Below are 230,686 nucleotides of genomic sequence, written 5' to 3' on the forward strand. Positions count from 1 at the left end.
TTTCATTCTCCTCCCAGATATCCTTTCTCTATGTAATTGCTACTGACTGAGAAAGGATATCTTTTTATTGTGAGGGGGTCAATATTCAATGAAAGAGTGGGGTCAGGTTTCAGTATAAATCAATACCAGCTATTTAATAACAATAAGAAGTTCTCCTGCTTTGACTTGCTGTCCTTCTTTAATATTAACCGAACTGACGATCCCTGCGGAGGAACTGGTTATTCTTGTTTCCATTTTCATGGCTTCGATAACCACAAGAGTTTGGTTTTCCTTAACCTTGTCTCCTTCTTTAACCATCAACGTCACGACAGTCCCCGGAATAGGGGAACCTATTTCATTCTTATTATCAGGGTCTGCCATTTCTGTCAAACTATATTCTCCCGATTGGACGAGAGGGTTACTGTTGTTCCAGTTCTTGTCCTTGATTTTAATTTCTCTTCGATTCCTGTTGACTTCAAACACGAGAGTTCGATATCCTTCCAGATCTGGTTTCTCAAGGGAACGAAGCTTAATCATCAAGCTTCTTCCTTCAGCAACCTCAGCCTCAATGATTTCCCCTTCACTAAGACCATGGAAAAAGACATCGCTTCCAAGCCTGCTCAAATCTCCATATTCAGCCATAACTTTCAAGAATCCTTCAAATACTTCCGGATATAAAGCATAGCTCAGAATATCTTTCTTCGTTGGTTCAAAACAAAATTTATCTTTTAAATATTTAAAGATCTTGTCAAAATCCTCAGCTGGAAGGAGCTCACCGGGACGTTCCGTTATTGGTCTTTCTCCCTTTAAGACCAACTCCTGAAGTTTTTCCGGGAATCCTCCCATAGGCTGGCCTATCATACCTCTGAAATAGGCTTCGACGGAATCAGGAAAGGTCATATTCTTGGCTTTTTCATAAATATTCTCTGGGGTGAGGTGATTTTGAACCATAAAAATGGCGAAGTCCCCAACAACTTTCGATGAAGGAGTAACCTTTACAATATCCCCCAACATCTCGTTAACTTTTTTGTACATTTCTTTGATCTCATTGAACTTATGGCCAAGTCCGAAGCTTTCAACTTGAGGCTTAAGGTTAGAGTACTGGCCTCCAGGAATCTCATATTTGTAGATCTCGGCCGATCCAGACCTCAAACCCGACTCAAACTTGCCGTATACCGGCCGCACTGCTTCCCAGTAATCAGATACCTTTTGAATTCCTTGCAGGTCAATCCCAGGGTCTCTTTCCGTATTTTTGAGTGCCGCAGCAATAGAATTCATGGCTGGCTGACTCGTCAAACCTGACATGCTGTTAAAGGCAGTATCGACAATATCTACCCCTGCTTCCACAGCCATAAGAACCGTAGCTACCCCGTTACCCGTAGTGTCATGGGTATGAAGATGGATAGGCATTCCGATCTCATTTTTCAAGGCGCTGACCAACTTATGGGCTGCATGGGGCTTCAGAAGAGCTGACATGTCTTTGATGCAGAGGATATGGGCACCGGTTTTTTCAATCTCTTTCGCCAGCTTAATATAATAATCCAAGTTGTATTTTTCTTTCCGACTATCAAGGATATCTCCCGTGTAACAAATGCAGGCTTCGGCAATTTTCCCGTTCTTTAATACTTCGTCAATGGAAATTTCCATGCCCCTCAACTCATTTAGAGAGTCGAAGATCCTAAAAACATCTATGCCCGCAAGCGCTGACTCTTTAATAAATTCTCTGATGACATTGTCCGGATAATTCTTATAGCCTACCCCATTCGCACCTCTTATGAGCATCTGGAACAGAACGTTTGGAATTCTTTTTCTCAGTTGCTCCAGCCTTTCCCAGGGAGATTCCTTCAGGAACCTGTAGGCCACATCAAACGTTGCGCCTCCCCACATTTCCAGAGAAAATAAATCCTTGCCCAAAACAGAAGTTGCCTTGGCGATCTTGATCATATCTTTCGTTCTAACTCTTGTCGCCATCAGCGATTGATGTGCATCCCTCATGGTCGTGTCGGTAAGCAGCACCTTCTTTTGAGCGTTTACCCAGTTAACAAGTCCCTCTGCACCTTGAGCATCAAGGATCTGTTTAGTCCCGCTCAGTTCGTTCGGACTGACAGCATGAATCTGCGGTACCTTAGGAACATCGTATTGCAGTTTTATCCCCATCGTCTCATTAACAACGACATTGCCAAGAAATTTCAAAAGCCGGCTTTCATCATCGGTCTTATGCGTGAACGAGATCAGGTCAGGATTTTCCTCGATGAAACCAGTATGGCACTCACCCTGCATAAACTGCGGATGGTTGAGGACGTTAATCAGAAAACCGATATTCGTCTTCACGCCTGTAATCTGGGTCTCTGTAATCGAACGAATGGATTTTTTAATGGCATCCTGGAAGCTCCTGGACCAAGAGATATTCTTAACGAGAAGGCTGTCATAATAAGGACTGATTTCTGCCCCTGTAAATCCGTTGCCGCCATCCAGCCTGATCCCAAATCCTGAACCAGTCCTGTATGATTCAATCTTCCCTGTATCGGGAGCGAAATTATTGGCAGGGTCTTCAGTTGTGATTCTGCATTGAATGGAATAGCCATTGAGTTTAATGTCCTCCTGGGAGTTTATCCCGATCTCAGGAGAATTCAAAGCATAACCTTGGGCGATCTTAATTTGAGCTTGAACAATATCTATCCCTGTCACCATCTCCGTAACCGTGTGCTCAACCTGAATCCGCGGATTCATTTCAATGAAATAATAATTCCCCTGATTATCGACCAGAAATTCCAAGGTTCCCGCGCTCCTATAATTTACGGCCCGAGCAATCTTCAGGGCATCCCGGTAAATATTGTTTCGGATTTCCTGAGGGATAGAAAAAGCAGGCGTAAATTCCACAACCTTCTGATGCCTTCTTTGGATTGAACAATCTCGTTCAAACATATGAACTATGTTACCGTACTTATCGCCAAGGACCTGAACCTCGACATGCTTCGGTTTCTCAATGAATTTTTCCATAAAGATATGATCAATACCAAAGGCTTTTTTAGCTTCACTTTTGGCACTTAAGAAAGCAGACTCCAACTCACTCTCATTCCTGACAATACGCATTCCCCTTCCGCCGCCTCCGGCAGCTGCCTTAAGCATCAAGGGGTAACCACATTCCGCCGTATGAACTCCTGCCTCATTCACAGTTTTAATGTCTCTCTCATAACCGGGAATGATCGGAACACCGACGTTCTTGGCAACAATCTTTGACGTAATCTTGTCCCCCAACTGCTCCATCATCTCCGCAGTTGGTCCAATGAACTCAATACCTTCCTGCTCACATCGTTTAGCAAATTCAGGGTTTTCCGACAAGAAGCCGTATCCTGGATGAATAGCATCCACACCCTTCTTAATTGCCAAACTGATGATCTCCTCAATATTCAAATAAGCATCAACAGGGCTTCTGCCTTCGCCGATAAGATAAGCCTCATCAGCCTTGCTTCTGAAGAGAGAATATTTATCTTCGTTGGAATATATTGCTACAGTCCTTATTCCCAGTTCATTACAGGCTCTAAATACCCTAATGGCAATTTCACCTCGATTGGCGACCATCACTCTTTTAAAATTACCCATGACTGTTTTCCTCCATCTATGTTTGTTATCTTAGATCCTATCGAGGCAGTTCAACAGCGAGTTTTGGCAATGCATCTCTCTTGATTAACAAGCACTTAACAATTATACTTTATAGTTCACTCGCTTACATTATTTTCTGCTCTTGAACAGATCAATTTAGCAGCACTATGATCTATAGTAACATAAAATTAATTTCGATGTATTAATACTTTGAAATTATTAGCTGCCCTTGACATGGATAAATCTCTTTTCTGATTAAATATAAGCCTTATTATATACCAGGATTAAAGAGAATGCGTTGGGAAACCTCAAAAATAACCAAATAACCATAGTCAAGAGAAATATAACCTGATATACTCATTTTGGGCGGTATCATTTGAACTGCACCTATGGAACTTTGACAATTTAAATGGTTCTGCCTAGACCTGCTACAGGCAAGGACAGAGGGATAAAACTGTTATGTAAAAAAGTTCCTTCTGGCTTAGGAACTTTTTTTAATTAACTTGTTTTCTCGCCTCTCCTGAAAAAAGGAGGAAAAATTATGAAATCAACAACAGACTTCTTGGAAATGAAACGGCAAAGAAAGAAAATTGTCATGCTGACGGCTTACGATTATCCATCCGCTAAACAAGCTGAGCTGGCAGATGTGGACATGATTCTCGTTGGTGATTCCCTTGGCAATGTTGTTCTTGGTTATGATTCAACAGTTTATGTGACCATGGAGGACATGATTCATCATGCAAAGGCAGCAAAACGCGGTGCTAGTAACACGTTTATTGTCGTGGACATGCCCTTTATGAGCTATCATCTATCTGTTAGGGATACACTTATAAATGGAGCAAGGCTTATTCAGGAAACCGGGGCCCAGGCGGTAAAAGTGGAAGGCGCTGATGGAGTACTTTTACACATCGAAGCACTTGTTAAAGCCGGTATTCCAGTTGTTGCTCATCTGGGACTTACTCCGCAATCAGTAGGAGTCCTGGGCGGATTTAAAGTACAAGGAAAAGACGTTGAAAGCGCCAGAAAACTACTCGATGATGCAAAACGATGTCAGGAAGCAGGAGCATTTGCGATTGTCCTCGAATGCGTTCCCAAACAGCTCGCCGAGGAAATTTCATCATCTGTAACGATTCCTACTATCGGGATTGGTGCGGGAGTGCATACAGACGGACAAGTCCTTGTCTACCATGACGTCCTCACCTATGGTGTGGAACGCGTTTCCAAGTTTGTTAAACCCTATGCAGCTATCAATAAACAAATTGTTGACGGCATACAGACATACGTTAAAGAAGTACGAAGTGAACTTTTCCCCGATGATCAACATAGTTTTACGATGAACGACGAGCAATTAAAAACACTTTATGGCGGCAGGTAATAAACGCTGTCTATTTTTCCCTATTACGAGACAAGGATGACGTCATATGGCCATTAAAATGTAAGAATTTTACGATTTTTAATCATCAACTTTAAGAAAATGCTGATTCCCCGTTCATAATGGAAGGGAATCAGCATTTTCAAATTTATCCAGTTTTTAAAGCCCCCACTTCTTATAAGTGAGGGCGTTACAAACCATTAAAATTTCGAGGCTAAAAAGGTCCGTACTGTTTTAACGTCTTTGTTATTTTTTGATTCATTTATTTCTTGATCCAATTTCATATCATTAGCGAAGGAACCATCTGCTTTTTGAAAATAGACTGTTGCCAAACAATTACTTGAATCATCTTCATCGTTAACAATAATGATTATATCTTTTAACCCATCTTTGTTTACATCCTCAAAAGAAACGGCTTTGACATCGACTCTATAGGGGAGTGTAGCAGCGAAATCATAGAGGATGTCTCCATCTTTATCCGTTAAATAGAATTCCACAGGTACGTGACTGCCGCCCGTAAGTTTTCCTGAAACAAATTTAACGTTACCCCAAGAATTTAGGTTGACCATAAACGATTGCTTTTCAATCGGGCTAAACCCCTTTATATCGTTAATAGTTTCCGGGGCAAAATAAAAAGTTCCTTGTGACGGTTGAACTGTTATCTTTGCTTTATCTGCTATAGTTATAGTTCCTTCAATTTCCTGATTGGATTTAAAGACTAATTTCAAGGATCCCTTATTACCCTTGGAATCATTATACTGGCAGACAGCAGTATCTTTATTAATTTCCCCCTCAAAATCAGCCTCGAAACTTTGTAAATTTTTATCTGCAGTTGTATAGTTGAGGACACTTAATTTGCCTATCGCCTTACTGTTTTCAATTTTTGAAATCACGAATGACATATCGCTATTATTTTTCAGCTTCCATACCTTTTTAACATACTGATTATAATCAACCGAATCATTGGTTACAGTTGTCGGTGAAGATTTATCCGCTGCCGAAGATTTCGTTGATGTATCACTTACAGACGCAGTAGATACTTTTTCTGCGTTTCCACATCCTGTTAAAAGAAGGGAAAGTGTGATTAATACTAGAAGGATCTTCTTATTCTTACTATTGATTTTGATAGCCATATTTGTTACGGAACCCCTTTCAATCTGACGGATAGTTGGTTTAGATATGTATTTCTTCTTGGTCGTTCATTGAAAACCCGTCTCTTTTGACATCACTCATATTTAGTGAGTCATCTTTTTCTTCAATAGGTTTAAGTTTTTTGACAGGTCCATAAGCTTCTTTTAAGGAAAGCTTATCTCCTCTTCCGGAAATAACCCATAACGTTTTATACCCCCTAGGTCTCGTAAGAAGCTTATCTTCACCCTTGCCATCCGTAAAATAAACTAACAGATTAGCCTTATTCTGATTAGCATATTCAAAAACCGGGCTAAATTTAGTACCTCCTCTGATATTAATCCTATCTCTGATATCCTTAATAGATTTGACATTATAAACACGTCTAATTTCATTATCACATTCGATAACGGTTATTTCATGATTGTAATTTTTCACGATATCGAGCACTTCTTTAATAGCTTGATAAAATTCATCATCACTAATGCTTCCACTTATGTCCAGGGCAACAATAATTTTTGCTTTATGACTTCTAAGTTCACCTCTTAAATCTAATCTATTAGGCTGTCTTCTACTTCTTCTAGTTATAGTCTTCTTTTTATTACTTTCAACTGTTCCCATTAACCTCTTGAGATATAAATTCCAAGGCAATTCACCTTTACTATTTCTAAGTAATGATATCATGCCTGCCAAGTAATTTGGCAGGTTACCTTTTAGAGAATCATTAATGATCTTCTCAGTAAATTCTTTAAGCGTTCTTTCATCGATATCACTCGATTCTTCCCATACATCATGGTCCTTTTCCGGATTATAGTCTGTTTCGATTTTATCATCTTGATTGCTTTCATCCGCAGACTCATCTTCATCGTCATCTTCATCTGCTTCTAAGAGGTCTATCGCAGCTTGAAGCTTTTCCGCATAATACTCAAAAGGTTTAAAGGGTAAGAGTTCTAAGGAATAATTCAAATTTACCCATTCTAAAGTAAGAGCATATGGCGGCAAATTGTCTAAAAATGTATTTACCACTATATTCATTGCCATATTAATCGCTAATTTACTATAACCAGCTTTAAGTTTCTTTGCCCTTATTAAATGAAGAGATATTATATGAAGTATTTCATGTTTAATAGTACTTTCCATTTGTTTTATATTAAGATTTAAAAATAGTAAAGGATTAAAAGATATGACATAGTTTGCTCCCCTAAAATTGAGAGCAGTAGAACTACTTATATCGAATCTTATCTCTCTTGACATTTGCAGTAAAAAATATCCATAAAAGTTGTCTTTGTTTTCCATAAGACTTAAATTGACATTATCGACAAGCCTAAAAAACTTCTCTCGAAAATCTTTCGGAATATCGATTTGAACCTTATTATCTATACGTTTAGCGTTTAAATATATAGCGACGATTTCTTCAGCTTTTTCATACAGCTCGTTAACTTGATTATCAAAATAAGTTCCCACAGTTTATCACCTAATTAAATTATAAGATTCGAAATATAAATTAACAAACTCTTCATTATCTATGGCATATTTATAAACTTCCTTATAGCTATTTTTAATTTCTTTCATAATTCCAATCATTAAATCAACAGGATATACTTTTAAAAATTCAATAAGTCTTCCAATATAATAAGTTGAATCAAAATCATAACTTTCTATATTTAATTCTAAGGTTTTAAGAATATTCTTAGCAGACAGGTAAAGTCTTATATGACTTTCCTTTTTAATTTTTTCGCTAATTATTTCGGAAAGAAAATCTCCTGAAAAAACATCCTTAAAAGATATCAATGAACTATAATCCGATTCAATGAAGGTCACAAACTCTTCAGCAATTAACCTCCCTACATTCCCTCTTATGACATTTAAAAACACAGATCTGGGTATTGAATCTTTACCCTCCTTGTAAATTTTATAAATACCTGAAATTCTTTCATAACTTCTCGGAGTTGCCCGTATATCATCTTCGTTTACCTTATGCAGATAATCAGGGAAGGTTGAAATAAACTCTATAACCTTTTGCTCAATTCCAGCTTCTAATGCCCAATCGATCCATTGGTTGTAGTCAGGTTCCATATACAACCAGACAAATCTATTTTCTTGAGCCGCATCCATATCCACAACTTGATAATCAAAATCCGAACCATATTTACTTGAAGGATTCATGGCAGCCAATATTTTTACGCCTTTGGGTAACTCATAGCCATTAATTTCTCGATTTAAAATTAAATTCATAAGTTCCTGCTGCACAGTATGTTCACAACGATTTATCTCATCGATAAATAAAAGAACAGTTTTCCTTTGAGATATTTCTTCATCAATTTCCCTTAGCTTATGGTGGACGGCATATACAGTAGTTTTCTTTTCATGATCATCTTTGAAACCTGTATAAGATTCAACAGTGGGAAGGCCACCTATTTCACCTTCTTTAAGAAGATTGCCATTAATAACAATTAAACTCCAATTATTTTCTTTCGCAATTTGCTTGGCTAACGCTGTTTTTCCTATTCCGCTTTCGCCAACTATTAGAGGCACTTCCCCAATAGATAAGACTAAGTTAACACTTTTTAGCGTGTCTGAAAAATTCATTATGTCTCCCACCTATATCAGCTTCAATTTTTCATCTACAGTTATTTTTTTCGCCTTTTTGCTTCCATATTTATAAATAAACATGAGCTTGTCCATGGGCAAAATAGCGCTATTTTTATCTAAGGTACTACAATTCAAATAATCCCTAACATATTTCTCGTCAACATCTTCATTTGCTAATGCTTCTTTTAACGCTTGTTCTATTTCATCACTACCAATTTCTATGGTAACATATTTAATCACTAAGATATTTACTTTTAAAAACTCAAGCAGTTTATGTTTATCCAAATCATTTACAAATGTAATAGCTTTTTCATTATCCTTAATTGCTATAAGCTCTACATTGTGTGTCGGTGACTTAATATATCTTAAGGCATCATAACTTATTTTAACAGCTGCCTCTTGTACACGTTCATAAGGTTCTTTAATAAACTTAATGGCATCGTAATTTCTTCTAACAGCTAATAGCTGCAATTCCTCACTTGGATTATGGACATATTTAATAGCCCATCCGGCTTGATTTAACGCTGATTTTATAAGTTTATCGGTTGGGTTTTTAATATACTCTAAGTTAACCCAGCCAGCATCGATAGCTTTAATCATCATATCTTCTGTAGGGTTATTTATAAATTGAATCGCCCGCGGATTACTAACTATTGCCAATTCTTGCATCTCTCTAGTGGGATTGTCTATGTATTCTAAAGTAAGTCCATTCCTTTTAACAGCCAAAAGCTTCATCTCATCTGTAGGATTATTGATATAGGCTATAGCGTTAGGATTATTCTGCAGCAACTCAAAGAGCTTTGCTTCTTCCATAATATTATTTCCCTCTGTCTTTATTTTCTTATTAGTACATTTTTTCAAAATAACAAACAGCCCAGTGCTTACTGGACTGTTCTGCATTTCTTAGCGTTTTACCCACTTTGCCACCACAAATCCAGGATTTCCTTCCCTTTTGGCCTCAAGAGAAAGGGCCTCAGATTTAGTTTGAACATTCGGCGGGAAGAATAGACATTCTCCGATTTCGGCGGATACACCGATCTGCCAGGAACGTATTTCCTCTTGGGTATAAAGAGCTGCACGCTTGAAGACAGACGTTGGTTTTTTACGAGCAGCCTCAGCATAGTATTCACTCCAGGCACTCATACCGGCGATAACTCCGATCATTAAACAGCCCCCGGGGTTTAATTGACTAAAAAGTTTTTTTAAGACGTTTTCCGGTTCAGGTACGAATTCAAAAGCAGTCATAGAGAAAATCCCATCGTAGGTTTCAAGTTGATCAAGAATTTTTGTAATATCAGCATGCCACCAGTGAACACAATCAGCTTTTGAAGTGCTTCCCTCAAGCAGCGCTATTTTCTTTTGGGCCAAAGCCATCATTTCACCGGAAATATCGACAGCAGTAACCTCATAACCCTCTTGCACAAGCCAACTCGTATATTGTCCAGTGCCACAGCCAATCTCCAGAACCTTCGGGCCAGGCGCCTTAAACATCGACTGGGCCAGATTACGTTCAGTTTGGTCAGAGAGTGATCCTAGCTCAGTATCATACCAGGAATCATAATGGGCCGCGACATGGTCAAATAGTGCTTCGTTCATTTACAATCACCCTTATTTATTTATACAAATAGATTAATACTCTTCGTATTGCTTTGCCCTAGTCTCCTTCTCCGGTTTCATTTCACTATGTAAATTTCTACTTTTTAATTGTAAATTCCTCCTTATCACTTTTACAATTAATTGTTTCCTTTCCCTTCTCTCTTAAAGTAACATATCTTTGATTATTTGAAAACCAGAGAAGAAATGGAAGGATAATTGATGAGATAAGACCAGGAATTAAAGTGCCTGATTCTATTGCTATTCTATTTTCATAGACCACAGGGAAAACTAAATTAATGGCCAGGGTGAAAAAAGCCATTAAGATTCCGTATTTAACGATAAAATTAAGCATTCCCCTTTGACGTTGTCGTTCCCAATCCTTTATAAAATCTTTATCAAATGAATGTACGAATCTCAGGATACTCTTACTAGCCTTCAAATCAATCAACTACTTTCTGAGGACAAATTTAAAGAAGCTATAGTTTAAAGTTTGATTTCTCAACCCATTCTGACAGAGCTTTCTTGCTAAATATATTTTGTCCGCCTACCCGAACATGTGGGATAGCATCAACTACCTCTAACAAGCGATCTTCTGTAACATGCAAATAATTAGCCGCCTGGGCTTGATCTAGAACGTCATTTTGAGATACATTTGCCGTATTTATGGATTCCTGGATACTCTGAGAAACTTGAAACATCCCATTTGAATTGACAGCAAAACCTCTTTCTAATGATCTACCTATCCAATAGCCGCTCACCAATATAGAAAGTGCAAGAAATGTTACTGCTAAGGCAATCACCTTTTCTCCTCTTACCATGATATTCCTCCACGCCTAAATTTTAGGACTCACTTCATTATAATTCAATATAAACGTAGAAAACAGAACCCTTTTTGAAGAAACCCTCATCCCAAAAACGATGAGGGTTTCTTCGAGAAGATTTTGATACAACTATTAAGGTACAATTGAAGTTGGTTTTTATTTCATAAAAAATATCCAACAATTCAGTTCTAATTGCATGTGTGAATTGTTGCTGCACTTCTAAAGTTATATTAAATTTCTGTCGATATCTAAAACAAAGGAGGAGATACATTGGATATTGCAGCAATGTCATCAATGTTGAGTCAAAGCAATTTGCAGCAACAAGTAGGGGTATCAGTCATGAAAATGGCTATGGGTATTGCATCTACTAATGGTAATTCCCTTGTTTCTATGTTAAGTGAGGCAACTAAATCCATGGAATTGTCCGTTCAACCAAATTTGGGGGCAAAGATTGACATTCAAGCATAAGAAATTGTCAAGGCCAAAGTAGAACTGGCAAAAAACAAAGGGAGCTTTACAAACTACTTTCTTGAAGTAGAATGTTATTGCTCTCCTTTATTTTTTAAACACTTGAAAAATAAAACAAAGTCAGTTCAAAGCTGCTGGACGGATAATGTTATATTTTACCTACCAAATTAAAATCCTTTCTCAGCCCTTGTTGTCCTGGACGCCAGCCGGCCTGAACACCTAATCCAGTTGCTTCTTCATACTGAAGTCCCTGAATTACTCGGATTATTTCTAATACATTTCGCCCAACTTCTGGGGGATACAGACAGGAATATTTGACTTCCCCACCAGGAGCTATAATAAATGTTGCTCTAAATGTAAATCCTAATTCTTCTCTCAAAACTCCATACTCGAGAGAGATGCGGTGGGTTCTATCGGAGAGTAATGGATACTGTATAGTTCTGGCAGATGGAGAAACTTCAGCAAATACTTTATGAGAAAACACACTATCAGTACTAATTGCGAGCACCTTAACTCCTAATTGCTCTAAGAAGTGGTGATGGGCAGCCACGGCTCCCAACTCTGTCGGTCAAACAAAGGTAAAATCGCTGGAATAGAAGAACAAAACAACCCAATCTTTTCTATAACTGCTTAATGTAACTGTAGTTCTATTACCTAAGAAATAGGCATCGGCTGAGAAATCGGGGGCAAGCATTGTAGGTTTAATCATGATAGTGCCTCCCTAATCATTTTACTAAAATTACATTACGCAAATAGGTATGACTTTGACATTAGATCTGAAAGTTTTGAATCGTATAGATTGAAACTTTACTCTATTTTTGATAGCATGTATTGGAATTTAATCTTCTGAAAAATTAGGGGTTTTTAAATTATGATTAAAGGTAAAACTAAAAAGCTCTCGCCATCAATTGATGAATGGCTCAGAGAGGCAAAAGCTGATCGAGCGTCTTCACAGGAAGGAATGTTTTTAGTTCATAATGGCGTTGTGCGCCAAACTCCCAAAGCTATGGTACGCCAAGGAATTGACGATGGTTCAATGGTGACGGGAATGATCTTTACTTATGATGCAGCAAAGGTTGATGCAGCGATTGCTGAAACCTATGAGATGGACGGCATCTTCCATGTCAGGGTTTGGCTTAACGAGGGGCAGCTAGAACTTGGTGACGACATAATGTATGTGCTGATTGGCGGTGACATCAGACCACACGTAGTTGACGCCCTGCAATTCCTGGTTGAAAAAATCAAATGCGAATGTGTTACTGAAATCGAACAAAAAGAATAATTGCACTTTAATTGCCAAGTCATATTTCCTTATAGCATACAAATGGCACAATGGGCTCAATGAGCTCTGACCTTAAATAAAGGCGTTCTCACTCCACTATACTGTGAAGCGAGAACGCCTTTGGCCATTTGCCAAGAAATTATTTCCCTCTGCTATAGCTTTCTAAAATTGAAAGGAATACCACTCTAGTGTTCTTTCTCCGAAAGTATTTCCACATATCCTTCGCTACCATTTACTCGGATCTTCTGTCCGTCCTTTATCAGCGTAGTTGCATTTTCGACACTTACCACTGCCGGAAGACCATACTCCCTGGCAACGACTGCTCCATGAGTCATCATCCCTCCAACTTCCGTAACCAATCCTTTGATTGATACAAATACCGGCGTCCAGCTAGGGTCGGTGAAAGTAGTGACTAGAATATCCCCTTCCTCGATTTGGGCATCCTCTATTCTGAGTATTACTCTTGCCCTTCCCTCAATAATTCCCGCTGAAACAGGCACCCCAGCCAAAGCACCTTCTGGGATATTACTTGTGTCATATTCACCGGAAATAACTTCTCCGTCAGAGGTAATGACACGTGGAGGGGTAAGCTTATTGTAAATCTCATAGTCTTCTTTTCTGTTCTTGATCATTTGATAATCGATTTCGTTCGTTTCTATAACTTGTTTCAGTTCCTCAAATCTAAGATAATATATATCCCCAATTTCTTCCAGACGCCCCCGCAGAACTAAAGCTTCCGCCTCTTTTATAAGAACTTGCTTCACAATCCATTCATACCAAACCAGGATATATTTATTGAACTCACGATATCCGGCATAATTGCGAAGAACACTGATTGCTTTCTTAGTTCTTTTAGCTTTCCAGCTGCCACCTGGCAGCTGCTTAAGCCTGTCAATAATATCCTGCTCTTTCTGCTTAGCCTCCTTCAAGCCTTGCTCGAATTTGGCAATATGCTCATTCGGCGGATAAACTTTAATATTGCCAAGGATCAGAGAAGCCAATATAGAAGGTTTCTCATTCCAGCGAGTTCTGCTGATATCTATTTCCGCAGAGCAGCGCATACCATATTTTTTCAGATACCCTCTTATGGCCTCACTAACCTCAGGCCCTCCCTCTAAATTCGCTAGATCCTCTAATAAGGTTTCATCACTCGGGTTTTCCAAATAGCTTATGACCTCCGGGTACTTTCTAACGACATCGGAGACATCCAAAAGTTCAAGGCCCATTTCCGAGGTAACATTATTGGCTACAGATTGGGCAAGAGTATCCGCTGCATTCTTTTCCCCTAACCATTTCTCCATATGCTTATTAAGCCAGTTCGTCGCATAGGCTCCGGCAAAAACAACTCCATAAGTGTCAAAGATCATATCCTTTAATTGAACCATGCTTTGATCAATAAAATCAAAAAGTTCCTTTCCAGAAATCGTCTGAGCCTGCCGTTCCAAGTCCGTTAAGGCTGCCCTATTACGGGCCATAAATCCTTCAACAATAGCAGAATCATTTTTTCTATAGCAGTCTATCGTCTTAAGAAGCCAACTGGCAATCACTTTACCTCCAACCATTGGCTTCTTACTTTTAGCGAGATGTTTCATGAAATCTTCTCGTTTAATTAGATTGTAAAAGGCTTTTTGCATAAGCACATCGATGGCCGATAGCCCTTTAACAAAAGACTTTCTCATAAGCGGTGATCTCATTTCGTTAGAGACATCGACATATATTCTTCCGCCGGCTTCATACATTGGTGAGCCAGTCATCTGTTTAAATAATACCTGAAAGAACGTTATGCTTAAGGGAGACATGGCCTCAGTCATCATCTGTCGGTGACCGAAAGAAAAGAAGACATGGTTCTTATCTGTATTTACTTCCGGTACAGGATACAATGTTGTTATCGGGCGGCTTTGGACAATATAGATTTTATCTTCAGAGGAAAGGGACCACACCTCATTCGAGGGATTGGCTCCTGGGTCTGAGGAATGTCCCCAACTAATGCACCACTCGATATCCTGCGGACGGCCAAAATGCTTTTCGATTTTCCTGCCCATTTGTTCCAGCTGTAATATCTGCCCTTCTGTCAGGGTTGGCGTATTCTGTCGGGCAATATCAATTTCTTTCTTTTCAGTTCCCCCTTGTTTTAACCCATAGATGGCTAATTTCTTGCTTGAAATCTTCTTATCAATGATCACGCCTTCTTTAACTTTATAAATATCAGCATTCACTAACCCTGACACTAGTGCTTCACCTAGACCGAAACTGGCGTCAATGGAGGTGATTTTTCGATTAGCGGTTACAGGATCTGCCGTAAACATAACCCCTGAAGCCTGTGGAAAAACCATCTTTTGAATAACCACAGAAAGATAGACCTTGCGATGGTCAAAGTGGTTTTGAAGGCGGTAAATCACCGCTCTGTCCGTAAAAAGTGAGGCCCAGCACTTACTGACGTGGCGAAGAATAGCATCTTTTCCTATGATATTTAAATAGGTATCCTGCTGTCCCGCAAAAGAAGCCAGCGGTAAATCTTCGGCAGTCGCACTTGACCGAACGGCATAAGCATTCTTTTCCCCCAACCTTTTAAGGTAATCCATAATCTCTTCGTCTATATCCTGGGGAATTATTATTCCTTCGATTAAATTGCGGATTTTCCCATTGATTTCACTAACCTTTTCCCGATCCTCCGCTTTAAGGAAAGATAATTCTTCGACCAGGCCGATAAACTCCGCATTATTCTCCACGATTCTTCTATAGGCTTCCGTTGTAAGACAAAAACCCTCAGGAACCTGGATTCCTTCAATTCTTGACAACTCTCCCAGATTTGCCCCTTTGCCTCCAACTATCGTAATCTGTGTTTTATCGATATCCTCAAAGCTTAGTAGACATGAATTCATAGCTATTCCCTCCCATTTACTACTTATAGAAATAACTATCCAAAACTGACCAACAGATAAATTTAACTTACTTAATTCGTACAAATTCCTCTTTATATAAGTTGTTTTTAAGCATATCTAAGCATTCATTTAATTCGTTCAACATAGTATCAAAATCAAACACTGATTGATTGGATAGTTGTTTGGTATATCCATCAGCTATCCAGGAAAGCATTTTCATTACAAGTTTAAGATCAACCTCGTCTTTAAACTTAGAAGTATCCACACCTGCAAAGGCTATTTTATTTCTGAAATCGTCTCCGCCAGCTAAAATAGCTTTTATATCGTCTTTTACTTCTTCATCATTTTCAAAGTACATACTCGCTAAAAAAGAGGGTATGGCAGCGTGCTTTTTCATAACGGAAACTTCAATTTGTGATGACATTTTAATTCTGTCAAAAAAATCAGTAATGCTGTTATCAAACTTTTCATTAACTTCGTTCATCATGACAGAGCCGCACAAATTAATCAGGTAGAGATATAATGATTTTTTGGTGCCAAAGTAATGAAATACCATAGCCTTGGAAATTCCAGCTGCAGCAGCAATATCACTAACAGAGGCTTTTTTATAGCCATTTGAGCCAAACATTCTAAGAGCTGCATCAATGATGACATTTTGTTTCTCTCGAGGTAAACTTAAAAATTTCTCCAAAATCTCACCCCCAAAGTCTTTCAACCGAATCGGTTGATGCAAGTATACCCCTCTAAACCGATTCGGTCAAGAGTATTCCCTATGAACTTAAAATAAATGCACAGAAATACAAAAAGCCAGTTCCCCACTTTGAGGAAACCAGCTTTGTTATTTTAACGTATACCCTATAAAAATGAAATGACTATTGCACGGATTACTATACATCATGTCATTATGGGAAATTTCAATGAGTTAAATTATCAACTTCCCCATTCATAATATTAGGCAAAAATTGCTGTATCTTTTTCACTATCTCACCAACTTTCAAACTTTAAACTTGCTACTGTTTTAAATAGGCCCGTAAAATTGATTCAACTACCTTATCCACTTCAGATTCCTGACCTGTCATATAAATTATACATTCCAAACCATTTCCGGGAACAGTAAACTTAGCAGCAGGCAAATTCTGATCATAGTTCTTTTTACGCAGCAGAACTTTAGTTGTACCAATTTGTTTCGTATCAAAATCAGAGTCTGGCGTTAACAAGGGCGTAGATTTTCCGAAGGGTTGATCTCCCTTGCCTATCTCAATACTTATAATCGAATCTCTTGCTGTATATAACAACGAGAAAACTTCCGACTTTTCATTCCCTTCAATTTTTATCCTAGAGGATTCTGCCTGGAATTCAAACCCCTGCGGAATGGCGATATCTCCCGGTTGAAGGGTTTCAAAACTTAACCCCTCGGAAGCCGTAGGACCCGATTTATCAATATAAAAGTTTGAAGGAGGGCTATTCGCGGGAACAGCTAAACTTTCGCAGATTTTCTTCAACTCATCGAGAGAAATACCCCCAGCATGTCGGGTGCCAGCCGTATACTCAATACCATTCTTTATGAATTGAATAGCATTGGCATTGGCATTTTCACTCTCATACAGTGTTGCTGGCACATCACCAATTTTGATTTGCGTTTTTGTTCCTTGATCCATACCAGCAAAATAGATAGGTTTCATCCCTTTTGGGCTTGTTGTCTCGTGGATCATAAAAAATTTCTCGCTGCCGCCATATCTAGCTAAGTAACGGCTAACATTATTGCTTGGAGGGGTAATTTCCTTATAAGCTGACGAATCTGTAAACTGATATCCTGCAGTGTAACTAGGAAGTAAGGGGGTAAAAGAAAGGGACTTATTGTAATCAAAGTTTCCCTCCATTACAGGAGATGATCGATTTAACTGAACAGATTGTTTCGGGGTGTTACCCCCCACAACAGAAGTACTATCTGATAGTGAGTTAGTACACCCGACCAAGCCTAAACTAATGAATAAAACGACCGCAGTACATTTCCATTTCAAAGTAGCTTTATGAAAAGACTTAATCATTTTGATTCTCCTCTTAATTTGTTGATGGTTTTTATTTCCCAAAAAACCTGTAGTTCCTGGAAACTGTGAAGATTGAACAGATGTAACTAAACTGATAATAGAAAAGCCATAACTTTGATACTCTTCCGGCTTCAAAAAGCTTAGGGTATCGACATCGCAAGCTAACTCACAGTCTTCACGCATTTTGGCAAAGGAATACCAAATTAAGGGGTTAAACCAATGGGCAATCTGAGCAGCAACGGAAAGCCAATTAATAAGTATATCTTTTCTTTTATAATGCACTAGTTCATGGATAAAAATATGTCGTAAATTTTCTTCTGTCAGTCGATTTACCAGGGATTTTGAAAGAAGAAGTTTGGAACTGAATATTCCGTAGAGACATGGCACTTCAATCTTATTCGTGATAATTACTGGCAGATTATTTTTAAGGCCCAGTTTACGGGTACACTCTTCCATAAGTTCTGCCATCCTTACGTCAGCTACGGATGGCTCTCGCCTCACTTGAAAATAAAATGCTAAATTGTAAACAATTACACTAATTGCTAAAACTATAACTCCAACTAGCCATACAATTGTTAATATCTTGCCATACGATAAATCCTTTAAGATAGAATCTTCTGCTTTGGTATTCCTTTGCTTGTTGATGGTAGACTGCCCCTCGGTTAACAGAACTTCTTTATCATATCCCTCGCTGATTTGATAAACGTTATCATTTATCTTAAGATTAACATCTTTGGCCATAGGAATTGAAATCGAATTGGGCATTAAACCATAAACGCTCCAAGGACTTTGAATATTGTAAGGTATAAGTAAGCGAAAAATTAACAGCATCCAAATCGCATATCGCCATTTTGCTTCAAGTTTATTCCTTAGGGCAAAGTTTACCAGTAAAATTAGAACTGCCATTATACTCGCCATAACAGACGTTTTAATAATCCAATGGAAAACTAACTCTAGTTCCACTAAAATCACCCCGCTCGGATTATTTATCTTCTAATAGTTTCTTAAGTTCCTCTATTTCTTCCATTGACAACTCTTCGTTTTCTATAAAATTTTTCACGAATAGATTAAGAGAACCATTAAAAACACGACCTAAGAATGATTTCGCTTCTTCTTTAGCACATTCATCTTCAGAAACTAAAGGATAATATGAATATCCTCGGCGTGCAAGGTCATAGGATAAGGCTCTTTTGGCAACTAACCGACTAAGTAAGGTCTTAATTGTTTTAGGTTTCCAATCAGTTGTCCCATTCAGTTTTTTAATAATATCGCAGGAACCCAGAGGAGACTCCTCCCAAAGCACTTTCATTACCAACCATTCAGCATCGGTTATTTGCGGAATGTTCTTCAATATCTCCACCACCTACATTTGTAATCCGTTTATAAGTAGAGCCTACAACTGTAGGCGTTAATTGTCAAGCTTTTGTGAACACATTCGGTAAATTTTATTTGTTAGTATAATGACTTAAATTTATCTCCAAATTCTTTTACAAAAGTACCATTTCCCAAAATTATACATAGACGAACTTATCAACAAGACAAAGTCGTATCTTTTGCAACATGAATATAACTCTGATATCTGGTCTATTGATCTTCAAAGCAATCGGACTACTGCCGTTTAATATAACTATAATTGATAAGCTTATAGTCAAATCCCGGTTCAACTTTCTTTAAGTTAAACCGGGATCTATCTGCTGGGCATTATTACATTATTGTCTTATGTTACTTAGCTAATTCGTAAATTGCATGAGTGTAGATCTTGGCATTAAGCACTAAATGTTCTATTTTAATATATTGATTAGCTTGATGGTCAAGATCCTCTTGCCAGTCTGTTTAATCCCCCTGTAGCTGCGGACCTCTCCTAAACAAGATCCAGCCTTTTTTGTTAAGATAGTTCAAATAGGCAATTAGTCTTTGATACTTGGGATCAAACTCAGTCCCAAAGAGTCTTTGCAGTTTTTGTCCGATCTCGAACACCGTACACTTGCCATCAATAAAGGACCAAACCTGCGAGCCTACTTCATCCAATTCAACATCGCTAATGTACGGCTTTTTTACCAACCAGCGAGCAAACTTCTCAATCAGTTTATCATGTTCAAAGAAGAGAAACACCTTTCCGTTTCTTGATTCCCATTGTTGGTGTTGTTTCCATGGGATGTAACATAGATAATTATCTTCTCTGTTTTTCTTCTTAATCATAGATATTCTCACCCATTCTGTTTCGTATCTTTCTTGACAGTAACCCGGTACATCCAGACAGCTAACAGAATATAAAGAAGCATTGCCGTATAAGGGCTGCCGGTAATTCCCGGTAAAATATTAGCTCCAAAGCCGATATTAATACTCAACGTAGCAAATACCGCAATCACGATGCCCATAATCGCATCCCCGGCGACAAGCCCGGAGGCCAGCAGAATTCCTTTTTCCACCTTTTCCTTTAATTGATCACTATTGTTACGGAACTTCCGATCAACAAAAACTCTGATCAAACCTCCTACTAAGATACCTGCACTGAGATGAATCGGCAAATAGAGACCAAGTGCCACAGGCAAAACCGGCAATCTCATTAAGGCGCACATCACTCCGAACGTAACACCGATAATAACAAGGATCCAGGGTATTTGACCGGTCATAACACCTTTAACAACCATGGACATCAAGGTCGCCTGAGGTGCAGCCACAGCATCGGAACCAATCCCGTAAGTATGATTTAGCATGAGCAAAACCAAGCCAGAAAAAACAGAGGCGAATGCTACACCGGCATACATGCTGAATTCCACTCGTTTCGGCGTGCCCCCAATGATGTGGGTAGTCTTTAGGGCTTGGGCCGCATCACCAGACACTGCAATGGCAATACAGACAATAGAACCTGCCAGGATAGCAGCGACCATCCCCTGCTGACCAGTTAACCCTGTAGCTTTTAACACAGCCGTGATAAAAAGCAAGGAAGCGATGGTCATTCCGGAAACCGGATTATTGGAAGCACCAACGATTCCGCACATCCGAGCAGAAACCACGGCAAAGAAGAAGGCAAAAATAACCACCAGAAGCGACCCAATCGGTCCGATAGAAATCATAGGCAATAGCCAAGCAAGAAGGAATACAAAAACTGCCGCCCCAATAACCCAAATAATCGGCGCATCTATATCTGTACGTTTATCGCTGACAGTTCCTTTGCCCAGTCCCCCCATCGCTGATTTAAATGAGCGGCCAATCGTAGGCAATGATCTGCCTAAACTGATAAATCCACCTGCTGCCACAGCCCCTGCTCCCACATATCTGATATAACTGCTCCAGATCGCTGAAGCACTCATTTTCGAGATCAAGGTCGTGGAAGGGAACAATGGTGTAGTAAGCCCTGCACCTACGTATTTGATTAAAGGAATTAACCCGAACCAGGCCACCAGTGCACCGGCAAACATGTATAGAGCAGCTTCGATACCGATGATAAAGCCGACGCCGGCAAGCGATGCCAATGTATCGACACCAAAGACAGTACTCTGCAAAGGTTTGATTGTCCATTCCGGTTCTTCCATCCAGAGCGCAAAGCCACCGGATAACAGTTTATAACCGCCGCCATACAACAAACCTGTAAGTACCGTCTTAAATCCAGTGCCGCCGGAACTGCCGGTAGCCAGGATTTCGGCAGCTGCCATACTTTCAGGAAAAATAAGTTTCCCGTGTTCTTCAACCGTCAGATATTTACGCAAGGGAACGACGAAGAAAATACCTATCAATCCCCCGAGCAATGTAGCGACTATGATCGTTGATAATTTTAACTCTAACCCCCAAATAATAATAGCCGGTAAAGTAAAAATTATCCCGCCCGCCAAAGCTTCACCCATAGCGGCAATGGATTGAATCATGTTAGCTTCTAAGACATTGTTGTGTTTAAAAAGTCCTTTAAGTATTCCGGTAGCCAGGACCGCCGATGGAATCCCAGCGGCAATTGTCATTCCTACCTTAAGTCCGAGATATGTATTGGCGGCAGCAAATAGTGCGGCAAATAAAACCCCCATGACTAACGACACTACTGTGATCTCAGGCATGGCTTCGCTGGCAGGTATGTATGGGATGTAATCTTCTCCATTGACTCCACCGTAAGCCGAATGATCCAAACCTCTCTTTTCCATTCAATTTACCTCCTGGCTTAAATTTTAATATTTCGACATCATTTTATAGTATTCTGCATTTTGCGCTCAAATATCAAAATAATTATGCGACACCGTTTTTATACAAGTCTTTTATGATTTAAAGCTTTTGAGAACACCGTTAAGATAATGTACATACTGATCCTTTACGCTAAGAAACCCCCATCACGAATGATGAGGGTTTCTTTGGCAGTCAAGTGGAACTACTCCCGCTTAAAGTGGGAGTCTTACGATTGGATAACATATATTATCTTACTCGGAAGCCTTTAAATCGAAATTCTCCTGCTTGTTATTCCATTTAACTGTAAGCGTATAAACATTATCTTTTGGAGGCATCGCCCCGCTCCCACCTATCCCTCCAAAACCAAGTATTACACCACCATAGTTCGCAGCACTATCATTTCCAGTGAATCGGCTTGCATCAAACCCCTTAGAATCCGTTCCCCCAAATTCATCAATGGCAGACTTAAATTCATAACTAAAATCTCCCTGAATATTACCAGGATCCCCTTTAAACTCCATTACGGGTTGCCTATGATTCCAGCAATCATCTCGGAGAACCCCTTTATCATCTGTCCAAAAGTGATTGTAATAATTTACGATGACTTTTCCTCGCCAATTATTTCCTTCTCCTCGATACACTATTTGTTGTCCTTCATTTAAATTATAAAAAATTGCCTTACCTAAGTTCCTTAGTCTCGGTGAAATTTTCTGCGCATACTCTTCGCCGGGAAACTGACTCAAACAAACAACTATGATTGTATTTTTGGCGGCGTAGGCTCGATTATATTGCCATTTGGGCGAAAACATATTTAAGTTTGAACCATTACTTTTTTTCTCATTAGTGTCTTGCCATTGATCATAGATTGTATCCCTCTCCCCAATAGAAGTAAACTTATAGATAAATAGCATTCCATCAAAATTCTTAATTTCATAAATTTGGGGTTCAACTTGAGCCATTTTGTAATCAGCTGGGCTCACCATTGAATTTGAAGTTAATGACAAACCGGATTGCTCGACGGTACGTTTAACATCTGTTACTGAGAGAATATCTTTACTAACCGCACTTCCTTCTCTATTCCATACAAGACTAATTCCAAGGCTGGCAAAAATGATTAGAACGAGCCCTATGAACCATGTTACTTTAAGTCGCTTCTGCCACTTCTTAAACGTATCATCCTCAGGTAAAGAGTATTTCTCCATCTTTCAGTCCTCCATTCCTCAGAATATCTGTATGAAGTTGATACATACTCGATGACATACCAATTTTTAGAAATTCTCTATGCTTCTATTGATTACCTCCACAGTTAGGGGCCTGATTCATCAAATCTTCTCCCTTAAATCAGCGGAACGCAGGCCTTGACTAAACCGCCGGGCACTGGCGTGCTGGTTATTTTTACGCGAACGCCATATACTTCCTGAAGATTTTCTTCCGTCACTATTTCGTCGGGTCTGCCTATCTCAAAACCTTCTTTACGGAGCAGGGCTACCTTTGAGGAGCATAAAAAGGCGTGATCTGGGAAATGAGACGTCATTATGACTCCTATTCCCCTGGAGCTTAGCTTTCTTATCTGCCGAAGCACCAGCATTTGGTTGCCAAAATCAAGATTAGACGTCGGTTCGTCCATGACAAGGAACTGAGGCTGCTGAGCAAGAGCTCTGGCTATTAAGACCATCTGCCGCTCACCTCCGCTTATCTCAGTATATATCCTGTCTTTGAGATGCATTATACCCAACTCTTCCATTACGTCTCTGACAATGGCCCTGTCCGCCAGGGCAGGAGTTGAGAAAGAACCCAGGTGAGCCGTCCGTCCCATGATAACCACATCTGAAACAGCGAAAGGAAAGGGAGGAGTATGGGTTTGGGGAACATAACCTATGACCTGAGCATATTTTTTCCTTGACCATTTGCTGATATCTTCTCCGTCCACTTTAATCGAGCCTCCCCGCAGCTTCAAAAAACCGAGCACAGTCTTAAACAGTGTGGTCTTACCCACCCCATTAGGGCCGAGCAGGCAAAAAATTTCCTTGGCTGAAACGCTGAAAGAAATTCCCTTTATCACATCTCTCTTACCGTATCCGCAAACAGCGGAACATACCTCCAGCTTCATTCCCAGGAGCTCCTTCCTTTAAACAATAAATAGATAAAAAACGGGGCACCGATAATTGCCGTTAAGATGCTCAAGGGTATTTCAGTTACGAGCACCGTCCGGGCAACGTCGTCAACAAGCAGAAGAAATGCCGCTCCCATCAAGACGGAAGCGGGCAGCAAAACCTTATAGTTCGGCCCGACGATAAGACGAGCTAGGTGAGGGATGATCAAGCCCACCCAGCCTATCATACCTGAGATGGCTATTGATGCTGAAGTAAGCAGAGTTGAGGCCATTATTAAAATAACCCGGATTTTCAAAGTATCTATTCCCAGGGCCTTGGCTTCCTCATCGCCGAATGAGAGAATGTTTATTTTCCAGCGCAGCAGAAAAAGTATCACTAATCCGAGCAGAAAGGGAAAAATCATCATCCAAACCTGTTTCTGCGTCGACGACGTGAGTCCGCCCATTAACCAGAACGTGATTTCGGGAAGTTTATTGTTTGGGTCAGCCTCATACTTGATTACCGAGGTGAAAGCGGCGAAAAGGCTTTGCACAACCATGCCCGTAAGTACGAGAATAAGCACAGCATTCATATTTCGTCCTATAGCCTGCCCTAGAAAATAAGTTAAAGCGACGGCCGCTATTCCGAAGAGAAAAGCGGTTAGTTCAATGCCTATAATATTGTAATTGTTCAGGATAGCGAAGGCTGCTCCGAAGCCCGCTCCGGCCGATGCTCCCAGGATATCCGGAGAAACCATAGGGTTCTTAAAAACTCCCTGATAAGCAGCGCCGGAGCCTGCCAAAGCCGCCCCTACCATCATGGCGCACAAAATGCGGGGAATCCGTACGTTGAATAAAACCTTCTCCAGCGTATCCGGCCAGGTCGGGGCCAATCCAAATAGCTTACCGAAAAGAATCTGCATAAGCTGCGGCAGCGGAATTCCGTATCTTCCTAAACTGAGGGATACTAAAAAAGCAACAAGGGGTAAAAGGGCTAAAGCCGTCATCACTGAAATTAACGGGAACTGTAGAGAAGTTTTTAATTTGTTCTCTGATTTTTTCATACTGCCCATTTAACCATTGATCAGAGAATCTGCCTGGGCATCTGTGATCTCTACCCCGTAGAATGTCTTGTAGAAATTTTTAACATCACTCTTCAAATCAACTTTGACATAATCCGGATACAATTTGGCCGCCAGCCATTCTACGCCTATAACTCTCGCAATGCAGGGAGGACGGTCAAACCAGCCGAAAGGCAGCGAAGCAGGTACGTAAATTCTCTTGTTCTGAACGGCTTTAACGTCGGCCCAGGTTTTGTCGCTATAGATAGTTTTAAGGAAGTCGCTCCCGCCCATCCGGGAGTTGGCCAGAATAACATCGGGGTTCCATTTCAAGACCTGCTCCATGGAAACTGAAGCACCTTTGCCTGTCGATGATGTGTCCATAGTGACAACATTGGTTGCATTGACGAAATTAATGACCTCAGTATGCATTGAATCGTTGCCATCCGTTTTGAGGCCATCCGCGCTTTCAGCATAATAAATTTTGACCTTTTCGTCGGCAGGGACTTTGGCGACCATAGCGGCAGTTCGATCGAGAGATTTCTGAACATAATCGGCCAACATGTTTCCTCTATCTTCCACGCCAAGTATTTTCCCCAGCAAGCGGTAAGAAGCAGCGGTCGATTTCAAGGCACTGTCCATTATTACAACAGGGATTCCAGTTTGCTTGCCCAGCTCAGTTACCATGTCGCTGGTTTGACCATTGTAAGCAAAGTCCAAAATGATGTCGGGAGAAAGGGCGGTGATTGCTTCCGTATTGAACGTGTTTTGACCGCCCATATTTCCGCCCAGAACTTGAAGGTTTTTGTATTTAGGGCTTATGTATTTAAGCTCGTCCTCCGACATCTTGGAGTTCCAGCCCAGCAGCTTGTTCGGGGCTAAGGTATAGACAATGTAGGTCCCGATCGGGCTTGTGCAGAATACTTTGTTGACTTTAGCCGGGATCTTAACTTTATTGCCCAGCATGTCGGTTATTTCCCGCTTATCCGACGCTGCGGCTGAAGGTGACTGCGAGGCCGGCTGTGTGGCGGAAGTAGTTGAACAACCTGCGATAGAAAAGGTCAGAATAACAGCACATATAGCCCAGGCGATAAATTTAAACCGTTTACTTTTCATTTCGACTCTCCTCAATCTATATTTTTTTGTTTATGTTTGTTTATATTTGTTTTACATAATCCCGATCTAAAAATTAAAGAACACCGCTGAGTAAATCAGCCAGTAGCTGCGGCAGTCGGTCTCTGTTTTCACGGGTTACCGTAAGCAGGGTCACCTTGGCGTGCTCTCTGATTTGGTCCGTCCAGCCGGTGCTGGCCAGTTTGATGACCCCGAGTATAGGCTTGGTGCCTGCGAGGGCAGCTAAAATCTCCTGCTGAAATACCAGAGCCCCGCTCTCTAGGCTGCCACATTCGTCCATTAAAATCAGGGCTGAATCCGAATCAGCCCTGACCGAACGAATCAGCTGGGCTCCATAGCCATCGAACCTTTCGCTCAAAACCTCCGGCGGCCGCCCTGCCCCAAAACGTACAATAGCCTTTTCTTCACAGCAGACCTGAGGCAACGCCGCGGAATTCAGATAAAGCAGCCTGTCCTCCATAGCCCGGTCAGGTCCAAAGTAAGTCCGAAAGCCCTGAGGAGTTATCTTTAATAAATTCAGAGTTTTGTTAATGACTGTACTTTTGCCTATTTGGATATCGCCGGTTAGAAAGATATGCATTGCTTACAACCCGCCTTTAATCTCGAATACCCCAAAGGATTTCAAGCGAGGGATGATTAAGGGGAACTGAGGATCCCCGGTCACTCGGAGAGACTCGCTTAGAAAGCTGTGTAACTCCTCCGAAATGATGGTCGGGCAATGGGTTCGAATAAAACTATCAGCATCGGCCCGAGAACGAAAGGGCTGACCGAACTCAAAGGCAGCTTCCGTAAGAAGGTAATCCCTCCCTTGCTCCTTGAGAACCAACTCCAGATTTTCAGCGGTATTCTTGCGAAATTCCCGGTATTTCTCTGGGTACAGCTCTGTCTGTTGCTGTTTCCCCACTACGGCAATCAGCTTTCGGCAGTGAGAGAGGAATTCTTCAATTTCTTTGCTGCCAAAAAAGCAAACGCAGATGACATCCCACTCTCCCTCAAGATTCCGGCAATCCAGGAGCCGGGGGGTAATGTTGGTAATGTTTCTGGTCTCCATATTTTTCTGTAAGGCTGCCAAGGCATTACGGTTAATATCGATACAAGTGATCCTGTTGATGCTCTGGCTGAGCTCCAGATCAAGCAGGCCTAACCCACAGCCGATATCGCAGAGGCTGGAATAGCCTTGCAGCCTGGGAGCAATCAGCCCCGCCAAATTTCCGAAAAACCCGGAATAATTGTTGGCCTCTTCATACCAGCGGATGGTTTGGGGATTCCATTCAAAATTCATGATTCTGCTGTCTTTCTGCCTTAAACGCGACTTTTTGACCTGTGGTGAAGATCTTGACCTGTTCTGCACCAGCAACAACCCGGAACGCCCGCTGATTGTCTTTAATGAGAAATCCGGACAATTCATCAACCCCGTAATCAAAAAGCACTGGAGCCAAAGGGGTAGCAGGTCCCACTAAGCTGACTCGGACAGCGTTTTCGGTCAATTCTAAAAGCCGGGGCAGGGTTTTATCCACTAGGGCTGTACAGGTAAGGTAGGCGTAATCTGCTTCAGGAAGCAGATACTCACAGGCCGGCATAGGGTAGTCTCCCTCTAAGGGGTCCCATTCAATAATAGAAAAGTCACAGACTGGTTCCAGTAACTTCTCCAGGTAAGGAAAATGTCCGACTACCACAACCCTTTTCCCTTTCACAACATTTTGGGACATGATAAATGGATCATAGCGCCGGTCTTCCACGCGCTGGGCATCGGAGAATTCCACCCCATTGTCTCTGGCCACTTGAGGATTGTTGTAGTAAGCGTTCAGGGCCGCGGCACCTAGGGCCGCCTCTATTAAGTTCCATGATTTTACACAAGCTGCCACCTCGCGCAGAGGTGCACCCAAGAGGTTTTTACTGAGCATGGGCATCCGCTGATCATAAAGCCGCCCCGCAGCCACCCCAGAACCCTCGCCGCTGCGGACATAGGAATAGTGGCAGCCACAAACCAGCTCGTCAACCAGATAATCTTCAGGTATCCCTTCAATTAAAGCATCATATAATTCCCACATTTTAGCCCCTCCCTTAATGGTGTCTATATTCCTTAATATAGCATTCAAAAGTTATGAGCTTGACTCACTCAAATCCTTCATATGAATTAACTCACCGGCCCGTAGGGCAGTGCGCAGCCTTTGCATAGTATTGTCGAGATTTTCAATCATCCCCAGACTTTCCTTTTCTTCCTCGGAAATGCCGATGACTTTGGCAATCCCTCCGTTTTTAATAATGATCCGCTTATGGGCACTCAGTGCCAAAAGAGGATCATGAGTGGAAACAAATATAATCTTTTCTCTTTTAGCCAGCAGCCCAATAGCCTGACGCCGGTTGATCCCGGCATTTTCAATTTCATCAATCAAGATGATAGGAGAGTCGCTCATATATGCGGTGTCTGCGATCATCAGAGCCCGAGACTGCCCACCACTGAGCTGAGTTACCAGCGTGTCTTCGGAGAATTTCTCCCCGGCCAGCTGATTGGCACGTTGAAAACAGATGGCCACCACTTCGCCGATATTGGGAGTAAGCCGGCATTTGGCATGCATCTCCAGAAATTCACGAACCGTCAGGTCCATGACAAAATTCATATTCTGGGAAAGCTGGGCAACCAATTTCCCTTCCATCTCGAAGCGCTGAAGTTCGTCCAGCTCGGCCCCATTGACCAGGATTCTCCTGCCGGTGAGAGTGTCTCCCTGAGCCAAGCACTCAATGTCATTGAGAAGCCGGCTTTTCCCCGAGCCTGTCGGTCCGACAATGCTGATGATTTCCCCGGCGGAAATGGTCAGGCTGATATTTTCCGGCGTCCTGGATTTATCCCAACCACCACTAATCGTAATCGACTTAACCTCTTTCAGAAGATTCTCCTTGGGGGTGAATTGCTCAAGAAACGCTCCAAAGGTCTTTAAAGCTCCAAACCGGTCTAAACCGAATTCGGCAAGAGCTTCGTCGTCCACCTTCAGCAGGGCCTGGGGGAAGGGGAGTTCTTTTGCTAAATTGTTTAGGCGGAAATTGGCCAAGAAATCCCAGCCAATGGGATATTCCTTCAAAACCTCGGCCAGAGGCTTGCTGTCCAAGATCATCATAAAATCATTGACTGTCATAGGTTCTTAAACTCCATTTTCTTCATCATTCCCATCTGATAAGGCGCTCCTATTTTAGTTTCGCCGGTGCAGTAAGAGCAGACTGCTGCAGGTGTAGTAAAGCGCAGCTTCGTATCTGTGAGGCTCTGAATCTCCACAGCCTGCCGCAAATATTTCGCCAGAATGAAAGCTCCTTGCCCTGTTATCCCATTGACAAATATCACCTTGGCCGCTGAATTCACTTGCCGTATATTAAAAGCAAATACTTCCCGCTCAGCCTGAGAAACAATATCCCCTTTAGTCACAACCACAATATCCGCAAATTTGAGCATGGGTCCTATTTTGCGGGGAGTATTGACTCCAGACAGATTGTCTATCACGCAAACTGCCAAAATTCCCCGGATATAGGGGGAACAGCGGTTACAAAGGCCGGCGCTCTCCGTGATGAGCATCTCAAAACCGGAGTGAACTCCCCATTGTACTGCGTCCTCAATATTGCTCACAAAATAATGGTCTGGGCATATTTTCCCGGAAAATCCGGTTTGCACGGGAATTCCGGCCTCTTCATAGCTGAGATTATCAAAAGAAGTCAGGCAGTCAAATTTCACAACACCGATGCTGCCTTTATCACAGTTCATACATTCGATCAGCTTAAGTATGACAGATGTTTTGCCTGAAGATGGCGGACCGGCAACTGTTATCAGCTTCATAACAACCTTCTCCCCATTTCTCTGGATGAGTTATGTTTGATCTTGTAGTGTTAGTTTGCTATGTATTAAATTTATACGTTATTTAAGTCTTTGTCCAGTTCATTTATATATGTTTTTGTTAGTTTTTATTAGTTTATTTACAGTTATATTCATTTATATTTGGTCACTAGGAAGCTTACATCTTTTTAATCCAAAACAAAAATACCGGTCATGGCGACTCTCCGCCTCAACCGGCATGTGGGTTAAGTAGAACCAACTTCTATATTGCAAAATCAGAGTGAACTTGTTCAGCTAGAGCTGAACATCGAGACTTCGGTGGGGGAGATCCACTCCCACTTACGAAGTGATAGTCTTATGATTGGATAAAGTTAATAATTCTTCAAAGCTATCAATAGCATAATCATATTCTTCAACATTCCCAAAACCGTAACTTGCATATACAAAAGGAATTCCTGCTACTTTTGCTGACTCGGCATCACCATTAGTATCACCTACATAAATTGGCTTTTTCAGCTTATTTCTTTTCATTATAAGTTTATTATTTTCTCCTTTTGATAATCCTGTTGCCCCCCAACACTCAAAATCATCGAAATACTCACTTAAGTTATGTGCCTTAAAGAAGCATTGTATGTAGCCATCCTGACAATTACTAACTATGAATAACTTGTACTTTTTTGATAACTCTTTAAGTGTTTCTTCTAGTTTAGGGAATAAAATCCCACCATGTTCACCTAAAAAAACTTGTTCGGTTTCACAGAATTCTTCTAATAATTTGATTTGAAACTTCTCATCTAGATCCGGAAATAACCTTTTGCGTATTTCATCCATTGGAAGCCCCATGCATCTCTCCATATCTTCAGGAGTTATTACCGTTGTAATGTTTGGATAGTTTGCTAATACTGTTTTCCATGCTTCACAAATTCCTGCTATTGAATTCCAGAGAGTGCCATCTAAATCAAAAATAATACTATCGATACTCATTTTTATTACCCATCCCCTTTAAATATAATCTTAAATCATAACTTCTACCGATACGTCAGATCAGAAGAAGTCAACTCTAATCTAACCCAAACATCTTGATCCATGATACCATGAATAAGATATATTCTATAGCTGAAAAATGCAAAAAAAAAACTGTCTCCTAAAATCCAGGAAACAGATTTTTTAAATAATTATAGTTTTTCCTTAACTGAAAAGATTTCTAATCTTCTATTCCGCGAGCTATTTTAGCTATTCCTAATACGTCTATACGTTTTTCCCAAGGATTCATGCCAATTACCAACTCTAAGCATCTCTTTACAAAACCTGTAATGGCAATCTGTAGCATATTTAATGGAGTTACCCTAATTCTTATTTAATTCGATTTTATTTTCTTGTTTAAGCTTTGCTAACTCATCCTCAATTTGAGAATTGACCTTACTCGCTTCTAGCTCTGCAAATTGCCTTTCAATTGTACTGGTGTGCACCATTGTTCCAGATGCCTTGGCTTCTGCCTCCATACGTTCAACCCGATCTTTCATTCGATCAAAATCTCCTAACGGGTCATGGGAGGAAAGTCCGGATACAGCCTCATTCGCCTTTTTCATTGTTTCCGCCCGCCGTTGACGCATAACCAAATCATTACGTTCCAGCTTAGCCTTTTCAAGTTTCTCCGAAAGTACACGGAGATTATCCTGAAGATCTTTTACTGATTTGGTCTGCTCTAGAAGTTGAGACTCATAATCACTCTTGCTGATCTCAGCTTGTTTTTTATACGTTAAGGCATTCCTAGCCAAATCATCCTTTCCCTGCTGTACAGCAAGTTCAGCCTGTTCGCTGCGTACGTTAATTTCCTTATTCAAGCCTTCAATGCGTTCCTCAAGTAGAATTTTATCCGCTAAAGCACGGTTGACTTGAATTTGAAAATTGCGAACTTCCTCCGTTGCTCGTTCTACGTAAAGATTTAACATTTTTTCCGGATCTTCAGCCTTTGATATAAGATCCATAGTATTGGCTTGTAGCAGATCTTTTACCTTACTAAACAACCCCATAGCCGCCAATCTCCTTTCATATAGTAACTAACCCATATAGTTATGACTTAAACATTTCCATCAACTTTATCTTCATCATAAGCATTTACTGAAGCAGTACCAATGTTTTTCTTCATATCGCCCAGATTGGAAATAACATCTTTGATATCTATACCGGTTAAAGTTTCCACGAGATCAGGAACTTGAGCAATCATATTCGTGACATCGCGGGTGACTTTCTGCATCCCAGAATTGTCCCCACCGGTAGATACAACCGTAATCTTATCGATGTTTTCAAGAGGTGCCGTGACAGCTTTAGCAAGGTCAGGCAAGCCGGCTAATAATTTATCTAAGATGGCCGCTTGCGAGTAATTAGCAAAGGCTTCGGCTTTTGCCTGAATAGCCTCAGCTTCGGCAAGACCCTTGGAACGAATAATATCCGCTTCGGCAGTACCAACAGATTTGGTGGCTTCAGCCTTTGCTTCACTTTCCAGCTTGATGTTAAGAGCGGTGGCTTCAGCTTTAGCTTTATTCTCGATCACGGTAACCTGAGCATTCGCCTCGGCCTGAGCTTGTTGCTTAATTTTCACAGCCTGAGCTTCGGCTTCTGCGGGTTTAATCACATCAGCTTCCAATTCTTTTTGCTTACGACCAATTTCGGCTTCAGCAACGGCAGATTCACCCTGACGTTCAATCTGTTTAACAGTCCACTGCTTCTTGGTCAATTCCTGTTGCAGTTCAGCATCGCGCAGCTTGTAAGCGTTTTCCTTATCAGCCTGTGCCTTTTGCACTTCAGCATCATATTGAGCCTTCTTCAAATTCAGATTTTTCATATTCTCCGCTTGTTGCGTTTCAGATTGAGTCTGAGCTTCTACAGTCTTTTGCTGTGCCTCGGCTCTGGCAATGGCAGCGTCCCGCTCAGCTGCTGCTTTCTGGATTTCACTTTCTTTAAAGGCTGTAGCCTTAGCTATCTCGGCCTCCTTAAGTACACGAGCAATCTCTGGTTTACCCATGTTTTCAATGTACTGATTTCGATCTTTGACACTCTTAATTGTAAATGAGCGAACTTCCAGTCCCATCTTTGATAACTCGCCCTGACAGGTCTCAAGCATCTTTGTTTGAACCATATCCGGTTCCTTAACAATCTGTTCGACGGTTAACTGGCCGATTATACTGCGAAGGTGACCCTCCATGACCTGTTTAATCATAATCTCCTGAGCTTCATCACTTTTGGACAAAAACTGAACTGCCGCTGTCTTAATAGCATCTGAGGTGTCAATAATCTTAATTTGAGACACCGCTTCAATAGTTACGGCCACTCCCTGAGTCGTGTATAAATCATTGGCCGGAGCAATGTCAAAGGACATCAAGGCTAAAGATATGCGCTTGCAGGTTTGCACAAGTGGCCAGACGACACGACCGCCTCCCGTAATAACATTAGAACCACCCATACCATAGACAATTAATGCTTCATCTGGACCTGCTTTCTGAAACATACGGGCAAGAATACTTAAGATAGCTAACAAACCCACAACCGCCACGGCAATAACGATTATTATACTCGAAAATATCATCTTATTTACCCCTTTCTAAATCTTTTTTACTTGCCAAATGAGTCGGCAGAAGATACGTAAGCCACTCCCCTTTCTACTTTTACTATTACCACACTTACGCCTTTATTAATTTGACCTCCATTTAATGCCTTTGCCCTGATAATTCTATCCGTACCCTGTAAAGGATACATAACCTCACCCATTGAATTTTGGAAAATACCGGTAATAACCAAACCAGTTACCCCCACTGCATCGGTGTCCTTTGTATCTAAAAAAGCGGTCTGATTCCTTAGCATTACTGTTATTACTGCTCGAACTACCCACCAAAATGCTATACCCCCAACTAAAGCAGGAGGAAGAGTGAGTAAAACTATATTAAAGACTTGAAAACCTATAAGACCGCCTGCCCCAAAACCAAGCAAAAAAGCAAATATAGCCTGGATATTTAAAATTGGCACGGTATAAACTGACGTACTTTCATTAGCAATGCTGCTATTATTTGTCGCATGGACAGTTGTGTGCGGGACATGACCAACATGACCCATATGCCCGCTATGTCCTCCAAAACCTAAGCTTAAGACGCTGAGGATAAAACCCACCGCTAAACAAATTATGTAAATACCCTCTAGAAAATTTACACTAGAACCAAATACCATAATTACAATCACTTCCTAAGGTTATTTAGTAAAAACAACATTAATACAGAATATGCAGTTAATCATCTAAAATAAATTAAACCATGTTAAATAATTAAGGTGCATTATTTGCGGCTATCCTTGATCATTCTTTTTTCCCTAATTCCACTATTTTTCACTATTTCCTGCTTAATGAAACACAAAATATTTTCACCGAAAATCCCTTTATTTTAAAAGCTTAAAAGGGGATGTGTAGAAACTTAACGTTAAAAATCTAAAGTAGGTTCAGATAGCGAAAGACGATCTCGCTTCACTAGTATTGTGGAGTAAGATCGCCTTAAATTGATCCCCATCTCTTCAACATGCCTATAATCCAGTTTCAGTGAACTCGTTCAGCTAAAGCTGAACATCGGGGCTTCAGATACAATAATGTCCAGTGGACATTATTGCCGAGCCGCCGCCTTTCCCAATAGGAATACTTTGCGGTGAAGGAGGACTCTACCGCACCTGAAGTTTACGAAGGACCCACCCCCACTTATAGAAGTGGGAGCCTAAAACTGAATTCAGCTTTTTACAGCCGAACGCGTTATAGATAGAATAATCAACCGTCACGCTTTTGTATTTTAGGGCGAAGTACGCCCGGTCGACCATGTATCGTTGTAAATGGTTTACGTAAAAGCACATTATCCATACCATTTTTCCATTTAAACGGCATCAAAGGCCAAAAATATGGGATACCAAACGACTTGCGGGTCATCACATATACTAACCATATAAATACAGCAACGCCGAATCCCACAGCCCGCAAATGGAAGGCAAACCCAAGCTGGGTACATATGAGAATAAACAAACGGGATAGCTGATTAGCTGATGCCAGATCATACGAGGTTAGAGAAAATTGGGCAACCATCACAAACGCCATATACACTAAGACTTCAGGTTGCAACAGGTGTATTTGTGACACAAATTGGCCAAAGATGATTGCCGCCATGATACTAACCATAGATGCTAAGGTTAAGGGAGAAGTCATAACCGCAAGTCTAAGAATATCTATCGCCACCTCAGCCACAATTAATTCAAGCCAAAGTGGCAGCGGATCGGCCCTATCGGCCTTGAAAAAAGCTAGTTGCTTGGGCACCAATTCAGAATGAAAATTAACCAGAAGGAACAACCCTGGAAGAAAGATGGTAATAAAAGCGGCAATCAGCATTGTCCAACGTCTGTATGTGCCAACGCTTGGGTATTGATGATATTCCTCAGGGTGCTGCAGCAATTGAAAGAAGGTAATGGGTGCAATAATCACCTCCGGACTGGTATCTACAACAATCACTACATGCCCTTCGACAAGAGCAGTCGCCGCCACATCCGGCCTTTCGGTATAACGCACAATCGGATAAGGATTCCATTTAACATTGCCAATCAGCTCAGTAACGGACTGTTCAGCCATCGCCACAATATCGGTTTGAATAGATTCTAAGCGTTCACGTATGGTCTTTACCGTATCTGGATTGGCCACATCCTCTAAATACATTAAGCTGACATCCGTTTTTGAGCGAAGCCCGACCTGCATCAGTTCTGCCCGTAAACTTGGCTCCCGCAGCCGACGCCGGATTAGCGCCGTATTCATTAACATGGTTTCCGTAAACCCGTCCCTGGGCCCCCGGACAACACGTTCAATTTCCGGCTCCTGGATACTGCGCATCGGATAAATACGTGTATCAATGAGCAGTGCGGCATCATATCCATCGACGAAAGTAACCATGGGACCTGAAAGAATAAACCTGACAACATCTTCCATCTTCGTTACAGGCTGCACCTGGACGAAGGCAACATTGGTATTCAGATAATTCATGAGATCGTGAAGCGTGTAAGATTCGTTTTCTGTCACAAACGTTTGAATACGCTTCTCCAGATCATCAAGAATAAGCACAACATTCATCGTTAGAAAATACCCATTTAAAACATATGACATCATATTAAGCTTAGAGAAGTTAAATGATTTCGCCATAATATCCCAGCTATGTCCCGGACCTTGCCCTACTCCCAACAACTCATTCAAGTAGTTTATATTATCTTCTAGTTTGGTGGAAATCGGGGGAAGAGGTTCATTTTTAGGTTCTGTCATTGCCATTGAGTGATTTACTCCTTTCAAATAACTACCATTCCAAAGCATGATGCTTTACTAATCCAACAATGGTCATCTAGCAATCTATAAAGCTTTTCCTAAAAAAAAGCTAATAATAAGAATACATAATACAAACAACGTAATGATTGTGTATACGTAATCTTTTTCTAAAACAAACATCAAAACCGAGGCTGCAACACGAAAAACAGGGGTGGCGATTAAAAGTAACAGCCCAAGGCTAATTATCGATGCAGGTTTAAAACGTAAGATCCCTGCAAGTACCATACCGATGGTTGTGGGAAATTCGCCGCTTTGATAGCCGGATTGACCAATTGCAAAATACAATAATAAACCAATTACTACTACCATTGCTGACAAATAAACCCCTGTACGCAGACTGGAGCTAATGAATAACTCAGCATCAAATAAATCTTTAGCCGCATTTTTCTTACTCATAATTATCACCTAGCTTTCCAGAGCATTTCCAGAGCAATATAAATTAAGACTGGGATGAAGATGAAGCGCAAGGTTTTACTTTTTAAGCGTTCCATTACTTTTGTTCCTATCCTGGCGCCTAGTAAAACCCCCAGAGCGACTGGTCCCGCAACTAGAGGATCAATATCTCCGCGGGAAAAATAAACACCTGCGCTGGCTGCCGCGGTTACCCCAATCATAAAATTGCTGGTTGCTGTAGATACTTTCATTGGAAGTTTCATAAAAACGTCCATTCCTAATACTTTAAAAACACCGCTGCCAATTCCTAACAGTCCAGAGATGACTCCGGCTCCGTACATTACAGCATATCCGGGATAAATTCCAGTTACCTGATACTTAACATTTTGATGAAGAGCATTATCATAATATTCGCTATTGAGATGAAGACGTTCAGCTAAGGGATGAGTCTTGACGTTCGTTGGCAAATCAGAGTATCGCTTTTTGAACATAGTGAATGCAGAATAGAGTAATAACAGACCAAAAATAATGGATAAAAGTCTGGTACTAATCAGACCTGCAATAAACGCTCCGGTAATAGCTCCCAACGTTGTCGCTGTCTCCAGGAACATACCAATGCGGATATTGGTTATTTTATCCCTGACGTAGGCAATCGCAGCACCACTTGAGGTAGCAATGACCGAAACAATACTGGCTCCGATGGCTTCATGAATCCGGACGCCCAAGGCCAACGTTAAGGCAGGAATAATAATGATTCCGCCTCCTAAACCAAGTAATGATCCTAAAAAGCCAGCAAACAAGGAGAAAGCGAAAACCACGACACTCAAACCCGTAGACAATAAACTCACTCCCTTTGTTTATGTAAAATGAGTTCCACTTAATACTAAACTTTGATAGTATTAGCCATATAGCCTCTTTCATACTGTCTAACCAGGTATGATATACTTAAGTGTCGCAATTCCAGTGGAATCGCTCGTTACGTGGATTAATACAAAAATAGTAAAAACTTTAACCATATGTTGCCTGAAATCCCGACACAGAACAATTACAGACCGGATTATTTTTGTGCTATAATGACCTTAAATTTTATATTATGGAGGAATTAGAGCATGAAAAAAGTGGTTGCTTTTATGGGGAGTCCAAGAAAAAATGGCAATACGGTCACTCTTGTTAAAGAGGTTATTAGGGGAGCACAGGATGCTGGTGCCGAAACAACTATTTTTAACCTATATGATATGAACATTAAACCCTGTCAAGGCTGTCTTGCTTGTCGCAAAACTGGACACTGTGTCATGCAAGACGATTTTCAGAACATGTTTAACTATATTATCGATGCCGATGTTGTAGTTTTCGGGTCACCCGTATATCTTTGGCATGTCTCAGCACAAATGAAATTGTTATGGGATAGACTCTGCGGCTTGTTTGATGAAAACCACAAGCCCAGGTACGCTGTTAAAAACTTGATTATGGTATATTCTCAAGGAAATCCAAACGCACAAGCTTTTCAAACATCCTTTCAAACCAATGAATCCATGCTTAAAATGTTTGGCTTAAATGTAGTTAATACTATTTTACTTACAGGCGGCAACAACCCCAGTACCGCAGCTAATAATAACGAACTTTTAGTAAAGGCTTATGAAGCAGGAAAAGCAATTTAATCCTGCATTAGTACGCTTCCCCACCATTAGAAATTTACATCGAGTGAACTCGTTCAGCTAATGCTGAACATCAGGGCTTCAGATACAAAAATGTCCAGTGGACATTTTTGCCGAGCCGCCTTTCCCAATAGGAATACTTAACGGCGAAGGAGGACTCTAACCCACCTGAAGTTTACGAAGGGCCCATACCCACTTACAAGTAGTGGGGGTCTTAAAAACTGGATAAACTCAGAACCTCAGAAATCAAAGAGAGGAAAACCAACTTAATGGTTTTCCTCTCTTTGATTTTGTTAATAGCATGACACTCTTACCCAATCGTCTAGGAAATTAAAGCAGCCTAATGTGAATATCTGTAATGAGTATTTTACAAATTTATTACATTGTGTTAATTAATTTTAACACTATTTTCCGAGTCCCTTTACAAATATGTAGTAGGATATATTTTGATTAAAAAATACCATTAATTTTAGGAGGGATCGCAATTTAATGAAAGTCATAATTAAAAGAGCCTTTGCTGTTCTCGCAAGTACCGCCTTAATCAGCACACTAGTAACAGCAGGCACTGTGCCGCCCGCACTAGCAGATGTAACCTCGACACCGAACAATACACAAGTAATCAGCGGTGCAAAAGCAAATACTCCGATCCAACACGTCGTCGTTATTTTCAATGAAAATGAGTCCTTTGACCATTATTTCGGTACATACCCGGTTGCACAAAATCCAAACGGCGAGCCTCCATTCTATGCAACACCAGGCACCCCCACTGTTAATGGACTGACTGCTGCTTTATTGACCAATAACCCCAACAGCGCGAATCCTCAACGTTTAGACCGATCTCAGGCCTGGACCAAAGATATGGATCACGGTTATACTTCGGAACAAAAATCATTTGACGGCGGATTAATGGACAAGTTTGTGGAAAATGACGGGCACGGTGATCCAACGGTTATGGATTATTTTGACGGAAATACTGTAACCGCATTTTGGAATTATGCCCAACACTTTGCCTTGAACGACAGCTACTTCGGCTCAAACTTAGGTCCTTCCACCCCGGGAGCTCTCAATGTTGTTTCAGGTGAGACGGCGGGAGCCACGGTGTATAGCAACAACCAAGCAAATGGCGGAAAGGAATTGCAGCCCAAAGACTATCCGAAATCAGTTACCAGCAATGGCACAGTTATTGGTGATTCAGACCCGTATTACGATTATGCTTCCAAGGGTAAAACCATTTCCATGGCTGGTAAAAACGTCGGTGATTTATTGAATACCAAAGGTCTCACCTGGGGATGTTTCTTTGGGGGATACGACGACCCTGCAGCCCAGCATAAGAACATTCACGGAGACGAAGTGACAGACTATATCCCCCACCACGAACCATTTCAATACTATGGAGCAACTTCGAATACCAAACATCAGAAGCCATCATTTGCGACCACGATCGGTCAAGATGATCAGGCCAATCATCAATATGATATGACTGATTTCTGGGCAGCAGCAGATGCCGGAAACCTGCCAAACTACTCTTTCCTGAAGGCGCCTGCTTATCAAGACGGACACCCCGAATACTCGGATCCCCTTGACGAACAAACCTTCCTTGTTCAGACCGTCAATAAATTAGAATCTTTACCAAGCTGGAAAAGTACCGCCATTTTTGTCTGCTATGATGACTCCGATGGCTGGTATGATCATGTTATGCCTCCCATTGTGAATCAATCGAACGATCCGGCTGTAGATGCGTTAGAAGGAAATAACGCAGGGACTAAAGCTCCCTTAAATGGCGAAAAAGATCGTTTAGGATATGGGCCAAGATTTCCGATGGTTGTAATTTCACCCTATGCTAAGCACAACGCCGTCATTAATACAACTGTCGACCAATCCTCTGTGCTCCGTTTCGTTGAGGACAACTGGAACCTCGGGCGCATTGGCGGCGGGTCATTTGATGCTGAAGCAGGTTCTCTAAATGATATGTTTGACTTTAGCCAAGGCTATTCTAACCCTCCTGTGTTCCTTGATCCAAATTCGGGCGAGCCGGCAGCACAAATTGCACCATTTAAACAAAACGGACTGCTCTACATGACTCTTGGAGATCTTGAACAGAGCCTGGATGTTCAGCCGCACCAAAGTGGCAATAATGTATGGTTCATGTATGGAAACCATCTGGTCAATATCCCGTCCAACGGAGACACTGTAACGGTTGACACAAAGCCAGTGAAATTAGGCTCCCCAATCGTAAATGGGACCGGCTTCATTTATCTGCCAATTGATAACTTGGCTAAAGCTCTTAATGCGAAGATAGTCCAGTATAAATCAGACCAAATCTTGTTCCAATCAAGCGAGGCACCAGACCAACTTGGTGGTTTGAATACGAATTTCAACACCGCCACAACCGCTGGCAAAGTTAAAAGCAGCCCCGCGGCAATGAATATTACGATTAAAAGTGACGATAACGCTGGAACTAACACCTTGTCAATTAGCACACCTGAAACGATTACTTCTCCAGAATTCAAAACACTTGTTAATCAGACCATTAAGAACGCTCAATCTAGAAAAACTTACAACCTGATTATCACAGCTACTGATGCTTCAGGCAACCCTGTCAAAGCCAGCGGCACAGCTTATGTAACATTTGCACCTGGTGTTATTGATAAAAAAGGAACGCTTGCTGCGAGTGGAAAGAACATCAGCACTACACCTGTTGCTGTAACCCTCGACTCCAGCGGCAAAGCGGTTCTTACCTACACCGTTGGCACTGCTCCGACAGATTGGGATGCTTACGACTATGATGTAATCACAATATCCAATTCAGCCCAAACATCTGCAGCATCGTACATGAACGAAATTAACGTATTGAACTAATTATCTTCCCTCATCTAAAAAAAATTGCGCTACCAGCTGAGCTGGTAGCGCAATTTCAGTATTAACAACTGCTGCCGCATCCTCCGCAGCAACCGCTGTCACATCCTCCGCCATTAAAAGGTTTTGCCGGACGTATTTCAAAGCCTCCGCCGGTTTCCGTCTCCATATAGTCTATGACGGCTCCTTCTAAATAATTAGAGAGTTTCTTCTCTATGAGTATTGAAACACCGTATTCTTCGTCCAGAATATCCTCATCTGTTTTCGAATCATCAAGAGCCATGCCGAAATTAGGGCCGCTGCAACCCATCCCCGCAAGATAAAGACGGAGAGATGAATTTTCTTGGTTTTGAGCTTTTAGAATTTCTTTAACTTTTTGGGCCGCAAGTTCAGTTATTTTAACCATCTAGCGTCACTCCTTTTTAAACTATATTCAAATTTTACACTTTTGATTTAACCAATCTTTTTGACACTCCAAAATGTCTCACTCCTCATTCATAATTAATCATAACATAATCATTATGTATTGTCATTTAATTTAACTTATAGAACTTATTATAGCCTTTCAAAACTTTATAAGCTAGTCTTTCTCGAATATTTATTATGAAAATTCCAACAACGCTAATCAGAGTTTTTCCCAACTGCAATAATAATTCTTCCTGTTGTTGTTTTTTTATTTTCCATTTCCATACCTCTTACTCTGTCCAATAGTTTCTGCCTGTATAATTCAGTTTATTGTTTATCATTTTGGAAATTAGAACAGTAATATTATTTTCAATATGGTTCCAGTTCGAAAAGATCTACATACTTATATAGTGTAATAATCATTTCCTAATGAGTTCACGTTTCAATATTTATAACGCACTTAAAGACTTAGCTAGAAGGAGACTTCTCAAAATGGAATCAAGCGAACTATATTTTGCAATATTTTTCACCACTTCTGGGGCAATAAGATTTAATAGGTTTTTGCGTAACAATAACATAGTGGCAGAAGTTAAGCCAGTACCCAGAAATATTAGCACAAGTTGCGCAGTAGGAGTGGAGTTTTACTATAAAGGAGATTTGAGTATGTTGTTAATCCAGGATATTAAACAACTATACAATATTAAAGGCAATCAGTATATTTTAAAGTACGCCAAAAGTCACTAACAGCTGGTCTGATAGCGAAGTATCTGCTGCTCAGGCGTCAATAAAGTATTTGAAGGGAAAACACATAGGGTTTTGGATACTTTTCCACACGGAACCGTACGTTTCAGCTTTAGCCATTTCGACATAGAAAAGGAAGTTTTCAAAGTCATCGAGTGTATCTGGCGAAGTTTAAATACTTTGTAATATTTGTGACGCAAAAAATCCCGCAATTACTTGCGGGATAATACATTCCTCTGGTGCGCCACCGCGGGATCGAACCGCGGACCTGCCGATTAAGAGTCGGATGCTCTACCAGCTGAGCTAGTGGCGCGTAAATTGGTAGCCCCAACGGGATTCGAACCCGTGTTTCCGCCTTGAGAGGGCAGCGTCTTAGGCCTCTTGACTATGGGGCCGTAATTTGGCTCCGGGACTAGGATTCGAACCTAGGCTATGTGATTCAGAGTCACACGTGCTACCACTACACAATCCCGGAATACTAGATGCCTTTAAATCCAACAGACATCATCATTACGTTATGCATAATCATTTGAATCGGATTATGTCACGGACTTTATTATAATCCATTTACAACTAATATGTCTAGTCCTTTTTGAAATTTTTTAATGTCCGGGCCCATTGTTCAGCTTTAGCTGAACGAGTTCACTTGTCACGCTTAAAGCATATTTATAGCACTACCTCGCTGTATACAGTCTCATGTGCATTTGCCGATGTTTGATAGACAGCTGCTACAATTATGTTATTCTTTTTCAAAAATTCGCTTGACGCAATATAATCATCTACCCGAAGCGCAATGCCGCATCCAGCTTTGATGCCGGATGGCAATGGCATTACCCCTACCGAGTACCCAGCCTGTAAAAGCGCCTTTTCAGCAAAAATAGCCGCATGTGTGTTGGCAAACGTCAGAATATAAGACACAGATACCCTCCTAAAGATTAATAAGCCGCTTCGCCCCAGCCATAGCTGTGACGATGCCGTACATGTTGGTGATCTCGCCAACCCCTAACTTCTCCGTGATCTCGAAATAATTAGTGCAAGTTCCGCAGGTCAGGATAACCGTTCCCGCTGCTTCCAGAGCGCGCAAGTCCTCTAAGCAGTTTGAATCACTGCTGGTAAGGTATGACCCCGAATTGAAAAACAGAACATGTGTGGGCGGCGGCACAAGCTCCCTGAGAGCAAAGATAAAACCTTTGATCAGTATTTGGCCCAGCTCCTGGCTGCCTTCCCCCATGGTATTCCTGCCAATGGCAACGACGAGCCCTGAATCTCCGTCTGTCGCGCAGCTTTCCACAGTGCAGCCTTCTCCTGCAACGATAGTAACTTCGATATTACCGTCTTCTTTCTGCTCATACTCGCTTTGATAACCCAAACCCGTTGCCATCTTTTGAAGATTTTGACGGGCAATGTCGTTATCTACTAAAACGGCTACTACGCCGCCGGCTTCCCCCAAGCCCTCCAGCGCTTTTTTGGCCCGAATGACCGGGATAGGGCAGACCTGTCCAATACAATCAATGTTATTCATGAATATTCCTCCTTAGCGTACTAAAATCGGTGAATTTTGCGGCAGGAGCACTTCTCCTACGATTCTAGCCAGTGGTTCCACTTCCTGAATGGCACTTAACAGCTCTTGGGCACAGGATTTTGGGGCACTGAGAAACAGTCCTCCAGAGGTTTGCGGATCAAACATCAATTCCTGCAAAGCAAAGGGTGTATCGCCAAGATCTACAAAACCCTGCATATGATTGCGGTTGCGCTGTGCAGCCGCAGTTATCAGATAATCTCCGGCATACTTATATGCTTGAGGGATATACGGCAGCTCCGAGCTATACAATACCAACGAGGTACCTTCCCCCGCCATTTCTCTTGCATGAGCTAACAGTCCGAAACCAGTGATATCAGTGCAGGCACTGATCGGAAAACTGTGCATTTTCTCCGCAGCATATTTGTTGAGCCGCTGCATGGAAGAAATCGCTGCCTGAACAGCTTGTTCATCTGCCATTTCTCCACGCAGCGCAGCCATGACGATACCAATGCCGAGTGGTTTTGTAAGGATCAGCTGATCCCCCGGAGCTGGTGTATTATTACGCCAGATTCGTTGCGGATCGAGACGTCCAGTGACCGCCAATCCATATTTCGGCTCTTTATCATAGATAGAATGACCTCCGCATAGTACCGCTCCCGCCTCTTGGATCTTTTCCGCGCCGCCTAATAATATTTCACCCAAGGCGTCTAATTCCATTCTCTCAGGATAACAAACGAGATTCAGAGCGAAAAGCGGTGTACCCCCCATGGAATATACGTCACTTAAAGCATTAGCAGCTGCGATTCGGCCAAACGAGCGGGCATCATCAACCATCGGTGAGAAAAAATCCACAGTAGAAACAATGGCAGTGTCTTGATCAATTTGATAAACAGCGGCATCATCTGAGGCATCAAAACCGACCAAGAGCCTAGGATCGCCAAATACAGGCATACCGGACAAGACCTTGGATAATTCGCCCGGGCCAATCTTGGCACCGCAACCGCCGGACGTACAGTTTGATAATAAACTCATCATGGAAATCCCTTCCTTATCATAGGTATTTGCATTATACTAAGATAAAATAATCACTGCTTACAGATTGGAGAAAAAAATGATTTATCTGGACAACGCTGCTACAACTCTAAAAAAACCTGATTGCGTCAAGGAGGCCGTTTTGCATGCCATGGATACGTTTGGCAACGCTTCACGCGGGGCACATAGGCCAGCGCTTGACGCCCTGCGTATGTTGATGGAAGCACGGATAGCCTTGGCTTCACTCTTTGGGCTTTCTGACGATCCCATGCGCGTTGTATTCACCCCCAATGCCACTGTCGCCTTAAACATCGCCATTTCCGGAATCAAGGGACATATCGTTACAACCGCTGCAGAGCACAATTCAGTACTGCGGCCCATATACAGGCAGGATAATTATACCATTGTTCCTTGTGACAACCTAGGATGCATTTCGCCTGAAGCAATTTCCTCTGCCATCCGGCCAGACACTGAAGCCGTAGTACTTACACATGCTTCCAATGTCACAGGTAACGTATTCGATATACAGTCTGTTGGGGAATTATGTGCAGCACGAGGCGTGCACTTCATTGTAGACGCCTCACAAAGCGCTGGACTTTTGCCTATCGATATGAAAAACATATCAGCGCTTTGCTTTACAGGTCATAAATCCCTGTTCGGACCGCAAGGTACCGGCGGGCTTTGCTTAGGACCCAATTACATGCCCGAATCTCTGTATGTTGGAGGAAGCGGCCATCATTCTTTCGACTTCAAACATCCTCGGGAATTGCCCGATGCGCTGGAAGCTGGTACGCAAAATGCACATGGGATCGCAGGACTATTGGCTGGCGTTCAATATATACAAGCCACCGGACTGTCAACAATACACAGCCAAGCGGATCGGCTGGCCCGCCTCTTTGCACATTCACTGGCAGATACTCCAGGCGTTACACTCTATGGCGATTTGGCTGCGCCTCTCCGCACACCCATAGTCTCTCTCAATATCGAAGGGTATGATGCCGCTCAAGTCGCCGGTCTGCTTTTTGAGAAATACGGCATTGCAGTGCGAGCGGGGGCACATTGTGCGCCATTGATGCATGATGGACTTAAACTACCCGGCTCCGTTCGGTTTTCTTTCTCGCATTTCAACACGCAAGAAGAGACAGAGTCCGCTATTGATGCCGTTCGCACCTTAGCTAATCGCTAATCAAATAACTATTGTATTTTCACGGACAAATGCGCATATCTAGATTTTGCGAATATATTCAATAGCCTTATCTAAACGTTCTAAGCACTTCTTTTTCCCCAATAGAGCCATAACATCAAATATGCCTGGGCTAACGGTTTGACCCGTTAAGGCTAACCTTGTGGGATGAATAATAACACCACCTTTAATCTCAAGCTCGCTCATTAATTGCCGATAAGCACTTTCAACGTTTTCTACATCAAATTGTTCTACGGTATTCAAACAATTTCTGCCCTTAGTGAGCAAAGCCGCAACGCCTTCTTGTTTAACGAAATACTTCTCGCGGCCTTTTTCATCATAGGAAACAACGTCTTGAAAATAGTAACGACTTCCTTCGGTCAATTCTCCTAGAGTCCTTACTCTTTCTCTAACCGTGTTGACAACATCACGAATATAGTCTCGATTATCTTCAGCATCTATGTTATTGATTAGACCAGCCCGAATAAAAAATGGTATGGCTTGTAGAGTTAACCTATCCAAATCACAGGTGGTCATATATTGCCCATTAAGCCAAATAAGTTTCTGAACGTCATATATGGCAGCGTTTTTAGAAACCTTTTCCAGTGAAAAAGCAGAAATAGTTTGAGTAGGAGAAATTAGTTCACTTTGCTGCTCTGCCGGAGACCATCCAAGTAGTGTCAGATAATTGACTAAAGCTTCCGGTAAACAACCCATTTCTTGAAATTCGCCAACAGAGGTTGCGCCATGTCTTTTGCTCAATTTGCTGCGGTCAGGAGCTAAAATCATCGATAGGTGAGCGAATAATGGTATCTCGTAACCTAATGCCTGATAGATTAAACACTGCTTTGGGGTGTTGGATAAATGCTCCTCAGCTCGGATCACATGGCTAATTTGCATGGCATGATCATCAACAACACAGGCAAAATTATAGGCAGGTGTTCCATCTGACTTAAAGATAATAAAGTCATCGAATTGTTTAGCATCGAAACTTACAGTTCCTCTAATAAGATCTTCAACAACAACTTGACCTGAGTTCGGTACTTTCATCCTTATCACAGAAGGAATCCCCCGCTTTAGTCTACCTTGAACTTCTTCGGGAGATAAGTTTCGACACTTTCCCTGATAACGAAAAGGCATCCCCTCCTTTCGTTGCTTTTGTCGTTCTTCTTCTAATTCTTCTGCGCTGCAAAAACAATGGTAGGCTTTATTTTCTTGGATTAACCTTTGGGCTGCTTTAGTGTAATACTCTTGCCGTTGGGATTGAAAGTAAGGGCCAAAATCGCCGCCCTTTTCTGGCCCCTCATCCCAGTCAATCCCTAACCATTTGAGACTACTTAAAATTTGACTTACAGAGTCTTCCTTGAGTCGTTCTGTGTCTGTGTCCTCAATACGAAGTATCAATTTACCATTATGCTTTTTAGCAAACAACCAGTTGAACAATGCTGTTCTTGCTCCCCCGATGTGCAAATAACCTGTAGGGCTCGGAGCAAATCTGACTCTGATCTTTTCCATATACTACTCTCCTAAGCATTATTTAGCTCAAAAAAAGCCATTGGTATTGCAAAACGTAATGCCTAATTACATCACAGTGAGTTTTCTTGGTATGATTGGCGTGCTTAATTTGCGTTCTTCAATGTAATGACAAAGTGCCACGAATTCTTCATATCGATTAATTTTGGCCAGATTTCTCAGATCAAGAATAATTCCTGAACTCAAATGTTTAATGAACTCCATATCTGACAGTCTTGTTTCCTCAAACAATCCACGTTGCCAATTATAGATACATGGAGCGAACTCATTCCAGTTTTTATCAAAATACTTTACTTTAGCATAGCAAAGCTTATAGATGTGAAAGATCATTCCCAATGGAGATGCTTTTTTGGCAAACTTATGACTGAAATATTGTTGAACAGGATGGTGCTCATGACGCCGTTCCCAGTAAAGATTAGCGTTGCTTTTCAATTGGTATTTGTCTAATATCTCACATTTTTCGTCTCCAAGTTCTCCTCTCAGATATTCATCTCTAACCTCTTGGGCAGCACTCTTTAACAATTGGTAATTCAATTCAGCTCCCCCCCTGAAGGTTTAGTTAAAGTTTGAAGCGACAAATATAACTTATATATAATCCAAGAATTATATTACCGCATTATGATTTAATTATATAATTCCAAATCTAATTTTCAAGGGCACCTACAACTATTAGGAAAAATACACCTATTCAAAAAAACAAAAACCGCCAGATGATCATAATCTGGCGGTTTTTGTTAACTCAATATTCAATATTACATTCCAAGATATTTCACATATTTCGGTATAGTCATCAGCTCTTTTTGAAGTCCTGCTTTTGTATCTGACGTGACGTTATTGTACTTCACCATTTCATAGCCTGCTTGTTCAACATAATTCAAATAATCGTCTACAACACTTCTAATTTTCTCATCCTTACTTTTCAGCAGCTTGCCGCAGTTTCTATAAATCTCCAAAACAGGATTACAAGATGCAAATACAACCTTCATTGTTTCAAAATTATTGTTGCCCGGAAAACCGCAGTTTGAGATGACCATAAACCGCTGATTTTTAGCGACAGAGTCAGCCAAATCAAAATTATCATGGTTACTTACAATTACAGGGCATTTTAAAGGCGCTAAGCGGTCAACAAAATTCTTAAGGGCAGCTGTCATATTCCATGTGTAGATAGGTGTAGCAAAGCATACAAGATCGGCAGAGTTATATAAGTCAAGCAGTTCCTGCATATCATCTTGCAAAACACATTTTCCTGGAGTTTTAAACCAGCACGAAAAACAACCTTGGCAATGCCCTATATTTTTCTTTATCAAAAATATAGTTTCGGTTTCAGCACCTGCCCGTCTTGCGCCGTTTAAAAAAGCTTCGGCAATTACATTTGTATTACTCCCTGCCGCTGCAGGGCTGCCGTTAAAAACAATTACTTTCATGCTCAAATCTCCTTTAGACCAACTGATAAAATAATCCATGCTGTATACAATACCAAATAAGCATTCCGTGCTCCTGTTTGGGAACTCGCAGCTGCATATCCCATTCGGGATATTGTTTGATAATTTGCACACGGTCACCTGTTGCAAAGGCAACAAACGAAATGTAATGCTCTTTTTTCATTGGGTGATTACTCGTAATAAACCAGTTATCTTCAATTACCTCGATAGAAAGCTTGTTACTTTCATCAGCCTTTTGCATGATTTGTTCTTCCAATTTCCTGCCACAGCAAGATATCTCAGCATTACCTGTACAGAGCGAAATATTGTTACACACAGTGCAGATATAATACTTTGATTTTTTCATATTGCCTCCAACGAAATTATTCGCAACCAAATCACCACTTAATAACGTTCCAATGTCAACCTCAAGTAGGTTGGACAGCTCTGCAAGCAGTGAAATATCCGGGCAGCCAAGGCCGCGTTCCCATTTGGAAATTGTTTTGTCACTAATATTCATTTTGTCTGCAAGCTGCCTTTGGCTCATTCCTTTTTCTATTCGCAATGTTCGAATAACGCTGCCGACCTTAACGTTTTGCATAACGACTACCCCCATGGATCAATTGTAATCAATAACTATGATTTTTTAAATCAACGCTCCGTAGAGTTCATTAATTGCAATCCTGTAACAAAAAAGACGGTCTAACCAACTTATCTTTAAGGATAATGGTCAGCCATCTCTTTACGTTAGTTTGAACTTAAAATGTATAGAATCAACTGTATTGTATCCATATAATGCTAATGGGCCATTTTGACACCTAAACGGAAAATTTATAATATGAAGGAAGCGTCTACTAGAAAATTCTAAATTTCAAACCTTTGAATTACTTGATATAAATGCTCTGAGGTTTTGGCCAATTCTGCAGCAATCGCAACTAGTTCTTGTGTTGAAATCATCTGCTGCTCAGCTGAAGTCGCTGATTGAGTTGCTCCCTCAGCAAATTGAGAGGCGATTGAAGTAGCCAATCTCTGGGCTTCTGCTAGCAGTTGACTTCGATTTAATAAATGATCGGCATTTGAAAGATTTTCTTCCACCTTTATAGAGGTGGAGTTAATCACTTCATCAAGTGAGTTGATCGCATCTCCTGCTTGTTCAATCACAGTTTTGCCGTGATTCACGACCTCCATTCCTTGATTAATATTCGTCACCGTTGTGTTGACCATTTTCTGAACATTGGAAATAAGCTGCATGATCTGTTGCGAAGACTGTGCCGAACTATCCGCGAGTTTTCTGACTTCCTCAGCGACAACGGCAAAACCTCGACCATGTTCCCCAGCTCTGGCTGCTTCGATGGCAGCATTAAGAGCTAATAGATTTGTCTGAGCCGTGATCCCATTTATTACTGAGATAATATCCCCAATCTTTTGCGCCTGATCCGCTAAACTCAAGATCGATTCATTAGCTTGCTCAGTGACTTGATAAATGGCTTCCATCTCCTGAACAGCTTCTTTGACAGCTAAGGTTCCTTGTTGGCTTGTAGCTTTGGCAGACGTCGTTAGAGATAGAACCTTCTGAGTGCTTTCCAAGATACTTTGGGCGGCAGCTTCAATTTCATCGACTTCATCTTGAGACTTCTTTATACTCTGAATTTGTTCAGCAGCTCCTGCGCTAAACTCTTCTAATGTGGCAGCAAACGTTTCTTGATTTTCAACTAACGCGTTAACGTGAGTTGCTTGAGTGTGACTCATTGCCTGAGCTTTCTCGGTAATAGAAGCGAGATCTGTAATTATAGATGTCATTCCGATGGAAACTTTGTTTACCTCGTATGATAAGTTTCCTAATTCATCATCCGAATGAGCTTCAGCTCTGGATTTCAAATTTCCTTTGGCAATGGATTTTGTGACCTTGAATGTTTCTTGAAGAGCAGTTGCCAGTTTGTTTTTAAACCAAAAGCTGTAAAAAGCGTGAATCCCTAAAGCAATTAGAGAAGAAATAATGGCTGCTGGTGAAAAGGAGCTGTAAATTATCCAGGCTATTGCAAGAAAAAGTGTGGGAATCATGCCGCTATACACTTGTTTCGTGAGTTGCCCCTTATTGAGAGGCATGTCCAAGCGAACAGCATAGGCATGTTTGCCTTTAACAAAGATTGGACTGGCAACTTCAAACAGGACTTCGCCAGTGTTGCGATGATAAATCTGAGTAATCGGTTCTGTACATCGCGCGCCCCGAAGTTCCGTCTCGTTGTTAAAGTAAATACCCTCTCTCAAACGATTTGAGTGAACCAGAGCCAACCCGTCTAAATCAAATAGACTAAGAAATTCGTTGTCGCCAAGATTTCGATCGATCGCTTCTCTTAGCGGCTTGACAGCACTTTTCCAATCGTCATATTGGTTTAAAATACCTTCAATTTCCTTAGCAATGCGTTCAATAGTCGCTAAGCCTTGTTTTTTTTGCATTAGACTAACTTTTACGTCTCTAGCTATATTTATCTACCACCTTTTTGTAGAATCGGAATTAATTAAATAATTCACAAACCAGAAAATGTTAGAAAATCGACAAAATATTACTAATTATGAGTCTAACACGAACCTGCATTTATTTCAATATGAAGCAGGGATTTAATAGCTAGCCCCTATCACTAATTCAGATAACGATCAATTATAACGGTTGTTTCTGCTTAATCTTAGCTATGCGTATATTGCAGGGTGACAAGGAAAAGCGTATCATCCTCTCGAAAATAACAGATATCTTATAAATGGCTCAGCCAATTAAGGCTGAACCATTTATATTCAAATATTCGTTCTGAAATAAATCTGAATCATAATGATAATTATAGTTTCAAGAAATTAATTTATACCTGCTGGAAAGAATTTATTTGATATTCTTGATTGCTGTCTCGGCGAATTTAGTATTGACCACTTTTTCATAAGGAGCAATCTGCTTAAGCTCTCCCGCATCCTTGATGATCTGCTGGAGGAGGTAAAAATCCTTTTCCTGAAGAACAGGATTTGTCTTATACGTGTTCTGTTCTTTATATCGTTTAATAGAACTGGTCAAAATCTCCTCATTCTCATCCGGGAATTGGGGCTTGATAGCCTTGGCGATCTCTTCAGGAGAATGTTTTTCAACCCAGACTTGCCCCTTATAGATGGCGTTTGTGAATTTTTGGATGATATTCGGATTTTTCTCAATATAACTCTTCCTGGAAAAATAGGCTGTATACGGAACTTCGCCGCTCTCCTTGCCTAAAGAAGCTACAATAAAGGCTTTGCCTTCTTTCTCCATTGCAGATGCTGTGGGCTCGAAAATAATTACATAATCCCCTTTGCCTCCCAGAAAGGCCCCAGCCGTTGCCGCAAATTGTATCGTTGTGTCAATTGTAACATTTTGACCCGGGGTAAGACCAGTTTTACCCAAAACATACTGAAGAACAATGGCCGGCATTCCGCCCTTGCGTCCGCCGATAATGGTTTTCCCTTTCAGATCACTCCATTTGAAACCGGGATCAGGCTGTCTGCCCATCAGGAACGTCCCATCTCCATTGGTAAGTTGAGCAAATACAACACTATTATCTTCTTTGCCTTCATTATAGACATACACGCTGGCTTCAGGTCCGGCAAAACCGATGTCCTCTTCCCCAGATAGAACCCCTGTCATAACCTTATCCGCTCCCTGACCGTTTGACAGTTCGACATCCAACCCTTCTTCCTTAAAAAAGCCCTGAGTTATAGCAACATATTGGGGAGCATAGAAAACAGAATGAGTCACCTCAGAAAGTTTGACCTTTGTAAGCCCGGTTTGAGTGCCACAGCCGGAGATCACAGTAGAAAGCCCTAAAAGCAATACACTAAAAACTATGATTAATCGTTTCATAATGGCTCCTCCCTTTTTATAAAGAAACTTATGTACTAATAGTTGAGATCATTATTTTTTACAAGCAGTCTTTCAAGATAAACCACCCCCTGATACATGATAGCTGCAGCTACTCCCAGAATTATTACGCTGGTCATTACCAGGTCTAACTTAAAAACCTGTCCGCCGTAAATGATAAGGTAACCTAATCCAGCTTTGGAAACCAGGAACTCTCCCACTATTACCCCGACCCAGGACAACCCAACGTTAATCTTTAAAGCATTAATTATGGTGGGGAAGGAAGCGGGGAGCACTACTTTTGTCAGAACTTGAAATTTGTTCCCGCCAAAGGTTTGAACCAGTTTGATCTTTTCCTGATCAACCCCCCAAAAACCATTTAGAACCTCTAAAATTGTAACAATAAGGGAGATCGCCAGAGTCATGACAATAATGGATGCCGGACCCGCTCCGATCCAGACGAGGAACACCGGACCAAGAGCAATCTTAGGTAAACTGTTGAGGATAACCAGATACGGTTCAGCTACTTTGGATATAAATTTTGACCACCATAGAATGACAGCTAGAAATGTTCCCAGGAGTGTGCCTAAAGTAAAACCGACGATAGTTTCCAGACAGGTAATTCCTATATGATAAAAAAGCACCCCCTCCTTATATAACTGGACAATTGTTTTTACAATCCTTGAAGGTTGGCTGGTGATAAAAGAATCAATAATTTTTGCATCCGCCATAATTTCCCATAGGACAAGGGCTAAAACTAAAAGGAGAATCTGAGTCATGCGAACAGAGATTTTACCAAACCTCTCCTTACGTAAGTATTCCTGACGTTCCAAAGAAATGTTCAGGGCTTGGGAAATGGCAGGAATGTTTTCTTCTTCATCTTCAAACATGAACATCCAGCTCCTTCCATATCTCCTGAAAATAGTGTCGAAATTCAGGGGCTTCCCGGCAAGTTAATGGAGTTCTGTTGCTGCAGCTTAGCTTAATCTCATGGATGTTCTTAACCATTCCAGGTCTTTTTGAGAGGACAATAATCCGATCGGCCATGCTGATACTTTCCGAAATATCGTGGGTAACCAAAATAGCGGTTCTATTTTCCTTTTTGATAATTGAATAAATATCATCATTGACGGCGAGCCGAGTCTGATAATCCAGGGCGGAAAACGCTTCATCCAATAACAGAATCTGCGGATCCGTTACTAGAGTTCTGATCAGCGCCGCCCGCTGCCTCATCCCGCCGGAAAGCTGATCGGGGTATCTATTTTTGAATTCATAGAGCCCGTAGGTTTTAAGAAGAATTCGAGCTCGCTCTTTGGCCTCCTGGGTTACAGCCTTGCGGATTTCCAAGCCAAGCATGACATTTTGCCATATGGTTCGCCAATTGAAAAGATGATCCTTTTGCAGCATATAGCCGATTTTTTTCGAGGTCCCCGTGACCTTTTCTCCACTCAGCCACACTGTCCCTGAGCTCGGAGAGAGCAAGCCGGATATTATCGATAAGAGTGTTGATTTTCCACACCCGCTGGGACCGACAATGCTCACAAATTCTCCATCCTGAACAGAAAATCCGATGTTTGTAAGAGCCGTAATTTCCCCGTTCAGGGATTGATATTTCATATTGATGTTATGTACCTCAACGGCATTCAATGTCACTCCCCCCAATCTTAGATTCTTTAATAGTGTATTGGGAAAGATAGAAAGCTGTGAGTGATTCCAAAATAAAGATAAGCCTTCACCTATTTTTGAACAAATAACAGGTGAAGGCATCGCATCAGTGAACAATATAAGGATAAAAAATGAGAGTTTTCTTGATATTAGATTTAGTTTCCTCTATAAGTCTCTATAAGTATATCTGTTAGCCATAAGGACATTAACAACACGATTATAATCGGTAGCATACTGGAAGACGGTATCATTCATTCTTGGAGCATCGGCTCATACATCATGATGGCATGGTTCTCTGTTATAAACTCATCGTTTATTAGGTTCTCTTTACCGTCATAAACCTTACGGCGTATTATATTATTCCTGGTATACCCTCCCCACCACTCGTGATTAATTTGGTGATGGCTTTCATAAACTTCATACCTTTTCTCACAAGTTCGGTTACTACGCCATTCTCCATGCAAATGTGTCTTATCCAGCCACACAAGCAATTGGTAATCATCTGAAGTATTGTTTCTTACTTGCAAGTCAACATAATTGTATACAATGGTTGCACCGCTTGCGAAAGGCTGGGTACGGTTGACATCGGGAAATACATCATGTGTATGTCGCCATCGCTCTGTCACTGTTAACGAGGTATGCAAGGTCATCCAATAAATTAGGTTAGATAACTGGCAAAGTCCTCCTCCAATCCCAGCTTGAAATGTACCGTTCGAAAGTACCATTCCTTCTTTATATCCTTTTCGCTTGGTCGGTTTACCCACAAGTCGCCACAATGAAAAAGTCTCGCCCGGCTTAAGAATTAAACCATGTAGTTTGGTGGTTGCCAATTTAAGATTAACGACTTTATTTTCCTGTAGCCGCATGTCTACATCCCGTAGCTGACGATAAAGTGGTGTTTGATGTTTTGCAATAATGTATTGAAGCGGGGAGGGTGAGCATTTATACGCAAATTTAGTGGTTCTGCTCAAATACCAATGTACATAACGTCGAAAGGTAAAAAACAACTTGCCCCAAAACAGCCGAATACTTGAACGCTGACGAGGACGTTCTATCCGTTTGTAATTAATGCTCACAATTAACACTCCAAAACTATTCTATTTGATTTCAAGTCTTATCCAAATTATGGCTCATATTTTTGAATAACTGAAATTTTGTTCTACAAAGAAGAAAGCAGGATAATCGCTTACCGATATATGTTAATATTCAGTTAATTCCTCACAATATGAATCATCTCTGATGATAAACTGTCGCTCAACTAAAAGGAAATTAGGCTTCGCCGTGAGATTGTGCATAATAACTCGCACCTTTTTTGATTACTTTAACGTAAATTAAATGGTTTCCTGATACATCGAGAGGCGGTCTCGTCAACGAATAAATTTTCGCGTTTTGCTGTTCCAGACTATTTCTATCTAATTCAGTCTGAAACCGATTAAGCAACCACTGAATGAGTACCAATTGAACTGTCGGGGCATTGGAAGTGGAAAAATTATTATAATTATCAATCCAATAATTATCAAAGCATTACCGTATTTTTGTTTCCTTCTTCGTTTAATCCCTTTGTCAGAAATCAATTTCTGTTGTTCGTATTCCCATAGAGGTTTCATAAATGGCAATATCCTGCAATAGAAAAGATTATTTAACGATTTGCCAAATTTAATGGACCACAAAACCAAAGCCAGAACCAAACTAGTAGTGATTCGTTGCGAAAACCCTAAATTGATTGGCATTACACAATAAAGAAACAACACTAAGATAAAGGGAATATTTAATATAACGGCTTCAATAAATCTTAATCTTCTTAGATGCCTTGTATTCACCATGGAATCCTCTTTCATTAGCAGCATCTCCTTCAGGAGCAAGAAATCTTTGTCGAGAGCAACTTTTGGAATTACAACTATATCCCATATTAACTGCGAATCATAGCGAAATAACATACTATTGCTAAAATTGGAAAAGCCTTCTAAAAGGTTGAAATTTGTATAGTGAGTGACAATTCCGCCTGGTTCTATAAGTGTCCGTCCAACACTGATTAGAGCGGACGGATTTAACTACTGAGTAGTACTGCAATTGATGGGTCTACTATTCTGTCGGCCTTAATACTATTCCCCTTACCATATTGTTCATTTTTTAATTTAAACGTTTGTATTTTGTTATCAATATTTATTGTTACTATTATTATAGAATTTCCAGTCTCAACTGCCGAGCCTGTAGTATGTGAGTTTAAAGTATATGCTTTCCGTGCATGAGAGCCATTATTATAATCTTCTATGAGCATTTTACCTTTCAATAGAGGATTGTCTTCTTCATAATATGATATTTCAAGATATTTAACTGAAGATAATTTGGATATGTCTTTTTTATAAGTTACTATTAATGTTTTGGCCAAATTACTATCAAAATTAATTTGACCAAATAAATTTTGTCTAGATATTCCTGTCCCTTTTACTTGAAATTCAGCAGACCAAAATTCATTTTCTCCATTAAAAGTATAATTCAGATTAACTATTTCTTTTTTATATGAACAACCAGTAATTGATAATAACATTATACACATGAAAAAAATATATAATTTTTTCAACTTCAATTCCCCCAATAAAAATCGATAAGCAAACACTGGGGTGTACTTCTATTTTTTCAACCTAATTCGTCTGAGTATAAGCAAGAATTGCGAATATATCTACGACAATATAACCATTACTATGAGACTAACTGACCATCCTGCAAGACTGAGATGAAGACCATCAGAGGTAATGGAACCAATTTCTCCCCACTCCTTTAGAATTAAAATCTTATCATGTCTTCTTGAAAAACATCCTAAAAGCAAAATATATTAATGCTAGCCCAACAGTAAAATTTAACGTTGAGAGTATGGAAACGGATAAGAACTTTCGTGTGATGCTTCCGATGACCACGATGAATGTTAACGCAGTCAATCGAGGCTTGATTGTCAAGGGCGAGCGTCTCCCGCTCGGCTAAGCGTACCCTTTACAAGCAACACGATGTTGGGCTAAGGGGCTTTCGCTTCTTTTGGATAAGTTCCAATACCACGGAGAAGAACAACAGCTAGGACCAGGACAATTATAGCAATGACAACCAACCATTAGTTTCTTCATAGATTCCCCTCCTCTTAATACACAATATCCTACGAATTCGTCGCAACATAAGAATGATGTGACATGTTTGCTCAAGTATGATAGTTCTTCGAAGAACCTCCTCTACCTACACTTCAGCAATTCTGTTCTCCATCAAATTCAATTCGGTAAATGAATCTATGCCCCTTCGCCAGGTATGACATCTGAGCTATCGTCACTAATTGCCCATGTTTCCCCTATTCGAACCACAGAAAACTGATAATGCAATCCAATTTCGGGGTGGGCAATAACGTTGTTAATTAATACTTTGTCCCAAACCCAAATATCAGCACTGACAGTAGCAATGTTGCCATGTCCACTTATCTTGATATTTCTATATTTAGAAATCCCGCCGTCTAAAAATCTATAGTTACCTGTTTCCTGAGCATCTAATAAAGATTCTGATTGGCCAACCATTTTCTTTAATATTTGCGAATTGGGGATGTAGAACCTAGAAAGCTTTCCTTCAATATCCTCGTTCGTTTTTCTAATAACTTCGTCTGGAATACGGGTTTTAGGATTTAAACGGTAAGGTTCTGGAAGGATAATTGCTGTTTGCCCCATTTTGACGGAATCTAAAATTATTTTTTGAATTTCAATAGCATCAGTCGCTTTGATGCTTGTAAATCCCCATTGGCCAAACCAATTAATAAATAAAATGAGGCATGTGACGATTATTCTTATAATCCAGCTTTTATCTTTAAGAAAAGAGGTCATCGCACCCATATTGAACCTCCAAATGGTCAAATGTTTGCAAAATAAGAGGGAGGGTATTTGTATTTGTGGGTAAAAGAATAACCGAAATTAGGGAAACCAGCCTAATATAAATATCCCTAGACCAATGATTATTGGTTTTAGCAAAATGCCCTCTCCTTCGTATAAGAACTTCGCTACTCAAACTATTCTGGGTTGCCCGCGACAAGTTCAACATGGTCTACAATCAGTCCTCTGGGTATTCTTTCCACACTTCAATCTCCTGTTCAAAATAAACCCAAATAGGCCAAGATTCATATGGAGTATCCCTTTCCAATTACATGTGCGTCGGAAAAGTCTGGATTTAAAATTGAATTTAATAAATCCAAAGGCTCCGAAACTAGTAAGCCTGTCGATTGCCATTGTTCACCCCGTCCATAGATGAGCACTCTCTTACATATTTTCTTTAAATCGTAGAAATAATTACAGGATTCCAGTTCATCTTTAGACCAACCTTGTAAAGGGGAAGCTCCAATGGTATTTGTTCAGCCTCAATGTTATTCACGAGATCGGTTTAACATGTCTAGCTCTTTTTACTGACGAATTTAAAAATCAAATGGTTCAGCTTTATCTTAATGGTAAACCCAGGGCAGAAATAATCCGGGAATATGATTTAGGCGCCTCTGCCTTTGACAAGTGGGTCAAGCAAGTCAGTCTACTTATCACACCCCTTACAACTTAGCAGAAGGTTTTTCAGATTGATGCGTTTGCAACTTGATTAGTTCGTCCAGCTTAACTAGCAGTTCTTTATCATTTTGGGTTTTACGTTTGAAAAACCGCAAAGTACTAACCATAAAATAAACAACAAACGCAACAACGAATGCAAATAACCCAAGACTCAAAAGCAAATGCAAATGCAAAACGAGAGTATAATCAAATGTTATTGGATTCCCACCCATCATTGACACTCCCTCCATCCGAAATTACAGCGATAAACTTAAAACCCTGTATTACCTTCGTAAAAATGCTCAGATATAGGTTAAAGGTTCTTCAAGCTTGAACTCTGATGGCCTGACCAATGATAAATCACCAGTACACGATGACCCCGACGAATGATGTGACATGTTCATTTATTCCCCATAGCATTCTCTAGTGCAGACCTTAACTTCGGAAACTTGAATTCAAAGCCAGTGTTAAGAAGTTTCTTCGGGATAACCCGTTGTCCGTGTAATAACATATCCGCCATTTGTCCTAATACTATTCTCAATAAAAACTCAGGCATCGGCAACCAAGACGGTCTCTTTAAAACCTCACCTAAAATCTCATTGAAATCTCTCATTCGCATAGGGTATGGCGTTGTTGCGTTTACAGGACCTGTTAGCTCTTGATGTTCGATTATGAACCTCATCATACTTTTTAAATCCTGAATGTGTATCCAAGAAATCCATTGATTTCCCTTACCCAACGGGCCACCCAAGTAAAACTTAAAGGGCATTGCCATTCTGTTAAGAGCGCCCTCGCTTCCTAGGACTACGCCAATCCGTAAAGTTACAACTCTAGTTATATCACTTTGAACCTTGTTTGCCTCGTTTTCCCAAGCTCGGCAAACGTGAGCTAGAAAGTCTTCGCCTGCTTTTTCAGGCTCAGTTATCTCTTCATCCTGACGGTCTCCATAATAACCAATGGCTGAAGCATTGATTAAAAGTTTTGGTTGAATGGCACGATTATTTATGGCTGTTACAATGGCTTCAGTAGTTCTAATCCTACTCTCTAGTATTTCCTGCTTAATTGACTTAGACCATCGGCGATTGCCAATTGACTCGCCCGCTAAGTTAATTACTACGTCAATTTCAGGTAGCTGAGTCATAGAAGTTAGAGGGGAATGATTGTCCCATTTAATGACCTTAACCCCATGTTCTAAGGTATTTGTGGATTTGGAAGGATTCCTTGTTACTACGTAGACCTGGTATCCATTCGCATGTAATTCCACAGTTAGGTTTCTTCCAACAAAACCCGTTCCTCCAAAGATTAAAACCTTCATTTTTCCCACTTCGGCCTCACCTCTATTCGGTCTTTCCATAAAGAGGATAGTATTTTACTCTAACTCTCCACAAACTTCATATCTTAACAGTGTTATTCTTAGAAAGTAGTTTTGTTGCCATTAGGGCAATGAAATAGAGGGTTAATATAGAAGGGAATATAACGGTAATATTCAATCCTTGAAACAATTGCTCAAGATGCCATAAATTTCCTTCATCTAGAGTTCAACATGTTCCTAAATATTCCTTCTGCAAATGATAATATTCGAAAATAATAAACCAGAAAGTCAAAAAACATTCTGGTTCATTAATCACACAAATTCGAACACTATATGTAGTTTTTAAATCTATTTAAAGTTATTATTTAATGAATTCTCAGATAACGAATTAGATTACCTCCCTACCAATTTAATGGAAGGTGATAATAAACCAAACAATGTACGCCCCATGTTTGAAAAAGATGAAGTAGTAACAGCAATGAATGCTATTCTAAATGAACGAGAGAATAATATCATAATCGATAGTTGGGGTATTAATTCGAAGTTACTAAGACCTGAAGAATTTATTCTGAATACAATACAACGAATAAAGAAATGAGAACAATTCAAAGAAGGGTCATAAATTACATAATATTGAATCGGAAATAGCATTTTTCAGGACGCGATGAGGCATGGCCTGAGGCAATTCCTTAATCTTCCTAAGCTTGCTCTTAGCCTTCTTGTATCGTGCCAGCAAAAAACATAGCGCGAAAAAACTACGCGCTAGCCGTTTCATGTCAGATATATCTAAATAACGCTTAAAATTTAAGAATCAATAGAAGAATCCTTCCTCTTCTTTAATAAATCAAATCCCTTGATACCCCAATGAATAAGCCCTGTCAACTGCTTCATTGCCGGGTATTCCATCGTCCTTGCAACGTCTTTCAAGTACCTCCGGATCTCTAGATGCTGTGGACAAACTTTCTCACACTTTCCACAACCGATACATCGTGAGGCATAGGTAGGTACACCTCCGACTAAACCGCTTGTCATGAGAAAATAATGGATTTTCGTCCGTTTAGTCTGAAAAAGATGCTTATCATTATAAATACCCAGACAGTTTGGAATATCGACGCCTGACGGACAGGGCATGCAATATCTGCAGCCTGTGCAGCCAACTTTTAACAGGTTTTGATAAACTTCCTTAACTCTGTCCACGACAGCCAATTCTTCCTTTGGCAAGGAATTCGGATAAGCCTCCCCTGCTATTCGAATATTTTCACTGATATGTGCTTCTTCGTTCATCCCTGACAACAGCATTGTTACCTCAGGATGATCCCAAACCCAGCGCAAGGCCCATTCGGCAGGTGTCCTCTGTTTTTCGGTCCTACTCCAGACTTTTTCAACCTCCTCAGGAATCCTGCCCACTAATCTCCCTCCTCGGAGCGGCTCCATGACAACGACACCCAGACCTTTGGAAGCTGCATACTTAAGGCCTTCAGTTCCCGCCTGGTAATATTCGTCAAGATAATTGTACTGAATTTGACACATGTCCCAGTCATAGTCATCGACAATCAGCTTAAAATTTTCTCTGTCGCCATGAAACGAAAAACCTGTGTGAATGATCTTGCCGTCCCTCTGTGCTTTTTGCAAAAAATCCAGAATACCAAGGCTTTTCATCGTTTTCCAGGACGCGAAATCCGTAAGCATATGCAGGAGGTAATAGTCGATTCGATCGGTCTTAAGCCTTTTCAACTGCGTTTCCAAAACCTCTTCCATCCCTCTCCTGGACTGGATCATATACGTAGGCAGCTTGGTGGCGATTTTCACTTTATTCCTTATCCCCATTGAAAAAACCTCTCCTAAGAAGCTTTCACTTTTCCCGCCATGATAGACATAGGCTGTATCAAAATAGTTAACACCACTGTCAATCGCCTGAAGAAGCTGCCTTTCCGTTCGCTGCGCATTGATTCTGCCGTTTATTTCCTGAAAACGCATGCAGCCAAAACCTAGAATTGAAACCTTATCGCCTGTTTTACCCATTTCTCTATAAAGCATACTTCTTGTCCCGTCACCCCATTTCAATTCATCACAATTTACAAATGAACAACATTTGACACAAATATCTTGCTAAAATACCCACAAAAAAACAACAGCCGTTGGAATCAACAAGTATAAGGACTTAACAAGCAATCCATTTTTGTTGCACTTCAAAGGGGCAATCATTAAAACGGCTAAAACGCCAAGAAACAGGAGCAATACATAACGAAAATGCAGCAGATTGAATATTTCATGCAAAGAAACGATCAGCAAAAACCAGCTCGCTGCAAGCGTAGTGGGAATCCCTGAAAAATACTTTTTGCCATCAATTTCTTCCATCCCATCCAGATTGAAATGGGCCAGCCTGCATACACCTGAAAGAATATAGGCAATCAGAATCAGCACCGATAATACGGAATTCAACCCCATAAAATATGCGATAACCGCAGGCACGATACAAAAGTTAAAAAAGTCTGCCAGACTGTCCAATTGTTTGCCGAAGTCTGTTTCCATTCCGAATTTCCGGGCGACAATCCCATCAAGCCGGTCCAGTAATAGGGTCAATACATAGAGAGTAAAGGCTATCTTTAGCTCATGCTCAAAAACTAGCGTCAAGGTAATAAAGCCAATGGCCAGTGAGCATCCGGTCATGGTATTGGGGATATTCAGGTACTTTAGATAAACAAATTTTCTATTCAACACCAACCCCTCCGTAATCTTAAAATTTGTTTTTGACTCCGCTTTATATGGTAGAAAATGTAAAGCCTTTATTCAAGTCCAACTCTTCCTTTTTTACGAAAGATTTTGTTTTTCATAGTCATTAAATACAACGTTATAAAGGCCAGCACAAAGAAAGTTAAAATAATACCCAGCATTAACTTACTGAAATCAAGTCCATGAGTTTTGGCTGTCAGCGATAGCGAAAGAGTCAGCAGGTAGCACGCCAACGAGGCATAGTTAGGCAGGTTGTTGTAGATGGAGATCAATCCCGTATTTTCAGAGGCGCTGCTGGCATAACTTCTGGTACAGAAGAGAAATATCCCATAGGAAATTCCGGCACAAGAACACAAACAAAGCAGAATAGAATAAGACCTAGAAATTTTCAGATAAAAAACCAATATGATCAGGATCAAGATAAAAATGGCGATACCGTTTGGTTTAGCAGAAAACTTTGGGTTGTTTTTCGTCTTGATTTGTCGCTTTGCAAAAAAACCGGACATTAAGACTGTGATCACTGCAAAGATACTGATAACTCCAATAATCGTTCCTCCTTTTGCCGTTGGGTTATTGAATTGATAATAATCTTTTAAAATATAGATCATCATGGAAATCAGCATGGTTACGGCAGTCAAGATTAAGGCTGAATAGGCAGCAAATAACTGATCACAAAATGTAAACTTTATTTGGGGAAACGACCGCTCGTTTTCTCTAAAATCAGGACTGTTTTCTTTCGGATTTTCGACAATAAAAATTATACTTAACAGGGCAATTATCCATATTAAGACAATAGTCTGCATTGTTTGGGCAGCGAAGAACGAGAAATAAAGCGGGGCAAACATAATGCCCAGCAGTTGAAAAAAAAGATTGGAGCGGACATGAATTTCCAACTGTTCCCGATCGGATTCTGAAACAAAAAATCGGTCAATGCAGTTATAAAATAAATTCGAAACAAATTTCATTAATATAAAGCAGGCAAAATAGAAGCTCAAATTTTTTAGCCAAAGAAGTCCAGAGAAGGATGCAGCCATCGTCAAAGTACAGCAAATAGTTAAGCGGTTTCTGCGGCACGCAGGAGCGATCATAGCGGAAAAGAACTTATCGTTCTGGGAGGTAAGAATTCCCGCAATGGAAGCCAAGGTTCCTAACAACAGAAATAAGCTTAGGAAGGTATTCTTATGTTCAGGGTAATTAGCCATGAAATAAATTTGTGGTAAAACACTTAAGGTTGCCGTCCAAATAAACGAAGTAAAGAAATAGATTGTATTTCTCTTGAATATTAAAGTGCTTTTCACGTTGTAACTAGCCTCCCTCTATTTCATGGAGTATAAAAACATGAACAGCAGCGGAGAGACTGTTAAAGTACTGTCAAACCTGTCAAGAATACCGCCATGTCCTGGCAGAAAATTGCTGAAATCTTTTATTCCCACACTTCGTTTAATCTTAGAAAACAATAAATCGCCGGCATTCCCAAAAATAAAAATGGAACTAAGCAGAATTAAATTTTGTAATAGTGACGTTTCGGCTAAAACAGGGATGATAGTATGAAACAGAATGAGACCTGCCAGCAACCCTCCCAATCCTCCAATATAACCTTCAAGCGTTTTGTTGGGACTTAGAATTTTAAAGATCAAAGTTTTGCCAAATTTTCTGCCTGCGAAATATCCTGTCACATCGTTAAAGGCCAGCATAGCGATTAGAAACCAAATCGTATCAGGATTTATTGAGTATAGGACCACCAAACTTGCAGCGGAAACAGCCAGGGACAATACCCCTAAAAAATAGACGTAGAAAGGATTGCTGATCATATTTAACGTCCCGGCGAAGGTCAAAGCCGCCAACAGAAGGAATGCGGGTATAAAATAGATCAGAGATGAATCAAAATATAGCATCAACAAATAGCATCCCGCTACGGCTATAGCAAAGATTATGGGGTACTTAAGTTTGTAATTCTTGGCCAACTCATAAATGCCTAAAAGAAGAATTAGAGAAACTAAGGCAAAAATGGCGCCAATGCCCAGGATGGAAGCAAGACAAAAAACATTCAAAATACCAAAAAATGAAGCCACTCGTAAGACTGTCTCTCTGCTCTTCTTAACATAGGCAATAGCGAAAATAATGATAATCACGCATAGAAAAAAGAGATAGACCCGTAAAATCATTGAGATACCCCCACGTATTCCTTATTCATTTTTAGCAGTAAAAGGGTATTTTTTTCGTTTGATCATATCTGTAAACGCTTCCAACCGGGTTTGAAAACCTGCTTCCCCCGTATGCTCATCCATACAGATACTTAAAATGGGAATCCCCCAATCAGCGCTGACCTTAGGCACAATTGAACCCGCAACAACTTCAGGCATGCAAGAAAAAGGATAGAGGTGGATAACTCCATCATAACCCTTTTGCTTAAAGACAATTGCTTCACCGACAGACTCTCTGCCGTGCCCGCCAATTGGCCTGGTGATATACTTTTGGGCAAATTTATAGACTTGGTTATTATGGGTTGGCAGATAGTTATCCAGGAATCTTTTTTGCTTCAAAGACCCCACAAAGAATTCGGAAAAGCTTAAGGAGTACTTAAGCAAGACACCATTATTCCCAAGAAATTCCTCCATATTCATGGTGGAAAATTGATCAATCAGCAGGAAAAATTCACCGACCAAACCAAGTTTGATGATCTTTCTATTCTTGTCAATGGGGATAGCATCAAAGCCTTTGCTAATTTCCTGCTTGAGTGCTTTCAACCCGTAAGAATCGGTGGTTTGCTCTAATTTGCGGAGGAATCTCCGTTTCATTCTGGTACAATCGCCTCTGTTGATTTCATAGGGCCGAATTTCCAACGACCTTTCTCTAATCAATTCAAAGATAACCAATCTTCTCCAGAATCCCCTGATAGTCTTCATAAATTGGTGAAGTGTCAGCTCCGGATGATGCTTTTTGACATTCAGCCAGAATTCTTTTTTAGCTTTGACCGCTAATAACTCGACGCGATAGCCATTATCGGCTAAAATTTTCTGATACATTTCACTATAATACGCCAATCGGCAAATTCCAGTTTTTCCGCCGATCATTCCAACCACATTGGCTCCATTTTCAATCCCCTCGACTAAATTCCCCAAAGTAATCTTAAAGGGCAGGCAAGCCTGAGCCGGAGCCAATTTGATCCCGATATCCAGTGTTTTCTGACTGGTCGGCGGAGGCAGGACAACTTCATATCCCAGGTTGGCTAATAAATGCTTGAACACAACATAATACTCTCCGGCATGGGGAAAGGTAATTTTAGCCTGCATTTTTGTTATTTCCCTCTTTTCGAATCATCATATCTAAAAATGCTTCGATTCTGGTCATCAAGCCAGCTTCTCCTGAATGTTCGTCTAAAGTTAGGCCTAAATAGGGCTTTTGGTCACAAAGTTGATCTTTGAAGATTTCTTCCAAAAAGGCGTCAATACCACAGCCAAAAAAAGTGATAAATATGATGCCCCGGATGTTCTTATCCAGCAGCATGGCTTGAACAGCATACAGGATGTTCTGTCCAAAATCCCAATGCGGCGCTCTCCGGTTAAAATAATCCGGGCAATTTGTTGGCGAATCTGGTCTGGGATAGTGCTCAGATGTAACATAATCAAAACCGTATTCCCGAAGTCGATTCATGATTCCCATATTAAGAAGGGAATCGTGTATAGCATATTGATGGGCGACAACACCTATCAACCCATTCTTTCCTTGGTTCCGGCAAGGGCCAGTAACCTTTTCTGCCGCTGGGATTCCCAGAGTAAGTCTTTTTCTGTTTTGAACAAAATAAGTTACAGCTCTAGAGATTCTTAAAGGATTCCAACTCAATTGCCTTGCCAATAAGGCTATATTACGCTTGGTAAATCGTTCTCTTCCCAGGTCAATCTCCGCTGTTATTAAGTTGAATTCCTGGGGGATCGTATTTTTAATGAGCTGAGGCAAGCCGATGACTTTTGGGCAGCAATACGTGCCTTGCTCCAAACTGGTATACTGAGGAATATATACATTCGTCGTTTTTTTCAATAAAGAAACGACATGCCCGTAATAAACTTTGACTGGAAAGCACTGATCACTACCCGCAAACTGATTCCCAGCTTCGAAAGTTTCTGCAGAAGAATCCTCAGAGTATTCAACCCGATAGCCAAGAATCTCAAAAAACGCTTCCCAGGTGAAATTGCCCAAATAATAACTTAATCCCCGAGGAATACCGATGATTTTCGAAGCTAACAATTCATCATTTTTGCCATTTCCCACATCTGTCTCCCCACTTTGCTACAATCTCACCTGCAACGGTTACTTCCGTAAGTTCACAGGTGTTGGAACAATCCTGGCACTCGACTCTCTTGAGCTGATGGTTTCTCTGCATAATATCGAACCCTTTGAAGATGGTTGGTTTATTTGTTTCGCAAGTGGCTTCTTTCGCTAAAATCGCACTTCCCAAGGCCCCCATAACATTAAAGTGATCGGGGATGACAAGCTGAACTCCCAATTCTTTTTCAAAGGCATTTCTGATTCCTGTATTGAAGGCTACACCACCCTGGAAGAGTACCGGCTCTTCAATACGTTTACCCTTTGCTACATTATTTAAATAATTCCTTGCTAAGGCCTCGCACAGCCCGGCAACAATTTGCTCTTTTGTTGCCCCCTCCTGTTGTTTATGGACCATATCCGTTTCTGCAAATACCGTACACCGTCCAGCAATGCGGACCGGTTCAGCCGCTTTTAAAGCAAAATCGCCAAACTCTTCAATCGGAATATTCAAGCGAAAAGCTTGCTGATCTAAAAAGGACCCCGTTCCGGCCGCACAAATTGTATTCATGGCAAAATCCACGACAACACCATCGCGTAGGATAATTATTTTGGAATCCTGTCCGCCTATTTCAATCACTGTTTTTACATTTGGATAACAACAGACTGCCGCAACAGCATGGGCTGTAATTTCATTTTTGATGGAGTCCGCACCGATAATATTGCCAATTAATACCCGCGCGCTTCCGGTTACACCCACCCCCAGAATATACTTTGAGCGGTAGCCCTTGTCTTTGAGAATTCTAAATCCCTCTTTTAGACTCTCCAAGGGCTGTCCGTTCGTTCTGATATATAATGCCTCAGAGAGTTTCTTATTGTCCTTACTGTCCATTAAAACGATGTTCGTACTCACAGAGCCAACATCGACTCCGATGTAATAATGGTTCAAATCCATGTCCCCCCCAGATGATTAAAGCTAATAGTTATATTCCTGATGGGTCAACTGGCCAATCTGCGTCATAATTAGGCGCGTAATGCACTCAATTTCATTTTCCGCTAGTTTTTTTCCATAGTATTGATCAAGATAGATCGGTTCCCCGATGTCAATTACCAACTTATGGATTCTTGGTATTTTTTTGCCCTTGGGCAGGATTTCATAAAATCCATTTAACCCCACTGGAACAACCGGAACCTTATTCATTAGCGCCAGACGTGTTACCCCCGACTGCCCTTTAATCAACTTTCCATCCTCTGATCGCGTTCCTTCCGGAAATATTCCCAAAATATTCCCTTCTTTTAAAATCTTCCTTACCTGAACAAAAAACGCTCTATTCACATTTTCCTGGTCAACACAAATAACCTTGGCATATTCCATAAAATGTTTAAATAGGCGATGTTCAAAAAGTCTCTTTTTCCCAATGAAAATTATTCTTTTATTTTTAATCTTATTAAAGAAGGGATATAGGATGAACCAATCCAAATAACTTACATGATTAAAAGCCATGATAAAGGGTTCAGCGGGCAGATTATCATAGTTCCTCAATTCAGATTTGCATAACATAAGAAAAGGCCCTATAAACCACCATGAAACATATTCGATGAAAAACCATTTTATTTTCCTGACTATCGTACTCATCTTGTCTCCAATCATTTCCTTGTGTAGCAATAGGCATTTCTGCCTATATTCTAAATATCCATTTTCTCCTTACAATTATTTCTGTACCAGCTTAAAAATTTTATTTACTTATATTTCCATCTCGTTGTCCCGACGTATATGGCTACCATCGGTGGTAGCACAACACAGTTCATTTTTGCGCCAGCTGAAACAGCTCGTTAATTGAAATCTCCACCTTGTTGTCCCAGCTGATAAAGTTGCCGTCGGTGACGGCCCGCATGAACAATTCTTTGTCAGAAAGCTGTCCGAAGCGGATTGTCTCCAGCCTGCTCTCCAGATTCAGCGTCACGCTGCTGCCGTTGTCCAGCTGCACCTCAAGCCGGTAATCCTCTCGCGGCGCGAGGCCGATAATTTTACTCATTTTCGTCACCTCCTCAAACAAAAAATCCACCATACAAAAATTGTACAGTGGATTTTTTTTGCTTTATATCACCCAGTGGGTGATCTTTTGTTAGAAATTTTTATTTTTGCGTTTCGATATGTAGCTTCAATAGCGCCCGTGAGTTCACGCCCATCTTCTCAAATATACTTTTGAGCTGGGTTTTAACTGTGTTGGGGGAAATAAACAGTCTTTCACCTATCTCTTTATTGGTAAGCCCGTCCGCAGCCAACTGCGCTATCTCCATTTCTCTTTCGGTGAGTTGGGGTTTTTCTCCCATAAAATATTCCTTGGTGATTTGCTCTACCGCTCTCTGATTTGTAGTAGAAAGCTCTAATATCCTAGTAATATCCTCCCTGTACATACCCTCTCTGGATAGCTGCTCAAGGAGAGGTTTGATGTAATCGCAGTTTTCCACAAAAGGCATATATACTCTGTCCGGCATGGCAATTTCAAGAGCCTGCTTCAAGGCATCAAGCGCCTCGTTCGCCCTGAAGATTTGTTTGTTGGCTGCAGCAAGGTAGATGTATGTATGAATTTGTCCGAGTAGATTAGGGAAAACAGAGGCGATGCCGATAAAATGCTCCGAACTGCCGATCAGCTTTAAGTAGTCTCCCTTGATTAAAAGCACTCGTCCATACACGATATTTAACATGGCTAATACAGGAAACTGTAAGCGTCTGCTGTTAAAATCCCCTCTTGCAATCCACTCTGGTATTTTATCCGTTTGCTTGAGGAGAGAATAGATATAGCCCTCACAGATATCCAAGGTGTGAATAAAGAGGTATTCTCTTCTTCTGGTGATATCCTCACGCATTTTTCGAAAAAGATCCTCAATACTGGAATAGTCACCTTTTATTAAATTAAGACGAATTTGCAGGAATATGGCACAGGTTATGATTCCAATCTGCGTATTGGATTGCGCTTTGTGTAAAGCTTTGTTTACTGTAATCTCAGCATTTTCCCTATCGCCCAGATTAAAATACCTTTCAGCCTCCATCATATATTCCGCACCGTTGCCATTTCCGTCTGTAAGTTTGTAATAATAAGGAAGAGCTCCTATTAGATCCTTAACCTGCCTTTCAAGCTTACCGGTTTCTCGATAAAACATATATAAGACCGAAGGAGAACCAAATGTCCAACTACCATTCGCATAGATTAATGAAGAAGTCTCGCTCAGCAAATTACCAGCTTTTTGATGCTGCTCTGACATTTTGGTAATATCATTATATTTTGTGAAACTCATTAACAGCTCATATTCACCTAAGAACCGTTTTCTTAAGTCATCATTTAAGCTTTCATCCATTTGCAGGTTGCGGATAAATTCCCCGCAAGCCTTGTCAAACAACACAATTTCATTCAAGGAAAACAGACGTATGGCGAAGATCAGCAAAGCAAAATGATGCTTAGCCTTAACCTCAGCCGGGCATTCTTCAAAATACTTGATGAGTAATTCTTTATTATATTCAACATTTATACTTTTTGATTTTTCTTCTTCCAGAGCAAGAAGTAAATTATCAAAATCCTTGCATGAATAAAAATAATGCATAGCTTCCGTATAGTCGCCTGTTTTCAAGAACCAATCTGCCGCTCTTCGGTAGAGTTCATTTTTAACGTGTTTGCTTTCAAGCACATCGTTCAGGAAGTTGGAAAAGATATTGTGTATTTGATAAGTTTTAGTTCTCTCATCATATTTTATAAAGGCGTTTTTGTTAGTAATCTCTGTTAAAAACTTACCCGCATTTTCTTTCTGCCACATGTGGATGGCCTGTTCAAGGGTAAAGCAGTCGAAAATACAGAGAGTTAAGAGGAAATCTTTGATTTCCTCCGAAAACGGTGTATAGACAGCCTTTTCAACCAGCTTAGATATGTTGATTATCGTTGTAAAGTTGCCTTCCTTAATATAGTCAAGCATAAAGAGATATAAAGCACTTATCCAGCCTTCGGTAAAGGAATACAGCTTGGCGGCTTCAGTTTCCTTAAGGCTTATTCCGCACAGCCTGTAATACTTGATAATTTCCTTAGGCCTTAGCTCAAAGGTTTCCTTGGCAATATGATGTAAATACCCTTTAAGCATAAGTTCTTCAAGGTTTGGCAGCTCCGTAAAGCGTGCGGTAATGACTATGTGGAGATTATCTATTTCGTTTCTCACAAGAAGCTCTATAAAGCTGTTGACATCGGAACTGTCGATCAGGTGGTAATCATCAATCACCAGCACAGTTTGAGCAGGCAGCTCAATATCCTCAATAAGCTTCAATGCTTCCAATCTTGATACGCTGTCATTTGGAAACCCAAGCTGTACAAGGCTCTGTGAGCAGTCTTCATCTACTTTACCAAACAAGCGGCTAAAACCATGCCAATAGCTGTTTGTCGAACTGTCATTAACTCTTTGCCACAATACATGGGCACCGGTACTTTTTAAATGCTCCCTGACAGCCGTTGTTTTCCCATAGCCCATGGGTGCTTCAACGATGGTCAGTGGATGAGCAAAGATCCCGTCCATAGCTTCGGTTATTCGATCTGGGAAATAGATGCTTTTAGTGTTGTATTGTTTTGCTTTCAACGTAAATGCACCACCTTGACGTACGTTCCGAGATTCCAATTTCCATTCTCAACTGCTCTGATATAGCATTCTATCAAGTTTCCTGAAATCCCTTCCGATATAGTTACTTTTATAGTTACTTTTAGTACAAAAACAAAAAACTTCCATTCAACACCGATATAGCTCTATTATCGTCTCAATGTGCCCCACCCACAGCAACATATGATTTATCACTATGCTGCAAGAAGATCAAAATTTACGAGTCTGTTGCAAAAGGTTCTAACATGCGTATAATCCAGTAGACTGGTATCCATGGAATGAAGAAGCTTTCGAGATGACCAAAAGAGATAATAAACCTATTTTCCTAAGTATTGGATATCCCACCTGTCACTGGTGATATGTAACCTATTAACTGCAAAACCCAAGGGCATAAAACCCCTGGGTGTCTGTGAATCGTTGACCATATTAATCTTTCCACACTTCCGATAATAGTTCAAAAGTTAAAGCAAAAATCGTATCATTTGAACATATTCGTCTTCTTGTAAGTAGACAAATCTATTATTTCCATAAAAACTGATAAGCTTTTCCTTATTAGCACATTCAATCAGGATGATTCTACCGCCTACGTATTTAACAGCCTGTGTCACTAGGGGAAAGACATATTTCTCAAGTATTTCCTTACCTTCTATATCTTTCTGATAAAGCTCATTTTTACCGAGCTGTCCAAAGAATCTTCATCAACGATTAAAAAAGTCCTGCTCTTCGAAATTTGTTCGAATAAAATAGATTTATTAACCAGAAAAGACTGCACATCTGGGTCTTTGGTACATAAAAAAGTGGATAAAATAGCTTGAGCCTCATCTGCTCCTACTTCTGATAAGAGTTCTTCGAGCGAGATGAGAACCTTTTTAATGCGTTTTCACCTCTTTGAAATTCTTGTGTAATATCAACCGTAGAATAAGAATTAGCATTCACTGGAGACTCTAACCCTTTCACGATAACATCCACAGCCGTCTTGTCTTTTATTACTATTTTTCTATCGAACGAAGCCGTAGCCATTTTCTTTCACCTCATTTTGTATAGTGCCCAGATTGTAACTTCAGTATAGCATTTTTACTTATTTTGTATCAATAAATTATTTATGAAGCGTTGGCTCTTGCTTCTATAATATCACAACGTTAGACACGTCAAAAAGAAGGCCAGCATTGACTAATACCATCCAACTTACTTTGGAACGCAGGAATTTTCTTCAAGCTCGTTGAATTACAGACATGTATTTGAGGGTAACAATAACTGAAGACTTTAATATTGGAGTGACCCATATGGATAATTTCAAGAATATGAATAACTTTTTAAATGATTTGAAAGAAAACAAAATACATTTTCGCTTAAATAAAATAAGGTCTGAAAGTATCACGGTTGAAGTTGCAGTTCCAAGACAAAGATGGGAAATAGATTTTATGGAAGATGGTACAATTAATGTTGAAAAGTTTTTTAGTGATGGAACAATTTATGCTGATGACGAGTTAAAGTTATTATTTAATGAATTCCCAGATAACGAATTAGATTACCTCCCTACTAATTTAATGGAAGGTGATAATAAACCAAACAATGTACGACCCATGTTTGAAAAAGATGAAGTAGTAACAGCAATGAACGCTATTCTAAATGAACGAGAGAAAAATATCATAATCGATAGCTGGGGTATTAATTCGAAGTTACTAAGACCTGAAGACGTTTATGCTAAATACAATACAACGAATAAAGAAATGAGAGTAATTCAAAGAAGAGTCATAAATTACATAATATTGAATCGAAAATAGCATTTTTCAGGGCGCGATGAGGCACGATTATATCCGAATTACTTATATAGATGAAGAAATATTCTTTTTGCATGGTTTCGGGACAAAAAAAGTTTAATATGAAGGAATTTGCGTCATTAACCTCGAATGGAATTAATATTAATTCCATTCGAGGTTAATGACTCGTTTTATTGCTTCTTATCACCTTCTAATTTGGGCAAACTAGCAATATATTATTGCAACAGACTTTAAGAAGGTGGTATAATATGGACAAGATAAAGGGTGATGAAGATATGCTGGCAATTAAAAAAGAAATCTCTTTCACTACTGCTAAAACTTCTAGTGTAATTAAAGCAATTATGAAATCTAATAAAAAACATTCTAAAATGATGGAAAAATTAGCTAAATAATCGTGGATGGTAATGATTTTCAATATTTAATTAGAGAACATATCGAATTAATTCATTCTCAAGCCATCAAGATGTTTGGTGGAGAATATGGGTATTAAGATTACACTGTAAACAGGATTGAAAGTATTTTAGCACAACAATATCCTATTTTTGGGCATGATAAGTATCCTTCAGCCTTTCATAAAGCTGCTATGCTAATGTATTTCTTTACAAAAGGTCACTGTTTTGTCGATGGAAATAAACGAGTTGGAATACAGTGTGCCATAGTATTTCTTGAAGTTAATGGTTATGAAGATAATTTAGATGACCAAGAGGGTTATGATAAAACTTGGGAAGTTGCTGAAAGTGAACTTTCTGAACTCGAAAGAGATTCCTATATTGAGAGTTTAGCCGTCTGGCTAAGTAAACGATTTTATTAAAAGTAAGACCTCACCAGAGGTCTTTTCTTATTCCCTTGACATTCATATTCAAATGCAAACCGTTCTTAACTAAGGGCAGGATAAAAATTAGTTATGATTATTCAAACCTTCTGATAAGCCTTTATCCTTTTTTTGAAGCAGTACATGCAATTCATATTTCCCGTTTGCTTTATCTATTTCATGATAGAGCCACCATGAGTTTTGTAACAAAGTATCTTGTTTAACAATCTCATAATTCTTCAAATGCATTTTGGTTATATTGTAAAACCGCCCGAATTATCAAACAGTAAGGTTAAGTCATTTTTAGCTTGTTCTATACCTATAACAGTTCAATCATGGAAATTAATTCCCTCAACCACGCTTTTATCTAAATCTCCCAATGCTTTCTTACTATCCAATGGTTTATGTTCAATATAAACGTCCTTCACCTTCACTGCTTCATGTTTAGCAATTTCCTCTTCTAAAATTAGCCTTTCATTCAATCTTTTGTTGCATAATTCTTGAAAGTATTCTTCGGAAAAAGATTCTACTTTTTCGTCTTCCTCTAACATAAAGTGAACACTAGTTTTTTGGCATAATTCATACCATTCTTTCGTAAAATAATGCATTTAATTTTTTCCTCCGACTCAATTTACCCCAAAGCAATCGTTACCCGAAGACATGAATATGAAAATCGATATGCTTTGACAATTTGGAATGTGCCCTATCCCTCCTTGTTTCACGACAGTGAAGGATAGTTAATATTCACTCCACTGCCTTTGTTAACTTTGCAAAACCACCAACTGACATACCCTTTTAACATAACCTCTGAAAATATGTTTTGTAAATTTTTTACGTATGCTCAATCTTTCTCAAGTTGTAGTTTACTTATTGGTGGAGTTTTATGTGAATCATAATATGACAGTAAGCCATTACTTACATCAAACATGGTTATATTTTCGCTCTCTACTAATAGCTCATACTCATTGCTATTGATTTTTACTCTGTAAATCCCCTGTTTAATTCCCTCATGTGTACTCCCAGTCAAAAAGTAAATATACCCATCAGTGCCAACTTGACTTCCTGTAACATACCCTATTTTATCTTGAACGGTTCCATCGCCTATAAAACTGTATTTTTGTTTCTGGTATGCGGAGTTATCAACTTTGAAATCAGGTTGATTTCTTAACCCTAATGTGTCTAGATTAATGCTCTTCCAATTCTCACTATTGTATTTAAAGTAAGCCTCATTTCCAATTACCCATAAAGTTATATCGCCTTCATACGTTGGTATGCGTGAATCGACAAGTTTTAATGTTTCGCCATTCGAAGTTGTTTTATAAATACCTCCACGTCGGCTAGAGGCGTAGTAAATCGCATTATTATAGTTGTATGCAAACTGGAACTCTAGATTTCGTTCGAATTTGTTAGTATCGCTCCACTGTACACTGTGAGGATAATAATGTGCAAAAGAAACAGTCGTTAAGACAAGGACAAAACATACTACAAGAACACTTGAACCCTTTTTTAGTAGCTTGAATGATGCAGTAAAAATTAGATTTATGAACAGTGCAATCCAACTACCCCAAGCCATAAAAGGAAATGGAGAAGCATCACGAATTCCAGCTTGTGCAATAAAAAGTAATGCCGTTATTATAACGACGGCGATAAATTGCTTTTGTAGGCTTCTTTTTACAATATTCTTACTGACTAGCCTCTTGGAACCTATTGCCATCATTATTAGGGCTATAACTAATATCAAGGAAGAAAGAATGAAAACTTCAATCCTATTATTAATTAGAAAAGGAACAATACCCACTATAAATAGGATGTAACTCAAAATAATCATTTACATAATTCCCCCAGTCCCCATCCTACGTTCTAATCAGCAAATCAGAATAATGATAAAATACTTTTCAGGTGTACTTCCCAATGGAGTTCGGTAAACATAAGCTATTCCAAGAACAATAAGACCGATACACATAATCAAGGCAAAAGATTGAAAAGTTTTTCTCTTCATAGGTTCTTATATCCATTCTTTTTTACGCCCCAAAAACTAACGCCTATGTTTAAGATTATTCTATTTCTGCATCTGAAGGTTTTCGAATCAAGGAAGATAGTAAAACAAAACCACACACAATCCCACTGATATCAAGAGTTCTTGGGTCGGATAGTATTAATTTATACCAGTCAAACTTGAATAGTAACGGTCTATGCAATAATAGTGATAGCAAGAAATTGATATTTAATAGTGATGTTGGAATAATCACGGGCACAAGCATCTGCCAATCGAGTCTCCATTTTCCTTCTTGATGAAACCGCTGAATCACCCCTGGTACTGCTAAAACCATCCCTATCACAATGGGATATAACGCCATAAAATATATGAAGGATATAGGTTAAAGGTTCTTCTAGCTTGAACTCTTATGTCCTGACCAAGGATAAATCCCTAGTACATGATGACCCCGACGAATAGGGTATAAAATAGATAACCCATGAATCCTAATGTGTATCCACAAAACCCATTGATTTCCTTTACACAACGGGCCACCCAAGAAAAACTTAAAGGGCATTGCCATTCTGTTAAGAGCACCCTCACTTCCTAATACTACGCCAATCCGAATAGTTACTACTTTGGTTAAATCTCCTTGAACCCTGTATGCCTCATCAGGTTTCTTCCAACAAAACCCGTTCCTCCAAAGATTAAAACTTTCATTTTTTCCACCTCGGTCTCACCTCTATTCGGTCTTTCCCATAAAGAACATAGTATTTTACGCTAACTCTCTGCAAACTTCATATCTTGACAGTGTTATTCTTAGAAAGTAGTTTTTTTACCATTAGGGCAATGAAATAGAGGGTTAAATAGAAGGGAATATAACTAAAGGCAGTATAATTGTATAAGCTTGTAAACAGCCCTAAGAATACTTGAGTGGTTATTATGGCATTAACCCAGGCTCTCATTCTCAACTTAGATGTTATTATCCCTATGAAAATTGAAAGCACAGGATAAATTATGAACAAGAGCATGAGTATAATCCCTTCTCCTCCTGAGTTAGGAAGGCTAAAGGCATAGTAGCTGGGAGATACAATGACCAAGATTTCAACGAATAGTAGTAATATTTCTTTAAGAAAAATAGCGAGTATTTTGTTCTTCATTGAGACTCCCCCAAAATTCCCTTCAACTCCCACAGACTTTAATTATTTACACGTTGCTCTAGGATTATTGTCCTTGGATGAAACCCAAATCTTCTATAGAAGTTTAGTACTTGTTCGTTGCCCACGGCGACATTTAACCTTTTCTTTGTTATGGAGTTTTGCTCCAACCAATTAAGTGCCCTTTCCATGAGGACAGTCCCTAAACCCATTTTTCTATATGCTTCGTCCACGAATAATGACTCTATTTCCCCAATGTCATTGTCAATCGTTGTAACGCAATAACCAATCGGTTCCTCTGGCTCTCGCAGACCTGCAATGTCAATTCTTAATTATCCTGTTTCTGTCCGACTCTGCCAAGATGCCTTCCTCTGCTCAAAAGTCATCAATGCCATGCTGTCCCGAAAATGGGTGGAAATTGTTTGATGATGGATATTGAGTTTCTTCCAAAGCAAACCAACCTTATCAAGAAGTTCCGCACTTCCTTCAACGAAATGAACATCCGCCAAAGTTCCCGCCCCCTACTAAGTCATTGTTTTAAGCAACCTATTGACTCAGGGAATTATCTTCTCGCAACAAAGAAACTCCCCTTTTCTAAAATTGACCTTTCCTGATACTCTGTAACCCTGTTTCTTATAGAAATTGACTGCTCTAGTGTTTTCACTAAAGACATCAAGGCGAATTGCCGTATATCCATTGTCTTTAGCTAATTTTTCTACAAACTCGATTAAACTTCTGGCTATACCTTTTCCTTCATAGTTTGGACGTACCATAAGTCTATGAACAATTGCAATCTTTCCTTGTTCATATAACCATTCGACAACCTTGTATTCTGGTTCTTGGTCATTATTCAGTACGACGCAACCTATAATTTCTTCCGATTCTTCACTCACAGCAATATACAGAGAATGGTTGTTTATATCTTCTTGAAATATTTCCTTATTGGGATAATTGTCATCCCATTGGTCAATGTCTTTACGTTTCATGTTTTGTGAACAATACCTACACAATTTTAGAATTTCATTGAGATGTTGTTCCGAAGCCCTGGTAATTTCCAATGTGTTAACTCCCCCTGATTGTATCTGAGCAGGATTAATGATTAGCTCTGGACTTTAAATCTGAACCCATGTATGCCCACCATCCATGGTCCTCCATAAGCCTCCATCAATAATTGCCCATCCTAATTTTTCCGAAGTAAAATCCAGTTGCTGAAGCTTGGCAAGACTAATATTCGGTGTAACGCTGACAAACGAGTGCGAACCGTCCGATGTAAAATATAATTGATAGCCGTCGCTAACAAATGCATGTGTGGAATCGATAATACTCCAATGAAATCCTCTATATTCTTGCGACTTATTTGCTGTCTGAACTGGAGTTGTTGGAGTCCAACTTAATCCCCAATCCTCAGTCCTATAGAAGACGAATGCTGGCGGTTTCTCACCTCTAAATTCAACGGGCAATACTCCCTCTTTTTGATTAAAGAAATGTGGGGGTTCAGTACTTACAGCCCCTCCATCGGTGTGATAACCCTTTGGAGTTACAATAGTTTTTTGAGACCATGTCCGTCCCTCATCTGATGAGCTATACAACCAAATACCATCACCATGGGAAAAACCCGTTAGCCAACCGTTCTTTTGATTTGAAAATACAAGTCCGTTTTTAGAACCTGCCAATGGCAAAGCATTAGACGGTTTCTGTCCGATAATCGCCGAGGCATTTGACTTCCAGGATGCACCACTGTCATTCGTCTGGAATACTTCTACCGATTCCACCCCCATAGAAACATCATAGCTTGCCAATAACCAACCATGAGTTAAATCGAAGAAATCAAGAGAAGTCACTCTGCCATACCACGGGGTCGTATTAATCTCAGCACTTTCCCATTTTTGTCCTCCGTCTGTGGTACGGTAAACAGTAATGCTGGTTGACGATTCTTTATTGAAGACAACCCAAATCGTTTGAGCATCATAGGCCGATAATGTACCCTCACTCGTACTAACGACACCCTTTGGGGTGACGTTTGTCCAGCTAACTCCTCCATTGATTGTCCTCAATAAAGAACCTTGGCTGAGTGCCCACCCTGTCATTGCATTAATCATATGTATCGATGTTAAGTTACTCAATGCTCCCAAACTTAAAGTGCTCGACATATTCTTCTGACTGCTAGGAAATGTATTATTACCATTTAAGGAAGCCGAACTCTGGCTAGTCAGGTTATTGTCGGCTCCAGTGGGTTGCCAATTACCACAGCCTGTTAACATGAGAATAAGGACGATAATGCCAGAAACTAAACGGTAATACTTGCAATGCAATTCGAGGACTCCTTTCCGACAGCAGGAAATCTGCATTGAATAGCGGGCTTTACGTAAAGTCCAACTTTAAACACTCTCATGAGCTTTATACAGAAGAATTCCAGCTATCTGAGTATGGAATTTGCATAGCCCCTTAAAACGAATATAAATCTTAGAATTTATGCCAGTAGATAGTTCTTCCTAATATAATCAATCCATTTACTTTGCATTTGGTTCTCTGTTATGCCGAATATAGATACAAAGTTATTGGGCGATTTAATAAAATTATGTAACTTATCATAACCGAAAACTTCAATTATTGATTCCACTATAGTGTATGAGTATTGATATCCGTTAAGTTTGAAAAAGGTTTCGAAATCATCACCAGTATCTAAGTCTTTGAACGTAGGAAGCGTATTACTTTCTAAGCCATTTTTAACGGTTTTTCTTATCCAGCTTTCGTTATTGTCTTTTGCTTCGTAACATGCAATTCCTTCGTTCAGCCATCTAGGTGTATCCTCATTTATTTCATTTACTATAATATGCACAAACTCGTGAACGGCTGTTTTTAATACATTATCAAATTCCGAGCCTGGAGGTGGATTTAAAGGAGACGCTATAATAATTTTACCCTCCCCAATCCCCCCTCTAATCCAGTCAGGTGCATCTGGAAATCCTAAAGCGATATGAAGTTGATTAAGGTTTGAATGAATCTCAATCGTCAATTTCTCCTGAAGTTGTTGATTTAATTTGGTGGTAATTCTTTTATAATTTTTTTCAAGGACAACAGACACTTTATCGATACATGTCGTGTCTGTTTCTGTGCAATAAATCACAAAATGCTGGGTTTCTTTTCGTAACTCTAGTTTGTAATCCTTCTTTTTATAAATCCTCTCAATTTCGAGGCTATCCGTAAAATTTTCTTTTCGCTTCTCTGCCATTTTGTCTACCTCTTTAATAAATTGGTATTGCTTTTTGAAAATATTACATGTCTTGAAGCTTCCCGCAATTATGTATGAGATAATTTGGGAAACATGAATTGTTCACTTTTAAGCATTTGCAGGTCTTTTCCCATTGCAAATAATATTTCCTCACCTTCAAGCAATATTGTTTCAAATGAAGAAGTATCTTGAGGAGTATAGGAAAGAGCTATTCCTTTTACGCTCTCGTTATTCAATGCGTTCAGTACTCTATTTAACGGAATACTTTCAGAGCAAAAAATGTCTATCACTTCCAACATATCTTCCATGAAGTCAGCAATTACAACGGCATCATAATCTTCCAAATAGTAAACGTTGTCTTTCATAAATAAGGTGCAATAAAACATTATCAGTTCTGCATTGGTACACATAGAAAGTTTAGCAACAGGAACGGCATGCATTACCTTGTTAATTACGAGGTATCTATCGTTCACATCAGACATATTCAGCTTTTTGACTGACACGTCGGTATGAATTGAGTTTGCCTTATTCACACATTGATATTGCTTTAATTCATCAAACCCAAACTTCGGATAAAAATTAAGTACGGAGTTATTTGCAAACAAGAATATTAAGTCGCATTTGTCACGATAATCAGCAATCGCTTTTTTCATTAATGCACAAGATAATCCTTGTCCGCTTCTTCTCTCCAAAAACTTTAAAATTCATGATATTAACGGACACGTTAGAAACAATCATATTTCCATCTATTAAATAATAAGGAATATACTGGTTTTTCCAATACCCATCTTGATACCACTGTTCAAAATTAAAACCGAATATCTTTTGTGTTAAATCATTTAGACCCTTTCTAAGTTCATTGTTTTTCCCATATCCATGTACAAATCTATAGTCTTTCCTTTTGATGTTCATTAATCCCATGTGAAATACTCTCCCTACATCAAATGCAAATAATCTAGAATTCATTCTTTGTACCAATACTTACAAGATGTTCACTGGAAGTGCATATTCATTTATCCCCTTAAATTAAGAGGCAGGAGAATCATGCTCCTGCTCTTTCCTTCTCTCCCCTAACAAATGTGTATCAAAACTTAAAGAAGTAAGTCGATTCGTTATGATTCTAATAAAGTAAAGTGCTTGCTACTCAATCCGATTTTCTGTGTGTAAATATCGATATCAATCTATAAACTGATAATTTACATATGTTTTAGGGGTTCCGTAAGAGTTGCCAACTTCTCTAGACTCCGCTTTATACGTCATGCCTTCAAATTGTGCTTTAGTGTACTCACCACTTGGAATATTGACGAAATATCCAGTATTGCTGGGATATCCAAACAAATAAGCAACTGGTTCCTTGTCTATGACAAATAAAATGTTATTCATTCCTTCGCTTAAGCCCTGTTCTAATTTTGGATACTTAAAGCCAATTTGTCTTTCCATTTCATCCATCGACTGATAAGGCTGAAAAACATACACTTTATCATAGTCAATAGTAATTAAATCCTTTACCTTTACCTTTCCATTTGCATGATAAGTATTTTGGGATAAAAACCGTTCCAAATTCCTGGTATTCTTACTTGTCAAGGAATTATAATCGACAATTTTTATGGATATTACAGCAACTACAACAATGGCAATAACTAAACCAATCCATCTCATAACCTTTTTCATATTTATCCCAACCTTAATTTTGGAATGCAATGTCCTAAAGTCTTTCAAAGACTGCCAATTATCTCATCGTCATAACTCCCAGTATAGTAAAAACAATAGCCCCAAGCATCACTGCCCCTTCCATACCTTCCTCCCCTAACTCATGTAGCGTAATGCTCAATCCTTGTGACAATTGCTCTACGACTAGGAGTCAAGATGCCATAAATTGCCTTCATCTAGAGTTCAACATGTTCCTAAATATTCCTTCTGCAAATGCTAATATCCGAAAATAATAAACCAGAAAGTCAAAAAACGTTCTTAGAATCAAGGGTTGCTGTTCTTTTTCTAACCTCTTAGAATGTAACCGTAAAAGCTAATTCTTTAAAGAATTATACTGGTCCTAACGGATAATAATATTCAAAGACTTGTTATTACATCAAACAATATTCCTCAGCCAAAAGGAGGTGTTGCCCATGACAACAAATAGTAAGCATATACCCAATAGATTAGCTAATGAAAAGTCCCCCTACTTACTCCAACATGCTTATAACCCAGTTGACTGGTATCCTTGGAGCGAAGAGGCTTTTCAAAAGGCAAAAACGGAAAATAAACCTGTTTTCTTATCTATTGGGTATTCGTAGTGTAGTTTACCGACCTGCCACTGGTGCCACGTTATGGAACGTGAATCCTTCGAGGACCAAGAGGTCGCAGACCTCTTAAATCATTATTTTGTCTCAATTAAAGTTGACCGCGAGGAGCGTCCGGATATCGACCATATCTACATGTCTTTCTGTCAGGCTTTAACAGGGTCAGGCGGTTGGCCGCTGACAATCATGATGACACCTGAGAAAAAACCTTTCTTCGCGGGGACATACTTCCCTAAAAATGCGCATTATGGCCGCCAAGGACTAATGGAAATTCTCGAACAAGTCGGCGAACTTTGGAGAAACAAAGAATCCCATGTCCGAGAAACGAGCGAACAGATTGTATCAGCCGTTCAATCTCAGCAAGCTGTCCCAACAAAGGCAGTATTCCAATCTTCTTCAACGGATAGTATCAAGTTCTGGGGAAAAGACGTTATTGAAAAAGCTTATCAGACGTTAGCCCGAAGTTTTGATTCTCGTTATGGAGGTTTTGGTCAAGCTCCCAAATTTCCTTCTCCCCACACACTAACTTTCCTCTTACGTTATGCCCAAGACCATCCTCAGAGCAAGGCCCTTGCTATGGTGCGCAAAACTTTAGATGGAATGGCCTGGGGAGGCATTTATGACCACATTGGTTTCGGTTTTGCCCGATATAGCACCGATGAGAAATGGCTGGTTCCTCATTTCGAAAAAATGCTCTATGACAACGCCTTGCTTGCTTTAGCCTACCTGGAAGCTTATCAAGTTAGTCATCAGCCAAGAGATGCCCAAATAGCCCGGAGCATTTTAACCTATGTGCTTCGTGATATGACCTCTCCTGAGGGAGGCTTTTATTCGGCAGAAGATGCTGACGCCGAGGGAATTGAGGGGAAATTCCATGTTTGGACGCCTGAAGAAGTAGAAAACGTGCTCGGTCAAGAAGCGGGTTCAAACTATTGTAAGGTCTATGACATAACTTCACAAGGAAATTTCGAGGGGAAAAACATACCGAATTTACTTCAAGGAGCTTTAGGGAAGAGTTTATTTGACAGTCCTGATTTAATTCTTGAAGAGCTGGAATCACTTGAACCATCTCGACGTGCTTTGTTTAATGCCCGTGAACAGCGAGTTCATCCTCACAAAGATGATAAAATTCTAACAGCCTGGAATGGCCTGATGATTACAGCCTTAGCTAAGGGCGCGCAAGTATTAGGCAACCCAGAATTTTTGGAGGCGGCAGAAGCAGCTGTCAACTTTATCCTTACTAACCTTCGGAGCAGTGATGGTCGGCTCTTAGCTCGATTCAGGAAAGGAGATTCTGCCTATTTAGGCTATTTAGATGACTATGCCTTTATAATCGAAGGACTCTTAGAGCTCTATTCTGCCTGCGGAAAGTCCCATTATCTCGAAACTGCCCTCGAGCTTCAAGATCAGCTTGAACGACTCTTTCTTGACCACAAGGATGGTGGATATTTCTTGACTGGTTTAGATGCCGAAGAACTTCTTATCCGCCCCAAGGAAAGTTATGACGGGGCACTTCCGTCCGGGAACTCAATTACAGCGCAAAATCTAATTCGTTTAGCCCGTCTTACCGGTGAAGAACGGTGGAATGAAAAAGCAGAGCAGCTTTTCTTTTACTTCCGTCCCATACTTGAAGAACATCCCTCAGGCTACACGTCTTTTTTGCAAGCTCTGCAATTTGACCTACGGCCTAGCCAAGAACTGATTCTAGCCGGATCTTTGAACTCTCCCCAACTTTCAGAAATGCGTAAAGCCTTTTTCTCAGACTTTCGTCCCTACTCATCAGTTCTTTATCATGAAGGTAGCCTTGACTCCTTTATTCCTTGGCTCAAGGATTACCCTATAGAGACGGGCCAAACAACCGCCTATCTCTGTCAGGACTTCACCTGTCAACGCCCGGTTCATGGAATTGAAGAATTCAAAAGTCTTCTCACTTCTTAACTTATCATTTGTTGTTATACGAAATACGTTAACCTACAACCCCATGCGGGAAGTGTGAAAAACACAGGGCTGTAACAAGTTTGCTACAATACTTGTTACAGCCCTTTCATTCTTTGAGCTCGATCCTTATTTATAAATGTAATTAGCCTTATTAGTTAAATTCAGTTCAAAATCAATCAAAGCAAAAATTAACGATTCTCAACTGCTATAATCATTATCGACGGGCAATCGGCTAAATTATAATCAATAGGTTCGGAGAGTTCTTCTTCCCCTTGATAGAAAACTCTTACATAAGGGCGATTAGGAAATAAAGAGTTTTGTTTAACAACGTTTCCCCTTTGTCCATTACTTAACAAAATACCCGAACCAGAAGGATAAACAGCTATATGCTTCTTGAACAGCTCTAAAATTCTAGGGTCAAAATGAGAATTTGCTTGAGCAATAATAAACTCATACGCCTCGTTAGGCTCTACAGCCTTACGATAGACTCTGCGGCTTGTTAATGCTTCATAGACATCAGCAACCGCGGCCATCCTGCCATATTCATGGATTTCAGTACCCTTTAATCCCCGAGGATAACCGGACCCGTTCCACTTTTCCTGATGTTGAAAAGCAATATGTGCAGAAAGCAAACTAAAATCATTATTTTTACGCAATATCTCAAAGCCGTTTGTTGTATGTTTCTTAATTTCCATAAATTCTTCATCTGTAAGAGGCGTCTTTTTATTAAGGACACATTCGGGTATCATAATTTTTCCGATATCATGCATTAAGACACCCATTCCAAATTCAAGCAAGCGTTGATCATTATAACCGGAAGCAATTCCCAGAACAAGGGCAATAATTGTTGTATTAATGGAATGGTGAAAGGTATAGTTGTCATACCCTTGAATATCCGTCAAGTTGCCCAAAATATCTTTGCTCGACAAAAGATCATTAATCATTTCTTTAATCGTCAAACGAACTCCAGAAACAGGCAATGACTTTTCAGTATTGCACTCAATGTATTTGCTGATATTTTGAATTGTCTTATAAGCGACTTCACGAGTTTTCTCAGAAATAGTCGCAAATAATTCGACATCATCAAGGCGGTCATCTTCGATAAACAGAACATCGTAACCCATAGCTATTAAGCGTTCAATATATAATGCCGTCACACGAACCCCGGATTGTAATAAAATCTTGCCGGAAGAGTTAATCACAGGACGTGCTAGGACAGATCCTTCTTTGACGAAATGTGTATTCACCAAGCGCATTAATCTACTCACCCTATCCAAATTTAGTGTGATATCACCCCTAAATTTTGTAGTTCGTCAAAATATGCGAAATAACCTCTTTTATTGATAAATCTAAATATAATTTTCCCATTAGTCCTATTACTTTCCGGAAAATTCTGTTTAGACATGAATGAAATTCAAACCTGTTAACAGGACAATGATAATCGCAATGGGGACTACAAACCTTACTAAAAACATGTAGACATTAAACAAGCCTTCATTAGCTAATTGGCCTTCATTGGTCATCTCTCGTTTGACATTAGCAGAATTCCATTGCCAACCTACAAACAAGGCAATAAAGATTCCTCCCAGGGGAAGAAGCACATTTGAAGTCGCAAAATCGAAGAAATCGAAAAATGTCTTACCAAACAACAAGACATGTGATAACAAGCTGTTTGACAATGTGGCTGTTGAGCCAAGCAGTCCAATCCCAATAATTGTTAATAGTGTTGCTCTGCGGCGAGACCATTGATACTCTTCCGTCAAATAGGCTATAGGAACTTCTAATAGCGACAACATTGCACCAGTTGCGGCAAAAGCAGTTAATAAAAAGAATAAGACCATAAAAATTCTGCCTAGAGGCATGGAATTAAACACTGTCGGAATAATGATAAATAATAACTTGGGACCAGCATCCGGTTTAAAGCCAAAAGCAAATACTGCCGGAAAAATAGCAACTCCAGCCATTAAGGAAACTAAGGTATCGGAAAGAGCGACTTTGATTGCCATCTTTGGCAGGTTTTCCTGGTTATCAACATAACTGCCATAGGTAATCATAGCTCCCATGCCAACACTCAGCTTAAAGAATGCCAATCCTAAGGCAGCCAATATAGCACTGACTGTAATCTTAGAAAAGTCTGGTTTGAACAAGAAGGATAATCCGGCTGAAGCTCCCGGCAAGGTTAAAGATCTGATATCGATAATGATGAGCAGGATAAAAAGCATGGGCATTAAAAATTTTGTTGCCCTTTCGATACCTTTTGTGACTCCTGCCATAATAATAATTCCAATGACTATGAGAACGAACACTTGCCAAAATAAGGGTTCTCCGACTCCTGAAATTAAAGAGTTAAAGACTTGAGTTGTTTCCTGTGGCTTATTCGTCAAAAGTGCGCCACTGGCAGATTTAAAAATATACGCATAAACCCAGCCCGACACAGTTGTATAAAAAGCCATAATCAAGAAAGCGCTGACTACCCCGGCTCCGCCAACTAGAAACCAGGGCCGTCTTGGCTCAAGTTTCTTAAAAGCAGCGACGGCATTAGATTTTGTAGCCCGTCCTATGAGATGCTCTGATAACATTACAGGCAGGCCGACTAGTGCTAAGCACAGGAGATATACGAGAATAAAGGCAGCGCCCCCGTTCGCTCCGGTTACATAGGGAAACTTCCATATATTCCCCAAACCAACAGCTGAGCCTAATACTGCTGCAATGACACCAATGCTACTTGAAAAACCTTCTCTTTTTACATGCGACTCTTGTTTCAATAATACACCCTCCATTCTTTGCTCAAAAACCGTTTATTCGACATATTATTCTCATAATCCTTCAATTGCTAAATTGCTCAGACCTAAGCCTTCTCAAATCATTCCTACTCGTTTCATGACTCGATTTAAGCTTTGAGTTGCGCTTTTTTTAAGTTCAGGGACGTCGATTGTCAGCAACTGACGGTCTTTCATCACAATTTGCCCATCCACCATCGTGAGACGAACATCTGAGGGATAAGCCTGATAAACTAACTGAGAGTATACGTCCACATGTTGATTGGGCCAGGTATGCAGTCCTTGAAGGCTGACAACGGCCAAATCAGCTCTTTTTCCGATCTCCAGACTTCCAAGGTCTCCTTCGCGTCCTAGAGCACGCGCTCCCGCAATAGTTGCCAGTTCAAACACTTTTTTCGCCGGCATTGCAGTTGGACCATGTAAGGGTTTTTGCATTAAGGCTGCGTGGCGCATTTCCCGAAACCCATCCAGATTATTGCTGCAGGGGGCTCCATCGCAACTGAGGGAGACTTCAGCGCCTCGCTCTAAGAGCTCTGGAATGGCAGCTATTCCAGAAGCCAATTTCAGATTTGATGACGGACAATGTGAAATTCGCGTTTTGCTCTGAATGAGGATATCTTTTTCAGTCTCATCCAGCCAAATGCAGTGAGCAAGAATAAGTTTCGGGCCAGTTAAGCCGACCTTATCTAAATAGACAACATTGCGCATTCCTCGAGTACTTTCCACAACTTGAATTTCGCCCCTGTTTTCAGAAGCATGGGTATGTACGAAGGCCTTCTTTTCCCGTGCCAAGCGTGAAACTTCTTTTAATAGGGTATCGGTACAAGAAACGACAAAGCGCGGCGTAAAGGCAACTTCCAGGCGTCCGTTTCCTTGTCCATTAAATTTCTCAAATAAATCCACACTTTCTTGTAAAGAAGCCTCTGTTGTTTCCTGCAAGGAAAGAGGGACATCCCCGCTGGGATCATCCATCATGACTTTCCCGGCCAGAGCTCTCAAACCGCTAGACAGTATAGCTTCGAAAGCATGCTCTGTATGATGTACTGTTTCCATATCGACTATTGTTGTCGTTCCGCCTAGAAACAGTTCTCCAATTCCCAGCAAGGCGGAATCGTAGATCGATTCTGGATCATGTCCGCCCTCCAAGGGCCAAATTCTTAGTTTAAGCCAATCCAAAAGTTCCAAATCATCAGCCTGCCCCCGAAACAAGGTCTGGCAGAGATGGATATGAGTTTGAATCAAACCGGGAATGAGCAAGTCACCATTCAGATCAAGCACTTGATCCGCAGAAGGCTCCTTAACCTCCCCAACCGCTGCAATCCTTGATCCATCCACCAACAGATCGCCCTTAATAACATCACGCTGAGCATTCATAGTCACAATGGTCGCGTTTTTAAACAAAATACGCATTTAAAATTCCCCCTTTTCTCTAAGTTTTAAACACGCCTCTCTACAATTCCCATGACTTCTTAACCGCCGCCAAGGATAAAGTGAGCGATAAACAAGACTGTTAAAATATAGGTAACAGCATTATTCTCTTTATGCCTTCCGGTAATCAATTTAATAATGGTATAAGACATAAATCCAAATGCCAAGCCTTGAGCAATAGAATAAGTTAAGGGCATCATGATGATGGTGATAAAGGCAGGAAATGCCTCTGTAAAATCTTCAAAATTGATATGAACCACTTCGCTCATCATCAAGACACCGACAAGAATAAGAACAGGTGCTGTTGCTTGACTTGGGATCAAGCCAACAAGTGGAGCAAAGATAATGGAGAAAACGAAAAGAACTGCAACGGTTACTGCCGTTAAACCGCTTTTACCGCCCTCAGCTACGCCTGCCGTACTTTCAATGTAGGAGGTCACCGTTGGAGTTCCCATAATGGAGCCAAACATCGTACCTATCGAATCGGACATCAAAGCTCTGCCGACTCTTGGCAGATTGCCGTTTTCATCCAAAAGTCCGGCTTTACGGGAAATCCCCAGTAAGGTCCCTATATTGTCAAATAAATCGACAAAGGTAAAAGCGAAAAGAATTGAGATTAAGCCATAATTAAATACGCCTTTAAGATCAAGTTTGCCCATAATCGGTGCTACAGCATGGAAAGGATTGGAGAAGACAACAAAACTCGCTAGGCCTGTAGGAAACGGCTTAACGCCCATAAACATACTAAAAATAGTAGTCAGAAAAATCCCATATAATAAGCCGCCTTTAATCCGTCTAGCCATAAAAAATCCGGTCACAATTAACCCAAATACGGTCACAAGGACACCAGGGGACTTCATATTGCCTAATTGAACCAGAGTATCTTTATTGGCTGTGACAAGTCCGCCATCTTGCAAGCCGATAAAGGCAATAAATAAGCCAATGCCGACACCGATAGAAAGTCGTAAAACCGTGGGAACTCCTTCCATAATCCATTCCCTGACTTTAGTGACGGTTAAGAGAAAGAAAATCAATCCGGAAATAAAGACCGCTCCGAGAGCAGTTTGCCAAGGAAGTTTCATTCCAATGACTACGGAGTAAGTAAAAAATGCATTAAGCCCCATCCCGGGAGCCATGGCAATAGGATAATTGGCATAAACGCCCATGATTAAGGTTGCTACCGCCGCGGCGATTGCAGTGGCCGCAAAGGTTGCATCCATGGGCATACCGGCATTTTTTAAAATAATAGGGTTAACAAACAGAATATAGGCCATAGTGACAAAGGTTGTCACTCCGGCAAGAATTTCGGTCCGTACATTGGTACCCAGTTCCGATAGATGAAAAAAACCATCGAGAAAGCCATGATCGGCTGGAGGCGAAGAATTTTTTGACACGCTTGACATGAAATAGCCCTCCCTAAAATCGACATATAATGCCGCATTCTGACTGACTTTGATGTCAAAACATAAAGTGCAGCTATTTTATATTCTACCCCAATTCCTCCTTTTTTTCTGCAAGGGCCTGAAGGATTTTTTCCGGCGTCGCTGGTAACGAAGTAATTCTTACTCCTACAGCATCATCAATAGCATTAATAACGGCTGCAACCGTCGGCAGCATCGCCGGTTCACCGAGGCCCTTAGCGCCATACGGGCCGCTCTCTTCAGCTTCTTCAACAAAGTATGCTTCTATTTTTGGCACATCAAGTGCTGTGGGGATCAGATAACTGGAAAAGGCCGGATTTTTTATCATTCCCTTTTGTAACTCAAGTTCTTCCAGCAGGGCATAACCGATACCCTGCGTCACTCCGCCTGCTATTTGCCCCTCAACTTGGGTGGGATTCAAGGCCTTCCCTACATCATGAACGGCTATAACTTTAAGAACTTTCACTTTGCCTGTTTCCGTATCCACTTCTACTTCTGCTGCCTGACAGCCAAAGGAATAGGGCCAGTAAGGCGCTCCTTGTCCGGTAGTGAGATCGACGGGAGTCGAACGGGCTGTGGAACTTTCCGCGCTGATCAAGCGCTCCCCATTTAATCGAGCTTTAAAGACCATATCGCCGAGAATCATCCGCCGGGATGGATCACCCTTTACTCCGATATATCCTGACTTAAGCTCAATGCACTCCGGTGTCGGGCAGGAAAACTCACGGGCAGCATAGAGCAGCAAACGAGATTTCGCTTGTCGCACTGCTTTGAGAACTGCATTACCGGTATTGTAAGTTTGGCGGGTTGCGGCAGAAGTTCCCGAATCAGGAGTTACATCCGTATCAGCCGTATTGACACAAATATCTTCAGCCCTAAGCCCTAGTTCTTCAGCAGCAATTTGGGCAAAAATCGAATTGCTGCCCTGTCCGACATCCACAGCCCCGGTAAGAACTGTAGCAGAACCATCGTCATGAATTTCCACAAAAGCGCTCGAAACATCCGGGAAGCCATTGCCATACCCGGTTCCATACCAGGCACAGCCTAAACCTATTCCCCGTTTTTTCATGGAGTTTCCACTTCCCTTCTGAAATATGGGGCAATCTTGGCTAAACATTGGTCTAAAGGAACGCTGCTTGTCAGCTCCTGACCCGTTGCCGTGATGCTTCCCACTTGGAAACAATTGCGCAAACGAATTTCTAAAGGTGATATTCCCAACTTCTTTGCTAAAAGATCCATTTGGCTCTCATAGGCCAGAACCGTCTGAGCCGCACCGAAACCTCGCATAGCTCCAGTAAAAGGATTATTCGTAAAAACTGCAAAGCTGTCGATTTCGATGTTGGGTATCTCATAGGGCCCTGTAGCATGAACAGCAGATTTGCGCAAAACATTGACGCTCCATGAGGAATATGCGCCTGCGTCACCTATAATCTTAGCCTGCATAGCAACGAGCTTTCCGTCCTTGGCAGCCCCTGTCTTGTAATACATGGTCATAGGGTGACGTTTACTATGTGAATAAAACGATTCTTCCCGAGTATTCTCCATTTTGACAGGTCTCTGGGTCTTCAAGGCCATCAAGGCCGCGATAATCTGCAGAGAGATATCTTCTCGTCCACCGAAAGCACCACCGACAGCCAAAGTCTTCACTTGCACCTGGCTGTAGCGAAACCCGAGGGCATGAGCAATTTCGCCTCGATCATAGTGGGCATATTGAGTTGCGGTCTGAACCACCATATGCCCACGTTCATCCAAATACGCAAGAACAGCCTCAGGTTGTAAAAAAGCATGATCCACATGCTGGGTCTTATAGACTTGTTCGACGACAACATCTGCTTTGGCCCAGCCTTCTTCCATCGATCCCCGGCGAATAGGCAGATGGTATAGAACATTGGTGGACTGAAGTTCCGGGTACAGAGGCGGGACCTCCGGCTTCATGGCCTCTTCAGGATCAAAGATGGCCGGTAAAATTTCATAGTCAACCCTGATTCGCTCCGCTGCTTCGCGGGCAATCTCCATGGTTTCGCCTCCCACTACGGCAACCGGGTCCCCTACCATGCGCACATAGTCGGCAATAACCGGCTGATCCCGGAACAGAACGCCATGTGAATTATGGGGCACATCGTTAGCCGTCAGGACAACTGCAACACCTTCAAGCTTCATTGCTTCTTCGCTGTTAATGTTCAGAATCCGAGCATGAGGATGAGGACTGCGTACAACAACACCGTAAATTTGGTTGGGAAGGTTGACATCTGCCGGAAACTTCGTCTGACCAAAGACCTTTCCCCAAGAATCTTCCCTCAATGCACGAGACCCTACTACTTCAGTTTTCATTATTTTCCCTCCTCAGCAGCCAGCTTAACAGCGCGCAGAATCTTATCATAACCTGTACAGCGGCAGAGGTTTCCAGATAAAGCAACTCCAATTTCTTCATCGCTGGGATGAGGATTCTTATCCAGTAAATTTTTCGCGGAGAGAACCATCCCAGGAGTACAAAAACCACATTGTACGGCGCCAACTTCTACAAAAGCCTTTTGAACAGGATGGGGACTCTGACGATTCCCGACGCCTTCAATCGTCGTAATCACAGAGTTATGCGCTTGGCCCGCTAGAACGAGACAGGAGTTGACGGTTTTCCCGTCTAAAATCACGGTGCAGGCTCCGCATTCTCCTTCTCCGCATCCTTCCTTTGTTCCCAGTAGGCCTAAATGATTGCGCAGCACATCCAGCAATCGTTCTTGCGGGTTTACTTCTAAGACATACTTTTTATCATTGACGATACATTCAATGGCCATCATTTATCCAACCCTCCTTGCCTTCTCAAAGAAGCAACAGCTTCGCGAAAAACACCGCCCACAGCAACCCGTTTATAAGGAGCTGAAGCCCTGTCCCCCAAAGCATCGCGGACAACACCTTGGATTTGACTTATCCCCAATTCCAGCCATGATTCATTAAACTCCCGCTGGCTTAAAACTTGAGCCAGCGAGTCACTAAGAAAAGCGCGTCTGCCGACGGCACCTAAGGCGACCCGAACATTTCCAACCTTTGAGCCATCAAGTTCCAGGGCCACAGCAACACTTAAGCGAGCAATGGCTAAAGCTTCACGCCTGCCTAGTTTGGCAAATCCACTCAAGAGACGAATTTTAGGTATTTTAAATCCGACAATCAGAGTACCTGGAGAAAGTAACGGCGTCTGCTCTAATAAGTCAGCAAGAGACATCTGTTTTTCTCCTTCGCCGGAAATTGAAACAACATCAGTCCCCAAAGCTAAGAGAGGAGGCAAGCCATCGGCTGCCGGTGAACAATTCCCAAGATTTCCGCCAATAGTTGCTTGATTTCGAATTTGCGGTGAACCCATCGTCTGGCAAGCTAACCAGAGAGATGATGCCTTCTCTGCAATTAGTTTACTTTTCCCCATTTCAGAGAAGGTTGCCATGCTGCCAATTTCTATATAATCTTTCGTTTCCGTAATATCGTGAAGTTCCGGAATTCTGCCAAGGTCAATCAACGCCTTGGGTTGGATCTTTCGTTTCTGCATCTGAAGTACCAGATCCGTTCCTCCGGCCAAAAATATCCCTTGAGATGAATATGCTATTTCTATGGCTTCATTGACACTTTGCGGTTGATAATACTTCATGGCATTGTCCTCCCTTGCTTAATGCCCCATAAAGATAGTTCACAAAAATGCAACCGTAATTGTTTCTCCATAAACCATCATGGCTCATAGAGAAGCAATTACGGTTGCCTCGTAGACACCCTTGATCCGATTATCTAGGATATATGAGTTTAAGCAGAACTATTCATTTTTTCTTACTATACTAGTTATCTTTATCTATTCGTCAGTCGCAGTAAAATTCCTACTTTTAATTTCGAGAAAGTGCAAATAATCATTGCCAATATTCTTTAAATAGACTTATAGGATTCAACAGATTACTCTCCATAATCCCAAGCAGGACTGCAGCGCCAATAGCACGGGCCTTTTCAGAAATCGTATAACAATATTCTTTTTCCCCGCGGGGATCAATATCGCCAACTTTGACCGCAGCATCAATTGGTGTGCCGTCCAGCAGCAGTCCTCGTAAAACTCCGTCAATCGAGCCTGCTACTTCCTGGGACGTAAGTCCGTCATCAATGATTCCTAAACATTCTCCCGCCTGAACTTTCTCGCCGATAATTCGTTTCGCCCGAAAGACTCCTGCCTGTTGGGAATATACGACACGTTCTTTGGTATATCCGCCAATATTGCCCGGAATTCCCGTATTCGGCTGGGCCGGACCTGTATAGATTAACCTGCCTAAGTCATGCCCTCGCTTCGTTTCTATGACCAGGTCCACATCATCACCAGCCGTAAAACCGGGACCTAAGCCTATAGTCAATTGTGCCATATCGCGGCGTGTCCCTATGTTCCGTTTCGCCAAAATGCCATCAACCAAGAACGTCGGCTTCAATCTTGCTAAGCACTGAAGCTCGGGGTCAATCAAAATAGGAATAGCACCGTCTTCCCATACACTAGCGCATGTCTCTGTTTCAGAAACGAGATGCGCCGCAATTCCTTCAACTTGCCAACTGCCCTTCACGACAGCCGTGCCAAAACATACCGGCCAGCGAACCATTAAGGGTTTGGGGACTTCCGTCATGACGACTCGGAATCCCGCTTTGGCCAAAGTCCATCCGACCCCTGTAGCTTGCTCTCCGGCTCCGCGGACTAAGACGACGGGTCCATTCAGCTTAAGTTTCTTAACCATAACGTGATTCTCCTTACCATTTTCTTTAATTAAGATAGAGTTTTAATCTTTCTTTTGAATAGAGTCCATCCAGGCCTGATACTCTTCAGGGGTGTCCACATCCTGCAGGAAAGTATCTTTTACTCGCTGCCGAGTCCAGCGTTCAGGATAGCGGTATAAAACCTTCCTTCCCCCTTCTTCCCCTTGCAGCTCACGGAGTTCCGAAACATAGCGGCGGTGAAAAAAGACCGGAGAACCGACTCCTGTCTCAGAGAACGGCACTAAAAAGTCCGGAGCCTCTCTCAGGGCCTGTTCAAAACATCCTGCCAGTCCTTGAGCGGTAATACCTACCTGATCCCCGGGTAAAAAGCCCACCATCAGAGTAGTTTCCTGTAAATCCCTTAACCCTATGCGAAGAGTTTCCGAAAGCGGAATTGCTTGAGGGACTTGAAACCAATCCCCCCCCATTTCTTGAAAAGAAAGAAGCGTATCCTGAGTCAGATAGTCTTCCGGAGGCCGTCGCGTGACCACATGAATTTCTATTAATCGTGATAACTTTTGCTGCAGCATAACCCCTTCTAAAATGGTATTGATGACATGACCGAGGACAGTAGTGTTTATGTAAGGTAACGCCAGTTTATCCCGTCCCATGCGAGTTGCCTGTCCGGCAGCCATTACCACAAGTCGAACCATTGCAGCTCTCCCCCCTTAGCATCGCCTGCAGCCAGTCTTAAGCTTCTGGGCTTTGCCTCTCCTTTAAAGCGCATCTCTTCTGCCCCTTTACGGTAAAGAGCATCGAGCAGAACTTCAGGTTCAGGGACACTTAAACCAGAGAAATACGCTCCTTCGGAAGACTCCGCTTGTATAGAGAGCCCATGAACAGGCCGTCGAGGAATATTAAAGAAGATAACCCACGCGAGATGTTGATACTGAGGGTAAAATACCGGAGACTTCCCCAAATATCGCCAGGCGTTTTCCTCGGTGAACTGACTATGAACCAAATAAGGACAATATTCTGAGCGATGGATATCCTCGTCTTTCAACTCCTGCCCCCACAGTCTGCCATCCAAAATCAAAACTCCGCAATCTGAACTCCGGGGAATTTGAGGTTCGTGGGACGCCCAGCACTTTAGACGGCGCTCCCGTGCCCCATCGCCTTCAATAATCCAATAACGTCGATATGCCGAACCATTTTCGTGAGAAATCAGGTTTTCGCCATCCCTCCAGACTGCTTTATCGACCATAGATGGAGAATTTCCCAGCCATTTTCCGCTTCCTTGTTCTTCGCCTGTATACCAAAAATAAATACCCTGAGACTTAAAGGGCGGAGGATTGGCATGACGCCATGGCCGTGCTTGGTTATCCGGATACACTTTCGTTGTGGTTGTGGCAATCACCGGATATCCGGCAGCATGGATTTCTTGGGTCAGAATTTGGAGGCAAGTGGTTTTGCCACCTGCCCCAATTAAGGTAATGACTTGCGCGTGCTTCGCCATTTCCCAGAGACTTCCTTTTGCCCATTTTGTTCGAAAATTATTATCTAATTCTCCCATGTTAATTACCTGCACTTAGCTGAACTTCTTTGAGATTAACATTTTTAAAAGCCGATATTTAATATCATTTTAATTGTTTTATTAAAAAATACAAACTTAGTTTTATCTGTTTTCCATAAGTGCAGCTAGGTCAGCCGCTAAACATGGACGCCGGGTGTCTTGAAAGTCAGGGATGGCTTGATTAGACACTCGGCGTTGGTCTCTTTAGCTTATTTCTTATAGGGCGTCTCACGCAGCGGAAGCGTACAGCGCACCTTGCCGTCAAACTTATGATAAGCTGAGGCAACAGCGGGTGCTGCGGGAATGGAAGAAATCTCTCCGATACCTTTAGCTCCGTAGGCCAAGGGGGAAGAATTCTTTTCGATAATAATTGTCTCGATTTCCGGAACATCTGTTGATCGTAATAATCCTAAAGTACCAAATTTTGCAGTTGGAACACCATTTTGCAAGGGGAAATCTTCTCGCAAAGCGTAACCCAGTCCCATAACAACTCCGCCTTCAATTTGTCCTTCAACAGCTTTAGGATTAATGGCCCGCCCCACGTCGTGAGCTGCAACAACCTTTTCCACGAAGCCCTGCTCATTGAGAATCACCACTTGAGTAGCGTAGCTGTAAGCAACATGGCTGACCGGATTTGGTTTGTCGGAATTGATGGGGTCCGTCTTTCCGAAATATTCTCCGTAAAACTCCATGCCCTCCAACTCTTCCAGAGACGATTTATATAATGCATGCTGAAGTTTCAGGGATGCCTGGCGAATAGCCTCTCCCGTGAACAACGTTTGCCGGGAGGCTGTGGTGGTTCCCGAATCAGGAGTCAAAAAGGTATCAGGAGCGCCGAAAGAGATCTGTTCCAGAGGCAGGCCGGTAGCCTCGTTGACGATCTGGGTCGCCACAGTAGCCAATCCCTGCCCGATACAGGCGGCGCTGGTGAGCACTACTACTTTTCCGGCTTGGACTTGCAGTTTTACCCGACCTGTATCCGGCAGGCCGACACCAACACCCGTATTTTTCATGACCGTAGCAATCCCTGCATAAGGATTGGATTCGTACACCTCACGAACCGCTAGGAGTGTTTCTTTAACAGCCGTCCCCTCGTCGGTAATCTGGCCTGTCGGATTAATCATTCCGGGCTCCAGGGCATTGCGGTAACGAATTTCCCAAGGAGAAACACCGACTTTTTCAGCCAAAAGATCAAGATTTGTTTCCGAGGCAAAAGCCGCCTGTGGAACTCCAAAACCTCTGAAGGCTCCGGCAGGAGGATTATTGGTATAGACACAAAGTCCGGTAATGTCGACATTGGCAATTTGATAGGGGCCGGCCACATGAGTACAGGCTCTCTGCAAAACGGCGGTCCCCAAGGAAGCATAAGCTCCTGTATCCGCTACTATTTTTGCTGTCAGAGCAGTCAATCTTCCCTCCGCATCACACCCGGTTGTAACCTCCAATTCCATGGCATGCCGTTTCGGATGAACAAGAATGCTCTCCTTGCGCGAAAGAGTAAGTTTTACGGGCTTTTGAGTGATATATGCCAAAAGAGCCGCATGGTGCTGGACGCTTAAATCTTCTTTTCCCCCGAAGCCGCCGCCCACAAGCTTACTAATGACCCGAACTTTTTCCGCGGGAAGTCCCAAAATCCCCATAATTCCATGTTGATCGTCATAAACACTTTGGTCTCCGACATAGACTAAAATTCCCCCGTCGTCCTGCGGAATCGCCAAAGCGCTTTCCGGTTCCATATAAGCATGTTCCGTAGGCGGTGTCGTATAACGCTGAGTGACCACATGCGCAGATTTTACTAACGCTTCCTCAACATTACCCCGTTTAATTTTCGTGGTGCTTAACAGATTTCCTTGAGTGTGAATTCTCGGAGCTTCCTCTGCTAAAGCTTCTGTCGGGCTAAGAACGGGTTTAAGCTCTTCGTAATCAACCTTGATCAAAGCCAATGCTTCGCGGGCCTGCTTCTTTGTCTGCGCCGCTACTAAAGCGATGGCGTCCCCAACGTAACGGGTTTCTTGTCCGACAGGGATCAGAGTCGGCCAATCATGGAATATATGACCGTGTTCATTAATCCCAGGAATATCATCTGCTGTCAATACTGCCTCGACACCGGGATAAGCACGTGCTGCAGAGGTATCGATCGCTTTAACCAGAGCACGGGGATAACTTGTGCGCAGAACTGCAGCATGAAGCATATCATCAACGAATAAATCATCCACGTATTCGCCGGTTCCCAGAACCTTTTCCCGAGCATCCAAACGCTGAATGCTCGTCCCCACTCCAGCTCCGGTGAGGGTTGCCGCATTAGGCTGAAGCTCACCGCGCAATACCTTAGCTGCTAACATAATTCCTTGTTCAATTTTGACATATCCGGTACAGCGGCAAATATTGCCTCGGATCGCCTCTTTAATCTCTTTGGAGGTCGGATTGGGAGATTTGTCAATTAAGGCTTTGGCACTTATCACCATTCCGGGAATACAGAATCCGCACTGGACAGCACCTGCTTCAGCGAAGGCCCAGGTATAGGCCTCCTTTTCCCGTTCGGACAACCCATCAACGGTTAAGACATTTTTCCCTGTCACTTTAGCCAATGTTTGCGTACAAGCGCGCACCTTCTTGTCATCAACAAGTACAGTACAGGCACCGCATGCGCCTTCACCGCAGCCGTTTTTTAAGGAAGTGATGTGCAATACGTCCCTCAAATATTCCATAAGGTTCATATCGTCCTGGCAAGAATACTCTGTTCCATTGACATTAATCTTAAACATTCTTCCCATCCTTTCTCCTCAGAAATGGATTCCGGAACAAATACTTTCCTGCAGGTAATTCTTGGGTTAATTGGCCGTCTTGACACACCTGCCTGCCTCGTAAAAAGATACGAGTCGCTTTTCCCTGCTGTTTAAAGCCCTCAAAGGGGGTGTAGTCAACGTCCTGGTGCAGTCTTTCGACTGAGATTTTAGAGGAAAGGCTCGGGTCCCAAACCACCAGATCTGCATCACTGCCCGGGGCGATCGTCCCTTTGCGGGGGAATAAACCAAATAATTTTGCGGCATTGGTAGAGGTTAAAGCAACAAATTCGTTAAGGTTTAATTTACCCGACTGTACGCCATAAGTGTACAATAACCCCATCCTGGTTTCCACGCCGGGTGCTCCGTTAGGAATCTTACTAAAATCTCCAAGACCCAGCTCTTTTTGACCTTTATAATTAAACGCACAATGGTCGGTAGCAACCGTCTCTAAAATTCCCGTTTGCAGAGCCGACCATAAGGCAGCTTGGTTCTGAACCGGACGCAAGGGCGGAGATATTACGTATTTGGCACCATTAAAGCCCTCGGAACTGTAACAACTATCATCGAGCAGTAAATACTGAGGGCAAGTTTCCGCATAAACTTCTTCCCCCTGTAATTTGGCCCTAGTTACAGCCTCAAGGGCACCACTGCAAGTAAGATGAACAATATAAAGAGGTGCATCGGCCAATTGTGCGAGAGTAATTACCCGCGACGTTGCTTCAGCTTCTACCTCAGGTGGTCGAGTTAATGGATGATAGCGAGGTGCAGTTTTCCCTTCCTGACAAGCCTTTTGCACAAGATCGTAAACCACATCTCCGTTTTCGCAATGCACACAGACAAGTGCTCCGCATTTCCCGGCCTGACGCAGGGCCTGTAAGAGCGAACCGTCGTCGACTTGCAAAACATTCTTATAAGCCATATACAATTTAAAAGAAGGCACACCTTCCTGGTGAACCATTGTTGTCATTTCTTGAGCGATGGCATCGTTCCAATCAGTAATAGCCATATGAAAACCATAATCAACAAAACATTTACCATCGGCTTTTTTATGCCAGTTTTCCAAACCTGTTTGGAGACTTTCCCCTTTAAACTGAGTGGCATAATCTAAGATCGTCGTAGTGCCTCCCAATAAAGCGGCTTTAGTTCCCGAATAAAAATCATCGGAAGTCGTAATATCTCCTGCCGGGAGGTCAAAGTGGGTATGGGGGTCAATACCACCCGGAAATATCAAGCATCCGTCCACCTTGATGACCTGATCACCAGGCTGCTTGATCTCGCGGCCAAGGGCCGCGATTCTCTCGCCTTCAATCCGGACGTCTGCTTGATACACATCGGCAGCTGTTACAACTGTCCCGCCATTTAAAACAATACCCATTCTAAAATCTCCTTAAGGCTTATTTTAGATGTTCGATAGTAGTATAAGTGGGAGGGAGTTCACTAATCATGAACTAACATTTAGCGAAAACCTTCAGAGGATTCTAAAAGTTTGAGACAGAGTGCTTTCCAAGGAAAGCACTCTGGTTGACGAACTATTGTTACTCAATCTGATTCAATGTGAAAACTGAATTCTTAAGGATAGACATGAGTTCCTGTTTTTCCGGCTACAGCATCTTCAAGGGATTCCGGATTAGTAATGATTGCTTCTTTACCGCCATTCTCCAAGAATTTGATCACCGCCTGAACTTTTGGCAGCATACTCCCAGGAGCGAAGTGATTTTCAGCCATATAATGTTTGAGTTCGGCCAGAGACACGTTCGTTAGGGCTTTTTCGTTAGGTTTCCCATAGTTGAGGTAAACCGTCGGAACACCGGTTGAAATGATTAAAAGATCGGCTTTAATGTCGGAAGCTAAAAGGCTGGAAGCAAAATCCTTGTCAATCACAGCGTCAATGCCCTGGAACGAATTATCTTCTCGTTTCATGACAGGAATTCCGCCGCCTCCAACGCTCACAACGCAATAGCCGTCACGGGCCAGGCGGCTAATGACGTCTTTCTCAACAATTTCTTGGGGCAGTGGTGATGGTACAACTCTGCGGTATCCCCGTCCTGCATCTTCAACCATCACCCAGGAAGGATTTGCCCTTTTGATCAGTTCAGCCTGTTCCTGTGAATAAAAGGAGCCAATGGGTTTTGCCGGCTTTTGAAAGGCCGGATCATCCGGGGAAACCACGACCTGAGTCACTATGGTAACCGCAGACTTTTTCACGCCTCGTTTTTTAAACTCATTATCCATAGCCTGCTGAATTTGATAGCCAATAGCACCCTGGGTATCGGCTCCACAGCTGACCAAGGGCACCTGGTGCATTCTGGCGACATCCGTAGCAATTTCAGACCTTCTGAGAATAAACCCAACCTGGGGACCATTGCCATGAGTAATGATCACTTCATACCCTTGCTCAATCATGCCCACAATATGCTTAGCTGTTTCACAGACCGCCTGATATTGATCCTCAACGGTTTCATGTCCTTTATCCCGAATCAGAGAATTCCCACCGATAGCAACAACAGCTAACGTACTCACGTTTATTTTCCACCTACCAATAGAGTCATCACTGCTTTAGCAGTATGCAAGCGGTTTTCAGCCGCATCATAAACAATGGAATGAGGTCCGTCAATAACCGAATCTTCAACTTCGTTATTGCGATCAGCCGGCAGAGCATGCATATACATCACATCTTTACTGGCTGTAGCCATTTTAGCTTCTGTACATTTCCAGCTCTTATTAGCAATTAAAGCATCATCAATCACTTTGCTGGCACCGGTTTCGGTAGCTCCTGTTTGGTCTGTAACCCAGTTTCCCCAACTCTTAGGGATAACGATATCGGCATCTTTGTAGGCTGCTGCCTCATCATGGGTAATCGTCAGAGTGCCTCCGTGCTTCTCAGCGTTGGCTCTGGCTTGATCAATAACCCAGTCAGGAAGTTCCCAGCCCTCGGGATAAGCCAACCAAACATCCATACCATAACGAGGGAAGAGCAACACTTGAGTAACCGGTACAGAGATAGGTTTTTTATGACTTTCAGCATAAGCCCAAATGATGGAGATTTTTTTGCGGCGTAAATCAGGAAGTTTTTCTTTAATGGTCATTAGGTCAGCCAAACCTTGGAAAGGATGGTAAAGGTCGCACTGCAAATTCATAATAGGTACCGATGACCAACGAGCCATCTCATTTAAATAGGCATTTCCTCTGCCCCAGTTGCAGTAGCGGCAGGCGATCATATGCCCGAAGCGTGAAAGAATGATAGCGGTATCTTTGGCTGTTTCGCCGTGAGCAACCTGCATCGTGCTGGAATCGAGGAAACCTGCATGACCGCCTAATTGAGCCATCCCTGCTTCCATGGAGTTTCTGGTTCGGGTCGATTGTTCAAAGAACATTAAAAAACCGGTTTTGTTCGTAAGATAAGGTGTATCTTCACCCATGGCAAATTTCCGCTTCAGCTCCATCGAGACTTCGAGCATTGTGTCGATTTCTTCTTTGGTAAAATCCTCTAAATTGATGAAATGACGTCCTCTGAATACTGTTTGCATTGTATTGGTTCCTCCTACTAGTTAATTCTTTAAGAACAGTAAATGTGTTAAAATTCCTTGTCCATTTTGCAGTCGTTCAAAGAGAGCTTACAGCTTTACTAAATTTTCCGTAGCGCTTGGCATGAGATCGACATACTTTTGGACATATAAACTTGGAATGACTGCATACATAGCGGCACAATCCACGAGTTCCTTTTTCCAGGTGCGCTCATTGGGCGCATGAGCTTGATCCTCATGACCGGGTCCAAAACCAATGCAAGGAATTCCATAACGACCCATGATGGAAACACCGTTTGTGGAGAAGGTCCACTTATCCACAACGGGGTCCTTGCCAAACAGTCCTTTGTAGGCCTCTTCTAAGGTCGTGCTTACCGGATGCCCGGCCTCTATCAACCAGGTTGGAAAATACGCCTCGGTAGGATAAACGAGATTCGTATAAGACGGCCTTTCATAAGTGTACATACTGACTTCGGCATTGGCCGCTTTGACGGAAGGAAGATTTCTTATTTGTTGAAGCGCGAATTCCCAGGATTCTCCGGCTGTTAAACGACGGTCGACTGAAATCCAGCAGCTGTCAGCCACGGCACAGCGTGATGGCGACGTGTGGAAAATCTCTGAAACCGTTAAACTGCCTTTACCTAAGAAAGGATGATCCGTCAAATTTTCATGTAAACTGCGAAGTTCCGTCAGAATCGGGGCCATTTTATAAATAGCATTATCTCCTCGTTCAGGTGCAGAACCATGGCAGCTAACGCCTTTCGTCATCACTTTAATTTCCATTCGTCCCCGATGCCCGCGATAAATTTTGCCATCCGTGGGTTCAGTTATGACCACAAATTCGGGGACAACTTTATCTTCATTAATAATATATTGCCAGCATAAGCCATCGCAGTCTTCTTCTTGCACAGACCCGACAACCACTAATGTATATTCATCTTCTAAACCGAGATCTTTAATAATCTTGCCGGCATAAACCATGGAAACCATACCGCCGGTTTGGTCCGATGCACCGCGGCCGATTATAATCTCTTCATCTTCGTACCCTTGATAGGGATCATATTTCCAAAGTCCCGGATCGCCGACTCCCACGGTATCAATATGAGCATCCATGGCTATAAGATGTTTACCATGACCAATATACCCAAGAACATTTCCCATAGGATCAATATCTACTCGCTCAAACCCTACTTTAAGCATTTCTTCTTTGATTCGCAGTATGACGTCCTTTTCAGCACAACTCTCGCTTGGTATGGCGATGAGATCACGTAAGAAACGGCTCATTTCAGGTTCATACTTTTTAGCCAATTCCAGAACTTTTGCAAAATCGGTATCCAAAATAAATTCCCCTTTCACTACGTTTGGATTATGGATTGCGTTTTTCGATCGTCATAGGTATTATGATCGTTCCCTTATTGATTAATGCAAGATTCATGCCATTTCCAGACACCTTGTTCCTTTATGTTTTAGGGCTCTAAGCAGTTTGAATTTAGGGAATAACATAGATTTATTCATTGTAATCTCAAATTGAGACTCAATATTTATTGAAATAAACGTTAGAAATTTCTCGACGAGTGCCACAGGCAGAATTGAAGTCTCTAATCTCATTTTGAGACATTCGTCAAGTTTTGATACAGGAAAATTCCTCGTTATCTTCACCATCATACCTAAAAAAAGGTTTTATTTTCTCCAATTTGATACTCTTTTATCTTTCGGTAAAGGGTAGCCCGGCTTATCCCAAGCATATTGGCAGCATCTTCTTTATGTCCCTCGGTTTCGGCAAGGGTCAGGGCTTTCGTAATTGCCTCTCGCTCAAGCTGTTTTAAGTTCAAAGAGCTGCTTTTAGGCTCCGATTTAAGGCCATCTCTAATACGTTGGGGTAGATTGTCCAAAGTAATATAGTCTCCTACAACCATCGTTACGCAGTATTCGATGACGTTGCCTAATTCCCGAACATTACCCGGCCAAGGATAATGAGTTAATTTTACCATTACCTCAGGTGTTAGACCTTTAACCGCTTTTTCTGTAACGGACGAATAATAATCCAAATAGAATTGAACGAGAACAGGAATATCTTCCTGACGCTCACGCAAGGGAGGAATCATTAAAGGAATAACATTGAGCCGATAATACAGATCTTCGCGAAATTCGCCGGTCTTCACCATCTCTTCAAGATCACGGTGGGTTGCGGCAATCACTCGAACATCTAAAGGAATCGAACGTGTACTGCCAATACGTTCAACTCGGCGCTCCTGTAAAACTCTTAAAATCTTAACCTGTAAATGCAGAGGCATGTCGCCAATTTCGTCCAGAAAGATTGTTCCATTATGAGCCAGTTCAAATTTTCCCATCTTACCGCCCCGCCGTGCACCGGTGAAGGAGCCCTCTTCATAACCGAAGAGTTCACTTTCCAATAAGTTTTCAGGAATTGCCCCACAGTTAATCGCTATAAAAGCATGACCTTTACGATTGCTGCTCTGATGAATAGCCCGGGCCAGCAATTCTTTACCTGTCCCGCTTTCTCCTTGAATTAATAGCGTAGCCTTGCTGGGGGCAACATGCAAAGCCATGGTTTTAAGCTCATTCATTTTAGCCGAATTGCCGATAATCTGGGAAAAATGGGTTTCAATTTCACTCACAGTGGCCTCTTTAACTAACTTTTTAATCTGCTGAATATCTCTAAGGGTAATAACGGCACCTTCAATGTCTTCATTGTTCTTAATGGGAACAACATCGCAATAAAGCTGAGTAGCTACCCGTTTCCCTCGAATTGGACCAGAAAACTGTTCCCCTCTTTCCACAGCCAGCCATAGCTTTTTATCATCCAATAACTGATAGAGCTCCAATTCTTGGTTCGCTTCAATATCCAGCAGCTTTCTGGCATGAGTGTTAAAATGGGTTACTTTCTTCTGATCGTTAATTAATAAAATGCCGTCAGGCAATAGATTAAGCACTGTCAGCAACTGACTTGTCAGAAGCTCTCGTTCACGGTTTTGGTGACTTTCCACCACTTTGCCGACAAGAAGCTCAGACATCTTTTCCAGGAAGCTCAAAAGCGATTGTTTATTATCCATCAAGCGCTTCGTCTGTTCTTCATCAAAGCTTACCAGGCCTATCACACCAATAATTTGATCATCAGCGCGAATAGGAATCGCGACTTCGGCCAACTCAAGGCAATTCCCTCGGCAAGTACACGGCTTACAAAGCTCATTGTAACCAGGATTATCAATAATTACCGGCTCGCCGGTTTTCATAACATGACGATAAACAAAGCCATCGTTCATTGGACTGCCGGAGCGAATCTTATATTTGCCCGTTCCGGCAACCCTAATTAAATCGGCGTCGGCAATTTCAACCTCGATTTTTAAAGCCGCAGCAATAGCATCTGCGGTCTGCTGTACTGTTGTTTTTATGTCACTTAGGTGATACATCTTAGCACCTCAATAATAATTCACTACCTGATTACATTATATACAACTCTTAGTCTCATTTCGAGACTCGAAGTCCATTTGCGGCAAAATTTAAAAAACAAAAGCGGTAAACTCGTTCAGCCAAAGCTGAACATCGAGGTTTCGGTAACGAAATGTCCTGTAGACACTTTCGCCAAAAGCGCCTAAACCATAACAAATTTATCACGTTGAAGGGATGGACTCTTCCCCCCACCGAAGCAAGGTAAGGGAATCACTCCCACTTAAGAAGTGGGAGTCTTACGATTAGATAAAGAAGGGAGCACGCTTGATCTCAACGTGCTCCACATATTCAAACACCACTCGATAAATAATTGCTGCTTTAGCGGCCTGTTGACGGCAATTCTCCATCCCAAACAATGCTTAGATATTTATAAGGATCCGTATTTCCTTCCGTGTTAAAGATGAGAATTTGTGATTGGTCATTGATATTTAACTGCTCTCGGGCTGCTTTAAAGGCCTTATCCCTTAAAAAGGAGCCTAAGAGCCCTGCCGTCACTGCTCCGGATTCTCCGGATATAACCCTTGGATCTCCTAGCAACGGATTAGCCAAAACTCTCATTCCTCGGGCAGCAACCCAGTCCGGAGAAGAGACAAACATCTGACTGTAGTCTCTGAGAATATTCCAGCCTATAAGATTCGGTTCGCCGCAAGCCAATCCGGCCATAATTGTCGACATATCTCCGCCGACGACCCGTGGCCTGCCATCTCCGGCAAGAGCAGACTTATATAAACAATCGGCTTTATTAGCTTCAACCACTACTGTCTTAGGGCGATCCTCCTGAAAGAGTGAAGCGAAATACCCCTGCACCGATCCGGCCAAGGCCCCCACACCGGCCTGCACAAAGATATGAGTCGGTTTCTCTACGCCAAGATTATTGAGTTCTTCCAGCGCTTCAGCCGACATAGTACCATAGCCCTGCATAATCCACGAGGGAATTTCTTCATAACCTTCCCAGGAAGTATCCTGCACAACCACCCAGCCATTTTTTTCTGCTTCCTCAGCAGTCATGCGAACGGCATCATCATAATTCAAGTCTGTAATCGAAGCTTCTGCGCCCTCTTCCCTGATTTTATCCAAACGAAACTGGGACGATCCTTTCGGCATATACACAACTGATTTTTGTCCTAGTTGGCGGGCAGTCCAGGCTATACCCCGGCCATGATTACCATCCGTCGTTGTGGCAAAGGTTATATCACCTAATTGTTCTTTAACTTCCGGGGAAGTTAGAACTTGATAAGGAAGCTCACTGATGTCTTTATGGAGTCGTTGGGCAAGATATCTCCCAATAGCATAGGAACCCCCTAAAGCCTTAAAGGCATTCAGCCCAAAGCGAAAAGATTCATCCTTGACATAAATGCCTTTCACCCCATAATTTGAGGCCAATCTATTTAACGCCCGCAGAGGTGTAGGCTGATAATCAGGGAATGTCTCATGAAATCGTCTCGCTTTATCAATTTCATCTTTACTGAAAAGTTTGGTGGAAGAACCTTTGCCATAAGTTTTTAACATGTTATTTTGAATCCATTTAATTTCGTCACTCACGATAATCGCTCCTATTCCAAAATTACTATCGAAAACAATTTCTTGTTGAAGCCCTTAGATTTTATCTCCCCCTAAATTGAATTGTTCTCACTAAAATCAAGGAATATTTCATGCAATTATCGTGCCACCTTTAACGTGTCAGGGGGACGGTCCTTTTGACACGCTTTGATAACATGCTATTGCCGTTAATAATTTTTTTCTGCGATAAATTTTAATTTCTGCATGGATTAATATTTCCAATGGGGTAAATCTGGAGATATACCTCTAGAACTAAACTATTTTTTTACCGAAATTAATATCATTACAAAATCTAAATATAGCAAAGAACCAGAACCAATCTTATGTATTAAAAACGAAAATGACGATCCGCTTAATTTATCAAACTGATCGTCCCAATCTACTAACTTTTAAACTGATTCAAAGGCAAACTCTTTAAGACCTAACTCTCTCAACCATTCCTCTATTAATTCCGAGCAATTTGGCAATAGAAACCACCGATAGATTTGTGTTGGTTCGTAAATTTCTTATTACTGAAGTTCTAAAATTTTTGTCCGTTTTAATCATGTCTAAACTCATTTCTGACCAATTCTGGTTCAGGTAGTTATGCAGATATACTTTACCATCCTGGATAGTTCGAATTGTACCCTCACCTTCATTGTCGTCCATATGGAGATTAGTATCCTTATTATTTTCGTTTGAGAATCTAATAAACTCATCGATTGCATCCTTTTGATCTTCGGCAAACATTTTTAGGATATATAGAACATCCACAATCGTTGACCCTTCCCTGTTCCAGTCTAAGTACCATTGGTAACTGCTCCACTGATACTGTTCGGCACGTTGTACTAAAAAGGCCTTTTGCGGATTCTGGTGAATATAGCGAATAACTGCTAATAGAGACCTGTCATTTTCAATTACCTCACTTCTATAGCGGCCCTGAAATACATGCCCTACACGACCATACTTTTTGTTGAAATGCATCGCATAGCTGGTTGCAATTCCTTTCAGTGAAATTGAAACGTCATTGTTTGTATCTTTTAGTGCTAAATGAACATGATTATCCATAAGGCAATAAGCATACAAAATCAGCTTATTGTCAGTTTGCTTTTTATTAACAATATTAATAAATCTTTGACGATCTTCATCATCTAAGAATATATTTTTGCGTTCGTTCCCTCTGAGCATAATATGATAACATCCAGAATTACTATATCTCCGCTGTAATCTGGTCATTTAGATTCCCCCTATCATCCCCTTTCCGTTCAGCATATCCACTATTTACCATGATGTCAATAAGTGTCAGGTGTGTCAGGGGGACGGTCCTTTCAACACACAACATTCACTGTTTTAACAGAATATCAAATTCAAAAAGGGGTTTTTGAGCCGCTATTTTATCCAACCCTTACTTATCGCTTTATATTTAACTAATACGATGTACTTAAAGTGAATTACCGTGATAACAAGACGAAACATTTTTGCTATCATCAAAGCGGTTAGCACTTACCTAACTCTATTCGCGTCCCTTATATCTGCATCAGGTGCGCATAGTTTGTTTTTTTATCGTAATTTAGCCCAAGATAAATGTAATCTGGTTCCCCATGCTTACTTTCAACTTGATATTCCTTTACATTACTAAAATAGTTCTTTAAGCGATTATGAAAATTCTCTGATGCTGAGGAACTCCAAAACGAGACTACTCCATATGGATTAAGAATCTTAGAAAGTGCATAAAGTCCTTTTTCCGTGTATAAACGACAATTAGATTCCATGACGGTCCACTCAGGACCGTTATCAATATCTATGCAAATGATATCAAATTTGTCTTCATTAGAATCCAGCCAGGTTAGTAAGTCCTCTTGTATAATCCGAATCCGAGGATCTTTTAAATAATTACCCATTAGCGGAGAAAAGTAAGTATAATTCCATTCAATAATCTTAGTTTCAAGTTCAAGAACTACAATTTCCTTAACTTGAGTTTCGCCAAGCATTTCATGAAGAGAATAACCAACACCTAAACCTGCAACTAAAACTTTTTGGGGATTGGATGAGAATCTTAAAGCCAGGGAAACTAATTTACGTTCAGAATCGCCATTATATGTTGACATTAAGAATACTCCATTACTTATTATCTCATAATCCTGATTACGTTTTTGTAACTGTACTTCTCCTCTTTGGGTTAAGCAGCGTTCTATTACCGTAATATTATCTTGCACAAATACAGTCTCCTTAATTTTCATTATTTATCTTAAATATCGAAACACCAAATTCCGCAACAGAAATTCCCGCTATGCTAAATCCCAAAATCTTGGCAAGCCATTAAGCCCAGTCGTAATAGAACTGGCAGCACCTATATTTGCTTTCTTAAACCACACTCGAAAGATATGCAAACGGGCAGATGCATAAACAAGCCATATATCCCTTACGTAAAGCCAATAAAAAACCGAGGGCCAAAACGGAGCTTCCATTCAGTTTTCATGAGCCCATTGTTTACTGATTCAAGAATAAAATTTAAAGTTGCCTGAGCATCCCCGTTGTTATGTCATTTCCTCCAGGCTCCTTCGCCAAAAGCGCCAGAATACGAATACGTGTTGGATCAGACAATCAAAAATTCGATTTAGCTGCAATAGTTTACCACTCCTTTTCAACGATCTCTAAAAACACACTATTTTAAGATTTCTGTATATATAGCAAAATGAGATTCGATACGAGTCTAATTAGATTATAATCTAATTAGACTCGTAGTCAAGTTTCAACAGCCACAAACAAAATTCCAAGTATAGAAAAGAACTAGATACAATCTTTTGTTCTCAAAACTAAAAGGACGATCTGTTTAATTTATCAAAACGATCGTCCTAATTAACTGCCTTTTGAACTCGATTCAGAGTAAAATTTATAAATTTTTAAGTCCTAACTCTCTCAACCATCCCTCTATTAATTTCGAGCAGTTTGGCAATACAAACCACCGATAGATTTGTATTAGTTCAAAAATTTCTTATTGGTTTTATTCGTTCCCTCTGAACATATGATAACATCCAGTATTACTATGTCTCCGTGGTAAATCTGGTTATTAAGATTCTCCCTTTCATCCCCTTTTCATGGAATTTGAATGAAATGATAGAGTGTTAAAGGGGCATCCCTGACGTCTTTTCTTGATTTAGCATTTGAAAAAGCCATTATTCACTCAATTATCACAATGAAGTTCTTTGATGTTATCCATTAACTCTTCTTTACTCCCATTACATGATGCAGAAAAATACTGTCCTTGATATTCCCAAGTAATCATGTTCATAACCGAGCCAAAATTAAACTCGCGAAATACTCCTTTAACTTCACTTCCCTCAAACGTAAAATACATAACCTCACCAGATTCTTGAGAAGGATTATTCGTTTGAGGAGTTTTTCCTTGGGTAAGTGTTAAATAGGCTATTGGTTCTCCTTTCTTCTTATAAAGGCTCACTACCGCTTCTTGCTTATCGGAAAAATGAACCCATTGGTGTTTGACGCTGAGATTTTTAGTTTGAAAATAATACATTGGACATGACAAACGCCGGCTTGCTTCTTCAAGCGAAATCTCTATGAATGGATGAATCTCTTCGCTCTCTTCTTCATCAATCTTAACCCCTTCAGGAATCTCTAATTCAAAATAAAAGTCTGGAATACCCTGATTTAATTTCAATTCTTTGACGAGTGTTCTGAGTATAAGCTTTCCTTCTGAATTATAACGTTCTGTTACTAAGAGCATCCAGGAAACCTTATCCAGCCATACATGAGTATTCATGTCCTTCATATTATCTACTTTTTCCATAAATTGAATGTGCAAAGCTGGACGGCCTTCAACGTACTCCGTCCCTAATACTTTGCAATTCTTATCTGCGGCCAATTTCTTCAGAGCATCAAGGTAATCTGGTCCCATTTGCTTACTTATCTCTTGACTAAACTTTAATCTTCTCGCCTTTTGACTCGATTTTGTCCAACATAACATTTCCTGCCCGCGGATGGTCGTAATCGTTTCATCAACCATTGGATTGGAAGACTCAATTCGAAGTTGTCCGGGTCTCTTAAACCAAATATGAGAAGAATTCGTGCTAGGTCCTGTTTCTTTAAAATAAGTTTGTTCTTGCACCATTTCATAATTTTGGATCTGATCATTTAGTTTCTGAGCTTTCTCCGCAATCTCTTGGGAGGAAAGAGTAAGTCGTCCTGTTAGGGAATGAAGCAACGTTAAAAAGTTTTTATGCCTGGACAACTCCTTTGACCACTCAGAATTATTTGACCATTGTTTTTCAAAATCCGCCCTCTCTTCTGAGGGCATTGTACCTTCCAAATAGTCATAAAATTGATCCCTTGTGGGCCAATTATTTTGTTCAGTACTCACGATCCAACTCTCCTTGTCATCGTTATTCTCCAAAGCGCAGCGATTCTTGACCGTTTCCGCTCCTAACCAATCTCGAAGCTCCTTTCGCAAACGTTCTCTAGCACGAAATAGACGGGATTTAACCGTTCCCAATGGCAATCCATATTCTTTTGCCGTATCGTTAAGAGATTTGCCCCACACATCTACCTCGATGAAAACTTGTTGTTGTTCAAAAGGTAACATCTGAAGAACACGAAAAAGTTCAACTTTCAACGTTACGCGTTCATCAGGGGCAGCGCATTGATCAACTAGAAGCTCGGCATTTAAGCCTTCTGTTTCTTTCTGCCTGATTCTGAGAATTAAATACACCTCATTCATCAGAACTCTGCGGAACCATGCCTTGAAAGCTTCCGGTGTCTCTAACGTCGGGAGAAACTTAAAAACTTTAATCAGAGCATTTTGCAAAGCGTCTTCTGCGAGATCCTGATCACGAAGCAGCATCTTTGCTTGACTTAGAGCTGAGGGATAAACATTGCGCAGAAGAGACTCCCACGCTTCTTTATTGCCGCTTTGTACATCCCTAACAAATTCTGAGACCTGATCCAAAACCTTGTTTCTCTCCCTTCGTCCTGAGTTCATTCTTAAGATGCTTTTATCGTTTAAAAAGTTCCATTCTTTTTTAAAAAAATTGGTGATAAATATCTTCTCGATAATATCACCAAAACTATACTATGAAAATTAATGTCTCTCCAAAAACATATTAGGTAGCGTTTTGCAAACGTGTTAGAAGGACCGTCCCACCAACACACTAACACAAAGGACGGTCCCATCAACACGGAAAGCGTGTTGATGGGACCGTCCCCCTGACACGGCAGATGTTACTCTGCCAGGCCGGTTCTGGCGTTAAACTGTTCAATAAGTTTGTCTAATTCCGGTCCCATCTGATGGAGTCTGCCCCAGTAATTGTCATAATCGTACCATTGGGCATTTAGTTCGTCTAAATCATACATTTGTTGTTCAATCCAAGTGTAATACTTCAGATTGTGAATGCGTTTTTTGCTTTGATAGGTTAATTCCTCCATGCTGTCTGTTCTGACACCTAAGACATTGCGGTTATGGTCGATGGCAGCATGAATCAGGCTGTATTCTTGACCTCTTTCTTCTTCCATCTCTTTCAAGCGGGATTGATACATTTCAGCCGAATCGGTAAGGACGGTCATGACAATATCGTCCTCTGTCAGCTCATAGTATTTAGCAAATTTAATCGCCGATAAAATATTAGCTGCTCCGGAAATTCCGACCCATGGGAGTTTTGCTATAACGTCTTCGGCAATACCTTGCTCTTTCAAATAGGTTTGTCCTGCTGCTTCATTAAAGAGTCGGAACATTCCCAAGCTATCATTGTCATCGATGGCAATCACCATATCGGTGTTCTTAACATTATGAATCCAAGGAATATGTTTGTCACCGATCCCTTCGATTCTATGATCACCGAAACCATTATTTAACAATGTTGGACATTGCAAAGCTTCCCCGACGGCTAATTTGGCTTTGGGATATTGGTCTTTCAAGTAATCGCCGCAGCCCAAAGTACCTGCTGACCCAGAGGTTAAGCATACTCCGGCAAGTCTTCCCTTAGGACCGGCTTCGGCTTTGATAATCTCCTGCATAGCATTGCCGGTTACTTCATAGTGCCAAAGATGATTGCCTAGTTCTCCAAACTGATTGAAAATCACGACGTTATCGCGGGTTCTTTTCAACTCCCAAGTTTTATCATAAATTTCCTTAACATTGCTTTCACAACCGGGAGTGGCAATAATTTCACCCGCCACTGTTTTCAGCCATTCAAAACGCTCTTTACTCATGTTCTCAGGTAAAATGGCAATCGATTTACAGCCCAGCAAGGCCGAATTATAAGCACCGCCGCGGCAATAATTGCCTGTTGAGGGCCAGACAGCCTCATGATATTTAGGATTAAATTGGCCGGTTACCAAGCGCGGGACTAAACAGGCAAAGCTTGCCCCAACCTTATGGGCACCTGTCGGAAAATACTTGCCTGCCATGGCAATAATTCTTGCTTTAACACCGGAAATAGCAGAGGGGATTTCAAGATAGTTCGGCAAAGAATTATAAAGCCCGCCTTCTTTAACCGGCTCATTTTTCCAGGAAATTCGAAACAGATTAATGGAATCAACATCCCATAAACCAGTCTTTTTCAATTTTTCCTTCACTTTTGCAGGAACTTTATTGGGATCTTTCATTTGAGCCAGCGTTGGAATTAAAATATCTCGTTCTTTAACACTCTGGGCCGTTTTTGCGAGCTGTTCTTCATTAATCGTTAAATCAATTAAGTCTTTCATAGCCTTTCCTCCTTTATGATAACGAATGAACTCGTTCAGCTAAAGCTGAACATCGGGTCTTTGGTTACACACTTTCGCCGAGGGCACCTGCCCCTAACAAATTTTATCGCGCTGAAAGGATGGACTCTACCCCCACAGAAGCAAGGTATGGGCCCCCCCACTTGAAGAAGTGGAAGTCTGTTCTCTAACGCTCGACCTATAATTTCCCCATCAATTCGTCCAGGGACGGCTTCACTTTTATCGGTTCACCCACTGCAGCAATGGCATTTTTGACATCTTTAAGGCCATTACCTGTCACTATGGCCACAACCTTTTCATCGGCCCCTATGACTCCTTTTTTAACTAAGGCCTTAAGTCCTGCCATTCCAGTTACCCCTGCCGGTTCGCCGAAAATCCCGCTGGTTCTGCCCAGCTCTCGCATGGCTTCCAGGATTTCCTCATCGGGCACTGCGATCATCGTCCCCCCCGATTCGCACACAGCACGCAAAGCCTTGTCCGGATTACGCGGCACACCTACAGCGATACTGTCCGCTAATGTGTTTTCCTCCGCCGGCTGCCAAGGGCGATTTTCTAAGAAGGCATCGACGAGGGGGCAGCATCCCGTTGATTGAACCCCGACAATCTTGGGCAAGCGCTCGATCCAGCCAGCTTGATAGAGATCTTTAAAGCCCTTCCAAACTCCGGCGATCGTGCATCCGTCACCGACAGAAAGCACAACCCAATCAGGAACCTCCCAGTGAAACTGCTCGGCAATTTCCAGAGCCACTGTTTTTTTGCCTTCCACAAGATAGGGATTTATGGCAGCATTGCGGTTGTACCAGCCGAAACGCTCAATAGCTTCTGCAGATAATCTGAAGGTGTCCTCATAAGAGCCCTGAACACTGATAACCTTGGCACCGAAAATTAACAATTGCGCCACTTTTCCCTGGGGAGCGCGGCTGGGCACAAAAATAACACTTTTCAGTCCCATGGCAGCTGCACTTCCTGCCAAAGATGAGGCTGCATTTCCCGTCGAAGAGCAGGAAACCGTTGGCGCCTTTTCCTCCACGGCTTTGACAACGGCAATAATTGAAGCGCGGTCCTTTAAAGACGCTGTAGGGTTTTGCCCGTCATCTTTAATATACAAATTACTCATGCCTAACTGCTTGCCAAGTCCCGGCGGTTTATACAATGGACTCCAGCCTACTCTCAGATGGGGCCGCGGAGTTTCCGGACGGATTGGAAGAAACGGCAGATAACGAAAGATTGAGTAATCTTTCGATTGCGATAATTTTTCCCGTGACGTCACCCTATTGATCGCTGAATAGTCATAGATGACATCCATAATCCCAGCTTTCGAACCACAGGCCGGGCAAGTATACACTCCCGGTTCCGGGGCTAATTCTTTACCACATTGAATACAGCGCAATCCCAATACATTTTCCATCTCAGTCACCTCAAATCCTATTCCAAATGGCTTGGGCCAGTTCACGGGAACGAGCACAGATCGCTTCTTCATCAATATCAACGAGTACCCTGTCCAGCATTCGCACTCTGCCGTTAATCACCGTTGTTTCCACTTGATGACCGGAAACACCGAAAAGAAGATGTCCGCTCCAATTCGTCTCGTTCAAAGGCGTTGCGGGAATATAATCAACAACAATGACATCTGCCCAGGCTCCTGGGGTCAGTTCGCCAAACGTTCCGCCAAATAAATCGGAAGCAATCAGAGGATTATTGCCATATAGCATCTGGGGAACTTCTGCCCAGGCCACGCTGGGATCTGCAGCGGCATGTTTTTGCAGAACATTTTCTACTTTTGCGCTTTCAAACATATCACAGGTATACCCATCTGTTCCCAAGCCGACTCTAACACCCTTAGCCAACATTTTAATTACCGGTGTTACGCCAACTGCATTTCCCATGTTGGACTCAGGATTATGGACAACTTGAGTCTTTGAAGCTTTTAGGAGTTCTATTTCCCGATCATTGACATGGACACAATGTGCCGCTATAGATTTAGGTCCAAGGATTCCAAATTTCTCAAAACGCTCGACTACCCTCATCCCGTGATTCGTTAAGCAATTGTCAACATCTTCGATACCCTCGGCCACATGAACATGAAATCCTGCTCCCAGTTTTTTCGCTTCATCACTGCACTGCTGCAACGTTTTGTCTGATAAGGTCAAAGAAGCGTGAAGCCCAAACAATCCGGCAGCCATGGCATCGGGAGTCGCTTGACAGGCTTTAATAAAGTCAACATTCTCCCTAATTCCTTCTTGGGCAATAGACTCACCGTCACGGTCCGAAACCTCATAGCAAAAAGCGGCACGTACTCCCATCTCTTTAGCGGCCTTAGCTAAGGTTGACAGGCTGCCTGTTACCGCATTTGGGCTGGCATGGTGGTCAACAATCGTGGTTGTACCCGTTTTAATACACTCAATAAGCGGCGTCAGAGCGCTGTAGTAAACATCCTCCATCGTCAGCAATTTGTCCAGTTTCCACCAAAGTCCTTCCAGGATATCACAAAAATTGCGCGGTGGTTTGCTTTTAGCATCCATCCCCCGAGCAAATGTACTATAAAGATGCATATGAGTATTAATCAATCCCGGCATAATTAACTTCCCACGAGCATCAATAAACCGGGCTTCAGGAAAACGTGTCTGCAGCTCTGGAGAAGACCCAACTTCGATAATCTTGCTGTCTTGAATCAGCACCCCGCCTTGAGGAATAACCTGGTTGCTCTTGCCTAAGGTTAATACCATCCCATTCCCAATGATAAGCATTACTTAACTCATCCTCCCTTTAATAGTTTCCTCAGTTGATCCAATCGTAAGGATCCCACCTCTCCAAGTGGGAGTGGTTCCCGAGTTCACTTTAGATATGATTAATTTAGATATGATTAATTTAGATATGATTAATTAGATTTATCTATCCTATCTGGAGATTAACGCTCTCCCATTAACCTGGTTAGCGAAATCGCCTGACTTGAACACATTGCCTGGCAAAGCCCACAGCCAATACATCGCCTTATATCAACCTCCGGAAACCCCTCTGTCCAAAAAACAGCATCATGCCCCCCGGTTCGGCAGACATCATAACAATCACCACACTGATTGCAGCAGTCCGCCTTAATATATGAAACTACTTGTATCCCTCTCGGAAGATGGGAGTGCCCCACAAGATACGGCAGCGAACGCCCAATCACATCTGTTAGGCTCTGAAAGGACTTTTCCTCCATCCACCCTTGCAATCCTATAATTAATTCATCAATAATTCCAACGCCAAAGCGTAAAACAGCCGTACAGAGCTGCAAAGAACTTGCTCCCAGCAGAAGAAATTCTGCACCATCCTGCCAGGTAGTAATTCCACCGCTCGCTGCAATGTCGAGATTTAACTTCTGCGCAATTTCCGCAGTACATCTCAAGGCAATGGGCTTTAGGGCCGGTCCGGAAAGTCCCCCGTATGTAGAAAGCCCAGCAATATTTGGAGTGGGAATCAGGGTATCCAAATCTACTCCAGAAATGCTTTTCAAGGTATTTAAGGCACAGACACCCTCTGCTCCGCTGCGTTCAACTGCCGCAGCAGTAGCAATAATATCCGAGTCTTGCGCCGATAACTTGACAACAACAGGAACCTTCCCCGCCGCTTCCTTAACCCAGCCTGCGATTTCTTCCGTGCTGGCCGGCTCTTGAATTTTCGCACCCAGTCCCCAATCAGCGCCATGGGGGAAAAAAATACTGCATTCCAATAAGTCCGCTCCCGCCGCCGCCATACGGTGAGCCAGCATTTGCCAGTCACCCTTATTGTTGGCAATAATGCTTGGTATCACAGCCTTAAACGGAAAGCGTTTTTTTAAATAACGAATAGTTTGTTCAATCTGTTCGACGGAATGTTCTGAGATTAAATCAATATTCTGGAGGCCCATAAAACCTTTAAGATGTTCCATCTTCATGACTAAAGGAAAGACACGCCTGACTACGCTGGAGTCAATACTGACAGTCTTTAAAACAGCACCTGCCCAACCTGCTTCAAAGGCCTTAATTAACTGGTCGACTTGATCGGTACTTGGAGAAGGAGCCAAAACAAAGGGGTTTTCAAGTTGAAATCCGCAATAATCCACTGATAAATCAACTGACATTTTTTAATTCCCCTTTTAACACCCATTATTCGAGATCATTATAACGTGGGAAAGAAGCAGCTTCTTTCCCACGCAATGTCCTAAGCGTTCATTCCTGCATTATCGGCCAATTCCTTTTGGGCCTCTTCTCCGCCTTTGCTGCCGTTAAACAGGGCATTGAGGATAACAGCCGCTATGGAACCTAGGGTAATACCACTGTGCAAAATAGTCTGACTCCAATCAGGAAATAGCTTGAAGAAATTCGCGTCAACAACTGGAATTACACCCAAACCTATACTAATGGCAACAATAAAAATGTTGTTAGGATTTTTATCGTAGTCTACTTTCGACAACGTTTTAATTCCATTTGCAGCCACAATTCCAAACATGGCGATACCGGCACCACCAAGTACGGCATTTGGCAGGGAAGCAATAATCGTCGCCAATTTAGGGAAGAAACCCATAACCACTAAAATTGCGCCTGAAGTGGCTACTACGAAACGACTTTTAACTCCAGTCAGGCCGACAAGACCAACGTTCTGAGCAAAGGCGGTATAAGGGAAGGCATTTAAAATCCCGCCGAGGGCCGTAGCCAGCCCGTCTGCCCGTAACCCGGCCGTTAATTCCTTCTCGCCAATCGGTTTATCAACCATCACTCCAATTGCTAAGAAATCTCCCGTCGACTCTACCATAACCACTAACATAACAATAATCATGGCAATGATAGAGCCAAGATCAAACTTCGGCATCCCAAAAGCAAACGGATAATCGATACCGAGCCAAGCAGCAGAGGAAACTCCTGAAAAGTTCACAAGCCCTACCGGCATGGCGATAATAAGACCGATAATTAATCCCAGAAGGACTGAGATGTGAGCAACGAACCCCCGGAAAAACTTATTGATTAAAAGGATAGCGATAAGAACTATACTCGCAACCCCAATATACGTCATACTTCCATAATGAGGATCTCCCGTGCCGCCGGCTGCCCAGGCAATACCTACAGGCAACAAGGAAATGCCAATAACCGTAATAACGCTTCCTGTAACAATAGGCGGGAAAAATCGAATCAACTTACTAAAGAAAGGTGCTAAAAGAAAGGTACAGATACCGGCTATAATAATTGATCCGTAGATCGTCTCCATGCCGCCTGTTTTGGCCATAATAATCATCGGAGTCACAGCAGCGAAGGTCACACCTTGGATAACAGGAATTTTAATTCCAATTTTCCAAATTCCCAACGTTTGCAGCAAGGTGGCAATCCCACAAGTAAACAGATCTGCGTTAATTAAAAAAGCAGTTTGAGCTTTAGTTAACCCAGCGGCTCCGGCAATAATCAAGGGCACCGCTACCGCCCCGGCATACATCGCCAGTACATGCTGCAAGCCAAACACAAAAAGTTTAGCTGCTGGCATCATTTCGTCAACAGGCGCTACAGAATGTTGTGTGTTAGCCATTTTTTTCCTCCCGGTTGTTTTTTTATATAAAGAGGTCCAACAAATTGTTCGACCCCTTTATATATGTCCCTAAAACTAAACTTTATACAGATAGGAATATTGCCGAATAACTGTCCAAATAAAGGCTGCAAGGGAGCTATCAATAGGAGCATCAGTACGCCCGGTTTGATCAAAAGCCACTTCCATGACTTCTCCCTTCAGGCGAAGTTTAACGATAGGCTCATCCCCATCTCTAAGGATTACAAAGCCAGTATTCAAGGAATCTGCAAATTCCTTTTCACTCCAATATAATGTCATCTTCACTTTATACGGTGCATCATCATAAGGACAGAAGGTCTCACAATTGCCGCACTCATTACACATACCATCAACATGGAGAATTTGATTACGATTCGTCAGCCCTTCACCCTCCACCGGAATCATTAAATTGGCCCGGTTCGGACATACCTCGGAACAAATATTGCAGATATAATTGCATTCCAGGCAGCGTCCTGTTTCTTCTTCTCCATCAGAGACCGGCTGCAGAACTGCTTTTTTAGTCCGTACTTCAAGCAATTGTTTTTCCTTAGCGAAGGAAATCCTGGAAGCGAATTCTTGACTAAATTCCAGATGTTCTTTGGCAAGGATCGCCTTAGCAATTTTCGTACCATGAGAAATAGCGCCAACCACAGTCCAAGGACCAGCTAGAGCATCCCCACCGATAAAGACATTGTCAACATTCGTTTCCAATGTCTCTTCATTAACCTTGATTTTCCCCTTTGCTCCGACGTCAATCCCATTCGTCCTCAGGAGGTCATAATCGATCAGCTCGCCGATTGCCGACAAGACCGTGTCAACCGAAAGCTCTTTATAAATCCCTTCCCGCGGAACCGGGCTCCGCCGTCCGGAAGCATCAGCCGGCCCTAACTCCATAACTTGGCACTTAAGAACCCCGCCGCTTAAAGACACCGGAGCCAGAAGCTCCTTAAAGATCACGCCATCCTTTTGAGCATAGGCCAATTCCTCCTCGTCAGCAGGCATGTAATCTTTCGTCCGACGATAGACGATGAAGACTTCTTCGACTCCCTGAACCCGAAGGGCTGCTCGTGCAGCGTCCATAGCCGAATTTCCGCCTCCGACCACAGCCACCCTCTTGCCAAGATTCAACCCTTGGCGATCCGTATTAAAGGCTTCCAGGAAAGGAATAGCTCCGCGGACACGCTCCATATCGCCTTGGATCGCTAAAGCATTTGTTCTTCCGGCTCCTATGGCTAAAACGACGTAATTAAACCCTTGTGCCTTATAATCAGCCACCGAAACATTCGGGTTGACTCCAAATTTAAACTTAACCCCCATCGACTCAATAAGTTCGATATCCTTCTTAATCGCCTCTCTGGATATGCGAAAATCCGGAATGATAAATTCGACTGTTCCTCCAGCCTTTTCCCGCTTATCAAAGACGGTGACATCCATCCCTGCCTTGGCTAAAAAGTAAGCTGCCGAAAGTCCTGCCGGTCCCGCACCGATCACAGCAGCACTGGCCTTTGACTGCGGTTGGCGTTGGGAAACCTTTTGCATATAATCCGCATAACCTTTTTCAGCTGCTACAAGTTTCTGGCCTCGAATGTGCACCGATTCATCGTAGTCCAGGCGAGTGCACTTCGTCATACAGGTGTGTGTACAAATCGTTCCTGTCGTAAAAGGCAGCGGATTTTTCGAGACAATAACGTCAAAGGCTTCCTCATAACGTTTTTCGCCGACCAGGCGCAAGTACTCAGGAACATCTTGTTCGATAGGACATCCCTTTTCACAAGGTGCAATAAAACAATCTAAAAGCGGCAATTTGAGAGCAGTTTTCCTGCTCAGCATATCCCGAGATTCCTTAATATGATTGGCATCATCAAAAGCGCTTTCCGCCAAGGCTTTAAGCTTCTTCATATCTAAGCGGCTTGACCCTTGATTATCCAAAAGCGGTTCCAGAAGTTCAGCTAATTGTTGGAACCGTTGGTAACCACCTGGTTTGAGCAGTGTTGTGGCTACAGTTATGGGGCGAATCCCTGCAGCAAAGATACGCTCAATATTAAAAGCATCCGCACCGCCGGAATAGGAAATTTTAAGCTCCCCGTCAAACTCAGCCGCAAGTTTATAAGCCAAATTAATTGTTAAAGGATAGAGCGCGCGGCCGGACATATACATTTCTTCTCCCGGCAGCTCATCCCGAGTTATCCTCACCGGCAGAGTATTCGATAGTTTAACGCCGAAGTCTTTCTTATTATCCGCAGCAAAAGCTATCAGCCGCTTTAACATTTCTACACCGTCGGCAAATTGCAAATCATGAGTAAATGAAGCTTCTTTTAATTGAATATAGTCATACCCCATCTTGTCAAATACATCGCGAACATAGTTATAGCCTAATAACGTAGGATTCATTTTAACAAAGGTATGGAGTTTCTTTTCGCTCATTAGATAACGAATAATCGCCTCGATTTCGGTTGGCGGGCAGCCGTGCATCGTCGATAGGGTGATAGAGTTGCATATCTGCGGAGAGATCTGATCCACAAAGGTGCGGTCCACATGTTGGAAAAGCCCTAATTCTTCCCGCAAAACGTCTTGACATTCCTGGAAGATCTTCGTTTTTGCTGCATCTTTTAATCCTTCAATGAATTCATCAACTTTTGGAGACTGAATACCCTTCAAGTCATAGCCAACGCTCATATTGAACATAAAGCGCCGCTCAGATTGTTTAAAGAACTCTTTTTGAATAACATGCAGGATAAACCAAGCTTTCACATATTCTGCAAAAGCACCCATAATCGGAAGCTCTGTTGACCATTCTGTATTATAGCACTCGTCTTCGGCAGCAATACAAGGCTTGGCAATTTCCAACTCATCCATAATTTGAACCGATTTCAGCTCGAAGAAACGACTTCCGCTCATATAGGAAGCAATGATGTTTTGAGCCAATTGAGAGTGCGGTCCTGCCGCCGGTCCGACAGGAGTAGCAATGGCTTCCCCAAACAACTCCATATAACGATCGTTTGATTTTTTGAAGAATTTCTCTTCCGGAATACCAAATACCATCCCGCTGTGCTGATATTCCTCCATAACCCAAAGAAGCAATTGTCGAAAAGGAATCAGAGCCATTTTATCGCTCATAATTATTGTCTCTCCTTAAGTTGTTCTTGTTGCTGCTTGTAATGAGGGCTGTCCACACAGGTACAAATGTGTCCTTCCAAGGACTTCTCCGCTGCCTTTAGAATATTCTGATACCCTGTACAGCGGCATAAATGCCCCGAAAGTTCCCTCTTAACTTCCTCACGAGTGTAGTCTTTACCACTTTCTGTCATAGCTGTAGTAGTCAGGATAAGTCCGGGCGTGCAAAAACCGCACTGAACAGCCCCTTCCTCAACAAAAGCTTTCTGAACCTTGGAAAGTTCCCCGTTTTTAGCGGCTACCCCTTCGATCGTTGTGATCGCTTTACCATCCGCCCAAACGGCTAAATAAATGCAAGAGTCATAAGGAGTCCCATCAATTAAAACACTGCAGGCCCCGCATTCGCCAACACTGCACCCTTGTTTAGCGCCGGTATACCCCAGCTGATTCCGCAAAAGTTCCAGCAGAGACATTCGGACATCAACTTCCAAGGTATAAGATTTCCCATTAACCGTAAATGATATCCTTTTAAACAAGATTTACACCTCCCGCCCTCACAATAGCCGTCTGTAAAGCCCTTTGCGTCAATTCCTCCACCAAATGTTCGCGATACTCTTTAGAAGCTCTCCAGGAAGTTCGGGCCTTGGCTGATTTCACAGCCAGTTTACCGATTTCCCCAATTGTTTCCAGGGAAATTTTCTTCCCACGGGCAAACTCTTCCGCTTCCACACAGCGCAAAGGCGTCGGCCCTGCGACTCCCAGCCCGATACGAATCTCACTAAAGTTACCGGAATCCAACTTACAAAGGACAGCAACGCCAAGTGTGGCAATATCCATAGCCTCCCGCATAGCAAATTTAATATACTGTCCTCCAAACCCCTGATAATCCTCCGGATAGATAAGGATATCTGTAAGAACTTCTCCGGGCTTTAAGTCGACCTTGCCGGGTCCAAGATAGAATTCCCGAATGGGAATCACCCGTTCCCCTTGGAGGTTCTGCAATTTCAAGTGAGCATTAAGGGCAAACAAGGATGAGGCGCTGTCGGCTGAGGTTGCCCCATTGCAGACATTTCCGCCGATAGTAGCAATATTCCTGATCTGCGGCCCCCCCATAGAGATCGCCGCTTCTGTAAGAATAGGAACATGCTTCTTCATGATTAGATCATTGAATACGTTAGTAAACGTTGCCATCGGGCCAACAGCAATCGTCCCATTCTCCAATTTACGAATATCCCTCAACTCTTGGATCTTGCGAATGCTTAACAACTCGGCGTCTTCCAGCTGCCCGCCATGCATCTTTACAAGCACATCCGTACCACCGGCAATAATTTTCAGCTTTGGATTCGCCCTAAGAAGTTCTGTTGCTTCGCGAACTGTTTCCGCCTCGTAGTATCCTCTAATGTCGTACATCATTTCACCGCCTTTATAATAATCCAGCTTTTTTAAAACTCTCAAAGACTCGTTGAGGATTCATCGGTATGCGATTGAAGGCAACGCCCGTGGCGTCTAAAACCGCATTGCGAATAGCCGGAGCCGGGGAAATAACGGGAGGTTCTCCCAAAGCTTTTACGCCAAAGGGCCCGGTCGGATCGTCGATTTCCACAAAGGCAGCGCCAATCTCCGGCGTATCCATGATGGTGGGAAGTTTGTAGTCCAGCAAATTATTATTTAAAGGTCTCCCTGTCGCTTCATCAAAAAGCAATTGCTCAGACAAAGCATATCCTATGGCCATACTTACACCGCCATGGACCTGTCCCGCCGCCAGCTGGGGATTAACAATTTTACCCGAATCATGAACGTTGTAGATTTCCAAAACTTTTATCTTTCCTGTTTTAAGATCCACTTCCACCTCAGCAAAGGTTACACCAAAGGGTACAGCATTAATTCGGGCATTATTGGAAACATCGCTCGTTATCGGCTGGGCATTGACTCGATCATAAAAGGACTGCATAGCAACTTCCCAAAGAGGCAGGACAGGTTCCCCCGAATGTTTATAGACGATCATTTGGTCTTTAAGATCTAAACTATGCGCAGGTAGATCAGTAATTTTTTGCGCAAAGGCTAAGATTTTGTTCTTGACTTCTAAAGCAGCTTTTTCAACCGCCATCCCGCTGACATAGGTTTGACGCGAAGCGTAGGAACCCGTATCAAAGGGAGAAATATCCGTATCTTGTTGAGAAATTACATGGACCATAGACACCGGGAGTCCCAAAATTTCCGCTGCCATTTGTGCAAATACCGTATCACTTCCTTGGCCAATTTCCGTAGCGCCAAGCTGAAGCTGAACTGAACCGTCCTGATTAAGGACAATGCGGGCAGCTGCTAGTTCCAAAGCGACAGGATAAGTTCCCGAAGCATAGCTGAAACAGGCCATTCCTACTCCACGGCGGATATCTCCCGTCTGATTTTGGTAACGTTCCTTCTTTTCATCCCAACGGATAAGCTCCTTACCCTTTTCAATACATTCGCGAATTCCGCAGGTGAGAACTTTATTTTTGCTGAAGGGTTCAACATAACCAACATCCACTAAGTTTTTCCGGCGCACTTCGATAGGATCAAGGTTAAGCCTTTTGGCAACATCTTCAATGTGAGACTCAAAGGCAAAAAAGATCTGCGGAGTTCCATAGCCGCGCATAGCACCGGCCACCGGCAGATTTGTATAAACCGTGACCGGTGAGTATTTCATGGCTTTTACAGGATAGAGATAACGGAACTTGCTTCCTCCGCTCCCAGCAATTGAACTTCCATGGGAGGCATAAGCTCCGGTATTGGAAATTGCTGAAATCTGAATAGCATGAATTGTTCCATCCTTATCGACACCAGTTTTAATCTTAAATTTAAAGGCATGACGTGTTCGAGTATCCACCATCCCTTCCTCGCGGGAAAGTTCCAATTTAACAGGCCGGCCACCGACGGCCAGGGTCAAAGCTGCATTCAAAGGCTCATAACAAACATCTTGCTTATTGCCAAAACCACCGCCAACATAAGGCTTGATCACTCTAACTTTTCCCCAAGGCAAACCCAGAGATTGTGCTACAATACGCCGTACAATCTGGGGAATTTGAGTCGAGGTAACAATCACAATTCGGCCATCCGCATCCACATAAGCATGGGACGTCTGAAGTTCGAGATGACAATGTTGAACGATACTCGTCTCATACTCTCCCTCAAAAACATAATCCGACTCTTGTAACGCAGCCTCCATGTCACCTCGTTCAAAGCCGCCTCCCGTAGAGAGAACGTTCCCCTCACTCTCCTCATGAATTCGAGGGGCACCTTCCCGCATAGCTGCTTCAGGGGTTGTTAACGCCTCAAGAACTTCATACTCCACGCGAATTAGTTTCAAAGCTTTAGCGGCAACAATTGCATCCTCAGCAACAACTGCCGCAATGGCATCTCCGACATAACGTGCTTTTTTAGCTAAAATAAATCGGTCCTCTTTATCCCGATGCCCCGGATCTAAAGAATAAGGATGTCCAGCAGTGGCAAACAAAGGCAAATCCACCTCTTGTTCATCATCTAAGACATCGTTCATGACACCAGGTAAGGCGGTGGAAAACTTGATGTGTGGTAAATCTTGATACGTTATTACCGCTTCAACACCTGGCAAAGATTTAGCCTCACTCACATCGATCGATTTAACAACGGCATGAGCATAAGGACTATGCAAGATTTTGGCGACTAACATATCCCGTTCCGAAAAATCATCCGTATATTTGGCCTTGCCGGTTACCTTAGCGACCGCATCAACTCTCCTGACGCTTTTTCCTACAACATCGTAAGCCAATTTTACCCCTCCATCCCTAAACATTTATTTTGAATCACAATCTTAACAAGTGAAGATAAGACATAGTATATTCTTTAACGACAAGTAAAATTAGCTACCCACATTTTTATCTAACCGTGCAAAAAACATGCCAGATAACAAAAATCTCTGAAAAATAGCATTTTTACAGAGTTTTTACGAAAAGGCAAAAAAGTATAATGAATTCCCATTCTCAAATTGATAAAATTTAAACATTAAACCTTTTGATTACGAGTATTTAAAGACTTATCAAAAATATAACTAATTATCATTTTGAGAAATTACACTAACAAAAAAGTTTCCGCTTTTCTGTATTCCCTGAAAGCATCATTTTACTTCAGTTATTCAATATTGTAACGCGCTAACTTGCGATATAAAGTTGCCAGGCCGATCCCTAAAGCTTTAGCTGCCTTTTCTTTCCCTCTAGCCCCTCCCTCTGTCATCTGGTAACAGCGAAGAATAGTTTCCCGTTCGATCCTCTCTAAATTAAATCGATCTTGATATTCTTCCTGTAATTCTTCTTGTTTCATTCTTACAGGCAAATGGTCTACCGTTAATCTTGAATCCTCCGCTAGATTCATAGCATACTCAATAATATTTTGTAACTCGCGAACATTGCCAGGAAAAGCATAGCCCTGAAGTCTCCGGCGAAAACCTTCCGATAGGTCATGAACATTTTTATTCAATTGCTGATTGTACACTTCGATAAAATGCTGAATCAAAATCGGCAGGTCTTCTTTCCTCTCCCGCAAAGGCTTGATATAAATAGGAATAACATTGATCCGGTAATATAAATCCTCCCGGAATTCCCCTTTAGCCATCATTTCCTCCAAATTACGATGGGTAGCTGCTATAATTCTCACATCGACAGAACTTGCCGTGATACCGCCGATGCGCTCAATCTTTCGTTCTTGGAGAACCCGTAGAATCTTAGCTTGCAAATAAAGAGGCATATCCCCGATTTCATCCAGAAATACGGTTCCTTTATTGGCTAATTCGATTTTACCAATCTTCCCGCCTTTGCGGGCTCCGGTAAAGGCTCCATCTTCATAACCAAAAAGTTCACTTTCCAGTAAATTTTCAGGAATAGCTGTACAATTAATGGTCATAAACATGCCTTGGCGTCTCGGACTAAGATTGTGAATCGACCGAGCCAGTATCTCCTTCCCAGTACCACTCTCACCCAGAATTAAAACTGTAGACCTACTTGCGGCAATGACTCTGGCCTGTTCTCGAATTTGACACATACACTCGCTCTCTCCCAAGATATCTTCGATTGAATAACCGACCTCCCGGGAACTCAAGCGATGAACGATGCGACTGATTTCGTCGAAGGGCCGAAGAATCACGGCAAGACTTTTAACCCCACCTTCGCCTTCCATAGGCAATGCCCGCAAAAGCATATGCTGCTGATTTTTCTTAGACTCAATATATACTTCTCGCTCAACAACATCTTCCGCACTTTTTCCAACCGTTAGAATTTCCGCAACGATCTGCGGAGGAAAGAGAGAGTCTAAACGGCTACTGGGATGAAGCAGATTTGCACTGAAAAGGCCTTGGGCTGCCTGGTTAAAATGAAGAATCATACCGTCAAGATCTGTTGTCAGCAGACCCTCATCCAAACAATCGATAATCGAATTTAAATAATGGTTTGCCGAAACGAGTCCCGCCATAAATTCCTGTTCTTTAAGTTTTAAGGCAATCGTCTCAGCCATTTTCGTTAGAAAAATGAGATAAGAATGTTGATTCTCAGCAATTAATTTGGCCTGAACTTCCGTAAAACAGATCATTCCAATAGCGCCCACTGCTTTACCATCAACATTGATTGGCGATACCACCTCATACTTCTCCGAACAATTGCCTCGAGCCTTACAAGGGCCACATAGAGGATGGATACCCGGGGTTTCAATGACAAACTGATGACCGGTGCGAAGAACTTCACGATACACATACCCTTGTCGGTCCATAGACTGCCCGACTCCTTTATGATAGCGGCCTGTTCCGGCAATACGAATTAACTTTTTATCGGCTATTTCAATATCAATTTTCACAACAGTCGCGATTGCTTCAGCGATCTGCTGAGCATAATCTTTTACATCGATCAGTTCAACCATCTGATCAACCCCCATTAGCTTCTTCGAATCGAAACTGTGAACTCATTCAGCTAAAGCTGAACATCGGGACTTCGGTGACGAAAGTGTCCTGAGGACACTTTCCCAAAAGCGCCTGGCCCATAACAAATGCTATCGCGCTAAAGGATGAACTCTCCTACCGGAGCAAGGTATAGAAAAACTGCTTCCGCTTCTAGAAGTGGAAGTTTCACGATTGGATAAGTCGATTGCTTATTCAAGCTTAGACAATAATATGCTTGTAAATCAAGAAACCCAGAATAGCTGTATTAAAAATCACAAATACAGGAGCAGCAACGAGAAATTTGGGATGAGAGGTTTTATGGTGAAAATACTTCATACCAGCGAACAATCCTACTCCGCCAAATGCCCCCATCCAGAGCAACGTTGCTTCTGAAATTCTCCAGCGTCCCATTTTTGCCTTTTTCTTATCTCTTCCCATGGTGATAAAAACATAACAATTCCAGAGAATATAAATCAAAATGACATATTTAATAGGAAGCAATTTTTGATCTCCTCCCTTTTCACCGATATCTTGATATCTAACTGCTTTCTAGACACCGCTCCAACGTTCAAATAAAGTATGATCTACTCCAAACTGATCCAACACTCGCCCAACTACATGATTCACTAAATCCTGAATCTCCCGAGGATGATGATAAAAGCCCGGTGAAGCAGGCATAATTGTCGCTCCTGCCCTTGCCAGCCGCAGCATATTTTCCAAATGAATAATGTTGTAGGGCATTTCACGCGGCACAACCACTAGAGGCCGGCGTTCTTTCAACGTTACCTGGGCCGCACGTGCTAAGAGATGATCTCCTGTACCGGTTGCCATTAAACCTAAAGTATTCATCGAACAGGGAATAACAACCATCCCATGAGTTCGATAAGAGCCACTTGCCAGAGAAGAAAACAAATTTGTATTTTCATGGATATGAACATTCTTAGGTAAGTCCTGGCGATCAGCCCCCGTCTCAAAGGTCAACACCTTTTCGCCCGTTGACGTCATAACCAACTCAACCTGCCATTCCATTAACGCCAGAACCTTAATCAGGGTTAGTGCATAGATTGAACCACTTGCTCCGGTTACACCCACAATTATCCGTTTAGTCATGATGCCCTCCTATTGTCTAATCCTCTAGCTAAATCGATGCCAGGTCCTATTGCGGCTCTCTAATCCTCAACCATCGAAATCTTATCTTTGCGTATAAGACGAATTCCCCCGAAAATGATGACTGCTCCTACAATCTGCAAAAGATGAATCCTCTCTTTCAAAATCAGAGCAGCCGTGACGACGGCAACAGCAGGAACAGCATACATATAAGCCATCACCCGATTTACTCCAATCCTGCTTATAGCATAATACCAAACTACCAGGCCATAAGCTGTGACGAGGAACGTTGAGAACAACACCGAACCCCAGGCAGATAAGGGGATTGTTGACCATGATAACTCGGTAACCCCTTTCAGACCAACAAGCAGAAGAAATACGGTCCCAAAGAGAGAGGAGAAAGTGATCGTTTTCAAGGCAGAATACTTACTTAGCATGCGTTTGGCAAGTACAGGATATAACCCCCAGATACAAGAAGACAACAAGGCAATAAGATCGCCTCGCAAAACTTCCCAGCCAAGGGCTAATTTATTTGTTCCAAATAATAAAACGAAAACCACGCCCACTATTGATAAGGCACTCCCTCTTCGTCCTCGTGAGCTCAAACGTTCTTGTCCCGCCAGCCAAGCAAATATAGCCGTAAAAACCGGTGATACTGCTAACATCAAGGAAGCATTTGTCGCAGTAGCATATTTTACAGCAGCCATAAACAACGTTTGGTAGACCGTAACTCCCACTAAGCCAATTAGAGCTAAACTCCAACAATCCTTTAATTCAACTCGTATATTTTTTTCCAGAGCATACAAAAGCAGAAGAAGAATAGGAGATGCTCCTACAAAGCGGAGCACAGTAAACGACAGAGGATCAAATCCAGCCATCCCCCATTTACCAACAACATAGTTTGCTCCCCATACTAAAACAACTCCCCAAATCACCCACTCCGGAAAATCTCCCGTTGACCAATTCCTCATAAGAAACTCTCTCTTCCCTCTCTATACTAAAGACCCCTAGCATAATTTTATATGATGCCGGGGTCTGCTCTTCTTTTCTAAAAACTAGGTACAACTTTTTGTAATAAGATCTGATAAAGTTAAATCATAATTATTTCGAAACCTTCAACAACTTATTCTTTAAGCCATAATTGTACCATAGAAAATTAGAACGCGAAATATTTAAGTTTCATTATACTGAATACAGAAACATTAGCTGAACACTACTAAAAATTATCTACAAAATAGGTTGACAAGATGAATGTCATCCCCTATAATAATCAATGTTACGCGGTCGTGGCGGAACTGGCAGACGCGCTAGATTCAGGTTCTAGTGCTCGCAAGGGCATGGAGGTTCAAGTCCTCTCGACCGCACCACACTAGAAATACAAGGCCTTCGGGCCTTTTTATTTTTGTCTGTTGTCACTGAAAAATGCGAAATAGTCAACAAATTATATTTCCGGCGAGGTCGCGCGAATCACTAAAAAGTATGATGAGGACGATCCGTACAGACTTTGCCGATCCATGAAAATGATTCTTTTAGCAGAAGCTCTGGGCACCTTCCCCAACGCCTGCAAGGGTTTTTATCTTTACAAAGCAAGACAACAGGTTATTGCCATTAACAGTGATCTTCCCGAGGGAATACAGCGTATCATACTGATGCATGAAATCGCTCATGCTGTGCTCCACCGTAAAGCATCCGGTATTAAGCCATTTCATGATTTTGCCCTTTTTGACGAAGCTTCCACCTATGAATATGAGGCCAATATTTTTACAGCAGATTACCTCTTGAATGATGCCGAAGTGCTAGACCTCCTGAATGTCGCAATTCGAATTGATAATTGGCATTTACGTTAGTTAGGCAGCAATTTTGGGCCAATGTACATTATTCCTTTTCTCGTTAGGTATTGTCTTGGCAACGCTTGATTTACTGCAGTTTCTTGATTCAATGACGCAGTTATAACTTGTCGGAGAGACAAAACAATGTTAGCAACGCCTCCTTTTCATGCTTTTAATGTACAATAAAAATGCCGCTACTTTTTATCAAAGTAACGGTCCCATTCTATCCCAATACATACTACGTGTTATTAATTCTTGAACTTCATACTGTTTCGATTTATCTCTAATTTCAATAACATTCTCCGCCCGAATCCTATACCTATTCGAAGAATCTTATGTACTGTTTTAGGCCATCGGCATTTTCTGTTATATCTATAAAACCTTCGCGTTCATAATAATTACATAATCCATCAATGGGTTTACATTCAAGTAATATTAATCTTCCGCCAACAATATCCCTAGCACTATTTATTAAACCATAACAATCCTCGAGCATCTTCTTCCCAGCTAAATCCTCTTGAGTATATCTCGTATCCCTTCCCAGTTGCCCGATCAGAAACACGACAAGGTTTTGTTCCCTGTCTGAAATATTTCCGAGCTTTTTTCGAAGTGTATTTGACATGGTATCTATAATCGGAACCTTCATCGTTTTCATCGCAATAGAGAAATAGCCCAGAATTTTCAGCTTCCCTGTTTCCCTCAGAAAATGCTCGTCAAAATAGAGATAACTACGGCATTTATCCCTCTTCTCGAATTCGATAGCCTTTCTATTCATAAAATCCGTGACATCTTCATCTTTATTGCAACAAAAAAGAGAGAGCGCATCTCTCCATAAATTCTCATCTATATCCTCTGCCTTAATTAGGCTTTGGAGCGAAGCAAATCCAATAATCTCTCCTCACTTTCCTTCTTCTCGGTAAGGACTTTTTTCGAATCTATAACTAAAGGCTTAGCGGTAAGAATACCTTTTTCAAGTCTTTCAACAGTCTCTCTTTTTGTAATGGCGAAATCTTTAGTAAAGGAAACAGTTGCCATAGGAATCACCTCTTTTAAATGAGTTAATTTGATTATACAACTGATTAAGTAAAAATCCAATTGGAATATTTCCTCTTTTTAACAACTCGCTTAATATATTATATCCAGTTCTTTAGAAAAAGTTAATTTTGAAATTTACCTATGACAAAATATCACATAAGATTGTTTAATTGTTACAGTTTGGTATAGCTCTGCCGGCCTAATTATTAGCGCGGTCACGGACACGGAACGATGGCATGGATGGCCGGAGCCGGTGGGGGCTTACTCTCTCCATGTTTCCTCATTAGATCGTGACGGTTGTCTCAGTGAATTGAACCTCTTGAAATTCTGGATTTTCACGAAGTGGTTTAACACTTAAACGGAATTCCAATCCATTAACATCATCAGGTAACGCCGGAGTAACTACGAAAGAATGCTGCATGCCTTTTCCATGTCCTGATCCGCTACTTTGTCTGCACTGATATTCTGGAGAGATAAATAATTCAAAGCTAGCATGTCCAAGTATGACAAATGCTTCAGCAATATTGACTTCAATTTCGATGTACACGACGCTGGCATTGCTGTATTGTTTCATATGCGTTACGGCATACATCATATTATCAACAACTACGGATCTTAAAATTGGGACGAACTTCAAGAAACCAGCTGGTTCTACTGGTGACAGCAATCGATCCTCACCGTGCATAAATACTGAAAAAATCATCCGCAACCAATCCTCGTTAAGTCCAAACTTTTGGCTCCATGAGGAAATAAGCTCAAGGGTCGGAAACCCAGGATTGTTATTTGATTGCTCTTTGCGTTTTGCCAGCAGTTCACAAATCTGCTCATCTATAGTAGCTAACTCTTCGCAGTATTGACACTCCCACGGCTAAAGCCGATGGGATTCTTGGGTGATTAAACCGAAGTACATTTCTGCTATCGGAGTATGACCCCAAGTTCAGGGCTATGCCATTAGCCCGTCCTAGAGCAGTACACAATCGTACTCTAGGCTGATAGCCTGTTACCAGCTACCACAGTTTCTTTGAAAACGATCGTTTTAACGTCTTTTTTCTTGACGCCACATAGAGTTTTACCTGATAGACGCATTAGCTATCAGAACCTCTTACTCTATCCAGTTTTCAAAGATCAAACTAATACTAGTTTATCATAGTGCTAAGACATTTACATTTACATGAAATTACGAAGCCGCCTTCATCCCACGATTAAAACCGTGGGCTTTTGGCTACGTTTCTGTAATCAGTAGGTGGGCGAAAAGGCATTCTTATCAACTTTAACGACCTTCTTTCCATAGATTTTTGACACTCTGTCTATCTTAGGCAAATAGATTGAGTATGTTCTTTGCCGTTAAGGTGGTCTGTGATTTCTGAAAGAGTCCTTGAAATCTCTTTTGTTCTTTTATCTATATCCATAATCTTTCTTACCACCCACATCCCTAAAAAACATGACTATAATGGCATAAGTGTAACCCATCATTTACCTCACTCTCATCTAACTAGCACTTATTCTACAATACCGCCCTTGAGTTTGTTAAAAATATAAATCCAAATTGTAAATAATAGAGTTAAAAGAATAAATAGTATTTTAACAAAATAAAGAGCAATCACACCGTCACCGCTATAACCGTATAGAAAATGAAAAATTAGGTTCAAGCCAATTATTACTATTGGTACCTTCCATAATTTTATTATTTTATGAAGAATAAATACAAGAGCATATGCCAGGACAAGTCCCATCAACCAAAACTGTATGAAATTTAGAAAATTGAATTCGAATCTTTGCCAGTAATAAGTTACTACCACAACTAAGAATAGTAAAATTAGCCAAATCCCTATTCGCATTTTCTTATTATCATTGTCATAATCCATAACGTACCCCCTGGGCCATGTGCCTTCAAAAAAACATATAGAAAAACCTCATAAAACCATTGCTTCTGAAATTCAAGTGGTAAAGTGAATAGCTATTGCTGCCAACACGCAAGGTATCCCGAACATAAATAATTTGGTTGACCTGCCTGAACGCTCAATAAAATCTTTGGAATCAGAATAATTGCCTCTGACTCTATCACCACTCACATACGCCCCTGACATAAAACCAGATATTATAATAGGGATAAATCCAATAATAAACAAAAAGTACATAACTTTGTCAGAGTTGCCTAAAAAGAAAGAACTAATTAATCCGATAACTCCAACAACAACGCCTGACATAAATGAACGCATATACCATTCACTCCTCACTCTAATGCTGCTATTGGTCGGCTAATCCCTGAACGACCTAATCATCTCATAACTTTCCTGCGAAATAAGGGGGAAACTGTCTCACAAACATAAAAAGGCCCCCAACTACCGTAATAGTAAAGACCTTACTGACTGTCCAATGCTATGGATTCCCATTACCGATCAAAAACTAAAGACTTCACAACCGCAAAATACTCCCTTAAGTATGCATTGGACCTCAAATACCAAGGCGTTGGCGAAGGAACACCGACTGGATTTAATCCATTACGCCTAGCTAGAATCTTCGCCCGAAACATATGAAAATCATTCGTAATGACCAGCACAGGCTCGGAAGGTTCATAACTCGGCTGATGCTCGAGAAGTTCACGCGTGAAACGGAAATTCTCCATCGTACTTGTCGAAATCGGGGATCCACGACATAGATAAGATGACTGATGGAAGAGATTTCGAGAAAAGACTAATATTTATAGACTTAGGATTCAAGGCAAGACTTACTCCACATAATGATTATGGGTGTGACGTGGTGGTGGAGAAATATAGAGGGATGAAAACAGTTGTTCAAGCAAAACTAAGTAGTCGTCAAGCTATTGGTCTAGGTGCTGTACAAGAGGCTGTAACGTCTAAGGCAATGTACGGAGCAATTCATGCACTGATTATTACAAATCGCGAGTATACGTCGAAAGCCAAAGTATTGGTCAGCCTTTACAAAAATGGCCACGTCTTGATAGTAAGTCGTGGTCATTCATTGATATAAGCAACAAACTTACGCGATCTATTTCTTAAACTTTCCATGCACAAAACTCAACATAGCTGCAGCGAAAACTTAATAACCGGGTTCTCCTTATTGTTCTCCATCTTCAAAGGTCGTTTGCTTATACTTTATTTTTCGGGTGTAGTCTTTATTTGATTTATGGGGGCGTGTGCCAGTATTGAAGAGAACTCTTGTTCTAGGCTTACTGACTAGCTTTGATTTCTTTTTCATAATAGCCCACTTTTCTTTACTATTTCTCTTACGTTTTAGTGGATAATATATTTTCCTCTAAGCCTATTAAAACGTTCAAATCCAATGTGTCCTTCCAGTTGTAACCGACCAATTACAATACCAGGATGTATATCCATTTTATTTGCAAATCGCCTTATAGCTTCTTCTGAATAATCCTTACCGCTTAAAAATTCACAATAATGGTCCATTGGTAATAAACTATTTCTGGCAAAATCATCCGCTTCTCTTTCTAAGATTTTATTTGTTTCATCCATTTCTTCAACATCTATGCCAACTATTAGCATAGTTATTTTTTTCTGTAAGACATGACCGATTTCATGGAACAAAGAGAACCAAAATATATCTGCATATTTCCTTCTATTGTTGATCGCCAATATTACCTTTTCTTTATTAATCCATTTTACAGCCCCATTAACACCGGAATTTTTCAAATGTGGTAGAACAACAAATGCAACACCACAAGATGCAAAGATTTCTTTCAATCTTGGCAAAAAATCTACTGGATTCTGTAATGTCATTTTTCTAATTTCTTGCAAATGACTTTTTAGCATTCTTTGATCAAATGACTCTGTGTCTAACTGTTGCCCAATATTTAAAGCGGTTTGAACCCAAGCATTTGAATTAATAATATTCTTCTCATTGACCGTCGAAATGGCAGTTCTATAATTAACTAAAAAATCAGTATTTTTCAACACGCTAAATGATGCTATCTTAAAATATTTCAATAACTCTTTAGCCTTATCGGCTGATTTTCTTACCATCGGTACTACTCCTAAATCAATAAAATAAGAGTAGTCTATTAATTGAGCACAACCTGCTTCATAATCCTCAAGTTTTCTGCGTTCAATCTCTATAATTTTCTCATTATAAGTTTTTTGCAAGTTAAGCCACACATCTGCAGATGTGCCAAACATGATAGAAAGCTTTAGAGCAATTTCATTCGATAATTTGCTTTTTCCATTTAACAAATCGCTTAAATTTTTTCCGGTTGTTTCCAATCTTTTAGCAAACTCGTCTTGGGTAATCTCCATATCTTCAATAATCTCTTTTAGATAGTACCCTGGATGAAAAGCAATTAGCTCTTTATATTCAGCTTTACTCATAATGTTTTGTCACCTCCCAGACTAAAATTACTGTGGTTGATTTGTATATAATATTGACATCCTCGGTAGTGCTCCACCTTTTACCTTCATGATCCAATGGAATTACAAGTAAACGCCATCCTAATCTTCGACCTAAATCCAAAGCAAATTGACCCTTTCTATCACGGTCTAACGGATGCAAATGATATATGCGCATGACTGCAATATCCATTAGATTCTTTGCATTATCGAGAAAATTGATTAAACTCAATAGCTTATCTGCAACCTCAACCCCAAAATCCTTTTTAGCTAAACGGGAATTTGAACATTGCTTTTGAAGTTTTCTATCTCTATATTCTATATTTATTATATTCCGCCCCTTTATGTAATGCAATTAATTTTACCTTTTTGGTAATATTTTTTCATATATTAATACAATTTACCTCTTAGGTACTATTCAATTGCGCCATAATTCGCCGCCCTAACTATGATTCTTCATGATTTGCCAAATTCCTCCACAGAATATGATATGAATAAAAAAGGGGCTCAATTCTTGACTTTAGATGATAGAAGGTAATGAAACAAAAAAGAGACAGTCTAAAACCATCCCTTGCACATCTCGGATTCTCAATCTTTGCACCTACGGCAAATGACTATAAAATTTCATCTTGGAAATGATACACTTTCATTTAAGTATTATGCCTTCCTTAGAAATTACGTTATCTCATAATAATTCCCTTAGGAAACTAAGCTGAGCGAATTACTGATTCTATATTCCTTAACTCCAGTACCAGTACTTAGAATTCCACTTTATATGGGATAGGAAAGTTAACAAAAAATGTAGTGCCTTTAGGACTAGAAACAATTTGCATTTTTGCATCATGAGATTCTGCTATTCTGTAGCAGATTGCCAACCCCAAACCAGTCCCGCTATCTTTAGTCGTAAAGAAAGGTATTCCTAACTTATCGAGGTTTTCTCTTGGGATTCCACATCCCTCATCAGAGATTTCAAGGACTACTGTATCATCTTTTGAATAACTTTTAATCGTTAGAGTTCCCCCTTCCCGCATTGCGTCGAGTCCATTGCGAGTTAAATTGAGAACCAGTTGAGATATTTCTTTAGGATTCAATTTTAGGTTAGGTATTTCTGACAGAATAAAGTTAATTTGTTTATTTTGAGTAAAAGTATCAGCCTCTATTAGAGGGTATAAATTCAAAAGAATATCGTTAAGATTTTCTAAATTCAGTTTGGTTTGGTTTGGTTGAGCCAGTGAGAGAAACTCTGTAATAATTGAATTTGCACGGTCTATCTCCGATATCATTAACTCAAAGGTTGATTTGTAAGCCTCATAGTCAGGCTTTGCACTCAACAATTGGAGGTAACCCCGTACTGTTGTCATAGGATTTCTAATTTCATGTGCAATACCAGCCGCCATTTGCCCCACAAGGCTGAGACGATCAAGTCTAGCCATTTCTTTTTGTAGACGCCTCTGCTCTGTAACGTCAATAATTCCCGTTATATGGCAATTAACCCCTGCTAAATAAAATGTCTGACTCCAAATATAAACATGGCGGATTTCGCCTGATTTTGTACGTATATCAAGTTCAGCATTCTCGACCTTACCGTGTTCCGTAAGAATTTTCCCAAGCTCTTGCCTCTTGGGAATATCTACAAAGAAATTTAATTCATTAGAAGTGCGACCAACAATTTCTTCACGTGTATAGCCTGTTCCAGAACAAAATGCCTCATTAGCATCTAAAATGACACCTTCATTAACAGTGGATAATGTCATCATAAATGGTCCGACGTGAAAAGATTTAGAAAATTTCTCTTCAGATTGGCGAAGGGTTTCTTCTGCTATTTTACTGCTTGTAACGTCTCTAAAATATATAGCAATTCCATTTTCTGTTGGGTATGCACTGACATCAAGCCACCTATTGTCGAAGGCTTCTGATAAAATCTCAAAATTTACAGACTTCTTCTCGTTGATTACTTCTTTATAATGGTTATGAGCTGATTCATTGATCTTCATTACATCAGTTAGCTTTTTGCCTATATACTCTTCACGAGCTCTCCCAAAAGCAACTTCTGCTGAACGATTCGTATATGTAATTTCCCAGTCATAATTGAGAGCACAAAAACAATCTGACATATTTTCAAGAATAGACTCCAACTGTTCTTGAGATTTAGTCAATTTTTGCTCCGCTAACTTTTGCTCTGTAACATCAATCCAGTAAACTGAAATTCCATCTATAGCAGGATAGACACTAATATGATAACTTTCATCAGTTATAAGTCCATCATATTCAAAATGGCACGGTATTCGTTCACTCATTACCTTTCTAAAGTTGGATTCCATAATTGAGCCTCTAATACCAACAAAGTTATCCCATATGCTTTGATTTAGCAATTCAAAGCGTTTAAACCCTACATTTTTCGCCGCACGTTGGTTAACATATGTAAATTTCCATTCTCTATTAAGAGAGAAGAAACCGTCATTTATGCTTTCCAAAATTTCATTTGTAAATTGATATGCGTTTTTAAGAGCCTTTTCAGCTCTTTTCTTTTCGGTAATATCTCGGTTAGTTTCAAGTACAATAGGCTCGTCGAATTCATTAAGAATGACCTGATGACTTGTTTCAATAATAAGCTTTTCACCATTCTTGCACGTATGTTCTATTACTCCATTCCAGAGTCCGTCCCTTTCCAACAATACTTTGATATTGCTAAATTCGCTTGGATGCACCGTTTTTAATAAGTCGTGACTCAAACAACCAACAGCTTCTTGACTGCTGTATCCATACAGCATCTCTGCTCCCTTGTTCCAATATACAATTGAGCCATTTAACTCCCAAGCAAAAATTGCCTCTTTTGAAAGATCTAATAAGCATGAAAGCATACGATGTTCAAAACCCTGTTTAGAGCACGTTTTATCAGTAGTGCTAGAACACTCTAGTTTAGGCATATGAAACCTCCACAAAAAACTTACCACTAGTGAACAAAACGAAATCTGTAGCTTGAGGAGTAACTGTCAAGAAGCCTCGAATCTCTCTATCGATCAATAAAATCGCTGAGACGGAAATACCATTAGGATAAAGTGCTTACGAGTTGCCCTGTTATTAAATAGTTTAAAAAGTTTAAGTATTAAGTTTTACTATAGAATGCATAATTCTACACAAATTTTTATACTCCTTCAAAATATTACTAAATATATTTTAATTTGCAGAAACTTCAGTAATACCATATCGAGTCTCAGGAACTCCACCAACCACAGAAGGCACAGTTCTGAGGTCTAAAGAGTCACCATTCTGTAATCTGTGAACAGCCTCCCATGACAAGTATGCTGAATTAGCATCAATATGAAAGAAATTCGTTTGCCCATACCTTTGCACTCCCGCAATGGAACATTTGTTTAATCTTATTAAAACATATGTTCCATGCAAAGGTATGCCGCTCACCACATAATGCCATAAGTGTCGAACTTTTTTGTAAGAATTTGGGCCGCGTCATACTTCTTTCTTATTGGCAAAATGGTCAAATTTGTGTTATGTGTAGTGTCCGTGCAAAAGAATCACTTATCAATTCCTTAAATAGCCACTCGATCCTTCTATGTTTTAATAAATGGGTATAATACTTATGGATACAAGCATTAAAAGGATGGCATAATATGGATAAGGATTGTGTTAAAAAGCACAAAGACGTAATATACAAAATTGCAAATTCCAACACAGCAAAAGATGAATCCGGCTACACTGTTATCCTCGAAGATGATCCTTGGCGCGATGAGGAAGAATGGGAGGCTATGTACAAAGATCTTAAGAACAAATGATTATTGTGGGCGATGTCTGGTTTGCAAAGTTCCCCCTTGAGGAAGACAATTCTAAATATATTGATAGACCAGTAATAGTACTCGATGCAGTTCGACTCGAAGTATTGGTAGTAAAGGTAACCAAAAATGCACCACGTTCTTATAAGATATCCTCTTTTAATCGTTATCTTTTCTTAGGCTTTCCTTTTTTCTTGGGCTTAGGATGCCGGCAAGTACAACCCTCGCCTGAATTATAATAAAATATACTCTGGAAATGCCTCTTCTCTCATGATCCCCCACATCTTATCGATATACGAAAGCGTGTAATAGTTCTCATAATAGTGATAATAAAAAGCGCCCTTCAGAGTCATCGAATAAACGCCATTTTGTTCTGTTATAAAGCCCAAATGTTTCGCCAGCCATAACTCAAGGCCGAAGTTTTTCGTTAACTCTTCTCCGAAAAATAGTTCGAATTCCCTCGCATCAATCTTAGTACTGTATGCGGTCCAGAAAAGGTAATAAAGCATTCGCTGTCTTTTCGTAAAGCGAATCGTCAACGAGGTCGGCAGTTTTCCCTGCTCGATCCGCTTCTGGTATTCCTGTATAGAGAAGGTGTTAACTTTAAATTGGTCCTTCAATAAAGTTGTTGCCGAACAACCAAATCCCAGGAAATTATCTCTAGTCATTGATGAATATTTCGCGTTGTCGTCATTGGAAAAGGTCCAAATCGAATCTCTACGATATCCCTTTGCTAGGCAGTACAAAGTAATCTCGTCCATTAGTTTACGTTTCGCGTTTTTATTGATGGAAGAAATCTTGCTATTAGCAAAGGTGAAGTCTATAAATGGGTAAATAGCGATGTGATTGGCACCATGATCAAAGGCCTTTTCGATATCTGATTTTAAGTCTGTTATCGTCTGATTAGGAAGGGCAAATATGAAATCCATAGAAATTGTTTCAAACGTGACCCTCTTTAGAGCTTGAAACAGTTTCGTGAAATCCGTCTTCTGTCTTCCGAGTATCTCCAGTTGTAAGGGCTGAAAGGACTGTATCCCGATACTAACCTTTGTGATGCCAATTTTCTTCAGATGTTCAAGGGTTTCAATATCGATATTATCCGGATGCAGTTCTATGCCAATTCCCTCGGTTATGATGAAATGGTCCTTTATGGCTGAAATCACCTTTTCGAGTCGATTAAGCGCCAGTGCCGGAGAGCCGCCACCGAAATAAAGGCTCGAAACTACCTTTTTGGTGGCATTCAGACTGCCTACCATATGGATTTCTTTGATCAGATAATCGATGTACTCATCACAAACTGCTGGATCATAGATTACTTTACAATAGGGACAAAAAGAACAAATCGACCTGCAGAAAGGGATGTGAACGTATAGTCCCAATTGGGTTGTCTCTTGAAACGGCAGAGTCTGATCATAATCGTTTTTAAAGGTGAACGGCTCAAAGGACCGAGTTAGCCACATGCGTGTAGCGGTAGTTATTAAGCTCATTATTCACCATCCTAAATGTATTTCAAATAGGTTCTCAGCATATCTAGAATAACCCTTGGTTTTCCCTTGAAAATCAGCGTGTATTCTGCGACGAAAAAGTATCCGCACTGTTCACAGAGTCCTGGAATATCAATACATCTACCGCAAACACTTAACTTTCCATTTTCCATGACCACACACTGCTGACAAGGCGTTGGAAACGTATTGTTTATGAGATGTGGAAAGGCACTTCGCAAATTAAAGATAGGCGCTCCCGCACCCATCAATTGTTCGATGATATCACAACACGCTTTTTTCTCCTCCCGGGAAAGTGCTAAGTCCTTTGTATCTGGATAAGGTGTGTGAAAATTGAACGACACCGCTCGGATATTCTGCATCTTCATTGCCGTTTTACACACGTCCGGAATAGTTTCCTTATTAATTTGATTAATAGCCATATAGAGGCAGATATTGTCGGTTGGCGCTTGCTCTATATTTTTCATAATGAGATCATAGGTATCCCCTCGAATCTGATTATGCTTTTCCCTATCCCCGTCAAGACTAAGCAGTATCAGATCCGCTTCAGGTAGGTTTAGAGAAATAGTTCCATTAGTTACCACATTCACAATCAAGAAACCCATTTGCTTAGACTCAACTACAAGATCGCGCAACGTCTTTTCCCCATCGCGCCAAAGAAAGGTTTCTCCTCCGCAGAAAAATAAAATCCGGATACCCATAGCATAGAGTGTTTGTAATTCCTTTTTGATTTGTCCATAGGGATGGAGCACTGCAGTAATATTATTGACGGAACAGTGTCTGCACGATAGGTTACATTGATCAGTTAGAATAACAGTACCAAGTATCGGCTTTTTTTGACGAAATAATATCGTCTCAATTCCAAAAGCCATTAAATATAAAAATGATGAGAGCTTCAACTGGTAACCTCCACTTTCAAGGGTTTTAAATCCAATTGCCAAGAAGATTTCAGATTAAGGAAGTTATGTTAAAGTATTCTACACTAACAATGTTAAACCTTCTAAATATTTAATATCCTGCGCAGCGATAGAAAACCTGGTTATGCATTATCCTTTGATTCTTAGTGAACTCGCTTACGCTAAAGCTGAACATCGAGGCTTCAGATACAATAATGTCCAGTGGACATTATTGCCGAGCCGCCTTTCCCAATAGGAATACTTAGCGGCGAAGGAGGAATCTACCCCACCTGAAGTTTAACGCAGGGCCTACCCCCACTTACAAGAAGTGGGGGTCTTAAAAACTGGATAAATCAATTCTAGATTCGATGCATTTAAGTAAAGGGCAAAGAAAAAAGACTATCTCTAGTCTTCATCTTTGCCCTAAAGCTATTACTGCACTAAAATTCGTCCACTGCGTAGCAAAAGAGTTCATTAACTGCAAAGTTTTACAATTTAAATTTACCCACTAATTGGGTGAGAGTTTCCCCGATTTTCGCCAATGCTTCAGCAGATTGACTCACTGAGGTCATTGTAGCTGACTGTTCCTCAGATGAGGCTGAAACTTCTTGGGTATTAGCTGCAGCCTCTTCCGCAATGACTCCGATATTTTCCACAGATTTAACTGCTTGCGAACTCCCTTCGGCAATTTGTTTCGTTGCTTCTGTAACTTGATTAATCTGTTCAACTACCGTTTTGACCTCAGTCACAATGGCTTTAAACGAATTCCCTGCAAGATTAACAGTTTCTACTCCAGCTGCAACCTCTGCTTTACCCTTTTCCATAATTCCTACAGCACTTTTCGCTTCATTTTGAATATTACTAATCAAGGTAGAGATTTGAGCAGCAGACATTGAAGACTGTTCAGCTAGTTTCCGCACCTCCTCAGCAACAACTGCAAAACCTCTTCCTTGTTCACCGGCCCGTGCAGCTTCTATTGCAGCATTTAAGGCCAGTAAATTCGTTTGAGATGCGATGCCTGTAATTACATCGACAATTTGACCAATTTGGCTTGATTGGTCTCCTAACTGGGCAATAACTTCCGCTGTTTGAGCTGTAATCTTACTAATTTCCCCAATCTTCTGCACAGCATCTTCTGCTTGAAGAGCACCTGTTTCTGCAGCTTGGGCTGCCTTATTGCCACTTGAACTGGCTATTTCCGCATTCTCAGCAACCTGTTGTGTATGTACTGCCAGCCGCTTAATAACCTCACTGATTTCTTCGACTGTTCTAGCTTGCTCAGTTGCTCCAGAAGCAAGCTGCCCCAGGGTCCCAGCGACTTGTTCACTAGTGACGGTAGCTTCTTGAGCCGCAGCCGATAGTTCTTCACTCGTGGCACCCAAAGTACTGGCAGTATCAGTAACTTCCTTCACTATGCTATGTATATCTCCAATAAATCGATTGAAGTGCTGTGCAAGCTTCCCGACCTCGTCATTAGATACTACATTGAGCCGTTTTGTTAAGTCTCCATCCCCTTGCGATATATCTTTTAACACTTCACTTGTTTGTATGATCGGTTTTGTTATCCCTCCGGAAACTAAATAGATAACTAAGCCAATCACTAAAATAGCAATTAAAGCAACGATAATCGAAAAATTCCGAATGGAGTTTGCCTGTGCTAGAATTGTCGCCATCGGAACTGTGATTTCCAGCGACCATGGTGTCGTAGTATGACCAATGATTATTGGTTCATACAGTCTGTAATACTCATTATTAGATAAAGTATACGTCTTACCATTTTTGATACTCGCTATAACTGCTTGATTATCGAGAACCTTGCCTATCTCTTTAGGGTCAGGATTGGAAACGTACTTGCCGTTATTAGAAACAAGGCAAGCATAGCCTGTGTTTAAAGGTTTTATATTAGAAATCATTTTTTGTATCGTATCTAATGCAATATCGGCTCCGACAACTCCCACGAAAGTACTATTGTTATTGACCATTATAGGTGCTGCCAAGCTGGTCATAAGAACCTCTTTGCCATTCACTTTGTATGAGAGAGGATCGAGGATAGTCTCTTTATGTGTCTTTTTAGGAATTAAGTAATAATCTCCGGCACCTGGTGTATCATAACCCGTTAGTGGTGCTAACTTAATATTTCCATTCCCTCTATTCCAATAGGGGATAAAGCGCCCCGTTGCATCATATCCCGGTTGATTTTGATAGTTAGCATCATTCCCATCGAGTGCATTGGGTTCCCATACAGACCAGTTTGCCAAAAATGAGGGGTTGCCTTGTAAAACGTTGACGATCATAGCATTCATAGTAGTTCGATTTGTGTTATTTGTCACTTTCATTCCTTCAAAAGATGATGCCAATGTTCTGACCGTATCCATAGGAACACTTAACTCGTTTTTTACTTGATTACTATATTCATCAGCCATATGTGATGCCATTTCAAAAGAAGATGTCTTAGCCATTTCAACTGATCTTAATGACACTAAGAAAATTACGCAAACAAACGAAAGCACAACAACTAAGCCTGTTGATAATAATATTTTGTTTCTTATCCTTAAATCCCTCAAAGACATTGATAATCTCCTTTCACTATTTCGACCTATTCATTTCGAAGAAAAAAGACGTTAAAACGATCGTTTTCAAAGAAACTGTGGTAACTGGTAACAGGCTATCAGCCTAGAGTACCATTGTGTACTGCTCTAGGACGGGCTAATGGCATAGCCCTGAACTTGGGGTCATACTCCGATAGCAGAAATGTACTTCGGTTTAATCACCCAAGAATCCCATCGGCTTTAGCCGTGGGAGTGTCAATACTAAACCACAATAACATCTCCCCCTGAGAAGGATTCCTCTCTGTTTCCTCCCATAACAAAAAAATCTTCTTATGTCAGTGAACTCGTTCAGCTAAAGCCGAACATCGAGGCTTCAGATACAATAATGTCCAATGGACATTATTGCCGAGCCCCTTTCCCAATAGGAATACTTAGCGGCGAAGGAGGACTCTACCCCACATGAAGTTAACGCAGGGCCTACCCCCACTTACAAGAAGTGGGAGTCTTTCATTGGATAAAAGAGATGTTTTATTAAAGTCTGTCGTAGTACAACTTTAGGCAAACTTTTGCTCCTCGAGTGTTGAATTGCCTAATTAATTAGTATAAATTTAAAACTGCTTTTTGTATAATACTTCTTGATTATATAGGGTATAACCCCTAGTTAGGCCGAACTATTATCGATTATCATATGGCCTTAATTGCTCAAAAAGAAACAGCCTTTTCGCCTTTTGTTAAGTACTTGCAAATTTTGGCTAGTATCATTCCTTAAGAAATATGAAAAACTAACTTTAAAATCTATAAGGAGAAAGGATTTGATGACATGGGATTAATGAAAAAGAAAGGGAATTTACTAAGTCCTCGTTCGTTAATTATCCATACAATTGGTATCGCCGGCGCTGTTTGGTTAGGCAAGTTTTGGGGGAGAAATGATTATTAATTCATTAAACTTTCCGGATGGTAAGGAGTAGTTTTTTTCTACTTCCTGCACCTTGTTTCATACTAACGTGAAATGATCCTCAACATATCAAGGCCTCCATGCTTTTTCTGTACAATTAAGTGCAGTTTTTCAACCGAGAGTAAAGTATAACCAACGCAAAAAGGCCCCCTTACTGAGGACCTTTTTGCATATCTTTTAAAATCTCTAATCAGCAACTTCTAATAAATTATATTCTTCAGTTGCCAGCAACTTTTCAGGATCAAGGAAGATTACCATTCGGTCATTAATTTTTGCAATTCCTTTTAAATAACCATTATTTTGAGAAACGAACTCAGGTGCAGGTTGAATATCGTCTTCATTGAATTTAACAATGTCCGTTACTTCATCCACGATACATCCAGCAATTGTGCCGTTAATATTCAGCATCACAAACTTGCTATCCTCGGGATATTCGTTAACTGTTAAATTGAATTTCTTACGCAGATTAAAGATATAATTAACTCTGCCCCGCAAATTGATGATTCCTTCGATTGCATAAGGTAATCCGGGAACAGTTTGGATTTTGAACTTACTCGATCGCAAAATTCCATTTACAGTTGTCACATCTACACCATATTCTTCACCATCAAGTGCAAAAATCACCAACTGATTAATAGCCATTTGGTCCTCCCCCTTTCAGAGTGTAAATTCTACATTTCAGAAGCTAATGCATTTAGCTGTTCAGTTAACGCAGAAATTTCCTCAACACTAGAAGTAACCTCTTGAATCGCTGCAGCTTGCTGTTCTACAGTTGCAGTAGTTTCATTTCCCATATCAACGGTTTTATGAACCGAATCAATGATTGAAGTTGTAAGTTCTTTGATCTTTCCCACAGTTTGTTTGGAATCATCCGATAATTTACGAATCTCTTGAGCTACAACGCCGAACCCTAAGCCAGCTTCTCCTGCTCTTGCTGCTTCAATCGCAGCATTTAAGCCGAGCAGACGAGTTTCATCGGCAATTTCCTTAATGAAGTCCATGACATTATTGATTTGCCCTGTCACAGCATTTACATTCTTGATTTCTGCGTTGAGATTTAATTGATTGTCATTGACAACGGTTGATGAAGCCGCTAATTGTTGCATAGTAGCAGATATCTGATGAAGACTATCATTAAGTGTTGCAGCGGTTACTTTCAATTTTCGCTGTTGAAATACAGTTTTGGACAAAGTATTAGCTACAATAAAGAGAACGTTGGCAGCCGCCTCGATCCTTTCACGTGATAACTGTGTAACTTCGTGAACAGATTCGACATATCCATCAGGATCAACGCCAATCTCCCCAGCGATACGAAGGTATTTAGCTTCCTCAGGAGCAGAGGTTAACACTTGTCCACCCAAAATAGTTCCGATTTGATGCCCTTCAAGCATAATCGGGGCCGCAAAATCTATAAGCCCTGCATGACATTCGTAGACTACCGGTTTTCCAGTTCGAGCGGCTTCCTCACCGCCTTTTCTATGGGATTCCGCACATCTTTTATCACCCCGTTCAGTTGAATGGGTATAATGACTACAAAATCTTGTATAACTGCTCGGATTGGTGACTGGATTTCCCTCTAAATCTACCGTCACACTAGCTAATCCGCATCCCTTTGCAAAGTCATCCTGAAACTGTTGTAGGAAATCAAGGTCAATAACATCAGTAATTTTTATTTGGGACAGATCGTGTTGAGAGAGAGTCAGATTACTTATTATTTCCTTTTGTACCATTTTTCATTTCCTCCCTAAATAATCTTAACAACTTGAACCTTTTCTACATCTTTTGAATATACTGATAACTTTTCTGGTAATAAAACCACTAGAGGCCTAGTATCAATCTCTCAAACTTTTGGAATCTCAACATTTACTTATAATATAAGTTCGACTAAATTCGTTATTTAATTTATAATTTTATTATTATTGTTTAATTTATCTTAGATTTCGACATCTGTCAAACCAATGTTTTCCATTAATCGTTTCACCTTTATCCTACGTCCTTGGACACAACACATTTACTTTCACTAAATTCTCATGTCATGGATCGGTTGTGTATGCTGTTTTAGCCTAGACTTCTAAAAACGATACTAAATTATGGACTCAAAAGGGATAGCTCCTTGCTATCCCCTTATTTAACCCTTATATTCTTTTATGGGCAGTGTCCTCAGATATTGTTTCGAGAGTCCAAATCTTCATAATCCGTCCCTATCCCTATACATCTTGAGAAATACAATTATTTCTTTTCCCTTAACAAACCAAGCAATATCCTCAATTTTATAAGTTTCTAAGTCTAGGAAATATCTAAAATTTGATATTGCACAAAACCTGAGGGAGCTGACACATTTACAAGAGATCCCTTTGATTTGCCAAGAACTGCTCTCCCGACAGGAGATTCATTAGAAATTTTATTGGTATCAGGGTCTGCCTCGACAGAACCTACTATGTAATACTCTTCGTCATCATCAAACTCGACATCTCTCAAAAGCACTTTAGCCCCCAGAGTTACAACGTCAGTTTCCTTAACATCGCGAATAACCTTTACATTACCAAGCATTTTCTCTAGAGCAATAATCCTTGTTTCAATAAAGGCTTGTTCATCTTTAGCATCATCATACTCCGAATTTTCGCTGATATCTCCGAAATCAATGGCCTGTTTTATGCGGCCTGCAACTTCCTTCCGTTTCACGGTCTTATACAGTTCTAACTCTTCTTCAAGTTGCTTTAAACCTTCTGCCGTTAAAATGGTTTCATTATCAGCCATGTCTTCTTGCTCCCTTATTTTAGCTTATCGTTTAATAAGTAAGTGCAAAAATCATTGCAATTTGATGAAACAATTATAATAGTACTTGTATATATTGTCAAATTTTGAATAATATTGCACAGTAAATTCACCTTATCACAAATCTAAATCTTAGAGCTGTAATTAATCCGGCTGAGAAGAGTTGTTAAAGCAGGTATAAATACGCAGATTTATTCCAATCGTTTAAATCGTTAAATATTGGGTTAGAAAATCATTAGGGAGCACTTTGTAACTCAAAACTATTTCCTGATCAAGTGTTTGGGCGATTATTAGGAATCCTAAAACATTGAGCACAATTTTCGAATCTTCGTCTTCTTGAATTAGAATTAGAGAACAATATTTATTATTCAAGAAGAAGGTCATTAAAATTGAACAAACTGCCTCCGCAAATCCACGTGAATTCTCTAAATTCGGTGAAAAATAAATGCGTTTTCCTGTTAACGTCTCCAGCTCAATATGGGCAGGCAATAACTCCTTTATAAGTTCCGTCAAATCTTCACTTTCCCATCGTACTATCATTTCTTTCCCCCTTAGTCGTCCGAAAGCAACGAGGGATTCTGTCTACAGTTATATTAAATGCAATAGATAGTAATTTATGTTCGCCTTTAGGAATAAACCATAACAAAAAGAAATACTCCCACGTTGCTGCTGGGAGTACTTCCGTGTTTAAGTTGTTGGGAGATGGACGATAGTGGCTGAATTCACTTCGTTATTTATCACAGTTACTAATCGTTGATAAATAAAATTTGACATTAGCTTATTACCCTTATCGTTGGGATGAAGAACGTCTTCGAGCAGTTCACTTAAACTATGATGATCCTTAGGAAATGCACTCCAGACATCTAACAAGTTTGACCCTGTCTTAGCAGAAACGTCAATTATTGTAGATCTGATTCCGGCAAATTTTGACTCATCCAGAGAGATCATGGGTGGTTCTACAATGCAAAATATATCTGCGTTGGGAGCTCGGCTTTTAATAATAGTTATTAACTCCGTATATTTTTCACTAAATTGTTCTGGAGTTGAAAAATTCCTGTCGATTCTCCCTAAACAAATAAATACAGCATCTGTGCTGCTGCTTATTTCCTTAGCTTTATTTAAGGCATAATCAATAAGCTTTCCTGACGAACCTTTATTATCCCAGACTATTTTGTGTCCAAAGGTGTCAAACAAGGATTTATTCAAATCTGAATTCCAACCCGTTACAGAGGGATCGGACGCACCTTGACTAACAGAAATTGAGTCGCCCAGAATCACGGCATTAATTGTACCATTTTTAAGCTTACTAATGCCCTTCAAGGGTTGATGTTTAGTAACTGTTACAGCGGTTGGAGCGGTCTCACTTTTCTGAGATGCCCGCAGTGGTTGTCGAATACTAAGGCCCAGACCTGCCAATACGAATATTAATAAAACCAAAATAGATACACTTATTCTTTTCATTAATTCATTCCTATTTTCTTGTGTTAAATTACATTTGATATTTTTTCCAAAATAAATTCGATAATCAATTTTAAAATTGTTATTTATTCGAACAACGCGTAAGATATTAAACTTTAGTATCTGAAAAACTTAAAACAAAATTTAATGTTTGTTAATATATTATACTATATATTTTTATTTTGTCAGTATATATAAATATGGTAATTTTATGTTTAAAAAATAATGTTATTTGCAAACAAAGACCCTTTACCTCAACACTTTTAATTTTAAAAAAGTTCTGCCTTAGTATGCACAAGGCCTTGCTGTCATTCCAATAACTCTGCATTCAGCAACTCGAGGTTCATGATCTTGTTGATCCAAAAATAATTGCCACAATTTCCAAAATTATCTTTTAGACACCGCTTCATCAGCAATTAAAATAGGCCAGTCGGTTTCTATATCGACTGGCCTGTTCATTATTGATCAAATATGCATCGTCTTCTGTAAGGAAGAGTTAATTTACAATATAGACTTGACTTTGCAGCAGTTTCCCTGTGCTATCATAGGCATAGACCGTCACTTTACTGCCCTGCTTCAGCCCAACCATTCCCACACTGTAGCTATTATTGCCCTGATATATCATACTGGTCGAATTGATCTTAACACTGAAAACATCGGGCCCCGTAGCCACAGAAAAATTCGTAAATAAACTGGAATAGCTATCCGATACGGAATAGATCTCACTGCCCGCCGAAGTTACTGTAAACGGCATTGCAATGGGCTGAGCCAAGTGTTGCTTTCCCCCATTGAAGGTTAAATCTCCGCTGATATAAAGCCAATATTTATTCCCTGCAAGATATGCAGATACAGGTGTTACCTGAACGGTAAGACCGTCAGAGGAAAGACTCAGGGTGGTGCCTATCAGGTTGTTGCTATCATCGGTAACATAAATGTTACCTTTATTAATGCCAGCACTGTCCATCGGGGCACTAAGTTTTACTGTCCAAACTTTATGGGCATCTGTCGTTGTCTGCATTTGCCAAGTAGTATATCCGTCAGGTACAGTTGCGGCTTGAGCCGGAACTACCCATATCAACAAGGAGACTATAATTAAAAGAAATGAGAAGTATTTTTTCACCATATACACCTCCAGTTTATCTGTTTTATTTGGTCCTAACCCTTAAATCACCTGTAGAATAGTACTTCAGAATATTTGTCAACAGACTTGAGTCATGCATAAGTTTATACAGGCTGTAATAACCACTAATGTCTGTTTTGGGAGCCAAGCTGTATGCCTTTGAGCCACTGATTTTTTGATAACAAGTTTGTAAGACATTTCCGCTGCTGTCTAATGCAGTAATTGTTACGTCAAAGGCGGCCAAAGATGTGTTCGATCCTGTTTTTGTGGAAGATGTTGAAGAGCTTGTCGAGGTGGGTAAACTACCTGTAGCAAATGAAATATTATATTTCTGCCCACTAGAATCAACAATCGGCAAACTACTTGTATACGGTGTTGTAGAATTGATTAAAACTTTTACCGATTTAACACTACTATCTGTATAAATATCAAGAGAGTTAATCGTATCTGTCACTGAAGATTGGCCGCCAGCGGATGGTGTATTACTAATAGACGTCTGTTTGTTAGCAATAGAAGTGATGTACTTCGTTGGAACATCCAGATAAATTTGATTCAAGGAGTTTTGATTAATATAATTGACAAAACTTCCGTCTAACATGCAAGAACCCAAGGCCCCTCGGTCAGTAGTCGTTGGCAAAGAGATAGAAATTTGCGCAGATACTGGAACGTCAGCGGTACCTTGGTAAATTGCTGTTTTAGGAATCGTCAGACTGATTTTCTGATTTTTAATAGGATCAAAATTAGACACCGGCGGCAACGTAATTGTAAGAGTGTCATTGTTCGTTAGGGCACTGGTAATTACGAAGTCACTCATGGCACTATTGCTGGATAGAGCGGTTTGAACCAAAGCCCAGCTAGTGGGATCTAAGTCAGAAGTGAAACCTTTTACTAATAATCTAATTTTCGAGCTGTTCGTGGGCAAACTCGGATCCCAACTAGCGCCTCCACTAAGTGTAATTGCAATTGACTTGCCTCCTGATGCCACATCGGAAACCGAAGTAATAGTAGAGTTCATATTGACAGAAATTGAAGAACTTGTCTGCCCAATTTGTAGTTTATTAACAGCATCCGTTAAGGCTTTTGTAGAACTTAAAGTCTCATTAATCAACATCGGAAAGGGTGGCGGATTATCACCCCCGTTAATTTTAAACGTAACCGTTTCAGAACCATTCGCTAAGGTGGTTGAAATCGGCGGGAGCTTAATTGTTAGAACACCATTGCTGCGTGTGACATTTTGGGATTTGATTACAGGTTCGATAACATTGGTCCAGTTAGTGCTAGTGCCAACTGACGAAAAATAAGTTAAAAGTTTATCGACTTTTGCTTCGGTCGTCACATCAGATGCCCAAGTAGCATTATTTAACGTTAGGATTATGGTCCTACCGCCAGTTGCCACTGCCTTGCTGTCCAATGGAGTAGTAACTGCCGTACCACTTAAGGTAACCGTAACAGCTTTGATCGTAATCGAGCCGGCATTTATATCTGAATTAGTCAATACAGTAAGCTTGTTTGGGCTATTGTGAATTGTAACGTTAATTGTTTGATCTTGGCTGATGGTATAATTTGCAATTGAAGGAAGAGTAATCGTGAGTACTTTGTCACTTGTTCGGACAACATTAGAAGAATTAAGCGCTGGCACAACATCGTTTTGCCAAACTAAATTATCTGTAGTAGTCGTTAAACCAGCTATCAACGAGTTCAATTTTGCACTATTACTTACAATATCGGGGGCCCAAATATCATTATTTAAAGTAATAACCATAGTTTTTCCGCCGGTAACAATATCTGATTCTGATGCCGTGGTTATAGTCCCGGAAACGGTTGCAGTTTGATTATTGACCGGGGAAATACTGATATCGAATGGGGTTTCTTCATAATTAGTTGTGGGGGAAATTAAAGTGCTTGGAGTATAATTACCATCTGAAACAGACCTTGATTTTATATCTAATGCGCCTGTAATGTTGAAGCCAGGCACGGGAGGCAGGGTAATAGTAACTTGATTAGGATTATCTAAGGAATAAGTTGCACTAGCCTTGATGATTGGAATAGCGTTGTTCCAATTTGTAGTATCGGAAGGAGCTGCAGTGGTATTGCCCAGCAAATAATCAATGAGTTTTTCCCTCATAGTTTCATTTATAGTTACATTCGGTTGCCATGTGGTATTGGTAAGGGTGGCAACGATAGTCTTGCCCCCGTTAACTATATCCATTTCATTACACCCTTGTGCTAAGGTTCCAGTTACAGCGAGAGCAGGGTTGGCAGTGATCGTAAATGATAACTGGTTGGAAAGCGGGATGTTGTCGGTAAGAACTGTGGAAGGCACTTGAACAGTTACTGTTTGATCAGCAGCTATATTATAATCGCTTACTGCCGGAAGCGTGATTTTGAGAGTGTAGGGATCAGGGCAGCTAAAACAGTTTGTGGGGGATGATACTATGGCAGTTTTAATATTATTCCAAGCCGTTTGATCTGTAGCAGTAAAACCATTTAGAAGAGCAGTTTGCTTCGGGCTATTTAAACTCGTTAAATCAGATGCCCAAGTATTGCCGTTTAATTTCATTTCGAGAGTAGCGCCGCCACTTCTTATTAATGACTCGGAAAATGTTGGAGGAGTTGAAGGAGACCATTGAATTGAAGTAGCATTATTATTTATGGTAAATGAAGGATTGAGAATTGAAAATGAACTTGGGGAGCCAATGAGACTTCCAATTTGGGTACTATTTAACGTTACTGTTTGTGGCACAGATATATTATAACTGGGCGTTGGCGGAAGAGTAATAATAACTGTATGGTCATCAGCCCTACTAATCACTGCGCTGGGATCGGGCGCGGAAACCAGGGCATTGTAAACACTTGTATTCCATTGGTCGTAATCTGGAAGGCCAGTGTCCGCCGATAAGGATTTGAACAGCGTTTCTCGCTTAGTTGCGTTAGTAGCAATATAAGGATCCCACTGACAATTAACCAGTTTAATAGTGAGAGTCTTGCCTCCAGAAACGATATCCGCCTCAGTCGCTCCCTCGGTTAGTGAACCTGAGAGAATAGCTTTAGGCGTTGCAGTGATAGTAAAGGTGCTCGACGCAATTGGTGATGAGGAATCTTCCAAAAGGGAGGCAGGAGGGGTAAAGGTGATTGTTTGGTCCTGTTGAATATTGTAATTTGTATATGTCGGGAATGCTATGCTGATGCTGGTATGGTCAGAACTGACTGTTATATTACTAGCATTATTACTAGCATTATTTAGTAATTGGTTCCATAGATCTTGATCGGACGAAGCTCGAAAGGCATTTTTTAAGTTAGGAATCAACAGAGAATTAATGGTGCCCGGAGAAACAGAGTCAATACTTGCTCCCCAGTATATCCCAGATGGTAAGGTAAAGGTGGCCGTGAAGCCGCTGATTGATTCTACATCTCCTTCGGTCACTGTCGATGGAGTCGTAGTGATACTAATGGAACCTGCACCCAAAGCAGTTGCCGGAAACATCGAGATCAGCAGAATCAAGATTGCCAAACAGGATAACCATTTTTTGCTTAGACTATTAGTCCGAGATCTAAATATATCTTTCATAAAAAACAACACTTTCTCTCCTTTCTGTCTTGAAGAAAATTAGTGAATTTCCACTCTTAGAATAACTTTGTGATGTTTTGCGCTAAAATAGATACCTCCCTCGTAACCAGAAACAGCTGGAATCAGTATGAATGAATTGTTAGATATGACTATTCAATTAAAACAACTCCTATCTTATTACATCGGTAAATATTGTCTAAAACTTTAGTGTATTTCTAGGACTAAAGCACTATAACTTCTCTTATATCTTAAAGCATTTGCTAGTTTCCAAATTTGTTATAAATTATAGCATATCTTCGACAATTTTCCGGTCGAATCGTGTCGCTTAGTAACCTTCGTTTGAAAAATGAACAGTATTACATAACTTCAAGTGCGCACAAAAATAACACCAACCATAATTAGTGTTGGTGTTAGAGCTTTCCCCTATATTGAGCGAAAGTATATTCCTATTAGAGAGAAGAATGAAACCACCTATTTCTAGCACAAAACTAATTCAGCGCAAATTCTTAACAAGGATACCACAATCAAGGCAAATTAGTATTAGAAATAATATAAGTTTCATCTTACTTCACGTCCCATCACATTATAGCGACACCAATATTGCTGACCCCTGTTAACCTCACAAAAGCTTACTCATACTTATAAAAGAAATACCCCTCACTTGGAGAGGTACAGTAAGAAGGAATAGATTGAATGGATTGACTAGCTGCATGCTGATCCTGCTAATAATAGTAAAGCAGATCTGTGATGCTTATATGATCATTATGTGAAGAATTTATTAAAAAGTGATTTTTGGTTTGGTTAATGGAATAGATAAAATGGGGCATACTAGGACTTGATTTACATAATTACAAACTTGATCTAAGATACAATGATGATTAAATGTCTCCTAAACAGGTGTTTCTCTTTTTGTGTCGAATTTAGTTAGATGATCAGAATAAAAGATATTATCATTTATTAAAGGAGAGAAATTATGAGTTATCAAATTACAGGTTCTATTGTTAATGATGAGGGTGTTAAATATGCTATAGTTTTGGTCAATCATGATGTTGTACAGAATATTAACCAAAACGAAGAAGCTATAAATGCATATCGCCATGTTTTCCCGGGTATGCCCATCATCCTATTGGGCCGTGATTGGGAGGGAAAATCTACTTATTACGGGCAAAAAGAGATTGTTGATTATATTTCGAAAATAGATCCTCAAAGAATTCCCTGGAGACGATATATAATTGCCGATTAATTGGCCCTTATTTCTTCCCGAAACCTATAAAAAACTCAAAGCATCTGGAACTCTAGTCAGTTGCTTTGAGTTTTTTTAAGTAAAAACCATATACATAATTGGAATAAATTACCGTTTTAGATTAGTCTCTTTTGCAAAAACTAGATCTAGTTTATGTAAAGGAGATAAGAGCATGGCAACCTTAGGTAAAAGTAACAATACAGATTTCTTACCGAAAGAAAACTCACCCAAATCCGGAATTATAACCCCGAAAACGAAGGTTATAGCCCAAAAGACGGATATTCCCACGAATGAGAATACTGACCCCAGTCACGATTAAACAAATGACTCATCATTAACAGAGCAGTTTTGTCTGCTCTGTTTTTTATAAGATCATTTACTAAGGATCGGTAAACATTAAAAAACGCAATCATAGTTTGATAATCCCTTAGGCTTCTTCAACTCTTTGATCTTAGAAAAAAGGATAATTTCCTTCCAAATACTTTAGACGTCATCAAGCAATGAACTTTCTTTGGACATGCTGAATAGTCTATATCAAGCATTATGTCTCATTATGAACATCCTTAGCAAAGGGGCGAAGAAGATGATTATTACGGCTTTACTCATTATGATTTTTTTATTGTCAATAATTATCCAGGAAATAAAGAGACTCCGAAGATTGCTCCCATCAGCACGTCCTCCCTTTAACCAATATCATTTTTAGTTATAAAATGTGCTCTCCCATGGCAAAATAAATATAAGATCTCCGCGTCCGGAGATCTTATTGCGCAATGTCCCATAGCCTTTTTGGTTTTTTGTCTATAGGACAAACCTTACATTATAAAATTTGAGGTTATTTCCTTTCGGAATTTTTGAAAATAGAAAAACGCCCCTTTGGGAACGCCTCTGTTCTCAATTGGTAAAAATTACAGTAGCATTATAACACGGTAGGTCATGCATGTAAATATTGCTTTTTATTATCTTTCAAGAAGCCGAAAAACGTTTATTTTTGGCATCTTTGAACTAAGTGAACTCATGCAGCTAAAACTGAACATCGAGACTTCGGTGGGGAGACTCTACCCCCACCGAAGCAGAGTATGGGGGACCCACTCCCACTTATAGAAGCGGGAGTCTTACGATTGGATAAAAAACACTATAAATAACATTGTCCCTCCTTAACATAGATGTTTAACTTAACATACAATGCAAAAAAGGAGGGATGGAATTTTGAATCACCGCCATGGTTATGATCATTCACACGATTCTACGTGCTCCGTCTTAAAGGAAGGCTCTACAGGTCATGATGTTATAAAATTACAGGAGCTCTTACTGGCAAACGGTTATTCCCCAGGAAAAATTGATGGAGTTTTTGGACCAAAGACAAAATCAGCAGTGTTGTCGTTTCAGACGAAAAACAACTTGGTCCAGGATGGAATCGTGGGAAAGCATACATGGAGTGCTCTCGGGGTGCACTGTGGCTCACCGGCAATCGATCACTGCCCCACTCTTTATGAAGGGACTACTGGTCCGGCAGTCATCAATCTTCAAGGGATATTAAAACAAAAGAGATTTTACACAGGAATGATTGACGGAGTTTTTGGGCCAATTACTAAAACAGCAGTACTCGCGTTTCAATCAAGCATGGGATTAGTTCACGATGGAGTTGTTGGCAGGAAAACATGGAGTGCCCTCGGAGTTCATTGTTTCTAAGATCGCCGGGATATAAGGGAAAGAGAGGAGAATCTAATCTACCTCTCTTTTTCATGATCACACTTGGTTTTACCCTGTATTTTTGTTGCCAATTCCTCAGAGAATTCAGTGGATAAATTTCTCTGATAGTGATCAATTGCTAAGCCCCGTTTTTTAAAATTGCTTTTTGCTGATATTGGAGTTCTAACTATTCTCATCCCTAAATAGATGAGGGAATAGATTATGACCATGACAATACCTGTGACCAGTCCGGCGCTCTGTCCCGGAATAAACGGCATACTAATAAAAACCAAAATCATACTGATTAAAGCAAACCACGATGTATAGGGAAAGCCAGGCATCTGGCATTTTCCATGGGGAGGGCATCCTTTCTTTGTCCGGAAACGAATGTGGCAAGCCATAATAACTGCGTAGGTAAAAAGAAGAGCAAATCCGCCGGAAGTGATTAAGACAAGGTAAACTCTCGGAAACAAGTGGCCAAAACCTAACCCTAAGAGCATAGCCATACCGGAAAATAAGATTCCGCGATAAGGAACTTCAGTCTTATCCCTCAGCCACTTAGGAGCATGTCTTTCATCGCTTAAAGACCTGATCATGCGGCCTAAGCCAAAAACTGCAGCTAACATAGCAGAAAGGCTTGCAGAAATCAGCACCCCATTAAGAGCAGTACCGGCCCACAATATTCCTCTCCGATTAAGAGACATAACCATCGGGCTCATATTGTCACTGAGTGCGGCTGTAGGAACTAAAGGCAAGAGGACAGCTGCATAGAGAATATATAACCCAACAAGGGATAAGACAGTATAAGCAATCGCTTTCGGGATTGTTTTTTGTGGATTCTTGACCTCTGAGGCAGCTAAACCTATAATCTCAAAACCAGCATAAGCAAATATAACAATGAGCATACTTCCGGCGATTCCTTTCAATCCTCCGGGCATTAATGGCTCATGTACTAATTCTCCGGCTCCAATCGGCCGTGTTCCTGGGATAATACCTACAATAAGAACAATCCCTAAAATAATGAAAAACACAATAGCTAGTAATTTTATTGAAGAGAGACCACTTTCAAGCCTGCTTAACCAATGTGAACCAAGGAGATTTAAGAGTGTAACGCCTACGATCAGAAAGGTTCCTATTAGTCCTATGGGTAGGTTAGGAATCCATTGCCCCAAAAGAATTGGGATAGCCGTAGCCTCACTGGACATAGAGAAAATCGTACCAGTCCAGTATACCCACCCTACGACAAAACCCGTCCCCTCACCCAGCTCTTCCGCTGCAAAGGTGCTAAAGGATCCACCGTAAGGATTAGCTACCGTCATTTCCGACAAAGCGAAGAGGATAAAATAAACGAGAATTCCGGCGAAGATAAAGGATAGTAAAATAGAAGGCCCTGCGGCATTCATTGCAACCGATGTTCCCAAGAAAAACGAACCCCCGATAACGCTTCCTAAAGCCATCATAGTCAGATGCCCCGCAGACATACCTTTATTTTTATTCTCCATAATTTTCTCCCCTATTTTATAGATTTGATTTTTTCGAGCTGTTGGACATTATTGCCGAGCCGCCTTACCCAATGGGAATACTTAGCGGTGAAGGAGGACTCTACTCCACCTGAAGTTAACGAGGGACCCACCCCCCCACTTATAGAAGTGGAGGTCTTAAAAACTGGATAAACTGAAAAGCAATAGTTATTATTCCCGTAAATTTATAATGTATTTTCAAAAGAAAAGCCGGCAAAGGTGTCAATCACCCAGCCGGCTTACTATTTAGGGATTCCATATGTAGTTATTCATCAGCCTCAAGATAGTCCTGCTTAATGATTTTACTTCCTCTGTGGAAAGCAGCCGCTCTTCTTGCCTTTATTATAATAATCGATAACCCACCCCAGGTTCAGTAATAATATGGCGCGGGCGTGAAGGGTCGCTTTCAATTTTACGGCGAATTTGTCCAATAAATACCCTTAAATACTGGGTGTCATTTTCGTACGCCGGCCCCCAGACAGTCCGCAGTAGAAATTTATGGGTTAAAACTTTACCAGCATTTAATCCCAGATTTTTGATCAGCTCATATTCTGTCGGTGTCAGCTTAATTTCGCTATCAGTTACTCTGACCTGACGATGAGATAAGTCGAGCACTAAGTCATTGAATTTTAAGATCGGTTCATCTCCAACTCGTTCCGAATGACGTAAGGCTGCACGCATTCGGGCCAGCAATTCACCCATACTGAAAGGCTTTGTCACATAATCATCCGCTCCATTGTCGAGGGCAGTTATCTTATCCGCCTCCTGTTCTTTAACGGATAAAATGATGATTGGAACCTTTGACCACTCCCTTATTTTATTAAGAACATCCATTCCATTCATATCTGGCAGCCCTAAATCCAAAATCACAAGGTCTGTACTGTTTAAGGCAACTTCGTCTATACCGGCCTGGCCCGTTCCTGCTTCTCTCACCTCATACCCATGACTAGTTAAACTAACCCTCAGAAACCTGCGAATCTGTGTTTCATCATCGATGATTAAGATTCGATGTCCTTTCGTATCCATTTTAATCGCCTCCTTCGACTTGAACTTGATCGGAGAGATCATAATCCAAGGGCAAATTAAAGATAATGGTTACGCCGCCGAGTTCATTATTTTCAGCCCAGATATCCCCGTTATGGGCTTCAATAATTCCTTTGCAAATCGACAAACCCAAACCGGAACCACTGACTTGAAGCGGAGAACTCAGTCGATAGAACTTGTCAAATACCTTGCTTAAATCTGTTTCAGGAATAGGATTTCCGCGATTGGCAACAGCAATTTCTAAGGCTTGTCCAACTTGCTTAACAAAAATAAGAATTTTGCTTCCTGGTTCCGAGTACTTAACCGCATTGTCCAGCAAGTTAACTAATACTTGCTCTATCAATGCATAATCCGCTTGAACTAAAGGCAACCCTGCCGGAATCTTTATGTCAAGCAATCGTTTAGCCAGAATGATATCTAAGCGGTTAATCGCTACGCCGATTATATCCTGAATATCACACCAATCTTTATGCAGTTTAAGCATTCCGCTTTCCAAGCGGGCCATATCCAAGAGATTATTGACAAAGCGATTCATTCTTTCAGCGCCTTGCAAAATCGATTGTAATAAATCATGTCGTGCATCCGGCGAATATACAGAATCATGGTCCTCCAAGAGCCCTGTAGCTGCACCGATAATTGAGGATAGCGGTGTTCTTAGGTCATGGGACAAAGAATTGAATAACGCTGTGCGCAGGCGTTCGGACTCTGCTAAAGCATGAGCTTGTCTTGCCTCGTCAGCTAATGTAATGCGATTGATTGCCAGTGCAGCCAAACCGGCAAAGGCATCTAGAAAACGGATTTGTTGAGGATTGACAATTTCTTTTTGCCGAAAAAAACAAATTCCCAATACTCCTTGGGTACCTTGCTCGGTAACTAAAGGCAGATACAATCCTTTGGCAGACCCTAAAGTCTCAGTTCCTTTTCCTGCCTTTTGTCCTCTCTCAAAGACCCAATTGGCCACTGTCATTTCGCTTTCAGTCATCAAGTAATCCGTTGTTGAACCTTGCCGCATAACTAATTTATTTCGTTCATCAGGAAGCAAAATAACAACCTGACCATCTAAAGTTTCTCCGATCTTACGGGCAATACTGTCCAAAACTCTCTCCAGTTTATCAACCGCTGTTAAATCCCGGCTAAGAGAATACAACGCTGAAGCTTGCTGTTCACGCTGCCGGGAATAATTGATCTGATCTGTCAAACGACCGGAGAGAGTCCCTGTAACAAAACCGGCAAACATTAAAATAGCAAAACTTATAACATAACGAAAATCATAGACCCCAAAGGTGTAGAGAGGCGGCACAAAGAAATAATCGAAGATCATAACCCCTATCCCTGCGGTAATAACAGCAGGGAACTTCCCCCAACGGGCTGCGATGAGAAGAACAGGCAGCAAATAAAGCATAAGTATATTAACGGGACCCAAAAAAGACTCTATAGGCGCTACAACAAATGTCAGAGCTGTCATCATGGCAATGGACATCAAATAGGGTGCTATTGCCGCAGGCCAATGTCGACGGGAGATGAGGCCTTTAGAAAGACTATCATCGTTTTCTATTCGTTTAAGCTTCTGTTGTCGTTCCGCAGCTTCCTTCCGGCCTGATATAACGTGGACACTGATACCATGACTCTTGCGGATAACTTTAGCAACTATAGATCCATGCAATAATTCCTGAAAACGAGTTCGTTCCGGTTTCCCGATAATAATTTGAGAAACATTCCTCCTGCGAGCCAATGTCAAAAGTTCTTCAACGGTGTCATCACCATGGGGAGTAACAATTTCTGCGCCCAGCTTTTCAGCCATACGCAGGTTTTGGTCTATACTATCCTTTTCAGCTTCGTTTTGAGAAATTCCTCCTGGGAGAACTACATGAACAGCTAACCATTCCGCATTTTGCCGTGCAGCCATTCTTTTAGCGGTTCGAATCAGTTTGGCAGAAAAAGGATTGCCGCTTACACATACCATCACCTTTTCTCCTGATGGCCAGGGACCTGCAATACCATGATTCCGCATATACGATTCCATCTGACAGTCCACTCGTTTGGCAGTATAACGCAACGACATTTCCCGCAGGGCATTAATATTTCCAGGGCGAAAGAATTTACGAATCGCTTCTGCGGCTTCTCCGGGGACATAAATTTTGCCTTCTTTAAGCCTTTGTATCAGCTCATCAGGAGTAATATCCACCATCTGGATTTGAGAGGCCATTTCCAGAATACGATCAGGGACGGTCTCCTTGACTGTAACTCCTGTTATTTGAGCTACAACATCGTTGAGACTCTCTAGATGCTGAATATTCAGTGTAGTATAGACGTCAATTCCTGAAGCCAATAACTCTTCGACGTCCTGATAGCGTTTCTTATGGCGCAATCCAGGAATATTTGTGTGGGCTAATTCATCAACGACTACCAGTTGAGGTCGACGCGTTAAAAGAGCGTCTAAATCAACTTCTTCAGTGTAATTGCCTAGATATTCCTGGGTTTTAGCGATAACGGGAATACCTTTAAGCAAAGCCTCAGTTTCCGCCTGCCCATGAGTTTCAACGAAACCAATAACCACACCCACACCTTCGGTTAATCGTTCCTTTGCTGCTTCTAACATGGCATACGTCTTGCCCACTCCGGCGGCCGCACCCAAGAATACAGTCAGTTTTCCCTGGTCTTTCATGAATGAATCACCTGCACACAAAACTTTAGCGTTAAAGACAAATTGTTTAGAGATTATAATACTTGTTTACTCAATATTTGACAATATCCCTAGCCAATAAACCAACTATACTTATCATAGTTTAGCAATTATCAGAGAGCATTTTCCGCCAAAGATTGTGTAAGAAAATACATAGACTCAGTTCAGAATATAAGGTAAAATATTGGTTGGAGTCAGTTTGCTGCATTATGTATGTCAGAATATGGAGGGCCATTATATGTTGAAAGATAATCCTAATAAAATATGGGTCGTTGCAAAACCGTTCCAAGCAAATAATCCTGAATATACCCAATATAACGAAGTTGAAGAAGCACTATCCGATTTTGACGATTGGACAGATGATACTGAAACTATTGCGGGTTGCGAAGTATTGTACCGGGGAGTTACCTTAATGCAATCGTTCAAAGGTAACGTTAGCGGAGGACTTTGCGAACAAATTCACCCCGATTGCTCTGTCAGAAAGAAATTACCCAATTCTGAAGAAATACTTAGCTGTGAGAAATGTGTTACAAGGTTAATGTTAGACCACGTTGAATAGGACTTAATTTATACCCAAGCTCTCAAATGAGGGCTTTTTCTTTTTGAATTTCTTTTTAGCTATAACAAGAGCTGCTAAAAATGAATTTGCTATAGTAATTTGCTCAAGGTATTTTGGGATTAGCAAGAAAAAGGCCCAAAAGGCGTCAGATACGTCCTCTCAGGCTAATTTTCTGTACATACATTTTCGATAGCTGTTTGGCAAAAGCTATCTTTATCGTTCAGATCCTCTTTAGGGTTATTTGTTGGTACTATGCTGTTTATTGGGCAGCTTGCGATCGGGATTTCCTTTACCCTGATGTTTCTTATTTTGCTCGGCCTTCTCCTGAGCTTGAAGTATTTTATCTAAATTATCCATGGTTAACCCCTCCTTGAAATTTGAACCCTTCTTAATTTAACCAAACCACAAAATTAAAATGCTTGGGAGCAAAAATTTATTGAAGAAGGCAACCAACAAGCTTAAAGATAAAATAGTACTTTTACTTCATTTTTTGCTTCAAGTTCTAAGCAGACGTCTTCTTGTTTGGGATTATAATTGACATTGATGATATCATCAAGTTTTATCCAAAAAACACTCGAATCAGCTCCCCATACAGAAACTTTATCATCAGCAAAATCAATGTTGGTCACTATTCCGAAATCCATGGTACATTCTACAACACATAAAACCTCTAAACACTTTAAGTTCTGACCCAAAAATTTTTGCTTAAGAAATTTTACAAATTCTATTTTAGAGGATAAGGTCAACAATCACTATTCCCCCTTATAACTATACATTTTCGTTATGACTTGTTATCCCTCTAGAAATCATCATACAACAACTCGGGGCGATAATCCAAGATATAATTTGAATTTCATTCTCCTTTAACCGATCGCAAAAAAAAATCCCCTCTTCAGGGGGGAATAAGGAGGAGGAAAGAAAAATGAAAAAACCTTTATGTTAACCGCTTAAGAGCGAGGAGTTTTCTGTTTGCTATGTTGTAACTATCATAAAATATAATTGTTACTCTTCCGTGATCTTTATATGAAGAATCTGTTAAGAATTAAAAAATTTTATTACAAAGCCCAATGTAAAATACAACCAGACAATTCTGTTCATCGAAGAGCTTATTCACATTTTAGGACAATCACACGTACTATAATCTGAAAACAGATTCCTAAGGGAATTCGTTACAGAATATTTAGCGAGTGAGGAAAACCTATGGCAAAAAAAGTGTATAAGCTCAAACAAGATAAGGCTGACGAGAGAGATAAACTATTTTACACCTCTCTCTATAAGCAAATGCCCCTTCCCCACGTCGTAGATCTGCGCAGCGGATGTTCTCCTGTTGTTGATCAAGGTGAATTAGGCAGTTGTACTGCTAACGCAATTGCCTCTGGATTACGTGAATACTTGGAACTCCGCAGCGGAAAATTGACACCATTGAGCCGCTTATGGCTTTATTGGGGGGAACGCAAACTGGAAGGAACAGTAGATGACGATGCGGGAGCTAGTATTCGGGATGGTATGAAGGTTCTGCATAAGTTCGGCTGTTCTCCGGAAAGTGATTGGCCCTATGATATTACAAAATTCAAAGAAACCCCGCCCATTATTTCATTTATTGATGCTCTTCATTTTAGAATTAGTGAATATCACAGGGTGCAGAACTTATCAGACCTCAAATCTGCTTTAGCAAAAGGGTACCCCGTTGTCATCGGCATCAAGATCTATGAAAGTTTTGAATCACAAGCGGTTGCCGAAAATGGAATTGTACCACTCCCTCAAAAAGACGAACAATACCTTGGTGGGCATGCAGTATTAGCTGTAGGATACAAAGACGATAATGATAATTCAGGGATAGTTATCTGCCGCAATTCCTGGGGGGGAAATTGGGGAGATAATGGCTATTTCTTTCTTCCCTACGGTTATTTCGCTGAAAATGTTTTAGATATGTGGACTGGAAAATGATCCGTTATTAGTGAATTCTATCGCGCTGAAGGTATGGGAACCAAATGGTCCAATTGCCAAAACAGATCCCCGGCTGCATATACCGGGGATCTGTTTAATCTTAAAGTACTAAATTTGGGCTATATCAATAGTATCTGCCCAATTAGCGAGTTCTCCTCGAAAGTTCTTTGTTAGGGATACTATCTTACAATAGGGTTGACCTCTAAAATGCTCCATATAGGGAACAAAACCGCTCTTTGAGCTAGGAATATCAGTTTGCCCTGAATGACCAATGCAAATGACCTTGCAGGAATCGTGTACTCGGGTAAATATTTTTCGCAGTTCAATAGCTGTGAAATTCTGGCATTCATCAATGATAATTACCATATCTTTAAGGTTGGTCCCACGTAAAAATAAGGGGCTTTTAGGATAACACCATATACCATCCATAACCCGCTTAACGCTGACCTTTCGGCGAATAGCCTCATTAGCCAAGACTTCTTCATTATAAATACACTGAACCGGGTTTTCATTGATTTCCAAAAGAGCATCAATCAGGGGCTGATGATAGATACTCTCCTTTTCCGATTGAGTTCCCGGTCGGAAACCCATAATAGATTCTTGAACCGGATTAAAGATATAAGTAAGCGGCTTTTTCAAAATCTTAGCACAAGCAACAGCCAAGGTTGTTTTCCCAGTTCCGGCTTTCGCATTAACCATTACTAATTGATAATCAAAGATGGCATCCACGTATTCACGCTGTTCAGACGTTAATCTCGGGGCCAGACCAAACAATAGATTATTTTCTGGAAGCGGCATAATTCTCACCTAATCCTTGTAGAATTAATTTCTAAAACTAAAAGTGCAGCTCTAAGTGTAGCAAACTATTTTTTTCTAAGAAAGAATATCAGAATCGAAGTGTTTATAGATAACTTCAACATAGTTTCGGAATTTTCCTTCTCCGAAGTTTTAGTGTCGTTTTTTATCTTTTTAGATTCTGTCAACTTCGTTTGTTTTATTCTAACACTCACTCTAAATGAGTTGGGCGCTTTCTTTGGTCAAGTGATAGTTCTTCGCAATATAAAACAAAAGGTTGCAACAACCATTTTCATGGGGTTTGTTGCAACCTAGGATCCCTTAACATAATTATTTTATCCATATGAACAAACCATTTATTAAATATGGCTTAATTTGCCAATTCAAAAACTCCTTTTAAGGCATTATATATGAAAACTTCCCCAGATTCAATAGTATAGTACATACCAATGATATCAATTTCCCGCTTATTATACTTTTCAACAATAAAAGGATACGTTAATAAGTGTTTAATTTGTTCTACGATATTGATTTGCTCTGTTAACCATTCTCTCTTCATTATATCGTCTGGATCGTCCAATTCTTTTAAAACTCTCGTTTTAACTGCTTGGGCAAGCTCAAGCCACTTTTTAGTAACAGGCAATTCGGTAAGTTCTTCATCTGAAAGATAGATCGAGCCGCATCCTCCGCAATTCGAATGACCGCAAATGATGATCTGTTCGACCTTCAAAACATTTACTGCGTATTCGATACAAGCGGTGGTGGCTGACATTGGAGCCTCTTGTTCCAGGACATGATGATATTGAGGAACGATATTGGCGATATTCCTGACAACAAATAATTCCCCCGGCAAAGACTTGGTAATTAGTTCCGGAACAACTCGGGAATCAGAGCAGCCAATAAATAAAGTGTGAGGCTGTTGACTTCGCTTTAAGCGACAAAATAAGTTTTTATGCTCCTCATAATCTTGAGTTCGAAATTTTATTAAACCAGCAATCAAATTATTCATATTAGCACCTCCCAAAATCAAGGCTTCAATTCTTCATCACACCTGCAGATTAGCATTCAAGTTGTTATTAGTCAATCTTCGATATTATAAAGCAAAATGATCATGATCAGGTATTTTTATATCATTGCCGTTATTGCCGCTCCCAAATTCAAGTCCTGTTTAAAAAAAACTAGTTTTAAGCACAAGGCTCTAAATTCATGATTGAAAAATTCGTTAATGAACCTAAGAGAAAAACCAACGACAACTTGTCGCTGGCTTCAAAAAATATGTGAAAATTTGTCGTTAATTTTTTCATTTACATTTATAAGAAGAAACCATTTCTTTTGCCGCAGCTTTGATGGTCTCAAGCTTATAGCTTTTGTTTTTTTGAGTGACTCCAATTAAGTCAAATTTTTCAGCTTTCACTGCCAGAAAAAGTCGTTCCAGGGAAGTAAGGCATGAAGTAAGTCCATTTCCGCTTCCTCCTGCAGCTGCTATTTCTATGATCGGTTTGCCTTCCAAGTAAGACTTCTCTCTAAAGGCTTCACAGCGGCGAAGACGATCCGTAAAGGCTTTAGCTGATTCGCTCATCTCACCAAAATATACAGGGGTCACCAAGACAAAAGCGTCAAAACCAGCTAAAGAAGCGTGCAGTGCTTGAAATTCATCTTGGACTTGACATTCATGGTCATTACGACAGGGTCCCCATCCACTGCCACAAGCATGACAATGACCGATCTTTTGCCGGTTTAGATTGACTAACTTTGCATTTCCTCCGGCTTCGAGGACACCCTCCTTGGCGGCATTCCCACAGGCTGCCGTTAATCCATCTTGATTAGGGCTACTCGTAAAAATTATAACATTCATCAAATCATCCTTAACCTTTCAATTACCATGTTACTTTATTGTATCAAGAAAATAATATCTTTAAAAGTGTATTTTCCAGCATAACTTTGTACTTTTTATGTTTTACTAAAGAGTATGTATCTTTGTTCTTCTAGATCCAATATTCGGTATATTGAACGGCGCTGTCATGGTTTGAACCTTGATTAGGACTCTAAATTTAGATAATAGTAAACATTTAAAAGTAAATATTGTACACATAATAAACAAGCGCAATACTTACTGGAATTGTAATTGCCAAAAGGTAAGCTACAATGGTTGGCTTAATTAGCTCCTCCCAAACAGTCTTCTGTCTCATGACGCCATACTCCTTTTTGTTTCTCCTGTGATTCTTCAGCTGCTTCTCTTCACTCAGCCCTTTGAATCTTGGCTTGTAAAACAGGCTCGCTTAAAGGAGCCTGTTTTACATAGCTATTCCTATTTTGATTTTTTTGAGTAAGGTTTATCCAATCGTAAGACTCCCACTTCACTCTTTTAACTGTGTCCCTTCCATAATTCCACGATTATGAAATACCTCATCAACTTCGAGGGTAAGCTGACCTCCTTTTGCGTTTTTTCGACCATTTGTCCCGTATTTCGGTGTCTGATCATCATCGACTACGCTAACTACACCTGCAGGCTCCCATGGTTGACGATTTAATTGCGAAGCATGCTCTTTGTCATTTTCATTGCCCACTGCTATACCTCCTCAGCGTCCTTATTTCAAGTTAAAATCATAAATCACCGTCAATTTATGATTTCCCTCATAATTTAAAATTACTCACTTTTTTTTGTTTTAGATATCTCGTGAATTCATAGTATCCAAAAATGCCCTTTCAGGCATAATATAAAGGCGTTTGTATTTTAAATAGAGGGCTGAGGCTGATGCTATGAGTATTCAACAACAATTGCATGACTCCCAGAAGACAATGTTAGATTCTTTAAGATTTCCCGAATTGCTATTTGTAGAGGATCAACTCCATGAAATACTTAATAAAGCTGATGGTTTAATTCAAAAAACTTGTGTTACTTTATTAAAATCAGGCGGTAAACGAGTGCGTCCTTTACTGACGCTTTACAGTGGAATGTGTTTTGGCCCCCTCAACTCTTTAATGATTAAAGCTTCAGTTTCCGCCGAAATGATTCACATGGCCTCTTTAATTCATGATGATATCATTGATAAATCTGAGACAAGACGTGGTAAACCGACAATGAATTCAATCTATGGTGAACATGCAGCCATTCTCACGGGAGATTATCTCTTTGCCGAAGCGTTCAATATACTCTCTACAGAACAGTTATTAAAAACTATGCGCTTCTTTATCGAGGCAATTCAAGCCATGTGTGCGGGAGAAGTCAATCAAGCCGCAGCACAATTCTCCGATACTATTGAAAAGGAGCAATATTTTAAGCGAATCGCTCAAAAGACAGGAATTCTTTTGGCTGCCTGCTGCCAATCAGGTGCCCTATTAGCAGATGCTGGTGTCGAGGAAATCGAAGCCTTTCGCGAATTCGGACTAAACATTGGATATGCGTATCAAATCACTGATGATATTCTCGATCTGAGCGGCAGCACGGAATCATTAGGTAAACCTGTGGGAAGCGATCTACTTAATGGCAATATAACACTGCCCCTCATCTATCTTATGGATAACCCGGTTTACGGTAATTGGCTGCGGGAAATTTTGATCTCTCATAAAATGAACTGTCAAGGACTCCATAGTATCTATGAAGCCTTAATAAGTTCCCGCTCTCTTGAGAAAGCCCAACTCACAGCTACACGGTGTATTGACAAAGCAAAAGCCTGCTTAGGCAAAATTCCTGCGAGTCCGTATCGAACAGCGCTCATAAATCTCTCTGACTCGATTTTGCTGCGAACATCTTAAAGACGCTTATGCTTTCGTAACTGACAACACAGCCAAAAAAGAACCCTTACACCTACACCATTACTCTTGAGCAACTGTTTAGTTATTACACGTATTTCCCGATCCTGACTTTTGCCGTCCGATAAGTACATCGCAAGAAGACCTTGAACGACAGCTCGTTCAAATTTTACAAACCGAAGTGATGCTGCCTGTTCAAGGGACTTTCTGACAAAAAGTTTCAGGCGAGCAGCCACCCTCTCCGAACCGGCATAATAAGCCACAAAATTTAACTGGCCGGTTTCACGATCTTCACGAAGATCGATGAAATAGTCCAATAAAATATGCAAGCCGCAGATCCACGGAAAGTAAGCTTGATGAATTTCAGCAACGTCATCTTCCTGCAAGTGAGGATCCTGAGAAGCCGCATACAAACAGAAAATTCCTAAGGTTGAACCTGTTGCGGCCGCAAATTCCCAGGCCGTAATTGCCGGATACAGTTTTGTATAAGGCTCAATCCATTGAAGCATGACAGATTCTCGTTGGGCGGCGGCTAAATGTTTATAGGTTTGCAGCTTTGAATAAAGCCGAGCCAAATCTAAAACTGTCTCTTGAACGAGATCAAAGGATGGCAAGTCTTTTAGACTTGCTTGACAAGTCCTGACTAATTGCTCGAGATACCCTCCATCCTCCTGATAAGGATAATACCTGTAATAATCTGATAAATTGGACTTTGGCAGCAACGCTTCCTCCATAGCCAGATGTAATTGGGCAAAGGCCATTTCATTCTCTACGTCTAAGCTATCTACTAAATTATCCAGATAGTCGCTTATAGTCTGATAAGCGACTATAAACCGTACTGTCGCTCTCAGATTCGCACCGGGATATAAGGCATAGATACTGCCTCCTTGACAGTGAAACGCTTTGAGACGAATACTTTCCTGAGCCTGACTGCAAAGACGAGAATCAGGAATAAGTTCGGCTCGCTGCAGCCAGGTCATAAGTTCTTCTTTAACTACGGGAAAAACCTTTGTTACAAAATTATAAATTAAGGCCGCCCGATTGACAGATCTTTTTTTGACAATGCTCATTCCTCGTTCTCCTTGTTTTGTTTAAGGTGTTGACTTCAGATATAGTCTTGCCAAATATCTGCATTTCTCAACCTTCTTCCCGCCTGCTGCCCCTTGATACTTTGCTCAGTCCAATATTTAGAAAACATATTCCTAAAGGGAAGGGGCATACTAAAATCATTATGACAGAGGGGAGGTTGACTATGAACACAACAAAACCTGAACTGACAGCCAAAAACCTGGCCATTTTAAATGATCAACTTGGTGCTGAAGCATTGCTTGTTCACAAGTTCGCTCAGGCATCCCAAACCGTTCAAGACCCGGCAGTCAGCTCGCAGCTATCTTCAATTTCTGAGCTGCATCGTAAACACTATGATACCCTGCTCAATTATCTAAATTCTCATCAATAAATGAAACTAACGTTTAACGAATTGACGAGAGCAGAAACCTTACCAGAAAGGGGTGATTTAATTGGCCACACAGACCACAATGTCAGAACAAGAAATCATCACTGACCTTCTGACAAGTGAAAAACATGTTACATCAACTGTAAATACCTTCATCACGGAATCTACCTGTGCCAATTTAAGACAAAACCTTAAGACGATTCTCGATGAAGAGCATAACATTCATGAAAATCTTTATAACATCATGAATTCAAAAGGTTGGTATCCAGCGACTGATGCTGAAGCTCAAGAGGTTCAAAAAGCAAAGGATAAATTCAAACCCCTTCAGTGATTAGATAAAACATACCTATTTATGCCAATATAACTGAAGGCGACACTTAAAGTCCTACTTTCTAAACGTATAAAGAAAACTTGGCTGGCGCCAAGCCTTGCGCAGGCGGCTGCCTAGTTGCCCTTATGCTTAGAAAGTATATAACGGAAGTTTATACTTTCTGATAGTACAAAAAAGACGGGGTGCAGTTAACCCCGTCTTTTTATAGTCTTTATCCAATCGGAAGACTCCCGCTTCTACAAGTGGGAGTGGTTGTTGTTTACTCAGCTTTATCCAGATTAACTGCTTTATTTTCCGGAGGATTCGGCACGCTCTCGTCACCTTGACTCGCTGTCTTAAATTCTTTAATCCCCTTACCTAAAGCTTTTCCCACATCCGGCAATTTTCCTGGACCAAAAATAACTAGGGCAATAACTAGAAAAATACCTGCCTCCAAAGGGGACACTAAACCAAACGTTGTCAGCATCTGATCCACCTCCATAAAATTTTGACTATAATACACTAGAAAACTATAACGGCTTGAAATTAGAACATAGTACAAGTTAATCCTATCGTATTACGAAACAACAAGCAATATGTTTTTTGTGGAAAGTTAGAAAAAGACTGCATTAAAGCAAGTCTTTTTCTAAAGTTTCTTCATTATAACCATCTCTTCGAGTTATAACTTGCCTTATCAGGTAATTTACTTTTCGTTAAAGATTTCTTCATAAGCAAGATATAAGTTCCAAATGACCTCCCATAATTCACCTTGAGCCACAGTAACATTCAAGCCAAGTTCCTTGGCTTCTTGATGACCTATGGGATATCCATGGGAAAAATAACCCTCAGTTAATGCCCGAGCCACCCTTTCAATACGTTCCGGAGAATCCTTGAACATGTAGTTTGACATCAATATTTCCGCATATTGACGTGAAGCCTTAATTGTTTTTTCATAATCACCAATAAGCCAAGGGTCAAGCTTATTGAGCATTGGAGTTGCCAAAAATGAAACAACTTCAGGATCACCGCTGGTAGTAATTGATCGCTGCAAATAATCAAAGCAATGCCAAACGGCTTGAACCGGTACAAGAATATCCTTATACACGGGATGTTTAACGAGAGGATCAATAGGTCCCAATTCAGAAAGAGGACCCATGATGACCTCATCAGCCCCGAGAACCATCATCGATGCGGCGGATTTAGCCGCAAAAGGGACAATAATAGAAAATTCCTGGCAAAACTCGCGAATTAACATAACCACTTTATAAGGAGTATCTACAGTTCCGCCATAACTATGCAAGATCAAATCAATTTTTGGAGTCGGTCCAATCTTCTTCAATTGTTTATACAGTGGTACTAAAATAGAATCATCCAATGGAGAATATGAAAAATAGACTAAGACTTTGGAATTCCTCAATCCTTCTAAACGTTCAAGCAGATTAACACGTTCTTCTTCGTTCAAACCAAGTCCCCTCCCAGCCATCCTCACGTACCATATTATTCCAATATGTGTTTGGTCGTGAATGTCCCGAGATCAGGAATAACGAAATGACAATTAGGAGGGTTTCTTGGGCAAGGTTACATTAACTTTTGATTTTTCATGACAGCTCTGGCAAAAATCTTCCCCGCCAAGACCCTTTTTTTCATGACAAGGATAACATTGTTTCCAAGGCTGCTGATTATTATCGACCGCATAGCCATGACCATGTGGTCCGTTAATCCAAACATCTTTAGGAATTGAAGCGTGTGGATTAGAAGGATCATGGTTTTGCGAAACAATGATAACGGCAACTAAAGCCCCAAACAAAGCCACGGTAATGATCGTTCTTAATATGCGTTTTCTGTCCATAGATTTAAAACACCCCTGTCGAATCACACTTCCCGGCGTTTATAAAAGTGTCGTTACGCTGGCAGCCCAGTTGACACCGACACTCTGGCCTTTCTAGAGGGTTTTTATGACTAAGCGGGCTTGTTCAAGAGTATTATCGATATCGGCATCAGTGTGTGCCGTCGATAAGAAAACTGCCTCAAACTGGCTCGGAGCTAGATAAATCCCCTTTTCAAGCATGCCACTGAAGTACTTGGCAAACCGTTCAACGTCTGATGTACAAGCACTTGCATAATCTTTAACAGGTCCCTCAGTAAAAAAGACAGAAAACATGGCCCCGAGAGCATTGACCCATACGGGGAGCCCAGCCTCTTGGGCAATACGTTTTAAGCCTTCCGCCAGGCGAGACGTCTTACGATTAAGATCCTCATAAACACCGGGATGTTGTAATAATTTAAGAGTGGTCAATCCGGCATTCATGGCCAAGGGATTTCCTGATAACGTCCCCGCTTGATAAATAGGGCCACTGGGCGCTATTTGCTCCATGTAACGTTTTTTTCCGCCGTAAGCCCCTACCGGCAGACCCCCGCCAATAACTTTACCCAAACAGGTTAAATCCGGATCAATTCCGAAATATGCTTGAGCGCCGCCATAACTGATGCGAAAACCCGTCATGACTTCATCAAAGATCAGCAATGAGCCATACTCTTCCGTCAAACGGCGGACACCCTGCAGGAAGCCTTCTTCCGGCAAGACCACACCCATATTGCCTGTAACCGGCTCGAGAATTACCCCGGCAATCTCTTCCCCTTCACGTTGGAAAATTTCCCGAAGTCCTTCCAGATCATTATACTTTGCCGAAATGGTTGTCGCTGCAGTTTGCGGCGGGACACCGGGAGATGTCGGCACACCGAAGGTCAGGGCACCGCTCCCAGCCTTGATTAAAAGCTGATCAGAATGTCCATGATAACAGCCTTCAAATTTGACAATCTTGGTTCTGCCGGTAACACCTCTGGCCAGACGCAAAGCACTCATCGTGGCTTCCGTCCCGGAGTTAACCATGCGAATCATTTCCATTGAGGGATATGCTTTCAGCACTTCCTCAGCCAGATCAGTTTCGACTTCCGTCGGCGCACCGTAACTTGTTCCTCGTTCAGCCACTCGTTTAATCACTGCCACGACCTCAGGATGAGCATGACCAACTATGAGCGGTCCCCAGGAACCTACATAATCCAGATACCGATTGCCGTCAATATCCCAGAGATAAGCACCCTCAGCCCGATCAATAAATACAGGATCTCTGCCTACCGATTTAAAGGCTCTTACCGGGGAATTGACACCGCCGGGAATAACTCTTTTAGCTTTAGCAAAGGCTTGGCTGCTTTTTTCATCAACAAACGGCAAGTGAATGACCCCCTTTTACGAATCTAAAACGACTCTTCTTCAAGAAAATACTGCATGCTGCTCTTTTTCAATTCAGCTGTACTAAAAAGCATAGAATATTCTGTAACGCCGGTTGCTTGAGAAATTCTCTTCATAACCTCATCACAATCCTCAATGGTCTTCCCATGAATCATCGTGAAGACATTATACGGCCAATCAGGCAAAGTTGGTCTTTCATAACAATGACTCACTTCTTTAAATTGAGCCATTATTTTACCGACCTCTTCTGCGCGGGCAGGTTCAACCTGCCAAACGCCCATTGAATTGGCGACAAAACCGGCTTTTTGGTGCCGCAATACCGCACCAAAACGACGCAAAACCTTAGCTTCCAATAAGCTCTTGGCACGGGAAATCAGCTTCTCTACCGTCCAGTTAAGCCTTTCAGCCAAGACAGTAAACGGAGTTGGGGAATCCGGTAAATCCCCTTGAATAATTTGAATTAGAGATATATCATCATGTGTTAAATCATAGGGTTGACGGCTTGCACTATGAGTTACAGCTTGATCTCCGTTTTCCGCAGAAATTAACGGTTCTTCCTGAGTATCCTCTTCGTCGCTAAAATCAAAGTTTACATTAATTTTGAACAAGTGCGTTGCCGGTAGGTTATAGACCTCAGAAATATCCAAATCCTTGCGTATTCTGTGAATGATCTGCTCTGCAGCTTCTTCTGAACGGGCTATCAACGTGAACCATACATTATAGTCATGATTGCGAACATAATTATGCGTTATACCTGGGATTTTATTAATCAATTGGGCTAGAGCCGGAATTTTCTCTTCCGGAACTTTTGCTGCGCATAAGGTACTAAAATAACCTAACTTCCGAGAATCAAAAACCCCGCCCAGACGACGGATAATTCCTTCCCGGCGAAGTTTTTGAATTCGCGAGAAGGCATCCTCTTCTGTCGTACCTACAATTTGACCAAGAACTTTGTAGGGATGAACATCGATAGGAAATTGTTTCTGGATCTCGTTAAGTAAAGCACGATCGGCAGAATCCATACTAAACCCCCTTCCTTCCCTGATCCGGGCACCACGGCTCCTCAGCCATGTAGTCCCCATCATTATGGCAAGCATTTGTTGTATGCCAAGATACTATCACAAACGCCCCTCCTCATTTAACCAACGTGCAACATCAAGAGCATGATAAGTGATCAGCAAATCAGCTCCCGCGCGTTTCATACTGACCAAAGCTTCCATTACAATACGTTTCTCATCAATCCACCCATTGGCAGCTGCGGCTTTTACCATAGAATACTCCCCGCTGACATTATAAGCAGCAACAGGCAGTCCAAATCTTTCTTTGGTGCGATAAATGATATCGCCATAGGCCAAAGCGGGCTTAACGATAATTAAATCCGCACCTTCCTCAATATCTAATGCTGTCTCCAGCATGGCTTCATTGCCGTTAGGCGGATCCATTTGATAGGTACGACGATCCCCAAATTGAGGCGTTGAACCTGCCGCTTCGCGAAAGGGTCCATAAAACCCTGAAGCAAATTTTGCCGAATAGGCCATGATAGGTATATGGGCATAACCTTCCTTATCCAGCAAATCACGAATGGCGGCAACTCTTCCATCCATCATGTCGGAAGGGGCTACCATATCCGCCCCGGCACGGGCATGAGAAAGTGCAGTTTGAGCTAAAAGGTCTAACGTCGGATCGTTCAAAATCTCGCCTTGTTCAATCAAGCCGCAATGTCCATGGTCGGTATATTCACATAGACATACATCCGTAATAACATACAGCTCAGGATAATGTTTTTTGGCGATACGCACAGCCTCTTGGACAATACCATGCTCCGCATAGGCCCCTGAACCAACACTGTCTTTGCTCTCGGGTATGCCAAACAGCAAGATCGCAGGTATCCCTAATTTCACCACTTCATCCAAAGCTTTTACAAATTCGTCCAGTGAAAAATTATATACGCCCGGCATTGCAGAAACTTCTACTCTCTTCTTCTCACCCGGCATGACAAACATCGGATAAATCAAATCATCAATTCGAAGATGATTTTCCCTTACCATCTTCCGAATTGTCTCACTTGCCCGTAAGCGCCGCGGGCGTCGTTTCAGATCCATGCCACTTACCTCCCAAAAATACTTTATCCTAATACTAGGCATTTTCCTGCTCCGAAAATTTATCGTCCTCAAAGGGAAATGGCCTCGCCCACAAGAGTAACTCATCGCATGAAAAGGCAGTCTTTCTGTCCTCCAGTGAACTCGTTCAGCTACAGCTGAACATCGGAGCCGCTCCCACTTGTAGAAGTGGGAGTCTCACGAGTCATTTCATTCTCTTAGTTTTCTCTTACCCCAATCTCCTCGTCTGTCAGATAGCAAGCTGGGTCAGATTCCCAGAAGTCTCCTGTCACAGCCTCTGCTCGAGTCCGGAAGTTACCGTTACACATATCCAAGTACTTACAGGCAGCACAGCGGCCTTTCAGCAAGGGCTTCCTATCTTTAAGCCCGGCAAGAATCGGCTGCGAAACATCTGTCCAAATATCGCCGAATTTACGTTCCCGAACATTGCCAAAGGTAATATGCTGGGTAAATTGGTCAGGATGCACATACCCCATAGGGTCAACTTCGCCGAAGGCAATTCCTGAACGGTTCCCTCCGTTAAGGCCAATCAGGCCCTTAATCCTTTCAGCCTTCTCCGGGTCATCTTTAAGCGCTTGGACGTACATGTACACTCCATCACAGTGATTGTCGACGGTTAAAATTTCCTTTTTTAATCCTCGTTCTTCAAAATCCCGCGTCCGGCGAATGATTGTCTCCATAGCCCGGCGAGATTCTTCCGGAGTGACATCATCACTGATCATTTTGCTGCCGCGTCCTGAATAAACCAAATGGTAAAAGCAGACTCTGTCTATATTTTCGGCTTCGATAAAATCAAAAATGCTATCTAATTCCTGCAGATTATGATGATTAATTGTAAAACGAAGCCCTACGCGCTGGCCAACGGCAACACAGTTTTGAATGCCCTCCATGGCTGCCTTAAACGCGCCTTCTTTACCCCGAAATTTATCGTTAACATCTTGAAGTCCATCTAAGGAGATCCCCACATAGGACACGCCAATTTTTTTCAGCCGTTTGGCAACCTCGGGAGTGATTAGCGTCCCATTGGTTGATAAGGTTGCCCGTAATCCTTTGGAAATCGCATACTCTGCCAGTTCGAAAAAATCGGGACGAATTAAGGGTTCTCCGCCTGAAAATAGAATGACCGGGCATTTAAAGTCCGCCAAGTCATCAATAAAATGCTTGCCTTCTTCGGTTGATAATTCTCCTGTATATTTTTGAGCGTCAGATTCCATATAGCAGTGAGCACATTTTAAATTGCAGGTACGTGTCGTGTTCCAAACGACGACAGGACCCGAGCCCGTTGTTGTGCCATGTTTTGCCCCCTGGGAACTCTGACTGTAGCGCAAGGAATCTCCGAAATACTCAGTATCAAATAGAAGCTTAGTAACACTAATCATGTTTTTTTCCCTCCAGTAAGGCTTCAACAAGTCCTTGAATGGTATATTCTGAAGCTTCTCGATGGATTGTCAGGCCCATTTCCCGGGCGGTAGCACTTGTTATCGGTCCAATTGAATAAAGCAAAACATTCTGCAATAACTCTGTTTTTCCGTCGAGTAATTTAATAAAGTTCTTCACTGTTGATGAACTTGTAAACGTCACCCTATCAATTTCCTTACTTTGCAGCATCTGTTGCAGATCTGCCCGATTGGCACTGCCGAGAATTGTTTTATAGGCAGGAACATCCCAAACTTCAACGCCCATGGCTTTAAGGGAATCAGGAAGAATAGTTCTGGCTTCTTCAGCCCTGGCCAGTAATACCTTATCCCCTGCTTTAACGCGATGCCTTAAACCTTCGACAACCTTTTCGGCCCGATACTCTTCAGGTACAAAGGCCACTCGCAGTCCTCGTTTCTCCAGGGCCGCTTTTGTAGCCGGGCCGATAGCGACTAGCTCTAAGCCCGCTAAATCCCGGACGTCTCCCTGTTGTTCCAGAAGTTCGGCAAAAAACGCTTCAACTCCGTTGACACTCGTGAAAATAAGCCAGTGAAAACTCTGCAAATCTTTGAGAGCTTTCAATAATAAAGAGCCGTCTGTTGGCGGGGCGATTTCGATCGTCGGAAATTCCCAGGCCTCTCCGCCCAGACTCTCTATTGCTTGAGATAACTCACTAGCTTGATGACGAGCGCGGGTGACAATAATTCTCTCGCCAAATAATGGCTTCTTCTCAAACCATTGCAGTTTTTCCCGCAAAGAAACGACCTCGCCAACAATAATAATCGAAGGATTGGTAAATCCTTCTTCCTTAACTTTTTCGGCAATGGTCCTTAACGATCCCACCAGGGTGCGCTGTTCCGGCCTTGTTCCCCATTGAATGATACCGACAGGAGTAGTCGGTTCTTTGCCGTTCTCCATAAGTTTTTGGGCAATTAACGGGAGATTCTCCATTCCCATGAGAAATACAAGCGTCCCGTGGGATCGGGCAATATGATTCCACTGAATCGCGGTTTCATTTTTGGTCGGATCTTCGTGACCTGTTATGACAGCAAAGGATGAGGTTAAGTCACGATGAGTGACGGGAATTCCTGCATAAGCCGGAACTGAAATAGCCGATGTAATCCCCGGAACTACTTCGAAGGGAATCCCTGCTTCCAATAAAGCTTCGGCCTCTTCCCCCCCTCGGCCAAAGACAAAAGGATCCCCGCCTTTAAGACGGGTAACAATTTTCCCTTCAAGTCCTTTAGTTACAAGCAGCTGATTAATCTCATCCTGCTTAAGAGTATGACGATCCGGCGATTTTCCAACATAGATAAGTTCACAATCCGGGCGTGCCAGATTCAAAAGCCTCCGGGACGCCAAACGGTCATAAACTAAAACATCCGCTTTGGCAATGCATTCAGAGCCTTTAAGGGTAATTAACTTTGGATCTCCCGGACCGGCACCGACTAAATATACATATCCTTTATTCAAAACAGAACACTCCTATCTATGCTGAAAATGCTTTCGTTCTTAACGAATTTCCGCTAAAATTTCTGCGGCTCCTAAGCTAAGCAATTGACCTGCAACTTCGACTCCAACCTTCTCAGGATCAGTCCCTTTTCCCTGTGCTTTGAGCAAACGATTGCCATCGAGACTAGCAACCATTGCTTTTAGGTGAATCTCTCCACTCTTATTCTGTCCCAAAGCACCAATGGGAACTTGACAGCCGCCTTCAAGCCTGCGCATTAACGCTCGTTCCGCGCAAACGGCTTTTTCGGTCTCAGGGTGATTAAGCTGAGCTAACAAGTCACGAATATCGTTTCTGTCTTCAGCAATTTCAACAGCTATGGATCCTTGACCCACTGCCGATAGCATTATATCTTCAGATAAAATTTGGGTGATCCGCTCTTCCCATCCTAATCGTTTTACCCCTGCCGCAGCCAGTACTATCCCATCCATTTCCGACTCCTGCAGTTTGCGCCAGCGTGTTTGCAGGTTCCCCCGCAAATCTGTAAAGCGCAGATCAGGTCGGTAATGTTTAAGCTGAGACTTCCGGCGCAGACTGCTAGTTCCCACCAAAGCTCCTTCAGGCAGTTCTTCCAGAAGTGTTCCACTCTTGCTTAAAAAAACATCCCTTGGTTCTTCTCGTTCGCAAAAAGCGCAAATATCTAAGCCTTGCGGCAAAATCGTCGGTAAATCCTTAAGGCTGTGAATGGCCATATCTAATTGATTACTTAATAATCCGTGTTCCAATTCTTTCGTGAATAACCCTTTATCTCCGATTTTTGCCAGGGGTACATCTAATATTTTATCACCTTTAGTCTTCATCGGCACAAGCTCAAAACTAAGGTGAGGATAGAGCAGCTCGAGTTGGTTCTTCACCCACTCCGCTTGCCACATGGCTAATTGACTGTCCCGAGTTCCGATTCGAATGTTCTTCATTCTGCCCTCCCATGACGCACAGGCCCAAGATGCTGATTCACGATGGTCATTTGCCGTTTCGTTTCCTCCTCAACATCTAGGTCAAAAAGATTTTGCAAAATTTCTGTATACAGATGTCCCTGAGATGTGGATGCATACTCTTTAAGATTGGTAATTGGTAAATGTAAGAGCTGATTGACAATGGAGTTAGCCATTGACCTGACAATCTTCTCTTGTTTCGGCGTTAATCCGCCTAACCGATCTAAGGAACGTTCGAGTTGGACATCTTTTATTTGTTGACCTTTTTGCTGTAAAGCAACTATGGTTGGAACAACAAACAATGAATTGTGCCATTTCACGAAACGATTCATTTCCTCATCAATAATCTTTTCGGCTTTAAGAGCGGCTAGTTCGCGTTCCTGATGATGATGGTCGATCACTCCCCGTAAATCATCGATATCGAACAAGGTAATATTCTCAAGCTCTCTGACCGCAGGATGGATATCACGCGGAACAGCTATATCAATGAGCAATAAAGGACGGCCATCACGTTTTTTCATGATCGTCTCCATCCGCTCAGGCTGAATCACAAAATGAGTCGCTGCTGTGGCCGAAATTACTATATCCACTGTCTCCAGATATTTATCCATGTCATCAAAGCGTACAGCTTGTCCCGCAAATTCCTTAGCTAAGGAGAGTGCTTTCTCATAAGATCGATTGGAAACCATGACTGTCGATGCTCCGGCCGCTACTAAATTTCTAATGGTCAAGGTGCTCATTTCACCGGCACCCAGAATTAAAATTCCTTTGCCTTGCAGCTCTCCATACTGCTGCTTGGCAAGCTCAACCGCCGTATAGCTGATGGACACGGGATGTTGATCAATTTGAGTCTCCGTACGAATTCGTTTGCCCACGGAAAGGGCTGTTTGAAAGAAGACATTAATGGCCTTGTTCGTAACCTCTGCGTCATTAGCTTGCTGATAGGCATTGGCAACCTGTCCAATGATCTGAGTTTCTCCTCGAACCATCGAGTCTAAGCCTGCTGTCACCCGAAAAAGATGGCGGATAGCATCATAAAGGGTATGAACATAGAGGTATTGGCTTAAAAGTTTCTCATCAATACCGTGATGAACCGACAAAAATTTTTTAATCGAGGCGATACCGACCTCAACATCTGTTGTTGCGGCATATACCTCTGTACGATTACAGGTACTGAGGATTAATACTCCCTCAAGCCCCGGATAACTCTTGAGCGTTTTTAAGGCCTCCTGAATTTGGGAGGGGTGAAAACTCATTTTTTCTCTGATTTCCACAGGTGTACTTTGATGGTTTAATCCAACAGCGACAGGAAACACTGTTTAATCACTCCTTCCGCTTCGGATAGACGATCCTCTTGAATAAGTTTTCTAACTTCGCCGTCCGTTATACGATCCCAAAAAACGCTCCGTTTTTCGGGAGGTAAGCTTGTTTTTACTTTGGTACGCCAGACTTTCAATAAGGACAGATACTCCTTCATCTCCGAGCCATAAAGCGCTTCTAATTCTTGACGAATTTGCCGAGCTACAATGGGACTGCTTCCTCCTGTCGAAACGGCAATATTTAAATCGCCCCGTTCCATGATGGAAGGAACAATAAAGCTGCATTTTTCAGGATCATCCACAACGTTTACCGGACGATAATGAGTTTTGGCATCAAGTGACACTTGTTGATTAACCACTTCATTCTCTGTACAAGAAAAAACAAGGCAAGCTTCTCCAATATCTTCTGGGGAATACTCTTTTTCCAGCCAATAACATGTTCTGTCATCAACTAAGGTTCTCAATTCCGGCAAAACTTTCGGGGAAACAATACGAACAACAGCACCATGGCTCAAGAGGGTTTGAACCTTCCGCAGAGCAACGTTGCCTCCTCCGACGACCAAGATAGACTGATCTTTCAAATCCATAAAAATCGGATAATACTGCGGCATAAAACACTGTCACCTTCTCCAACTTTCTCTAGATATAATTCGCCCTATTTAGACATTTCCCCTGCCCAACCTTAAGATTTCTCATAGTGACTAAATACTTTTCCTATTGGGCATAAGAGTGTAATCCAGGTAAGAAGTAGTTAACGCCAAAAAAAGTAAAGAGTACGGCTGCAAAACCCAACACCGCCATCCAAGCCGCACGCTTGCCTTTCCAGCCATACATCAAGCGGGCATGTAAATAAGCTGCATAAATAATCCAAGTAATCAGGGACCAAGTTTCTTTGGGGTCCCAGGACCAATAGGTGCCCCACGCATAATTTGCCCAAATTGCTCCTGTAATAATGCACAAGGACAAAAGCGGAAAAGCAAACCCAACAACTTTATAGGACAATTCATCCAGAGTCTCTAAATCCGGAAAACGTGCTATGATTCCCTGAGGTTTTGCTTCCCATCCCTTGCCTTCTTCTTTCAGCTTAAGAAGGTACATAACCCCTAAGCCAAAGGAAATAGCAAAAGCTCCATAGGCCAACATAGCTGTCACAACATGGAAGGTGAGCCATTGGCTCTTTAAAGCAGGAGGAATTGCCTGGGCTACCCGTTCTTCAGGGCCCATGCTCATGATAATAAACATCAGGAGCATAACAGGAATGGGCATTACAAAAGCGCCCAAAGACCTTAACTTATAGCGGAACTCAATATACAAATAAACTGCCATGATTCCCCAAACAAACGTCATCAGGAATTCATAGCCGTTGGACAGCGGCGGATGTCCTGAAATCACCATGCGAATAATAATCGCTGCAGTATTAGCAATTAAACCAAGGCAGGCAACGGAGGTTGCCGAAGTACCAATCAGGTCTTTTTTCAAGCCAATCCAAACCCAATATAATATCATACAAAGAATATAAGCCATGACCATAACATCAAAAGCAGACGATTCGAGATTTTGTAATCCCAGATTCACGATTCAATCCTCCCTTTCACGGACAAAAATAGCCACTATTTTGCTCGAATTTCTCGAACCAAGCGATCAAATACCTCTTTAACGCCTCCGACGACCTTTCCCGTTGAAACGCCCATCGTTATCTCGCCTTGATTACCCTGTTCTGCCTGAAAAATCCCCGTTACAAGGATTGAGCGCCAATAAAAGGACAATATTAAGCCCAGGAGCAATAAAGCACATCCTAACCAAATGACCATAACCCCAGGATCCTGTTTTACTTGTAAGCCGGTAAAGCCGGAGTTTCCATCGAGGGTGAGCTTATAGGCACCTTGAATATCAATAGTTTGTCCAAAATCAAGTTGTCCGGATTGTACCGCATTTTCCGACATGCCTTTAAACACTTCGAAAAGCATGGAAGGTTTTTGAGGATCGCTGGTTATAGCCGATGCAACAAGATAGAGATCTGTCCCCGGGGCTTGGAAATAATTACCGCCTCGGTCTTCCAAGATAACAGGTACCTTTTGTCCTTTGATGTCTGCTGTTAAATGAACGCCATTTATAAAACTAGATTGATAGAAGGTTACTCCTTGGTAGGTAAAAGGATGATTCACGGATATAGTATGGCGGGCCATGACCTTGCCATTTTCCAAAATACTCAGATCTGTGTACCAATTATCCCTCTGACCATTAGCTAAGAAGCGATCTTCTGCTGAATTAATCAGAACATCAAAGTTTTCTTTAACTGTTCCATGGGATACTTGTATCGAATGAATAGGAACGGTTGTCCCAACCCCAGCCATTAAGAATCCTTTAAAGCCCATTGAAGAGCCAATAAAGGCTCCAACCACCAAAACGACAAAAGACAAGTGAGTAATAAAAGACCCCCAATTTCCCCAGCGCCGCTTTATAGCGATATAACTCCATTGCTTATCGTTTTCCTCAAAGATAACTTTAAATCCTCTGCTCCGTAAAACCTTTTGCACGGAATTTCGAAGGGATTCACTATCCCCTTTCCAAGTCTCTTGAATCTTCTTCGGTATGTTCGTACTGTTTTTAGGGGGCTGAAGTTTGAAGGTACGATTATAAATTCCTTGAAACCTTTGAATACTGCAAACGATCAGATTAATACACAGGAAGCCTAATATCAGACGAAACCAATATGTACTATAAAGATGGGTAAATCCTAAATCCTGCCATATCTTCCCCACCGTTTGGGCCTTATCGGGATCAACATCTGCTTGAGGAAATAAGGTTCCTAGACCTGCAAAAAAAGCAATGACTCCCAACAAAACCAGCCCTAATTTCATGGAACTGAAGATGCGCCATATTTTGTCCACGGCACCCTCTTGATGTTCCTCCATTTGATTTCCTCCTTATCAAGCCTCTGCTGCCGCCAGTGAACTTATTCAGCTAAAGTATCACACAAAAGCCGGGTCTATCGAACCTTACTTAAATGAAAGGCTTTATAAACCCGACTTATTAGCTCTCCACTACGAGGCCATAGATCCAATGTAACCCTCATTTGTACTAGTTTATCATTTCCAAAACCGGAATTCAAGCAAGCGCAACCGCCAGAGGGCTTGAGAGAAGGCAGCCTCATCATATGACTTATATATTATGTCATATGTAATTTAAAGCCTTCCGCAGTAACCATGCGGAAGGCTAATTTGCTAAAGCATTTAAAATTTACGAATCGCAATGAAATCGGCTAAATCTTCTAAAGCCTTGCGAGATGAAACCTTCGGAAGATCTTGAAGATGTTTTTTGGCTTTGTTAATATAGGCATCGACAATCCTCATGGACTGATCAATTGCGCCTGTCCCTTTAATCAATTCAATTGTTTCCGCGACTTCAGCGTCAGTTTTATCAGCCTTCCTCAACAACTCATGAAGAGGCGAACCGCTGGGAAATGATTGCAGGGCCAGAATCATGGGCAAGGTCATTATTCCCTGGCGAAGATCTCCGCCAATCGGTTTCCCAAACTCTGACGGTTTAGCCGTAATATCCAACACATCATCAACAATTTGAAAGGCCATACCCAGAGAATGTCCGTAAGCTCCTAAAGCCCAGACCTGGTGTCTTGGAGCCTCAGAAACAAGAGCCCCCAACTTGCAGCAAGCGGAAATCAACAAGGCTGTTTTCCGTTTGATCCGGAAATAGTACTGCTTTAAGTTCTGCTCCACATCAAAGGAAGCTTTAATCTGTTGGATCTCACCTTGACACATTTCCACACTTACCTCGGCCAAAATGCGGGAAACCTCAGGATGATTTATTTGCGAGATAAGAATTAAAGCTTTGGCCAGCAAATAGTCCCCTGTTTCCACAGAAACTATATTTCCCCAATTGGCTTTAACCGTTGGCCTGCTCCTTCTCGTCAGGGAAGCATCCACAACATCGTCATGGACTAAGGTAGCCATATGAATAAGCTCTAAAGCCATGGCCACAGGGATAAGCTTATCCAAAGAATAAGCATAAAATTTTCCGGCTAAGAGAGTAAAAGCCGGACGTAATCGTTTGCCTCCGGCAGTTAACAAATGAATACCGGAATCCTGAAGAATCGGATAGTCCGTCTCCACAAATTTGGTAAGTTCCTTTTCAACCCGCTGAAGATCTGAATTTATCTGATTAAAGAGCCAGAGTTGTTTCAAAACCGATTCACCTGCTCGCACCCTTTTCTTCATAAGATACCATATCTGATGGCAGTTCCGCTAGCGGATCTGCTGGATTTTCATCCTCAAACGTCAACAATTCTTCATCAGTTTCAGGCTTTTCTTTTTCCTTTTCACGTTGTGCCTGAGGTGGTTTGTCCCCAGGTTTATAGTCTGAGAAATTCAACGCTTTATTCAAAGTATTACTGGGGGTATCCATTGTATTCTGAATTTCCTTGGTAACATCTTGAGTCGCTTTGCGAACCTCATAGACTATTTTGCCGATTGTTCGGGCAATTTCCGGTAGGTCCTCTGGCCCAAACAAAATCAATGCAATACCCATAATTAGGAGGATTTCTGTAAAGCCCATTTTTCTGCCCCCTTTATCCCATAACCTAACTTTCCTTTAATGGCTTTGCCTGTTCTCTCAAGATTATTAAATCTCAACTATCATCATTGAAGTCATAATTTCTTTTCTTTAATTTTCACTGGCTGCGAGGGCTTTTGCTCTCTTCCGGGCAACAATGTATCCCAGCCAAATACTGATTTCAAAGAGCAAATACATAGGAGCCGCCATCAAAAACTGTGTAAATAAATCCGGTGTCGGGGAAACGATTGCTGCCAAAATAATAATGATCAAAAGGGCCCAGCGTCTTTTCTTTGCTAAGGTTCTAGGTGATAACAAGCCTATGCGGATTAAGATTAAGAGAACGATCGGGAGCTGAAAGACAAGTCCGAAGGTTCCCAGAAAGGTTATAAGGAAACCTAAGTAGGAAGTTTTCGTCACAAAAGGTGTTGATTGCACCGCACCGCCGCCGGCATAAAGCAGAAACTTAATCCCCACCGGCAAAACAACAAAGAAGCAGAGGGCCGCACCACAAATAAAGAGAAGGAGAGAACTGGGAACAACCATATAGAGATATTTTCTTTCGTTTTGCTTTAAGGCCGGCAGTATAAACGCCCAAACCTGCCATAAAATAACGGGAAGAGCTAAGGTAACCCCTACCAAAAGAGAAACTTTCAGCTTAACTAACATGGGTTCCATCGGCGTTGTGGTAATAAAGGTGATATTTTTCAGTCGGGTGACGGGGTGAGCCAAATAGGCAAAGGTCTGATCACTGAAAAACCATCCCAAAACAGTTCCTATAGCTATAGCATATGCGGCAATAACAAGTACTTTACGAAGAGCGAGAACATGTTCCAAGAGCGGCATATTGCCATCTCCACGTGATCGCCTGCGCATCAGACTACACTTCCTTCCCGTAGACCTTTAACCGCTCATAATGAGTATTGCGTTGAATTGCCTGGTATCCCGCATCTTCAATGCAGCGAATAATTTCTCGTAAAGGAACACGAGTTTGCACTCCGGCCGCGCGCACAACATTCTCTTCGAGCATAGTGCTGCCAAAATCATTGGCTCCAAAGCGCAAGGCTACTTGGGCCATCTTGGCCCCTTGGGTAACCCAGGAGGCTTGAAGATTAGGAACATTATCCAACATTAAGCGCGCCACCGCAAGAGTTCGCAAATACTCTACGCCGGTACTGCCTTCTCCGCCCAATTCCGTATTCGAGGGCGCGAAACTCCAGGGGATAAAGGCGGTAAACCCTCCCGTGAGGTCCTGAGCCTCTCGCGTGTGGAGCATATGCAAGATACGTTCCTCATAGGTCTCAACATGGCCGAACATCATGGTTACCGTGGATTTCATACCCAGCCGGTGAGCCGTGGTCATCACATCCATCCACTGCTGCCATTTTATTTTGTTCGGACTAATGATTTGCCTGACGCGATCGTCGAGGATTTCTGCTCCCCCTCCAGGAATGGAATCCAGTCCGGCAGCTTTAAGGCGGCCAATGACCTCCTCTAGACTTAACTTTGACTTTTCCGCCAAATCCCAGATCTCCGGCGGACTGAAAGAATGAATATGAATATTAAAATGGGCTTTAATATCACGCAGCATCTCTTCAAAGTACTCCAGTCCTAAATCAGGATGCAATCCACCCTGAATAAGAAGCTGCGTTCCGCCCACCGCTACTGTTTCTTTTATCTTAGCATGTAAATCTTCTCTTGACAAAATAAATCCTTTAGGATCACCCGGTTTACAATAAAAAGCGCAAAACTTGCATTGGCAGGAACAGATATTAGTGTAATTAATATTTCGGTCGATAACAAAGGTAACAGCTTTATCCGGATGCATTTGATGACGGATGAGATCGGCTCCCTGCCCCAAGGATAGAAGATCGGCGTCTTGTAACAAGCGAACACCATCAGAAAGGGATAAACGTTCTCCGGCTATACGTTTCTCAATAATCTTTAAAGTCTCTAAATTCATGCCTGCTCACCCTCTCTATCCTAGTTGGTCTTCAAGACACGATAAAGAGTATCCCTTTCCACAGCATCTCTTCCGGCCTTTTGAATCATAGTAATGAGAGCGCGTTTGCTCATAACTTGACTTGTCTGCGCTCCAGCTGAATGAATGATTCGCTCTTCAACAACTGTTCCGTCAAGATCATCGACCCCAAAGGCCAGGGAAACTTGGGCCAACTTAGGTCCCAGCATAATCCAAAATGACTTAATATGATCAAAATTGTCCAAGAGAATCCTAGATACGGCTAACATTTTAAGGTCTTCAAAGCCGGTAGTGCTTTCGACTCCCAATTGCCCTTCTAATTTTGTGTTTTTCGGATAAAAGGGCATTGGAATAAAGGTTAGAAAGCCATGTGTACGATCCTGTAAATCCCGAAGCTGAAGAAGATGATCAATTCGTTCCTCGGCAGTCTCAACGTGACCGTAAAGCATGGTGGCGTTTGTGCGCATCCCTAAACTATGAGCTGTTTCTTGAATTTCCAGCCAGCGCTGCCCGGAAACTTTTTTCTCACATATTTTAGCACGGACCCGCGGTGCAAAGACTTCTGCTCCCCCTCCCGGCAGTGAATCAAGGCCCGCTGCCATCAGCTTCCGCAGAACTTCCTTGACTGAAAATCCAGTGATTTGGGTGAAATAATCCACCTCTACGGCGGTAAATGCTTGGATACAGGCCTGAGGCAAAATCCTCTTTACCCTCTGCAGCATCTCCAAATAATACTCAAAGGGGAGATCCGGGTTTAAGCCCCCGAGGATGTGAATTTCCGAAACCCCTTCTTGAGTTGCTTCTAAAGCTGCTTTTTCGATATCTTCAAGAGATAACGTAAAGGCCTGAGGATCTTCCTTTTTAACTCCATAAGCACAAAAATGGCAAAGATTCGTACAGACATTCGTGTGATTAATATGCCGGTTGACGATAAAATACGTTTTGTTGCCATTTTTTTGCTCACGTATCAGGTTAGCCATATATCCGAGAGCCAAAATGTCCCGGCTTTTCATTAGGCGGACGCCGTCTTCAAAATCCAGGCGCTTACCTTCTTCAACTTTTTGGATTAGATCATATAATTCGCTTTGCTTAAATAATGAGGTCAGTTCCTTCCCCTCCGTTTCTTAATGCAGAATAATTAAATCCAGAACTGAAAACACAAAGAGCATTACGCTCAAATAACCATTCAAATTAAAAAAAGCTACTCCGACCTTAGAGAGATCGCTGGCCGAGACAATTCGATGCTGGCGAAAGAGCAGAAACACCGCAATCCCTACACCTAAATAATAAAGCCAACTCATGGACATCACAACTCCCACCGCTATAAAGAGCAAAGGAGCCAGAACATGTAAGAATGCTGAAATTTCCAACCCTCTCTGAACCCCAAAAATCGCTGGTATTGAATTCAGCCCTTCCTTGCGGTCAAAGTCTACATCCTGACATGCGTAGACAATGTCAAAGCCCGCTACCCAAGTGACGACTCCCAATCCTAAAAGAATTGGCGTCAAAGCCCAATGTCCCGTCACCCCGATCCAGGCTCCCGCAGGAGCTAATCCCAGAGAAATCCCGAGGACAAAATGACAGGCCCAAGTAAATCGCTTGGTATAGGAATACAGGACTAAAAAAAAGACAGCGATGGGCATTAACCACAAGGCCAGCAAATTGAGTTTATAGGCAGAGTATCCCAGCAATAAAAAAGATAGCACAGTATAGCTATACACTTCCGCAACATTAAGCTGTCCGGCAGGGATCGCACGTTGAGCAGTTCTGGGATTTCGCGCATCGATGTGACGATCGATCAGGCGATTAAGAGACATTGCCGCTGTCCTCGCCCCGACCATAGCTAACGTGATCCAAAGCAATTTAAGACCTGAGGGAATTCCTCCAGAGGCTAAAAAAGCACCTAAATAGGCAAAAGGTAAGGCAAATAATGTATGCTCAAACTTAATCATTTCCAAAAAAACTTTTAATTTATGCATTGTCTACTCCATCCCTGCAATTAAACCTTAAAGCTCTGGGAGAGGTCTTCTTGCCGATAACTGTTTAACCATGAAATTATAAAGCTCACGAAGAGGCTGCAATTGAAGTTGTGTTCCCGTAGAAATTTCCGTAAGGATATCATTGGCCTTCTGAAGAATTGACTGAATAACAGGCTCTTCAAGGTGCTGCTTTGAAGCTCCCCAAGCCATACCCAGCTGTAAACCAAAAGCTTCAATCTGCTGTTGCAGCGGAAGAGAAACTGCGGCTAATTCAGCACTTAAGCGGGCTGCGCTTGCTGTCAGGGACGCACATTCCTTTTCAATAATTTTCAGCCATTCGTCTTTTGATAGCTTCTTGTCACGCGAAAGCCAGCGAGAAATCCCGCCTTCACTCATAGTTCCAATCACTTGAGCCAAGGGAGCAAGAAATTGCAGCAGCTTTTCTTGACAAAGATGCAAAAAAAACTCCCCATATAATAAATCCCCAACCAAGACCGGAAACTGACGAAGTTCTTCAGCAAGATCACTATCATCTTTCATCAACTTGTGAACTTGATTCGCCATATAAATAAACTGGATGATCTCTGCTAAGGCATCTGATTTTTCACCTTGATCTCCGCAGGATCGGCTGACTGCTAAGACGATAGCCGGGCAAACAGTTTTATCCAATTCATTCATATCTAAATGAACCAATTCTTCAAAACTTGCAGGTTTAAAATTAATTTCTTGGCGCAATCGCGCCTGTACCAAGTTCAGTTTCTCCACGAAACTGAATTCTAGCGGCATCATGTTATCGCTCCTTGTTCTCCATTCAGACATTAACCTATTACTTATTCTAGATATTTAGTAAAAGTCCTGCCCAGTTATTTATTCTTACAGATAATATGACATTATTATTCTTATTGTATGTAAAACGCCACTCGAAATATAATAGACCTTGCAACTTCTTCAGTTACAAGGTCTATCTAGTACCCTTCAGAAAGTCAAACTTTTGCTTGATATAAGTCAGAATTTCTTTATCCGCACTCGTTTTAGTCCGGAGTAAAATAAATATCCCTCCTAAATATTTACCGCTTTCTTAGGATCCTCTACAATTCCTCGCTTAATTTCTGTTGCTGTCATATGACCCGCTTTGAAATGATCCGTCAGATAATTACATGCATCCCAGGGATTGACACGGTCCCCGCAAGTAAAGACGTCAACTGCCGCATATCCAAGTTCCGGCCAAGTGTGGATGGCTAAGTGAGATTCTGATATAACAACTACCCCACTTACTCCTTGAGGACTAAACTTATGAAACGCTACCTCACGCACCTCAGCACCTGCCTCCAGGGCTGCGTCGACCATTAATGCTTCGACTTTTTCCCTATCGTTTAAAATGTCGAAACTACACCCATAAATCTCAGCCAACACATGACGTCCAAGAGAATTTGCCAATTGTGATCTTTGCCCCCTTTTCTACTAAAAACATGAAGGAATCTGAGCAAACCACATTCTTAAAATGGGTCCTCCCAAATTTCCATCAGGTTAAATTTTAGCACAAAGTTTGGTGTTGTCAATAAAAATTTATACATATTCGTGATATCCTTGAATAGTCTATAATTTTCTCGGGATAAAGTTAGTTAATGTCTATTTTCCTTCGAATTACTCTAATATTCATTACTTATCATATGTAAGGCAATTAATCTGCGCACATCGTCCACACCACTGTTTCGACAAAAACTTTTCAGACATTGTTAAACCCCTTTTTGAACTTTTATTAATTCTGCGAGAATGCAGACTGCAATCTCTTCAGGAGTTTCAGCCCCAATATTCAGGCCAATGGGGGAATAGAGTTTTTGCAGAAACGCCTTAGGTATGCCTTCCTCTTCTAATTCAGCTTTCAAAGCCTTAACTCTCCTGCGGCTGCCGATCATACCGACGTAAGCAGCCTGTTGCGTAATCACCTTTTTTAAACATACCTTATCATAACGATGACCTCGAGTAACGATAACAACATAGGTTTCCGGTGTAATCGTCAGGGAATCCAGTACTGCTGCAAAATCGTCACAAACAATACGGTCTGCCATATTAAACCGCACCGAATTAGCAAAACTTGGCCGATCATCAACAACAGTTATCTCATAACCGAGGATTTTGGCCATGGCTGCCAGAGGTAACGCAATATGCCCAGCCCCTAAAATCAACAATTCTACCGAAGAAGACGGTGGTTCAAGCAACAAGCGATAAGCGGCCTTTGACCTTGTACCATCGATAACAGTCAACTCAGAATCTAAATTCATAAGAACCGCTTTGGAATATTTGATTGTGCTTTGAGCATAAGCTAACCCTGCTTGATTAAGATTTTCCTGGCCAAGATCACCAACAACCTCTCCGGTATTACTTAGAAACAACTTTTTCCCGATCAACTGTTTCACGGGGGCTTCCAGAACCGTCATTAAGAGCGGGAAATTTTGCTTTTCTAAAGCATTAAGATAGTCCTGGTAAAACTGAATTTGTTCATTGGGACACTGGGAACCCAAATATTCAATTAAGAGTCCCATCACGCCTCCGCAGACCATCCCCTCTTCTTGGGCAATATCTGCGGTCATATTCAAAGTATGTAATTTCGTTGAACGAGATGTCAAAACATTAAGGGCTTCCCGCCGAGCTTCAGCCTCCCCGCATCCGCCGCCAATAGTTCCCACCGTTGTTCCATCAGCATAAACCAACATTTTCACTCCAGGCTTGCGCGGAGTTGAGCCTAAAACACTGCAAATTGTAACCAATGCCGCCTCAATATTTTGTTCCAATACCCTCTTTAATCCCTGGAAAACCTCTTGCTCCATTAGCTCGCCTCCCTGATCAACTTGTTATTCGTTTAAGAGCATTTTATTATTATATCAATAAATCCTTTACTATACACTGACTCATTCATCCCATCGTGAGACTCTCACTTCTTGACCTCTTCACAAGAATAGGATACCATGCAGGATGGAGACTAATGTAATGTATTGGAGGCTATCCTATGGAAAAAATCAAAGTTCAGGATGCTGTCGGTGCAGTCTTAATTCACGACATGACGGAAATCATTCCCGGAGTTGTCAAGGGTCCGCGTTTTCGCAAAGGACATATCATCCGCGAAGAAGATATCCCCGTTCTTCTCGGAATGGGGAAAGAACATATCTATGTCTGGGATCAAACACCAGGGCTCATCCATGAAAACGAAGCGGCTGAGCGCCTTGCCCGATCGGTTAGAGGCCCGGGCCTAAATCTCGATGAACCCAAAGAAGGAAAGATCAACCTTACAGCTGCCTGCGACGGACTTCTTTACGCTTCCGAAGACGGTATCTTAGCTTTAAATACCCTTGAAGACGTAGTCTTGGCCACTATCCATAATTATCAGCCGGTAAAAAAAGGAGATAAAATCGCTGGAACTCGTGTTGTTCCACTGATGATCGACGAAAAGGTGATCCTTGAAGCAGAACGAATTGCCCAAACTTTTCCTAATCCGATTCTTGAAGTTCGCCCTTTGAAGACCTTCAAGGTTGGAATTGTCACAACAGGAAGTGAAGTCTTCCATGGACGGATAAAAGACAAATTTGGTCCCGTGCTGAGAAGAAAAATCGAAAACTGGGGATCAATCGCCCTTGAACAAACATTTGCCAGCGACGATGTATCTATGATCCAAAGCGCAATCCGGGATCAACTTAAGCATGGGGCAGAGATGATTCTGGTTAGTGGGGGAATGTCTGTTGATCCTGACGATGTCACCCCCACTGCCATCAAGGAAATGGGAGCTCAGCTGATCACCTATGGCGCTCCTGTTTTACCCGGCGCCATGTTCTTGCTCGCTTATTTAGAAGATGTCCCTATTATGGGCTTACCCGGCTGCGTTATGTACTCTAAAACTACCGTATTTGATTTAGTTGCTCCCCGTATCCTTACTGGAGAACGTCTTACCCGCCTGGATATTGTCAAGCTTGGTCATGGAGGTCTTTGCCTAGAATGCCCGACCTGCACCTACCCTCGCTGCTCCTTCGGCAAGTAAAATGGTTCTTCTTAAGCTGTACAACTGTTTCCCAACTATTGATATGCACTATAATCTAAAATAATGGCCGAGGGCTGAGAAGTTCTAAGCCATTTTTTTATGTTGAATTACAATTACATATAGCGAATTATACGAATTGGCAAATTGTCTATATAGGATAACTATGGATAATAATTTATCAAGTTTGATTTTGCCTCATGCCAGTTAAAAAGCTCTTTGTTTAACTGATATTTGTTTTTAGTAGCAATTCAGAGGCAGGATGAATATCCTAAATTACTTAACATCTCTTTAAGGAGGATTGGGTATGAGGATAAAAAGCTTCCTGCAATTCTACATAAGAACTTTTCTGGCCCTTGCAGCCCCTTTTATAATTCTTACATTCTGTCGCTTGCTTCTGCAGATAGAGACGAAACTACTCATTTATGGATTTACGTTTGCCGTAACTGCCAGTTTCTTTCTCACGCTTAATTTAAGAGAAGTACCTTTCGTCGTTGAATTCGAAAAACGTCGAGAGTACCTAACTAACCTAGAAACAAAATTGGCAAAACTCGGCTTTACTAAAAAATACACTGAAGGATTCCTAACAATCTTTGAAAACAAAGACTCCTCATTTCTTAACCGAGAAATTAAAGTCTATCTATTCCGCGACACAGCTCTCATCATAACCCCTAAGAAATATCAGCCTTTTTTAGACAGAGATCATAGAACAAAGCTTTCCTTACTCTTTCGGTACTTTGCCTGATATCTCTCCTTCAGTTGACTTTTTGGCCTTAGCCTAAAAAAAGCCGAAGCAAAGTTCCCTAACCTCGCTTCGGCTTTTAGTATGGATTTATCAATCGTTAACACACTACGGCATCAGCCTGCTTGCAAGCCATAATTTGCGCACAAGGCTGCAAGTCCTCCGGAGAATCCGCTCCCGATCGCATTAAATTTCCATTCTCCCTGATGGCGGTAGAGTTCACAGACCACTAGAGCAGTCTCAACGGAAAAATCCTCTCCTAAGTCGTATCTCATGATTTCCTGGTCGTTAACCTCATTAATAACACGAACATAGGCGTTGGAAACTTGACCAAAGTTCTGACCGCGGGCAATCGCCTCGTGAATCGTTACGGTAAAGGCTATCTTCTCCACATGACTGGGCACACTTGCCAAATCAATTTTAATTTGTTCATCATCACCCTCACCTTCTCCGGTGAGGTTATCTCCTGTGTGCTGTACAGAGCCGTCTCCGCCTACGAGATTATTGTAAAATATAAAGTCTTCAATTCCCCCGGCACGACCATTTTGGTCAAGCAAAAAGGCCGAGGCATCAAGGTCAAAATCTGCTCTGCCTGAATATTTATTGGTATCCCAGCCCAGCCCCACAATAATCTTCGAAAGCCCCGGATTTCCTTTTGTTAAATCAATTTTTTGTCCTTTTTGCAAACTAATCATGCTAAACACCTCATTATTTTAGTGAATCAAACATCCAATCCAAAGTCTTTGCATAATCCAGCGAGTCCATTTTGATATCCACTGCCGATTGCGTTAAATTTCCACTCTGCACTGTTACGATAGAGTTCTCCTACTACAATGGCTGTCTCAACTGAGAAATCTTCACCAAGATCATAGCGGATGATCTCTTCGCCTGTCTCCTCGTTCAGAACACGGACATAAGAATTGGAAACTTGTCCAAAGTTCTGGCGGCGTTCCGTGGCTTCATGAATCGTAATGCCAAAGGAGATCTTAGCCACACTACTCGGTACTGCAGAGAGGTCGACTTTAATTTGCTCATCATCACCCTCTCCAACTCCGGAACGGTTATCTCCCGTATGAACTACAGAACCTTCAGGGCTTGAGGTATTATTAAAGAAAATAAAATTTTTGTCCTCGGCCACTTTTCCCTCAGCATTTAACATAAAAGCTGAAGCATCGAGATCGAAATCACTGCCGCCATCATACTTATTAACGTCCCAGCCAAGACCAACCACAATCTTTTTTAAACCAGGATTTCCTTTAGTTAAATCCACTTTCTGACCCTTTTGTAAACTGATAGCCATAGTAATATCCCCTTTCAACTATACTTATTGATAACGGCGAATAATTTCGCTTAAAGATGCGTCTCTCGTCGCTTCGCCAATAGCTGCGAATTTCCATTCTCCTGAATGGCGATAAACCTCAGCCACGATTAAACTAGTTTTCCCAGAATAGTCTTCTGTTAAATTAAAACGGCAAAGCTCTTGTTCATTACTGGAATTCACCACTCGAATGAAAGCATTGGCGATGTGCCCAAAATCCTGTCTCCGTCTGACACAGTCATAGATATTAACAACAAAAACAATTTTGTGAACTTCGCCAGGCACTCTGGATAAATCCACATGGATTTGCTCATCATCCCCTTCTCCGCCACCTGTGAGATTATCTCCGCTATGTTTAACACTTTTATCCACACTTTGAAGATTCCCAAAATAAACCAAGCGGTCTTTAGATGTGAGCTTATCGTTGGCATCCAGCAGCAGGGCCGAAGCGTCGCAATCAATCTCCGCAGGCTTGCTTCCTAAGAGATTACCTAAAAAGCCTCCCGACTTTGTCTTTGCGACTTCATCCCATCCCAAACCAACCATGATTTTCGCCAATCCCGGATTTCCTTTTGTCAGATCAATCTTTTGTCCTTTTTGTAAGTTTATAACAGCCATGACTCATCCTCCATTCCAAATTTAGGATATTTTACTTTCCTTATCATTGTCTTTAGGATTATTTTTGCCAACCAGCGACTTGATGAAATGTAAGAGAAATGTGCTAAAAAATACGACAACTAAAATCACAAAAAATATCGAATCAGGGACAATATAACCGAACACAGAGGCCATCATTTTTAAACCGATGAGACAGATCAAAATATAGGCCGTTGTTTCAAGTTCAGGGAACTTCTCAATTAAAATGAGGAAGATTCGGGCAACTCCCCGCATCATTAGAATCCCAAAAATTGCCCCGAGAAATAGTACCCAAACTTTTCCGCTTACCCCGAAAGCAGCTAAAACACTATCAACGCTAAAAGCAATATCCATCATTTCTACCTGAAGGACAGTACCCCAAAAGCTTTTTGACTTTCCTTCAACAGGAGCGTCTTCTTCCTCACTGTTAAAGAAGAAATACTTCGCCGACATCCAGAGCAAGTATAGAGCTCCTATCATCTTAATCCAACGGATCTGAACCAGATAGACTCCAAAACCAATGGCTAAAAAGCGAAAGAGATAAGCACCCCATATGCCATAGAAGAGAGCTTTCTTTTGCTGTCGCTTGGGTAATTCCCGCACGATAACAGCTAAGACGAGAGCATTATCGGCCGATAAAAGCCCTTCCAAGATAATTAGGGAACCGATAATCCCAAGGCTTACAGGGTCTGAGATAGTCGCCAGCAAAGCGTGGAGTGAGAAAAATTGAGCATAACTTTGCGATATCCCCTGAAAAAACGTTGAAACCGAATCCAATTCGAACCACTCCTATTGTCACAAGTTTATTATCGTTTAAAAATTTGTTTTTTTAATTCAATTAGCGTTTTCTATGCCCTAGGTTTCTAGCTTGATAGTATCATAAGAAAGAAGAGCAAAACACAGATTTTGGGATGTTCACATAACTTTCACATTTTCCCTCCATTATGTTATTTTAACCATTACTTTAACACAAGAATACAATTTTAGCCAATATATCTTACAATGTTTTCCACATTTCATTGTACTTTATATGGATACAATATACAACTTCCTACAAAGCGAGTATTCTCTGAACGTTTTGTAAAATTTCTTCCGCAGCACTTATTCCGCTTGTCGTAGTAAATTGGATTCCTTTTGTGTCAATTCTTTTTGTTGCAAACACCCCAGTTTGAGATTGCAAATACAGTTCACCGTGAGACGGTGCATAAGCTGCATCAGCTTTTTGCAGCAATTCAAGATCTAAGAGGGAATCTCCAGCTGCCACAAGAGTACTTAGGCCTTCTTTTTCCTGAAGATATTGAATGGCAGACTTTTTACTGACATGGCGCGGAATGAGATAAAGCTTTCTCCCTTGGAGCGAAAGATTCCAATGCATCTTGCCGGCCCAAAGGGCAAATTCCTCCAATTCAGGAAGAGGGATTTTGCTGCGATCAACAATACAATAATAGAAAAGATTATCAGCCAGTTTGTCTGAGTCTTTGAGTACCCAGGAAGGATGAGATATTTCCCGGAACCTTCTGAGCAAATCCCGAGCCTCGGCACAATAATCCCATCCCGCTAGTACCTGTATTTCCCAGCCTTTATCTTCACAGCCTTCTTTTATTATGGTTCCGCCATTACTCGTCACTGCATATCGGGGATATATTCCATAACCTTGGAAATTAACCCGAGAATATTGTAGCTTCGTCCTCGTGGTAACAGGTACGAAGAGAATCTGCCGGGATATTTCTTTTAAAAGCTTGAGAGCGCTTGGAGACATATATGAAATATCTTGATTATCTAACTGTTCAACGGATAAAAAAGTATCGGCCTGGAGAGAAGGAATTATGGAACGGCGAGAATAAATTAAAGTTTGGTCAAGATCGCTGGCAAATAAAACAGATTTCGTCATGGCAATTGTTTAATGATGCCGCAGCAGGCATAGGTCAATTCCGGAAATACTTCAACAGAAACTTGTCTATCCTTGGCCAGCAGTTGAATATGTTTCAAGTTTGGATTATCGGGATTGTTGACCAAGATTCTTTCAGGCAGCCGTCGTAAAAGCACTCGCGTTGTTTCCCCAAGGCCGGGTTTAATCAGATTAATATCTCCGATTCCATAGGCTTTTTGAATCAACTCTAAATCCTTCTGACCTTTCCAGGTTACCTCAGGTTTCTCCGGACGCAGATTCCATAAGTCTTCACTGTCGAGTCGTTTAAATTGTTCTGAGACGGTATCGACAAAAAGACTCGAAACATTTTCGGCCTCCAGTTCTCGATAATATCTCGCTCCATGGAAATCCCGTTCTCCTATTAAATCCTTTCTTAATACTGTTCTGCTGATCAGACCTGAGACCGTAGCGTTCAAGCAAGCACTCGGAATGAGAAAATCTTCTCGAGTCCCAAAAGTTTTTACGCAATGCCCTGGGTCCGTGAGAACGGCTAAATCACTATCGAGCTTGTATCCATACTTCTGTTCAAAGTTCAAACAAGCTTCCTGGAGGGTCTTGGTTATGGCTCCTTTTCCAGTCCAGCCGTCGATAAACTGAAGTTTATAGTTAGGGTGTTGTTGGAGTATATAGGCAATTGCATTCTCATCCATCCCCCTCCCGCGGATAATCGAAATACTGTAGTGCGGAAGGGTTAAATTGCGTTTTTCAAGCAGATAACGTTTAATTAACACCCCAATCGGCGTTCCGGCACGTGCTAAGGACACAAGGACCGTTTGAGGCCCATTTCTGTGCAGAATTTGTTCAGAAACAATCCCCACTGCTTCAGCAACTTTAGAGGAGCTCTCGCGCAATGATTGATGGAAAAGCCGGAGATAGTCTTCTCCGGGTTGGTATTCAATAGGCAGCATTTCCGAATAATGTCCCCCAGATTGAATCAAACGCTCCCGGGTTTTTAAATCTGTTTCCTGAATCAGACCATTGAGGTTTTTTAAGAGAAAAATGACATCCTGTGGACTATAACTTCCCATAGGCAAAGGATCAGGGATTGGCTGCCGGGGGATTCTTATAGGCACTCAAAAATCTCCTTTCTGGCGAAGAACTACCAATAACGAATACAGCGCGGAAAATACCCTTAGCTTGAGCTATTTGCTGGAGAGGGTATAACCTTTCAGGACGAACTTCCCTTTCCATAAAAAAATAGACTTCATCATAATAATTTTCCGGCAAATTATAGATATAATTGATAATTCCCGGATCCTCAGGGCATGGGAAGCTGCATCCGTTTTGAATTGCGTAATCGGTTCCGGCTTGAGAATAAATAGGGCTTCTCGTCGTAGAATGGAAGCTTACGCCCTCTCCCATGTAAGTAGAGATCAACATCGGAAAATACATAAATTCTCCGGTTCCCAAACAAAGTGTCTTTGTTCCTTGGCGCAAAAGTTTTAGCTTTCCGCCGATTTTACGCGCCAAGGAGATACTCTTCTGATGGTTACTCCACGACAGGCCGAACCTTCCCGTCAGTCTGAGATAAGGCGTTTTATTCAGCCAGCCGCTGGAATCCTGAGAGTAAACAGCTGCAAGCTCCGACTCAGCAAACGGATAGTATTGTGAGATTAAGTGACGTTCAGGCAATGGTTTTCCCTCTTCTTGTGACAGCTGTCCAAAAATACGAGGTTCCCAAGAAGGATTAACATTAGCACTTTGTCCTTTTGTCGAATCACTATACTTAAATTCCCCTCCCATTAGGGATAAGGCTTGGATTTTTGTACCCAGTTCTAATTCCACCTGTTTAAACCTTGCCCGATGTTCCGCTGATCTCCAGTCCAATAAAGAAAGAATTACATAATTCTTCTTCGGGTATTGACGATGAATAGCCCGAATAATATTAAGGACAGTATTTCCTGTCGTCAGCTCGTCATCAATAAAGACGATTCTAGAGGCCGTTTTTAGGTCAGTGCTGTTCATGAAGTAACAGCGGTGATTAACTGCATGGGAATGCTCTTCACGAAAATCGAGCTCAGATTTCAGGCAAGGAATTTCTTCCCGTGTCGTATGAAGGTAACAAGCATTGTCAAAGAGACTGAAAACAGAGTGTCCCAAAGCCGTTGCCGTTTCCGCAAAGCCGATAAACAAGGTTTTCTCAGGAGAGGCCATAAGAGGTTTTTGGATTAATAGTTCAAAAACCTCAAGCATCTGTTGTTTAGTCTTTAGGGCCTGAATTATCGCCGCGTAGCAAGGGTGCTCGATACCTAAAAGCACCTTAGCGTATTGAACAGCCAGAGCAGCGCCCGCCAGGAGCGGCAATAAGGGATTAACAGGAATATGTTTGCCGAGGACCTTACTGACAAATAAAAACCTTCGCCGCTTATTTTTTCTCAACGCTACGGCAAACAAAGCATCTGGGTCCAAATCAAATGGGTTGCTTTGAAGACAGATTTCTAAACTAAGCTCTTCTGCCTTATAGTGATACATCTTGGGTAAGTAAGCCGACAAAATTCTGTTGTTCATGAAATACTCCATAATTTTTTGCTCGAAGTAAAATTTTCTGTGCCCACTGATAATGCGGCTTGGGTTCATTCATTTTATTGGTATAGTGGCTCTTGATGACACCTTGCTGACCATAGGCCTGTTCTAAAATAGCCAAGGCATCCAGATACTCTTCATGACCTACCACATATAGTGATTGAACAGGGATCAGATGACTGGGATGAATAATTGTTTTGCCGATAATTCCGTTTTCCTTATCTAAAATAACCTCACGCATTAAGCCGTCCACATACTTGTTTAAGAGCTGACCGCGAACCTTAGTGCCAGGAATGCCTTGATGTGTCTTTTGAAACTCTTCAAAAGGGCTTTTACGCAGCAGAGGTTTTAAAACTCGGCCTTCGCCCGTAAAATATTCCCACACAGGCCCGGAAACTACATAACCGCTCTCTGCACGGCCGAAAAAATTGAGAATATCGGCAATACAATCACGAATGACTGTGATATCGTAAATGGTTACATCAGGCCCCCGCCGAATCCCAAAAAGGCCGGAAAAGTCTGTTGCTCCTATCCGCACATTTAAAATATAATCCTGATACAAATCAAGAAGCCTTTTGATTTCTAACAATTCGCGGCTCCGAGTTTCGCGATAAATAACTTGAGGAGTTTCGATAATCGGCATCCCATAGAACCGGTCAGAAGATTGATGGTTCAGGTCTCGAAGGATTTCGAGGTAACGAAAGCTATCGGAAGAGAATTTCGAAAAAACAAAACCAGTTATCAATTTCGAAAACTCTTCCAGCCTATTAAAAAGTCTAAGCATCTGATCAGGATCACGAACTCGAATAAAAATCAAAGGAAGATCTTCGTTGGATAACTCCCCTTCTTCGATCGCCAAAGCAAGTCTCTGCACTTGAGCAGTCAGGTTTTCTTCGGCAAAAGGTACTTCCGCGTCTCCTATGGAATCTTCCAAACAAAATACGGTTGAAGCCAAACCAAGATTCTTTTTTATAATAATATCCTGAGCAATGGTTTCTCGCGTCCCAGGCATATAAAGCGTCCCGCCAAGGGCAAATGCCAGGGCAGAACGCGGGGTGTATTTATCGAAAGGCTCCGGCGCTTTAAAAAATGTCATATCCAGACTCTCGCGTGCTAGATAATTAAAATGTCTCACCTTGTCCCCCTAACTAACTATCTCTAATCCTTCCTCCATAACCCAGAGTATCTGACCCGAAGGATCAGTTTTCATCCTTGCCAATGATGCCGCATCAGCGACACGGATATCTTATTAATGAATTCTAGCTCACTATTTTAAATCCCTTCTTTTGGCAAGCTCAATTTTTCCTCTTCTCAAGTAAAATTCCTAATTCTATCCAGTGAACTCAATTTCTTCTACTCAATTTGAAGAATTAAGTTCATGAAATTCGCATAAAAAGTCGCCAATTGATGAATTCTTATTAACAATTGATAAATTGCCTTTGCAAAGATGGCAGATCGTAATTCCGGAAGTAAACTAAGAAAACATAGGAGATATTATGGACCCAAAATTACTGACTCGGTTTAAGGAATTTTATACCCTGGAAACGTTTCAAGTTGCCTATTATCAAGAACAAATTAATGCCTCAACCGATGAATACTATTGCTATGCCTTTGAAAAGATGGCCCAAATCGAAAGCGGTCATGTCGCATTTTTTGCCGAGGAGCTTGATAAGGCAAATGTGGAATTACCCGTGATCAAGGGGCCAGTGTTTAAACTTGCAGGCACTCTTCTGGGAGACGTAGTTCGTGCATCAGGTTCACATAACACCTGCAAGTTTGGAGTAGCTTTAGAGAATAAAGCCGTAGAAACATATCAGGCGTTTATTCATGAATGTATTGATAAGAAGTATGCAATTCTGCGCCGAAATCTCATGGAATATCGCCTCGATGAAGAATTCCATAGTCTTTGGCTCCAGAGTTATATGAAAAATCATCCGAATTGATTAAAAAACAAGAGCTTCCGACAAGCTGCCTCTGGAAAATCGCTTGGAAAAGAGTAGGGCACTATCAACTTCTGCAGAACTCCCTTTAAGAATTAGATCTGCTAAAATACGCCCAATCGCTGGGGCATGCATAAATCCATGGCCACTTAAGCCACTGGCTGCGAAAAAGCCTCTAAGCTCAGGGACTTCGCCGAGAATCGGATGGAAATCGCCAGTTTGTTCGCGAATTCCTGTATAGGTCCGCAGCCATTTAATATTCAGGGCAGAAGGAATGGCCTCCATTGCCGCCAAAAAAAAGTCTTCTGCCAAGGATTTGTCGATAGTCTCTTTCATGCCTGGCCGTGTATCGTTATCGGTTCCCCCTAGTAATATTGTCTTCCCGCTGGCTTCCTGATGGAGATAAAAGCCGGAGGCCAAATCAACAATCAATGGAGCCGCTGGCGGCACGTCCTTAGGATTAGTACAAACGTATACTTGGCGACGAAAGGGCTGAACGGGCAGCTTTATTCCGGCAGTCGCGGCCAGCCCAGCTGCAAAAGGACCGGAGGCATTCACAACCTTAGGACTGCAAATCGTGCCTTTTGTGGTTTTAACACCTTGAATTGAATCACCTTGAGTAATAATTTTGGTAACTTCCTGTTCAAAACTGACGGTAACTCCTCGTCGGCGCACCCAAGCATAGAGAGCAGCCAAGACGGCATAGGGGTCTGCATAGGCGTCCCACTTGCCAAGTGTCCCCCCCAGATAGCGGCCTTGCTGCAAATATGGGAAATTTTCCTCCAAGTCTGCTTGAGAAAACAAGTTAACTGGAATTCCCTCTATTTTAGCTTGTTCTGCAGTATTTTTCAGATCACTCCAAATCGATTCCTGAGAAGCCAACATTAAGTATCCTCGTTCCCGGTACCAACAAGGGACATCAAATACCGTTTCGAAATTGAGGAAAAAATCCCGGCTTTGGAGACTCAGGTGCCGGAGAAGCGGGCTCGTGAATTGATAGCGAATGCCTCCGGTACAGGTACCGGTTGAACCCAAGCCCAGTAATTTTTCTTTTTCTAAAACAATAATTGAACATTGCGGATCAAGCTTTAAAATATGATAAGCAATGCTTAAGCCGATAATGCCGGCACCAATTATAATCACGTCCGGGTTCGGCTGTTTACTGTTTTGGTTCATTGATATCTCAACCACCTTTAACATATATTAAGTGTTTTTAGTTCATTTTTATCCAATCGTAAGACTCCCACTTCAATAAGTGGGAGTAAATCGCATATCTTGCTTCGGTGGGGGGAGCGCTCACTCTATTTTTCAAAATTATTAGCGCACTTTTTCCAGACGGTTCTTATAGATATAGTTCGGCAAGTTAACCCTCTCTTCCTGCGACAGAGATGCCGAATTTTTCGAATTATCATGATAAATCATTTCTAGTTTCTGAATCAGTACGGATGGCGCGGACAAAAAAATATAAGCCCTGTCCGCAGACAGAGGCTTATAAAGAGCATACAGTGATCTACCTTACACCTTTATAGATAGCTTAATACCTAAAAATGATCTTGCGACCATCATCAAGCAGGTCACAACCTATAAAAATGGTTCGTTCGACTATACAAGATATCTATCCAACCCTATACAACCTTACGGCTGCATATGACCAGTCAATTCATAGCTAAGCAAGTTTCCTTGTATATCTATGAAAAAAAGTCAACACCCAGTATAATCTTAGCTCGACCTTTTATAATAAGTTGGAACCCTATAACAATCAATAATAAACAAGTAAAATCGACTGCCATAAAGCTTTTCCCCACCATAAAAGATCTTCCCGCCGACAATAGACAAGCGTTTTATCACCTGAAAATTATCTTTGGCCGACCCATATAAATCCGTAGAGAACCTATATGAATCTTGGCTCGACCACTGTATACCCTTGATACTATAGTGCTCAATTCCAAAATAACTATACATAAATTTGTCTTTATTTTAATCTTTTTTTCAAAGTTTATGTTCCTTCAAGAGTGTATAAAATCCGTGCCTCAGATGATAAGCATCATCTCAGGACAATCGTTAGATGATTTATCCGGTTTTATCTTTAAGGTTCATACACTTTCCGAACGTTATAAAAGGTATCTCGTTCAACAGCTGTTAAGCCAACTTCATTAATCATACGAATCAGTTCTTGTTCAGTTTGTTCTTGCGGGCTTGAGGAACCGGCAGTGTGGTAAATTTTTTCCTCCCGAACTACTCCATCCAGATCGTTGGCGCCAAAATTGAGGCACATCTGCGCAAGCTGTAAACCGGAAGATACCCAATAGGCTTTAATATATTTAAAGTTATCCAGGATTAGGCGTGCTGCGGCAATAACCTTTAACGTCCGCACAGCACTGGCCTGGGGCAAATAGTCAAACTTTGTATTTTGGGGATGGAAGGCCGTGGGAATTAAGGCGTAAAAGCCGCCGGTTTCATCCTGGAGCTCACGTAGAGCCAGAAGGTGATCAATTAACTCTTCATCCGTTTCAATTATTCCAAAGAGCATATTCGCATTTGTGGGTATCCCTAATTGATGAGCAACCCGATGAATCTCTAACCAACGCTCAGCGCTTAATTTACCCGGGCAGATAATATCACGCACACGCTGACTAAAGTTTTCGGCTCCCCCGCCGGTAACAAAACGGAGACCAACCTGTGCTAAGGTTTTAAGAATAGTTTCCACGGGAACTCCCTCTATTTGAGCGAAGTAATCGTATTCGGCGGCAGTAAATGCCTTGATGCTGACTTGGGGTACGCTTTCCTGGACTTTTTTCAGCATTTCTACATAGTAAGAGAAAGGCAGTTCAGGATGAATTCCTCCTACCATATGAATTTCATTAGCACCCAAGGCAGCAAAATGTTTGGCACGCTCCACAACCTGTTCAATACTCATGGTATAAGCACCTTTTTCATCTAAATCTTTACCAAAGGCACAGAAACCGCAGCGCACTTTACAAACATTGCTATAGTTAATATGGGCATTATTATTGAAATAAACTTGATCGCCAACTTTAGCATGACGTACCTCATTCGCTAAGTAACCTAACCCGGCGAGGTTGTTTGTTTGCAATAGACTTACACCATCAACGCGATCCAAACGTTTTCCCTCATTCAGTTTCTCGTATATATCGTCCAATCCGGACAGAACAGAGCGAAATTGCACTTAAATTCCTTCTTTCAGCACTCTACTAGACCAGCAAAAAAGCAGGTTAAAGAAAAATTAATCGAGCTTATTACCACCCGATCAAAATCATCATAGAACCGTTATAATTGTATCGCTTACAGAATTGTATTGTCAAATCGTGCATGTTACCTATGCTCGATATAACCCCTGTTAAACCATAACTTATTTTTAATTTAAAAATTTATTCCAGTCAGTATCTCTTTAAGCTTTTCAAGTTCCTCTTTAGTCAATGTAACACCCTTTCCCATCTTCGTATGATCCGGCGACCATTCTCGCAGATCATACTTTGGGGTCTTATCGTTCCAGCTAACAAGATTGAGTTCTTTTTTCCAGCCTTTCGGTGATTCCGCTAGAACCCCGATTATCTCTTTGATTTCGAATTTGATATCCGCCATTTCATTACCTCCATCTCAACAAATGATAATACTTAACTTATCCAACCCTAAGACTTCCACTTCTAGCATCCATCCTTCAGCGCGATAGCATTTGTTATAGGCTTGGCGCTTTGGCTAAACGAATTCACTTCCATTATCTGAATTACCCAGTATTTTTACATTATACCTGACGCACATCATTTATAGAAGAAAAAAGAGCCTTTTAAGGCTCTAGAATTGTTTTAGTAAACACTTATCATCACTCATTCGTTGACAATAATTAAACATCTTTCTGCCATTGGTATTAGGAATTTCCACATAACATTCGCTACATTTATGAACTGTTTTTAATATTTTATCCTTATCCCTTTCGTCTCTAATTTCTTTCCAAACGTCAATAAGGACATCTTTATTTACTAGTTCGCAGTGCATTAGTAAATCCCTCCTTTCCTCATATTTATTTCGGCAGGAGGAAAGAAATTCCTTTATTTATCTTGGGAATTTTTAAATAATCAACCGATTACTTGTAGTTCTTTGGGATAATGATTAAGAACCTCACAGCCGTCCTTAGTGACCATCACAAGGTCTTCAATTCTAACGCCAAACTCCCCAGGTAAGTAAATTCCCGGTTCAACGGAAAAAATCATCCCAACCTCAAGGGGGATCTCTGAGGCAAGACTTACATCAGGAGGCTCGTGACATTCAAGTCCGATTCCATGACCAAGACGATGGGTAAAGTACTTACCATAACCGCCCTTAATAATTATATCTCTCGCTGTTTTATCGATTTCTGAGAGCAATACTCCTGGCTTTATTCTGGAAATAGCAGTTTCATTAGCAAGTCTCACAAGGTCATAAACCTGACGTTGCTGATCAGAAACTGTTTTATAAAAAAACGTCCTTGTCATATCACACCAATAGTGGTTTAAAGGAGTAAATATATCAAAGATCACACTGTCGCCTGCTTGGAGAACCGTACTGTCACTATTATGGTGGGGGTCCGCACCGTTTGCACCAAAGCAAACGATTTGGGTCCCTTCACAATCAGCCCCATTTTGCAAAAAAAACTTATTTACTTGCGAAGCAAGATAGTTCTCTGTCACTCCATCGTCAAGTAGAGAAATAATCGATCCCATAACTTGATCATTGATGCGAGAATTATCACGCATGAGCACAATTTCAGGTTCATCTTTCATCATTCTCGCCAGATCTACAGGTACGGAGCCGTGAACAGGCATAATATCCTTCCTCAGCTCCATTAACCCGATTAAGAACTTGCTGTACCAGAACTTGTCAATTCCCAATTTTCCCGGTTTGACTGTTTTGGCAAGATCTTTGACAGGATTATCGCTGTCAGTATGACAAACCAGAGGTAAATCAGGCGTACTGTTCAGCCCAAAAATTTCATTGCCAAACAGGACAGCTTTGCCTGAATCATCCAGATATAGGGCAATCATACGTTCATGAGGCTCAACCCAATAGCCAGTCAAGTAATAGAGGGAGGCTGTCGACGACACAACGATCTGTGTGAGCCCCTTCTTTTTCATAGTATCAATAACTCCATTAATACGTTGCTTTTTCATTCTTCTCGTCTCTCCAGTTTAATAAATTTACCTTCTTAGGTCTCTCAACCATTTCTCATACCCCTTGTGCCGATAGGGCTATTGGGTGATTCAAGTTAGAGGCTGATCTTTGAGGAGCTGAATTTAGGAATTGCATATCTGGAAGTTAGACCATTTCTTTCAGCAGCTTCAAATAAAGCTCATGTTTCGTACTATTATAGCAAACAAACAGTACCTTAGTAATTGTATCATTATTCTTCAGAAAACGTTGAACTTCATCGATAGCTATCTCCGCAGTTTTTTGGAGATAGCTATAAACCCCAGTGCGAATTCATCCGCTTCGGATTCGGTCGCTAACTTTACTCCTCGAATAGTTTCCGCAAATAAAGTTCTCGATTAGTCATAAAACCTTTCGTAATTTGATAATGAGACGTATTTTCATAGTCTGTCTCGGTGATCGGTGAGGTATCGAAATCGAGAATCTGTGCTCCTGGGTAAGCTAAGATTATTGGAGAGTGGGTAGCAATTATAAACTGCGATTGACCGTCTCGTTCTAATTCTTTGATGATACTCAAAAAACTCAATTGACGAATCGGGGAAAGAGCCGCCTCAGGTTCATCCAATAAATATATACCTCTTTTACCAAACCTATTAGAAAATACAGACAGGAATGACTCCCCGTGTGATTGGGCGTGGAGAGATTTGCCTCCGTAAGGTTCATATGCCTCTGGACCGAGACTATCAATATGTGAGGCAAAATTATACAAACTTTCTGCTCTGAGAAAAAAACCATTTGCGATTTTCGGTGCCCAGGAAAGTCTGATAAAGTCGCCTAAGGCCGTTTCCGAAGCTGGCATCTCATAAACGTTATTCCTGCCTCCCCCAGCTGTGTTAAATTCACATTTATAAGCGATGGCTTCCATTAACGTTGACTTGCCCGTACCATTCTCACCAACAAAAAACGTCACATTGCTATTAAAATCAATAGATTCTAATCCTCTAAGTGCAGGTATGGAAAATGGATAGGCCTGTTCATCTGATATCCGATCACTTAAGAACGTTAATTTCCTCAAGAACATCCTTCAATCTCCTAACTCCATGACACAGATACTTCAATGCAAAGCGCCGCTGTCTAATATTGATTGATACATCATTTTACTACTTGTTGCTGATATTTAACAGTATAACAATCTCAAATTTAAAGTAGCCGATTGACAATTCACTGTAAACAAAACCACTCTTTCAATTGATTAATTACAGTTAAAATTGTAGCTTCCATAAAAAATATATCGCTATGCAGTGCTCCTTCAATAAAATTAAGTCTCGTGTCTACATGTGAAAGTTTTTGACATGCTTCCCTGATCTCAGGAACATCCCGTGAACCAAAAATTATTGACGATCGCTGTCTACCGTTTGGTTCCCATATAGGAAGCCTTTTCAGAATCTCAAAGACCTTTTCAGGAGAATCCAACCGTACTCTATAATTCCTTAAATCTTTGAGTACTTTTCGAGTTGTTTCACTATAGTCTTGACTAAGCGCCGGGGAAATTCCAATCGCAAAATCTGCCCCGCTTAATAGAGATAGACGACCGCCTAAGGAATGCCCGATAGCGGCCACTTTTCCAAAGCGACGGCAATGATTGACTGCTGCTTGTACATCCAAAAAAATCCCCTGCTCAAAATTGAGCACATTCTCTCCATGTCCATGCAGATCAATAGCACAAGTTACTAACCCTAGTTCTGCAGCTCGCCAGGCAAGTCCTAATTGTTCCTCCTTACATCCGCCATAACCGTGAACAATTACTGCTGCTGCACCACAGGGCTTAGATGGGATATTTATGATACTGGGAATCTTAACTCCATTGTATTGAATTATTTGTCGTTCGGTGAACATTTCTTGACCATCCTTCTTAAAACCTTTTTAACCAGTCTAAAATTCTATCCACTGTCTCCATATATCTTTGGCCGATCAATAAACCTGTGTGAGTTTTATTACAAAGGCCTATATACTCTGCCTTAATCTGCTCAGCGGTCGCCCTGCCTCTTTTCTCATCATCATCACTATTCACTGCTTTAATCACAAGGCTGGGGCAAGAAATCAAACTACCGTTTATCGAAATTCCTCCATTCGCAGTGAAAGGAAATATAGCATTTCTCGCCTTTGAGGATTCCATTGCCAAATATTTCTTTTGAAAAGCAATGTCATCAGCTGACTCATCAATACTAAAATACTCTTCACGGGCTGGGGCAGGTTCAACAATTTCCGATATAATACTGAGCGGTTCTGTGTAGGGTGCTATTTCATAGACTTCTTTACTTATACTTGTATCTATTAGCACTAAACCGGCAAATGTTATTGTTTCGGCTAACTTTTGACAAAGGATTCCTCCCATGCTGAATCCAATGATTATTGGAGGTTCAGCACATTGAGGAGTTATCTCTTTAATATCATCCATATAATCCCTGTAGGTTACCTTCGTCATATCCAACACCCTGCTCTTATAGTGACTCCTCATGTTCATCACATAACATTTCCACCCTTCTCTAACAAAATGCGGAATGAATTTGCTCCACATCCAGCTTCCGGTGTATGCACCATGAACAAAAAGTAGAGGGGGCCTTTTTGTAGTAAATGAAAGTGCTTCATCTTCATAAATCTCTAAGAATAAGTCGTTTTCTCCAACATATTTTTCGCTATGATTAGGTAATGTTTTAATAAAATCTATCATCATTCATCACTCCATTTTAGTTTGACATCAAACTATTTTCTTAAAAAAATTTATAAGTTCCTATAAATTTTGTTCAAAATTCTTACTAGCTCCTCCTTTTCGCTTTCTGAAATGTCAAAATATAAGGCGTTTAATACCTCCCTTGATATTGCATTGAATATGGATTTTAATTCACTCCCTTTTGATGTTAAAGTCACATAAACAACCCTTGTATCTACTGTGTCTCTTTCTTTTGTCACATAGCCAAATCTGACCAGCTTATCAACAAGTGTCGTAACTGTAGACTTGTCCCTGCCAATCTTCCCCGCAATCTCCGCCATAGTTAATCTAGAGTTCTTAAATAGGGCATTGATGATATCACCATGTGAAGTTACGATACCTTCAACCCCATATTTTGTCATCTCTGATACAATAAACCTGTTTGCCTTTTCCCTGATCTTGGAGATTAAGGATACAACATCGTTTGTATTCATACGCATATTATAGTTTGATATCAAACTAATGTCAAGGAACTGCAAAATTAATGCTTATTATTCATTCCAATACTTCCGGTGGAATTTTAATTAGTATAATGCCTTAACGCTCAATTAACTTTGCCAATTGGGCAAGTTTAAAAATCGTTTTCCAGTTCCGTGTAGTAGTCAAGACATTAAGTTTATATAGATTATTAGCAAGCTTAGAGTTACGAATACTATTATAAAACAGAAGATAAACATCTCGGCCAATAATCTTGAATTGATCAGTTTGGCTTTTATAATCATTCAATTGCTGGATTCCTTCTTCCGAAGGAGGCTGAATTAGTAAACCGATATAAAGGCTCTCAGCCTTTGATGCCGACTGAGCTTCCCTTGCTTCTTCCTCCGAGAAGGGACAGTTATTGATAATCTCTTCTAATTCCATTGACGTTCTTAAAATAACCGGAATAGAAAAACCGAATGCCTCTTCAAGCTTGTCTTCAATCAGCTGACGTAACTGTTTCTCTTCTTGATTAGACTCAAATAGGACATTCCCACTTTGAATATAAGTCTGTACCTTTTTAAGGCCCATATTCTCAAAAACAAGTTTCAAATCAGCCATTTTTATTCTATTCTTCCCACCTACGTTGATACCGCGCAATAGTGCGACGTAGATAGTCATTTTTGCTCACTCTTCTTTCAAAATAAATTATCTGTTCCATCCCTACTTGCTCTCAAAAGATCAACAACTACTCTATCTTCTGCTCTATCTGCATCAGAAATACTGTTAAGCATTCGACACTTGGCAGCAGAAAACAAAGAAGTATGACCACTGCTAAGCAACTTCAAACCTTGGATAACCTAATTGACCAATAAGTTTTCTTAAGGTCAATTAGGTACCCTGTAAACAACATATTCTCAAGATTTGCCTTTAGAAGATTCAACCTACATCTGCCGTAAGGCAGTTATGATTTACAATTAGACAACAGTTTTAATCCTGTTCAGTTAAAACCAAAGGACCATTTTTAGTAATAGCAATTGTATGCTCATACTGAGCCGATAAACTACCGTCGGCTGTCCGTGCTGTCCATCCGTTTTCATCGATTGTCAGATTATAGGCGCCAATATTAATCATCGGTTCGATGGTGAAAACCATCCCTTCTGAAAGCTTAACGCCTCTGTTGGGGTTTCCGTAATGGAGCACTTGCGGATCTTCATGCATTTTTTGGCCTATACCATGCCCTGTAAAATCACGCACTACAGAAAAACTATAAGACTCGGCATGAGTTTGAATTGCGTGTGAAATATCACCAAGCCGGTTACCAATTATAGCTTTCTCAATACCGATGTAAAGGCACTCTTTCGTCACTTTAAGAAGCTTGTCAGCTTTTTCGGAAATTTGCCCCACCGGATAAGACCATGCGGAATCAGCTAACCATCCATTGAGATTAACAACCATGTCAATAGTGACAATATCGCCTTCCTGGAGAGGAGTCTGAGTTGGAAACCCGTGGCAAATTTCATCGTTAACCGAAGCACAAGTCGCGAAAGGATATCCCTTGTACCCCTTTTGCTCAGCCTTCGCCCCGTGAGAATTAATAAAGTGATCTGCAAAGTGATCGATTTCCATAGTAGTTATACCCGGACGAATAATCTCCCGGAGCTCCCTGTGACAGGCAGTCAATATTTTACCCGCTTGAGCCATCAGCTCAATTTGCTGCGGGGTTTTCATGATAATCAATTTAATACTCCTCCTAATTTATCACACATTTGCTAGTTTCTTTTGAGCCAACTCAATCTGCTCCGTATATAGTTTACAACGGTTCGCCATTTTTCGTAACCCATTATTTGCACAACCTTTATTTCCACCTCAACCAATCGTTAGTACCTCGCCGAGAGAAACCACATGTCTCTCAGATAAGGGCAGCAAATAGTCAGTCACAAAGTTCCGTTAGAGTAAAGCATTTAATAACGTCTTAGGCATGGATTCCAAGGAGACTTGTTTCTCTACCGCCCCAATTTCCCAGGCAATTTTAGGCATTCCGTAAACTACCGACGTTCGTTCGTCCTGACCGATAGTTCTAGCTCCTTTTCTTCTCATTTGAAGAAGGCCCTTAGCGCCATCGTAACCCATACCCGTTAGAATAATACCTATTGAATTTTTGCCGCATTCCTTAGCCACTGACTCAAATAAAATATCGACTGATGGACAGTGTCCATTGACTTTATTCCCCTGAAAGATTTCAATTTTATATCTTTCGCCGATTTTTTTTATCCTCATGTGTGAATCCCCCGGAGCTATAAATACCTTACCAGGTTCTAAATAATCACCATTTTCAGCTTCCTTAACGTGGAAAGGGGTCTGGACGTTAAGCCGTTCGGCGAACATTCGCGAGAACACCGGAGGAATATGTTGAACAGCCAAAATCCCCGGCATTGCTGCCGGTAAGTTTTTCAGTAAGTTATATAACGCTTCGGTCCCGCCAGTCGAAGCCCCAATGGCAATAACTTTATTATAGTCAACTTTCAGGTTTCTATTTACCTCTTTATGAGAAATCAGTTTTTCAGGTTCATGAGTAACTTTTGCTTTGGCTGCAACTTTTATTTTCGCAATGAGTTCATAAAGGAAACTTTCAATATCTTTAGGCGATCGGATATCCGGTTTGGTGACAAAATCTACCGCACCAGCATTTAAAGCATCCAGAACAGCTTCACTAACCGAACTAATTACTATTACCGGTAAGGAATACTGTGGAAGCAGCCGCCTGATAAACTCAATTCCATCCATTTTGGGCATTTGTACATCACAAGTCATCACATCAGGGTTAAAGGCCAAAATCTTATCACGGGCATCAAAAGGATCAACAGCCCGGGCAACAACTTCAATTTGTGGGTCCGAGGTGATTCCTTTAGCTAACACTTCACGGAATAATAAACTGTCATCGACTATTAAAACTCTAATCTTCTTACCTATTGTCATATATACCTCGCTTAAATTTGTAAAGTCTATTCTTTGCGATAAACGGCGGGCATAATATATTTAAAACGTGTCAAATCACGATTAAGGGATTCCGAATGCCCTATGAAGAGATAACCTCCATATTCCATGTTAGCATAAAACTTATCCACTAATTCATTTTTTGTGCGTTGATCAAAATAAATCATAACATTACGGCAGAATATCGTATTAAATTTCCGCTTAAATGGGAACACGGGTTCCATCAAATTAAATTTTCGATATATGACTTCTTTTCTGATTTTATCAGTTAGAATATAATGATCAGTATCGTAGTTATTAAAATAGTTCATTCGCCAATTTGCCGGTAAACTAGCTATCCCTTCATGAGGATATATTCCTTTTCTGGCGATATTCAATACTTTATCTGATATATCGGTAGCTAAGACTTTACTGTCCCAAAATGCCTTCTCTTTGCCAAAAAACTCATCTAAAATCATAGCTAATGTATAGGCTTCTTCGCCGGAGGAACAAGCTGCACTCCAGATGCGGAGGTCTTTATCCCGAACGGTTTTTCTTAGATAAGGAAGTACTTGATCCCTAAAAAAGTGAAAATGATCAGCTTCTCGCATGAAGAAGGTGTGATTTGTTGTGATTTTTTCAATTAGGGTAGCCATTGCTTTCCCACTTGTATCATTTTTAAGATATCGGAAATAGTCTGTAAAGTTATTAAATCCCTTCTCCAGTAGAACATTGTGAAGTCTTCCTGTCACTAAGGATTGTTTTTCTGCCTTAAGATGAATCCCATAATTCTCTTTGATATAACCGGCCAACCGCCAAAATTCGTCATCCGTGATTTCAATCATATGATCCACCTAACCCATAATTTCAGGAGAGCCTCGCACTCTCCTGATCGTTTGTTCAACAAAATAGGAATCTCATTTAGGAGACAAATATATGACTAGTATTTTCCAAACTCTTGATCACTCAGGACTATTTTTTTATAATTATTTGAACTTGCAGCTGCAGCTTCGTTAGTAACTTCATATGAATCAACTGTTTTGGCCTTGAAATCCTCTTTTTTCTTTTTAGCAAAGTTATCCAGCATTCTTAACACTTCCGGACTTAGCTGATCAAGGTTGCCTGGCCTGATATTTTGTTTTAGTTTAAACTTGGAGACCATTTCCTCTAAAAGAAGTGCTTGGCTAGAAAGTTCTTCACTTGCGGCGGCACTTTCTTCAGACGTTGCTGAATTATTCTGTACGACCTGAGACACTTGTGTGATTCCCTGGTTAACCTGAACAATCCCCACGGCCTGCTCATTGGAAGCAATTGCAATGTCATTAACCAGATTTGCTACTTTTTCAACTCCATTAACAATTTCATTAAGGGCATCTGCTGTCTCCCGAGCAATTCTCGTACCGCCTTCAACCTTCTTAATGGAACCTTCTATCATATCGGTTGTCTCTTTGGCCGCATTTGCGGAGCGAGCCGCAAGATTTCTTACTTCCTCAGCTACCACTGCAAAGCCTTTACCATGCTGACCAGCTCTAGCGGCTTCGACAGCGGCATTGAGGGCCAAGATATTCGTCTGAAATGCTATCTCATCAATCACTTTTATGATTTTGGAAATGCTTCCTGAGGCATCGTTGATTTCTCCCATGGCTTTAAGCATTTCCTGCATGTGACTATTACCCTGGACAGCATTTCCTTTCGCAGTTTCAGCTAATTGATTGGCGTGATTAGCATTCTCGGCATTAATTTTCGTCTGTGAGGATATCTCTTCGAGGGAGGCATTTAGTTCTTCAATTGAACTGGCCTGTTCGGTTGCTCCTTGAGAAAGAACGATACTGGAGTCAGATACTTGCTTCGCTCCGGCAGCTACCTGTTCAGAAGCTGATGCTATATTAGCAAGTACTTCGTTATTTCTTTCCACCATTTCATACAGCTTTTGCCCAAGCAGGTCATTTTCGGATTTAATCTCCACATCCACAGTCAGATCACCGGCAGCAATTCTTTCCGCAACTTGAACCTGCCCACGGATATTGGAAATCATCCGGCTAAATGATTGGGCCAGGCTGCCAATTTCATCTTTCGATGTAATATCAACATTGACATTGACATCTCCAAGGGCGAGCTTATCCGCAATGTCAATAAGATGATTTGTCGGCTTAATAATGCTGTTGATAATAAGCAGACCTGCTATTATGGCAATAACTACGGCAAACACCAGAATCACTATTAAGATAAGTTTTGCTTGGGAATAGACAGACTCTGCATTTTTATAAGATGCATAAGCATTATCCTGATTGAATTTCGTAAGCTGAAGACATAGATCAGAAACATTATTAAAAATTTTTGCTTCCTCACCGTTCACTATCTTCATTGCCTCGGCGCTCTTATTTTGCTTGCTCAATTCCAAAACTTGATTATGTAATACTAAATACTGATTCCAATCCGCTTCGATATCATTAATTAATTTGCGATCCGTATCACCATCTATAACTGATTTTGATTCCTCGATATTTTTGTCAATTTCTTCCTTTTGAACTGTATTCATTTCTTTTTCCAGTTCTTGCCTTTCCTCTGGGGTTTGAGCTATAATGTGCTGCAGCTCCTTCATCCTGAAATCAGACGTTCCTGTCTTTAATAAATCAGCATAATTAACACTGGGTACCACGTTATTAGCCTGGTAGGCAACTTGAGAATTAACTATTGCCAACGAATATATTGAATAAATCCCCATGGCAATCATGATTATTGCTATGGCGCCAAAACCTAAAAATAGCCTGGCCTTGATGGTTAAGTTCTTCATGAAAAATACCGCCCCCTTTTTTAAAAAAAGTCCTTTATAACGCTTCAGCTAAATCTTGCACTTCATCTTCAGTAAGCAACTTTTCGCAGTCCAACAGAAGTTTTACACTGCTTCCCACTTTGCCAATTCCTTTTATGTACCGATTATTAGACCTCATGTTAATTTGCGGAGGCTCGACAATATCCTGATCTGGAATTGATAAAACCTCTGCAACACTATCTACTATAAGCCCAATTGATATAGCTTGAATTTCCACAACATTAACACAGGTTCTGTCATTATAAGTCCTGGGCTCCTTCTTAAAACGTAGCCTAACGTCCATGACTGGGATGATCTTACCTCTCAAATTGATAATGCCCCTAACATATTCGGGAAGTTCCGGTATCTCTGTGATCACCTGAATTCCAATAATTTCCGTAACATACATGATTTCAATACCATAGCTTTCTTCGTCCAAAGAGAACGTCAAATACCTGCCCTTTTGAGTGTCTTCCTCCATTTCTAACGTATTTTCAATTGCCTCAGCCATAATTTTTGCTCCTTTCCCTGTGCGTGATTTTGTTGAGCATTAAACCTTTATTATCCGGCAAGTCCAGCGATATCAAGGATCAAGCTGATACTTCCATCACCTAATAACGTGCATCCAGCGAGTCCTTTTACTTTTTTTAACCGTCGGATATAAGCTGGAAGAGCTTTAACCACAACTTGTTGCTGACCAAGAAGTTCATCAGCAAAAATACAAAACGTTTGCTTATCCTGTTCCAGCATAATTAAGATCCCGTCTGTAAAGTTGGTTATCTTGGTTTTTACGTGATAAAGTTCATGGAGCCGGATAATGGGAAAACACTGACCTCTAACCATAATCATTTCGTTATGATCCGGGTCTTCAATTAAATCAGTGCTTTTCGGTCTAAAGGATTCTTTAATAACTGTCAGCGGAATAGTATAACGGGAATCACCTACTTTGATATTCATTCCATCGATGATAGCTAAGGTAAGTGGTATCTTTAAAGTTATAGTTGTACCTTTACCCGGAATGCTATCTGCTGAAATTGAACCACCAATAGACTCGATATTATTGACAACCACATCCATCCCTACGCCACGCCCGGAAAACTCTGTTATCTCCTCACTCGTTGAAAAGCCGGGAAGAAAAACCAGATTATAAATTTCCCTAACAGAATACTCGCTTTCTGACTTTAGTAGTAATTGTCGTTCGCGAGCTTTTTCTAAAATCTTTTCTTTATTAAATCCTCGTCCATCATCTCTAACAATTACTAAGACATCTCCGCCGGCATTTTGGGCTTCCAAGACGATCGTACCAACCCTCGGTTTTCCTTCAGATTCTCTTTGGTTAGGAGTTTCTATGCCATGATCAATGGAATTTCGAATCAGGTGCATTAAAGGATCGGATATATGTTCAATAATGTTTTTATCGACCTCGGTCTCCTCACCGATAAACTGAAGCTGTACTTCTTTACCCAACTTTTTACACATATCTCTCAACGGTCGGTTCATCTTTCTAAATGTTCCGCTTAAGGGAACCATCCGTACAGACATTACAATATCCTGGAGATCACTTGTGATTTTTCGCAGCTGTCGAGCGGCTTTATCGAAATTCTTTAAATCCAGCCCTTTAAGATCAGGATTTTGGGTAACCATCGCCTCGGCGATTACCATTTCGCCAACAAGATCCATCAGCTTGTCCAACTTCGCAACATTAACACTTATGATGCTTGGTTGAGACAGAGAAGAAATTTCTTTTTCTCCGTGTTCTTTTGGCCTCAAATCTTGATTATCTGCTCCAACAGGGGATTCATTTAATTGTCCCCCATCATTCTCCTTATCGTGGTTAAGATCGTCTAATTGATCCAAATGAAAATCTTGTAAAAATAAAGTTTGAGAAAATAGCTGATGAATTTCTTCACAAGAGCGATTTGACTTAAAACGAACGTTTAACCCCTGCTCTCTAATCACTTTTGAACTAGCATCAGCATCGAGGTCTTCCGGTATATGTTCAATTTCATGAGCAATACCTTCCAAATCATTAATCACTCCAAAGGCGCGAAGGTTTTCCATACCACAGCCGTCTTCAAAGTAAATAGACACTTGAAACGAATCATTAAGGACTTTTGAGTCACTAGACAATTCATCTGTATTTTGTAGTCTTGGCTGGCTCGTTGGCAAAATATGTTTTTGGTCTTTAATCGCTGCCAAAAAGGCTTGAACTTTATTAATTAACTCTGAAGCATCTCCATCTGCTTCATAGCCATTTTTAATTTTAGCAATTTCTAGCTTTATATAATCAAGACCATCAAGCACTAAATCAGATAACTTTTCATAATTTACGTTTTGGGGATCATCTTCACGAAGGCAAAAAAATAAATCTTCAATAGCATGGGCTACAGAAGAAATATCAGTAAAAAGCATCATGGCAGATGAGCCTTTAATTGTGTGCATGATTCTAAATATTTCGTCAATGTCATCTTTTGGATAAGAACTGGCTTTTTCATTGACCAATACTATTTGCTCCATCTGTTCAAGAAACTGAACCGTTTCGTATAAATACAGTTCCAGCAAAGGTTCATTTATAGAGTCCTGATTCAATAGCTTGCCCCTCCTTAAACTAAAAAAGCCTTTTCGCATAGCGATAAAGGCAAATGAAAACGTTCGGCGGCTTGGCGATCTTCAGGTTTATCTGTTAAGACCCATAGCTTTGCGTCCTTATCTTTCGATAAGTTTGCCTTTTGCATACGAATATTAAACTACTAGATCATTTAGTCAAAAAAATTACAATAATATCGAACTTTATAAGTCTATCGCAAAATTATAGATTATTTGCGTTCTTTTGTATAATTACTATATCAAATTATCGATATATGTCAATCGGTCTATAATATTGATCCATAGATCCTATTCTATTATAGGTACAATTATGATATTCTACTACCAAGTGTATCTAAGATAAAAAGCAAATACCTAACTTATTTGTAGTATTTGCTTTTTATCTTTTTTTACTTTTTGAATCTTTTCTTTACGTTCCTTACTTTCGGGTTGTAAATGCTCAAGACCAACCTCAGCTAGAATAGTTTCGAGAGTTTTAATTTCCTGTGCTGTCATAGTTTCTAAGTTTTCCTCCTATGCTTAGCAAATGCCTAATTAATAAACAATTCGTTGCTTATTAATAGTATAACTCCCGAATATGAAGTAACTGTTAAAAGAAGCTAAGTTTTTGTTTAAGTTTATCAATATTTGCCAAACTCCTGGTCAGTTAGTGAAATTCTTGGAAAACCATTGTTGGTAGCTGCCGCTTCTGAGCGGGCTTGCTCAAAAGAACCATCTTTGCCTAAATTCATAGTTTTCTTTTCAGTCATGTTTTCAAGTATTCTCAAAACTTCCGGACTCAAGCGGTCTATACTGCCCGACTCTGTATTTTGCTTTAGTTTAAACTTCGAAATCATGTCTTGTAGGATAGCTGCTTGGCTGGAAAGCTCTTCACTGGCTGCCGCACTTTCTTCTGAAGTGGCAGAATTTGTTTGAACGACCTGCGATACCTGCATAATACCTAAATTTATTTGCCCAACACCGGTAGCTTGTTCAGTGGAGGCAACGGCAATATTATTAACAAGGTTAGCCACTTTCTCAATACCATTTACAATTTCATTGAGTGCTGCCGCAGTATCACTGGCAATTTTGGTACCACTCTTCACTTTCTTAATAGAACCTTCAATCATATCCGTTGTCTCTTTGGCTGCATTTGCGGAACGAGCCGCCAAGTTTCTTACTTCCTCAGCTACGACAGCAAAGCCTTTTCCGTGTTGACCGGCTCTTGCAGCTTCAACAGCAGCATTAAGAGCCAGGATATTTGTTTGAAAAGCGATCTCATCAATAACTTTAATTATCTTAGAGATATTGGCTGAAGCGTTGTCAATTTCTTCCATCGCCTTCAACATTTCCTGCATCTGGTTATTACCTTGAACGGCATTCGCCTTGGCATTGTCAGCTAAGATGTTCGCTTCATTTGCGTTTTCGGCATTCAGCTTTGTCTGAGTGGATATTTCCTCCAGAGAAGCAGTCAGCTCTTCGATGGAACTAGCCTGTTCAGTAGCCCCCTGGGAAAGAGCTATACTTGAATCAGATACTTGTTTCGACCCCGAAGCCACCTGTTCAGAGGCAGCCGCAATATTGGTCATAACTTCGTTAATTCTTTCGGCCATACGACTAAAGGCCGATGTTAATTGACCAATCTCATCTTTTGTATCTGCCTCAACATTCACATTAAGATCGCCATCTGCCAGCTTATCGGCAACTTTAACCATTTTATTGACCGGATTGCTGATAATGCGGGATATGAAGATGCCAAGAACTATTGCCAGAATTACTCCGCCTGTTATAAAACCTATCATTGTTATTATTGCAGTTTTTCCTGTAGACTGGTTAGAATCTGATGACTGTTTAGCATTATTTGTTTTCAACGTCATAAGGGTATCTGTATTTGTTTGTACCTCATCTCCAATTTGGACGTCCCGGGCACTGGTTAACACATTATACAAATCATCCATATTGTTTGCTTGAATGTCCTTGATCGCTTGTTGCTTAATTACTGCAAAATCGTCAAGGTTTTTAGATAATTTATTGTAAGCTTCTGCCGCCTGAGGGTCATTTATTCCAGTTTTAAAAGCAGCCATAGAATTGACTATGACCTTGTCAAATTCAGTTAATTTATTGATTGCCTCCAGCTTTTTATTGGGATCTTTTTGAACATACGCATCACGTATGGCCACACGTTCTCTTTGATACGTTTGAGCTACACTTGCTAAAGCCGGTAAAGTAGCGGTATGTCGAGAATACATGGTCAAGTCTTCCGCTGTGATTTTCTGTATATTTAAAACGCCTACTGTTCCAACTACTGCAGCAATGATAGCCACCAGAATAAAACCTATGATTAACTTGGGAGCGACCTTCAAATTATAAAACCATTTCATGATGTAATTCCCCCTTCAAGTGCAGACAGCCTCTTGCTTTCACACATAATTTCAATACCGTAGCTTTCGTGTCTTCCTCCATTTCTAAATTATTTTCAATTTCCTCAGTTATTTTCACACCCCATCCTTTAGAAAAAACATTTAGAAAAAAGCAGAAGCAACAATATGTTGCTTCTGCTTTTTTTTCGATATTTAAGCAACCAGGCTGTCATGTTTCAGTTAGAAATTTAGACCCTTTGGCTTTGCGTCTCGCACTTTCGCACGATTTGCCCGTTTTCATATATTTACTTTGTATATACACAGTTATCATGGTACAACAATTAAACCCTTATTTCAATATAAAATTACTTTCTTTGACATTATTCTATTTAAACATAATCGAGTCTCTCCCGCCCTTGCTGTAGTTGCTTAAATATTTATTTTAATTCAGTTAAAATTCAGGTTAATAATTAATAATATTACAAGACATTTAGACATAGCTCTTTCCTGAACGGCCTGGAACAATGTTCGATGCCCAAATTGAAGTCGATTGGAGGGGTTACTTTGCAAAACAACAACAACATAAGATTAGCATTGGATACTATTATGTTTATTAACTTAGTTCTTGTTATGACAGTTTCTAGAGGAGCATTTCATGAAGTAGCCGGTATCGGAATGGGATGTCTTGTATTAACTCATGGTCTAATCAATCTACAATGGGTCAAAAAGGTTTCTGCACGATTATTTGATGCGCAACTTCCAAGCAAAACACGTTTCACCTACTTGATAAACCTTTTGCTATTGGGATCAATGCTGATAACGATAGTAGGCGGTATATCAATGTCGCAAGTATTATTTCCCGGAATTGGTCTTCGTCATTTCAGGCAAATTCATTCACTAACAGCCAACATCTTACTCGTTTTAGTCGGTATTCACATGGGACTTCATGGGCAAAGGCTTTTGTCAAATATCAAACGGATATTTAATACAACCTTTCAAAAAATGATTGGAAGCATTGCAGTATTTCTATTAGTTTCCTTTCTCTTGTTCGGCGGATATAAATTAATTTCAGATCACGTCCCAAATGTTGAGTTACAACAGCAGGCCCCACGCCAACATAACACCGGCAATACTAGAGGACCTCATAAACTGCAACCCCAAAGTGATGGCAGGTTCAAAAATGAGCATAGAAATTTCAGCCCTATTGGTTTCATTTTTAACTCCGTAATAATTTTAGCGGTTGCTGTAATGACGCATACATTTAACACTAGGCATTCTAATAAATAGTTAACCAGGGCCCGCCCCCACTTATAAGAAGTGGGGGTCTTAAAAACTGGAATCTAGCTGCAACTGAAAAAAGTCGAACTTTAGGCTAGGTGAAACTTGTGATCAAGTACACTATTATAACAAATATGAACTGCGAGGCAACCAGATAGTAACACAGGTACCTTTTCCCCGCTCACTTTGAATCTCAATGGTACCTTCGTGGTTCTTAACAATGGACTGGCAAATTGATAATCCTAAGCCACTGCCTCCCCCATCACGTCTGCGGGCCCCATCAGACCTATAAAAACGGTCAAAAATATGGGACAAATCCTGAGGATGAATGCCAATTCCTGTATCTTTGATGACTAACTCTACTCCTTCATCCCCTCCCAAACTGACTTTATCTCGTAAAATCAATTCTATTAGTCCTCCGGCAGGTGTATAACGAATGCTATTATGCAAAAGATTTTTCAATAACCGTTCTATAGCCAAGGGGTTACAGTCTATTCGTATGTCTTTTTCTAAACTAATAATTATGGAGATTTGAGTTTTTTCTGCAAAATCCCCAAGTTCACTGTTCACCCTTTGCAGAATCGGTCCTAAGGCTACAGATTCTTCAAATTGCATGTGCAACCCGCTGTCAAATCTAGCCAATGCTAACAGATTGTCTGTTAATGAACTCATATAGTCCACCTCTGTCAGGCATCCCTTTAAAGCCTGTACGTATTCCTTCTCGCTGCGCTTCTGACGCAGGGTGATTTCCAACTCAGAACGAAGTGCACTTAATGGAGTTCGCAAATCATGCGCAGCGTCATTGACGAACCTGGTTTGAGTCGTAAAAGCAGCTTCTAACCGTTTTAACATTGCATTTAAGACGTCCACCAAATGGTTCAAAGTAGCATCTCGTATAGGAACATCGATCCTCGATGTTAACGTATTGGCATCAATTTTCTTAGCCACAACAATTATCTTGCGTAATGGTTTAAAGGTACTCCACACCAAATAAGCGGAAATAACAGCAACAACCATGACAGCGCCTAAGGAAATGATTAGTAAGATTTTTCGCAGGTTATAAAGCATATCGGCATTATTTGTCACAGGCGAGGCGACTTGAAGTACATAATTTCCATCTTTGCCATTAGGCAAAGGCCAGTATAAAATACGCATTCCACCTTCTTCGGGCCAAAAAGGACGCAGCCAAATAGGCAACGAGGATGCGTTCAAATGCTCGCGATGCCCATGAGACCCGTGACGCCCATGTGAAGGCTCATATGCAGAATTAGAGAAAGACCCGAGGGAGTCAGTAAAACTTTCTCTCCCTTTTAATGCTAACTGCAACAAATCATCGTCTACAGGAAGAACCCCTTGAGTCGAAGAATATACAATCTTGTCTTGGTTATCAATCACTTGGATATATAGTTGTTGCTGCGCTTCCTTACTAGTTGATAATTCTTGAGTCCAACCTTTGTCAGACCAATTGCTAGCAATTGATTGAGCCAAAGAAGTTAGTGATGAGTCAAGGCTGCTTTTCAACAAATAATCCGTTGTCATATAGGAAGCAAAAAGGGCAGCAAAAAGTACCGTAATAAACACACCGCCGGTAATTACGGCAAGACGCAAAGGTAAGCTGTTTTGCCACAAACGCAATCATTCTACCTCCAAACGATAGCCAACACCACGCATGGTTTTGATCCATGCGCGATTGTCAATTAATCTTAGTTTCTTTCTCAAATTTTTTATCTGAGCCTCGATTGTATTATCTGAAGCATCCCAAGGATCCTGCCAGCATTGTTCTGCCAAAGTTTCCTTACTCAGTATCTGACCTGAATGACGGATAAAGACGTCCATCAGTTCATATTCCAGCCTATTTAGCATTACTGAACGCTCACGATAAGTAAGAAGCCTGGTCTGAGGATTAAGTTCCAACGTTCCTGCTTTTAAAAGAGGAGTAATGTTGAAACTTCCACGACGTTGCAAAACTTCTATCCTGGCTAATAACTCAGCGAAGGCAAACGGTTTACAAAGATAATCATCTGCACCAGCCTTTAGCCCAGTTACTCGATCGGATACAGCATCCATAGCTGTTAACATAAGTATAGGAATGGTGCAGTTATTTTGCCTCCATTTTTGCAGTAAATCTTCGCCCCGCATATCAGGTAACATACGATCCAAGATAATTACACCATAATCACGATGGAGATAAAATAGCTCTGCTTCGTTCCCATCCACCGCACGATCAACATGATAACCTTCCTCAAATAAACCGCGCACTAAAATTTCCCCTAAATGAATATCATCCTCCACCAGCAAGATCCTCATCATCGCCCTCCCTCATAGCGAATACATCTCCGTTTTCTCCCCCACCGAAGCAAGGTATGAGAACCATTCCCACATTTATTTGTATAATCATCATAACTCAAATCCAAAGTATGGAAAATAGTTAATTTCTCCTGACCATTAAATGTTTTGAGTTACATATCTTTACTATAGGCTGCTAAACTGAAATTAAGCTGAAGTGAACTCGTTCAGCTAAAGCTGAACATCGAGACTTCGGTGGCCCCCACCGAAGCAGAATACGGGAGACCCACTCCCACTTATAGAAGCGGGAGCCGAAACAACGGGGCCGTGAGAAACTAAGTTTCAACACGGCCCCGTTTTACGATTGGGTAAATTGTCAACAATCAGCCTAACCGCTTGTTTTGTAGAATACTATTACATATATGGCCTATGAATTCGCAAAAAACTAAGGGGAATCGCAAAGCGATACCCCTTAGTTTTTTGTAAGACGCTGATCTTTCTTATGTACTATCCAAGTTTGTTGTCAGGCAATAAATCTTTAAAATTTTCGGCAAACTGCATGGCAACTGTTTGTACTTCCGCCAGCTTTTCCGGTTTTAGCAAGGCAATCATTCTAGGAATAAACTGCATAATATCATCCTGTGTCAAATTGCCTTCCGCCAGCTTCTTAAAGTTTTCAGCAAGTAAAACTTTTGCTTCTTCTACCTTTTCAGCTTGAACTCTTTCTAAAATAAAACTTAAAAATTGTTCCTGTCCGTTATTCATAGTAACCTCCATCAAGTTTATAACATTCCATAGTATACCACAATTTAATCATGTAAAACTTATCATGCTGCAATATTGAGCAGGCACCTTCCTTATTTTAATCTGGGATAATTTACAATTTTGCTTCTTTTACGGATATAGTCATTATTTTATGAGGCCAAGCAGCTAAAACAGCTCCTAATAAGACACAGGCGGCGCCAATATTTTGAGTGAAATTCAAATATTCACCCAAGAAAATATAAGCTAACCCCACAGTCAACACTGGCTCTAACGTACTGACAATTGAGGCTGTTGTCGGTCCAACTTTCTGAAGTCCCCAAAAAAACGTTAAGATTGCTATAATGGTTGATAAAATTGCGATCCCCAAAATGTCCATCCACGTTATAGCAGCGATATTCCATGTAAATCCCTGAATTAGACCCGTTATCCCATAAGTTACACACGCTGCACTTGTAATGACTGCAGAACTGAGCAACGGGCTAACCGAATTTATTATGCGATTACTTGTTAGAATATAGATCGAATAAATTGCCGCCGCACCTAAAGAGCAGAAGATTCCGAGTAAATTCAAACCTTCAAAGCTCACTCCTAAAACAAGGATTAAACCCAAAATGGAAAAAAGTAACCCGCTGACTTTAGTAATAGATAGTCTTTCCTGTTTAGTTGCTAAAGCCAAAATTGTCACCAAAACAGGATATACATAAAAAATAAGAGAAGCCATGGAACTTGGTATGAATTTTACCGCTGAAATGTATAACCCGGCTTGCCCTGCATAAACGACACCGCCAAGTAACCAAAGTCTAAAGAAATCTCGTTTAGTTAAATGCTTCATACTTTTTCCCAAAATAACTAAACTCCAAAAGGCTATCGCTCCAATAAAAAACCGAACAAACAAAACCGTTGCCAAATTTGCTCCGCCTGCAAAAACAAATTTCCCAAATATTGGATAGAAAGCAAAGCCTAATGCTGAAATAATAATTGCAGCAATTCCGCCACCGTGCCCTTTACCCCTCACGTTATTCATTTTGCCACCTCAGTATTTAGTTTTCATCAAATTATACTACCATATATTATTGGATGATGACAATTTAATATCTAAAAAATCCGAGAATACACACGTTTTCTTAAACTTCTGATCGTCCAAAATGAATTAATCACCCATACTGCCCGCCCTGTAAGGGTTCTTCTTTATCAGCCGAAACGATAGGGTCTAAGTAG

Annotated in this window: 209 protein-coding genes, 4 tRNA genes, 5 pseudogenes and 3 riboswitches; of the genes and pseudogenes, 29 read left to right on the forward strand and 189 right to left on the reverse strand. The window is 41.2% G+C overall.

The window, feature by feature from the left end; all coding sequences use genetic code 11:
- Window positions 1-129: 129 nt before the first annotated feature.
- A complete protein-coding gene (locus B5771_RS21195; protein WP_088189323.1) occupies window positions 130-3,582 on the reverse strand; it encodes a pyruvate carboxylase in 3,453 nt (1,150 codons plus the stop codon).
- A 541-nt stretch (window positions 3,583-4,123) separates the two neighbouring features.
- Here B5771_RS21195 and panB point away from each other — a divergent pair.
- Window positions 4,124-4,957 (forward strand): 3-methyl-2-oxobutanoate hydroxymethyltransferase, encoded by an 834-nt coding sequence (gene panB, locus B5771_RS21200; protein WP_088189324.1) that lies wholly within the window; start codon window positions 4,124-4,126, stop codon window positions 4,955-4,957.
- Between the two features lie 197 nt (window positions 4,958-5,154).
- Here panB and B5771_RS21205 read toward each other — a convergent pair whose 3' ends face one another.
- The 7 genes from B5771_RS21205 to B5771_RS21235 all read right to left on the reverse strand — a co-directional run bounded on the left by B5771_RS21205 (window position 5,155) and on the right by B5771_RS21235 (window position 11,088).
- A complete protein-coding gene (locus B5771_RS21205; RefSeq protein WP_088189325.1) occupies window positions 5,155-6,087 on the reverse strand; it encodes a hypothetical protein in 933 nt (310 codons plus the stop codon).
- A 40-nt stretch (window positions 6,088-6,127) separates the two neighbouring features.
- Complete coding sequence (locus B5771_RS21210) at window positions 6,128-7,546, reverse strand: VWA-like domain-containing protein (RefSeq protein WP_088189326.1); 1,419 nt, start codon at window positions 7,544-7,546, stop codon at window positions 6,128-6,130.
- A gap of 6 nt (window positions 7,547-7,552) precedes the next feature.
- Window positions 7,553-8,671, reverse strand: coding sequence for an ATP-binding protein (locus tag B5771_RS21215; RefSeq protein ID WP_088189327.1), 1,119 nt, complete (start codon window positions 8,669-8,671; stop codon window positions 7,553-7,555).
- Between the two features lie 12 nt (window positions 8,672-8,683).
- Window positions 8,684-9,487 (reverse strand): hypothetical protein, encoded by an 804-nt coding sequence (locus tag B5771_RS21220; protein ID WP_088189708.1) that lies wholly within the window; start codon window positions 9,485-9,487, stop codon window positions 8,684-8,686.
- 90 nt (window positions 9,488-9,577) lie between these two features.
- Window positions 9,578-10,270: a class I SAM-dependent methyltransferase gene (locus tag B5771_RS21225; protein ID WP_047811291.1), complete on the reverse strand. Its 693-nt coding sequence runs from the start codon at window positions 10,268-10,270 to the stop codon at window positions 9,578-9,580.
- 97 nt (window positions 10,271-10,367) lie between these two features.
- Window positions 10,368-10,622 (reverse strand): hypothetical protein, encoded by a 255-nt coding sequence (locus B5771_RS21230; protein ID WP_088189328.1) that lies wholly within the window; start codon window positions 10,620-10,622, stop codon window positions 10,368-10,370.
- Window positions 10,623-10,746: 124 nt separating this feature from the next.
- Window positions 10,747-11,088 (reverse strand): helix-turn-helix domain-containing protein, encoded by a 342-nt coding sequence (locus tag B5771_RS21235; RefSeq protein WP_088189329.1) that lies wholly within the window; start codon window positions 11,086-11,088, stop codon window positions 10,747-10,749.
- A gap of 273 nt (window positions 11,089-11,361) precedes the next feature.
- Between B5771_RS21235 and B5771_RS21240 the strand changes: the two genes are divergently transcribed.
- A complete protein-coding gene (locus tag B5771_RS21240; RefSeq protein WP_088189330.1) occupies window positions 11,362-11,559 on the forward strand; it encodes a YjfB family protein in 198 nt (65 codons plus the stop codon).
- Between the two features lie 148 nt (window positions 11,560-11,707).
- On the opposite strand, the gene B5771_RS21245 is transcribed toward B5771_RS21240, so the two are convergent.
- Window positions 11,708-12,253, reverse strand: coding sequence for a peroxiredoxin (locus B5771_RS21245; protein ID WP_088189709.1), 546 nt, complete (start codon window positions 12,251-12,253; stop codon window positions 11,708-11,710).
- Between the two features lie 177 nt (window positions 12,254-12,430).
- Between B5771_RS21245 and B5771_RS21250 the strand changes: the two genes are divergently transcribed.
- A complete protein-coding gene (locus tag B5771_RS21250) occupies window positions 12,431-12,841 on the forward strand; it encodes a molybdenum cofactor biosynthesis protein MoaE (RefSeq protein WP_088189331.1) in 411 nt (136 codons plus the stop codon).
- Between the two features lie 185 nt (window positions 12,842-13,026).
- On the opposite strand, the gene rph is transcribed toward B5771_RS21250, so the two are convergent.
- The 22 genes from rph to B5771_RS21360 form a co-directional block, all read right to left on the reverse strand.
- On the reverse strand, window positions 13,027-15,723 hold the full coding sequence (gene rph, locus B5771_RS21255) for a rifamycin-inactivating phosphotransferase (RefSeq protein ID WP_088189332.1): 2,697 nt from the start codon (window positions 15,721-15,723) through the stop codon (window positions 13,027-13,029).
- 67 nt (window positions 15,724-15,790) lie between these two features.
- The gene (locus B5771_RS21260; protein ID WP_088189710.1) at window positions 15,791-16,414 is read right to left on the reverse strand and encodes a TetR/AcrR family transcriptional regulator; all 624 of its coding nucleotides are present in this window, start codon (window positions 16,412-16,414) and stop codon (window positions 15,791-15,793) included.
- Between the two features lie 319 nt (window positions 16,415-16,733).
- On the reverse strand, window positions 16,734-18,734 hold the full coding sequence (locus B5771_RS21265; RefSeq protein ID WP_088189333.1) for a M56 family metallopeptidase: 2,001 nt from the start codon (window positions 18,732-18,734) through the stop codon (window positions 16,734-16,736).
- Window positions 18,735-18,753: 19 nt separating this feature from the next.
- Entirely contained in the window at window positions 18,754-19,122 is a 369-nt protein-coding gene (locus B5771_RS21270; protein ID WP_088189334.1) for a BlaI/MecI/CopY family transcriptional regulator, read from the reverse strand.
- A gap of 482 nt (window positions 19,123-19,604) precedes the next feature.
- A complete protein-coding gene (locus tag B5771_RS21275; protein WP_088189335.1) occupies window positions 19,605-19,970 on the reverse strand; it encodes a PqqD family protein in 366 nt (121 codons plus the stop codon).
- An 8-nt stretch (window positions 19,971-19,978) separates the two neighbouring features.
- Window positions 19,979-21,904 (reverse strand): oligopeptide transporter, OPT family, encoded by a 1,926-nt coding sequence (locus B5771_RS21280; protein WP_047811283.1) that lies wholly within the window; start codon window positions 21,902-21,904, stop codon window positions 19,979-19,981.
- Between the two features lie 270 nt (window positions 21,905-22,174).
- Window positions 22,175-23,125 carry a hypothetical protein gene (locus B5771_RS21285; protein WP_088189336.1) on the reverse strand — a complete coding sequence of 317 codons (951 nt, stop codon included), beginning with the start codon at window positions 23,123-23,125 and terminating at the stop codon, window positions 22,175-22,177.
- A 134-nt stretch (window positions 23,126-23,259) separates the two neighbouring features.
- Window positions 23,260-24,033 carry an ABC transporter ATP-binding protein gene (locus B5771_RS21290; RefSeq protein WP_088189337.1) on the reverse strand — a complete coding sequence of 258 codons (774 nt, stop codon included), beginning with the start codon at window positions 24,031-24,033 and terminating at the stop codon, window positions 23,260-23,262.
- Window positions 24,030-25,079, reverse strand: a complete 1,050-nt coding sequence (locus B5771_RS21295; RefSeq protein ID WP_242966927.1) for an iron ABC transporter permease — start codon at window positions 25,077-25,079, stop codon at window positions 24,030-24,032. The genes B5771_RS21290 and B5771_RS21295 overlap by 4 nt, the downstream gene beginning before the upstream one ends.
- Window positions 25,080-25,088: 9 nt before the next feature.
- Window positions 25,089-26,192: an ABC transporter substrate-binding protein gene (locus B5771_RS21300; protein WP_088189339.1), complete on the reverse strand. Its 1,104-nt coding sequence runs from the start codon at window positions 26,190-26,192 to the stop codon at window positions 25,089-25,091.
- A 73-nt stretch (window positions 26,193-26,265) separates the two neighbouring features.
- Window positions 26,266-26,790 carry a nucleoside-triphosphatase gene (locus tag B5771_RS21305; protein ID WP_088189340.1) on the reverse strand — a complete coding sequence of 175 codons (525 nt, stop codon included), beginning with the start codon at window positions 26,788-26,790 and terminating at the stop codon, window positions 26,266-26,268.
- 3 nt (window positions 26,791-26,793) lie between these two features.
- Complete coding sequence (locus B5771_RS21310) at window positions 26,794-27,492, reverse strand: class I SAM-dependent methyltransferase (RefSeq protein ID WP_088189341.1); 699 nt, start codon at window positions 27,490-27,492, stop codon at window positions 26,794-26,796.
- Window positions 27,482-28,261, reverse strand: a complete 780-nt coding sequence (locus B5771_RS21315) for a DUF364 domain-containing protein (protein ID WP_088189342.1) — start codon at window positions 28,259-28,261, stop codon at window positions 27,482-27,484. Before B5771_RS21315 ends, B5771_RS21310 begins: the two co-directional genes overlap by 11 nt.
- A gap of 51 nt (window positions 28,262-28,312) precedes the next feature.
- Complete coding sequence (locus B5771_RS21320; RefSeq protein WP_088189343.1) at window positions 28,313-29,344, reverse strand: ABC transporter ATP-binding protein; 1,032 nt, start codon at window positions 29,342-29,344, stop codon at window positions 28,313-28,315.
- Window positions 29,341-30,033: a GTP-binding protein gene (locus tag B5771_RS21325; RefSeq protein WP_088189344.1), complete on the reverse strand. Its 693-nt coding sequence runs from the start codon at window positions 30,031-30,033 to the stop codon at window positions 29,341-29,343. The genes B5771_RS21320 and B5771_RS21325 overlap by 4 nt, the downstream gene beginning before the upstream one ends.
- Window positions 30,034-30,369: 336 nt before the next feature.
- Window positions 30,370-31,014 carry an HAD family hydrolase gene (locus B5771_RS21330; protein ID WP_047811269.1) on the reverse strand — a complete coding sequence of 215 codons (645 nt, stop codon included), beginning with the start codon at window positions 31,012-31,014 and terminating at the stop codon, window positions 30,370-30,372.
- Window positions 31,015-31,376: 362 nt separating this feature from the next.
- The gene (locus tag B5771_RS21335) at window positions 31,377-32,063 is read right to left on the reverse strand and encodes a PspA/IM30 family protein (RefSeq protein WP_088189345.1); all 687 of its coding nucleotides are present in this window, start codon (window positions 32,061-32,063) and stop codon (window positions 31,377-31,379) included.
- A gap of 47 nt (window positions 32,064-32,110) precedes the next feature.
- Entirely contained in the window at window positions 32,111-33,616 is a 1,506-nt protein-coding gene (locus tag B5771_RS21340) for an SPFH domain-containing protein (protein ID WP_088189346.1), read from the reverse strand.
- Window positions 33,617-33,642: 26 nt separating this feature from the next.
- Window positions 33,643-34,251 carry a hypothetical protein gene (locus tag B5771_RS21345; RefSeq protein WP_088189347.1) on the reverse strand — a complete coding sequence of 203 codons (609 nt, stop codon included), beginning with the start codon at window positions 34,249-34,251 and terminating at the stop codon, window positions 33,643-33,645.
- 580 nt (window positions 34,252-34,831) lie between these two features.
- Complete coding sequence (locus tag B5771_RS21350; RefSeq protein ID WP_207652727.1) at window positions 34,832-36,361, reverse strand: spore germination protein; 1,530 nt, start codon at window positions 36,359-36,361, stop codon at window positions 34,832-34,834.
- A 78-nt stretch (window positions 36,362-36,439) separates the two neighbouring features.
- Window positions 36,440-36,811, reverse strand: a complete 372-nt coding sequence (locus B5771_RS21355; RefSeq protein WP_047811265.1) for a DUF1634 domain-containing protein — start codon at window positions 36,809-36,811, stop codon at window positions 36,440-36,442.
- 5 nt (window positions 36,812-36,816) lie between these two features.
- Window positions 36,817-37,656, reverse strand: coding sequence for a sulfite exporter TauE/SafE family protein (locus B5771_RS21360; RefSeq protein WP_047811264.1), 840 nt, complete (start codon window positions 37,654-37,656; stop codon window positions 36,817-36,819).
- 261 nt (window positions 37,657-37,917) lie between these two features.
- Between B5771_RS21360 and B5771_RS21365 the strand changes: the two genes are divergently transcribed.
- Window positions 37,918-38,466 (forward strand): flavodoxin family protein, encoded by a 549-nt coding sequence (locus tag B5771_RS21365; RefSeq protein ID WP_088189348.1) that lies wholly within the window; start codon window positions 37,918-37,920, stop codon window positions 38,464-38,466.
- 564 nt (window positions 38,467-39,030) lie between these two features.
- The gene (locus B5771_RS21370; RefSeq protein ID WP_207652728.1) at window positions 39,031-41,322 is read left to right on the forward strand and encodes an alkaline phosphatase family protein; all 2,292 of its coding nucleotides are present in this window, start codon (window positions 39,031-39,033) and stop codon (window positions 41,320-41,322) included.
- Window positions 41,323-41,383: 61 nt separating this feature from the next.
- Here the strand turns inward: B5771_RS21370 and B5771_RS21375 are convergent, their stop codons facing one another.
- A complete protein-coding gene (locus B5771_RS21375) occupies window positions 41,384-41,725 on the reverse strand; it encodes an iron-sulfur cluster assembly accessory protein (RefSeq protein WP_088189350.1) in 342 nt (113 codons plus the stop codon).
- A 491-nt stretch (window positions 41,726-42,216) separates the two neighbouring features.
- Between B5771_RS21375 and B5771_RS21380 the strand changes: the two genes are divergently transcribed.
- Entirely contained in the window at window positions 42,217-42,468 is a 252-nt protein-coding gene (locus tag B5771_RS21380; protein WP_088189351.1) for a DUF3343 domain-containing protein, read from the forward strand.
- Between the two features lie 234 nt (window positions 42,469-42,702).
- On the opposite strand, the gene B5771_RS21385 is transcribed toward B5771_RS21380, so the two are convergent.
- From B5771_RS21385 to selD, 6 genes are all read right to left on the reverse strand, one after another.
- Window positions 42,703-42,778, reverse strand: a tRNA-Lys gene (locus tag B5771_RS21385).
- Window positions 42,779-42,784: 6 nt separating this feature from the next.
- Window positions 42,785-42,860, reverse strand: a tRNA-Glu gene (locus B5771_RS21390).
- A 6-nt stretch (window positions 42,861-42,866) separates the two neighbouring features.
- Window positions 42,867-42,940: transfer RNA gene (locus B5771_RS21395), tRNA-Gln, on the reverse strand.
- A 191-nt stretch (window positions 42,941-43,131) separates the two neighbouring features.
- Window positions 43,132-43,383 carry a DUF3343 domain-containing protein gene (locus B5771_RS21400; RefSeq protein WP_088189352.1) on the reverse strand — a complete coding sequence of 84 codons (252 nt, stop codon included), beginning with the start codon at window positions 43,381-43,383 and terminating at the stop codon, window positions 43,132-43,134.
- A gap of 10 nt (window positions 43,384-43,393) precedes the next feature.
- The gene (yedF, locus tag B5771_RS21405; RefSeq protein WP_047811258.1) at window positions 43,394-43,987 is read right to left on the reverse strand and encodes a sulfurtransferase-like selenium metabolism protein YedF; all 594 of its coding nucleotides are present in this window, start codon (window positions 43,985-43,987) and stop codon (window positions 43,394-43,396) included.
- 12 nt (window positions 43,988-43,999) lie between these two features.
- A complete protein-coding gene (gene selD / locus B5771_RS21410; protein ID WP_047811257.1) occupies window positions 44,000-45,022 on the reverse strand; it encodes a selenide, water dikinase SelD in 1,023 nt (340 codons plus the stop codon).
- A gap of 76 nt (window positions 45,023-45,098) precedes the next feature.
- Between selD and B5771_RS21415 the strand changes: the two genes are divergently transcribed.
- Window positions 45,099-46,205, forward strand: a complete 1,107-nt coding sequence (locus B5771_RS21415; protein ID WP_088189353.1) for an aminotransferase class V-fold PLP-dependent enzyme — start codon at window positions 45,099-45,101, stop codon at window positions 46,203-46,205.
- A gap of 39 nt (window positions 46,206-46,244) precedes the next feature.
- Here B5771_RS21415 and gltX read toward each other — a convergent pair whose 3' ends face one another.
- The 11 genes from gltX to B5771_RS21480 all read right to left on the reverse strand — a co-directional run bounded on the left by gltX (window position 46,245) and on the right by B5771_RS21480 (window position 58,552).
- Window positions 46,245-47,717 carry a glutamate--tRNA ligase gene (gene gltX, locus B5771_RS21420; RefSeq protein WP_088189354.1) on the reverse strand — a complete coding sequence of 491 codons (1,473 nt, stop codon included), beginning with the start codon at window positions 47,715-47,717 and terminating at the stop codon, window positions 46,245-46,247.
- A 66-nt stretch (window positions 47,718-47,783) separates the two neighbouring features.
- Complete coding sequence (locus tag B5771_RS21425) at window positions 47,784-48,269, reverse strand: hypothetical protein (RefSeq protein WP_088189355.1); 486 nt, start codon at window positions 48,267-48,269, stop codon at window positions 47,784-47,786.
- A 218-nt stretch (window positions 48,270-48,487) separates the two neighbouring features.
- The gene (locus tag B5771_RS21430; RefSeq protein ID WP_088189356.1) at window positions 48,488-49,159 is read right to left on the reverse strand and encodes a flavodoxin family protein; all 672 of its coding nucleotides are present in this window, start codon (window positions 49,157-49,159) and stop codon (window positions 48,488-48,490) included.
- Window positions 49,160-49,172: 13 nt separating this feature from the next.
- Entirely contained in the window at window positions 49,173-49,757 is a 585-nt protein-coding gene (locus tag B5771_RS21435; RefSeq protein WP_088189357.1) for a helix-turn-helix domain-containing protein, read from the reverse strand.
- Window positions 49,758-50,020: 263 nt separating this feature from the next.
- Complete coding sequence (locus B5771_RS21440; protein WP_242966928.1) at window positions 50,021-51,613, reverse strand: HAMP domain-containing methyl-accepting chemotaxis protein; 1,593 nt, start codon at window positions 51,611-51,613, stop codon at window positions 50,021-50,023.
- A 415-nt stretch (window positions 51,614-52,028) separates the two neighbouring features.
- Window positions 52,029-53,030 carry an ABC transporter substrate-binding protein gene (locus B5771_RS21445; RefSeq protein WP_088189359.1) on the reverse strand — a complete coding sequence of 334 codons (1,002 nt, stop codon included), beginning with the start codon at window positions 53,028-53,030 and terminating at the stop codon, window positions 52,029-52,031.
- A 35-nt stretch (window positions 53,031-53,065) separates the two neighbouring features.
- The gene (locus B5771_RS21450; RefSeq protein ID WP_088189360.1) at window positions 53,066-53,917 is read right to left on the reverse strand and encodes an ABC transporter permease; all 852 of its coding nucleotides are present in this window, start codon (window positions 53,915-53,917) and stop codon (window positions 53,066-53,068) included.
- Window positions 53,910-54,644, reverse strand: a complete 735-nt coding sequence (locus tag B5771_RS21455) for an ABC transporter ATP-binding protein (protein ID WP_088189712.1) — start codon at window positions 54,642-54,644, stop codon at window positions 53,910-53,912. Before B5771_RS21455 ends, B5771_RS21450 begins: the two co-directional genes overlap by 8 nt.
- 299 nt (window positions 54,645-54,943) lie before the next feature.
- Window positions 54,944-55,762 carry a VanW family protein gene (locus tag B5771_RS21460; protein WP_088189713.1) on the reverse strand — a complete coding sequence of 273 codons (819 nt, stop codon included), beginning with the start codon at window positions 55,760-55,762 and terminating at the stop codon, window positions 54,944-54,946.
- A 977-nt stretch (window positions 55,763-56,739) separates the two neighbouring features.
- A complete protein-coding gene (locus tag B5771_RS21470) occupies window positions 56,740-57,273 on the reverse strand; it encodes a hypothetical protein (protein ID WP_088189361.1) in 534 nt (177 codons plus the stop codon).
- A gap of 691 nt (window positions 57,274-57,964) precedes the next feature.
- Window positions 57,965-58,552: a hypothetical protein gene (locus B5771_RS21480; RefSeq protein ID WP_088189362.1), complete on the reverse strand. Its 588-nt coding sequence runs from the start codon at window positions 58,550-58,552 to the stop codon at window positions 57,965-57,967.
- 508 nt (window positions 58,553-59,060) lie between these two features.
- Between B5771_RS21480 and B5771_RS24900 the strand changes: the two genes are divergently transcribed.
- Entirely contained in the window at window positions 59,061-59,261 is a 201-nt protein-coding gene (locus B5771_RS24900) for a transposase (protein ID WP_242966959.1), read from the forward strand.
- On the opposite strand, the gene B5771_RS21490 is transcribed toward B5771_RS24900, so the two are convergent.
- The 12 genes from B5771_RS21490 to B5771_RS21545 all read right to left on the reverse strand — a co-directional run bounded on the left by B5771_RS21490 (window position 59,251) and on the right by B5771_RS21545 (window position 72,170).
- Window positions 59,251-59,481, reverse strand: a complete 231-nt coding sequence (locus B5771_RS21490; protein ID WP_348982968.1) for a hypothetical protein — start codon at window positions 59,479-59,481, stop codon at window positions 59,251-59,253. The two genes, B5771_RS24900 and B5771_RS21490, sit on opposite strands and share 11 nt — an antisense overlap.
- A gap of 164 nt (window positions 59,482-59,645) precedes the next feature.
- Entirely contained in the window at window positions 59,646-60,560 is a 915-nt protein-coding gene (locus B5771_RS21495) for a TIGR01777 family oxidoreductase (protein ID WP_088189716.1), read from the reverse strand.
- An 801-nt stretch (window positions 60,561-61,361) separates the two neighbouring features.
- Entirely contained in the window at window positions 61,362-62,594 is a 1,233-nt protein-coding gene (locus B5771_RS21500; protein ID WP_088189363.1) for an aldo/keto reductase, read from the reverse strand.
- Window positions 62,595-62,666: 72 nt separating this feature from the next.
- Window positions 62,667-63,275, reverse strand: coding sequence for a CDP-alcohol phosphatidyltransferase family protein (locus B5771_RS21505; RefSeq protein WP_088189364.1), 609 nt, complete (start codon window positions 63,273-63,275; stop codon window positions 62,667-62,669).
- Window positions 63,276-63,343: 68 nt separating this feature from the next.
- Window positions 63,344-64,588 (reverse strand): MFS transporter, encoded by a 1,245-nt coding sequence (locus B5771_RS21510; RefSeq protein ID WP_088189365.1) that lies wholly within the window; start codon window positions 64,586-64,588, stop codon window positions 63,344-63,346.
- Between the two features lie 18 nt (window positions 64,589-64,606).
- The gene (locus B5771_RS21515) at window positions 64,607-65,455 is read right to left on the reverse strand and encodes a phosphatidate cytidylyltransferase (protein WP_088189366.1); all 849 of its coding nucleotides are present in this window, start codon (window positions 65,453-65,455) and stop codon (window positions 64,607-64,609) included.
- A 21-nt stretch (window positions 65,456-65,476) separates the two neighbouring features.
- Window positions 65,477-66,583 (reverse strand): acyl-CoA dehydratase activase-related protein, encoded by a 1,107-nt coding sequence (locus B5771_RS21520; protein WP_088189367.1) that lies wholly within the window; start codon window positions 66,581-66,583, stop codon window positions 65,477-65,479.
- Window positions 66,573-67,559 carry an acyl-CoA dehydratase activase-related protein gene (locus B5771_RS21525; RefSeq protein WP_088189368.1) on the reverse strand — a complete coding sequence of 329 codons (987 nt, stop codon included), beginning with the start codon at window positions 67,557-67,559 and terminating at the stop codon, window positions 66,573-66,575. Before B5771_RS21525 ends, B5771_RS21520 begins: the two co-directional genes overlap by 11 nt.
- Window positions 67,540-68,502 (reverse strand): acyl-CoA dehydratase activase, encoded by a 963-nt coding sequence (locus B5771_RS21530; RefSeq protein ID WP_207652729.1) that lies wholly within the window; start codon window positions 68,500-68,502, stop codon window positions 67,540-67,542. The genes B5771_RS21525 and B5771_RS21530 overlap by 20 nt, the downstream gene beginning before the upstream one ends.
- Before the next feature lie 27 nt (window positions 68,503-68,529).
- Window positions 68,530-69,189, reverse strand: coding sequence for a lysophospholipid acyltransferase family protein (locus tag B5771_RS21535; protein WP_088189717.1), 660 nt, complete (start codon window positions 69,187-69,189; stop codon window positions 68,530-68,532).
- Between the two features lie 169 nt (window positions 69,190-69,358).
- Complete coding sequence (locus tag B5771_RS21540) at window positions 69,359-69,589, reverse strand: DUF2442 domain-containing protein (RefSeq protein WP_088189370.1); 231 nt, start codon at window positions 69,587-69,589, stop codon at window positions 69,359-69,361.
- A 100-nt stretch (window positions 69,590-69,689) separates the two neighbouring features.
- A complete protein-coding gene (locus B5771_RS21545) occupies window positions 69,690-72,170 on the reverse strand; it encodes a LuxR C-terminal-related transcriptional regulator (protein ID WP_242966929.1) in 2,481 nt (826 codons plus the stop codon).
- A 274-nt stretch (window positions 72,171-72,444) separates the two neighbouring features.
- Between B5771_RS21545 and B5771_RS25140 the strand changes: the two are divergent.
- From B5771_RS25140 to B5771_RS21565, 4 genes and pseudogenes are all read left to right on the forward strand, one after another.
- Window positions 72,445-72,546, forward strand: a pseudogene (locus tag B5771_RS25140) (DUF255 domain-containing protein); the annotation flags it as partial.
- 925 nt (window positions 72,547-73,471) lie between these two features.
- On the forward strand, window positions 73,472-73,972 hold the full coding sequence (locus tag B5771_RS24590; protein WP_207652730.1) for a hypothetical protein: 501 nt from the start codon (window positions 73,472-73,474) through the stop codon (window positions 73,970-73,972).
- Between the two features lie 245 nt (window positions 73,973-74,217).
- Entirely contained in the window at window positions 74,218-74,361 is a 144-nt protein-coding gene (locus B5771_RS24430; protein ID WP_172408340.1) for a hypothetical protein, read from the forward strand.
- 116 nt (window positions 74,362-74,477) lie between these two features.
- On the forward strand, window positions 74,478-74,780 hold the full coding sequence (locus tag B5771_RS21565; RefSeq protein ID WP_348982974.1) for a type II toxin-antitoxin system death-on-curing family toxin: 303 nt from the start codon (window positions 74,478-74,480) through the stop codon (window positions 74,778-74,780).
- Between the two features lie 329 nt (window positions 74,781-75,109).
- Here B5771_RS21565 and B5771_RS21575 read toward each other — a convergent pair whose 3' ends face one another.
- From B5771_RS21575 to B5771_RS21620, 12 genes and pseudogenes are all read right to left on the reverse strand, one after another.
- Window positions 75,110-75,388 carry a hypothetical protein gene (locus B5771_RS21575; RefSeq protein ID WP_088189373.1) on the reverse strand — a complete coding sequence of 93 codons (279 nt, stop codon included), beginning with the start codon at window positions 75,386-75,388 and terminating at the stop codon, window positions 75,110-75,112.
- A 233-nt stretch (window positions 75,389-75,621) separates the two neighbouring features.
- Window positions 75,622-76,608 (reverse strand): hypothetical protein, encoded by a 987-nt coding sequence (locus B5771_RS21580; RefSeq protein WP_088189374.1) that lies wholly within the window; start codon window positions 76,606-76,608, stop codon window positions 75,622-75,624.
- A 658-nt stretch (window positions 76,609-77,266) separates the two neighbouring features.
- Window positions 77,267-77,428 (reverse strand): annotated as a pseudogene (locus B5771_RS24910) (TIGR01777 family protein); the annotation flags it as partial.
- A 124-nt stretch (window positions 77,429-77,552) separates the two neighbouring features.
- Complete coding sequence (locus B5771_RS21590; protein WP_088189375.1) at window positions 77,553-77,915, reverse strand: hypothetical protein; 363 nt, start codon at window positions 77,913-77,915, stop codon at window positions 77,553-77,555.
- Between the two features lie 38 nt (window positions 77,916-77,953).
- A complete protein-coding gene (locus B5771_RS24915; RefSeq protein WP_348982975.1) occupies window positions 77,954-78,238 on the reverse strand; it encodes a GNAT family N-acetyltransferase in 285 nt (94 codons plus the stop codon).
- Window positions 78,239-78,244: 6 nt separating this feature from the next.
- A complete protein-coding gene (locus B5771_RS24920; protein ID WP_242966931.1) occupies window positions 78,245-78,421 on the reverse strand; it encodes a hypothetical protein in 177 nt (58 codons plus the stop codon).
- A gap of 45 nt (window positions 78,422-78,466) precedes the next feature.
- A complete protein-coding gene (locus B5771_RS21600) occupies window positions 78,467-78,970 on the reverse strand; it encodes a GNAT family N-acetyltransferase (protein WP_088189376.1) in 504 nt (167 codons plus the stop codon).
- 54 nt (window positions 78,971-79,024) lie between these two features.
- Window positions 79,025-80,224 (reverse strand): hypothetical protein, encoded by a 1,200-nt coding sequence (locus B5771_RS21605; RefSeq protein WP_088189377.1) that lies wholly within the window; start codon window positions 80,222-80,224, stop codon window positions 79,025-79,027.
- Window positions 80,225-80,382: 158 nt separating this feature from the next.
- Entirely contained in the window at window positions 80,383-81,144 is a 762-nt protein-coding gene (locus B5771_RS21610; protein ID WP_088189378.1) for a peptidase MA family metallohydrolase, read from the reverse strand.
- A gap of 68 nt (window positions 81,145-81,212) precedes the next feature.
- Window positions 81,213-81,797 (reverse strand): hypothetical protein, encoded by a 585-nt coding sequence (locus tag B5771_RS21615; RefSeq protein ID WP_242966932.1) that lies wholly within the window; start codon window positions 81,795-81,797, stop codon window positions 81,213-81,215.
- Window positions 81,778-82,065: a hypothetical protein gene (locus B5771_RS24925; protein ID WP_242966933.1), complete on the reverse strand. Its 288-nt coding sequence runs from the start codon at window positions 82,063-82,065 to the stop codon at window positions 81,778-81,780. Before B5771_RS24925 ends, B5771_RS21615 begins: the two co-directional genes overlap by 20 nt.
- A 255-nt stretch (window positions 82,066-82,320) precedes the next feature.
- Window positions 82,321-82,815 carry a hypothetical protein gene (locus B5771_RS21620; protein WP_088189379.1) on the reverse strand — a complete coding sequence of 165 codons (495 nt, stop codon included), beginning with the start codon at window positions 82,813-82,815 and terminating at the stop codon, window positions 82,321-82,323.
- A 452-nt stretch (window positions 82,816-83,267) separates the two neighbouring features.
- On the opposite strand from B5771_RS21620, the pseudogene B5771_RS21630 reads away from it, so the two are divergent.
- A pseudogene (locus tag B5771_RS21630) lies at window positions 83,268-85,379 on the forward strand (thioredoxin domain-containing protein).
- Window positions 85,380-85,567: 188 nt separating this feature from the next.
- On the opposite strand, the gene B5771_RS21635 reads toward B5771_RS21630, so the two are convergent.
- The 34 genes from B5771_RS21635 to B5771_RS21805 form a co-directional block, all read right to left on the reverse strand.
- Complete coding sequence (locus B5771_RS21635; protein WP_088189382.1) at window positions 85,568-86,635, reverse strand: HD-GYP domain-containing protein; 1,068 nt, start codon at window positions 86,633-86,635, stop codon at window positions 85,568-85,570.
- A gap of 141 nt (window positions 86,636-86,776) precedes the next feature.
- A complete protein-coding gene (locus B5771_RS21640; RefSeq protein ID WP_088189383.1) occupies window positions 86,777-88,159 on the reverse strand; it encodes a sodium-dependent transporter in 1,383 nt (460 codons plus the stop codon).
- A 78-nt stretch (window positions 88,160-88,237) separates the two neighbouring features.
- On the reverse strand, window positions 88,238-89,569 hold the full coding sequence (locus tag B5771_RS21645; RefSeq protein WP_088189384.1) for a 5'-deoxyadenosine deaminase: 1,332 nt from the start codon (window positions 89,567-89,569) through the stop codon (window positions 88,238-88,240).
- A gap of 59 nt (window positions 89,570-89,628) precedes the next feature.
- Window positions 89,629-90,990, reverse strand: a complete 1,362-nt coding sequence (locus B5771_RS21650) for an NCS2 family permease (protein ID WP_088189385.1) — start codon at window positions 90,988-90,990, stop codon at window positions 89,629-89,631.
- An 85-nt stretch (window positions 90,991-91,075) separates the two neighbouring features.
- Complete coding sequence (locus B5771_RS25145) at window positions 91,076-92,077, reverse strand: molybdopterin cofactor-binding domain-containing protein (RefSeq protein ID WP_088189386.1); 1,002 nt, start codon at window positions 92,075-92,077, stop codon at window positions 91,076-91,078.
- Window positions 92,074-93,339, reverse strand: a complete 1,266-nt coding sequence (locus tag B5771_RS25150; RefSeq protein ID WP_088189387.1) for a molybdopterin cofactor-binding domain-containing protein — start codon at window positions 93,337-93,339, stop codon at window positions 92,074-92,076. Before B5771_RS25150 ends, B5771_RS25145 begins: the two co-directional genes overlap by 4 nt.
- Window positions 93,339-93,803 carry a (2Fe-2S)-binding protein gene (locus B5771_RS21665; protein ID WP_088189388.1) on the reverse strand — a complete coding sequence of 155 codons (465 nt, stop codon included), beginning with the start codon at window positions 93,801-93,803 and terminating at the stop codon, window positions 93,339-93,341. Before B5771_RS21665 ends, B5771_RS25150 begins: the two co-directional genes overlap by 1 nt.
- Window positions 93,800-94,642, reverse strand: a complete 843-nt coding sequence (locus B5771_RS21670; RefSeq protein WP_088189389.1) for an FAD binding domain-containing protein — start codon at window positions 94,640-94,642, stop codon at window positions 93,800-93,802. Before B5771_RS21670 ends, B5771_RS21665 begins: the two co-directional genes overlap by 4 nt.
- Window positions 94,643-94,709: 67 nt before the next feature.
- A riboswitch (purine riboswitch) is annotated at window positions 94,710-94,809 on the reverse strand.
- A gap of 83 nt (window positions 94,810-94,892) precedes the next feature.
- Entirely contained in the window at window positions 94,893-95,750 is an 858-nt protein-coding gene (yqeB, locus tag B5771_RS21675) for a selenium-dependent molybdenum cofactor biosynthesis protein YqeB (protein WP_088189390.1), read from the reverse strand.
- Between the two features lie 42 nt (window positions 95,751-95,792).
- Window positions 95,793-96,422 carry an NTP transferase domain-containing protein gene (locus B5771_RS21680; protein WP_088189391.1) on the reverse strand — a complete coding sequence of 210 codons (630 nt, stop codon included), beginning with the start codon at window positions 96,420-96,422 and terminating at the stop codon, window positions 95,793-95,795.
- The gene (yqeC, locus tag B5771_RS21685; RefSeq protein ID WP_242966935.1) at window positions 96,404-97,297 is read right to left on the reverse strand and encodes a selenium cofactor biosynthesis protein YqeC; all 894 of its coding nucleotides are present in this window, start codon (window positions 97,295-97,297) and stop codon (window positions 96,404-96,406) included. The genes B5771_RS21680 and yqeC overlap by 19 nt, the downstream gene beginning before the upstream one ends.
- A 194-nt stretch (window positions 97,298-97,491) precedes the next feature.
- Window positions 97,492-100,047 (reverse strand): selenium-dependent xanthine dehydrogenase, encoded by a 2,556-nt coding sequence (gene xdh / locus B5771_RS21690; protein WP_088189392.1) that lies wholly within the window; start codon window positions 100,045-100,047, stop codon window positions 97,492-97,494.
- A complete protein-coding gene (hydA, locus tag B5771_RS21695; protein WP_088189393.1) occupies window positions 100,040-101,443 on the reverse strand; it encodes a dihydropyrimidinase in 1,404 nt (467 codons plus the stop codon). The genes xdh and hydA overlap by 8 nt, the downstream gene beginning before the upstream one ends.
- Before the next feature lie 194 nt (window positions 101,444-101,637).
- Window positions 101,638-102,588 (reverse strand): carbamate kinase, encoded by a 951-nt coding sequence (gene arcC / locus B5771_RS21700; RefSeq protein WP_088189394.1) that lies wholly within the window; start codon window positions 102,586-102,588, stop codon window positions 101,638-101,640.
- Window positions 102,589-102,590: 2 nt separating this feature from the next.
- Entirely contained in the window at window positions 102,591-103,595 is a 1,005-nt protein-coding gene (locus B5771_RS21705; RefSeq protein WP_047811921.1) for an ornithine carbamoyltransferase, read from the reverse strand.
- Window positions 103,596-103,682: 87 nt separating this feature from the next.
- A complete protein-coding gene (locus B5771_RS21710; protein WP_088189395.1) occupies window positions 103,683-104,930 on the reverse strand; it encodes a YgeY family selenium metabolism-linked hydrolase in 1,248 nt (415 codons plus the stop codon).
- Between the two features lie 329 nt (window positions 104,931-105,259).
- Window positions 105,260-107,023, reverse strand: coding sequence for a sigma 54-interacting transcriptional regulator (locus B5771_RS21720; RefSeq protein ID WP_088189397.1), 1,764 nt, complete (start codon window positions 107,021-107,023; stop codon window positions 105,260-105,262).
- A 358-nt stretch (window positions 107,024-107,381) separates the two neighbouring features.
- A complete protein-coding gene (dpaL, locus tag B5771_RS21725; RefSeq protein WP_088189398.1) occupies window positions 107,382-108,605 on the reverse strand; it encodes a diaminopropionate ammonia-lyase in 1,224 nt (407 codons plus the stop codon).
- A gap of 432 nt (window positions 108,606-109,037) precedes the next feature.
- A complete protein-coding gene (locus tag B5771_RS21730) occupies window positions 109,038-109,838 on the reverse strand; it encodes a transposase (RefSeq protein WP_088189399.1) in 801 nt (266 codons plus the stop codon).
- Between the two features lie 290 nt (window positions 109,839-110,128).
- Window positions 110,129-110,818: a spermine/spermidine synthase gene (locus tag B5771_RS21735; protein WP_088189400.1), complete on the reverse strand. Its 690-nt coding sequence runs from the start codon at window positions 110,816-110,818 to the stop codon at window positions 110,129-110,131.
- Between the two features lie 968 nt (window positions 110,819-111,786).
- On the reverse strand, window positions 111,787-113,565 hold the full coding sequence (locus B5771_RS21740) for a sigma-70 family RNA polymerase sigma factor (protein WP_172408341.1): 1,779 nt from the start codon (window positions 113,563-113,565) through the stop codon (window positions 111,787-111,789).
- A gap of 272 nt (window positions 113,566-113,837) precedes the next feature.
- A complete protein-coding gene (locus B5771_RS21745) occupies window positions 113,838-115,319 on the reverse strand; it encodes a pyridoxal-phosphate dependent enzyme (RefSeq protein WP_088189402.1) in 1,482 nt (493 codons plus the stop codon).
- Window positions 115,320-115,515: 196 nt separating this feature from the next.
- Window positions 115,516-116,745, reverse strand: a complete 1,230-nt coding sequence (gene thrC, locus B5771_RS21750) for a threonine synthase (RefSeq protein ID WP_088189403.1) — start codon at window positions 116,743-116,745, stop codon at window positions 115,516-115,518.
- Between the two features lie 10 nt (window positions 116,746-116,755).
- Window positions 116,756-118,084 (reverse strand): putative aminohydrolase SsnA, encoded by a 1,329-nt coding sequence (ssnA, locus tag B5771_RS21755; RefSeq protein ID WP_088189404.1) that lies wholly within the window; start codon window positions 118,082-118,084, stop codon window positions 116,756-116,758.
- 161 nt (window positions 118,085-118,245) lie between these two features.
- Complete coding sequence (gene preA, locus B5771_RS21760) at window positions 118,246-119,439, reverse strand: NAD-dependent dihydropyrimidine dehydrogenase subunit PreA (RefSeq protein WP_088189405.1); 1,194 nt, start codon at window positions 119,437-119,439, stop codon at window positions 118,246-118,248.
- Window positions 119,440-119,519: 80 nt separating this feature from the next.
- Entirely contained in the window at window positions 119,520-120,872 is a 1,353-nt protein-coding gene (locus tag B5771_RS21765) for a nucleobase:cation symporter-2 family protein (protein WP_088189406.1), read from the reverse strand.
- A 75-nt stretch (window positions 120,873-120,947) separates the two neighbouring features.
- Window positions 120,948-124,007: a putative selenate reductase subunit YgfK gene (gene ygfK / locus B5771_RS21770; RefSeq protein ID WP_088189407.1), complete on the reverse strand. Its 3,060-nt coding sequence runs from the start codon at window positions 124,005-124,007 to the stop codon at window positions 120,948-120,950.
- 2 nt (window positions 124,008-124,009) lie between these two features.
- Entirely contained in the window at window positions 124,010-124,540 is a 531-nt protein-coding gene (gene xdhC / locus B5771_RS21775; RefSeq protein ID WP_088189408.1) for a xanthine dehydrogenase subunit XdhC, read from the reverse strand.
- On the reverse strand, window positions 124,533-125,414 hold the full coding sequence (xdhB, locus tag B5771_RS21780) for a xanthine dehydrogenase FAD-binding subunit XdhB (RefSeq protein WP_088189720.1): 882 nt from the start codon (window positions 125,412-125,414) through the stop codon (window positions 124,533-124,535). Before xdhB ends, xdhC begins: the two co-directional genes overlap by 8 nt.
- A 13-nt stretch (window positions 125,415-125,427) precedes the next feature.
- Complete coding sequence (gene xdhA / locus B5771_RS21785; RefSeq protein WP_088189409.1) at window positions 125,428-127,791, reverse strand: xanthine dehydrogenase molybdenum-binding subunit XdhA; 2,364 nt, start codon at window positions 127,789-127,791, stop codon at window positions 125,428-125,430.
- A 359-nt stretch (window positions 127,792-128,150) separates the two neighbouring features.
- Window positions 128,151-129,923 carry a sigma 54-interacting transcriptional regulator gene (locus B5771_RS21790; RefSeq protein ID WP_088189410.1) on the reverse strand — a complete coding sequence of 591 codons (1,773 nt, stop codon included), beginning with the start codon at window positions 129,921-129,923 and terminating at the stop codon, window positions 128,151-128,153.
- A gap of 238 nt (window positions 129,924-130,161) precedes the next feature.
- Entirely contained in the window at window positions 130,162-130,443 is a 282-nt protein-coding gene (locus tag B5771_RS21795) for a DUF1294 domain-containing protein (RefSeq protein ID WP_088189411.1), read from the reverse strand.
- A 48-nt stretch (window positions 130,444-130,491) separates the two neighbouring features.
- Window positions 130,492-131,052, reverse strand: coding sequence for a UbiX family flavin prenyltransferase (locus B5771_RS21800; protein ID WP_088189412.1), 561 nt, complete (start codon window positions 131,050-131,052; stop codon window positions 130,492-130,494).
- 59 nt (window positions 131,053-131,111) lie between these two features.
- Window positions 131,112-132,020 (reverse strand): DMT family transporter, encoded by a 909-nt coding sequence (locus B5771_RS21805; protein WP_088189413.1) that lies wholly within the window; start codon window positions 132,018-132,020, stop codon window positions 131,112-131,114.
- A gap of 309 nt (window positions 132,021-132,329) precedes the next feature.
- Here B5771_RS21805 and B5771_RS21810 point away from each other — a divergent pair.
- Window positions 132,330-132,416, forward strand: a tRNA-Leu gene (locus B5771_RS21810).
- Window positions 132,417-132,563: 147 nt separating this feature from the next.
- Window positions 132,564-132,896 carry an ImmA/IrrE family metallo-endopeptidase gene (locus tag B5771_RS21815; RefSeq protein WP_088189414.1) on the forward strand — a complete coding sequence of 111 codons (333 nt, stop codon included), beginning with the start codon at window positions 132,564-132,566 and terminating at the stop codon, window positions 132,894-132,896.
- Between the two features lie 301 nt (window positions 132,897-133,197).
- On the opposite strand, the gene B5771_RS21820 is transcribed toward B5771_RS21815, so the two are convergent.
- From B5771_RS21820 to B5771_RS21845, 6 genes and pseudogenes are all read right to left on the reverse strand, one after another.
- Complete coding sequence (locus B5771_RS21820) at window positions 133,198-133,653, reverse strand: hypothetical protein (RefSeq protein WP_088189415.1); 456 nt, start codon at window positions 133,651-133,653, stop codon at window positions 133,198-133,200.
- Window positions 133,654-133,739: 86 nt separating this feature from the next.
- Window positions 133,740-133,913: a hypothetical protein gene (locus tag B5771_RS24435; RefSeq protein ID WP_172408342.1), complete on the reverse strand. Its 174-nt coding sequence runs from the start codon at window positions 133,911-133,913 to the stop codon at window positions 133,740-133,742.
- A gap of 283 nt (window positions 133,914-134,196) precedes the next feature.
- Entirely contained in the window at window positions 134,197-134,616 is a 420-nt protein-coding gene (locus tag B5771_RS21830; RefSeq protein WP_242966936.1) for a hypothetical protein, read from the reverse strand.
- A 796-nt stretch (window positions 134,617-135,412) separates the two neighbouring features.
- On the reverse strand, window positions 135,413-135,778 hold the full coding sequence (locus B5771_RS21835; protein ID WP_088189418.1) for a hypothetical protein: 366 nt from the start codon (window positions 135,776-135,778) through the stop codon (window positions 135,413-135,415).
- Window positions 135,779-135,850: 72 nt separating this feature from the next.
- On the reverse strand, window positions 135,851-136,132 hold the full coding sequence (locus B5771_RS21840) for a DUF5316 family protein (protein WP_088189419.1): 282 nt from the start codon (window positions 136,130-136,132) through the stop codon (window positions 135,851-135,853).
- Window positions 136,133-136,305: 173 nt separating this feature from the next.
- Window positions 136,306-136,551: pseudogene (locus tag B5771_RS21845) on the reverse strand (YdcF family protein); the annotation flags it as partial.
- 26 nt (window positions 136,552-136,577) lie between these two features.
- Between B5771_RS21845 and B5771_RS21850 the strand changes: the two are divergent.
- Window positions 136,578-136,904 carry a restriction endonuclease gene (locus B5771_RS21850; RefSeq protein ID WP_140417774.1) on the forward strand — a complete coding sequence of 109 codons (327 nt, stop codon included), beginning with the start codon at window positions 136,578-136,580 and terminating at the stop codon, window positions 136,902-136,904.
- A gap of 263 nt (window positions 136,905-137,167) precedes the next feature.
- On the opposite strand, the gene B5771_RS21855 is transcribed toward B5771_RS21850, so the two are convergent.
- The 4 genes and pseudogenes from B5771_RS21855 to B5771_RS24940 all read right to left on the reverse strand — a co-directional run.
- Entirely contained in the window at window positions 137,168-138,256 is a 1,089-nt protein-coding gene (locus B5771_RS21855; protein ID WP_088189421.1) for a HigA family addiction module antitoxin, read from the reverse strand.
- Window positions 138,249-138,629, reverse strand: coding sequence for a hypothetical protein (locus B5771_RS21860; protein ID WP_088189422.1), 381 nt, complete (start codon window positions 138,627-138,629; stop codon window positions 138,249-138,251). The genes B5771_RS21855 and B5771_RS21860 overlap by 8 nt, the downstream gene beginning before the upstream one ends.
- A 403-nt stretch (window positions 138,630-139,032) precedes the next feature.
- Window positions 139,033-141,201 carry a PAS domain-containing sensor histidine kinase gene (locus tag B5771_RS21865; RefSeq protein ID WP_088189423.1) on the reverse strand — a complete coding sequence of 723 codons (2,169 nt, stop codon included), beginning with the start codon at window positions 141,199-141,201 and terminating at the stop codon, window positions 139,033-139,035.
- 271 nt (window positions 141,202-141,472) lie between these two features.
- Window positions 141,473-141,628 (reverse strand): annotated as a pseudogene (locus B5771_RS24940) (DNA polymerase IV); the annotation flags it as partial.
- Between the two features lie 275 nt (window positions 141,629-141,903).
- Here B5771_RS24940 and B5771_RS24440 point away from each other — a divergent pair.
- Window positions 141,904-142,065, forward strand: a complete 162-nt coding sequence (locus B5771_RS24440) for a hypothetical protein (RefSeq protein WP_172408343.1) — start codon at window positions 141,904-141,906, stop codon at window positions 142,063-142,065.
- 230 nt (window positions 142,066-142,295) lie between these two features.
- Here B5771_RS24440 and B5771_RS21880 read toward each other — a convergent pair whose 3' ends face one another.
- The 10 genes from B5771_RS21880 to B5771_RS21925 form a co-directional block, all read right to left on the reverse strand.
- The gene (locus tag B5771_RS21880) at window positions 142,296-143,549 is read right to left on the reverse strand and encodes a radical SAM protein (RefSeq protein WP_088189425.1); all 1,254 of its coding nucleotides are present in this window, start codon (window positions 143,547-143,549) and stop codon (window positions 142,296-142,298) included.
- Window positions 143,550-143,560: 11 nt separating this feature from the next.
- The gene (locus B5771_RS21885) at window positions 143,561-144,463 is read right to left on the reverse strand and encodes a radical SAM protein (RefSeq protein WP_088189426.1); all 903 of its coding nucleotides are present in this window, start codon (window positions 144,461-144,463) and stop codon (window positions 143,561-143,563) included.
- Between the two features lie 485 nt (window positions 144,464-144,948).
- The gene (locus B5771_RS21890) at window positions 144,949-147,030 is read right to left on the reverse strand and encodes a methyl-accepting chemotaxis protein (RefSeq protein WP_088189427.1); all 2,082 of its coding nucleotides are present in this window, start codon (window positions 147,028-147,030) and stop codon (window positions 144,949-144,951) included.
- Between the two features lie 1,120 nt (window positions 147,031-148,150).
- Window positions 148,151-148,606 carry a chemotaxis protein CheW gene (locus B5771_RS21895; protein WP_088189428.1) on the reverse strand — a complete coding sequence of 152 codons (456 nt, stop codon included), beginning with the start codon at window positions 148,604-148,606 and terminating at the stop codon, window positions 148,151-148,153.
- Window positions 148,607-148,635: 29 nt separating this feature from the next.
- Entirely contained in the window at window positions 148,636-149,694 is a 1,059-nt protein-coding gene (locus tag B5771_RS21900; RefSeq protein ID WP_088189429.1) for a PocR ligand-binding domain-containing protein, read from the reverse strand.
- A 556-nt stretch (window positions 149,695-150,250) separates the two neighbouring features.
- Entirely contained in the window at window positions 150,251-150,721 is a 471-nt protein-coding gene (greA, locus tag B5771_RS21905) for a transcription elongation factor GreA (protein WP_088189430.1), read from the reverse strand.
- Window positions 150,722-150,943: 222 nt separating this feature from the next.
- Window positions 150,944-151,279 (reverse strand): hypothetical protein, encoded by a 336-nt coding sequence (locus B5771_RS21910; RefSeq protein ID WP_088189431.1) that lies wholly within the window; start codon window positions 151,277-151,279, stop codon window positions 150,944-150,946.
- 147 nt (window positions 151,280-151,426) lie between these two features.
- Entirely contained in the window at window positions 151,427-152,200 is a 774-nt protein-coding gene (locus B5771_RS21915; protein ID WP_088189432.1) for an SGNH/GDSL hydrolase family protein, read from the reverse strand.
- Between the two features lie 493 nt (window positions 152,201-152,693).
- Complete coding sequence (locus B5771_RS21920; RefSeq protein ID WP_140417776.1) at window positions 152,694-153,317, reverse strand: Ig-like domain-containing protein; 624 nt, start codon at window positions 153,315-153,317, stop codon at window positions 152,694-152,696.
- A 25-nt stretch (window positions 153,318-153,342) separates the two neighbouring features.
- A complete protein-coding gene (locus tag B5771_RS21925; RefSeq protein WP_088189434.1) occupies window positions 153,343-156,894 on the reverse strand; it encodes a hypothetical protein in 3,552 nt (1,183 codons plus the stop codon).
- Window positions 156,895-157,858: 964 nt separating this feature from the next.
- Between B5771_RS21925 and B5771_RS21930 the strand changes: the two genes are divergently transcribed.
- The 3 genes from B5771_RS21930 to B5771_RS21935 all read left to right on the forward strand — a co-directional run bounded on the left by B5771_RS21930 (window position 157,859) and on the right by B5771_RS21935 (window position 159,817).
- Window positions 157,859-158,128, forward strand: a complete 270-nt coding sequence (locus tag B5771_RS21930; RefSeq protein ID WP_088189435.1) for a hypothetical protein — start codon at window positions 157,859-157,861, stop codon at window positions 158,126-158,128.
- Window positions 158,129-158,300: 172 nt separating this feature from the next.
- Complete coding sequence (locus B5771_RS24445; protein ID WP_172408344.1) at window positions 158,301-158,447, forward strand: hypothetical protein; 147 nt, start codon at window positions 158,301-158,303, stop codon at window positions 158,445-158,447.
- An 887-nt stretch (window positions 158,448-159,334) separates the two neighbouring features.
- Window positions 159,335-159,817, forward strand: coding sequence for a peptidoglycan-binding protein (locus B5771_RS21935; protein ID WP_088189436.1), 483 nt, complete (start codon window positions 159,335-159,337; stop codon window positions 159,815-159,817).
- Between the two features lie 38 nt (window positions 159,818-159,855).
- On the opposite strand, the gene B5771_RS21940 is transcribed toward B5771_RS21935, so the two are convergent.
- The 3 genes from B5771_RS21940 to B5771_RS21950 all read right to left on the reverse strand — a co-directional run bounded on the left by B5771_RS21940 (window position 159,856) and on the right by B5771_RS21950 (window position 165,046).
- Window positions 159,856-161,319: an amino acid permease gene (locus tag B5771_RS21940; protein ID WP_088189437.1), complete on the reverse strand. Its 1,464-nt coding sequence runs from the start codon at window positions 161,317-161,319 to the stop codon at window positions 159,856-159,858.
- Between the two features lie 360 nt (window positions 161,320-161,679).
- Window positions 161,680-162,363, reverse strand: a complete 684-nt coding sequence (locus tag B5771_RS21945; protein ID WP_088189438.1) for a response regulator — start codon at window positions 162,361-162,363, stop codon at window positions 161,680-161,682.
- Between the two features lies 1 nt (window position 162,364).
- Entirely contained in the window at window positions 162,365-165,046 is a 2,682-nt protein-coding gene (locus B5771_RS21950) for a sensor histidine kinase KdpD (protein WP_088189439.1), read from the reverse strand.
- Between the two features lie 256 nt (window positions 165,047-165,302).
- On the opposite strand from B5771_RS21950, the gene B5771_RS21955 reads away from it, so the two are divergent.
- The gene (locus B5771_RS21955; RefSeq protein WP_088189440.1) at window positions 165,303-165,623 is read left to right on the forward strand and encodes a hypothetical protein; all 321 of its coding nucleotides are present in this window, start codon (window positions 165,303-165,305) and stop codon (window positions 165,621-165,623) included.
- 237 nt (window positions 165,624-165,860) lie between these two features.
- Here B5771_RS21955 and B5771_RS21960 read toward each other — a convergent pair whose 3' ends face one another.
- Window positions 165,861-165,980 (reverse strand): DUF4023 family protein, encoded by a 120-nt coding sequence (locus B5771_RS21960; RefSeq protein ID WP_047809394.1) that lies wholly within the window; start codon window positions 165,978-165,980, stop codon window positions 165,861-165,863.
- Between the two features lie 101 nt (window positions 165,981-166,081).
- Window positions 166,082-166,372, reverse strand: coding sequence for a hypothetical protein (locus B5771_RS21965; protein WP_088189441.1), 291 nt, complete (start codon window positions 166,370-166,372; stop codon window positions 166,082-166,084).
- A gap of 451 nt (window positions 166,373-166,823) precedes the next feature.
- Here B5771_RS21965 and B5771_RS21970 point away from each other — a divergent pair, with 451 nt between their 5' ends.
- Window positions 166,824-167,570, forward strand: a complete 747-nt coding sequence (locus B5771_RS21970) for a C1 family peptidase (protein ID WP_088189442.1) — start codon at window positions 166,824-166,826, stop codon at window positions 167,568-167,570.
- A gap of 108 nt (window positions 167,571-167,678) precedes the next feature.
- On the opposite strand, the gene B5771_RS21975 is transcribed toward B5771_RS21970, so the two are convergent.
- The 4 genes from B5771_RS21975 to B5771_RS21990 all read right to left on the reverse strand — a co-directional run bounded on the left by B5771_RS21975 (window position 167,679) and on the right by B5771_RS21990 (window position 170,932).
- A complete protein-coding gene (locus B5771_RS21975; protein WP_047809391.1) occupies window positions 167,679-168,368 on the reverse strand; it encodes a PhoH family protein in 690 nt (229 codons plus the stop codon).
- Window positions 168,369-168,735: 367 nt separating this feature from the next.
- Complete coding sequence (locus B5771_RS21980) at window positions 168,736-169,374, reverse strand: carbonic anhydrase (protein ID WP_088189443.1); 639 nt, start codon at window positions 169,372-169,374, stop codon at window positions 168,736-168,738.
- A 291-nt stretch (window positions 169,375-169,665) separates the two neighbouring features.
- A complete protein-coding gene (locus tag B5771_RS21985) occupies window positions 169,666-170,220 on the reverse strand; it encodes a flavodoxin family protein (RefSeq protein WP_088189444.1) in 555 nt (184 codons plus the stop codon).
- 502 nt (window positions 170,221-170,722) lie between these two features.
- Window positions 170,723-170,932 carry a hypothetical protein gene (locus B5771_RS21990; protein WP_047809388.1) on the reverse strand — a complete coding sequence of 70 codons (210 nt, stop codon included), beginning with the start codon at window positions 170,930-170,932 and terminating at the stop codon, window positions 170,723-170,725.
- A gap of 193 nt (window positions 170,933-171,125) precedes the next feature.
- Here B5771_RS21990 and B5771_RS21995 point away from each other — a divergent pair, with 193 nt between their 5' ends.
- On the forward strand, window positions 171,126-172,121 hold the full coding sequence (locus tag B5771_RS21995; RefSeq protein WP_088189445.1) for a polyprenyl synthetase family protein: 996 nt from the start codon (window positions 171,126-171,128) through the stop codon (window positions 172,119-172,121).
- Here B5771_RS21995 and B5771_RS22000 read toward each other — a convergent pair.
- A complete protein-coding gene (locus B5771_RS22000) occupies window positions 172,118-173,188 on the reverse strand; it encodes a tetraprenyl-beta-curcumene synthase family protein (RefSeq protein WP_088189446.1) in 1,071 nt (356 codons plus the stop codon). The genes B5771_RS21995 and B5771_RS22000 overlap by 4 nt on opposite strands.
- Before the next feature lie 182 nt (window positions 173,189-173,370).
- Between B5771_RS22000 and B5771_RS22005 the strand changes: the two genes are divergently transcribed.
- Window positions 173,371-173,577 (forward strand): hypothetical protein, encoded by a 207-nt coding sequence (locus B5771_RS22005; protein WP_047809385.1) that lies wholly within the window; start codon window positions 173,371-173,373, stop codon window positions 173,575-173,577.
- 61 nt (window positions 173,578-173,638) lie between these two features.
- Entirely contained in the window at window positions 173,639-173,905 is a 267-nt protein-coding gene (locus B5771_RS22010; protein ID WP_053006321.1) for a spore coat protein, read from the forward strand.
- 259 nt (window positions 173,906-174,164) lie between these two features.
- On the opposite strand, the gene B5771_RS22015 is transcribed toward B5771_RS22010, so the two are convergent.
- The 22 genes from B5771_RS22015 to B5771_RS22120 all read right to left on the reverse strand — a co-directional run bounded on the left by B5771_RS22015 (window position 174,165) and on the right by B5771_RS22120 (window position 195,788).
- Window positions 174,165-174,371 carry a twin-arginine translocase TatA/TatE family subunit gene (locus B5771_RS22015; RefSeq protein WP_047809384.1) on the reverse strand — a complete coding sequence of 69 codons (207 nt, stop codon included), beginning with the start codon at window positions 174,369-174,371 and terminating at the stop codon, window positions 174,165-174,167.
- Window positions 174,372-174,587: 216 nt separating this feature from the next.
- Entirely contained in the window at window positions 174,588-175,346 is a 759-nt protein-coding gene (locus tag B5771_RS22020; RefSeq protein ID WP_047809383.1) for a peptidase, read from the reverse strand.
- Window positions 175,347-175,439: 93 nt separating this feature from the next.
- Complete coding sequence (locus B5771_RS22025; protein ID WP_047809382.1) at window positions 175,440-175,733, reverse strand: hypothetical protein; 294 nt, start codon at window positions 175,731-175,733, stop codon at window positions 175,440-175,442.
- A 93-nt stretch (window positions 175,734-175,826) separates the two neighbouring features.
- The gene (hemL, locus tag B5771_RS22030; protein WP_047809381.1) at window positions 175,827-177,116 is read right to left on the reverse strand and encodes a glutamate-1-semialdehyde 2,1-aminomutase; all 1,290 of its coding nucleotides are present in this window, start codon (window positions 177,114-177,116) and stop codon (window positions 175,827-175,829) included.
- A gap of 23 nt (window positions 177,117-177,139) precedes the next feature.
- On the reverse strand, window positions 177,140-178,156 hold the full coding sequence (locus tag B5771_RS22035) for an Lrp/AsnC family transcriptional regulator (RefSeq protein WP_088189447.1): 1,017 nt from the start codon (window positions 178,154-178,156) through the stop codon (window positions 177,140-177,142).
- A 96-nt stretch (window positions 178,157-178,252) separates the two neighbouring features.
- The gene (gene hemB, locus B5771_RS22040) at window positions 178,253-179,236 is read right to left on the reverse strand and encodes a porphobilinogen synthase (RefSeq protein WP_088189448.1); all 984 of its coding nucleotides are present in this window, start codon (window positions 179,234-179,236) and stop codon (window positions 178,253-178,255) included.
- Window positions 179,237-179,451: 215 nt separating this feature from the next.
- On the reverse strand, window positions 179,452-180,633 hold the full coding sequence (gene nirJ1 / locus B5771_RS22045; RefSeq protein WP_088189449.1) for a putative heme d1 biosynthesis radical SAM protein NirJ1: 1,182 nt from the start codon (window positions 180,631-180,633) through the stop codon (window positions 179,452-179,454).
- Window positions 180,626-182,143, reverse strand: coding sequence for a uroporphyrinogen-III C-methyltransferase (gene cobA / locus B5771_RS22050; RefSeq protein WP_088189450.1), 1,518 nt, complete (start codon window positions 182,141-182,143; stop codon window positions 180,626-180,628). The genes nirJ1 and cobA overlap by 8 nt, the downstream gene beginning before the upstream one ends.
- Window positions 182,144-182,182: 39 nt before the next feature.
- Window positions 182,183-183,094 (reverse strand): hydroxymethylbilane synthase, encoded by a 912-nt coding sequence (gene hemC, locus B5771_RS22055; RefSeq protein ID WP_088189451.1) that lies wholly within the window; start codon window positions 183,092-183,094, stop codon window positions 182,183-182,185.
- Complete coding sequence (gene hemA, locus B5771_RS22060) at window positions 183,091-184,428, reverse strand: glutamyl-tRNA reductase (RefSeq protein WP_088189452.1); 1,338 nt, start codon at window positions 184,426-184,428, stop codon at window positions 183,091-183,093. Before hemA ends, hemC begins: the two co-directional genes overlap by 4 nt.
- Entirely contained in the window at window positions 184,404-185,042 is a 639-nt protein-coding gene (locus B5771_RS22065) for a bifunctional precorrin-2 dehydrogenase/sirohydrochlorin ferrochelatase (RefSeq protein WP_088189453.1), read from the reverse strand. The genes hemA and B5771_RS22065 overlap by 25 nt, the downstream gene beginning before the upstream one ends.
- Before the next feature lie 103 nt (window positions 185,043-185,145).
- Complete coding sequence (gene ccsB / locus B5771_RS22070; RefSeq protein WP_088189454.1) at window positions 185,146-186,006, reverse strand: c-type cytochrome biogenesis protein CcsB; 861 nt, start codon at window positions 186,004-186,006, stop codon at window positions 185,146-185,148.
- Between the two features lie 35 nt (window positions 186,007-186,041).
- Window positions 186,042-187,346: a cytochrome c biogenesis protein ResB gene (locus tag B5771_RS22075; RefSeq protein WP_088189455.1), complete on the reverse strand. Its 1,305-nt coding sequence runs from the start codon at window positions 187,344-187,346 to the stop codon at window positions 186,042-186,044.
- A gap of 318 nt (window positions 187,347-187,664) precedes the next feature.
- Window positions 187,665-188,633, reverse strand: a complete 969-nt coding sequence (locus B5771_RS22080) for a polyprenyl synthetase family protein (protein ID WP_088189456.1) — start codon at window positions 188,631-188,633, stop codon at window positions 187,665-187,667.
- A gap of 7 nt (window positions 188,634-188,640) precedes the next feature.
- Window positions 188,641-189,003, reverse strand: a complete 363-nt coding sequence (locus B5771_RS22085; protein WP_088189457.1) for a twin-arginine translocase TatA/TatE family subunit — start codon at window positions 189,001-189,003, stop codon at window positions 188,641-188,643.
- A 108-nt stretch (window positions 189,004-189,111) separates the two neighbouring features.
- Window positions 189,112-189,876: a twin-arginine translocase subunit TatC gene (tatC, locus tag B5771_RS22090; protein ID WP_088189458.1), complete on the reverse strand. Its 765-nt coding sequence runs from the start codon at window positions 189,874-189,876 to the stop codon at window positions 189,112-189,114.
- A gap of 4 nt (window positions 189,877-189,880) precedes the next feature.
- Window positions 189,881-190,963: a cyclic dehypoxanthinyl futalosine synthase gene (mqnC, locus tag B5771_RS22095; RefSeq protein ID WP_088189459.1), complete on the reverse strand. Its 1,083-nt coding sequence runs from the start codon at window positions 190,961-190,963 to the stop codon at window positions 189,881-189,883.
- 20 nt (window positions 190,964-190,983) lie between these two features.
- On the reverse strand, window positions 190,984-192,087 hold the full coding sequence (gene mqnE, locus B5771_RS22100; protein WP_088189460.1) for an aminofutalosine synthase MqnE: 1,104 nt from the start codon (window positions 192,085-192,087) through the stop codon (window positions 190,984-190,986).
- Between the two features lie 18 nt (window positions 192,088-192,105).
- The gene (locus B5771_RS22105) at window positions 192,106-192,960 is read right to left on the reverse strand and encodes a UbiA-like polyprenyltransferase (protein ID WP_088189461.1); all 855 of its coding nucleotides are present in this window, start codon (window positions 192,958-192,960) and stop codon (window positions 192,106-192,108) included.
- 27 nt (window positions 192,961-192,987) lie between these two features.
- Window positions 192,988-193,749, reverse strand: a complete 762-nt coding sequence (locus B5771_RS22110; protein WP_088189462.1) for a polyprenyl synthetase family protein — start codon at window positions 193,747-193,749, stop codon at window positions 192,988-192,990.
- A 270-nt stretch (window positions 193,750-194,019) separates the two neighbouring features.
- Window positions 194,020-194,397 carry an adenosylmethionine decarboxylase gene (speD, locus tag B5771_RS22115; protein ID WP_047809365.1) on the reverse strand — a complete coding sequence of 126 codons (378 nt, stop codon included), beginning with the start codon at window positions 194,395-194,397 and terminating at the stop codon, window positions 194,020-194,022.
- A gap of 299 nt (window positions 194,398-194,696) precedes the next feature.
- Window positions 194,697-195,788 (reverse strand): XdhC/CoxI family protein, encoded by a 1,092-nt coding sequence (locus B5771_RS22120; protein WP_088189463.1) that lies wholly within the window; start codon window positions 195,786-195,788, stop codon window positions 194,697-194,699.
- 179 nt (window positions 195,789-195,967) lie between these two features.
- Here B5771_RS22120 and B5771_RS22125 point away from each other — a divergent pair, with 179 nt between their 5' ends.
- Together B5771_RS22125 and B5771_RS22130 are read left to right on the forward strand one after the other, a co-directional pair.
- Window positions 195,968-196,990, forward strand: coding sequence for a molybdopterin-binding protein (locus B5771_RS22125; RefSeq protein ID WP_088189464.1), 1,023 nt, complete (start codon window positions 195,968-195,970; stop codon window positions 196,988-196,990).
- A 304-nt stretch (window positions 196,991-197,294) separates the two neighbouring features.
- Complete coding sequence (locus B5771_RS22130) at window positions 197,295-197,732, forward strand: hypothetical protein (RefSeq protein ID WP_088189465.1); 438 nt, start codon at window positions 197,295-197,297, stop codon at window positions 197,730-197,732.
- 113 nt (window positions 197,733-197,845) lie between these two features.
- Here B5771_RS22130 and B5771_RS22135 read toward each other — a convergent pair whose 3' ends face one another.
- The 8 genes from B5771_RS22135 to B5771_RS22170 form a co-directional block, all read right to left on the reverse strand.
- Window positions 197,846-198,424, reverse strand: a complete 579-nt coding sequence (locus B5771_RS22135) for a TerD family protein (protein WP_047809361.1) — start codon at window positions 198,422-198,424, stop codon at window positions 197,846-197,848.
- Window positions 198,425-198,450: 26 nt separating this feature from the next.
- Window positions 198,451-199,029 carry a TerD family protein gene (locus B5771_RS22140; protein WP_088189466.1) on the reverse strand — a complete coding sequence of 193 codons (579 nt, stop codon included), beginning with the start codon at window positions 199,027-199,029 and terminating at the stop codon, window positions 198,451-198,453.
- A gap of 24 nt (window positions 199,030-199,053) precedes the next feature.
- Complete coding sequence (locus B5771_RS22145) at window positions 199,054-199,665, reverse strand: TerD family protein (RefSeq protein WP_047809359.1); 612 nt, start codon at window positions 199,663-199,665, stop codon at window positions 199,054-199,056.
- A gap of 21 nt (window positions 199,666-199,686) precedes the next feature.
- A complete protein-coding gene (locus B5771_RS22150) occupies window positions 199,687-200,460 on the reverse strand; it encodes a TerC family protein (RefSeq protein ID WP_088189467.1) in 774 nt (257 codons plus the stop codon).
- Between the two features lie 274 nt (window positions 200,461-200,734).
- Window positions 200,735-201,574 (reverse strand): HAD family hydrolase, encoded by an 840-nt coding sequence (locus B5771_RS22155; RefSeq protein WP_088189468.1) that lies wholly within the window; start codon window positions 201,572-201,574, stop codon window positions 200,735-200,737.
- Window positions 201,571-202,686 carry a cysteine protease StiP family protein gene (locus B5771_RS22160; RefSeq protein ID WP_242966937.1) on the reverse strand — a complete coding sequence of 372 codons (1,116 nt, stop codon included), beginning with the start codon at window positions 202,684-202,686 and terminating at the stop codon, window positions 201,571-201,573. The genes B5771_RS22155 and B5771_RS22160 overlap by 4 nt, the downstream gene beginning before the upstream one ends.
- Entirely contained in the window at window positions 202,652-204,121 is a 1,470-nt protein-coding gene (locus B5771_RS22165) for a phosphoribosyltransferase family protein (protein WP_088189469.1), read from the reverse strand. The genes B5771_RS22160 and B5771_RS22165 overlap by 35 nt, the downstream gene beginning before the upstream one ends.
- Window positions 204,072-205,271, reverse strand: a complete 1,200-nt coding sequence (locus B5771_RS22170) for an HpcH/HpaI aldolase/citrate lyase family protein (RefSeq protein ID WP_088189470.1) — start codon at window positions 205,269-205,271, stop codon at window positions 204,072-204,074. Before B5771_RS22170 ends, B5771_RS22165 begins: the two co-directional genes overlap by 50 nt.
- Window positions 205,272-205,632: 361 nt before the next feature.
- Here B5771_RS22170 and B5771_RS22175 point away from each other — a divergent pair, with 361 nt between their 5' ends.
- On the forward strand, window positions 205,633-206,079 hold the full coding sequence (locus tag B5771_RS22175; RefSeq protein WP_047809354.1) for a demethoxyubiquinone hydroxylase family protein: 447 nt from the start codon (window positions 205,633-205,635) through the stop codon (window positions 206,077-206,079).
- On the opposite strand, the gene B5771_RS22180 is transcribed toward B5771_RS22175, so the two are convergent.
- The 18 genes from B5771_RS22180 to B5771_RS22260 form a co-directional block, all read right to left on the reverse strand.
- Window positions 206,080-207,252, reverse strand: a complete 1,173-nt coding sequence (locus B5771_RS22180; RefSeq protein WP_088189471.1) for an FAD-binding oxidoreductase — start codon at window positions 207,250-207,252, stop codon at window positions 206,080-206,082. It lies immediately after the preceding gene.
- A gap of 910 nt (window positions 207,253-208,162) precedes the next feature.
- Window positions 208,163-209,263, reverse strand: coding sequence for an aminofutalosine synthase MqnE (gene mqnE, locus B5771_RS22185; RefSeq protein WP_088189472.1), 1,101 nt, complete (start codon window positions 209,261-209,263; stop codon window positions 208,163-208,165).
- A gap of 194 nt (window positions 209,264-209,457) precedes the next feature.
- Window positions 209,458-209,679, reverse strand: coding sequence for a PC4/YdbC family ssDNA-binding protein (locus B5771_RS22190; RefSeq protein ID WP_088189473.1), 222 nt, complete (start codon window positions 209,677-209,679; stop codon window positions 209,458-209,460).
- Between the two features lie 210 nt (window positions 209,680-209,889).
- A complete protein-coding gene (locus B5771_RS22195; protein WP_088189474.1) occupies window positions 209,890-210,090 on the reverse strand; it encodes a hypothetical protein in 201 nt (66 codons plus the stop codon).
- Between the two features lie 80 nt (window positions 210,091-210,170).
- On the reverse strand, window positions 210,171-211,241 hold the full coding sequence (locus B5771_RS22200; RefSeq protein WP_088189475.1) for a Xaa-Pro peptidase family protein: 1,071 nt from the start codon (window positions 211,239-211,241) through the stop codon (window positions 210,171-210,173).
- Between the two features lie 338 nt (window positions 211,242-211,579).
- Complete coding sequence (locus B5771_RS22205) at window positions 211,580-212,299, reverse strand: AAA family ATPase (RefSeq protein WP_088189476.1); 720 nt, start codon at window positions 212,297-212,299, stop codon at window positions 211,580-211,582.
- 140 nt (window positions 212,300-212,439) lie between these two features.
- The gene (locus tag B5771_RS22210) at window positions 212,440-213,114 is read right to left on the reverse strand and encodes an alpha/beta fold hydrolase (RefSeq protein WP_088189477.1); all 675 of its coding nucleotides are present in this window, start codon (window positions 213,112-213,114) and stop codon (window positions 212,440-212,442) included.
- Window positions 213,115-213,130: 16 nt separating this feature from the next.
- Window positions 213,131-213,949, reverse strand: coding sequence for an alpha/beta hydrolase family protein (locus B5771_RS22215; RefSeq protein ID WP_088189478.1), 819 nt, complete (start codon window positions 213,947-213,949; stop codon window positions 213,131-213,133).
- Between the two features lie 50 nt (window positions 213,950-213,999).
- Entirely contained in the window at window positions 214,000-214,422 is a 423-nt protein-coding gene (locus B5771_RS22220) for a MarR family transcriptional regulator (protein WP_088189722.1), read from the reverse strand.
- A gap of 103 nt (window positions 214,423-214,525) precedes the next feature.
- On the reverse strand, window positions 214,526-215,086 hold the full coding sequence (locus tag B5771_RS22225; protein WP_088189479.1) for a DUF1697 domain-containing protein: 561 nt from the start codon (window positions 215,084-215,086) through the stop codon (window positions 214,526-214,528).
- A 309-nt stretch (window positions 215,087-215,395) separates the two neighbouring features.
- Window positions 215,396-216,145, reverse strand: coding sequence for a type I methionyl aminopeptidase (gene map, locus B5771_RS22230; RefSeq protein WP_088189480.1), 750 nt, complete (start codon window positions 216,143-216,145; stop codon window positions 215,396-215,398).
- A 210-nt stretch (window positions 216,146-216,355) separates the two neighbouring features.
- The gene (locus B5771_RS22235; RefSeq protein ID WP_088189481.1) at window positions 216,356-217,384 is read right to left on the reverse strand and encodes a chemotaxis response regulator protein-glutamate methylesterase; all 1,029 of its coding nucleotides are present in this window, start codon (window positions 217,382-217,384) and stop codon (window positions 216,356-216,358) included.
- A gap of 26 nt (window positions 217,385-217,410) precedes the next feature.
- A complete protein-coding gene (locus B5771_RS22240) occupies window positions 217,411-218,226 on the reverse strand; it encodes a protein-glutamate O-methyltransferase CheR (RefSeq protein WP_047809342.1) in 816 nt (271 codons plus the stop codon).
- Window positions 218,227-218,321: 95 nt separating this feature from the next.
- On the reverse strand, window positions 218,322-220,175 hold the full coding sequence (locus B5771_RS22245; protein ID WP_088189482.1) for a methyl-accepting chemotaxis protein: 1,854 nt from the start codon (window positions 220,173-220,175) through the stop codon (window positions 218,322-218,324).
- Between the two features lie 34 nt (window positions 220,176-220,209).
- On the reverse strand, window positions 220,210-220,704 hold the full coding sequence (locus B5771_RS22250) for a chemotaxis protein CheW (protein WP_088189483.1): 495 nt from the start codon (window positions 220,702-220,704) through the stop codon (window positions 220,210-220,212).
- A 50-nt stretch (window positions 220,705-220,754) separates the two neighbouring features.
- Entirely contained in the window at window positions 220,755-222,782 is a 2,028-nt protein-coding gene (locus B5771_RS22255) for a chemotaxis protein CheA (RefSeq protein ID WP_242966938.1), read from the reverse strand.
- A 62-nt stretch (window positions 222,783-222,844) separates the two neighbouring features.
- Window positions 222,845-222,930, reverse strand: a riboswitch (cyclic di-GMP riboswitch).
- 224 nt (window positions 222,931-223,154) lie between these two features.
- Window positions 223,155-223,295, reverse strand: coding sequence for a hypothetical protein (locus B5771_RS24450; protein ID WP_161796425.1), 141 nt, complete (start codon window positions 223,293-223,295; stop codon window positions 223,155-223,157).
- Window positions 223,296-223,420: 125 nt separating this feature from the next.
- Window positions 223,421-225,160: a methyl-accepting chemotaxis protein gene (locus tag B5771_RS22260; protein WP_088189484.1), complete on the reverse strand. Its 1,740-nt coding sequence runs from the start codon at window positions 225,158-225,160 to the stop codon at window positions 223,421-223,423.
- Window positions 225,161-225,352: 192 nt separating this feature from the next.
- A riboswitch (cyclic di-GMP riboswitch) is annotated at window positions 225,353-225,441 on the reverse strand.
- 262 nt (window positions 225,442-225,703) lie between these two features.
- On the opposite strand from B5771_RS22260, the gene B5771_RS22265 reads away from it, so the two are divergent.
- A complete protein-coding gene (locus B5771_RS22265) occupies window positions 225,704-226,426 on the forward strand; it encodes a DUF4405 domain-containing protein (RefSeq protein ID WP_172408346.1) in 723 nt (240 codons plus the stop codon).
- Window positions 226,427-226,540: 114 nt separating this feature from the next.
- On the opposite strand, the gene B5771_RS22270 is transcribed toward B5771_RS22265, so the two are convergent.
- The 4 genes from B5771_RS22270 to B5771_RS22285 all read right to left on the reverse strand — a co-directional run bounded on the left by B5771_RS22270 (window position 226,541) and on the right by B5771_RS22285 (window position 230,492).
- Window positions 226,541-228,052 (reverse strand): ATP-binding protein, encoded by a 1,512-nt coding sequence (locus B5771_RS22270; protein WP_088189486.1) that lies wholly within the window; start codon window positions 228,050-228,052, stop codon window positions 226,541-226,543.
- A complete protein-coding gene (locus B5771_RS22275) occupies window positions 228,053-228,727 on the reverse strand; it encodes a response regulator transcription factor (protein WP_088189487.1) in 675 nt (224 codons plus the stop codon).
- A 483-nt stretch (window positions 228,728-229,210) separates the two neighbouring features.
- On the reverse strand, window positions 229,211-229,468 hold the full coding sequence (locus tag B5771_RS22280; protein WP_083995957.1) for a hypothetical protein: 258 nt from the start codon (window positions 229,466-229,468) through the stop codon (window positions 229,211-229,213).
- Window positions 229,469-229,580: 112 nt separating this feature from the next.
- Complete coding sequence (locus B5771_RS22285) at window positions 229,581-230,492, reverse strand: DMT family transporter (protein ID WP_088189488.1); 912 nt, start codon at window positions 230,490-230,492, stop codon at window positions 229,581-229,583.
- Window positions 230,493-230,686 lie beyond the last annotated feature (194 nt).

The organism is Desulfosporosinus sp. FKA, assembly GCF_002196785.1.
Taxonomy (GTDB): domain Bacteria; phylum Bacillota; class Desulfitobacteriia; order Desulfitobacteriales; family Desulfitobacteriaceae; genus Desulfosporosinus; species Desulfosporosinus acididurans.

Bases quoted from the DNA above. Each gene is read 5' to 3' on its own strand.
- B5771_RS21195 (WP_088189323.1), bottom strand. From the start codon at position 3,582: ATGGGTAATTTTAAAAGAGTGATGGTCGCCAATCGAGGTGAAATTGCC.
- panB (WP_088189324.1), top strand. From the start codon at position 4,124: ATGAAATCAACAACAGACTTCTTGGAAATGAAACGGCAAAGAAAGAAA.
- B5771_RS21205 (WP_088189325.1), bottom strand. From the start codon at position 6,087: ATGGCTATCAAAATCAATAGTAAGAATAAGAAGATCCTTCTAGTATTA.
- B5771_RS21215 (WP_088189327.1), bottom strand. From the start codon at position 8,671: ATGAATTTTTCAGACACGCTAAAAAGTGTTAACTTAGTCTTATCTATT.
- B5771_RS21220 (WP_088189708.1), bottom strand. From the start codon at position 9,487: ATGGAAGAAGCAAAGCTCTTTGAGTTGCTGCAGAATAATCCTAACGCT.
- B5771_RS21225 (WP_047811291.1), bottom strand. From the start codon at position 10,270: ATGAACGAAGCACTATTTGACCATGTCGCGGCCCATTATGATTCCTGG.
- B5771_RS21230 (WP_088189328.1), bottom strand. From the start codon at position 10,622: ATGCTTAATTTTATCGTTAAATACGGAATCTTAATGGCTTTTTTCACC.
- B5771_RS21235 (WP_088189329.1), bottom strand. From the start codon at position 11,088: ATGGTAAGAGGAGAAAAGGTGATTGCCTTAGCAGTAACATTTCTTGCA.
- B5771_RS21250 (WP_088189331.1), top strand. From the start codon at position 12,431: ATGATTAAAGGTAAAACTAAAAAGCTCTCGCCATCAATTGATGAATGG.
- rph (WP_088189332.1), bottom strand. From the start codon at position 15,723: ATGAATTCATGTCTACTAAGCTTTGAGGATATCGATAAAACACAGATT.
- B5771_RS21275 (WP_088189335.1), bottom strand. From the start codon at position 19,970: ATGATTAAGAAGAAAAACAGAGAAGATAATTATCTATGTTACATCCCA.
- B5771_RS21280 (WP_047811283.1), bottom strand. From the start codon at position 21,904: ATGGAAAAGAGAGGTTTGGATCATTCGGCTTACGGTGGAGTCAATGGA.
- B5771_RS21285 (WP_088189336.1), bottom strand. From the start codon at position 23,125: ATGGAGAAATACTCTTTACCTGAGGATGATACGTTTAAGAAGTGGCAG.
- B5771_RS21290 (WP_088189337.1), bottom strand. From the start codon at position 24,033: ATGAAGCTGGAGGTATGTTCCGCTGTTTGCGGATACGGTAAGAGAGAT.
- B5771_RS21295 (WP_242966927.1), bottom strand. From the start codon at position 25,079: ATGAAAAAATCAGAGAACAAATTAAAAACTTCTCTACAGTTCCCGTTA.
- B5771_RS21300 (WP_088189339.1), bottom strand. From the start codon at position 26,192: ATGAAAAGTAAACGGTTTAAATTTATCGCCTGGGCTATATGTGCTGTT.
- B5771_RS21305 (WP_088189340.1), bottom strand. From the start codon at position 26,790: ATGCATATCTTTCTAACCGGCGATATCCAAATAGGCAAAAGTACAGTC.
- B5771_RS21310 (WP_088189341.1), bottom strand. From the start codon at position 27,492: ATGAATTTTGAATGGAATCCCCAAACCATCCGCTGGTATGAAGAGGCC.
- B5771_RS21315 (WP_088189342.1), bottom strand. From the start codon at position 28,261: ATGTGGGAATTATATGATGCTTTAATTGAAGGGATACCTGAAGATTAT.
- B5771_RS21320 (WP_088189343.1), bottom strand. From the start codon at position 29,344: ATGACAGTCAATGATTTTATGATGATCTTGGACAGCAAGCCTCTGGCC.
- B5771_RS21325 (WP_088189344.1), bottom strand. From the start codon at position 30,033: ATGAAGCTGATAACAGTTGCCGGTCCGCCATCTTCAGGCAAAACATCT.
- B5771_RS21330 (WP_047811269.1), bottom strand. From the start codon at position 31,014: ATGAGTATCGATAGTATTATTTTTGATTTAGATGGCACTCTCTGGAAT.
- B5771_RS21335 (WP_088189345.1), bottom strand. From the start codon at position 32,063: ATGGGGTTGTTTAGTAAGGTAAAAGATCTGCTACAAGCCAATACTATG.
- B5771_RS21340 (WP_088189346.1), bottom strand. From the start codon at position 33,616: ATGATATTTTCGAGTATAATAATCGTTATTGCCGTGGCGGTTGTGGGT.
- B5771_RS21345 (WP_088189347.1), bottom strand. From the start codon at position 34,251: ATGGTATTTGGTTCTAGTGTAAATTTTCTAGAGGGTATTTACATAATT.
- B5771_RS21350 (WP_207652727.1), bottom strand. From the start codon at position 36,361: ATGGCAATGACAGAACCTAAAAATGAACCTCTTCCCCCGATTTCCACC.
- B5771_RS21355 (WP_047811265.1), bottom strand. From the start codon at position 36,811: ATGAGTAAGAAAAATGCGGCTAAAGATTTATTTGATGCTGAGTTATTC.
- B5771_RS21365 (WP_088189348.1), top strand. From the start codon at position 37,918: ATGAAAAAAGTGGTTGCTTTTATGGGGAGTCCAAGAAAAAATGGCAAT.
- B5771_RS21375 (WP_088189350.1), bottom strand. From the start codon at position 41,725: ATGGTTAAAATAACTGAACTTGCGGCCCAAAAAGTTAAAGAAATTCTA.
- B5771_RS21380 (WP_088189351.1), top strand. From the start codon at position 42,217: ATGGAATCAAGCGAACTATATTTTGCAATATTTTTCACCACTTCTGGG.
- yedF (WP_047811258.1), bottom strand. From the start codon at position 43,987: ATGAATAACATTGATTGTATTGGACAGGTCTGCCCTATCCCGGTCATT.
- selD (WP_047811257.1), bottom strand. From the start codon at position 45,022: ATGATGAGTTTATTATCAAACTGTACGTCCGGCGGTTGCGGTGCCAAG.
- B5771_RS21415 (WP_088189353.1), top strand. From the start codon at position 45,099: ATGATTTATCTGGACAACGCTGCTACAACTCTAAAAAAACCTGATTGC.
- gltX (WP_088189354.1), bottom strand. From the start codon at position 47,717: ATGGAAAAGATCAGAGTCAGATTTGCTCCGAGCCCTACAGGTTATTTG.
- B5771_RS21430 (WP_088189356.1), bottom strand. From the start codon at position 49,159: ATGAAAGTAATTGTTTTTAACGGCAGCCCTGCAGCGGCAGGGAGTAAT.
- B5771_RS21435 (WP_088189357.1), bottom strand. From the start codon at position 49,757: ATGCAAAACGTTAAGGTCGGCAGCGTTATTCGAACATTGCGAATAGAA.
- B5771_RS21440 (WP_242966928.1), bottom strand. From the start codon at position 51,613: ATGCAAAAAAAACAAGGCTTAGCGACTATTGAACGCATTGCTAAGGAA.
- B5771_RS21445 (WP_088189359.1), bottom strand. From the start codon at position 53,030: ATGAAACGATTAATCATAGTTTTTAGTGTATTGCTTTTAGGGCTTTCT.
- B5771_RS21450 (WP_088189360.1), bottom strand. From the start codon at position 53,917: ATGTTTGAAGATGAAGAAGAAAACATTCCTGCCATTTCCCAAGCCCTG.
- B5771_RS21455 (WP_088189712.1), bottom strand. From the start codon at position 54,644: ATGAAATATCAATCCCTGAACGGGGAAATTACGGCTCTTACAAACATC.
- B5771_RS21480 (WP_088189362.1), bottom strand. From the start codon at position 58,552: ATGGGTGCGATGACCTCTTTTCTTAAAGATAAAAGCTGGATTATAAGA.
- B5771_RS21490 (WP_348982968.1), bottom strand. From the start codon at position 59,481: ATGATGGGTGGGAATCCAATAACATTTGATTATACTCTCGTTTTGCAT.
- B5771_RS21495 (WP_088189716.1), bottom strand. From the start codon at position 60,560: ATGAAGGTTTTAATCTTTGGAGGAACGGGTTTTGTTGGAAGAAACCTA.
- B5771_RS21500 (WP_088189363.1), bottom strand. From the start codon at position 62,594: ATGCTTTATAGAGAAATGGGTAAAACAGGCGATAAGGTTTCAATTCTA.
- B5771_RS21515 (WP_088189366.1), bottom strand. From the start codon at position 65,455: ATGATTTTACGGGTCTATCTCTTTTTTCTATGCGTGATTATCATTATT.
- B5771_RS21520 (WP_088189367.1), bottom strand. From the start codon at position 66,583: ATGCAGGCTAAAATTACCTTTCCCCATGCCGGAGAGTATTATGTTGTG.
- B5771_RS21535 (WP_088189717.1), bottom strand. From the start codon at position 69,189: ATGAGTACGATAGTCAGGAAAATAAAATGGTTTTTCATCGAATATGTT.
- B5771_RS21540 (WP_088189370.1), bottom strand. From the start codon at position 69,589: ATGAGTAAAATTATCGGCCTCGCGCCGCGAGAGGATTACCGGCTTGAG.
- B5771_RS24590 (WP_207652730.1), top strand. From the start codon at position 73,472: ATGGATAATTTCAAGAATATGAATAACTTTTTAAATGATTTGAAAGAA.
- B5771_RS24430 (WP_172408340.1), top strand. From the start codon at position 74,218: ATGGACAAGATAAAGGGTGATGAAGATATGCTGGCAATTAAAAAAGAA.
- B5771_RS21575 (WP_088189373.1), bottom strand. From the start codon at position 75,388: ATGCATTATTTTACGAAAGAATGGTATGAATTATGCCAAAAAACTAGT.
- B5771_RS21580 (WP_088189374.1), bottom strand. From the start codon at position 76,608: ATGATTATTTTGAGTTACATCCTATTTATAGTGGGTATTGTTCCTTTT.
- B5771_RS21590 (WP_088189375.1), bottom strand. From the start codon at position 77,915: ATGAAGAACAAAATACTCGCTATTTTTCTTAAAGAAATATTACTACTA.
- B5771_RS21610 (WP_088189378.1), bottom strand. From the start codon at position 81,144: ATGGCAGAGAAGCGAAAAGAAAATTTTACGGATAGCCTCGAAATTGAG.
- B5771_RS21615 (WP_242966932.1), bottom strand. From the start codon at position 81,797: ATGAAAAAAGCGATTGCTGATTATCGTGACAAATGCGACTTAATATTC.
- B5771_RS24925 (WP_242966933.1), bottom strand. From the start codon at position 82,065: ATGGGATTAATGAACATCAAAAGGAAAGACTATAGATTTGTACATGGA.
- B5771_RS21620 (WP_088189379.1), bottom strand. From the start codon at position 82,815: ATGAAAAAGGTTATGAGATGGATTGGTTTAGTTATTGCCATTGTTGTA.
- B5771_RS21635 (WP_088189382.1), bottom strand. From the start codon at position 86,635: ATGCGCTTGGTGAATACACATTTCGTCAAAGAAGGATCTGTCCTAGCA.
- B5771_RS21640 (WP_088189383.1), bottom strand. From the start codon at position 88,159: ATGGAGGGTGTATTATTGAAACAAGAGTCGCATGTAAAAAGAGAAGGT.
- B5771_RS21645 (WP_088189384.1), bottom strand. From the start codon at position 89,569: ATGCGTATTTTGTTTAAAAACGCGACCATTGTGACTATGAATGCTCAG.
- B5771_RS21650 (WP_088189385.1), bottom strand. From the start codon at position 90,990: ATGTCAAGCGTGTCAAAAAATTCTTCGCCTCCAGCCGATCATGGCTTT.
- B5771_RS25145 (WP_088189386.1), bottom strand. From the start codon at position 92,077: ATGAAAAAACGGGGAATAGGTTTAGGCTGTGCCTGGTATGGAACCGGG.
- B5771_RS25150 (WP_088189387.1), bottom strand. From the start codon at position 93,339: ATGAAAACTGAAGTAGTAGGGTCTCGTGCATTGAGGGAAGATTCTTGG.
- B5771_RS21665 (WP_088189388.1), bottom strand. From the start codon at position 93,803: ATGATGGCCATTGAATGTATCGTCAATGATAAAAAGTATGTCTTAGAA.
- B5771_RS21670 (WP_088189389.1), bottom strand. From the start codon at position 94,642: ATGAAGTATTATCAACCGCAAAGTGTCAATGAAGCCATAGAAATAGCA.
- yqeB (WP_088189390.1), bottom strand. From the start codon at position 95,750: ATGGTTAAGAAACTTAAGCTGAATGGACCCGTCGTCTTAGTCCGCGGA.
- B5771_RS21680 (WP_088189391.1), bottom strand. From the start codon at position 96,422: ATGGTTCGACTTGTGGTAATGGCTGCCGGACAGGCAACTCGCATGGGA.
- xdh (WP_088189392.1), bottom strand. From the start codon at position 100,047: ATGTTTAAGATTAATGTCAATGGAACAGAGTATTCTTGCCAGGACGAT.
- hydA (WP_088189393.1), bottom strand. From the start codon at position 101,443: ATGGGTATTGTTTTAAATGGCGGGACAGTTGTAACAGCTGCCGATGTG.
- B5771_RS21705 (WP_047811921.1), bottom strand. From the start codon at position 103,595: ATGCAAACAGTATTCAGAGGACGTCATTTCATCAATTTAGAGGATTTT.
- B5771_RS21720 (WP_088189397.1), bottom strand. From the start codon at position 107,023: ATGTATCACCTAAGTGACATAAAAACAACAGTACAGCAGACCGCAGAT.
- B5771_RS21730 (WP_088189399.1), bottom strand. From the start codon at position 109,838: ATGACCAGATTACAGCGGAGATATAGTAATTCTGGATGTTATCATATT.
- B5771_RS21745 (WP_088189402.1), bottom strand. From the start codon at position 115,319: ATGAAAGACTTAATTGATTTAACGATTAATGAAGAACAGCTCGCAAAA.
- thrC (WP_088189403.1), bottom strand. From the start codon at position 116,745: ATGGAAAATGTATTGGGATTGCGCTGTATTCAATGTGGTAAAGAATTA.
- ssnA (WP_088189404.1), bottom strand. From the start codon at position 118,084: ATGCTTATCATTGGGAATGGGATGGTATTAACCTTAGGCAAGAGCAAC.
- preA (WP_088189405.1), bottom strand. From the start codon at position 119,439: ATGTCAGTTGATTTATCAGTGGATTATTGCGGATTTCAACTTGAAAAC.
- B5771_RS21765 (WP_088189406.1), bottom strand. From the start codon at position 120,872: ATGGCTAACACACAACATTCTGTAGCGCCTGTTGACGAAATGATGCCA.
- ygfK (WP_088189407.1), bottom strand. From the start codon at position 124,007: ATGAGCGATAAAATGGCTCTGATTCCTTTTCGACAATTGCTTCTTTGG.
- xdhB (WP_088189720.1), bottom strand. From the start codon at position 125,414: ATGTACGACATTAGAGGATACTACGAGGCGGAAACAGTTCGCGAAGCA.
- B5771_RS21790 (WP_088189410.1), bottom strand. From the start codon at position 129,923: ATGGTTGAACTGATCGATGTAAAAGATTATGCTCAGCAGATCGCTGAA.
- B5771_RS21800 (WP_088189412.1), bottom strand. From the start codon at position 131,052: ATGACTAAACGGATAATTGTGGGTGTAACCGGAGCAAGTGGTTCAATC.
- B5771_RS21805 (WP_088189413.1), bottom strand. From the start codon at position 132,020: ATGAGGAATTGGTCAACGGGAGATTTTCCGGAGTGGGTGATTTGGGGA.
- B5771_RS21815 (WP_088189414.1), top strand. From the start codon at position 132,564: ATGAAAATGATTCTTTTAGCAGAAGCTCTGGGCACCTTCCCCAACGCC.
- B5771_RS21820 (WP_088189415.1), bottom strand. From the start codon at position 133,653: ATGAATAGAAAGGCTATCGAATTCGAGAAGAGGGATAAATGCCGTAGT.
- B5771_RS24435 (WP_172408342.1), bottom strand. From the start codon at position 133,913: ATGGCAACTGTTTCCTTTACTAAAGATTTCGCCATTACAAAAAGAGAG.
- B5771_RS21830 (WP_242966936.1), bottom strand. From the start codon at position 134,616: ATGATTTTTTCAGTATTTATGCACGGTGAGGATCGATTGCTGTCACCA.
- B5771_RS21835 (WP_088189418.1), bottom strand. From the start codon at position 135,778: ATGGATTATGACAATGATAATAAGAAAATGCGAATAGGGATTTGGCTA.
- B5771_RS21840 (WP_088189419.1), bottom strand. From the start codon at position 136,132: ATGCGTTCATTTATGTCAGGCGTTGTTGTTGGAGTTATCGGATTAATT.
- B5771_RS21850 (WP_140417774.1), top strand. From the start codon at position 136,578: ATGACTGATGGAAGAGATTTCGAGAAAAGACTAATATTTATAGACTTA.
- B5771_RS21855 (WP_088189421.1), bottom strand. From the start codon at position 138,256: ATGAGTAAAGCTGAATATAAAGAGCTAATTGCTTTTCATCCAGGGTAC.
- B5771_RS21865 (WP_088189423.1), bottom strand. From the start codon at position 141,201: ATGCCTAAACTAGAGTGTTCTAGCACTACTGATAAAACGTGCTCTAAA.
- B5771_RS24440 (WP_172408343.1), top strand. From the start codon at position 141,904: ATGGATAAGGATTGTGTTAAAAAGCACAAAGACGTAATATACAAAATT.
- B5771_RS21880 (WP_088189425.1), bottom strand. From the start codon at position 143,549: ATGAGCTTAATAACTACCGCTACACGCATGTGGCTAACTCGGTCCTTT.
- B5771_RS21890 (WP_088189427.1), bottom strand. From the start codon at position 147,030: ATGTCTTTGAGGGATTTAAGGATAAGAAACAAAATATTATTATCAACA.
- B5771_RS21895 (WP_088189428.1), bottom strand. From the start codon at position 148,606: ATGGCTATTAATCAGTTGGTGATTTTTGCACTTGATGGTGAAGAATAT.
- B5771_RS21900 (WP_088189429.1), bottom strand. From the start codon at position 149,694: ATGGTACAAAAGGAAATAATAAGTAATCTGACTCTCTCTCAACACGAT.
- greA (WP_088189430.1), bottom strand. From the start codon at position 150,721: ATGGCTGATAATGAAACCATTTTAACGGCAGAAGGTTTAAAGCAACTT.
- B5771_RS21910 (WP_088189431.1), bottom strand. From the start codon at position 151,279: ATGATAGTACGATGGGAAAGTGAAGATTTGACGGAACTTATAAAGGAG.
- B5771_RS21915 (WP_088189432.1), bottom strand. From the start codon at position 152,200: ATGAAAAGAATAAGTGTATCTATTTTGGTTTTATTAATATTCGTATTG.
- B5771_RS21930 (WP_088189435.1), top strand. From the start codon at position 157,859: ATGAGTTATCAAATTACAGGTTCTATTGTTAATGATGAGGGTGTTAAA.
- B5771_RS24445 (WP_172408344.1), top strand. From the start codon at position 158,301: ATGGCAACCTTAGGTAAAAGTAACAATACAGATTTCTTACCGAAAGAA.
- B5771_RS21940 (WP_088189437.1), bottom strand. From the start codon at position 161,319: ATGGAGAATAAAAATAAAGGTATGTCTGCGGGGCATCTGACTATGATG.
- B5771_RS21945 (WP_088189438.1), bottom strand. From the start codon at position 162,363: ATGGATACGAAAGGACATCGAATCTTAATCATCGATGATGAAACACAG.
- B5771_RS21950 (WP_088189439.1), bottom strand. From the start codon at position 165,046: ATGAAAGACCAGGGAAAACTGACTGTATTCTTGGGTGCGGCCGCCGGA.
- B5771_RS21955 (WP_088189440.1), top strand. From the start codon at position 165,303: ATGTTGAAAGATAATCCTAATAAAATATGGGTCGTTGCAAAACCGTTC.
- B5771_RS21960 (WP_047809394.1), bottom strand. From the start codon at position 165,980: ATGGATAATTTAGATAAAATACTTCAAGCTCAGGAGAAGGCCGAGCAA.
- B5771_RS21970 (WP_088189442.1), top strand. From the start codon at position 166,824: ATGGCAAAAAAAGTGTATAAGCTCAAACAAGATAAGGCTGACGAGAGA.
- B5771_RS21975 (WP_047809391.1), bottom strand. From the start codon at position 168,368: ATGCCGCTTCCAGAAAATAATCTATTGTTTGGTCTGGCCCCGAGATTA.
- B5771_RS21980 (WP_088189443.1), bottom strand. From the start codon at position 169,374: ATGAATAATTTGATTGCTGGTTTAATAAAATTTCGAACTCAAGATTAT.
- B5771_RS21985 (WP_088189444.1), bottom strand. From the start codon at position 170,220: ATGAATGTTATAATTTTTACGAGTAGCCCTAATCAAGATGGATTAACG.
- B5771_RS21995 (WP_088189445.1), top strand. From the start codon at position 171,126: ATGAGTATTCAACAACAATTGCATGACTCCCAGAAGACAATGTTAGAT.
- B5771_RS22000 (WP_088189446.1), bottom strand. From the start codon at position 173,188: ATGAGCATTGTCAAAAAAAGATCTGTCAATCGGGCGGCCTTAATTTAT.
- B5771_RS22005 (WP_047809385.1), top strand. From the start codon at position 173,371: ATGAACACAACAAAACCTGAACTGACAGCCAAAAACCTGGCCATTTTA.
- B5771_RS22015 (WP_047809384.1), bottom strand. From the start codon at position 174,371: ATGCTGACAACGTTTGGTTTAGTGTCCCCTTTGGAGGCAGGTATTTTT.
- B5771_RS22025 (WP_047809382.1), bottom strand. From the start codon at position 175,733: ATGGACAGAAAACGCATATTAAGAACGATCATTACCGTGGCTTTGTTT.
- B5771_RS22035 (WP_088189447.1), bottom strand. From the start codon at position 178,156: ATGGATTCTGCCGATCGTGCTTTACTTAACGAGATCCAGAAACAATTT.
- hemB (WP_088189448.1), bottom strand. From the start codon at position 179,236: ATGGATCTGAAACGACGCCCGCGGCGCTTACGGGCAAGTGAGACAATT.
- nirJ1 (WP_088189449.1), bottom strand. From the start codon at position 180,633: ATGATTAGTGTTACTAAGCTTCTATTTGATACTGAGTATTTCGGAGAT.
- hemC (WP_088189451.1), bottom strand. From the start codon at position 183,094: ATGAAGAACATTCGAATCGGAACTCGGGACAGTCAATTAGCCATGTGG.
- B5771_RS22065 (WP_088189453.1), bottom strand. From the start codon at position 185,042: ATGCCGCAGTATTATCCGATTTTTATGGATTTGAAAGATCAGTCTATC.
- B5771_RS22075 (WP_088189455.1), bottom strand. From the start codon at position 187,346: ATGGAGGAACATCAAGAGGGTGCCGTGGACAAAATATGGCGCATCTTC.
- B5771_RS22085 (WP_088189457.1), bottom strand. From the start codon at position 189,003: ATGGGCTTTACAGAAATCCTCCTAATTATGGGTATTGCATTGATTTTG.
- tatC (WP_088189458.1), bottom strand. From the start codon at position 189,876: ATGCGCAGGCGATCACGTGGAGATGGCAATATGCCGCTCTTGGAACAT.
- mqnC (WP_088189459.1), bottom strand. From the start codon at position 190,963: ATGAATTTAGAGACTTTAAAGATTATTGAGAAACGTATAGCCGGAGAA.
- B5771_RS22105 (WP_088189461.1), bottom strand. From the start codon at position 192,960: ATGCATAAATTAAAAGTTTTTTTGGAAATGATTAAGTTTGAGCATACA.
- B5771_RS22110 (WP_088189462.1), bottom strand. From the start codon at position 193,749: ATGATGCCGCTAGAATTCAGTTTCGTGGAGAAACTGAACTTGGTACAG.
- B5771_RS22120 (WP_088189463.1), bottom strand. From the start codon at position 195,788: ATGGAGCAAGAGGTTTTCCAGGGATTAAAGAGGGTATTGGAACAAAAT.
- B5771_RS22125 (WP_088189464.1), top strand. From the start codon at position 195,968: ATGGAAAAAATCAAAGTTCAGGATGCTGTCGGTGCAGTCTTAATTCAC.
- B5771_RS22130 (WP_088189465.1), top strand. From the start codon at position 197,295: ATGAGGATAAAAAGCTTCCTGCAATTCTACATAAGAACTTTTCTGGCC.
- B5771_RS22135 (WP_047809361.1), bottom strand. From the start codon at position 198,424: ATGATTAGTTTGCAAAAAGGACAAAAAATTGATTTAACAAAAGGAAAT.
- B5771_RS22140 (WP_088189466.1), bottom strand. From the start codon at position 199,029: ATGGCTATCAGTTTACAAAAGGGTCAGAAAGTGGATTTAACTAAAGGA.
- B5771_RS22145 (WP_047809359.1), bottom strand. From the start codon at position 199,665: ATGGCTGTTATAAACTTACAAAAAGGACAAAAGATTGATCTGACAAAA.
- B5771_RS22155 (WP_088189468.1), bottom strand. From the start codon at position 201,574: ATGACGAAATCTGTTTTATTTGCCAGCGATCTTGACCAAACTTTAATT.
- B5771_RS22165 (WP_088189469.1), bottom strand. From the start codon at position 204,121: ATGAACAACAGAATTTTGTCGGCTTACTTACCCAAGATGTATCACTAT.
- B5771_RS22175 (WP_047809354.1), top strand. From the start codon at position 205,633: ATGGACCCAAAATTACTGACTCGGTTTAAGGAATTTTATACCCTGGAA.
- B5771_RS22180 (WP_088189471.1), bottom strand. From the start codon at position 207,252: ATGAACCAAAACAGTAAACAGCCGAACCCGGACGTGATTATAATTGGT.
- B5771_RS22190 (WP_088189473.1), bottom strand. From the start codon at position 209,679: ATGGCGGATATCAAATTCGAAATCAAAGAGATAATCGGGGTTCTAGCG.
- B5771_RS22195 (WP_088189474.1), bottom strand. From the start codon at position 210,090: ATGCACTGCGAACTAGTAAATAAAGATGTCCTTATTGACGTTTGGAAA.
- B5771_RS22200 (WP_088189475.1), bottom strand. From the start codon at position 211,241: ATGAAAAAGCAACGTATTAATGGAGTTATTGATACTATGAAAAAGAAG.
- B5771_RS22205 (WP_088189476.1), bottom strand. From the start codon at position 212,299: ATGTTCTTGAGGAAATTAACGTTCTTAAGTGATCGGATATCAGATGAA.
- B5771_RS22210 (WP_088189477.1), bottom strand. From the start codon at position 213,114: ATGTTCACCGAACGACAAATAATTCAATACAATGGAGTTAAGATTCCC.
- B5771_RS22215 (WP_088189478.1), bottom strand. From the start codon at position 213,949: ATGATAGATTTTATTAAAACATTACCTAATCATAGCGAAAAATATGTT.
- B5771_RS22220 (WP_088189722.1), bottom strand. From the start codon at position 214,422: ATGAATACAAACGATGTTGTATCCTTAATCTCCAAGATCAGGGAAAAG.
- B5771_RS22225 (WP_088189479.1), bottom strand. From the start codon at position 215,086: ATGACTATCTACGTCGCACTATTGCGCGGTATCAACGTAGGTGGGAAG.
- B5771_RS22235 (WP_088189481.1), bottom strand. From the start codon at position 217,384: ATGACAATAGGTAAGAAGATTAGAGTTTTAATAGTCGATGACAGTTTA.
- B5771_RS22240 (WP_047809342.1), bottom strand. From the start codon at position 218,226: ATGATTGAAATCACGGATGACGAATTTTGGCGGTTGGCCGGTTATATC.
- B5771_RS22245 (WP_088189482.1), bottom strand. From the start codon at position 220,175: ATGAAGAACTTAACCATCAAGGCCAGGCTATTTTTAGGTTTTGGCGCC.
- B5771_RS22250 (WP_088189483.1), bottom strand. From the start codon at position 220,704: ATGGCTGAGGCAATTGAAAATACGTTAGAAATGGAGGAAGACACTCAA.
- B5771_RS24450 (WP_161796425.1), bottom strand. From the start codon at position 223,295: ATGACAGCACAGGAAATTAAAACTCTCGAAACTATTCTAGCTGAGGTT.
- B5771_RS22260 (WP_088189484.1), bottom strand. From the start codon at position 225,160: ATGAAATGGTTTTATAATTTGAAGGTCGCTCCCAAGTTAATCATAGGT.
- B5771_RS22275 (WP_088189487.1), bottom strand. From the start codon at position 228,727: ATGATGAGGATCTTGCTGGTGGAGGATGATATTCATTTAGGGGAAATT.
- B5771_RS22280 (WP_083995957.1), bottom strand. From the start codon at position 229,468: ATGAATAACGGACAGGAACAATTTTTAAGTTTTATTTTAGAAAGAGTT.
- B5771_RS22285 (WP_088189488.1), bottom strand. From the start codon at position 230,492: ATGAATAACGTGAGGGGTAAAGGGCACGGTGGCGGAATTGCTGCAATT.